The organism is Marinobacter mangrovi, assembly GCF_016798325.1.
Classification (GTDB): domain Bacteria; phylum Pseudomonadota; class Gammaproteobacteria; order Pseudomonadales; family Oleiphilaceae; genus Marinobacter_A; species Marinobacter_A mangrovi.
Map to the genome: position 1 here is coordinate 1 of NZ_JAERVO010000001.1, position 230,686 is coordinate 230,686.

The following is a 230,686-nucleotide window of genomic DNA, read 5'->3' on the forward strand; positions in this document are numbered from 1 at the left end:
CATCACCCAGGCCACCGTCGCCAAAATCCAATTCATGGGCTGGGCTGTCCAGTTCTCCTGGGGCGTCGCCAAAGCCGCCCTTGATCAGCTCACCATCACCGACCAGCTTAACCAGGCCTGGTCCAGCCTCGACAGCTACATCCTCGGCTGGCTCACCTACTTGCGCGTCCCCGACGCCGTCAACATCGTCCTCAATGCCTTCGTGACCCGGTTCGTCATGCGCTTCATGGGGTGGAGCCTATGAGCATCGTCATCCGCCACGGCAGCAACGGCGCCATGAAAAGCGCCTCCGCCGTCGACCTCTACATGATCCCCGCGATCAAAGAAGGCCGCACCGTCGTCACCAACATCCGGGGCTTCACCCTGGAACGGTGCTACGACCACTTCCCGGATCTCCCGGAAACCCTCGACGTCATCAACGTCGACACCAGCACCACCGACGGCAAACAGCGCATGGCCAACTGGTTCCACTGGGTGCCCAAAGGGGCGCTACTGGTCTTCGACGAAGCCAGCTCCCTGTTCCCCAAAGCGTGGCGGGAAAAGGAACTGAAAGCCCTCAGTTACCCGGGAGGCGACGACGCCGCCGCCGAAGCGGGCCGCCCGCCCGACTGGATGAGCGCCTGGGAAATGCACCGCCACTACAACTGGGACATCGTCCTCACCACGCCCAACATCAAGGGCATCCGGGACGACATCCGCGGCACCACCGAAATGGCCTACCGCCACCGCAACCTCGGCAAACTCTCCGAAAAGTTCCGAGTCATCAAAGAGGTCCAACACGATGCCCAGAAAAACGGCTTCAGCGTCTCCGACGCAATCTCCGTCGGCACCCTCCGGATCAGTAAAGACGCGTTTAAGCTCTACGATTCAACGGATACAGGGCTCCACCAGGGTTCAAAAGCGGGTAAAAGCCTGCTCGCAAATCCTCGAGTACTACTGCTCGTTAGCATTCTCGTGGCTGTACTGGCCTTTGTATTTCGTGACGGAAGCCCTGAGATTCTTGAACCGACGGATCCGGCCGGTACTCAAAGCCATCCGGACGGTCATCCGGGCCATACTCAGAACGGCCAAGCGCCTGATCATGTACCTGCTGACCCGAATCCTGCTTCGGTTAGGGCTGATGGTTCTGGTGCTCTACTGCACTACCAGCGTCCTGAAGATTATCCTCTGAACGACCCCTTCCAGGGCTACCGCCTCGCGATCGTCGGCAGCATCAACGGCACGACCCAGATCGAAGCCAGCCAGGACGGCGACGTCGTCTTCCTCACCCCGGAAAAGCTCGGCCAGCTGGGCTACACCTATTTCCCCATCGGCAACTGCTTCGGAAAGCTCATCTACGGCAACCGCACCCGCCTGCTGAGCTGTTCCAGCAACGACAAACGACGGCTCCAGGCGGACGGCAGATCCCTGGGAGGAAGCAGTGGCGACACCAAAGAAACACCCACAGAACCCGCCCGGGGCGCGTGAGGAGCGGAGCGAGTAATCGCAGCGAGCGAGGCACGCGCGCCGGGTGGGAGCGCGACACAGACGTCCCTGTAACACGTCTGATAGGAACCGAGACACCGGTTCAAAACTGGACAAAAAGGAACAACAGATGATTAAAGACTTCGACAGGATCAACATCAGCACCGGCGAACTGGGGAAAGGGGATCTGTTTATCGGTCCTGACGGCCAACAGATCGACCTCGAACACATCAACGTCCTCTGGACCGGTGTCGATACGATCCGACAGCTTTACGAAGGTAAGCTCCGACCCCAGGTGATTGCCGAAGTGATCGCCGCCTATGAATCCGGCATCGATGCCCAGGTCTCGATCAAAGGGATCGATTTTAAGGTTCAGTCGGGCAAACGTGGGGGTTACCGCTACCTTCTGCAAAATCGTGAATACGGCCTCACGATCCTTGTGGGCAGTTTCTACAGGGAACCAGAAAGCTATGGCTCACACCTGAAGATTGAGTGTTCACCCCGCTGGATCTACGAACGCGGCACCGACGAACTGTGCGACGAGCTGACCGAATGGGGCATGCACTTCCTCGAAGCCATCAAACCCACCGGTATTGCCATCCATCTGGCCTGTGACTTTCAGGGCTGGCAACCTCCTGAAGACTTCGCCAGTCACTTCGTTACCCGCGCCAAAACCGTCAGCGTCCACAACGGCATCAGCGATCTTCACTTCCAGGGCCTCGATGGCGCAACCGTGAACGGACGCGGAGAAACCTACACCTTCGGCAAGGCCAACAGCCTGCAGGTGTGCCTGTACGACAAGAGCAAAGAGATCGACGTCAGCGACAAACGCGCGTTTATGGAAGGCATCTGGGAATGTGCCGTCAGTGAAAAGAGTTTCCCGGAAACCTGCTACGACCCGGAACTGCCCGTCTGGCGACTGGAAGTCCGCTTCCATCACCGCATCGTCAACGAGATCTGGCAGGGCACATCCGGCATCGATCCGATCTACACCTTCGCCCACGCCAACAAACACCTGACCGGCCTGTGGCAACACGCCCTGGGTGCCAACCGCTATGAAGCCAAACGCGAGTGGGTCCACCCGATCTGGACCAAACTGCGCGAGGACGTGAATTTCGGTCATGCGGCCCCGCCGATCCACTACAAACGCGTAAAAAAGCAGCCGGGTTGCGGCAACGAAAAGAACGTCTCCCTGGCCTTCGGCAATCTCCTGTCGATCTACGCCCGCAACCAGTTCAGCGTTAAACAGGCCTGGGACTGCCTCAAGAAAAGCGGCCTATGGGAAGACCTGTGCAATTACTACCGACGACGGGAGATCTACGAAAACGAGCTGTATCAGCTCGTCAGGGATGGACTGGTGAAGCGACGATTACTCGGTAAGGTTGCGGCATGATCAAAAAGGACGGCAACGGCTGGAAAGTCGACTTCTACCCGGAAGGGAAGAAGGGCCCACGGGTCCGAAAACGTGGATTCAAAGCCCGCCTCGATGCCGTGCAGTTCATCCGCGACTATGGCCGCAAGGAAAGCGTCCGCCGGGAACGCCTGAGCGATCTGGTCAAACTGTGGTTCGACTACCACGGCCACACACTTTCTGACGCCAAGCGTCGTGTCGCTCGCACCTATGCGATCTGTGAGCGCCTGAACGATCCCCGGGTCCAGGACTTCACGGCCAGCGACTGGATGGAATACCGGACCCGACGCCTACAACAGGTCAATCCGGTCACGGTGAATCAGGAGCAGCGCTTCCTGTCGTCCGTCTTCTCCGAAATGATCCGTATCGGCCACCTGAAGACCAACCCGATTGGCAAGGTTCGGCAGATTCGCACCCAGGAACGGGAAATGACGTTCCTGACCATCGAGCAGTGCGAACGGCTCCTACAGGAATGTCGCGCCAGTTCGAACCCGCATTGCTGGCCTGTCGCCATGATCTGTCTGGCTACCGGTGCCCGATGGAGTGAAGCCGAATCACTAACGCAGTCCGCCTTCCTGCCGGGGAAGGTGCTATTCAGGAACACGAAGAACGGAAAAAGCAGGGCGGTTCCGATTGATCCGGCCATCCAGGCCGACGTGATCGCCGAAGCATTACCGGGCCCTGGGCGTTTGTTCCTGTCGTGCAGTTCCGCCTTCAGGTCGGCATACGGTCGATGTGGTTTCCAGACACCGCGACAACTGACCCACATCCTGCGGCACACCTTCGCCAGTCACTTTATGATGAACGGAGGCGATCTACTGACGCTGCAGCGCATCCTGGGCCATGCGAACATCACGATGACCATGCGCTATGCCCACCTTGCCCCGGACCATCTGGAGTCGGCAGTCAGGTTGTCGCCGTTGACCGCGATGGCCTCAAAGGATTGAAGGGATTAGAACCGTGTATCGTTTTCACATGGAATGCCATCGTGATCGCCGTCCATTTTGGTGTTGGGACAATGGCGAGTGAAGAACTCGGCTTCAGCCCTGGAAGTCATTTGGCCGCAGTATTGCCGTCCATCGCATGAAAATCGTGAATTGGGGACTGTGTCGGCCGTTGAGTATTGAATCTCTGGCTCACTTCGCAGTGGATTGAGTTCTGGATTCTTTTTCAGGAATGTCCAAATGCCTGCAGCAATGAGTGCAACGATGAGGAGGTTCTTCACCAGTCCTTCCTTGATGGGTGAATCGTGAAAACTCGATTCGAAGTTCGAGCGATTGAAGGCTGGATACTACAACATTTGCAGTCGCCCGTTTAGCTGGGTAGTCAAAAAGGGGACAATCGGGACAAAAGCGAAAAAGGGAAGGGTGTAAGTCATTGAAAAATGGTGCCGGGAACAGGAGTCGAACCTGCGACCTGAGCATTACGAATGCCCTGCTCTACCTACTGAGCTATCCCGGCATGTTGCGGTGTGTTGGCGACCCGAAGGGTAGGGTGCCAAGGGTGACTGCCCATAAATTAACCGACTGGATAATACCACTTCAACCGTCCACGTCATCTCTCTTGATGTACATTCCGTGACGCTGTCACCGTTCCGCCACGGACCAGTGGCATCATCGCCTTACGGTCGGCGGCATACCCTGTAACAATCTGCCCGTGTGGCGTTTTTTGGCTACACTGGCTCGGATTCCCATCACAAAACGTCGTCCTGCTTTTATGGAAGAAAAACCGGGTGGTCTGGCCCTGGAGAATGTGGCCGTGGGTGCGCTGAGCGCGGTGTCGTTGTGCGTGGCTCCGGGTGAGGTGGTTTGCCTGTCCGGGCCGTCCGGCGCTGGCAAGAGCCGGTTGCTGCGCGCCGTGGCGGATATCGAGGCGCACACCGGCGTCATTCGGCTGGCGGGTGAAGACCAGACGTCGATGCCGGCGCATCTGTGGCGGCGCCGCGTCATGATGGTGCCGGCGGACAGTCAGTGGTGGTTCGATTCTGTCGGTGAGCATTTTCCGGGCGTCTTGCCCGGCGACGAGTTGGCCGCCCTGGGGTTCGGCCCGGATGTTGACGGGTGGTCGGTGAGTCGACTTTCAACGGGGGAGCGCCAGCGTCTGGCGTTGTTGCGGGCGCTGGTGCTGAAGCCCAATGTGTTGCTGCTGGATGAACCCACCAGCAACCTGGATGCGGAGCGCGTCCGGACGACCGAGCGCTGGCTCCTTGAGCGGATTCGGGAGCGCCGGATCGCGGTGCTCTGGGTGGCGCACGATCCGGAGCAGATCCGTCGGGTGGCGGATCGTCACGTTCGGCTGGTTGGGGCCGGTGTGGAGGTCGTCCATGAACGTGATTGACCTGGCCTGGTGGAAGCTGGCGCTGACCGCCATCCTGGTGCTGCTGTTAGCGGCGACGATTTATCTGGGACGCCTGGGCATGACCCGCAGCCTGCTGATCGCGGCGGTGCGCACGGCGGTGCAGTTGTCGTTGATCGGCTTGGTGTTGGAGGCGTTGTTTGCGTCCGGCAGCCCGGTCTGGGTCCTGCTGATGGCGGTGGTCATGCTTCTGGTGGCCGGTCGCGAGGTGATGGCCCGCCAGAATCGCCGGTTGCGGGGGCCCTGGGCGTTTGGGCTGGGCACCGGCGCCATGTTCATTTCGTCGTTTACGGTGACGGTTTTCCTGTTGGCGGTGGTGATCGGGCCCCAGCCCTGGTACGAGCCCCAGTACGCCATTCCGTTGTTGGGGATGATTCTGGGTAACGCGATGACCGGCATAGCGCTGTGCCTGGACCGGTTGACGGAAACCATCTGGCGCCAGCGCGCGGTGATCGAGTCCCGGTTGATGCTGGGCCAGCCCTGGCGGGAAGCGGTGGGCGATATCCGCCGGGACGCCATGCGCAGCGGCATGATGCCGTCCATCAATGCCATGGCCGCCGCCGGCATTGTCAGCTTGCCGGGCATGATGACCGGCCAGATCCTGGCGGGCAGCCCGCCGGGCGTGGCCGTGAAATACCAGATCATGGTGATGTTCGCGATCACGGTCGGCTCGGGCTTCGGTTCGGTGATGGCGGTGGCCTGGGGCAGCCGCCGTTTGTTTGATGACCGTGAGCGGCTGCGGCTGGATCGCTTGACGTTGCCACGATGAAGACATGTCGACAGGGTTTGTCTGTTGGCACAGATTTGGTATGACTGATTAAAGCAGTGATAACAGCCCGGCCCGGCGCCGAGAAGGGAGTCCGTGGGTTGCCGGTCGTTGCGTTCCAACAGGCGCGCGCCAGGGGCTGATTCATTATTCCGACCAGGGAGCAAGGTCACGATGAGCAACACGGGCAGGCTTCGTACGAAGGCGACGAACTTCGGTAAACGTATGGTTTTCCGGGCCAATCGGGCGTTGGGCAATTACCGGGATGTGGTGTGGATTGTGGGGGATGGGCGCAGCGGCACCACCTGGGTGTCCGACCTGGTCAACCACGATGGCCGGTTCCGGGAGATGTTCGAACCCCTGCATCCGCAACTGGTGAAGGCGGCGAGCTTTGTGCAGCCGCACCAATATTGCCGCCCCGGCGCCATGGACGATCGTTTACGCGACCTGATGGGTTCGATACTCAGCGGCGGGTTCTGCGATCCGCGGGTCGATTTCGGCAACAAGGCGTTGGTCTACGAAGGCCTGCTGGTAAAGGATATTTTCGCCAACCTGATGTGCTACGCGGCGTGCCAGGCATTTCCGCGGGTGCGGCCGGTGCTGCTGATCCGCAATCCGTTTGCGGTGGCGGCGTCGAAGTACAAGAAACGGGACTGGTTCTGGGGCGATGAGCCACTGGACCTGCTGAACCAGCCGGCGTTGCGGGAAGACTTCCTGGCGCCGTTCGAAGACCTGATCCGCCAGACCAGTGCCCGCGGTGATTTCATCCTCAACCAGGTTCTGATCTGGGCCATCGTCAACTACGTGCCCCTGCAGCAGTTTGCGCCGGACGACCTCCATGTGTGTTTCTACGAGCAGATCTATGCGGATCCCGAAGGCGAGATTTCCCGACTGTTCCGCTTTATCCGCAACGGTGAGGATTGTCACGTCAAACTGGACGACGACCTGATCAGGCGCCCCAGCCGTGTGGTCAAGCAGGAGACCAGCTTCAAGGCCGGGTCGTCGCCGGTGACGTCCTGGAAGAACGAAATCGACCCCCAGCGGATTGACGACGGGCTGCGCCTCCTTGAGGCGTTTGGTTTTGATGGCTTATATAACGACGCGTCCATGCCGGACGCCGGCGTGTTGATGAGACCGGCCGCGGTGGCCTGAATCTGCCCCGTCAGCGGGCGTGTAGGGCTCGACGTGTTCCACCACCGTCTTTGATGTCATGGCTCGGGCGATGATGTTGGGCGGTAGTGAAAAACAGAGGGAAACAGGGAACGGGGAGGGGAGGTTATTGTGGGGCAGGTAAAGCATCACTGCTCAACCTACCCCGTTTTTCTTCGCTTTTGCCGGTATGGTGACAGGCCCGGTGTGTGTGGAATCGTGGGCCTTGTGTGTCCCCGGAATCCAGTGGCTTATGCGGCACACTGCGATCTACCGGCTGGGGACGGTGCTTCCGTGATCCTCACGAAAGGCTTTGTTGGCCGTCAGGGCCGTGTTCTATCAGTCAAACTTCCAGAACGGCTGGCTCAGACGGTACGCGGCCTGTTCGCGGGAGTAGCCTACGTCTTTCAGCAGGCGGTCGTCCATGCGGCTGACCATGAAAGCGAAGTCTCTTTTCTTTCTCCACTTGCTGTAAACACCCATGACTTTTTTCATCAGATTGTCTCCTTCTCATTAACGTTTGGAGGTTTGGTTTAGGATGACAATATGATAGGTCGCGAAGTTTTTTCTGGATATACCTAGAAACACTTATCTTCTTTTATTTTAGTAACTTGGGGGAGATTTGGCGGTGTTGCGGAATTTTGAATTCTGGGTGATTCGGGCGAAAAAACGCAATTCGTAGAAACCCGAAGAGGTCGCTTTCCGGGATACGGAAAAGCCACTACCCCCTCGGTTGTAGTGGCTTCGGTATGGCCGTTTTTCAGACCTGAAAACGGGCGATCTGACGCGTGAGGTTTTCCGCCAGGCGGGCCAGTTCGGTGCTGGAGGCGGAGACCTGCTGGGTGGCGCTGGCGGTCTGCTCGCCACCTTCTCGAATGTCCGTGACGTTGCGGTTGATGTCCTCGGCCACGGCCGCCTGTTGTTCCGCCGCGGTGGCGATCTGGTGGTTGTACTGACGGATTTCCTCCACCGACTGCACGACATCGTGGATGGTCTCCCGGGTGGACTCGGCGCGGGCCAGCGTTTGCCCGGCCAGTTCCGTACCGCGCTCCATGCTGGTTTTCGAAGTGTCGGCGCTGGTGACCAGGTTGGTGATGAGCGTTTCGATCTCGGTGGCAGAGTCCTGGGTGCGCCGGGCCAGCGATCGCACCTCGTCGGCCACCACCGCAAACCCGCGACCATGCTCGCCGGCCCGGGCGGCCTCGATGGCGGCGTTCAGGGCCAGCAGGTTGGTCTGTTCGGCCACCGCCTTGATGACGTCCAGGATGGTGGCGATGTTCTGGGTCTCGGACTGCAGGCCCAGCATTTCCTCCATGACGTTGTCGATCTGGGTCTTCAGGTCGGCGACGTTTTCCAGGGTCTCCCGGACGGCGTGGTCGCCGTGGGCCGATTTGTCGTTGGCGGTCTTGGCCGTCTCGAAGGCCGACTCGGCGCTGCGGGCCACTTCGCTGACGGTTGCGGCCATCTGGTTCATGGCGGTGGCCACCTGGTCGGTCTTGTCCCGCTGGTTTTCCACGGCGGCGCTGGTTTGCTGGGTGACGGTCGAGAGTTCTTCGGCTGCCGAGCCGATGCTGGTGGCGCCGCTGTCGATCTCCCGGACCAGTTTGCGCAGACTGCGCGTCATGCGCCCGAAGGCGTTGAGCAGCTGCCCGAACTCGTCGCCCCGGTCGCTGCTGGTGTCGACGGTCAGATCGCCTTCGGCCACGGCATCAGCGATGGCCAGGCTTTCCCGGATGGGGCGGGTGATGGAGCGGGTCATGGCCCAGCCCAGCAGTGACGCGACAACGGCGGCGACGATGGAGGTGACGATAATCGTGGTCAGGGCGCTGTTGTAGTCCGCGTCCATTCGCCCAAGCTGGATCTGGCGCAGTTCCATGGCGGTGGCAATGGCTTCGCCGGCGGTGTCGTTCAATTGGGATTCCACGGCGCTGGCGTCGCTGCCAAAGGTGCCCAGTGCTTTGCGGTAATCCGCGAGCAGCGTCTCGTAGCGGGTGGCGTTGTCGATGATGAGATCAATGCGGTCGTGATCGGCGGGTACGACCAGTTCAGCGCGAAGCCCCTGGGCAATATCGGCGGCTTCCTGTGCGCTTTTCCCGGCCTCTTCGATGTACTGGGATTCGCGGCGCACCTGGAAACTGCGCTGATGGGTCCGGGCTTCCAGCAGGGCGGACTTGATGTCTCCCACACCGGCAACGATTCGAGAGCGATCGGCGTAGCTCTTCAGTGCCAGGGCGCCGGTCACGGAGATCACGATGGTCAGGGTAACGAGGATGAAAAAGCCGGCGACCAGTTTCTTGCCGACGGAAATGCGGTTCAGGGTTTGCGACAACATGGCTGAGATCCTCTCTGTACTGTTATCACGGTGGTCCTGTGTTCACTCACGTTGAGCCGGCGGGAGAGGGTCCTTTTCCCGCCCGAAGAGTTGAGGGTGTATTCAATAGGTTAGCTGTTGAATCGCATGCATCAAATTTGCGCAGGGTTCGTAAATGCGGATGGTTGATCGGTGAGGGGGGATTACTGGTCGACCCGTGTCTGGTTGTTGACCTGAAGCAGTGCCGGTGCATCGATCACTCCGGTGCGGTATTTCTGGATCAGGTTGTGGTACCGCGGCGTTTGGCGGAATGTGTCCATGGCATCGCGGATGGCATCGGCCTGCATCATCAGCGGGGATTTGCGGGAGATGGCAATCCACGAGGCCTTGCCGTCCACCGTGTAGGGCGACACGCTGACATCGATGTCGAAATGTTCGACGGTATAGAGCCCGACCAGCTCTGGCGCAATCACCACGTCTACGTGCCGTTGGGCCAGCATGCGCATCAGGTTTTCGTAACGGGTTGCGGCAATCTTGACCAGGCTGTCGTCATCGTCGAAGCGCGGGAAATAGCTGCTGCCGCGCAAGACGCCGATGGTCTTGCCTTTCAGGTCGGCGTAGCGGGTGATCCGGTTTTCCGGGTCGCGAAAGAAGAACAGGCGTCGCTCGGCCGGAAAGGCCTGGACCACGAAGTCCATGTAGCCGTTCCGCTCATCGGTCTTGAGCGGCCCCAGCATGAAGTCAGCCCGGCCATTTTCCATCAGCCAGAGCACACGGCGGAAAGGGGCTTCCTTATAGGTAATGTCCCAGTGCAGTTGCCGGCCGATCTCGTTGAAGATATCGATGTAGAGGCCACCGAAGTGATTGCCCTCGACGATCCGGTAGGGCGGCGCATTGTTCACGCCAACCACCACCCGTTGGGTGTCGGCGAGCGAGGGCAGGGCCAGCAGGAGCAGACTTGCCAGCAGGCATAAGCGCATGAGTCGGGCCTGGTGAACGCCGGGCCGTCCGTGCCCGGAAAATGGAGGACGCCCCCAAGTATAGCGCTCCTGCACCTATCTCTTTGTCAGATCTTGTAAAGCGGCGTAAGGAATTGGACCTACGCCGCCCCGATGCCGGGCGCGGAGCCGTGTTATTGGTCCTGGCCGATTTCAGACCGGACCTTGGCCTGGGTGTCCAGCGATTCCTCGAGCATCTCCAGCTGCAGGGCGTTGATGCGCTTCTTCGCATCGAGGATGGCGGTCTTGTCCACTGGCTCGGCGGTGTAGGCCCGCATCATGTTGAAGCGCTCCTGACGAATCGACTGCATGCGCTCCCACTGATGAGCCTGGAAGTCGCGCTGGATTTTGTGGAGGGCCGTCCGCTGGTCATCCGACAGGTTGCCCCATGCACGGTAACCGCGCCCGTAACCGTACATCATGCCCGGGCCGCCCATGTCGTCGGGATCCTGCATCATGCCCGGACCACCCATCATGCCCGCACCTCCCATCATGCCGGGGCCCGCCATCATGCCTGAGCCGCCCATCATGCCCGGGCTGCCCATGCCCATCATGCCGCCGTAGCCCCGGCCTGGCATGTCATCGTCGTCGAAGCCGTGGCCGGCAGCGAGCCCGGAAACGGTCAGTGCCGCAGACAGGCCGATAATCCGTAACAGGTTTTGCTTGGCAGTAGTCACCGTGGGAATCTCCCTGACGAATTTGAAGGATCAACGAGCCGCAGCCCGATGATCCCACTCTAGGCCGATGGATCGGCGCAGGCGTTGATTTCCGTCAAGGATGTTTCGAATGGGCGCTTACGGGTGCAGCCCGGCTGTTTCGTAAAGTCGCGAGGCGGTGAGCTGCGGTGAGGCCAGGGTGCCCGAGCCGACGCACAACGCGCCGCAGGCAGCGGCCAGTTTCAGGCAGTCGGCCAGGCTGGCGTCCCGGCTGTAGCCGTACAGGAACCCACTGAAAAAGGCGTCGCCGGCCCCGTTGGTGTCCACCACCGTCTCCACATCGAACACCGGCTGTTCCAGCCATTGGCCGTTGCGATCGAGCAGGGTTGCTCCATCGCGACCGTGGGTGCAGACCACGAAGGATTTGCCCATCTCAATAAAGGATTCCATCACCGGGCGATAGTCCGGGAGCCGGTCGCTGGACAGGAAGAGGACATCGGCCGCCTCGATAAAGGCTTGGTGGTAGGGATCCTGGCCGTCGTAGTCGTGCAGATCGATCCAGACCGGTTTGCCGGCGGCCCTGGCCATCGCCAGGACGGGACGGGCATAGGCAAGGATGTTGATGACCACGACGTCGCAGTGATCCATGGCGACCCGCACGCCGTCCCAGTTCACTTCAGTCGGTTCTGGCGGCGGTTGCACGAAAAAGGATATGCGATCGCCGTGGCTGTCCATCAGGTTGACGTGCTGTTCGGTGGGTTCCGGCGTGATGGTGGTCAGCAGATGGATGTGATCGTGGGCGAGCTGCTCGCGGACGAATCGGGCCTCGTCATCCTCGCCCAACAGGGTGTGCAGCGTGACCGACTCGCCCAGCGCGGCCAGGTTAAGGGCCTTGCCGGCGCCGGTACTGCCCAGGGCCCGGTAGCTGGCGCGGGGCCAGATGGTCTGGGCCGTGGGCGACGGAAACTGGTCAAGATGAATGATGGTGTCGACGGACGTGCCGCCAACAATAAGCACGGACCGGGGCATGGCTGGGCTCCACTGCGTCGTTGGGGAAGGGTTCAGTGTAGTGGAGCTGTCATGGTTCCGGCTCATCCTGGGAGCTACGCCTGGATCAGGCCTGTGATGAGGTATACTGCTTAATCCGTGCCAGCGGTCGGGTTTTAACCGGGATTCAAACGAATGCGTAAACGCATGACGCGCCTAACGTTTTCCCGGTTATATAGGGCTGCTCTATAGGTTGTTTTAGAATAATCAATTTAAATCGGTGGCGGCTTGCCGTTACCGTACGCGTTCCAGTCAATTTTCAAGGAGTCATTTCAAATGGGCATTGTTAACAGCGAAATCAAACCGTTCAACGCAACCGCCTTCAAACAGGGCGAGTTCGTTGAAATCTCTGAAGCTGATGTGAAAGGCAAGTGGGCGATTTTCTTCTTCTACCCGGCCGACTTCACCTTCGTGTGCCCGACCGAGCTGGGCGATGTGGCTGACAAGTACGACGAGCTGCAGAAGCTGGGCGTTGAAGTGTTCTCCGTGTCCACCGACACCCACTTCACTCATAAAGCATGGCACGATACGTCCGAGACCATCGGCAAGATCAACTACTACATGGTCGGCGACCAGACCGGCACCATCACCAACAACTTTGGTGTGATGCGTGAAGGCCAGGGCCTGGCAGACCGCGCCACGTTCCTGATCGATCCGGACGGCATCATCCAGGCCGTTGAGATTACTGCCGAAGGCATCGGCCGTGACGCCGACGACCTGCTGCGTAAGGTCAAGGCCGCTCAGTACGTCCGCAACCATCCGGGCGAAGTCTGCCCGGCCAAGTGGAAAGAAGGCGAAGAGACTCTGGCTCCGTCTCTGGACCTGGTCGGCAAGATCTAAGTTTCCCTTCACGGTGAAACGCTCAGAAAGGCCCGCTCTGCGGGCCTTTCTCATATCTGGATCGCACAAAAATCGGGTTTATATAGCAAATGGCTATTGCAGATTTAAGGTCAATTAATTTGAGCTCTTTTGGTCGCGACCGTATCTTGTAACCCAGATTCGAAACGGATTCTTCACGAATTCAGTCATTTAGTTTCACGATACTGCGAGGGAAACCCCATTATGTTGGATGCCAATCTGAAGGAACAATTGAAGTCTTACCTGGCCAACGTCCGGGAGCCGATTGAACTCGTTGCCACGCTGGATGACGGCGCCAAGTCCAGAGAGCTGCAGGAGTTGCTGCAGGAGATCGACGCGCTGTCCGACAAGATCAGCCTGCGTGAAGACGGCGAGGCGGATGTCCGTCGCCCGTCCTTCGCCATTAACCGGGTTGGCACCGACATCGGCGTTCGCTTCGCGGGCATTCCTATGGGGCACGAGTTCACGTCGCTGGTTCTGGCCCTGCTGCAGGTGGGCGGACACCCGTCCAAGGCGTCCGAAGAGGTGATCGAACAGATCCAGTCGCTGGATGGCGAATTCGAGTTCGAGACCTACTTCTCCCTGTCCTGCCAGAACTGTCCGGACGTGGTCCAGGCCCTGAACCTGATGAGCGTGCTGAACCCGAAGATCAGGCACACGGCCATCGACGGCGCGCTGTTCCAGGACGAGGTCGAGCAGCGTGAAGTCATGGCGGTTCCCAGCGTCTACCTGAATGGCGAATCCTGGGGCCAGGGCCGCATGACCCTGGAAGAAATTGTGGCTCGGCTGGACACCCGGTCCGACGAGAAAGAAGCCGAGAAGATCAATCAGAAGGACGCCTTCGAAGTGTTGGTCATCGGTGGTGGCCCGGCCGGCTCTTCTGCCGCCATCTACGCCGCGCGTAAAGGCATTGCCACCGGTATTGCGGCGGAGCGCTTCGGTGGTCAGGTCGCGGACACCATGGGCATCGAAAACCTGATTTCCGTGCCCTACACCGAGGGCCCCAAGCTGGTGTCCGCGATGGAGCAGCACGTCAAGGAATACGACGTGGACATCATGAACATGCAGCGTGCGGAGAAACTGATCCCGGCCGCCCGGAAAGGTGGCCTGCACGAAGTGCGCCTGGCGAACGGCGGCTCCCTTAAAGCGCGCAGCATCGTGCTGTCCACCGGTGCCCGCTGGCGCCAGATGGGTGTCCCGGGCGAGGAAGAGTACCGCAACAAGGGCGTGGCGTACTGCCCGCACTGCGACGGTCCGCTGTTCAAGGGCAAGCGGGTGGCGGTGATCGGCGGGGGTAACTCCGGCGTGGAAGCGGCTATCGATCTGGCTGGTATTGTCGGCCACGTCACGCTGATCGAGTTTGCCGCTGAAATGCGTGCGGACGATGTGCTGCAGAAGAAGCTGCGCAGCCTGAAGAACGTGGAGGTCATTACGTCCGGCCAGACCACCGAAGTGACCGGTGAGGGTGGCAAGGTCAACGGCATCAATTACACCGACCGCAACACCGGTGAGAGCCACCATATTTCGCTGGAAGGTGTGTTTGTCCAGATCGGTCTGGTGCCGAACACCGAGTGGCTCAAGGGCGACATCGAGTTGAGCCAGCACGGCGAGATCATCGTCAACGACCGGGCGGAGACGTCGATTCCGGGTGTCTTTGCCGCCGGCGATGCGACCACGGTGCCTTACAAGCAGATTGTGATTTCCATGGGTGAAGGTTCCAAGGCGGCCCTGAGCGCCTTCGACTTCCTCATCCGCAACTCGGCTCCTGATGATGAAGACGCCGCAGCCTGATCCGCGGCCACGGGCCGGGTAGCGTCACTGTCTCGCTACCCGCGCCCCATAACAACCAACCCCGGCTGGCCGTCAGGCGGCCGGGGTTTTTTATTGGAGATGTGGTCATGGATATCAAGCAAACCGGCATGATCCTCAACACGGAGCGCTTCGACGCCTGCGTCGCATTTTACCGCGATCTCTTTGAACTGCCCCTGCAGTTCGAGAAACAGGAAGGCGACTTTCGCCTGGCCTGCCTGGATTTTGGGGGGAGTTACCTGATGATCGAGACGGGCGGCTGGGCGCAACCGGCGGGAAAACCCATCGAGGGCGGCGCCGTTAAGCTGCGTTTCAACGTGTCTGACCTGGATGCGGCGCTGGCGAAGGTGAGGGCGTATGGGATTGATGCGAGGATCGAGTCCCATCCCTGGGGCTCTACGATTAATCTGTTCGATCCGGATGGCAATCGCGTGGGCATCCGGGATGGAGGGCGGTTCGGGCAGGCTCAGTGATCCGAGCGGATGGCTGAAACGGCGTCGACAACGCGATTCGCCGCGGAATTGATCGAATCCACCACGCTTTCCACGCGGCTTACCTGTTCCCGTCCTTCGGCAGCGACGTCGGAGACTTCCTCTATCCGTTCCAGTACCTCGCCTGTCAGGGCGACGTTCTTATGGATCACCCGGCCGATTTCGGACGTGGCTTCTCCCGTGCGTCGTGCCAGTTGCCGGACCTCATCGGCCACTACCGCGAAACCGCGACCCTGGTCACCGGCCCGAGCGGCTTCAATGGCGGCATTCAGAGCCAGCAGGTTGGTCTGTTCGGCGATGTCGGAAATGGTGCTGACAATCCGTTCGATGCTCTGGGACTGATTGTTCAGCTGTTCGATCACCTGCCGGGTCTCTTCAATACGATCCCGGATCCGCTCCGACGTGGCCATCGACTGCTTCAGGGACGCGTGGGCCTCGGTAGCACTGCTGACCGTGTCCCGTGACGTGGATTCGGCCAATTCGGCCGCCTCGGCTGTGCGGATGCCCTGGGTGACCCGGTCGGTGATATCGCTGGCAAACTTGATGACCTTGCGGGTCTTGCCGTCTGCATCAAAAACCGGATTGTAGGAGGCCTCCAGCCAGACGCTCTTGCCGTTGGCGGCAATGCGCTCGAACTGGCCCGAGCGGAAATGCCCTTTCTTCAGCTGCCCCCAGAAATCCGGTTCCTGCTCATAGAAGCTGTCAGGGCAGAAAATGCGGTGGTGCTTTCCCCGGAGCTGGCTGAGGTTGTAACCCAGCGCTGCCAGGAAGTTGTCGTTGGCGGTCAGGATTTCGCCATCCGGCGTAAACTCGATGACGGCCATGGAGCGATTGATCGCTTCAAAGACGGCCTGCTGGTCTGCGATATGTTCGTGCTGGTCGGAGACGTCACTGGCGATCTTGAGCACCCGCCTGACCTTGCCCTGCGAGTCCTTGATCGGAAAATAGGTGGCGTCCAGCCAGATCCGCTCGCCCTGTTTGGTGAGCCTGGGGAACTGGCCGCGATGGCTGTGCCCGGATTGGAGCTGGTGCCAGAAGTGCCGATAGTCGGCGCTTTGTGAATAGTGGCTGTCGCAGAACAGCCGGTGATGACGCCCCTCGATTTCGTCTGCGGTATAGCCAACGGTCTCGAGAAACAGCGGATTGGCGGAACGAATCGTACCATCCGGGTCAAACTGGATGACGGCGACGGAATCATCGATCGCGCTGAGTGTTGATGCCAGGTCCTGATGGTCCCGTTCCAGGCGCTCGATCGCCTGCTTGTACTTGCGTGACAGCATACTGTGAGTATTCCCCAAAATAGGAATTGATCAAAAAATTAACAACTGATCATACGCTCGAGCCGGAGGTCTGGACGCCACTCAATTTTCAAACAATGCAAATCTTTGTAACCGACCGGGGTTGAAGCGAAGCCATAAGGTCGCCGATCATGTTTATCCGATCATCGAAGACAGGGAGAGAGAACATGCGCGTTCTGATTGCCGGTGCCAATGGGAAAATCGGTCAGCACCTGATCCGCAAGATGGCGAATAGCCCGCACGAGGCCCGTGCCCTGGTGCGCGATCCGGAACAGATCCCGCTGATGGAACAGCTCGGCGCGACCGAAGCGGTCGTGGGTGATCTTGAAGACGACTGCACCCTGGCGTTGCAGGGCTGCGATGCCGTGATCTTTACTGCGGGTTCGGGACCGAACACCGGCCCGGAAAAAACCGTTGATGTGGACCAGAATGCGGCGATTCGCCTGATCGATACCGCCAAGGCCGTCGGCGTGAAGCGTTTCATCATGGTCAGCAGCATGCGGGTGGACGAGCCCGAGAAGGGCCCTGAGAAACTGCAGCACTATCTCGCAGCCAAGAAAGCCGCCGACGATCACCTGCGCGACAGTGGCCTGAACTACACCATCGTTCGGCCGGGGCCGCTGACCCTGAGTGAAGGCTCCGGGCTGGTTGAGATCAGTCGTAAACTGGGCCGCACCGGTGACATCTCCCGTGAGGACGTGGCATCTGTCCTGCTGGAAGTCCTGTCGGCGGGGAACACCGGCAACCTGACTTTCGACGTGCTGTCCGGAGACCTGGCCATCTCCGATGCCATGGCTCGTGTCTGACACTGAATTCCAACGCTTTCCAAATCAAGGAATCTGATTGATGTCCCAAGCCCGAGACGTCCGAGTCGGCCTGATCGGCTACGGTCTGGCCGGCTCCGTCTTCCATGCGCCGTTGATCGATGCGGCCGAGGGAATGCAGCTGGCTGCTATCGTCACCTCCAACCCGGAACGCGCCGCCGAAGCGCAGACGACGTATCCCGAAGCCACGCTCTACGCGACGCCAGCCCAACTGTGGCAGGCCGCGGATACCCTGGATCTGGTAGTGGTGGCTTCCCCGAATCGCACCCACAAACCGCTGGCCATGGCGGCCTTGCACGCGGGTCTGGGGGTGGTGGTGGACAAGCCGCTGGCCGCATCGGCCGAGGATGCCCGTGAATTGATTGAGGAGGCGGAGCGCCTGGGCCTGTTCCTGACGGTGTTCCAGAATCGCCGTTGGGACGGCGATTTCCTCACCCTTCAGCGGTTGCGGGACGAAGGCGAACTGGGCGAGATCCGGCGCTTCGAATCCCGCTTTGAACGCTGGCGGCCGGAACCCAAGGGCGGCTGGCGTCAGTCCGGTGCGCCCGGTGAAGCCGGCGGCGTGCTCTACGATCTTGGGGCGCACCTGATCGACCAGGCGCTGATGCTGTTCGGTCCGGTGCGCTCGGTCTATGCGGAGCTGGAACACCGCTACCCGGATGCCGAAGTGGACGACGACACCTTCGTCGCACTGACCCATGAGAACGGCATGCGCTCGCACCTGTGGATGAGCAGCGTGGCGCCGGAGTGTGCCGTGCGTTTCCGCGTGCTGGGCAGCCGGGCCGCATACTGTAGCGTTGGTCTGGACGGCCAGGAAAATGCTCTCAAAGCTGGCGCGCGTCCGGACCAGTCCAACTGGCGCGACGTGGTTGAAGATGGCGAGGCCCGCCTGGTGGCCGGCAGCGAGGAAAAGCCCCTCGACAACGATCCGGGTCAGTACCTCCGCTTCTATGAACTCGTGGGTCAGCGTTTCCTGGCAGGCGAGGCGCCGCCGGTGGATCCGCGTGAGGCGCTGGCTGGACTGGAAATCATCGCCGCCGCCCAGCACGCGTCTGCCGAAGGTGGGGTGGTGGAACTGGCTCACGACTGAATGCGAGGTGCCCGATGGCCATAGCCCTGAAGCGCGCTTACGACCCGGTTGAGCCGGACGATGGCGAACGGATTCTGGTGGATCGGCTCTGGCCCAGGGGCATCAGCAAGGAGCGGTTGCAGGTGCAGGAATGGCTCAAGGACAGCGCGCCATCCAATGCGCTGCGCAAGGCCTATCACGCCGGCGACATGGACTGGTCCGCTTTCCGGCGGGCCTATCTGGCCGAACTCAAAGCCCACCGGGAAACCCTGCGCCCGTTAGCCCAGCGGGCCCGGAATCACCCGATGACCCTTGTCTACAGTGCCGCCAATCCCGACCGCAATAATGCGGTCGTCCTGCGTCAGTATCTGGGCATGCTCGGCAAATAGGGCGACGGCTCCGGTGCGTGCCAGGACCATGGCATGGCCGCTTCCAGATGGATGACCTTGCGGATCGCCAACTGCACGAGTCGCTGGGCTCCCGGAAACCGCTCATCGTTAACCGGCGCCCAATCGATGTGGGCGTCGGTGGCCACAAAGAGAAGATCGCCGGTTTCGAAATCGGGGAAGACCAGCCCGGCCCGGCGATTCAGCAGCAGGTTGCCCAGTGTATTGAAGAAGAAGTTGCCCACGTAGTCCGGCAGGATCAGGCGCCGGCCGTTATCCGCCACGTGAACGAAGCCGGGCGGCCCACCGCGGTGGGACACATCCACGCCCTGATTCGCGGCCTGGGGGCCGGCAGAGGCCGGATGGGCCGAGGCGATAAACAGCGTATCAGCCCGACGAACGATGGCTACGGTCGTCTCATCCAGAGCGGAAGCCTGACGGCGTTGCGGCGCACTCAGGCTGGTCGGTCGCGGCGATGCCGGATCAGGGCTTCGTGCCTGGATGTATTTCGGGCAGTTCCCGAAGCTCTGCTCGATGGTCACGCTGAAGCCCGTGTCGTCCAACGTTGAGAGGCGTCCGTTGGCCCGGTTGCGCCGGCGGGTTTCCAGTTCGATGCCGAGCAGCCCGACGGGGGCGCCGGCGATCAGACCATCCGTCAGCGGATCGCCGCTTGGTGGTCGGGCATTGACGCGCAAGTGGCGAGCGTCTGGCGAGGTGATGAATCCCGGGCCGCCGAACAGCAGGCTGGCCCAGGGCTGGCCGCGATCATCCAGCGTACCGGCGACCAGATAGGGCAGGCGGGTAAACAGCTCACGGTGTTGATCCGGCATGAAATCCCGGAAAACCCGCTGACCGATGGGCGCCATCTTGTCGCGCACGCCGACCCGCTCCTGGGCCGTTTGCTCCCCGTGATGAAAAGCGGATGGGGTGACATCGGACATGACGCGCCTCCTTTTATCCTGAAACGGCCGCTTGCAGTCCGACTGCCGTGCGCGGCATGGGAATGAAACCGGGTAACGCCTCGATCCGCCCGAGCCAGGCCCGGATATTCGGGTAAGGTTCCAGTGAAATCCCGCCTTCCGGCGCGTGGGCGGTGTAGCTGTAAAGGGCCACATCGGCCAGGGTTGGGCGGTCTCCGGCCAGCCACTCACGTCCGGTTAGCTCGCTCTCCATGAGGGTGAACAACCGATTGGCGATGGCAGCACACTGATCGAGATCCACCTTTCGACCAAAAACGTTGCTGACCCGGGCGATCGCGGGCCCATTGACCAACTGGCCGGCGGCCACGGACAGCCAGCGTTGCACCCGGGCAGCCGCTTCCGGCGCTTCCGGCAGCCAGCCTTCGGTGTCGTAGCGCTTGGCCAGGTAAACCAGGATGGCGTTGGAATCCGGCAGTACGACGCTGCCATCCTCGATCACCGGCACCTGGGCGAAGGGGTTGAGTGCCAGGAACGGTTCGGTCTTTTGCTCGCCCTTCAGCAGGTCCACTTCGACGGTGTCATAGGGCAGGTGCAGCAGGTTGAGGAACAGGGCGACCCGGTGGCAGTGTCCGGACAGCGGATGTTGATGGAAACGTATGGGCTGGTCGGGGGCAGGCATGAGGGCCTCCTTTTGCGAATGGGTGATAAAGCACGCTCAGTATTGGCTTTTCGTAAAGCGCAATAAATGCCGTCAAGTTGATTTAACTACTCCGGGAAATGGAATAATCTGAGCTTATGGACAAGCTCAAAGCCATGCACACCTTTGTGGAAATCGCCCGGGCCGGCAGCCTCACCGGAGCGGCCCGGCGTCTGGGCAGCTCGCTGCCGTCGGTGGTTCGGCGGCTGGCGGACCTGGAGGGTGAGCTGGGCGTGCGACTGTTCAATCGCACCACCCGGAAGATTTCGCTGACCCGCGAGGGTGGGCACTATCTCGAGCATTGCCAGGCCATCCTGTCCAGCATCGACGAGGCGGAGTCGTCGCTGGCCGCGGAACAGGCGACGCCCAGTGGGCAGTTGCGGGTCACGGCTCCGGTTCTGTTTGGCCAGTATTACGTGGCGCCGGCTGTGACCGGCTTTTTGCAGCGCTACGATCAGGTGCGATGCCAGTTGTCACTGAATGATCGCAACATCGATCTGCTGGAAGATCAGGTGGATGTGGGGGTGCGCATCGGTCATTTGCCCGACTCGACGCTGATCGCCCATCGCGTTGGTGAGGTTCGGCGCGTGGTGGTGGCCGCGCCCGCCTTTCTGGAGAAGCAGGGTATCCCCTCACACCCGCGGGATCTGCTGCGTGGCAATGGGGTTCATGTGCTCAGCCGCTGGACGCCCTGGACCTTCCGCGAAGGCGAGCATGTTTTCACGGTGCCTGTGACGGGCAATTTCGACTGCAACCAGATTGCTCCGGCCATCGAGGCCTGCCTGTCGGGACTCGGCTTTGGCATGTTCCTGTCCTATCAAGTGGCCCATCACGTTCGGGAAGGGCGCCTGCGCATCCTCCTGGCTGATTTTGAGCAGCCGCCGAGACCCGTCAGTGTGGTGTATCCCCATGCCCGGCGCCTGCCGGTGCGCACCCGTCTGTTCGTCGACTGGATCCGCGAGGCCCTGACGTCCGCCGGCCTGGATCACCGGGAGCTTGGCCGGTCTCAGGCGCCCTGATACCGCTCCACCAGGAAATCGATGAACACCCGTGCCTTGGTCGACAGGTGCCGCGTTGGCAGGTACAGGGCGTAGACATCGGTCTCGGGGGAGGTGTAGTCCGTCAGGACCGGTTCGAGTGCTCCGGTCCGGATATACCGGTCGACGGTGAAGGACGTCAGCATCAGCACGCCCACTCCGCCCAGGGCTGCCGCCACCATCGCCTGGGTGTTGTTGACCCGGAAATTGCCGTTGACGGAAATGGTCTCCAGCCCGCCCGGTCCGTTGAAGTACCAGCGGTTAAAGTTGGGGTTGGGGCTGTAGATGATGCAGTTGTGGTGGGTCAGGTCGCTGGGCACGACTGGCTTGCCATGCCGCGCCCAGTATTCGGGCGACGCGCAGGCGGTGCGGCGGGACGCGGTCAGGTGACGGGCGGCCAGGTTTGCCGGCGGTTGGCTGGTCAACCGGATGGCCAGGTCAAAGCCTTCCGCGGCCAGGTCGGCCTGGCGGTCGCTCATTTCCATTTCCACCTCGATTTCCGGATAGCGCGCCAGGAACCCGGGCAGGGCATCGGCCAGTTGATAGGTGCCGAAATTGATCGGTGCGGTGACCCGCAGTAAGCCGCGCGGCGCGTCGTTCAGGTGGGCCACCGCGTCACCGGCCTCGCGGGCTTCGGAAACGATCCGGGCGCAATGCCGGTAGAACACCGAGCCGGCCTCGGTCAGGCTGAGTTTGCGGGTGGTGCGATGCAGCAGGCGGGCAGCCAGCTCTTTCTCCAGCGCCGAGACCCGCTTGCTGACTACCGGGGTGGACAGGCCCAGCCAATCCGCCGCGGCGGAAAAGCTGCCCTGTTCCACAACCGCGGCGAACACCGCCATGTTTTCCAGGCTGTGCATCAACATGTCATTAGGCTCTTTTTAGAAATAATGGTTTTCTATTTAGCCCGATTATCTTTAATCACGAAAGGGTTATCGTGCTTCTTCGCGGTTCACAGTGGCCACTGAGTCGGTGGCCACAGATTCAAAGGGGGAGCACTGATGCAACGATCAATCCTGGCTGTCGGCCTATTGCTGACCGCCGCCATGTCCTGGGGCGGCATGTTCCCGGTGGCCAAACCGGCTTTGGCCGTCATGGATCCTTTCTATATGACGCTGATCCGCTACGCGAGCGTCGCGGTGATCCTGCTTTTGATCATCGGGCTGGTGGAGGGCCCCCGGTCCTGGCGTACGGAAGGGCATCTGCTCAAGCTGTTCCTGTTGGGTTCGCTGGGCTTCGCCGGCTTCAACCTGCTGGCGTTTACCGGACTTGAGCATGCCGAGCCGGAGCACGGTGCGGTGATCATGGCGCTGATGCCGATGATTACCGTGTTGCTTTCCTGGGGCCTGAAGGGGGAGCGCCCGGCGCCGTTTACCCTTGCCATGGTCGTGCTGGCCTTTAGCGGCGTGTTCCTCGTGATCACCGGTGGCGATCCGTCCAAGGCGTTCGGCGGCGGCGAAGCCCAGTGGGATCTCTTGTTCCTGGCCGGTGCCACCTGTTGGGTGAGCTATACGATGGGGGGCGGTCTGTTTCCGCAGTGGTCGCCGGTTCGTTATACCGCGCTGACCTGCGCCTTGGGCTCGATCACGCTGGCGGCCATCGCACTGGGTTTGACGGAGGCGGGTTCCGTCCAGGTACCGACCTGGAGCGAGGTGGTCGACCTGCACACCACCTTCGCCTATCTGATCGTTATGGGTGGCCTGGTGGCGGTGCTGAGCTGGAATACGGGGATCCGCATGGTGGGGCCGGTCAATGGGGTGCTGTTTATCAATTTCGTCCCTGTCACGGCGTTTACCATCGGGATCGCGCAGGGCAAGGCGTTCGGTCTGCATGAAGTGCTGGGCGCGGCCCTGGTGATCAGTGCGCTGATCGCGAACAACCTCTTCCTGCGTTGGCGGTCGCGGATGGCGGCCCGGCAAATGCCGGCAATGGCTGGAGCCTGCAACGGGAATTAATCACGGCTTGCCGAGACGAAAACGCCCCGGGTTCATCGGCCCGGGGCGTTTTTTATAGTGATGCGCGGGTGAGGTGTTGGGCCAGCACCTGAAGTGCCTCAAGCCCCTCGATGTCATCCTCGAACAGGGGGATGCGCAGCTGGGCCAGTTGTCCCAGGCGCTGGTCGATGTCTTCCAGGTGGCGCTGCTGGCGTTCCCGCCGGGTGGCCCAGAAGGACGTGTCGTCCACCGCCGGTAGCAGCCGGTTGATGATCGCTCCGGCAACCGGCACGTCGGCGTCACGTAGCGATGCGACCGCCCGCTCGGTTTCCAGGATCGGCAGTCGTTCCGGAGTCAGCACAAACAGGAAGGCGGTGTGCTCGGCATCCGTCAGCTGACGCCGGGTGCGCTGGAACAGTCGTTGGCGGGCCAGCAGGGTCTCGGTCAGCTCGCGGCTGCGTGGATCCATGCCTTCGGTCGCGTTGTCGGTGGGATCCTTCAGGGGATTGTCGACACTGCGTCCCGGCGTCAGGTGCGCGAGCGCCTGGCCCAGTTTTTCCGAGCGCTTGTTGTGCTTGAGCAGGCCGTCGGTCCAGGCCGCCATGACTTCCGGCAGGCTCAACAGTCGCAGGGTATGACCGGTCGGAGCGGTGTCGAAAATCAACAGATCGTATTCCGATTCACTGTCCTCGATCAGCCGTGACATGCGCTCCAGCAGGGCCGCTTCCTGGGCGCCGGGGGACTGACTGCTCAGACGCAGCTGTCGCTGGAGCTCGTTCACCTGGTCCGGGCCGACATAGCGACGCATCTGGCTGAAGACGCGCTCCAGGTAGGCGTCCACTTCGGTGTCCGGATCCAGCTCCAGCGCGGTGAGGTTGGGCCAGAGCCGGGTGGGTTGGTCACCGATCGGGCGATTGAAGGCGTCGGCCAGACTGTGGGCCGGGTCGGTGGACACCAGCAGTACCCGACGGCCCGCATCGGCTGCGGCGACCGCAATGGCAGCGGATACTGTCGTCTTGCCGACGCCGCCTTTGCCGCCCACCATCAGCAGCCGTTTGCCGGCAATCAATTCGGAAATATTCAGCATGTGTGCCTCAGCAACAGCGCATGTTGTCCAGCGGGGAACGTTCCATCCCCATGCGTTTGTGCCAGTCGTGGAAGCGCTCCAGCAGCAGGGGCTGGAGTTCCAGCGTGTACCAGCTCGCCGGGTTGGGAATGCCCATCATCTCGCCGAAGACCAGCAGCATGAACAGGTCGTCCTCGTCCCGTTGGGCCCGGGCGATGGCGGCGCGATAGGGCGCGTTGTAATACTCGGCACCGGCGGCGCTGGCGCGTTGGTACCAATACTTCAGGCGGGAAAGGGTCTGTTTCATGATGTCCTCCGAAGGACAGGCGGTGTTGCAAAAGCCTCACCATCGACGGCCAGCGTCGTAGGTTGGGCTGACGCAGGAAGCCCAACAAGCCGGGTTGGCGACCCATCTCATCCAGCCCATGGGTCGCCAAGCCGGTTTTTGAGAGCCTCTGCTCCAACCACGGCCGTGATAACGGGAGCTTCATATGCCCGCTTATTGTTGGGCTTCCTGCGTCAGCCCAACCTACGTTCTGGAGCCTTTGCTGTACCCTGAAAGGCTTCCTGGCCGGGCAGGGCCGGCGTCCGCATCACGACGCTTCGGTCTGCGCGCGCTCCTGTTTGACGCGGCGCAGGGACGCTACGCATTCCAGTGTAACCAGTATGGCCGCGACCAGCACAACCACGTCCAGGCCCAGCAGGAACCACTGGCCGCTGGCGTAGAAGCCCTTGAGCTGCAGCACCAGGGCAAACAGGGTCATGGCCAGCAGGAAGACCAGTGGGATCAGCGTGTAGCGGGTCGGGGCACCGCGGCGCACCAGCATCACGGTGATCACCAGCAGGGTCAGGCCGGCCAGCAACTGGTTGGTGGTGCCGAACAGCGGCCAGATCAGCAGTCCGCCGGAGCCGTCCGCGCCACCGGCGCCGAAGGCCAGCAGCAGGCAGGTGCCGACAGACAGCAGCGTTGCGGGTGCCGGTTTGGTCATCCACTTGGCGTTATAGATTTCACCCCATTCCTGGAAGATGTAGCGCTGCAGTCGCAGGCCGGTGTCCATGGTGGTGCCGGCGAACAGCGCGGCCATGACCGTCAGCATGGTGCTGGCGACGTTGGCATCCAGGCCGGTGCCCTGGCTCAGGATGGTGGCACCGCCGTTGACGAACGCCAGTACGCCGCCCTGACCGAAGGACGTATAGACGGACTGCCATTCGGACAGCGAGGAGAACCCGGCCGTTGCCGCGATAATGGCCGCCAGGGCCAACGCGCCTTCGCCAGTGGCGCCGAAGTAGCCGACGAAGCGGGCATCCGGCTCACGGCGCAGTTGTTTGGAGGTGGTGCCCGAGGCCACCAGGCCATGAAAGCCGGATATGGCGCCACAGGCGATCGTCACGAAGAGTAATGGAATCATCGAGGGCGTGCCCTCTGGCGCGCCGAAGTTGATCATGGGCGCGACGACTTCCGGGCTGGCAATCAGGACCGCTGCGTAGAGTGCGATCAGTCCGACGAACAGCTGCAGCCCATTGATGTAGTCACGCGGTTGCAGCAGCACCCAGACGGGCAGCAGGGACGCCACCGCAGCGTAGGCGAACAGGATGAGGATCCAGGCCGCGTTGTCGGACAGGCCGATCATGTGCTCGGGCAGGCTGACCGGCACGGACGGGCCGATGTAGATCAGGAAGTAGAGCGCGGCCACACCAAGAATGGACACGATCGGCAGGCTCATCTTGGCCCGGTAGATCAGCTGCCCGATCACCAGCGCCACGGCGATGGCGCCCCAGACCGGAACCACGGACCCCGGGTTGTTGATCAGCAGCTTGGCGATGACCACGCCGAACACGGCGTTGACCATCAGCAGAACCAGGAAGATCACGATCGTGAAGACCGACCGGGCGCGTTTGCCGACCACCTCGCCGGTCAGGGTACCGACGGATTTGGCCTTATTGCGCACACTGGCCCAGATGGCGCCGAAGTCGTGGACACCGGCGAAGAAGATGGTACCGATGGTGACCCAGAGGAAGGCGGGCAACCAGCCCCAGATGACGGCAATGGCCGGCCCGACGATCGGGGCGGCACCGGCCACGGAGGTGAAATGGTGGCCCCACAGGACAAACTTGTTGGTGGGCACAAAGTCCACGCCGTCCTCGTATTCATTGGCCGGCGTCCGGAAGTTCTCATCAACCTTGTAGATCACTTTGGCAATAAAGCGGGAGTAGAGGAAATAGCCCAAAGCCATTCCACCCAGACCCAGGACAAGTAGCAATATCGCGCTCATCGTTGGTTCCTGATATTCGTTGTTTGGATGATTTGGGGCAGCCGCCGGTTGGGGACGACTCAGTGCCAGAATTCCGGATCAACATTGCCGGAGAAATAGTTCATTAAATCAGTTAACTAGAGAGGCTGTTACGGGTAACCCGGAAAGAGACCAATCGTCGAATGCACCGGCCTCTAATGCAAGGCCTATTCGCCTAAAGGCTAATGCATGGCGGGAGGCTGTCATCGGCCAGGAATCTGAAAATCTATATAAGGTCAGTGGTTTGCATAACCCGGCGACATTGACCCGGATCAAGTGTGAAGCCCTGTCGATTGGACGCGTGGCCATTCGACCAGAGAGACACCGCTGACCGGTGAGGCCAGTGGTTTTCCTGGGTCAAAATGGGAGGACACGACGATGGACCCTGTTGTTCACTTTGAAATGCCCTATGACGATCGGCGGCGGATGGCCGATTTTTATGCCGCGGCCTTTGGCTGGCAGACGGAAATGCTCGGTGAGGAGATGGGCAACTACACGCTGGCCACCACGGCGGAAACTGACCACTGTGGGCCCAAGGAGCCGGGGCGCATCAATGGCGGCTTCTTTCCGCGTTGCCCGGATCGGCCGGACCAGTATCCGTCCGTCGTGATTGCGGTATCGGATATCCAGCTGGCCGCCGATAAGGTCCGGCAGGCCGGCGGCGAGGTGTTGGGTGAGCCGATGGCGATTCCCGGCGTCGGCGCCTACGTCTCGTTCCGGGATACGGAAGGCAATCGGGTGAGCATGTTGCAGCCGTTGCCCATGGCAAAGCCGGATTGAGCCGAAGGTGACAGGGGCAGTCAGGAACAGAAGCACGAGCTTCTGTTCCTGAAAAAAGCGAACAGGCCCGGAAACATTCCCTTACCCGTTGCACACAAAATCAAAAATGCATTGTTCGCACGTAGTGTTAGGCTACATTGAACGCTTGTTTAAGTGGGTGACAATGAGTCGGTGATCAAACTGGATTTGACGACGTTACTGGTCCTCACCGTGGGCATCAATGTCCTGATTGGTGTGTTTATGGGGGCCCTTTACAGGCTGCGCCGGGAGCAGTTGTGTTTCTGCTTCTGGAGCTTGTCGTGCCTGGTGTTTGCCGCGGGCTGTCTGGCGGCTGGAGCCGTCGCGTTCCTTCCTTGGCCGTGGCTTACTGTCGTGATTGCCTACACGTTGCTGGTTCTGGGGCCGCTGTTTGTGCTGTGCGGCATGCTGCAGTTTGTCGAGGGGCGGGCGGCCTCGCGATCCCTTCGAAGCCTGTTTTTCGGCTTGCTGGTCTTCGTCCCGTTGCTCGCGATTTATCGGGACAGCCCCCAGATTCCCAGGCTGATGACGGCCGCCTATACCGCGGTGATTTTCATCGGAGCTTTTCGTCTGACTCGCCGTATCCAACCGGCCAGTGCGTTGCCTGTCCGGGCGCTCCAGCTTTTCTTCCTGACCCACGGCGCCCTGATGGCGGTGGAGGTCGTGACGGTATTTCATGCCTGGTGGCATCGCATGCCCCTGGCCAGTTCACCGGTTCTGGAAGCCATCCTGGTCAGCCACATCCTGTTGGCGAATTGCACGGCATTGACCTTCCCGCTACTGGCTTTCTTCCGCTCTGAGCACCAACTGCGCATCCTGGCTGAAAGCGATGCCCTGACCGGGCTCTGCAATCGAAGGGCATTCTATTCCCGGGGCACTCACGCTTTCCGTGACGCTGTGCAGGCCGGAGCGCCGTTTACGGTGCTCATGATCGATCTGGACCATTTCAAGCAGATCAACGATCGCTGGGGACATGGTGTGGGCGATGACGTTCTCCGTTTTATGGCCCGCCTCCTTCGCGAGGAGCTCCGGGAAGACGACATTGTCGGCCGTATTGGTGGCGAGGAATTCGCGGTGGCCCTGCCCGGGACCACGGAGGAGCAGGCCCGTTGTATCTCCGAACGCCTCCGGGAACGGGTTTTCCAGCGAGGTCAGGTAATTGCCGATGAGCCTGTTAACCTGTCGGCCAGCATTGGTGGCGTGCACCGGGAGGAGCGTCATACGTCGTTCAACGATATGCTGATGCAGGCGGATTCTGCGCTCTATTCGGCCAAGGGCCAGGGCCGGAATACCGTGTTTTTTGCAATGCCCCGCGCGCTGGAGGCCTGAGCGCCTGTCTTTTTTCTCTTCCTGGGTCCATTCGCTACCGCCGGTTGACCTGTGAGTGCGCAATCCGTAGTGGTCGCTATGGCATGACATTCCTTTAATCAGGGATAATTTTGTTAGCACACTAACAGATCGGCTCGATTGTCCGTCCTGCCGTATCCTTCCTGTGCCACCTCTGGTGGGTGTTCAGACCACCAGTCGACCGGCAACACGTCGGTTTCTCTCACATGCTTTTAACGTTCGATGGCTTCAACAAGCGGGAAAGAACCGGATTCTCCGGAAAAATCCTTTAATTTTGCTGCCATACGCCTACGCTAAAAGTGAATATCCTCATCACAAGGGACTGAACGAATGATCATATTGTCGCTCATCTTCCTGCTGCTCGGCCTGGTGCTGTTGGGCGGCGGCGTCTGGCTGATTACGCTGGGCGGGAGCTGGTATTACGCACTGGCCGGGATTGTCCTGCTCGTCGTGGGCTTGATGACGCGCAAGCGTCGCCGCCAGGCTCAGGTCCTCTATGCCATTTTCCTGGTCGTCACCGCCGTCTGGGCGCTTTGGGAGTCCGGTTACGACTGGTGGCCGCTGGCCACGCGTCTGGGGCTGTTCCTGGTCCTGGCCATTCCGCTGCTGTTTCCCGCCCGCGGGGATGGCAAAAGCGGTGTCATGGTCTTACTGCCGGTCTGGGTCATTGTTGGCCTGATGACCGTCTCCAGCATGGCGGTGGACCAGCATCGTATCGATGGCAACCTGAACACCGACGTGGTGATGAAGGACGCCAACATCGGCAAGACCCCGGACGGCAGCTGGCACGCCTATGGCCGCAGCAACATGGGGCAGCGCTTCTCACCGCTGGGCCAGATCACGCCGGATAACGTGAAGAACCTGGAACAGGCCTGGCAGTACGAGACGGGGGATATCAAAGGTCCCCAGGACGTGGGCGAGACCACCTATGAGGCAACCCCGCTGAAAGTCGGCAACACCCTCTATATCTGCACGCCTCACAACTGGCTGGTCGCCCTGAACGCCGATACCGGCGAGAAGCAGTGGGTCTATGATGCCAAGGTGCCGCCGGAAAGCATGCGCCAGCACCAGACCTGCCGGGGCGTGTCCTACCTGCCGCCGGCCAGCGGCGATCCGGATGCCATCGATGTGAAAGTCTCCAGCGAGCCGGCTGAAAGCTTCCAAAGCATGCAGTGCGACGCGGAGCTTTTCCTGCCGACCTCCGACGCCCGCCTGCTGGCCATCGATCCGGCCACGGGCGCCCGTTGCAGCAACTTCGCGGATGACGGCGTGCTGGATCTGATGCACAACATGCCGTACAAACAGGATGGTTTCTACTACTCCACTTCGCCCCCCGTCGTCGCCAATGGGGTTGTTGTCGTGGCCGGCTCGGTGAACGATAACTATGCGGTGAATTCGCCGTCCGGAGTGATTCGCGCCTACGACGTGAAAACCGGTGAACTGAAGTGGAACTGGGACTCCGGCAACCCGGACGACACCGCGCCGATCGGCGAAGGCGAAACCTACACTACGAGCTCGCCCAACAGCTGGTCCGTGGCCAGTGCCGATGAGGATCTGGGGCTGATCTACTTCCCGATTGGCAACCGGACGCCGGACCAGTTGGGCATGTACCGCACGCCCGAGGAAGAGAAGTATGCAGCCTCCGTGGTGGCGCTCAGCCTGGAAACCGGCAAGGTGGCCTGGGTACAGCAGTTCGTCCATCACGATCTGTGGGACATGGACACGCCGGCCCAGCCTGCGCTGCTTGACCTGAAAACGGACGACGGCGTGCAACCGGCGCTGGTGGTTCCGACCAAGCAAGGCGACGTCTATGTCCTGAACCGCAAGACCGGCGAGCCCATCGTGCCGATCTCCGAACAGGAGGCGCCGCAAGGGACCATCGAAGGCGATCATGCCTCGCCCACGCAGCCGATTTCCGGACTGACTTTCCGTCCGCCGACGCTGACCGAAGCGGACATGTGGGGGGCCACGCCGATCGACCAGATGATCTGTCGTATCGACTTCAAGTCACTCCGTTATGAAGGCCAGTACACGCCGCCGTCCGAGCAGGGCACCATCGTGTTCCCGGGCAACTTCGGCGTCTTCAACTGGGGCAGCATTGCGGTCGATCCCAAGCGTCAGGTCATGTTCGGCATGCCGCTCTACCTGGCGTTCACCTCAACGCTGGTGCCCAAGGAGAATGCGGACCTGAGCAACGCCAACAAGGGCGAGGCGGGCCTGAACGAAAACGCCGGCGCCCCTTATGCGGTGAACATGAAGCCGTTCCTGTCGCCGTTGGGCGTGCCCTGCCAGCAGCCGCCCTGGGGCTATGTGGCCGGTACCGACCTGCAGACCGGGAAAATCACCTGGAAGCACAAGAACGGTACGATCTATGACATGACGCCGCTGCATCTGCCGATCCCGATGGGCATGCCCGGCATTGGTGGTCCGGTGATCACCGATGGCGGTGTGGTCTTCATGGCGGCGTCCGTGGATAACTTTATCCGCGGCTACGATCTCGCCACCGGCAAAGAAATCTGGCGGGCCCGCCTGCCGGCCGGCGGCCAGGCCACGCCAATGACCTACCTCAACAGCAAGGGCGAGCAGATGGTGGTCCAGGTAGCCGGCGGTCACGGCTCCATCGGCACGACCATCGGTGACTATGTGGTTGCCTATAAGCTGAAAAAGTAGGTATACCGTAAAGTGAGCGGATCCCGGCAGGGACCGCTCACGAGCCTGAGAAACCCGGCTTCGTGCCGGGTTTTTCGTTATTTGGAATGGGAGTGGGTGATGAGTACAAAAGACAACACAGAAGAAACGCTGCCCGTGCCGCAGGACGATGGCGCCTGCGATCATTTACGGGGCAAGGATTTGCCGTCGGTAGCCTTGCCGGGAGTCTCCGGGGAGACCGTGGATCTGTCGGCCCAGACAGGGACCCTCGTCGCCTATTTCTACCCGCGCATCGGCAACCCGGCCCAGCCCACGGCACCGGAGTGGGCGGATATCCCGGGCGCCAAGGGGTGCACTCCGGAAGCCTGCGGCTTTCGCGATCACCTGACGGAAATGCACGCGCTGGGTGCGACGGTATTCGGCATCAGCACGCAACCCCTGGAAGAGCAGAAGGAAGCCACGGATCGCCTGAAGCTGGGCTTTGAACTCCTCAGCGACAGCGACCTGAAACTGGCACAAGCCCTGCGGCTACCCACATTCGAATTCCAGGGCAACGTATTGATCAAGCGCCTGACCCTGATCATCGAAAAGGGCAAAATCACCAAGGTGTTCTATCCGGTGTTTCCACCGGCGGATCACGCGGCCGAGGTGTGCTCCTGGCTGGAGGGGAATCGGTAAATTGCGCGGATCATGTCGAGATACGTGTTATTTATGTACGTATTTGCTAGTCTCCCGCTTCGAATTGATGTCAGCGGCGGCGATGATTCGGCGCTGTTTTTTATAGTCAGGTAGTAAAGGGAGTGGGGATGTCAGTCAGGATGATCGCGGTGGCGATGTTGCTGCCGGTGTGTGCGGTTGCGGGTGAGCAGGGCGGTGTGAAATCGGCCAATGGAGAAGTGGGAGCTGGCTATACCAATAGCCGGGACTCAGACCGCCTATTGGTCAATGGTGCATATCGGTTGCCATTGGCCGAGTATGTTGGCGCTATCCTGTCCGCGAGCGCAAGCCGCACTGAAATGGATGTGGGCGACTACGATGTCGACTCAACGGATGGAAGCGTCGGTGGTTCTCTCTTCGCGCGTGATTATGGGCTTGGGAAGGTGGGCGTCAGTTACCACTGGATACACGGAGATAACGAAGTAGAAAGCTCGCAAGTTTCTTTTGTTAATTCAAGCTCCAGCTTCAAAGCCCATGCTTATGGCGCATTCGCAAGCTACTACCTCGATCGTATTACGCTTTCCGCCTCCCGAAGTGTCAGTCATGTCGAGAGTCAGGGGACCGGAAACTACAACAGCTGGTCGGTGGGCGCGACTGGGTACTTGCCTTTTGATGCCTCACTGAGTCTCTCTGCTGGCGGTATGGATGCCAGGGACAACTACGGCTTCAACTTTGAGTATCAGCCGGAGTTTCTGGCGCAAGCCGCGAGCGTGGAGTTGAGCTATTCGTCCAGTCCTGATGACGACGTGTTTGGCATCGCCGTCAATTATTTCTTCGGCAACGACGTGCCATTGATCGTCCGGGATCGCCAGTATCGGTAGGTCCGGTCCCACGAAAAAGCCCCGCGACTGCAGGGCTTTTTTATTTTCAGCCTAAAGCCGGTTGCCGTCATTGATAATCCGCGACAACGACGTGGCACTGTCCCGGACGTCATCGAAAGCTCCAGAGGCTTCCCGGACCCGTTCGGCGCCGGTCTGGGCGTGATCGTTGGCAGCATCCATCTGACTGGTCATCTGTTGAACCAGTTTGTGGTTGGTGTCCACCAGGCCGCTGATCTGGACCGTGGATTGCTGAGCCCGGGCGGCCAGTTGGCGCACCTCGTCAGCCACCACCGCGAAACCGCGACCCTGCTCGCCGGCCCGGGCGGCTTCGATGGCGGCGTTGAGGGCCAGCAGGTTGGTCTGTTCCGCAATACCGCTGATGGTGCTGACGATGTCGGTAATGTTCCGGGATTGGGCCATCAACTGCTGGGCCAGCGATGAGGATTCGCTCACCGCGGTCGAGATCTGTCCTGTGGCCTGGACCGCCGCCTGCAGGACTTTGGACCCGGAATCCGCACGTCCAATGGTCAGTTCGGCCGCCTCGGTGACCGCCTTGGCGATTTCCTTGAGGGATTCGGTCTGCGCGACCTTGTCGGTGATGTCCGTCGCGAACTTGATCACCTTGATGACCTTGCCATCCACGTCTTCCACCGGGTTGTACGTGGCTTCAAGCCAGATATCCCGGCCACTGCGGTGCTTTCGCAGGAACTGGCCACTGCGGAATCGACCGGCCGCCAGTTGCTTCCAGAAATCCGGATTTTCCCGGTAGAAATCCTCGTAGCAGAACATCCGGTGATGCTGGCCTTTGATTTCGGCCAGGGAATAGCCGGTGGCGGCGAGGAAGTTGTCGTTCGCACCGAGGACGCGCCCGTCCGGCGAGAACTCGATGACGGCCAGCGAGCGATTCAACGCACTGAACACGGCGCTGTCTTCATGGCGTTTGTTGGCCGTTTTACTGATATCGGCCGCAAACTTCACGACCCGGATGGTTTCGCCATTCTGGGTCACCGGAAAGTAGTTGGCGTGCAGCCAGACCTTGTCACCGGATTTGCCGATGCGGCGGAATTCACCGCTCTGGGCCTCGCCTTTGCGCAGCGCGTCCCAGAACTTCCGATAGGCCTGGCTTTGGACGTAGTCCTTGTCGCAAAACATGGAGTGATGCCGGCCGACAATCTCTTCACGGCTGTAGCCGACGACATCGAGAAAACGGTCATTGACGTCCACGATAATGCCGTCCGGGGTGAATTCGATGACGGCGTTGCTGTCCTTGATCGCCTGGATATAACGGTCCTGCCAATCCAGACGTTCTTTGATTTTCTCGTTTTCCTTTTTATCGAGAACCTTGATGCCAAACATGGCGCGAGTCCCTCCACGGGTTTTCAGAATCCCATTGCAGAGACTAGTCGTATGTATGTGATAACGACAATTAAAAAGATGACTTTTGTACAAAATTTTACAGCAGGCACACAGATGTGACGTACGGAGCCGTGCCTCTGAAAACAAAGATACGAGACGTGACGATCGCTCTTTCGAAAAGGGCATGATCGGAGGGGGCAGACACAAAAAAGGGGTGTCCGACAGGCAGGACACCCCAAAGCACCGATGACAGATCATCAGTAGAGAGCACACCACAAAACTAGTCGGAGGTCGGTTCCTCCTTGATGGCCGCGCGCATGCGTTTGCGCAGCAGCGGGCCGACGATATAGGGCAGGATCAAACCCAGGCCGGCGACGATCCACAGACCCAGCGCCAGCGGGCTGGCCCAGAGAATGCTCCAGTCGCCGTCGGAGATGACCAGGGCATGGCCCAGATTCTTCTCCATTTCCGGACCCAACAGCATGCCCAGGATGATGGGCACCATCGGGATCTCCAGCTTGCGCAGGATGTAGCCGGCCACGCCGAAGGCGATCATGAAGTAGAGGTCAAACGTGCTGTGGCTAATGGAATAGATGCCCACGAACGCCACCATGGTGACCATCGGCAGCAGGTACATCGGCGGCACCGACAGCAGCTTGACGAAGAAGCCCACCATCGGAATGTTCAGCAGCAGCAGGATCACGTTGCCGATCAACAGGGCAGCGATCACGCCCCAGACGATGTCCGCGTTCTGCGTAAACATCAGCGGGCCGGGTGTCACGTTCAGGGAAATCAGCATCGCCAGCAGCACGGCGGTGGTGCCGCTGCCCGGTACGCCGAGGGTCAGCATGGGGACCAGGGCACCGGAAGACGCGCCGTTGTTGCCTGCTTCCGGGGCTGCGACGCCGCGCGGGTCACCCTCGCCGAAGTGGCCTTTCTTGCCCAGGTACTGTTTCTCCAGCGTGTAGCTGATAAAGCTGCCCAGGGAGGCCCCGGCACCCGGGAGGACACCCGCGATAAAGCCCAGCACCCCGCCGCGGAACATGGTCGGAACTGCCGCGATGATTTCCTTCGGCCGCAGCATCAGCTTGCCCACCTTGATCATCTTGCGGCCCGCGCCGGCCCGCTCTTCGATGAAGAACAGCAACTCTGAGATGGCAAACAGCCCGACAATCGCCAGGATGAAATCGATGCCTTCATACAGCTTGAGGATGCCGAAGGTGTAGCGCTGGGTGCCGGTGGCAATGTCGATGCCCACCGTGGAAATCATCAGGCCGATGACGGCAGCAATGACGGTCTTCATCGGGTTCTTGCCGGTAATGCCGCCGAGGGTGGCGAAGGCCAGCATGAACAGGGCGAAGTATTCCGCCGGACCGAAGGTCAGCGCGAATTTGGCCAGGGCCGGGGCCAGCAGGATCAGGCCGATGGTGCCGATCAGGCTGCCCGCGAAGGAGGCGATCGCCGACATGGCCAGGGCTTCGGCGGCCTTGCCTTTCTGGGCCATGGGGTAGCCGTCCAGGCAGGTCATCATGGCCGGTTCGTCGCCCGGAATGTTGAGCAGGATCGACGAAATACGACCGCCGTACATGGCGCCGGCATAGACGGACGTCAGCAGGATCATCGCGGTTTCCGGCGGCAGCCCCAGGGTAAAGGCCAGCGGAATCAGGATGGCCACACCGTTGGCGGGACCGAGGCCGGGCAGGGCGCCGATCAGCGTGCCGATGAACGCGCCGAACAGCGCAAACATCAGGTTGGTCGGGGTCAGGGCGACGGCAAAGCCGTCCATCAGAAACTGAAGGGTTTCCATTATTCGAACTCCAGGAGTCCGCCCGGCAGACTCAGTTCCAACCCGTAGTTAAACAGGAAGAACACCACCACGGCGGCGATCAGTCCGATCAACAGCGACCGCACCGGTTTGGCCCCCATGCGCCAGCACAAGGCGCCGACGGCGAGCGTGGTGGAGATCACAAAGCCCAGCGGTTCGAGCAAAAAGGCGTAAACCACCAGGATGGCAATGGCCAGCAGGATTTCTGCGGCCGTGCGGCCCACCGGCCAGTGCGCATCAGGATCCGGCTTGACGATCAGGTAGACGCTGGACAATGCAAGCACGACAGACAGCAACGTGGGGAAAGTCTCCGGGCCGACGGTCTCGGCGCCGCCGAACGGCTCGGGCCACTGTTGGGCACCCCAGCCGTAGGCGACTGCCAGGACGAACAGCCCGAGACCGAGAATCCGGTCTCCGCGGGCTGTCATTTCAGCAAACCTATTTCACGAGAGAGGTCTGCGATGTCCTTCACCTGCTTGTGGACGAAGGCATCGAACTCGCCAGCCGGCGGGTGGAACGGAATCAGGCCGTTCTGCTTCATGACCTTCTTCCACTCGTCACTGTCATAGACCGTGTTGATGGCGTCGGTCCAGTAGGCCTTGGCCTCGTCGGAAGCGCCTTTGGGCATATAGAAGCCGCGCCAGTTGGGACCCACCGCGTCGATGCCCTGTTCCTTGGCGGTGGGGATGTCACCCAGATCGCCAGGCAGGCGTTCGTCTGCAAGGACGGCCAGGATGCGGATGTCGCCGGACTTCAGGAAACCGGTCGCTTCGGAGATGTCGCCGGTAAACGCATCGACCTGGCCACCGACCACCTGGGTCAGGGCTTCGCCGCCATTGTTGTACGACAGGTAGGGGATCGATGGCAGCTTGTCCGCACCGGCCGCTTTGGCGGTGATCAGGACTTTAAGATGGTCCCAGCCGCCGCGGGCACTGCCGCCGGCAAATTTTACCGAGCGCGGGTTTTCCTTGACCGCGGCCATCAACTGCTTCAGATCCTGGTATTTGGAGTCCTTACCCACGGCAATGACCCCGTAGTCGGCACCCAGTGCGCCCACCCAGGTCACCATGTCGGCGTTCATGCCGGGGAATTGCTTCTGGGCGAGACGGGTCGTGGTGGCTGTGGAAGCGGCTACCAGCAGCGTATTGTCTTCATTGCGCTTACTGATGGTGTGGGCGAAAGCGACGCCACCGCCGGCACCGGCCATGTTGGTGGTCTGGACGGTTCCGGGAACCAGGTCAAGGTCCTGGAGGACATTGCCAACGCTACGGCAGGTGAAATCCCAGCCGCCGCCCGGGTCTGCGGGGGCGATACATTCAACTTTTCCGGTGGGTTCCCAGGCAAGGGCAGACAGACTGAACGTGGCCATGGCCACGAATGACAGGCATCGTTTGAATAGCATTTTGGTCACCTCTGTTTGTTTTTGTGGCCGTCCGGGAGCAGCTCCCTAAATTGCCGACTGGCAAAGATGGACGGCTCAAGGAGCCTCTGAATGATTCCTGAATCTCCCCTGCGCGCGCTAAACGTTGTAGATGCAAGGCGTGGCTCGCCGCCAATGGCCGTAGCCCTTGGCAAGAGCCGCAACGCGGCAGATGCAGCGTTTAGCGCGCGCCCTTGAGGGCGTTCAACGCCAGGGGTGATTCAGGGGTCGTTTAAAGGCTCCCCATAACTAGAGTAGGTAGTGACCGCAGATAGCAAAAGTTTGTGGACGTAATGCGTTTAAAATCATTAAAGGACGTTTTGTTCATAATGTTCACGGGAAAAAAACGCCCACGTGACGTAACCTGAACGGCTGGAACGCGGGAGATTCTCCTCAATACCAACGACAAGAAACCGAACACGCCGTCCGACATGCCGTTTGCCTATCGCAAGCTCAAACTCAAGACCCGGATGATCATCATCCTGGGGCTGGTCAGCGCCCTGCAGACCGGTCTGATCGGTGGTTTTGCCGGGTATTACCTGAGTGAATCCCTCTACGAACAGATCGGCCAGCGGGCCCTGATGGTGGCCAAGACGGTGGCGGCCATGCCCGCCGTGATCGAGGGTGTGAAGCAGCGGGATACCGATGCGCTGATGGCCCTGAGTCAGCGGGTGGCCGACACCAACGAGGCGCTGTTTATCGTCATTGGCGACCGCCATGCGATCCGCCTGGCCCACCCGGATCCGGCCCGTATTGGCCATTCAATGGCGGACGACGACGGTGATCTGGGAACCCGCGCGCTCAAGTACGGCGAAGGTTACGTCGCCAAGGCCCACGGCAGCTTGGGGCTGTCCATGCGGGGCAAGGCGCCGATCATCGATATCAGTAACGGCGAGATCATCGGCATCGTGTCCGTCGGCTATTCCCTGGATCAGGTCTTCTCCACCATCCAGCGCTATAACATGGTGCTCTATCTGGTGATGGGGCTGATGCTGCTGGGCAGTGTGCTGGCGGCCATCCTCATTGCTGGTCGCTTCAAGAAGGCCATTTTCGGTCTGGAGCCGGAGGAAATCGCGGCCCTGTTCCAGGAGCGGGACGCCACCCTGCAGTCCGTCCGTGAGGGGATTATTGCGATCAACCGGGACGGGGTGATCACCACCTTCAACCGCACCGCCATCAAGACCCTGGGGCTGGAACCGGACACGCGTCTGGCCGGCCGCCCCATCGGCGACGTCCTCCCGGAGAACAATCTGATGTCGGTGCTGGAAACCGGCGAGCCGGCCTTCGACCGGGAAGTCTGGATGCAGGGCCGGCAGATGATCGTCAACCGCCTGCCCGTGAAGCAGGGCGACGCGATTATTGGCGTGGTGGCCAGTTTCCGCCTGCGGGACGAGCTGGACCAGGTAAGCCGTCAGCTGACCCGCATCCAGCAGTATGCCGATACGCTGCGCAGCCAGACCCACGAGTACTCCAACAAACTGCACACCATTGCCGGGCTGATCCAGATCGGTGCCAACGAACAGGCGCTGGCGTTGATCGGCAGCGAAGTGAGCGACCATCAGGCGCTGATCCATCTGCTGTTGGAGGCGGTGCCGGATCCGGTACTGGCCGGGTGTCTGCTGGGCAAATACAACCGGGCCCGCGAGATGGGCCTGCAACTGGTCATCGATCCGGACAGCGAGATGGCCGACCTGCCGCCGCAGTTGCCCCGGGATCAGCTGGTCAGCGTGCTGGGCAACCTGATCGACAACGCCCTGGAAGCCACGCGCCAACAGAGCGGCGAGGGCGGCGTGGTGCATCTGAGTATGACCGATCTGGGGCACGACCTGATTTTTGAGGTGGAGGATCAGGGCCCGGGCATTCCGGAAGCCGAACGCGAGCGGATCTTCGAGCGGGGCGTCAGCAGCAAGGCCGAGGGCGATCACGGTATCGGCCTGTATCTGGTCAAGCAGTTCGTGGATCGTTGGGGAGGCTCGGTGACGGTGGAGCCCCTGCAGCCGAACGGCAGCCGGTTTACACTGTATCTGTCGAAAACGCCGGTTCAGACCGAAGGGGTCACGCAGTGAGAACCATTCGATTGATGATCGTGGAAGACGATCGCCAGATCGCCGAAATCCAGCGCCGCTTCATAGAGCGCATCGACTTTGTCGAACTGACGGGCATCGCCCACACATTGGCCGATGCACGGGACCAGATCGACGTGCTGCAACCGGATCTGGTGTTGCTGGACGTCTACTTCCCGGATGGTACGGGCCTGGAGCTTCTACGGGAATTGCGGGCCGGCGACAGCCCCTCCGACGTCATCCTGATCACCGCCGCGCGGGAAGTGGATACCCTGCGCAGCGCCCTGCGCGGTGGCGTCTTCGACTACATTCTCAAACCGCTGGTGTTCGAGCGCCTGCAAGCGGCCCTGCAGCGTTACCAGCAGCACCTGAGCACGCTCGACAGCCTGGGTGACGTCGCCCAGAAAGAGGTGGACGCGCTCCTGCCACGTCATCCCGCCGAGCCGGAACCGGTCAGCCCCTCCCGACTGCCCAAGGGCATCGATCCACTCACCCTCGACAAGATCCGCGACGTGGTGCGCGCGCCCGGCGACTGGAGCGCCGAAGCGGTGGGCCAGGAGATTGGCGCGTCCCGCACCACCGCCCGGCGTTACCTGGAGTACCTGGTCAGTGCCGACGAGCTCACCGCCGAGGTCAACTACGGCACGGTGGGGCGGCCTGAGCGGCGTTATCGCGCGATCGCACCTGGCTGACCTTATGCTTTCGGCCGCCGGTCCCCTTCCAGGAAATTGGCGGTAAACACCGCTTTGCCATGAGTCTCGAAGGACCACTTCATGGTCTCGGACAGCACCTTCATCACCTCATCGAACTCACCGAACACCTGAGTGCTCATCCGGTTTGCATGCACTTCCAGGCCACTGTTCTTGAGGCGCTGGATAACCTCCTTGATGCTGGCTTTGTACTCGTCCTGGAGTGGGTAATGACTGATCTGGACGGAAAGATACATAGCACTCTCCTTGTCTTCGGTTCATGGGGAATCCATTCCCAGCCTAAGCCCGGCAGCGGCAATATGACCAGCCCTGCAAAGTGACGTACCGCTTCTCTGCTAAGCTGAACGGGTAGGCGTGGCAGCGACGGAGGCGTTCATTTGAGCAGCGATTATCAGGAAATTGCGCTTCGCCTGCTGGCGGCTCTGGTCGCCGGTGCGGTGATTGGCTATGAGCGCTCGTTCCACGGTCGCCCGGCCGGCTTTCGCACGCACACACTGGTCAGTCTGGCGTCCTGCCTGTTGATGTTGGTAACGGTCTATGAGGCCCACTGGGTGCCGGAGACCATGGACGGCATCCGGCTCGATCCCACCCGTATGGCGCAGGGCATCATGACCGGTATCGGCTTTCTGGGTGCGGGTGTGATCGTCAAGGAAGGCCTGTCTGTCCGCGGGCTGACCACCGCCGCCTCCATCTGGATCACGTCCGCCATCGGGATCCTCGCCGGTGTGGGCTTCTACTATCCCCTGGTGCTGTCGCTGCTATTGGCCGTGACGGTGCTTTCATTGTTCCGCTGGATTGAGTCGCGGGTGCCGACCCAGGCGTTCTATCACTTCGATGTGCAATTCGCCCCGGCGGCGGAGCTAAATGACGTTGTCATGCGTGACCTGATTGAAAGCCACGGCTTCAGCATTGCTAACCTGAGCTACCGCGTATACGCCGAGAAACAGGTCCGTCGACACAAGATGGTGTTGAGTTCGATTGACGAGTCCAGCGCGTCCCGATTGGCGACAACGCTGGAAGAGACCGAATCGGTGCTGGAATTCCGCATTGCGCCGATGAGCGGTTGATGCGGGTATCCAGTCCGGCGATCTGGACGTATAACCGGACAAACGGTCCTGGTGTGGTGGGTGTGTGCTGAAACAACTGGTCTCTTTCCTGATCCTGAATGCGCTGTGTCTGGCCCTGCAGTGGTGGCGGCCCGGGCCTTTGCCCTGGGTGGCGCTGGACGCCCTGTTGCTGATGGGGCTGCTGGGGCTTATTCGGGCCGGGGACTGGCGCCGGTGGATCGCCTGGGCACTGGCCGTGGGATACGTGGCACTGGCGCTGTTCGTGGCGGCCGACGGCGTTATGCGCCTGGCCTTGGGGCGCCCACTGAATCTCTACCTGGACAGCGCATTGCCGGGCAAGGTCGTCGATCTGGCCGTGACCAATCTGGGGTATGTCTGGGCCCTTGGTTTAGCAGCGGTTCTGGTGCTGTCGGTGCTGGTCCTGGCGTGGTTGGTGCGGACGCTGCTGCTTTATGCCGGGCGCCAGGTGTCGGTCCGGCAAGCCAAAGCGATGACGGTGCTCGCCCTGGTTGGCCTGGCCTTGCTGCCTGTCCGGGCCATCCCGGTGGCGGTATCCGGCGCCGAGGTATTGGCAACTCAGGTCGAGCGCATCATGGACGCACAGGCACAGACCGAGGCCTTTTCGCGTCAATTGAATACTGTCGAAAGTACCGGCAACCGGGGACGTGCGGTCGCGATGGATCGACTGGCCGGAGACGATGTGCTGATCGGCTTCATTGAATCCTATGGTGTCTCCGCGCTGGGCGATCCCCGTTATCGGCCGGTACTGGACCCGCGCCTGGACGCCATGGAGCAGGCCCTTTCCACGGCCGGGCTCAGTGTGGTCAGCGGCCGCTTGCGGTCGCCGGTCCAGGGTGGTCAATCCTGGCTGGCCCATGCCACGGTCTTGAGTGGTCTGTGGGTGGACAGCGCAATGGCTTACGACGTGATGTTGTCGAGCGGCTACACCACCCTGATCGACGACTTTCGCCAGACCGGACACGACACCGTTGCCGTGATGCCCGCGATCACCCGCGCCTGGCCGGAAGGGCGCCAGTTGGGGTATCGGCACATCTACGACGCCCAGCGCATCGATTACGCCGGCCCGGCGCTGAACTGGGTCACCATGCCGGACCAGTACACCTGGTCCTGGTTCCAGCGCCAGGTACGGGACGCCTCGGCGACACCGATATTCGCCGAGCTGGCGCTGATCAGCAGCCACGCGCCCTGGGTGCCGATCCTGCCGGTGCTGCCGGATTGGCAGGCCATCGGTGACGGTCAGGTCTTTTCCCCATGGAAAGGGGCGGGAGAGGTGCCCGCCGAACTGTGGCGTAATCCCGAGCGAGTGCGGCAGCATTACATTCGGGCGATCGACTATGCCCTGGCCGTGGCGACGGACTACGCCATTCGTCATGTAGACGAGCACACGCTGCTGATCCTGCTCGGCGATCACCAGCCGGCGCCGCTGGTGACCGGTGAGGGCGCAAGCCGCGATGTGCCCGTCCATATCATTGCCCGTGATCCTGACTTGCTCGCACCGTTCACCGGTCCCGCCGGACTGCCCGGGTTCCGCCGCGGCGTTCGCCCGGACCTGGATCGACCCGGCCCGCGAATGGATCAACTCCGTTCATTTCTGCACATACATTTCTCAACAGTATCGCCTGTGGCATCGCGCTAGACTCTGTCCGGTTGTCATCGGAGGCGTGAGCAGAATGGACGTGAGTCAGGGCGGATCGGCCGCAGGACCCGGAAAGGATTCCGACAAACCACGCTGGGGCGTCACGCTGTTTGGCCTGATCTTCCTGTGTGCCGGCCTGGGCGTGCTGATCTTCAGCCCGCTGGCGACTCTCTATGAGCATGTCAGCAGTGCCGGCTGGGGCCGGGTCCAGGCGACGTTGCAGCAGATCGATCTGCGCAGCCATCGCGGGGACGACAGCACCACCTGGTCGGTGGATGCCACCTACACCTACCGCGTTGGCGGGCGCACGTATACCGGCCATCGGGTGGGCTACGACGCCGGCAGCGACAATATCGGAGACTATCAACAGCAACTGGTCAGCCGCATGCGGCGTATCAGCGCCCAAGGCCCGGTGGCCATATGGGTGAATCCCGACAACCCCACCGAAAGCTACCTCGTACGCGAACTGCGCTGGAAAAAGCTGCTGTTCGGCGGTCTGTTCGGTACGGTCTTCGCGGTGGCCGGCGTTGCGATCCTGCTGGTGGGCCGGCGTCGACGCCGACTGGCCGCGGACCAGACAGACATCTTGTCCTCTCAGCGTTACGGCCACTGGGTATTCGGCTTCATGGCGTTCATGTTTCTCTCCATCAGTCTGCCGGGTGTGCTCGCCGTCCCGGACGAACTGGCGGATGACAACTGGCTGATCCTGATGGTGCTGATGTTCCCGCTGGCCGGCCTCTGGCTCGCCAGACTGGCCTGGGTGAGCCGGCGCAACTGGCGCTATTACGGTCCGATGCCTTTGAGCCCGGATCCGGTGCCGGGACAGGTGGGCGGTGATATCGGGGGGCGGATTCGCCTGTCGCGACCGGAGATCGAAGCGCCGTGGCAGGTGACCCTGCAGTGCGTCCGGGTGCGCATCCGGTCCGGCAAAAACAGCAGTCGCAGTGAACGCATCATCTGGCAGGACCACCAGTCGCCCTATGTGCATACCGAAGGTACCGGTGCCGTGGTCGCCTTCCGTTTTACGCCGCCGGCAGATCTGCCTCCGACAGACACCAGCGGACGGGAACAGGTCCTGTGGCGACTGGTCCTCGATGGGCCGCAGGAACCGGTGGCCCTGGAGCGGACCTACGAACTCCCGGTGGAGCCTGGCACGCTGGCCTCTGCGGTGACCTTGCCCCGCGAACATGTGGAGCGGGCAGAACGCAAAGCCCAGGTGGCCGCGACCTCGGCAGCTGCCGAGCAGATCGATGTGGAACCCTGGATGGATGGCTGGCGGATTCGCAGCCGCGCTGGCCGCAACCTGGGCTTCACACTGGCGATCCTTATCGGGGGCGTGTTCTTCGCGGGTGCCGCCATTGGCTTGGGCGTTGCCGCGGCGTCCGAAGGTTTCATGCTTTACGTGATGGCCTTCTTCTTCGGGTTGTTTGGTTTTCCCATGGCGCTGGGTGGTCTGTTCATGCTGGGCCGTTCTCTCGATGTGCGCATTCGCCAGCAGCAGGTCCGCTCTGTCAGGGCCTGGTGTGGCATGGCGCTGTGGCGCCGGCAGGCTGACCTGATCCAGGCCGGCCAACTGGTACTGACATCAGGCGGTTCGGCCAATCAGGGGCACCGCATGACCGAGTATTTCCACCTGGAAGTGAAAGCCGCCGGCAAGCAGGTCCGTATTGCCGAGGGGCTGGCGGGCCGTGAGGTGGCGGAAGCGTTCCGGGATAACCTGGTGCGTTTGCTGCGCCTGTCGTGACAGCCGGTCAGCCTGCAGGGAAGCGACCGATGACCTGATAGTGGGACCCTTCCGGGCGTTGCGTGCTGCTGAACAGGCTAACGTGATGCACGCCGAAAGAAGGCAATTCGAGTTGGCCGTATTTATCCAGGAAGCGGTTCAGGCTCTGGGCTGGCTCGCGTTTGTCCTGGCGGGCCGCGTATTGACGGGTGCGCCGCCCACGAAACCGGGCCAGTGTGATGTGCGGTCGAAACCCGCGCCCCTGGATCGAGACGTTCAGTTGCTTCAATCGTTGGTGGATCTCTTCGTGTAGATCGATCAATGGTTCCCGGTCCAGTACGCCGGCCCAGAGGTTTTTGGGGTACTGGGGGGAGCCGAACAGACCGACACCCGCAACGGTGACCGGAAAAGGATCCAGTGGCAGGCCATTAAGCGCATCGTAGATGACGGGCAGATTGTCGTCACCGACATTGCCGATAAAGCTCAGCGTCATGTGGAGTTGTCCGGCCGTCTGCCAGCGTGCGCCCTTCAGTTCGCCCCTGATTGCGGTCAGTGCCTGACGGACATCTTCCGGTAACTCAAGACCAACGAAGAGGCGAAGCATAAGTTTCTCCCTCATTTTATTTTTCAGTTTAGTCGTAATTATCTTTTTGTGACGCCAACCCGTAACCCGCCTCACTCCTGGAACGGTCGGGTTAAGTGTGTGTAATGTAAACGATTGATTAATAAACCGTATTCCTGTTTTAACCCGCAGCCGCGGTGAGTTTCGTTAGGGTGGAATGGTGTTGCCCGGACATGGTGTCCCGGGCTTATTCAACGGAAGAACCTACGGGGACTCTATCGCTATGAACACCAAGACGAATCTTGCATACGTCACGCTGCTTTCCGCTGCTGTATTCGCTGCACCGGCTGCCCTCGCGCAGGACAAGCGTGATGACTCAGGTTTCTACATCGGTGGTAGTTACGGCGGCTTTAAATCCCACGGCGGTGAATTCAAGGACGAGAACGACCTGTTCGCCGGCACCGTCGGGTATCAGTTCAACCGGTATTTCGCCCTGGAGGGTGACTACCTGGATTTCGGTGAATTCGGCGAGGACGATGACGTCAACAGTGACCTGAAAGGTCTGGCGCTGTCTGCCAAGGGCCGCCTCCCCGTAACCGAGAGCTTCGGCGTGTACGGCAAGGCGGGTGCCTTCGTCTATTCCTACGACGTGGACGCCTTTGACGAAAGCGAAACCTACGATGAAGTGAGCCCGGTGGTCGGTGCGGGCGTGGACTTCCGCGTTACCGACAGCCTCACAGCCTATGCCGAGTATGACCGCTACAACGTGGACATTGATGAAGACGACTTCAACGGCCAGGTCACCAACGACGGTCCGTCCTTCGACACGGCCCGCGTCGGTCTGAATTACATGTTCTGATCGCCCGATATGGCATCAGGAAAGGACAGGGAAGACGGACGAGTGCGATCGGGGGCAGGACGACCCTGACTCGTCCCTCGGAAGAGGCACTGGATGGTTGCCATTCAGTGCCTTTTTTTTGTGCATGCACAGAAGCTGTCAATTGCTTAAAAGGTAAACAGTTCGTTGAATTGAATCCCCTTTTAGCTGGCAGGTAATGATTCGTAACATGTTGTAATTTGGGGATTTACGTACGTGCTTTCAAAAATGCTGGCTGTATAGTGAGCATCTCGTGCATATAGGTGCTGACTATGAGAGTTTCACACTGTATTACGATTAGCCTTTTAGCAACGGGCGTGTTGGCTGGCTGTGGCGGCGGTGGTTCCGGCGGCAGCACCGTTTCAGAGGCGTCGGCAACCTCCAGCAGTGGTAAGGCGACCGTGGCGGCTGGCCCGGTTGAAATGTCCGCCGGTTGCGAGGTGGATCAATACCAGGCTGAGCTGATCGAGCTGATCAACATCGCCCGCTCTGAAGCCCGGATGTGTGGTGACGATCATTATGAGGCGACAACGCCGGTCACCTACAGCTGCACGCTGGAGGGCGCCGCCAGGACGCACAGTGTGGACATGGAAACCCATAACTTCTTCAGCCACACCGGGTCGGATGGCCTGACTGTGGGCAATCGGGTCACGGCGACCGGCTACGAGTGGTCGATTGTCGGTGAGAACATTGCGGCCGGCTACGATTCACCGGCTTCCGTCACGGCCGGCTGGTTGGCGAGTCCGGGTCATTGCCGCAACATTATGGATCCCCGTTTTGAGGAGTTTGCCGCGGTCCGGATCGACAGCACGTCGGCGTCCAACGACTACAGCAACTACTGGACCTCCGTTTACGGAACGTCTCGCTGATTGCTCGTCACCCTGTAGCACCGCAAGGACGGGATGGATCCCGTCAGATTTTCCCTCTCGTTTTGCGTCCTCGCTTTCCCGCTTATTCACAAAACGGCCAGAACTGGTAGATATGCCGGCATCTTAACTGGGCTTCGCACTGCTCCAGTTGGGCCGCATAGGTGGCGGCGTGGGTCGTGACCCGGTTGGCCACACGCTGGACCCACGGACGCTTCTTGTAGCTTTGGCGGACAAAGCCCGTCGGGCCTTCGTGGTAGGCCAGGTAGAGATCGCGGGTATTGTCCAGTGACAGGCCCAGTTGGCGATGAGTCCGCGCGTTGTACCAGCCGATAAAGTCCAGGGCGTGTTTCATCTGGGAGCGGTCGGCGAAGACGCTGCCGGCGTCCTCCATGTACTCGCCCCAGGCGGGATCAAGCGCCTGGGCGTAGCCAAACGCAGAAGTCGGGCGCGACCATGGGATCACGCCAAACAGTTTGGTCCGTGGCGGTTGGATGCGGCTCTGGAAGGCGGATTCCTGGCGCACGAAGGCGATCTGGGTGGCTATGGGCGTGCCCCAGCGGGCCTGGGAGGCCGCCGCCTCGTCGTACCAATCCGGATGCTCGCTGAAGATGTCGCAGATGTTGTCCGGGTTGGTCGGCGGTGCCGGAACCAGCACCCGATAGCCGCCGATCAGCCACGACAAGGCGCCCACCGCAATAATGGGAATGGCAAATTCAGCGGTGAACAGCAACAGACGCTTGGCTTTGGCTCGAATAGTGGTTTCCTGTGGTTCGGGGCGGTGTTCTACGCTGCATTATAGCCCGCTCCCGGAGGGCAGGAGCGGGGATAACAGGATGGTAAGGCAATCAGCCTTCGCGACTGGGTGGGGCCATGAATTCCGGGCCGACCGGATCGGTAATGTGTTGCTTCAGGATGTTATTGATCGCCGTCATGTCCTCTTCGGCGAGCGACCAGCCCTCCACATTGCTGACCGGCTCCAGCTGTTCAGGCCGTCTGGCACCCCAGAGTGCCGTGGTCACGCCCGGTTGGTCGATCAACCAGCGCAGTGCGAGGGCCAGGACATCCTTGCCGAAGTGATCCCGGGCATAGTCGTCCAGAGCGTTGACGGCGTTAAGGTACTGCTGGAAGCGATCGCCCTGGAACTTGGGATCGTTGTTACGCAGGTCGTCGCCTTCAAACTCGCTTTTGGGCGTCATCTTGCCGCTGAGCAGGCCGCGGCAGAGACCGCCGTAGGTGATGGTGGCGATTTCGTTGTCGCGGCAGTAGGGCAGGATATCGTCCTCAATGCCCCGCTCAAACAGGTTATAGGGCGGCTGGTCACTGTGCAGGGGGGCGAACTCGCGGAACTGGTCCATTTGCTCCGGCGAAAAGTTACTGACCCCGATCGCACGGATCTTGCCGTCCTTGAGCAGCTTCTCCAGGGCGCGTGCGGTTTCCTCCATGGGTGTGACCGGGTCGGGCCAGTGCACCTGATAGATGTCGATGTGATCGGTCTGTAGCCGCTTCAGCGAATCCTCGACTTCTTTCTCGATCCGCTTCGCGGTGGCATCGCGCCAGACCTTGTCGTGCTCGTCGGACCAGTTGAGCGCGACCTTGGTGGCCAGTGCCACCTGCTCACGGCGACCGCCCGCCAGGGCCTTGCCGACGATCTCCTCGGAACGGCCGAAACCGTAGACCGGCGCGGTATCGATCAGTTTGATGCCCTTGTCGATCGCGGCATGAATGGTATCGATGGATTCGGCTTCGTCCGTGCCGCCCCACATCCAGCCGCCAATGGCCCAGGTGCCCAGGCCAACCGGGGTGACTTCGATATCCGTATTGCCAAACGTCCGGGTCTTCATGGTGCCTCCTGTCGTGTCGAAGATGTCAGGCCGGGGCGAACCGACCCAGATTACAAGCCTTGGGACGATCTGCGGTGAGATCAAGTGCTCGCGATATCCAGGTCAACTGCCGGCCTGGTGAGACCGCTAGGACAGTACGCTGAGAGGGTGGTGCCGGATGTGACGATCAGGAAAGGTTGATACGCCCGCAGTCTGTGACCGCGGGCGTTGGAGATTACTGGCCGCGCTCTGCGGTACGCAGCGATTGCTTGAGATGGTCCATAGCACCCAGGCTGGTGAACACGTCCAGGCTGTTGACTGGCGTCGCACTGCCGTCACCCACGTAGTAGGCCGGCATCTGTATCTGGGTCTCCTTCAGGGCCGGGTACATGACCTGGGCGATATCCCGCTGGATTTCCGCCATGTAAATATCGCGCGCCGACTGCTTGGCCATCAGGTTGGCCTTGGCAACTTCGGCCTCCGCCAGACCTTTCTCACGGATGGCTTTGGCCGCATAGGTGGCGGCATCGGCGTTGGCTTTCTGGATGTCCCGTTCGGCGGTGGCCACTTCAAGCTGGGTTTGCTTCTCAAGCAGGGCGACAGCCTGTTCCTTTTGCTTGCGGACCTGTTCCAGTTCCGCCTGCTGGCGCTCCATTTCCACTTCCTTCTGCTTGGAAATGATCGCCAGCTCCTTGGCGCGCTGGGCGTCCTGGATCGCGCGGGCCTTCTCGATCTCCTTCTCCAGTTGAGCGGTCTTGGCTTCTGCCCGGGCCGTTTCCTGGGCCTGAATGGCGGTAATCCGTTTGGCGACCAGGTCCTTTTTCTTCACCAGCAGTTCGTCCAGGCGATGCTCCGGAATGGGCCGGCCAATGGTGACCTGACGGACCTGGATGCCATAGGAATCCAGCGGGTTGGCCAGCCGCTTGGCCTGGCCCTTGTCGTTTTGCAGGATGATGTTTTTCCACACCAGTTGGACCTTGTGTTCCAGCTTGTCGGCGTCGTCGTTGGTTGATGACACCGCCGCCAGGTCTGTCTGCTCCACCTCGACCTGCCGGCGCTCGGTCTGGTAAAGGCCATTCTGGAGCTGGTCTTCGAGCTGCACCTTGAACTTGTTCAGCCCGCCCTGAAAGAATTCCTCGCCGGTGTATTGGGTGGCGGTGACCACCGTGACGTTCTTGGCGTTCTTGAGCAGAAGCGAATCGATCAGGTTGTCGTAGCTGCGGAATTCCCGATGCATGGCGATGATGCGCTCCGGATCGGATGACAGCTTGAAGCGGAACGTCGCCGGGATGCTGGCCGTGTAGGTATCGGCAAACTGGACCTCGACGTTACTCAGCTGGCGGGTGGCGCGGATGACCTCGCCGCTCTCCTGATTGCCGAAGTTGAGCGTCATCGCCTGGTTGTAGGTGTAGACATTGGAAAAGAAGGGCACTTTCAGGTGGACGCCCGGTTCGGTGAAGACCCGAATAGTGCCAAACAGCGTGTCCTGAACCACGTAGGTGTAGCCCAGTTCGGTGGTAAAAAAGGAGGAAAAGCCCAGCATCAGGGCGATTACGGTGCCGGCAATAGCGGCAAAATAGCGCTTCAGATGTTGCCCCAGCGACGAGGAGAGGGAATCAAACTGCGATTTTACGGCCTGGTTCATTGTTAACTTCCTGTAACGTTATGATCCTTAAGGCCGGCAAAAATACACGGCTTCGTCTCCGAGCGCTACGCCTGATTGCCGACGTTGGCGTGAGAAGAAGCTCAAATGGGGCAAAGATTTTAATATTTTTAACACTTTGAAACGCTGAAAATCAGATGTAGGGATGAATCTCTGTTAATGTTTGGTGGAGCGTCTGCGGTGCACGCAGGAAGCGACTCATCCGGCGCGTTCGAAGCGCGTTTTTCAGGGAATGGAAGCAGTAGGGTGGATTATGAGCACTGATCGTTACCGTATTCAGTTTGACGGCCGCATCGTGGACGGGTTTTCGCCCGAACAGGTGAAGAGCAACGTCCAGGCGTTGTTCAAAGTGTCCGAGGAGCGGGCTGCGCGCCTGTTCGATGGCACATCCCGCAATCTCAAAAAGGACCTGACGCTCGATCAGGCCAACCAGTATCGCGACCGCCTGTTGAAAGCCGGCGCAGCGGTTGTGGTTCAGACCATGGACACGCCGCCCGCTGCGGCGCCGGCCGAATCCGCCCAGCCGCAGGAACCGGAAAAGCCCCGCTACGCCACATCGCTCAGCGAGCTGGCAGTGGAGCCGGTGGAAGGCGAGGAAGAGACCGCCGCGCCTAATGAGCCGGCGCCGAACCAGGCCGCGGCGGCCATGACGGCGGCCGACGAGGGCGCGCAAACGCCTCCGACCGGTCCAGCCCGCTTCGAGGCCAAGCCGGTTGGATCGACGCCCATTCAGCGCCCAGTCAGGAAAACGGTCGACCCGGAGGATTTCCGGGATGCCGAATTCCGTTTCACCGGCCAGGGGGGCGAATACTTCGGGATCTGGATCGTCAATATCCTGCTGACGATGGTCACCTTCGGGATCTATTCCGCCTGGGCGACCGTGCGCAATAACCAGTATTTTTATGGCAATACCCAGTTGGATGGCGCCAGCTTCCAGTACCTGGCCGATCCGATCACGATTCTCAAAGGCCGGCTGATCGCGTTTTTCGCTTTCATCCTCTACGCGCTGGTGGCCAACCTGGTGCCGGGCGCGGCGATCATCATGGGTATCGGCTTTATGTTCGCGATCCCCTGGATTGTCATCCGTTCGCTGCGTTTCCGGGCCATCAATAGCGCTTACCGCAATGTGCGTTTCGATTTCGAAGCCAGCTATGCCGATGCGCTGATGGTGATGGTGGTCTGGCCCTTCCTCAACCTGTTGACCTTGCTGCTGCTGACGCCGTTCAGCGTTCTCAAGACGCACCGGTTCATGGGCAACGGTTTCCGTTACGGCACGAGCCGTTTCAGCTTCGACAGCACCAACGGCGAATATTATGCCTTCTTCGGTAAGGGGCTGCTGATGGCCATTGCCTTTGGCATCGGTGGCATTGTGGCGTTTACCCTGATCAATCCGGCGCTGGCGTTCGTCGTGATCATGGCCGGTTACCTTGCGGTGTTCGGCTATTTCATGGCAGGACTGACCAACATCTTCCTCAACAACCTCACGCTGCGCGATCACAGCCTGCATTCGCACCTGTCGCCGAAGCAGATGCTGTGGATCTACGCGTCCAACAGCGCGCTGGTTGTCCTGACGCTGGGCTTGTTCACACCCTGGGCCAAGGTGCGCATGGCGCGTTACCGGGCCGCTTGCACCGAGATGACCGTCGCCGGCGATCTGGACGGCTTCATAGCCGCGGAAGACCGCCGCACCAGCGCGCTGGGTCAAGAGCTCGGCGATGCCTTCGACGTCGGTATCACCGCCTTCTGATATGGAACTGACCGGAGATTACTACAGTGGCGCCACCTCCCGGCGGCGCCCCTCCCGGTTGTGCCTGGACGACGACCAGCTGATCCTGGACACCGGCGACGAGCGCCATTGGTTGGAATGGCACGCCATCCGGGTCTCGCCGCGGGTCGGCAACACGCCCCGCTACCTGCACCTGCTGGAGGATGGCGTATTTGAAACGTCCGATAACGACGGCGTCGATGCGCTGACCCGGCACTTCCAGACCGGTCGGTTGTCGCGTTGGGTCCATCGCCTGGAAAATCATCTGGGGCTGATCCTGATTGCTGCGGTAGTCGCCGCGCTGACAACCCTGGGCAGCTTCCTGTACGGCTTGCCCTGGACGTCGAAAGTGGTGGCGGACATGATGCCGGCCTCCGTGGTGGACAGCCTCAGCCAGACCACGCTGAACACGCTGGATTCCAGTGTGATGCAGCCCAGCACATTGCCGGCGGATCGACAGGCACAACTGCAATCGACTTTCGCTCCCTATCTGGAGACGATTCCCGGGCAGGACGTGCATGTGCTCTTTCGTCACAGTGACGCGGTGGGTGCCAACGCGATGGCCCTGCCGGATGGCACCATCGTCTTCACCGACGCCATGGTCTCCCTGGCAAAGGACGATCAGGAACTGGTCGCCGTGTTGTCCCACGAACTCGGGCACGTGGCCCACAATCACGGCATGCAGGGCGTGGTCCATTCGTCTCTGACCGCCTGGTTGCTGGTGATGATGACCGGCGACCTGACGGCCTTTGCCGATACCACCGTGACCGGCCCGGCCGTGCTGCTCAATCTGGCCTACTCCCGGGATATGGAGCGGGATGCGGATCAGTACGCGCTGGACCTGATGCAGGCGCGGCAGGTGGATCCCGGCCATTTTATTGCCATCATGCAGCGTCTCGAGGGCGGAGAAAGCAGTGACGAAGACCCGCGGGACGAGGCCCCCGGCTGGCAAACCGCGATCAATGGCCTGATGTCCTCGCACCCCCTGACCGATGAGCGGATTGCCCGGTTCCGGGCGGCCGAAGGTTGACCGCGATAGCGTCTCTCAGACCAGCCAGCCAGCAGCCAGACCGACGGCCAGTGAAACCAGCATCGGTCCCAGGACTCGCAGACCCAGCCCGCGGGTTCCCATGCCCAGGGCCAGTCCGGCTTTGACCAGGTTGTTCACCGACGCGGCCAGGATGATGCCGATGACGGCGGTGCCGGGATCGATGGCGTCCCGCGCCAGGCGGGTCAGCGAGAGCGTGATGGCATCCACATCCGCAATGCCCGACGCCGCCGCCAACACATAGACTCCGGCATTGCCCAGCCATTCCTGCAGCCACTCGCCCAGCAACAGGATGACCGTCAGCAAACCGCCGAAGAACACCGCCGAGCCGAGGTCCAGTGGGTTCTGGTTGAGCACCGGCTGGCGCACCGTCGGGTGGGTGCGGTAGCGGCGCCAGATCACCAAGGCCGGCAGGTACAGCGTCAACGCCATCAGCGCAACGGGAATGAAAAGGCGGTCGAACAGGTCGACGTTGATGGCGGCACAGTAGATCAGAATGCGCGGGAACATCGTGCCGCAGGCAATCAGGATGCCGGCTGCCAGCAGGCGATCGATATCCGGCACGCGCCGGGACTGCCTCGAGAAGTGCAGGGTCAGGGCCGTGGATGAGCTCAATCCGGCAAACAGGCTGGTGAACAGCAGGCCTTTTTCGGTGCCGCCCACACGTACGGCAAAGTAGCCGACGAACGAGATGGCGGCGATCAGCACCACCATCCACCAGATCGCATAGGGATTCAGTACGCCGCCGGGGCCCATGGGTTGGTTGGGCAGCAGAGGCAGCATCACCACGGAAATCAGCAACAGTTTGAGCGCCGCGTCCAGTTCGTGAGCCTGAAGGCGATTCACGAGGCCGTGGATAGCCTGTTTGTTGTCGAGGATCAGCGCCGTAACCACCGCCCCGGCCACCGCCAGGGTCCGGTCCACGGCCACCGCCACAGCCCCCAGGCAGAACGCCAGCAGCACGCCCACCAGGCTCGTGATGCTGTAGTCGCGCACCTCGCTGACACGAGCCCGGTACGCCACGATATTGACCGCCACCACACCCAGCAACAGGGCCGGCAACACCCAGGGCGTCACCGTTTGCGACAATAAGGCCCCCAGGCCGCCCAAAAGGCCCACCAATGCGTGGGTGCGGATCCCGGCGATGCGTTCGCCGGCTTTTTTCTCCCGGGCTTCCCAGCCCCTTTCCAGCCCGATCAGGCTACCGAGCAATACCGCGACGGCGAGGCTGATGGCGGCGTGGTTGTGGTTGAGGAAGGTTTCGGTCAATGCATTCAAGGGCCGAATCATCCATGGCAGGAAGACAATCGTGCGTTTGAGTATAGGCGCTGGTTCAGAACGTTATGGCGACGCAAATCAATTAAAAGAAGAGAAGGTGGTTGACTGGCCTAGCCAAGGTCCGCGGCGGGGTGACTTGGGTACAGGCCTGTTCACCCCGCCGTGGCGTGTGGTTTGCGGCACTCAACCAATGAGTGTGGTGGGCGTTTGATAACGCCAGCGATCTGATCGTTGCGTTGTGAAAAACGCCGGGCGCCGATGACAAGTGAGGCTGACGCGCCTTTTATCTTGGAGGGCGGCGTCCGGCGACGGCATTATTTTTGTCTCTTCTTGCTGAAACGGCTCACAAGGAAGAGTGCGGCACCGGCGGTAGCCATGAGACCCAGCATTCCGGGTTCCGGAACGGATACGGGATCAGGGGTGCAGTTATAACGGCAATGGTCATAACCTGCAAATGCAAAGGCTGCTGGCAGTGCAGTCAATACAAATACAATCAGTTTATCCATGACATTGATCCTCAATGTAGACCCATGAAGGCCCACACAATAATCAGCATATAGCGTGCCTGAATCGGCGGTGGCGTAAATCAACGGTTTGCAGGGCGCTTGTCGTCGGACTGTAAAGTGCGCCGACTCCCCCTGATGCGTCTGATTTTTCGATGACGCTGACAGGGCCGTGAATTCAACGGGTTGGGCTTTGTCCCGGCGAGGCGGGAAAACGGGCGCTGTGTCAGAAAAATTGGCATTACCGGCAGGCGAGGGCGGCCCCATGGCCGGCCGCCCGAATTGAAGGGGTCGGATTTACTCTTCAAGGATAAACGCGGTCTTCTCCAGGGTGTTCTCTTCCTCGTCCACGAACCGGAACAGGTTCCAGCCGATTCGCACCACGTCGTTGTTGTTCAGACGTTGGCGGCCATCAATGCGGATGTCGTTGACGAAGGTCCCGTTGGTGCTGTTGTCGTCGGTAATGTAGTAGTCGATGGTGCCTTCCAGATACGCGTTGGGCTCCACGTCGATATGGGCATGGCGGGCGCTGACCGAGATCTCGTCGATCTGGATGGTGTTGTCCGGGTGACGGCCGATGTGGACGCATGGTCCGTCCAGTTCGAACGTGTTGACAACAAGGTTGTCGACCAGATGGGAAAGCGCTGCCATGTCATGACTCCTTGAGAATGAGGACGACGGACACATTGTCCGCCGCCTGGTTTTCGAGACTGGTGTTAATCAGTGTGTTGGCCTGCTCACGCAGCGGAACGCGCGCCGGAATCAAGCCGGGCCAGTCGGCTTCGGGCACGGCTTCGGTCAGGCCATCGGAACAGAGCAGGAGCCGGTCGCCGCGCGCCAGTTGTAAGCGGCACAGGGACGGCTCCGCGGCCTCGTTGGAGCCCAGCGCCTGGGTCAGCACGTTACGGAACGGCATGCGCGGTGCTTCGGCCTCGCTGATGCTGCCGTCGTCGATCATGTTCTGGACGACGGTGTCGTCCCGGGTTTTCAGGTCCAGCTGGTCACCGCTCAGGTGGTAGCAGCGGGAGTCGCCAATGTGTGCGACCAGCGCATCGCTACCCTGGATCCAGACCAGCACGATGGTCGTGCCCATGTTGCCCAGTACCGGATCTTCCTCGCGCAGCGCCTGGATCTGCTCGTTGGCTTCGTTGACGGCGTCGCGAATGGCCCGGACCTGGGCGGCGTCGTCCACGGGAGGCTGGTTGATCAGCGGCACCAGCACCTGGGTAATGACGTTGACAGCCACCTGGCTGGCGATTTCACCGCCTTTGTAGCCGCCCATGCCATCGGCCACAATGCCCAGGGCCCGGGTGCTGTCCGGGCAGACGTGCCAGGCAATGGCGTCCTGATTGCTGACACGGCGGGTGCCGATGTCGGTGAGTCCGGTGGCGATGAGCGTCATCAGGTAGCCTCCTTGCTGCCTTCACGCGCAGCGGCCCGGCGCAGGGCGTCAGCCATGGCGCCAGCGCTGGCGAAGCGCTTGGCCGGATCCCGCTGTATGGCTTTGTTGATGAGTCGGACCACGCCATCCGGCAGGTCCGGGTTGAATTCCCGAACGCTGCGGGGGCGCTTGTTCAGGATCTGGTAGGTCAGGTTGGCCAGGGTGTCGGCGTTGAACGGCGTGGCACCGGAGACCAGTTTGTACAGGGTGACCCCCAGGCTGTAGGTGTCGGATTGTCCGGTCACCCGTTGCCCCTTGAGCTGCTCCGGTGACATGTAGAGCGGGCTGCCCATGACATTGCCTGTGCGTGTGCGGGAGTCGTCGGCGATTTTGGCGATACCGAAGTCGGTGATTTTCACGTCCCCGCTCCTGGCGTCGTAGATGATGTTTCCCGGCTTGATGTCTCGATGGACGATTTTCTGGCCGTGGGCGTAGTCCAGGGCTTCGGCGACCCGGGCCAGAACGTCCAGTACCACGGGCAGTTTCAGCAGCCGGTCGGGCTTGCCCCAGGCACTGAGCGGACGACCTTCGGCGTAGTCCATGGCGATGAACGCCAGGTCCGCTTCTTCACCTACATCATAGACCGTCACGATCGCCGGGTGGTTCAACCGGCCGGCCGCCTCCGCTTCCCGGAAGAAGCGGTTCTTGAGTTCGTTGAGCTCGGTTCCCTCGAACTGGGCGTAGCTGAAGGTCTTGACGGCGACCCGGCGAGCGATCTTGGGATCCTGCCCCAAGTAGACCACGCCCATAGCGCCGCGCCCCAGTTCCCGTTCGATTTCGTAGCGTCCCAGCGTCGGCTTGCTGACGGATGTGTCCGGCAGGACCAGCGTGCTGGTGGCGTCATAGCTGATCGGTTGCGGGCTGGTGCCGGTTGCACCGAACTGTTCCAGCGCCTGCAGCCGCTTGGCCACATCCTTGAAGCCCTTGCGCTGGGCCCGGATCTGGCGATAGGTGTCGGCGGCCGCCTCGTACTGGCGCTTACGCTCCTGCTGGATGGCGATGTCGTATTGCAGGTCGAGGCTGGCCTGGCAGGGTGGGCAGTCAGCCAGGGCGGCCAGAGCCTCGTCCGGTTGGCCCTGCTGAAGCAGCAGTCGACCCAGTTGGCAGCGGGCCTGGCGGAGGTTCCGGCGCAGGCCTCGAATCTCACGGAAGGGCTGCATCCAGAACAACATGATGGCAAAGCCTGGAACCAGCACCGTCAGTACCGTCCCCATGGGGATCCAGGTCTGGCGGTAGAGTAACAGGATGGCTTGAGCCACCAGCAGGCCGATCAGTGCCAGCGCTACCAGCAGGCTGGAGAGCCCCGTGCCGAACGCCGGCATCCCGAAAACCAGCAGCAGGACGACACCGACCACCAGGCCGCGAATCAGGTGAATGCTCCAGTCCGGCTGGTGCAGCTCCTGGCGGCTGAGATATTGCTGGAAGCCATTGCCGGGCAGGGGAACCGCTTCCGCGTCGCCTTGATCGGGCACGTCCCGTAAGGTGAGGAAGGTGGCGTGGTCCAGGTGGTCAATCAGGGGCAGCTGGTCGCCGGCCAGCACGGCAACCAGGGCGAGAGCGACGACCACCAGACGCAGACTGAACATATGGGAAAGCAGGAAGCGAATGACGGCCACTCCGTAAAAAGATGTAAAACGCCTTTACGGAGTGTAGGAAGTGTAACTTTCCGGGACTATTGGATTTTTTTGGTTTTTTGTAAGCAAATGTGTTGCCGGGCCCTGCGGCCGCCCGGCATTCGCCTGTCCGCTCAATGGGGCTGCCGGTACCAGACTTCCACACGCCCGTTCCGGCTCGCGCCTTCCGCACCGCCACTGCCGGCGACCGGTACATAGTGGCCGTAGCCCGTATAGGCGGACACGTTGATGTTCTGCTCCTTGCGCAACGCCTTCTTGACCGACAGGGCCCGCAGCTCGGAAATCATCTGGGCGCGCAGTTCATTGGCCTGCTTGTCGGCGTAGCCAATCAGCATCAGGTCACTGCCACTGGCCTGATGGGCATCCAGGAAACGCTTGAGTCGGGCCAGGTCGCGGTGGGCCTTATTGTCGAGGTGGGTGCGGCCTTCGGCGAAACGAAAGTTGACGCTCAGACGCTGGAAATCGTGGGTAAGGGTGCGCAGCGAGGCAGGAATGCTGTCACCGCGATCATCCTCCACCGCCTGGATATTCTGCGAGATGTAGCCGGTCTGCTGAACGATATCCTGCCCCTTGGGGCCCTGCACGAATTCCAGGAAGTCACGGGTCACCGGGCTGTCATCGCTGCCCAGGGAATAGAGAAACAGACGGCGGGAAAGCGGGTAGTCCTCAGTGGCGACATTGAGCCGGGTCGGTAGCAGGGCCGCAGAATCGCCATCGGCGATCGCAAGCACCTTGCTGTTACGAACCGAGGCGAGGCCGGTAAAGCCGATGCCGGCGGGATCCTGGCTGACGTCGTCGGACAGCCGGTCGTTGGACTCGTAGCGTTTGGCGTTTGGAGTCAGGTTGTACTGCTTGCCCAGGACCAGGTGATGGAACGTGTCCCAGGTGCCGGATCGCTCGTCCCGGGCGTAGACGTGAATCCCGCGGTCCGGTCCGCCAATCTGTTTCCAGTTGTTGATCTGGCCCGCAAAGATTTTCGCCAGCGTGTCTTTTTGCAGTGTCTCAATCGGGTTGGACGGATGCACCAGGATGGCCAGCCCGTCGATGGCAATGATGTGCTCGCTGGCCCGATCGCGAAGGTCAGTGCGCTTGGCCAGCAACTGGACTTCTTTGTCTTTCGCCGGGCGCGAGGCGGCAGCGATCTGGGAGCTGCCTTCCAGCAGTCCCTTGAAACCTGTGGCCGAACCATGGGCTTCCACCCGGGCTTCGAACAGTTGGCCTTTCAATTGGCCGGTGATGCGCTGCTCGTTCTCGACCGGTGTGCTTTTAATGGCGATGTTACGGGCGCCGTCCTGTTTCAGGTAGCCGGCCACCAGGGCCGGCGCGAGTCGGGCGCCAATGGTGTTGGAACCATGAATTTCCAGGTCGTTGGCGCAGGCGAGGGCACTGATGAGGGCAAGCAGGGTAGCGCTGGCGAGCGTGGCCAGCCGGCGGACGAAGGCTATCGGCACGATACTGTCTCCGGTTTCTGGGAAAACGGAACGGTATGACAGCTGTGTGACATTACAATGACAGCGTCGGTAACCGATTGTGATCCGGAGCATTATTTCCGGTTGCCATGGGGTATTCGGCCGCTCTCGACCGGTCTCTAACTGCGACTGTCACGGAAATTTAAGAGAACGGGTGTAAGCCTTTTACCGTGGGTCTGTCGTCTATTAAGGCTGGATGACATCCTCTTTAAAGGCTTAGCGAATAGTCTTGATAGGATTGTCTGGGCCCGGATGGCAATGGTAATTTTAGAGTATCAATGATTTTTGGCGGACGCGTGTACGCTGAGCCCGGGTAATCGAGAGGAGAACACAGAATGACGGCATCGACTGAACTGAACGAGAAACGGGAGGTCCTGGCGTCTCTGGAACCCCTGGTCGAAAAACTGACGCAGCGCCATCTCGACGAGCGGCGGCTGTGGATGCCCAGCGAATTCCTGCCTTCCAGCGAGGGCATTACGGACGACCAGGAGCAGTATCTGGTTGATCTTCGTGAGCGCGCCCGGGGCCTGCCCGATCCGGTACGGGTGTCGCTGGCACTGAACCTGCTGACCGAAGAAGGCCTGCCGCACTTCCATCGCCTGATTGCCGTCCACCTGGGCCATGGCAACGCGTGGGAGCGCTGGAACTTCCTCTGGACGGCGGAAGAGGATCGTCACGGCTGCGCGCTGCACGACTACGTCCGCGATACCCGACTGTTCAATATGGAAGCCTTCGAGAAGCTCCAGTACCTGTACCTGGAGTCCGGTTTCGATCCCGAGTGGCATGACGATCCCTACCAGCTGCTCGCCTACACCAGCCTGCAGGAGCGCGCCACCCAGGCCGCCCATGCCAACACCGGCAAGCTTGCGGCCAACTACGATCCGGTCATCCAGCGCATCCTTGGACACATTGCGGCCGACGAGTCTCGGCATTTCCGGTTCTACCGGGATGCCTTCTGTGGCCTACTGGAAACCGACAGCACCCGCGCCATGCAATCGGCCCTGAAAGTGACCCCACGCCTGGCGATGCCGGGTCACAACATCGCCGGCTACGACGACATGGCGGATGTGGTCCACCGCGCCGGCATCTATGGCCCGCGGGACTACCGCAAGGTGGTCCAGCAATGCCTGGACAGCTGGGGAATTGCGGACTTGGTGCCCAACGACGCGGCCGGCCGTGAAGCGCAGGACAAACTGATGGCCGTGCCTGCCCGTCTGGATAAACTCGCCAGCCTGATTGAGCGCCGCATGCGCAGCAAGAGCTTCAGCTTCGACTTCATCAATCGTCGCGTGATGGATTTCGAGATGGAGACGGCCTGATCCGGGCACGACGTCCCGAAGGCGATGGATGGCAACCGGTCGGTGTCCAGCTTCTCATTGGGGCGCCGACCGGACATCTCTATTCCTGGCTTTCCCCCTTAACCCGCATTTCCACCGCGTCGTGTAGCCAGTGCTCCATTTCGACAATCAGGCATTGGCCGTCAACGCTGACAGCCCGCTCCAGTCGAAGAGCCGGAGAGCCCTCGCGAATCTGCAGGCACAAGGCCTGTTGATCGTTCAGGCAAGTCGATGAAATGCCGATGTTCAGTGACCGCTGACGATAGCCGTAATGCCGGCTGACGAGATCCGTCAGCGACCCGCCCAGTTCCTGCTCCAACAGGCCTTCGAAGGCGTCCTCCCGGTAATAGCAGGACTCCAGCAGCGCCCAGCGCCCGTCGATCGATCTCCGGCGGATGACTTTGTAGACCGGGGTCTGGCTGCTCAGTCCCAACGTCCTGGTGATGGCCACCGATACCGTTTCCCGCGTTGCCGAGATCAGCTCGGTTTCCAGTGACCGCTGATGTTGCCTGGCTTCGTGCAGGATGCTGTGGGTTCGTGTGGGATCGTAGATGAAGACCGGCGGTGATACGTACCAGCCGATCCGGTTGAGTCGATAGATCAGCCCGCGGTTTTCAAGGTGGTGCAGGGCGTCACGGGCATTGGCGCGACTGACCTGGAGCTGTTCACACAGCTGGCGCTCAGAGGGCAGGCGTCGTCCGATCGTCAGTTCTCCGGCCTCGATCCGGTCTTGAATGTGGGCGGCGACTGACTGGTAGGTGGCACGTTGTGTCATGGCAATCCTGTTTGGATACGGGTGCATTCAGTTCAGCCCAACTTGATGACCGATATGTGACAGCGGTTTGTGAATTTAAACTGGTACGTACCAGTTGTCACAAATACGTCAATGGACTGACATCGAAATCGAGAATGACTGACATCTTCCTTTGCCAATCTGGTACGTACCAGATAACCAGAATCAAGGGAGTGCCTCATGCTTTTCTCATCACGAATATTGATGGCCGCAGGTCTGTCGGCCTTATTGCTGAGCGGTTGTAACGGGGAAAACGGTGATGTTTCGGCCGACGGCGGAAGCAGCTCGGATGCCGGCGACAGCAGCCAGCCCGAAAAGCCGGTCGTGGTTGCCCCCAGTGCCGATTCAGCGCCGGATTTCATGGTGCGGCCCTACTTGCAGGCGCCGTCGCCGGACGGCATGACGGTCCTGTTTGAGACGGCTGACGGCTCGCCGGAAGTCTGGGCCCGCCCGTTTGGCAGTAGCGATGCGTTTAACAAGGTGCCTGCCGACGCCGTGGCCGACGGTGAACAGGTTTACCAGGCGCGCCTCGACGGCTTGTCCTCCAATACGCTTTACGAGTACTACGTGCTGACGCGGGATGGCGAAGGCGCGGTTCAGGTGACTCAGCCATTTGCGTTCAAGACCTGGCCGGTTGCTGCGGATGGCGTCGACAAGGCGGAATTCCTGGCGTTGAGCGATACCCAGCTTGATCGGTCGGAGTACGTCGACGTACTCGACAACGTGGTGGAAAAGGGCTTCATGACCCTGGAATGCGATGGCAGCCACCCCGAGACCTGCGCTGAAAACATCGCCGGCATCACCATTTCCGGGGATGTGGTGCAGGTAGGCGGCAACCGGCAGGACTGGCGGGAACAGATGTTCGGTCGGATGGCCGCCATCACGCCTTATGTGCCGCTGATTACCGTCCCGGGTAACCACGATTACTACAGCGATGCCGAGATCAAACTCTACAGGACATACATGGCACCTCCTGCCAATGGCTCGGTGGGCTATGACGAACACTGGTATTACCTGGATTACCTCGGCTTGCGCCTGGTCGGCCTGGACAGCTATCCCATTTCCGGCGCGCACGGGGCCTTTAACCGGGACACCCTGGCGATTCAGCGACAGTGGCTCAAGGAAACCCTCCGGGACGCCCGCCTGTCCGACATGCCGTTCGTTTTCGGCCTGTTTCACCATGGCTGCCTGTCTGAGCTTTGGAACGTGGGGGAAAGCATCGGTTCCTGTGAGCTGGTGGCCGAACTCGAACAATACAGTGCTGATACCGGGGCGATTACCGGGCATCTTTTCGGCCATACCCACGCCTATTCGCGGGGGCAGTCGATGAATGTGCCGCATCTGTGGCTGGACGCCGCCAGCGCATCCGGCTACGTCGAGCCCCTGGACGACGCCGGTCACCAGAGCGACCAGATCCGGGATTATGACACCTTTGCCGTCAGTCGCAGTGAGTTTGGCTATAACGTGCTGACCTTCCGATTCGAGCCGGATCCGAGCCTGACCCTGCAGCGGCGCAAAGGCGGTTATGACGGTGACACGGCGTTCGACGTGGTGGATGAGGTGACGTTCCACGCCGAGTCCAATAACGCCCTGCCGGCGATCACGGCGGGCGAGGGGGAACTGCAGCCCGCCGATGTGTCCCTGGGCATCAGCGTCGCGCAACCAGAGGCCGTCGAGGCGGTGCAATGGCAGGTCAGCGAGACGGAGGATTTCAGCGACACCGTCTTTGACATCTGGGGCAACGATACCCGGCGCCACAACTGGTTCTACGACTCGGCCGACCAGGTCGGAGGCAATGACCTCACCGGATTCGAGGCGATCGATACCCAGCAGTTCGTGGACATCCTGAGCCTGGATCTGTCGACTCTCGCTGACCAGAAAACGCTGCGTGCGGGTGGCGACGACTACTACCGCTGGAACAAACGCTACAGTTCCCAGAACACCCATGTCTCCGGTTACGATGCCTACGCGGGCCAGACGCGGCCGAACCTGTCCCTGAAGCCAGGCGCCACCTACTTCTGGCGTGCGCGAACCCGCGACAACACCATGAACTGGTCCGCCTGGACAGAGACCGCCAGCTTCAGCATTGCCGGCACCCAGACCGCCAACCTGCTGGTCAACGGGGACGCGGAAACCGGCGACACCAGCAGTTGGGATCTGGAAGCCGGGTTGATGAGTGCGATTGGCGCCGGCGACAACGGTGGATTCGGTGCCGCGGTGGGCGATTACTATTTTGCAGGCCGCGGGTTCGGGCAGGGAGCGCCGGCTGACTGTTGCGTGGACAGCCTGTCCCAGGCGGTGGATCTCTCCGCTTATGCCACGCAGATTGACAGCGGCGGCGCCTATCTCGAATTCGAGGCCCGGATGACCACCTGGGAAGGCAAGGACACCCCGATGGTGTACGTCGAGGCCTATGACGGTGCAGGCGATACACTCGACTGGTCCGGCAGCACGCCGCAGACCGTCAGTACCGCCAAGTCCTGGCAGCCGGTGCAGATCAGTGCGGTACTGCCGAGCGGGACGCGTCGCGTGAAAGTCGTGATCGGCGGCGAGCGCCAGGCGGGAAGCGACAACGACGTTTACTTCGATGAGATGACGCTGCACCTGCTGTACTGACGATCGATAATATTCACCCAGCCTATTTCCGGAATAACGCCCCCGGACTCCCGCTCAGGAGCCTGGGGGTGTTATTTTTCAGGGAGAGCAAACTTTCTTGACGAGCAGGGAGGTGCAGCATGGCTGATTTCAGCATGGCAATCGGGCGGGTCCGGATTTCCCATCCCATCATCCAGGCGCCCATGGCTGGCGTGTCGACACCGGCGCTGGCGGCGGCCGTGTCCAATGCCGGAGGACTGGGGTCGATTGGTATTGGCGCCAGCAGCGTGGCGGTCGCCCGGAAGATGATCGATGACACCCATCAGCAGACCGCCCGCCCGTTTAACGTCAACGTCTTCTGCCACCAGCCGGAACAGCCCGACCCGGAGCGGGAGGGGGCCTGGCTGGCCTATCTCAAGCCGTTGTTCGAGGAAGTGCAGGCCGAGCCACCGGCGTCGCTGGCGTCTCCCTATCCCAGCTTCGTCGAGAACGAGGCTATGTTCGAGATGCTGCTGGAAACCCAGCCTGCGGTAGTCAGTTTCCACTTCGGTTTGCCGCGCCAGGACTGGATCGATGAGCTGCGCGCTTCCGGCATCACACTGATGGCGACAGCTACCTGCCTCAACGAAGCGTTCCAGATCCAGAAAGCCGGCCTGCATGGCATCGTCGCCCAGGGGCGTGAGGCGGGCGGCCACAGCGGCGTGTTTGATCCCGCTGGCGGGCCGGAACTGGGGACCTTTCCGCTGGTGCGCCTGTTCAGCAATTATTGCCGTCTACCGGTCCTTGCAGCGGGCGGCATCATGGATGGTCGGAGTATCCGGGCGGCACTGGATCTGGGAGCCGTGGGTGTGCAGATGGGCACGGCCTTTATCCTGTCGCCGGAATCATCGGCCGATGACGCCTACCGGGCCCGCTTCCGCGATGGCGCAGCGATCCAGACCCGCCTGACATCGGTGATTTCCGGCCGTCCTGCGCGGGGCTTTGTCGACCGCTGGAGCCAGGAGGTGGAAACTCCTTCGGCGTTGGGCATCATGCCGGATTACCCCATCGCCTATGTGGCTGGCAAGGCACTGAAAGCGGCCGCACTGGAAGCCGGTCAGCATGGGTTCGATGCCTGTTGGGCCGGGCAGGGCGCACCACTGGCGCGATCGCTTCCCGCCGCCGAATTGGTTGAGCGTCTGATGGAGGAACTGAAATTGGCCTCAGCCGTCGGTCGCTGACCCCAGCCGAAAGCGATCGAGAATCCACTGCTTGACGGTCGTTGCCGCGTCGCTCAGCGGTGCCTGGCGATTGTGCACCAGAAAAAGGTGGCGTCGCGCCGGCAGCGTCGTTTCAAAGATCCGGCACAACCGCCCCGCGTCGAGCGCCGGTTTGCCCAGGATCTGATCGGTCAGCCAGACGCCCAGGTGGCTTTCCGCAGCCTGCAGGGCCAGGGTGGAATGATCCGAATAGAGGTTGTCCAGGGGGTGGCCGGTCAGGCCCGCTTGCTGGATCATGCGCTGCCAGTCCTGGTGCAGGTGATCGTGCAGCAGTGTGCACCCGTCGAGGTTGCCGCCCCCAAGTCCGGGATGTTGTGACCGGTATTCGGGGCTGCACACCGCCATGACCTCCAGTTTTCCCAGGCCATTGCAGTCAAAACGCGGGTCGGCCTCGGGCAGGTAGCGGATCGCCAGGTCGTGATCGCTGCCGTCCAGCGTCGACAGCAACGATGAAGCATGCAGCTGCAGCTCAATGTCCGGATGCGCCTCGCGAAACCGTCCCAGTTGCGGTCCGAAACGGATCATGGCGAATCCTGGCGGCAGGGTCAGGCGGACCGTCCGGGTGCGGTTGATCCGCTGCATGGAGACGGTGACGCCCAGTAACTCCGATAACAGCGGATAGATGCGCCGGTAGAACGAACTGCCGGCTTCGGTGAGGGTAACCTGGCGCGCACTGCGCTGGAACAGCGGCAGCCCCAGCCAATCTTCCAGGGTTTTGACCTGCTGGCTGATGGCTCCGGGCGTGACGGAAAGCTCGTCGGCCGCCTGCTTGAAACTCAGGGTCCGGGCGGCCACGCAAAAGTAGTGCAGGGCTTTGAGCGGTGGCTGACTCACGATTTAGAAATTCTCTTTCAAGGTCGCAAAAAATATCGTTTGTTGGTGATTAGGCTTCTGTTGAGAATAGCTGAATTCATTCTCAACCTGAACGGAGCGCGCCATGAAGCCTGCCCGCCTGAGCCCCAATGCCTGGATCATCCTGGTGGCGGCCTCGCTGTTGCTGATGTTTGCCTTTGGCTTTCGCGCCAGTTTTGGCCTGTTTGTGCAGCCGATGTCCGAGGCCAACGACTGGGGACGGGACGTCATTGGCCTGGCCCTGGCAATCCAGAACCTGGCCTGGGGCGTCATCGCGGTCCTCGCCGGTGGGTTGGCGGATCGATTCGGTAACACGAAAGTGCTGGTGGCGGGCGCGCTGCTCTACGCGCTTGGGCTGTGGCTGACAGCAGGTGTCGATTCCGTCTGGACCCTGCAGATGGGCGCGGGCTTCCTGGTGGGGGCCGGCATCGCCGGGACCGGTTTTGGTATCGTCCTGCCGCTGATGGCCAAGGCCGTGAGCGAGGAGGATCGCCAGTGGGTGCTCGGCGTCGGGACGGCCGCCGGCTCCATGGGGCAGTTTCTGATCGTGCCGTTGGCCCAGCAGTTTATCGACCTGTTCGGCTGGACCGGCGCGTTGAATGTCATGTCCCTGATGGCGCTAGGTATGATCATCCTGGTCATGCCTCTGGCCCGGCTGGTTAAGCCTCAGGTAACTGCGCCCGCGACCCCCGGGGCCGGGGCTGAAGCGTCCTTTGCCACAACGATGGGCCTGGCCCGTGGCCATCTTTCTTACTGGTTGCTGACGGTGGGGTTTTTCGTCTGCGGCTTCCACCTGGCATTCATCACCGTCCATTTCCCGGGGTACCTCACCGACAATGGCTTTGATCCGGATGTGGCAGCCTGGTCCATCGCGCTGATCGGGCTGTGCAATGTGGTGGGCGCGATGGTGTCGGGCTACATCTCTGGCCGGGTGTCGATGAAGCGGGTGCTGATGTTCATCTACATCGCCCGGGGTGTGGTAACGGTGGCGTTACTGGTGCTGCCGCTGTCGCTGGCGTCGGTGCTCACGTTCAGCTGTCTGACGGGCTTTCTCTGGCTGGCGACGGTGCCGCCCACCACGGGACTGGTGGCGACCATGTTCGGCACCCGCTACATGGCAACCCTCTATGGCGTCGTGTTCCTGGGGCACCAGTTGGGCAGCTTTACCGGTGTCTGGCTGGGTGGCTGGATCTACGAACACACCGGTCACTATGACGCGGTCTGGTGGACCAGTGTGGTGCTAAGCCTGGTGGCGGTTGCATTGCACTGGCCGATTCGGGAGTACCGGGTGGCCAATCTGGAGCCAGCGGCGGCCTGATCGTCGGATCAGGCGGCGTTGCCGGCTGCCACGCCGGAGGCCCAGGCCCACTGGAAATTGTGCCCGCCCAGGTGACCGGTCACGTCCACCACTTCGCCGATAAAGAACAGGTTGGGGCGGTCGTTGACGGCCATGGTCTTTGACGACAGCTGGTGGGTGTCGACGCCGCCGAGGGTGACTTCGGCCGTCCGGTAGCCTTCGGTGCCCGCCGGTTTGATCGTCCAGCGGTTCAGTGTCTGTGCGACGGCTTCAATGTCGGCATTCCGGTAGCCCTGCAAGGGGCCCGTCCAACCCTGGAGGTCGTTGAAGGCCTGGGCAAAACGCTTGGGCAGGTGGCGGTTCAGGTAGTGGGCCACGGTGGACTGGGGCTTGTCCTGGCGCAGCTGGCTGAGGCGTTTCTGCGCGTTTTCGCCGGGCAGCAGATCAATCTGGAGGGGATCCCCCGGTTGCCAGAAGCTCGAAATCTGAAGCATCGATGGACCGCTCAGCCCCCGATGCGTCACCAGCATGGGTTCCCGGAAGTGCTCGCCGTTGCAGTGGACATCGACCGGGCAGCTGATGCCGGACAGTGGCGCCAGTTGCTCCTTCAGTTCAGGATGCAAGGTGAAGGGCACCAGGCCCGCCCGGGTGGGCAGAACCTCCAGGCCAAACTGTCGGGCGACGTCATAGCCGAAGCCGGTAGCGCCCATGGTGGGAATCGAGAGCCCGCCACAGGCCACGATCAGCGATTCGCAGGTCAGCGTGCCGGTGCTGGTCCGTACCTGATAACCCCCTGGCTGTTCACGGATCGCGGTCACACTGGTCTTGAGCCGGATCTCGGCGCCCGCCCATTCGCACTCGGTCAGCAGCATGTTGAGGATGTCCTTGCTGCTGTCCTGGCAGAACAGCTGTCCCGCTGCCTTTTCCTCATGCTCGATACCGTGCCGCTCGACCAATTCCAGGAAATCCTGGGGCGTATAGCGTTTCAGGGCTGAGATGCAGTAATGGGGATTGGCGGACAGGAAGTTGGCCGGCGTGCTGTTGAGGTTGGTGAAATTGCAGCGCCCGCCGCCAGACATGAGGATCTTCTTGCCCGGCTTGTTGGCGTGATCGATCACCAGCACGCGGCGCCCGCGGTAGCCGGCGGTGGCGGCACACATCAGGCCGGCGGCACCGGCGCCGATTATGATCACATCGTAGGTTTGCGGCATGGGGACTTTGGGGTCCGGTTGGAACATGTCAGCGGCGGATTATACGTTTTTCTTACACTCGGGTCGTTGTTGGTTCGAATGGCTATAATGAAAATAAGAGATCCTGACGGCAAAGGAGTGGTCATGAGTAACACCGATCCTCATCCGACGCTGTCATCGTCCCGGGATTGCCCGATGGTCGATGGCCAGCGCCAGGTGCAACGGGTCAAGGCCCGCCTCACCAATGTCGGCGGCATTCCGGTGGCGCGGTCGGTGCCGACCCGGGAGCGGCGTACGATCGGTGCCTGGTGCTTCCTCGACCATATTGGCCCGACCACCTTCGGCCCCGGCGATACCGGAATGCGCATCGGGCCCCATCCGCATATTGGCCTGCAGACGTTCACCTGGATGATTGCCGGGGAGATCCTGCACCGGGACAGCTTGGGCTCCGAGCAGGTCATTCGCCCGGGCGAGGTGAACCTGATGACGGCCGGTCAGGGGATCGCACACACCGAAGAATCCATTGGCGACTCCGACAGCCTGCACGCGGTACAACTTTGGATCGCCCTGCCGTATGCCGACCGGGAGACCGAGCCCCGTTTCGATCACTATCCCTATCTGCCACGCTGGCAGGAGCAGGGGGCCGACGCCACCTTGCTGACGGGGCATTTCCGCGAGCACAACGCGCCGACTCTGGCCTTTTCGCCGCTGATTGGCATGGATTTGCGTCATCCATCCGGCGGTCCGATCACGATCCCTTTGCGGCCGGACTATGAATACGGGCTGCTGCCTCTGGAGGGCGCATTCACCTGCTCAGGCGAAACCTATGACGTCAACGAGCTGGCGTATTTCGGTATGGGGCGGTCCGAGGTGACGTTCGAGGCGCCGGCCGGTGGTCGGGCGCTGTTGCTCGGCGGCGAGCCCCTGAGCGACGAATTGCTGATGTGGTGGAATTTTGTGGGCTATTCCAGAGCCGAGATCGCGGAAGCGCAGCGGGAGTGGGAAGCCGCCAGTGATCGCTTCGGCGATGTACCCCAATTCGATGGTCCCCGCCTGTCCCCGCCGCCCATTCCCTGGAAACTGTAGGACCCCGGACGGCCCTCTTTCAGTACGCCCTCTCTTTGGATTGTCGTCGTAACGCCTTATCCACAATAAAAAGAAATGTAAATTAATATGTGTAAAAAATGGTCACTTTGCGTAACCATCATTATAATCGGCGCCGCAAAGTCTGATGGCGTTGGAGTCGGTGGTGTTACGAATTGCAGTCGCGTTGGTGATGGTCGGCCTGCCCGTATGGGGCTGGGCCTTTTCCGTCACGTTTATCAACCCGGGGCATCACGATGAAGCCTTCTGGGTCGATGCGTCCCGTGGCATGCAATCCGCAGCGCGCAGTCTGGGCATTGATCTGGAAATCGTCTATGCCGAGCGGGATGTTCTCCAGCAGATTGAGCTGACCCGCGAGGTGACTGCCCGCCCGCCGGCGGCGCGGCCCGATTACCTGATCCTGTCGGTCGAAAAGGGCTCCTTTGCCGCCCAGATGACACTGGCCGAAGCGGCCGGGATTCCTGTTTTCCTGGCTTACAATGGCCTGCTGCCTACCGAACACCAACAGTACGGATTACCCCGCGAGCATTTCAGTGAGCTGCTGGGTTCACTGACACCCGAAGCGGAGGATGCGGGCTACCTGACGGCAAAAAAGCTCATCGACGCTGCGCGACATAAGGGGCTGTCGGCGCCGGATGGCCGCTTCCATCTGCTGGCCCTGTCCGGGGATCGCTCAACCGATTCGTCGATCCAGCGCAACGAGGGGATGCGCAAGGCCGTTGCAGAAGCGGGGGATGTGGTCGTCGACCAGCTCGTGCAGACCGACTGGCGGCAGGATGTGGCGGCTTTCAAGGCCGGTCAGCTTTACCAGCGTTATCCCGACGCATCCCTGGTCTGGTCGGGCAGTGATCAGGTGGCCTTTGGGGCCATGTCGGCCCTGGGGCGTCGAATACCGGGAAAAGACGTGCTCTTCTCGGGTGTGAACACCTCGGCCGAGGCCATGCAGGCGGTGATTTCCGGCAAGCTGACCGCACTGGCCGGCGGCCACTTCATGGCCGGCGCCTGGGCGCTGGTGGTGCTTTACGACTATCAGCACGGCATCGACTTTGCCGATTCGGAAGGGCTGGAAATGGCGCGCCCGATGTTCACGCTGTTTTCGCCCGCCAAGGCGCGACGCTATCTGGCCATATTCGGGGCGAGCGGCGTGCCATCGCTGGATTTCCGGCCGTTTAGCAAGGCGCTGAATCCGACAGTCGACCATTACGACTTTGAACTTGCCCGGTTGCTGGAGCCCTGATGCGCGTCGTTGCCCGTCCTTTCCATTCTCTCGCCAGTACGGTGCTGCGCAATGTCGTGGCGGCCGCGGGCGTGTTTGCGATGGTGGTCGGCGTGTTTTATTGCTACCACGCCTACCACAAGGAACTGGACCGGGTCGAAAAGCTGACCACCGCCTTCGCCAAGGCCTATGTGCCGATGCTCACCGTGGGGATCTGGGATATCGAGGCGGACGCCCTGCAGCACCAGGTGGACCTGATTGCCGGTCATCCGGAAATCGCGGAGGCCCGGGTATCGGCAGCCACCGGGATGACATTCCTGTCCGGAAGCAGACCTCAACAGCGAGCGCCGGACCGTCGTATTCCGATTCCCCATCCCGCCGACCAGGGTGAAACCCTCGGTGAGCTGGATATCTGGTACGACCAGAACTACATCAACCAGGCCATCACCGAGTCGGTGGTCATCAGCTTTCTGGAGTTTGTCCTGTTCGCGCTGGTGGTGAGCCTGATCACCTACCGGATTATCTTTGCGCGCCTGAACAAGCCGCTGCGGACCCTGGCCGATTACAGCCGGCAGCTCAACCCGGGCCGTCGCAATCCACCGTTGGAACTCGAGCGCACCCGACATCACTGGGAGGATGAGATCGACCTGATGGTGGAGGGCTTCAACACGCTGCGTGACGGCATTGCCCGATTCAGCGAAGAGCGTGACCAGGCCATCCGCGCCCTCAGTGAGGAACGGGACCGGCTGGACGATCGGATACGCCAGCGCACCGAGGACGTGTCGAACATCAATGCCGCGCTTGAGTTTCTGTCACGGCTGTCCGTCAAGCTGATTGACGTGCCGGCGGCCGGTCAACCCCAGGCCATCCGTGATGCCCTCTCGGAGAGTGCCGAGCGACTGGGGGCCACTGCCGGCGGCATCGCGCTGGCCCCGGTCGAAGGCGAGTGGACGTGGTGCTACCAGTGGACCGGCACCCGCGGCGAACTGCCGGATATTGACGTCCTGGCCCGGGCCGAGTGGTTCCCGGGCTGGTACGTGGGGCCGGCTTCCTGGTCGGATGGAGACACGATCTGTTCGGTCCAGATGGAAGGCGAGCGCTACCTTCTGCTGTTCCGCGAGCCGGCCAATCGCCTGTACACGCCGTTGGAAGAGCGTCTGATACGGTTGTTGGGCGAGATCCTGTTCAAGGTCATCGAGCGCTGGCAGCGCCAGCGTCAGCTGGAAGCGAGCCGGCGCGAACTGTACCGCCTGTCACGCACCGATCCGTTGACGGGGTTGGCCAATCGGCGCTACTTCACGGAAGTTCGGGAACAAGAGGGACGTCGTGCCCAACGCAGTGGCGAACCGATATCCGTGCTGATGATCGATGTGGATTACTTCAAGGCCTATAACGACCAGTACGGACACTCCCAGGGGGATCGCTGCCTGGTGCGCCTGGCCGAGGTGTTTCGTCACCAGTGCGCGCGGGCGGGGGAGTTGTCCGTGCGTCTGGGGGGGGAGGAGTTCGCGATCCTGCTGCCGACCATCGACGCGGAAGAAGCGCTGGCCGTGGCCGACCGTGTCCGCAAGGCGGTGTTTGACCTGGCGATTCCCCACGACGGCTCGCCGCTGGGTTGGGTGACGGTCAGCATCGGGTGTGCGACCTGGTTCGGTGACTATGGCGCCGGCGCCATGGATACGGTGTTCGATCGAATGATGCGGGATGCCGACCACGCCCTCTATCGGGCCAAGGAGCATGGTCGGAATCGCGTGGAGGGCGCCGCCCCGTTAACACTCGTCGATGGTTGAGCGCCCGGGGCGGTCGGCGATCAGCTCGCCTTGAGGGACTGCATGTCGATGACGAAGCGGTACTTCACATCGCCTTTCTTCATGCGCTCATAGGCCCCGTTGATGTTCTGGATGTCCAGCATTTCCACATCGCAGGTGATGTCGTGCTCGGCGCAGAAATCCAGGACTTCCTGGGTCTCCGGCATGCCACCGATCAGGGAACCGGCCAGTACCCGACGCTTGAACACCAGATTGCCCGCTTCCAGGGCCGGATCCACCGGCTCGAGCAGGCCGACAATAATGTGGATGCCGTCGAACTTGAGGCAGTTCAGGTACGGATTGAGATCGTGCTGGACCGGCACGGTATCGAGCATGAAGTCATAGTGCTCCGCGGCCGCAGCCATCTGCGCCTCGTCGGTGGAAATCACCACGTGGTCCGCGCCCTGTTTCTTGGCCTCGGCCACCTTGCTTTCTGAGCGGGTGAAGATCGTCACTTCCGCGCCCAGCGCCTTGGCGAATTTCACGCCCATGTGGCCCAGGCCGCCCATGCCGATCACACCCACTTTATGACCGGCTTTGACGCCGTAGTGGCGCAGCGGGGAATAGGTGGTAATGCCGGCACACAGGATCGGCGCCGCGCTGGACGGATCCAGCTTCTCCGGAACCTTCACCACGAACCGCTCGCTGACCACCACCTTGTCGGAATAGCCGCCGTAGGTGATGCTGTGATCGTGACGGTCCTCGCCGTTGTAGGTGGAAGTCATGCCTTCCAGGCAATATTGCTCAAGCCCGGCCTCGCAGGCCGAGCAGCTGCGGCAGGAGTCCACCATACAGCCCACGCCGACGACATCGCCAACTTTGAAACCGGTCACGTCGCTGCCGACGGCGGTGACGCGGCCAATGATTTCGTGGCCCGGGACCACCGGGTAGTTGGTCACGCCCCAGTCGTTCTGGACGAAGTGGATATCGGTGTGGCAAACGCCGCAGTAATCAATCTCGATCGATACATCATCCGGCCGCGGTTCGCGCCGGTCGAAGCTGAACGGCGCCAGGCCGGAGGTGTTCGAGTGCGCTGCGTAACCCTTTGCATTCGACATCGGTGTGTATCCTCTTTCAATGGGATGGAATTCAATCGACTTGCAGGGTTCACAGTGTGCGAGATCGGGCTCGGGCCGACCATCAACGTTCCTTTGGCGTTTTTGCACATTTCTATGAAGGCGTGGCGGTCCCTGTTCCCGGCGTGGACATTTTAGGCATAATGGAGTGCCCAGTCAGAACGCGCGAGAGAAGGCATGCACAGCGAAATCGGCCGCTCACCGGAAATGAAAGACCTCATCCGTCCACTGATCGAAAGTGACGGATTCTCCGACACACGGCTGCCCGGTATCCGTGTCATGGCCTGCCATCGGAAAATCGATCGAACACCGATCATTTACCAGCCCAGCCTGACGATCATCGCCCAGGGTCGCAAGATTGGTTACCTCGGCGATCGTGAGATCCACTACAACCCCGGCCAATACCTCGTCCAGACCCTGCCGCTACCGTTTGAGTGCGAGACCTTTGCTTCGGAGGAAGCGCCCATGCTCGGGCTGGCCGTGCAGATTGATCCCGCTATGCTGGGTGAGCTGGTGGTGGAAATGGGGGAAGTCGACGACGACCCGGAGGCGACACCGCCGCGGCCAATGGATTCAGTGGAAATGACCGACAGCATGCACGAGGCGGTCATTCGCCTGCTGCGGGCGCTGCATGATCCGATGGATGCCCGGATTGCCGGCCAACAGCGGATTCGCGAGGTGGTCTACGAGGCGTTGAAAGGCGATCAGGGCGCGGCCCTGAGGGCGTTGATCCGGAATCAGGGCAACTACTCGCGCATCGTGCGGGTGCTGAGCCACATCCACACCGATTACCGGACGGAACTGTCCGTAGAGGCCCTGGCGCGCGAGGCCAATATGAGCGTGTCCACGTTCCACCAGCACTTCAAGCAGGTGACCCAGGTGTCTCCCCTGCAGTACATCAAGCGACTGAGACTGATCAATGCCCAGCTGCTGCTGACCCACGACGACCTGAACGTCAATCAGGCCGCTGCGGCAACCGGGTATCGCAGCGTTCATCAATTCAGTCGCGACTACAAACGTTATTTTGGCGTGAGCCCGATCAATGACCGCCGCCAGCCGGAGGCCCGTGCGGTAAGCTGACGGCGGTCATCGGTCAGGCCAGTTGAACCGTGCCGGTCAGGTAAGGCACGGCCTGCCCGGCAATATGGACGCGGTCACCGTGCAGTTCACAGCGCAGCTCCCCGCCACGGGCCGAAAGCTGGCGCGCAACCAGTCGGGTCTTGTCCAGGCGCTCCGCCCAATAGGGCGTCAGTACGCTGTGGATTGAGCCCGTCACCGGATCCTCGTCGATGCCGTCGGCCGGGCAGAAGTAGCGGCTGACGAAGTCGCAGTCGTCACCCGGCGCCGTCACGATCAGACCGCCGCGCTCCAGTGCTTTCAGGGCTCTCAGGTCCGGATTCAGGGCCCGGACGGCGGCTTCGTTTTCCAGCACGATCATGTGATTGGCGTCATTGTTGATCAGCAGCGCCTGTTCGGGTGCGTCCGGCACGCTGCGGCGGATGATCTCCGGTGTCGGGATCGGCGCGTAGGGCAGATTGGGGAAATCCAGTTCCAACCAGCCATCCGCCTTGCGGCTGACGCCCAGCGGGCCACTCAGGGATCGGAAGCGCACCGTGTCGTTTGGCCAGTCCAGTCGGTTGAAGATTACCCAGGCCGACGCCAGCGTGGCGTGGCCGCACAGCGGCACTTCGATCCCCGGCGTGAACCAGCGGATGTGGAAGTCGGCGTCGCTGCCCTCCGGTTCGCGCACCAGGAACGCGGTTTCCGACAGGTTGTTCTCCAGCGCCAGCGATTGCAGCAGGCTGTCGTCCAGCCAGTCCGTCAGCGGCATCACCGCCGCGGGGTTTCCACGGAACGGGCGGCTGGCAAAGGCGTCCACCTGGTACAGGGGCAGTTCGGTCATGAATCGATCTCCTCGGGTGTCGTGTCTGAGAGTGCCACAGGGGCATGGTTTGGGCGATAGCGCCGAGCGAACGCGGAGAGCTCTGCCTCACCGTACAGGTGGATGTGCTGCGCGCCGCGGCTCACGATCCAGTGATCCGGTTCCCGATGGCAGGGTGTGAATCCGGCCTCGATCAACCACTGTGTAGTGGCGCTCGGGTCGATGATGGTGAGCGATCCGATGGCGCCATCCAGATCCAGCAGATCGTTGCGCCAGCGCCCGTAACGAAGGCGCGGGTAGCATGACGTCAGCATGGCAGTACTCCTTTCCGTGAGTCCGGGAATCATTGTCCCGGGTCAGGGCTAACCGTCACAGATCCAGTCACGCTATAATTGAACCGGTACAGGGTACGATGCGATCCAACTGTACCGGTCGATTGACTGAACAACTGTGCTGCCGGCGAGGGCTGTGTTTCTGGGAGCATGGGACACAAGGATAAATGCCCGGATGGGCCTGTTCAGGGAGCACCACCATGACTGTCCTCTATGCCAAGCTGGCCGATCAGATCCAGCAGTTGATCAGTGACGGCGTCTACCGCGAAGGTGAGCGTTTGCCCGGTGTGCGGGTGCTCAGCCGCCAGTTCGGTGTCAGTATTTCCACGGTTCTCCAGGCGCACCAGACGCTGGAGAGTCGCGGCTATCTGGAGGCGCGCGAGCGCAGCGGCTACTACGCCAGGGTTCCCTGCAAGGACGCGCCGATTCCTATCATGCAGCGTCCCAAGTCCCGGCCGGCTCCGGTCACGGCGCGGGATATGGCGCTGGATCTGTGTACGGTCGAGCGCAAACACATGGTGGCGTTGGGCGCCGCCGTGCCGCATGCCGACTATGTGCCGCTGCGCCAGATCCAGCATGCGACGCTCTGGGCCGCCCGGCAGGGGTTGGAAGCCCTGGACTATGCCTTTCCCGGCAAGGACGTGTTCCGGCGCCAGATCGCCCAGCGCATGACCAACCTCGGCGTGGTGACCACCCATGAGGACATCATCGCCACCAATGGGGCCCAGGAAGCGATTATTCTGGCCCTGCGCGCGGTGACCCAGCCCGGCGACATCGTAGCGGTGGAGTCGCCGTCGTTTCCGGGCATCCTCCAGGCCCTGGAGGTGGTCGGTTTGCGCGCGCTGGAAATACCCACCCATCCACTGGAAGGCATGAGTCTCGAAGGGCTGGAGCTGGCCCTGGAGCAATGGCCCATCAAGGCCTGTGTGGTGGTGGCCAACCACAGCAACCCGCTGGGTGTGCGCATGCCGGACAGCCAGAAAAAACGGTTGGTGAACCTGCTGGCGGAAAGGCAGGTGCCCATGATCGAGGACGATATCTACGGCGATTTGCCGTTCGAGGGAGAGCGGCCACGACCGGCCAAGTCGTTCGACACCACCGGCAACGTGATCTATTGCAGCTCGTTCTCCAAGACCATCTCGCCGGGCCTGCGCCTGGGCTGGGTGGTGCCGGGGCCACGTTTTGCCGAAATCAGTCAGCAGAAGTACTTCAACAACATGGCGACGGCGAGCATCCCCCAACTGGCGGTAGCCCATTTCCTGGAGCAGGGCGGTTACGACCGCTATCTGCGTACCGCTCGCCAGCGCTACAAGGAAGCGACGGAACGCCTGCGTGCGGCCGTGGTGCGTGAATTCCCGGAAGGCACGGCGGTGAGCCGTCCCATGGGCGGTTTCGTGCTCTGGGTGCAGCTGCCTCACGGCGTGTCCGGAACCACCATCTATCAGGAGGCGCGGGAAAGGAGCATCAACATCGCGCCGGGGCGGATGTTTTCGACGACGGACAAGTATGAGGACTACATCCGCCTGAACTGCGCCAACCCCTGGAGCGAGCGGATAGAGTGGGCGATCCGGACACTCGGCGAGCTGGTGGCCACCCAGATGAGACGGGCCGCGTGAGATGACGGGAGGCACCCCGAAAGGTTGGTGATCAAAGCGAGTTTGGTTCTACACTGAATGGACCAATAACTCGAAACCTGCCGGGGGAGTCCCATGCCGTCGATCTACGAGGAGGGCCTTGGGCCCGTTAACGCCAACTACGACAATCTGACGCCGATCGACTTCATTGCCCGCACGGCCCGGGTCTATCCCGAATACACGGCCGTCATTCACGGCAAGACCCGGTACACCTGGGGGCAAACCTACGAACGCTGCTGCCGGCTGGCATCGGCGCTGGCCAAGCACGGTGTTCGCCGGGGCGATACCGTGGCGGCCATGCTCCCCAACATTCCCCAGATGCTCGAGTGTCATTTCGGCGTCCCCATGAGCGGGGCCGTGCTCAATGCCCTGAACATCCGGCTGGATGCCGACCTGATCGCCTTCATGCTCAAGCACGCCGAGGCCAAGGTGCTGCTGGTCGATCGTGAGTTCGGCACGGTGATCCAGGACGCCGTCGCAAAACTGGACAACCCGCCGTTGATCATTGACGTGAACGATCCCGAGTACGGCGAGGGCGAGGCCGTCAGCGACCTCGACTACGAAGCCTTCATCGCCGCCGGTGACCCGGAATACAACTGGCAGCCGCCGCCGGACGAGTGGGACGCTATTTCCCTCAATTACACCTCAGGCACCACCGGCAATCCCAAGGGGGTGGTCTATCACCACCGCGGGGCCTACCTGAACGCGCTGGGGAATTCGGAAGTCTGGTCCATGGGCATGCACCCGGTCTATCTGTGGACGCTGCCCATGTTCCACTGCAACGGCTGGTGTTTCCCCTGGACCGTCACAGTGGTGGCCGGCACCCACGTCTGTCTGCGCAAGGTGGACCCGGAAAAGATCCTTCGGTTGATTGAAGAGCATGGCGTCACCCACCTGTGCGGCGCGCCCATCGTCCTCAACGGTCTATTGAACGTCCCCAAGGACAAGCAAACCACGATCGGCCATCCGGTCAATGCCATGACGGCCGGCGCGGCACCGCCTGCCAAGGTCATCGGCGCCATCGAGGAAATGGGCATCCGCATCACCCACGTCTACGGGCTCACCGAGAGCTACGGACCGGTTACCGTCTGTGCCTGGAAATCCCGCTGGGACGAGCTGCCCCTGGACGAACGGGCCGACATGAAAGCCCGCCAGGGGGTCCGCTACCCGACGCTGGCCGGCATGATGGTGGGCGATCCGGAAAGCATGGAGCCCGTGCCGAAAGACGGCAAGACCATTGGCGAGATCTTCCTGCGCGGCAACACCATCATGAAGGGCTATCTGAAGAACCCGGACGCCACCGAAGCGGCTTTCCGCGGCGGTTGGTTCCACACCGGCGACCTGGGTGTCTGCCATGAAGACGGCTACGTGGAGATCAAGGACCGGCTCAAGGACATCATCATCTCCGGCGGCGAGAACATTTCCACCATCGAGGTCGAGGACGCACTCTACCGTCATCCGGCGGTGCTGGAAGCGGCGGTGGTGGCCCGCCCGGACGAGAAGTGGGGCGAGACCCCCTGCGCCTTCGTCACCCTTAAACCGGATGCCGGCGAGGTCACCGAGGAAGAGATTATCCGCTTCTGCCGTGAGCGATTGGCCCACTACAAGGCGCCGAAGACGGTGGTCTTCCAGGAGCTGCCGAAGACCTCCACCGGCAAGATCCAGAAATTTGTGCTGCGGGATACCGCCAAATCCATCAAGTGACTCCGGTGGACGCAGCCGGCTCGTCCCCGAGCCGGCTGCGTACCAGCGTCAATACTTCGTTGGCCCACACCCGGTAGCCTTCCGGGCCCGGGTGAAAGCCATCGGATGCCATCACGGCCGGATCGTTCTCGAACAGCACGCTCACCCGCACCACGTCGCGCATCCCGCGCAACAGTGGCCCCAGCCCATTGTTGAACTCCCGCGCCCGTTTGCCCAGATACCAGCGCAGTGGTTGGGGCAGGGCGGGAAAGTGGTCCATGGGCGGTACATCGGTGAACAGGATCAGGGCCGGTTGATAGCGGTCCCGCAAGCGTTCGAGCCACTGGCCGACTTTTGTCAGCCACTGCTTCGCGCTCATGGATGACGTCACGTCGTTCACTCCGATGGAGATCAGGATCACGTCCGGATCGAAGTCTGGCAGCGGGCCATTGGGCGGCAGGTAATCGTCGACGCGGCGGCCGGTCAGGGCTTCCAGGTGCCAGTGAACGCGATAGTGATCGCTCAGCTTGCGACTGACCTGACCGGCCAGCGCCTGGTCCTGGGTTGGGGCACCGACCCCCGCCGCGGCCGAGTCGCCGATGATCAGCAGTCGCAGGTCGGGCCCGTCGCCACAGACGCCCGCGCGCGCCCCCTCGGGCTCCGGCAACCGTGGGGTATGGGCCCGAACCCAACGCCCCTCGACGATCAGGGCGGGGGCCAGTGGCAGCAAAAGAAGTCGGTGCAGCACAGTCGTGGCTCCTGTCTCGTCAGACGGCGGTCATGCGAAGCGCCCCATCCAGCCGGATGGTTTCGCCGTTCAGCATCGGGTTTTCGATGATCTGCCCGACCAGGCGGGCGAACTCGTCGGGGTAACCAAACCTTGGGGGAAAGGGGATGCAGGCGGCCTGATTCGCTTTCGCCTCTCTCGGCAGGCGGGCCACCATCGGGGTCGTGAACGGGCCCGGTGCGATAGCGTTGACCCGGATGCCGTAGTCCGCCAGTTCCCGCGCGGCGGGGAGCGTCAGCGAGACCACGGCACCCTTGGAGGCTGCGTAGGCCGTCTGTCCGATTTGGCCTTCGTAGGCGGCTATGGAGGCCGTGTTGATGATCACACCCCGCTCGCCGTCAGCGTTGTGTTCGCGGTCTTTCATCGCCTCGGCGGCCAGTCGGAGGCAGTTGAAGGTGCCGAACAGGTTGGTGTCGATCACCCGCCGGAAACGCTCCATGGTGGCTGCCCGACCCTTGCGAATGATTTTCTCGGCCGTGGCAATGCCGGCGCAGTTCACCAGAATCGAGGGGGCGCCGAGGGTGTCGATAATGTGTCGAAAGGCTGCTTCCGTAGCGTCGTCGTCGCGGACATCGCATTCGATCGCCAACCCGTCGATGTCGGCCATCACGGACTGGCCCCGTTCCGATTGCAGGTCGAGGATGGCCACCCGGGCCCCGCGTCCTGCGAGGTGTCGCGCCGTGGCCTCGCCCAGCCCAGAAGCTCCGCCCGTAATGACGGCCACCGCCCCTTTGATGTCCATGCGTGTGCGTCTCCAGCTGTCCCTGATTCTTATAGTTTTATAAACGCCTGATTTTGCACGGCGCTACGGAATACCACAACGCTGTTTTGGGCGTTTGAAGCCTTGGGGGAGCGCGCTGAATGGCCCGATCGGACTGCCAATCGTCGTGGCGGGCCTGTGCAACGCGTGATCACTGCGCTATGCTCGAATCATTGATTGAAGCGATCGCTTTAATTTGAAGGGTGTCGAATAAATCTGAAGCCCGGGAAGCCGGGCGCCGGACGGTTCAAGAGACAATAAGAACAAGGCAACCGATGGAGGTGTCTATGTCTGCCAGTTCCACACCGGCGGGTATCCGCGTCGAACCGCGGCATATCAGCTTCGATGTGCAGCAGGAGCTACGCACCCTGTGGCACGGCAACAGTCTGTTCCGGACTGCGTTTTTCAATGCGCTGTCCCTGCAGTTTCCGGATGGCGAAGAGCAGTTTATCCATTCGGTCAGGCTCTACCGTGACCGGATTGAGGATCCCAAACTGAAGCAGGAAGTCCGTGGCTTTATTGGTCAGGAAGCGCTGCACGGTCGCGAACACCGGGCTTATAACGAAGGGCTGAAGGCACGCGGCTACGACATCGATGCCATCGACGCCCGTTTCCAGAGGCACACCCGGTGGGTGAAAAAGCTGCCGCCGTCGCGCCAACTGGCCGGCACCTGCGGCGCCGAGCACTACACCGCTGTGCTGGCCAATGCCATCCTCGGACACCCGGAGTGGATGGAAGGCGCCACACCGCAGATGCGGGCTCTCTGGCGCTGGCACGCCATTGAGGAAACCGAGCACAAAGCGGTGGCCTTCGACGTCTATCGCCAGTGTGTCGGCGACGAGCGCCTGCGCAAGGTGGTTTTCCTGTTCGTGACCTACAACTTCTTCAAGTTCACGTTCCTGAATACCTGCAGCATCCTGAAGTCCGAGGGCAAGCTGTGGAGTCCGCGGGTCTGGCTCGAAGGGATCAACTTTCTGTGGGGCAAGCCGGGGGTGCTGCGTCGCTGTCTGCCGGAGTTCCTGGCCTATTTCCGGACCGGGTTTCATCCCTGGGACCAGGACAACCGGGAGCTGCTGGAAAGGAACCTGAAAGAACTGGATACGGTCTACGATACGGACGACGGGCCAACCCGGAAGAGCGCCTGAGACCTGTCCGCAGTTTGCAAGAGTTTACTGCAAAGCCCGCCGGACTGTGATATTCCTCCCGTAATGGCGCATCCTTAGGGGTGCGCCCCACACAATAAGCATAAGAAGCGTTGCCGGCATCGTCATCGACCCGGTGAAGCAAGTGGAGATATAGAGGGACACTAGCATGCGAGTTGGTCTGATCGTTGATTCAGCCTGTGATTTGCCGTTTGAGTTTTCCCGACGAAACAACCTGTTCATCCTCCCCGTAACCGCCCGCATCGACGGTCAAACCTATGTCGATAACCACGACCCGGCCAAAACGGCGGAATTCTACGACAGTGGCCTGCTGCAGAAGGGCCACCACGCCGAAACCGAAGCCTACAGTGCCGAGCAGATCCACGACCTGTTCCTGAGCGAAATCGTCACCCAGTACGACGTGGCGTTCTGTGAGACGGTGACCCGCTCCCGCAGCCTGATTTTCCAGAACGCGACCGAAGCCATGAACAGTGTCATGGCGCATTACCACGATGCCCGTGAAGCGGCGGGGCGCGAGGGGAAATTCTCCATGCGGGTGATCGACAGCAAACAGATCTTTGCCGGTCAGGGTCTGCTGGCGGCCCACACCCTGCGCCTGATTGACCAGAAGCTTTCCAAGAATGCCCTGCGCCAGCAGGTGGAGGCGTTTACTGACCAGATCTACACCACGGTGATTCCGCGGGATCTGCACTACATCCGTGAGCGGGCGCGTCGCCGTGGGGACAAGAGCATTTCGGGCGTTGTGGCGTTTCTGGGCAAGGCGTTGAACATCACGCCGATCATCTTTGGGCAGGGCGCCGAGGGCAAGCCGGCGGCCAAGACCCGCAATTTCGACGCGGCAGTCGAGAAGGTGATGAACTACGCCGTTGCGCGGGTGGAGGCGGGGCTGCTGACGCCCTACGTCGCCCTGTCCTGTGGGCTGTCGTGGGAGGAGATCCATGCACTGCCCGGACTCGATCAGCTGCGTGAAACCTGTGCCAAACACGATGTCGAACTGCTGCTCTCCCAGATGGGGATAACCAGCAGCATCTATATCGGACCCGGCAGCCTGTGTCTGTCACTGGCGGCCGATGAGCACGCGTTCGCCGACTACCAGTAATTCCGCTTGCCCGATTTACCGTTTCAACTGGCCTGCAGGGCGAATCCTGCAGGCGCCTTCCGCATGCTAACCTGCCGTCACCGTGTACCCTGAGCCCCGGACCGGAACCGGTCGGGCTAACCAAGAGTTTACTCCCTATGGCCAAGGCATCCGACTCTCTGGCAGATCAGCTGCTGGAACTGCACATCAAACATGAACTCAGTGCGCTCAAAGGCGCCAAGCTGCGGCGCTTTATCGCCAACGAGGTCGAGGAACTGTTCGGCCTGGCCGGGCAGGTGACCCTGCGACAGGCGGTCAGCGAGGCGCAGATTCTGGGCGTTATCCGTCGACTGGTTGTGGATATGGACATCGATGGTGGTATTCCGGAGCTGGCGGGCGAAATGGCCAGCCAGGTGCTGTCGGCGCCGGTGCAGTCCACCACGCGTCTGCGGGATATTCTCAGCCGCGAACAGGCGGCAGGGTTTGTCGAGGAGTTCCTGGAGTTGCGGGAGCATCGCGAACGGCTGATTGGCGAGGTGATGGCGCACCCGGTCTACCAGGAACTGGTGTCGAACATCGTCTATCACGGGCTGGTGAACTACCTCTACGAGGACAACCTGATTTCACGCAATGTGCCGGGCGTGGGCTCGATGATGAAGTTCGGCAAGCGGGTCGCCAATCGTGCCGTGCCCGGGATCGATGAAGCCTTCGAGAAGCGGATCAAGGCGTACCTCAGCGACAACCTGCCGGCCCTGTTGTCCCGCAGCGAACAGTTTCTGCTCAAGGCACTGTCGGATGACGAGTTGCGGGATACGGTGATGGCTGCCTGGAACGGCGTCGAGGATCGCACGCTGGCGGATTTGCAGGCCGGTCTGGGCGATATCGAGCTGCAGGAGTTCGTCGTGCTGGGCTATGAATTCTGGCTGGAATTCCGCAAGACGCCTTTCTTCGAGGGATGCTACACCGCCGTGGTGGAGCACCTGTTCGAGAAGTACGGTGAGGTGCCGTTGATTGAGCTGCTGTCTGATGTCGGTGTGACACCGGACGTGGTGATGGCCGAAGTCGACGCGTTTGTCCCGCCGCTGCTCGACCTGCTGCGCCAGGAGGGGTATCTTGAAGCCCTGTTACGCCGTCGTCTGGCGCCGTTTTATCGGTCGGCGGCGGTCAAGAATGCCCTGGCTGACGAATAACGGAGTGTGACGTGCCGAGTGCAGAGCTGTTCTGGGCCTACCTGATTGCCATTTCACTGCTGACCGTGACGCCCGGCGTGGATACGCTGCTGGTGATGCGCAACACCGCCCGCGGCGGCCTGCGCGATGGCATGGTGACCAGCCTGGGCATCTGCAGCGGTCTGTTTGTCCACGCCACACTGTCGGCGGTCGGGATCTCCCTGATCCTGGTGCAGACCGCCTGGGCGTTTACCGCGGTGAAATGGTTGGGCGCGCTCTACCTGATCTGGCTGGGGCTGACCAGCCTGCGCCAGGCCTGGCGCACCTCCGGCTCCGGTTCGCCCATGCCGGCCGTGGCCACTGTGGGGGAGGGCGACTATCGCCTGTCCCGCTCACTGCGCGAAGGCGTGCTTTCCAACGTTCTCAACCCCAAGACGGCCCTGTTCTATATGGCTTTCCTGCCGCAATTCATTGATCCCCAGGGTGCCGCGTTTACCCAATCGATTCTGCTGGCGTCGGTACACTTCGTGCTGGCCATGATCTGGCAGACGCTGGTGGCCGTGATGATCCTCAAGTCCCGTCGCTGGGGCGCCAAGCCACGCCTGAAGCGGTTGATGCATGCGCTGACCGGTGGGGTGTTTGTGGCGTTGGGGGCGCGGTTGGCGTTGACGCAGCCTTAGGCCGACATTGTTTATTGCCAACTCGAGCCTGTAGCAGATGCTTCAGCTTCTGAGCCGCCTGCAAGGCGGCCGAGAGTTCCCCGTAATCTCGATTTCCTGCCGGACTCATTAGGGCCCTTGCGGCCCCTCCGAAGCTAAAGCGTCGGCTACATTGTTTCGCGTCCCAATCGACTCGTCGACTCGAAATGGCACAAACAAAAAAAGGGGAGCCCGACAGGCTCCCCTTTTTTATCGACCGTATCGCCGGCCTTATTTTTCCAGATACTGCAGCTTGTCCGTCTTACCGTCCCACTCGGCCGCGTCGGGCAGGGGATCTTTCTTCTCGGTGATGTTCGGCCACTTGCTGCACAGATCGGCGTTGAGTTCGACGAACGGCTCCTGACCGGCCGGCAATTCGTCTTCGGAGAAGATCGCTTCAGCCGGACACTCTGGTTCACACAGGGCGCAGTCGATGCACTCGTCCGGGTCGATGACCAGGAAGTTCGGGCCTTCGTAGAAGCAGTCTACCGGGCAGACTTCCACACAGTCGGTGTATTTGCACTTGATGCAGTTATCGGTAACGACAAATGCCATGGTTATATCCCTGGTTTCTCAGTCTGTCTCATCAGTCGGCGAAGCCCGAAGTGCGTCACCGGTCAGTTTATGCGGCTTTCAGGACCGTCCACTGAGCTTAATGTTGTTGCGAGGCGGGTATTGTAGGGAGCGTCCCGCCAACTGGCAAGCTCGGGCCTGCCGTCCGACAAGGCCCTTTTATTATAACCTTATGTACGTCAGGAACTTTCCAACAGGTCCTTCAGTTCATAAAGACGGTTCATCGCTTCGCGCGGTGTCAGCCCGTCCAGATCCAGTTTATCGAGCGCCTTTTCCACGGCGCTGGGCTCGAATCCGGAAAACATGTCGCCCTGCATCGTCGTCGGTTGTGCCGGCTCGGCCACCCTGGTTGGCGCTTTCGCCGGGGCCGGTCGGGTGGGGGACTCGGTGCCTTCCAGTCGATGCAGCTGGTGTTTGGCGTTGTCGATGACGTCCTGCGGGACACCGGCCAGTTTGGCCACCTGCAGCCCGTAGCTCTGGCTGGCGGGCCCTTCGTGGACGTTATGCAGGAACACGATGCTGTCGTCGTGCTCAGTGGCGGTGAGGTGGACGTTGACCGCGTGGCGCAGCTGATCGGCCAGCTGCGTCAGCTCGAAGTAGTGGGTGGCGAACAGGGTGTAGCAACGCACGTTCTGCGCCAGCTGTTCGGCGGTGGCCCAGGCCAGTGACAGGCCGTCGAAGGTGCTGGTCCCGCGGCCGATCTCGTCCATCAGCACGAGGCTGTTTTCGGTGGCGTTGTGCAGGATGTTGGCGGTTTCGGTCATTTCCACCATGAACGTGGAGCGGCCGCCGGCGATGTCGTCGGACGAGCCCATGCGGGTAAAGATCCGGTCCACCGGCCCGACAATGGCCCGATCGGCCGGGACGAAACTGCCGGTATAGGCCAGCAGCGCGATCAGGGCCGCCTGACGCATGTAGGTCGACTTACCGCCCATGTTCGGACCCGTGATCACCAGCATGCGGCGTTCGTTATCGATCAGCAGGTCGTTGGGCACGAAGGGTTCGCTGAGGAGTTGCTCCACCACCGGGTGGCGACCGGCGGCGATATCCAGCCCCGGTTCACTGCTAAATTCCGGCGGATTCAGCCGCAGCGTCGTGGCGCGTTCGGCAAAGTTGCTCAGGACATCCAGTTCGGCCAGCGCCTGGGCGGTGTCCTGCAATGGCGCCAGCTGTTCGGCCAGGTTTTCCAGCAGGGCGTCGTAGAGGCCTTTTTCCCGGGCCAGCGCGCGGCTCTTGGCGCTCAGGGCCTTGTCTTCGAATTCCTTCAGCTCCGGCGTGATGAAGCGCTCGGCGTTCTTCAGGGTCTGGCGGCGGATGTAATCCACCGGTGCCTGGTCGGACTGGGCCCGGCTGATCTCGATGTAGTAACCGTGGACCCGGTTGTAACCGACTTTCAGGGTGCTGATGCCGGTGCGCTCTTTCTCGCGGGTTTCCACGTCGAGCAGGAACTGGCCAGCGTTCTCGCTGATGTTGCGCAGCTCGTCCAGTTCCTCGTCGTAACCTTCGGCGATCACGCCGCCGTCCCGGATCACCACCGGTGGGTTCTCGATGATGGCGCGGGTCAGCAGGTCTGCCAGTTCCGGATAGGTGCTGACCGTCTGGCTCAGTTGCGCCACATGCTCCGAATCCACCGCGCCCAGCACGGACTGCAGCTCAGGCAGCAGATTAAAGGCGTCGCGCAGGCGCGCCAGGTCACGCGGGCGGGCCGAGCGCAGCGCGACACGGGACAGGATGCGTTCAATATCGCCGACCGACTTCAACAGATCGTGCAAGGGCTCGTAATGGAACCCGTCCAGCATCGCGGACACCGCGCCCTGACGATCACGCACCGTTTGAATATCCCGCAGCGGACGGTTCAGCCAGCGGCGGATCAGGCGTCCGCCCATGGCCGTGGCCGTGCGGTCCATGACCCACGCCAGGGTGTACTGGGTGCCGCCGGTCAGGTTCATGTCGATTTCCAGGTTGCGACGGCTGGCCGCATCCAGGATTACCGCGTCCTCGCGCCGCTCCCGGGACAGTTTGCGGATGTGGGGCAGGGCCGTGCGTTGGGTCTCTTTGGCGTATTGCAGCAGGCAGCCGGCAGCCGAGATGGCCAGCGACAGGTCTTCGCAGCCGAAGCCGGTCAGGTCGCGCACCTGCAGCTGCTGGGTAATGATGCGATGGGCCGAATCCCGTTCGAACAGCCAGGGGCCCTGGCGACGGATACCGGTGAAGCCTTCCAGCAACTCCTCAAAGGGGAAATCCTCGCTGATCAGGATTTCCGCCGGGCGTAGCCGCTGCAGTTCGCCCTGCAGGGATTCGGTGCCGGTCAGTTCGGACACGGAAAAACGGCCGCTGGAGATATCCAGTGTGGCCAGCCCGAAGTCTTCCCGGTGGCTGAAAATGGCCACCAGCAGGTTGTCGCGCCGATCTTCCAGGAACGCCTCGTCGCTGAGGGTGCCCGGCGTAACGATCCGCACCACCTTGCGTTCCACCGGTCCCTTGCTGGTGGCCGGGTCGCCGATCTGCTCGCAGATGGCAATGGACTGGCCCGCACGGACCAGGCGTGCAATGTAACCCTCGGCGGAATGATAGGGCACACCCGCCATGGGAATCGGCTGGCCACCGGACTGGCCGCGAGCGGTCAGGGTGATGTCGAGAAATTCCGCTGCCTTCTTGGCGTCGTCATAGAACAGCTCGTAGAAGTCCCCCATGCGGTAGAACACCAATTCATTCGGGTGCTCCACCTTGATCTTGAGGTATTGCTGCATCATGGGGGTGTGTTTTACGTCAGCCGCTGTGTTGTCTCTGGTGTTTGTCATCGTCAAGGAATCTGGGGATGGAGTACCGGGAATAGAAGCGGCTCAGAGTAGCAAACCACCCACTGCAAAAACAGTTGATTCCACGAAACCGGGGTGACCGGACTTGCGATCCGGGGGGAGGCCCCTTTCGGGGTTATGACGCCGGGTCACTGACTCGTGGGAAGCGGGAACGGGCTTCCAGATCGTCCAGATCCACCGTGTTGCGCATGTACTGCTGGCTGGCATCGACCATGGGCTGGAAATCCCACGGGGTGACCTTGCCCTTCATCAGAGAGCGGGACACGAGACGACGGCGACGCTGACTCCAGAGCACATCCTGATGGATCTGGTCGAGATCCCAGCCCTCGGCGATTTCCTGGCGCAGGGCCGCAACCTGTCCGGCATAATCCGGGTTTTCAGCCAGGTTTGTAAGCTCCTGCGGATCCCGGCCCAGGTCGAACAGCTGGTCGGGATCGCCCGGCCCGTGTACGAACTTGAAATCACCGCGGCGAATCATCAGCAGTGGTGCGATTGCGCCTTCGCCCATGTATTCGCCGATGACCTCATCGTGCCCGCTTTCCCCCCTCAGGTGTGGCACCAGGCTGCGGCCTTCAATCGGTGTGACGGGAGCGTCGTGGTCGCCGCCGGTGGCCAGGTCGAGGAAGGTCGGCAGCAGGTCCATGGTCGAGACGCTGGCGCTGACCCGGGAAGGCGCGAAGCGGTCCGGAGCGTGCACGATCATCGGTACCCGGGCGGAATGTTCGAACCAGCTCATTTTGTACCAGAGCCCGCGTTCGCCCAGCATGTCACCGTGGTCGCCGGAGAAGACGATGAGGGTGTTTGCGTCCAGTCCGGTTGCCTTCAGGGCGTTCAGCACGTCGCCAATCTGGTCGTCAACGTAACTGATGTTGCCGTAATAGGCGCGACGGGCGTTGCGGATCTGATCGTCGGTAACGCGGGTTTTGTCGGCTTCGTAGATGTACTGCAGGCGCCGGGAGTGTGGGTCCTGATCCCGGGGATCGATGTGCACCGATGGCAGGTCGATGTCGACCCCTTCGTACCGGTCCCAATGCTCCCGGGTGCAGGCGTAGGGGTCGTGTGGGTGGGTCATCGAGACGGTCAGGCAAAATGGCCGCTCGTCGCTGCCGCGGGCATGATCGTAGAGGTAGCGTTTGGCGTTGAATACCACTTCGTCGTCGAAGTCCAACTGGTTGCTTCGCACGCAGGTGCCCGCCTGGGTCACCGACGACATGTTGTGGTAGTAGGACGGGCGCGTCTCGAAATCATCCCAACTGACAAACCAGCCAAAATCGGCCGGATAGATGTCGCTGGTCAGGCGCTCTTCAAAACCATGCAACTGATCCGGGCCGCAGAAATGCATCTTGCCGGATAAGGCGGTGCGATAGCCGTTGTCCCGCAGGTAGTGGGCGAAGGTCGGAATGTCCGCCGGCAGTTCCGAAGCGTTGTCATAGGCCCCGATTTTCGAAGGCAGCCGGCCTGTCATCAGCACGAATCGGGACGGCGCGCACAGGGGGCTGTTGCAGTAGGCAGAGTCGAATACAACCCCTTTTTCCGCCAGAGCGTCCAGATGCGGTGTCTTGACCACGGACTGCGGGTTATAGATCGACAGCGTCGGGGCTGCCAACTGGTCAGCCATGATGAAAACAATGTTGGGCTTCTGGGCGCTCATGGACACTCCTGGCAATGACGCGTGGCTTGATGACTTAAATTTTTATAATGTTATTGATTCGATATTGTGGGTGGATACTGCCTTTGACGACTGGGGGCGTAAACTCGTTTTAAGCTAATGACAGGGATCATGTTTTCTAATGTCTGAAGTCATTTCATTGCCCCCACTGGCCACGCTTCAGGCGTTTGAGGTGTCGGCACGGCTGGGAAACTTTACGGCGGCTGCGCGAGAGCTGGGCAGCACTCAATCGGCCGTCAGTCAGCACATCCGGCGTCTCGAACTGGAAGTGGGGGTCAGGCTGTTCTATCGACGCTATCGGGGTGTGGCTTTGACCGAACAGGGGAGACAGTTCCTGGAAAAGGTTGTGGAAGGCCTGTCCAGCATTGCCCAGGGAGTCGAAGCCCTGCAGCAGCACCCTGATCACCGCGTCATCAACGTCGGTACCGACTTCGCGTTTGCGGCCTACTGGCTGCTTCCCCTGTTGTCGAAATTCCGTGAGGCCCATCCGGGCGTTGAGGTGCGGGTTGTTACGGCCCAGGAGTCCATTGCGCCGGATGAGGCCAATATTGATATCGCCATCCAGTTCGGCGACGGGCAATTCGGTCAGGCGCCGTCCCGTCTGCTGATGTACGAGTCGGTGGTGCCGGTTTGCAGTCCGGCGTTGCTGGAGCGCTACGGTCCGATCCGGAACATCGATGACCTGAACCGGTTGCCTCTGCTGCAATTGGAGGCCGCGCACGACTCCAAGTGGTTTGACTGGGGACGCCTCTTCAGCCTGATGGGAGCGACAGAGCGGCCGAGAGAGCCGGACCTGACGCTCAACAACTACACCTTGTTGGTTCAGGCGGCGATCGCAGGTCAGGGTGCTGCCATTGGCTGGAAACCCATGTGCGATTCGATGCTGGATTCCGGCGTGCTGGTACCGGCGATTCCGCGGATCACCCGTTCGGATTGTGGTTATTACCTGGTACTTCCGGCCACCAAGGCGGTTGCGCCGATGACCCAGCAATTCTGCGAGTGGCTGATTAATGAGTGCCAGGCAGACTGATTGGCAAAGCCGCTGTTTTGGCCGGGTGGCTACTGGCGGGTCGAGAAGAGCATGAGAGAGGCGCTTGGTCATACGGTTGGCACGCCTGATGGGATGTTAATGGCCGTTCATCAGAGGCTCCTTGGGTATTTGCGTCTATGCTTAAAAGGACAACCTGAACAACAACGCGATAACGCTGCGTCTTGATGTGGCACCGGCTTTGCTGGTCAGTCTCTGTCGGTTTCCAGAGACGAAGCCGCAAAAGAAATCAGCAGGGAGCCTGACCGTTATGTCAGATGTGATTGCACTGGACCCCTACCGACCCTATCCGGACTGCTACGACGAGTTGGTGGATACCAACGGTGTGGCCCGGCCACAGGCACTCGCCGTGGCTCGATTCATTATGCAGAACGGTGCCGAGGAGTTGGCCCGGCGCCAGGCCGAGCTGGACCGGACCATTTCAGCCATGGGCGTGTCCTTTACGGTGTACTCCGACAGCCAGAACATTGACCGGGCCTGGCCGTTGGACGTGGTGCCGCGAACCATCGCGGCCTCCGACTGGCAGCGCACCAGCGATGGCCTCAAGCAGCGATTACAGGCGCTGAACCTGTTCATCAACGATCTCTACAACGACCAGAAAATCCTCAAGGACGGCATTGTCCCCAGTGAGTTGGTGCTGAAATCGAAAAATTTCCTTGCACCATGCCAGGGCTTCGAGCCGGCCTACGGCGTCTGGGCGAACATCTGCGGCACCGACCTGGTGCGCGACGGCGAGGGTAACTTCCTGGTTCTGGAGGACAACTTGCGGGTGCCGTCCGGCGTGTCCTACATGCTGGAGAACCGCACGGTCATGAAGCGGGTGTTTCCGGAACTGTTTGCGGAATCCACCATCGGGCCGGTGGACGATTACCCGGCCCAACTCTGGAACATGCTGGCCTCCCTGTCGCCCCAGGACGCAGAGACACCGCGCGTCGTGGTGCTAACGCCCGGAATCTACAACTCCGCCTACTTCGAGCACAGCTTCCTGGCCCAGCAGATGGGTTGCCCGCTGGCGGAGAACAACGACCTCTATGTGGATGACGATGTCGTCTATCTGCGCACCCTGCACGGGCCGCAGCGTGTGGACGTCATCTACCGGCGCATCGACGACACCTTTATCGACCCGCAGGTGTTCCGCAAGGATTCCGCGCTGGGCATTCCCGGACTGATCGGCGCCTGGAGAGCGGGCAACGTGGCGATCGCCAATGCGCCCGGCTCGGGCGTGGCGGATGATAAGGTGGTCTACGCCTTCGTGCCCGAAATCATCCGCTACTACCTGAAACAGGACCCGCTGATCGACAACGTGCCCACCTACCTGTGCATGGACGACAAGGAGCGCGATCACGTCCTGGCCAACCTGGACAAACTGGTGGTGAAGCCGGCCAACGAGTCCGGTGGCTACGGCATCCTGATCGGGCCGCGGGCCACCGACGAGGAGCGGGCCCAGTGTGCGGCCGCGATCCGCGAGAACCCGCGCAACTTCATTGCCCAGCCCACGCTCAACCTGTCCACGGCGCCGACCCTCTGCGACGGCCTGCTGGAGCCCCGCCATCTCGACCTGCGTCCGTTCATCCTGCAGGGCGAGTCGCTGTACTGCACCAATGGCGGTCTGAGCCGCGTCGCGCTGCGTCGGGGATCCCTGGTGGTGAACTCCTCCCAGGGCGGCGGCAGCAAAGACACCTGGATCATCAATCACGGGAGCTGAGCCATGCTGGCACGTGTAGCCGAAAACGTTTACTGGATGGGGCGCTACCTGGAGCGAATGGACGACACGGCGCGCCTGATCAACGCCACCACCCACATGCTGATCGACTCCCACGAGGACACCCGCTTCAGCTGGCCGGTCCTGATCGATGTGCTGGGTGAAGACGCGAAGGGCTTTATACAGGAGGGCAGCTCCAGCGAGCTGGGCGTCATGCATTATCTGATTGTGGCGGAAGACAGCACCGCCTCCATCCGTCACGCCTGCTCCCAGGTCCGGACCAACGCCCGCTGCGTGCGAGAGGTGATCCCCCGGGAATTCTGGGAAGAAATCAATTCCCTGCACCTGTTCGTGCAGTCCGAATGCAAGCTGGCGTCCAACCGTGCCAAGCGCTACAACCTGATGGCCGAAGTGATCCGTCGCTGCCAGGCGGTGATTGGCGTGATGGACGGCACCATGCTGCGGGACGACACCTACGGACTGTTCAACATCGGCCGCCACCTGGAGCGGGCGGATATGACCACCCGCATCATGGACGTGCTGATCCTGCAGCAACTGGCGCCCGCCGCCGGACGCCAGACCCGGCGCCAATTCGAGTGGAGCTCGCTGCTGAACGCCATGGGGGCGGTGGAGTCCTACCGTCGTTACTACACTGAGGAGCCGGGCGAGACCGACGTGACCGACTTCCTGCTCACCTACGGCCCGTTCCCGCGCTCGGTGGCTTCCTGCCTGGAGAAGATTGAACGGTCCGCCCGATGGCTGCCCCGGTCGGAAAGTGTCCTAAAAACTATTGGAAATATCCGGAACGCGCTAGACTCTGAACCGCTGCATTCACTTAACACGCTGGGCATGCACAAGCTGATTGACGACGTCCAGGCGGGTCTGATTGACCTGCACGGCGCACTGATGTCGGAGTCGCTGCAAGCGCCCGCGGCCTGAACAGGGTTCTGACAAGGTTCACCATGACGCGATTCGACGTGCCACTGTCTCTGGACGCCCTGAGGCAGACTTACCGGTGCCCGTCCGAGACCGCGGATGAATGGCTGCCCCGTGCCGACGCACCGGGCTGGAACCAGGTGCTGGGTTGGATGATGGAGCAGGGTGGGGACGTGCTCGCGGCGCTGTCCTCCGACCTGCAGCATCAGCTGCGTGAACACGGCGCCACGTTCGACCCCCAGCACCAGCAGAACCGGACCCTGGACCTGATTCCCTGGCTGTTCGACCCGGCCGAGTGGGACCCCATCGAAGCGGGGCTGGTCCAGCGACGACAGCTGCTGTCGCTCGTTCTTCGGGATCTCTACGGGCCGCAGACCCTGCTTCGCGACGGCATCCTGCCGCCGGAACTGATCTTACGTAATGCCAGTTTCCTGCTGCCCTGCCACGGTCTGGTTCCCGAGGATATGGACTGGCTGGTGATGCTGGGCTGCGACCTGGGGCGTGATGCCAGCGGCCGCATGACGGTCTATGCCGACGGTTCCCAGGCGCCCGGGGGCATGGGCTACGTGCTGGAGAACCGGGTGGCCATCAATCAGGTGGTGCCGGAGCTGGCCCAGCGATTCGACAAGCGCCATCTGGCGAGTTTCTTCAAGGATCTCCAGAAGGCGCTGGTGCCGCAGATTCCCTACGCCAGCGAACCGCTGATTGGCCTGATGACGCGCCACTACCGGGATGGCCAGTATTTCGAACACGCCTTCCTGGCCAACTACCTGGACCTGGCCCTGGTCCACGGCGCCGACCTGATGTTCCGTGAAGGCCGCATCTGGCTGAAAACCCTGAGCGGACTGCAACCGGTCGATGCCCTGATGCGCTATATGCCGGACAACCTGTCCGATCCGCTGGAGCTGGAAGGGGACATCGCCGGCACGCCGGGGTTGCTGCAGACCATTCGCCAGGGCAACCTGGTGTGCTGCAATCCGCCGGGCGCGGGATTGATCGACAGCGGCGCACTGCTCCCGTTCATGGAAGACCTGTGCCAGCACCTGCTGGGGGAATCCCTGATTCTGCCGGCGGTGGAGGCCTACTGGTGTGGCGATCCGGTCCAGCAGCAGGTGGTTCTGGACGAACTCATCGACATGGTCGTTCACGATCTGGAAAAGCCCGGCAATTTGATCAGCTACGCCAACGCCAGTCGCCGGGAACGGGAAAAGCTGGCGGAGCGGATCAAGACCGATCCCACGCGTTTTGTGGCGCGACGTATCCTGCCGCTGAGTACCCTGCCGGTCTGGCAAAAGCACGAAGTGCAGTCCCGCAGTGTCGCCTTGCGCGCTTTTGCCCTGCGCCAGGGGAGTGACGACAAGGTGCTGCCCGGCGGCCTGGCGCGCTGCCACGAACAGCCACTGCAGCTGCAGTTGGGGCTGTCCACCCGCTTCATGGCCAAGGACGTATGGCTGGCAAGCCCCGACGACAGCGCGGTGAGTCTGCTGCACAGCACACTGACCAGCGTGCGCCTGTCGCGTAAAACCGGGTTGCTGCCCAGTCGTGTGGCGGATCACCTGTTCTGGCTGGGCCGCTACAGCGAACGGCTCAACCTGGCCTGCCGGGCCATGCGCGCAGCGCTGCCGCTGATCTCGACGCTGGCCCGGGACGAGCAGGTGCAGACCCTGACGCCGCTGGTGGAATTTGCCTGCACCATCAACGGCGGCGTGTTCATGCCCACCGACAACGTGGACGAGCTGACCCACCAACTCACCAGCCTGTTCCTGTACGACCGTAAGGACGGCCTGCTGGCGGTGTTGCAGGCGCTGATCATGAACGCCCAGTCGGTCCGTGAATTCTTTAGTGAGGACACCTGGTACGTCCTGGAACGACTGCAGAATGCCCTGAACCAGTTCCCGGCGCGCGGCTCGGTATCCCGCATGGACCGGGCCCTGGACGAAATCATCCTGCTGCAGTCCGCCATCTATGGCCTGAACAACGAAACCATGAGCCGCACCCAGACGTTGCGGTTCATGGACATCGGCCAGCACATCGAGCGCGCCCAGCAGACCACCGCGCTGCTGCACAAGGTGTTCGTCAAATACCCGCAGCCGCCGGCCGCCTTGATGGAAGCGGTGTTGCGCATGGCCGATACACTGATGACCTATCGCCGGCGCTACCGGACCGAGCTGCACCCGGTGGCCATCATCGATTTGCTGTTGCTGGATGAGAGCACGCCGCGTTCGGTGGGTTACCAGTGTGGGCGGCTGAAGCGGCAGGTAAGCCTGCTACCGGAACGGGACTCGACCCTCACCGGTCTCAACGCCGAGCAGCGTCTGATGGTGGAACTGGTGTCCGTACTGCAACTGGTGGACCTGGAAGCCCTGGTCAGCGAAACCGGGGAACCGTCGCCGCAGCTGGACGAACTGCTGGTGCGCATCAACAATCTGCTCAGCAAGTTGTCGGAAGCCATCACGCTGGCCTACTTCAACCACGCGGACATTCCGCGACCGATCGACGACGTGTGAGACCGATGAAATACAGGATCTCCCATCTGACGCGCTACACCTACGAGCAGGACATCGCCAACAGCTACAACCGCGGTTGCCTGCTGCCCCGCGGCCTGCTTTACCAGAAGGTGGAGTCCAGCCGGCTGACGGTCACGCCGACGCCGAGCAGCCTCTACAACCACCCGGACTTCTTCGGCAACCTCTATACGTTCTTTCATGTGAATTCGCTCCATAAAGAAATGGAGGTTAACGTCACCAGTCAGGTGGAGGTGATGCCGAGAGGTTTGGAAGAGGCGCCCGCGCGTTCTCTACCCTGGGAAGAGGCGATTCGTCGCCTGGACGTGGAGACCGGTCGTCAGGCCCTGCAGGCTCGGTTGCTGCAGGTGGGCTCGCGAATGGCACCGATTGATCCGCTCATCGCCGAATTCGCCCGGGATATCTTCAGCCCCGGACTGCCGTTGCTCGAAGGGGCCCGGCAGCTGACGCACCGCATTTTCAGCGAGTTTACCTACGACCCGGGCTTCACCACACTGGCCACGCCGGTGGATGACGTGCTCAAGGCACGCCGGGGCGTCTGCCAGGATTTCGCTCACCTGGCGATCAGCGCCCTGCGCTCCCTCGGTTTTCCGGCGTGCTACGTCAGCGGCTATCTGGAAACCATTCCCCCGCCGGGCCAGCCGCGACTGGTCGGGGCGGATGCCTCCCACGCCTGGTTCAGCGTGTACGATCCCTCGTTGGGGTGGGTGGATTTTGATCCCACCAACGACCTGATGCCGGATGAACGGCACGTCACCGTCGCGTTCGGTCGGGATTATGCCGACGTGGTGCCACTTAAAGGACTGATGAGCGGCGGCGGTCGCCACGATCTGACCGTCGAAGTGGACGTGATGCCGCTTGATGAGCGGACCTCGAAGTCCGCAAATGCCTAAATCCCGCCGGCTTCCTGAAAAGGCCTCCGAAAAGGGGTAGACGCGGGCCGTTCATATCGAAAGAATGGGGGCCTTGCTGACCGCTGCTCGGAGTCTCCGATCCATGACCATTTCCGACGATACCCTCTTCACCAGCGCCGCCGAGCTGGGCGATCTGTTGCGCCAGAAGGGCCAGATGATCGCCACTGCGGAGAGTTGCACCGGGGGCTGGGTGGCCAAGGTCCTGACCGACCGGGCCGGGAGTTCGGATTATGTCCACAGCGGCCTGGTGACCTATTCCAACGATGCCAAACGGGGCCTCTTGGGCGTGAGCGAAACAGCGCTGGAGGAATACGGGGCGGTCAGCGAGCCGGTCGTCCGGGAAATGGTGGCCGGGGCGCTGGCGGCGACCGGTGCCGATGTGGCCGTCGCCATCAGCGGCGTCGCCGGGCCGGGAGGCGGTTCGGAAGACAAGCCCGTTGGAACGGTCTGGTTCGCCTGGGGCCGATCGGCCGCCGACACCCAGTGCGTGGTGCAGTATTTTGACGGAGACCGCGATGCGGTGCGGCGTCAGGCGGTGCAGTTTGTCCTTGAAGGCGTCCATCGGTTCCTGGCCGAAACCTAGTTGAAAACACGACACTTGGACGCCGGGACCTGTTGTGTTTTAATACTGTTCAAATATACAGTCTGGGCCCTGTATAACAGGTTCCCAGACCGGACGTTTCCGATCATGCCGTGCGGCGGCACAGAAAGATGAGGTTTTCGCAGCGATGGAAGACAACCGTAAGAAGGCGTTGAGCGCGGCTCTGAGCCAGATCGAGCGCCAGTTCGGCAAAGGCGCGGTCATGAAGATGGGCGATCAGCCCCGTGAGGCCATTCCCGCGGTATCCACCGGTTCCCTGGGGCTGGATGTTGCCCTGGGCATTGGTGGCCTGCCGTACGGGCGGATCGTCGAGATCTACGGTCCGGAAAGCTCCGGTAAGACCACGCTGACCCTGCAGGTGATCGCTGAAGCCCAGAAGGCCGGCAAGACCTGTGCCTTCGTTGACGCCGAGCACGCGCTGGATCCGGTCTACGCCGAGAAGCTGGGCGTTAACGTTGACGACCTGCTGGTGTCCCAGCCGGACACCGGTGAGCAGGCGCTGGAAATCGCTGACATGCTGGTGCGCTCCAACGCCATCGACGTCATCATCGTCGACTCCGTGGCGGCCCTGACGCCCAAGGCGGAAATCGAAGGCGAGATGGGGGATTCCCACGTCGGCCTGCAGGCCCGCCTGATGTCCCAGGCGCTGCGTAAGCTGACCGGTAACGTCAAGCACGCCAACTGCCTGATGGTCTTCATCAACCAGATCCGGATGAAGATCGGCGTCATGTTCGGCAGCCCGGAAACCACCACCGGTGGTAACGCGCTGAAGTTCTATTCTTCCGTTCGCCTGGACATCCGTCGCATCGGCGCCGTGAAGGAAGGCGACGAAGTGGTCGGTAACGAAACCCGCGTGAAGGTGGTCAAGAACAAGGTCTCCCCGCCGTTCAAGCAGGCCGAGTTCCAGATCATGTACGGCAAGGGCATCTACCACATGGCCGAGGTCGTGGACCTGGGCGTGAAGGAAGGCTTCGTCGACAAGTCCGGTGCCTGGTACAGCTACAACGGCGACAAGATCGGCCAGGGTAAGGCGAACGCCTGTAAATTCCTGGAAGAAAACCTGGATATGGCCCACGAGATTGAAGCCAAGATCCGTGAAAAACTGATGCCGAAGCCGACTCCGAAAGATAAGGAAGCACCGGCGGCCGCCGAGGCGGAGAAGAGCGGCGAACTGCTCTGAAACCGGAACTCACTGGCGCTCTGAACAACACCCCGCCGGGTTAACCGGCGGGGTGTTTTTGTATGGGGAAGGGGATCAGCTGTTGGATGAGCTGATTGTCTCGGCATCCAGCCACTGCGGGCCGGCGACCCGATTGCGGCCCTTGCCCTTGGCCAGGTAAAGCCGCTCGTCGGCAAACGCCAGCAGGTCTTCCAGGGTACTGCCGTCCGGGCCGATTTCGGCGACGCCCAGGCTCATGGTCTGGGAGATCGTCGTGCCGTCATAAACCAGTGGGCGTTCAGCAACGGTGGTCCGTAGCTCCTCGGCCACGGTCATGGCCTGCTTGATGTGAGTGTCCGGCAGGAGAATGGCGAATTCCTCGCCGCCAAACCGGCAGGCCAGATCGCTCAGTCGCAGGCGTTTGCGAATCAGGCGCGCCACGTGCACCAGCACCCGATCCCCCATCTCGTGGCCGTAGCGGTCGTTGACGCTCTTGAAGAAATCCAGGTCCAGCAGGATCAGCGACAGCGGGGTAAGCTCGCGCTGGGCCCGGTGGGTTTCCTTCTCGAAGACTTCCTCGAACATGACCCGATTGGCCAGACCCGTCAGGAAATCGGTTCGGGCCAGCCGCAGCAGCTTGTTTTCGGACCGCTCCCGGCTGACCTCGTACACATGGGAAAACGTCAGGATGCACAGCGTCAGGATGCCCATGTTCAGCAAGGGAATGGGCTTCATATAGATCGGTGAGTCATGGAACTTGAACAGGAAAATGGCTGTGGCGACGCCGGTGAAAAACAACGAAATCGCCAGCCCCAGCTTTCTCCCGTGCAGCAGGTGCGACAGGATCGGTACGAGCAGGATCCAGCCAAACACGGACACCGTCGAACGCGGCACGTACAGCGCAAACATCATTGCACTGAAGAAGGGCAGGCTGTAGGCCAGCAGCCATCGGTCCAGATGTCGGGTCCGGCGAACGGCCCACATCAGGAACACCGAATAGGTGGCCATTACGATTTCCACCATCGCCAATGGCCCATTGCCGGCGCGAATGTTCAATGTGGCAAACACAATGCCCGCTATCAGCGTGATCCACAGCAAGGCCATCAGCACCGCTTTGCGATGCGGTTGTGCGTGCTCCCGAGAAGGGAGATCGGTAGCGTCAATCATGGTAGGAGACCGTCCTTGTCTGCCGGTCAAGTCAATCGGGAAGCCGGACAGGGCTCCAGTGTAGCCAAAATAATGCGCAAAACTGTAAAAGATCGTGATATGTCAAGCGCCCGAAACGCGGCTGTCCTGAGCATGGTCGGTGTTTCATTCGACCCTTGTCCGATTCGCCCGGGACCGGCACAGTGAACGTGACATCCTGATCGGAGAACCGTCGTTCCATGAAGCAACTGTTGATCGTGGCCCATGCGCCGTCACCCAATACCGAGACGTTGCGTCAGGCCGTGGCGCGGGGTGCCGGTCATCCGGACGTTGAGGGTGTGAATGTGCGCGTCATGGCGCCACTGGATGCCGGTCCCGAGGATGTTCTGGCCTGCGACGCCATCATCCTCGGGACCACGGAAAACCTCGGCTACATGAGTGGGGCGCTCAAGGACTTCTTCGATCGCAGCTACTATCCCTGCCTTGAGAAAACCCAGGGGCTGCCGTTTGCCTTCTACATTCGGGCCGGCCACGACGGGACCGGAACCCGCCGGGCGATCGAGTCGATCACCACCGGTTTACGCTGGCGGATCGTGCATGATCCCGTGCTTTGCCGGGGCGAGTACGATCCGGCCTTTGAGACGCAGTGCGAGGAATTGGGGCTCTATCTGGCGGCTGGACTGGACGCGGGGATGTTTTAATAACGCCGGCGGTGACGACGGGCGGAAAGTCGCCGATTAACTGGCCAGGCGGTTGTAGAAACCCTCGATTCGCGACAGGGCGTTGTCCACGGCCCGGGAGTAGCCGCGCCGGTCATGGCAGTAGCTGAACTGGATGCTCAGCCGATAGCCGGTGCGGAAGGGGTAGCTGCTGACGATCCGCGCGGCCACGCGGGACTCGGTGATGTACTTGCCGGAAAAATCCAGCAGCAGTCGGCTGCCGGGCGGTACCGGACGCGGTGACAGAACGGCCATGCCGTAGCGGTTGATGTCCAGGCACTGGACGTCGGTCCGGGCTTTCTGCCGGCCAAAGAAGCCCCGTTCCGTCAGGCGCACCTTCAGGCACTGGGCTTCGTAACGATCCTTGATGCGGCGGTCTCCAGAGTCTGTTCCCATAACACCGGTTTCCACGTTTTTGTCGTTGTCATTGTGATATCACGGGATAGTCAGTGTAGAACCCGGGCCCGCGGCTGGAAAACGGACAACCTGGCATCTGTGACAAAGGTCTCAAAAGTGACCTGGGCGTCACGACTGATCAGGCGGAGGTGTTCAGGCGCTCGCCACGACGGTCTTCGGCGTTGGTGGGCCGTGCGGTGCGGGCATCAAGCAGGGACGGTCGTCGGCGGCCGCTTCGGCGCTTGCGGCGATCCGGCCCGTCAAACGTCTCCTGGCGACGCCGGCGGTCAGGCCGGGTGCGACGATCGAGCGGGCGGTTCTGTGGTGTCGGGGCAATGTTCTGGGCGTCGGGCGTGCGCTGTTGATGCTCCGTCTTTCGGCGATCCAGCGCAGTCAGTCCGTAGGGGTTGGAACGCGATATCTCCATGGGCCGTAACCTCAAGATATTGTCGAGAGTCATTTTACGGTTTGTCGGCCGAATCGTGCAAAACTTGAACACATTTTGCCCTGGAGGCCTGCAAGTGAGGACAGCGCGCCCTTCTCCTTCTACAATGCTTTGAATCAATCTTTTGGGCGGTATCGGCATCAGCCCCGCAACGCCGCCTTGCACCATTTCCCCCGACACAGGACGGCACCTTGAAGTCTCTGCCACTGAACCAGCTCTACAACAACTGCGACACCCGCAATTTCAGCTTCAAGACCACGCGCCAGCTCGAACCGCTCGAAGAGATCGTGGGCCAGAACCGAGCCCAGGAAGCGGTGCGCTTTGCCCTGGCCATGCCGCACGGCGGCTACAACGTCTACGCCGTGGGCCGCAACGGTCTGGGTAAGCGAACTATGATGCTGCGCTATCTGGAGCACCATGCGAACAAGGAATACCAGAGCTACGACTGGTGTTACGTGGCCAACTTCGACGATCCGCGTTCGCCCCGGGTTTTGCGTTTACCGGCGGGCGAGGGCCAGAACCTCAAGCAGGACATGGATCGCCTGATGCTGCGCCTGACCAAGCTGATTCCGCAGACGTTTGAGGGGGACAGTTTCCTGGAGCGGGCGGAGAAGCTGAAGAACGATTACGGTAACCTCCAGGAGCAGGAGCTCGACAAGGTGGCGCGCCAGGCCAAGCGCAAGAAGGTCAGCCTGAGCGTCAGCACGCCGGGCGGCTACCGGTTGATCGCCATGAACGGCGACGAGCCCCACACCCAGGAAAGCTTTGCCGCCCTGACCGAAGCCCAGCGCCAGGGGTTCGAGGACGCCATCAACAAGCTGGAGAAGAAGCTGCGCGCGGCCCTGCGCAAGGTGGCCGACCTGGAGCAGGATTACACCGACAAGCAGCAGGCGCTGAACGAGGAAACGCTGGAGAGCATTACCGGGCACCAGCTGGATGAACTCGTCGCCAAGTACAAGGCGTTGCCGGAGATCGTCGATTACCTGGAATCGGTCCGTAAGGACCTGGCGGACAACCTGGACATCTTCCTGGAAGACAGCGAAGAGCAGGCGGCGATGGCCTATGCCTCGCTGGATCGCAAGATGCCGCGGCGCTACCAGATCAACCTGATGGTGCATCACAAGGCGCAAAAGGTGCCGGTGATTGTCGAGGACAATCCCACCTACCACAGCCTGTTCGGCTATGTGGAGAACGTCACCTTCAAGGGCACCGTGTTCACCGATTTCTCCCTGATCCGGCCGGGCAGCCTGCACAAGGCGAACGGCGGCTACCTGCTGATGGACGCCATCAAGGTGCTGGAGCAACCGTTTGTGTGGGATGGCCTCAAGCGTGCCCTGCGCTCGAAATCACTGCAGATCAATTCCCTGGAACGCGAGCTCACCCTGTCCGGTACCATTTCCCTGGAGCCGGAAGCGATTCCGCTGAACGTGAAGATCGTCCTGTTCGGCGACCGGGAAACCTGGATGCTGCTGCAGGAATACGATCCCGAGTTTTCCGAGCTGTTCCGCATCGCCGCCGACTTCGAGAACGAGATGCACCGCAACGCGGACAGCGAGCAGCAGTACGCCAAGTTCATTGCCAGCGTGGTGGTTGAGAAGAAGCTGCTGCACTGCGACCGCAAGGCCGTGGGGCGGGTCATCGAATACAGCTCACGCATCGCCGATCACCAGCAGCGACTGTCCCTGCACGCAGCGGATATCGCCAACCTGCTGCGGGAATCCGATTTCTGGGCCCGGGATGCCGGCGCCCGAATGATCCAGGCCACCCATGTGGAGCAGGCCCTGGCCAGCGCCCGCTATCGCAGCAGCCGGATCCGCGATCAGTATTTCGACTCCATCCGCGACGGCACCACCCTGGTGTCCACCGAAGGGGAGCGGGTGGGGCAGGTGAATGCCCTGTCGGTGCTGTCGGCCGGTGGCTTTGAGTTCGGGATGCCCAATCGCATCACCGCCACCTGTTACTACGGTGACGGGGATATCATCGACATCGAGCGGGACGTGAAGCTGGGTGGCAACCTGCATTCCAAGGGCGTGATGATCCTCACCTCCTGGCTGGCCTCCCGCTTTGCGGTGACCGACCCCATGAGCCTGTCGGCCAGCCTGACCTTCGAGCAGAACTACGGCGAAGTCGACGGCGACAGCGCGTCGGTGGCCGAGCTGTGCGCACTCGTGTCGTCACTATCCGGCATTCCGATCCGCCAGGATCTGGCGATCACCGGTTCGCTGAACCAGTTCGGTGAGGTCCAGCCCATTGGTGGTGCCAACGAAAAGATCGAGGGTTTCTTCGAAACCTGCCGCATCAAGGGGCTTTCCGGTTCGCAGGGCGTCATCCTGCCGGCCACCAATGTCCAGAATCTGATGTTGGACAGCGACATCCTCCAGGCGGTGCGCCAGCGCAAATTTGCGATCTATGCCGTGGAAACGGCGGAGGAGGCCATTTCGCTGCTGCTGGGCAAAACCGCCGGCAAGCCCAGCGCCAAGGGTCGTTATCCGGCCAATACCGTGTTTGGTGTCATCCAGAAGCGACTGGACTCGATGCGTGAGCACGAGCGCCAGGAGTCATCGAGCGAGCGGCGCCAGAGCCACGACGGCCATCATACGCCCCACGTTGGACATTCCGGGCAGGCCTGAGGAGCAAGGCCGTCAGACGGCGGCCGCGGTGATCCGTCGAAAGGTCAGGTTGAAGCGGTCGCCGCCTGAACGCCGGGTCTTGGGAAGCTGGTGCTGGTAATCGGCCTGCAGTCCCGGCGGCATGACCAGCAGGCTGTTGTGAGGCAGGTCGATGCTGGTGAACAGCCGCCGGTCGCCGGTGCGGCGAAACTGGAAGCGGCGCTCTTCACCCAGCGTGAGTGACGCGATGAGCGGATCGGGCCCCAACTCCGGCTCGTTATCGCTGTGCCAGCCCATGCTGTCGCGCCCGTGACGGTACCAGTTGCACAACACGCTGTTGAAGGCGTCTCCGCCCAGGGCGCAGACGCGCTCCCGAACCGGCTGCAGGACTGGCGGCCACGGCTCGGGTGTCATATCGTGACCAGAATAGCGGTAGGCGGCGCCCGGATCCCCCAGCCAGCATTGCAGTCGCGGCGACCAGTGCCACTGACCGAACAGCTGCAGGCGCGCCTGATACCAAGGCAGCTCAGCCGGCAACCGCGTCAGCAGTTCATCGGCCAGTGACGTCGGCAGAGCGTTGTGAATCAGCCGCAGCTGGAACGGCGGAAGATCGAAAAAAGCTTCGTTTTCAACAGCAAAGGCCATACAAAATCCGGGACGATTAACGACATTCAGGTCAGGAAAGGCTATGGTTATACGATACAGGATCAAACCGCTGCTGGTCGTGTTGCTGTGGTGGCTGGCGGCATCGGCTCACGCTGGAGAGTCGGTGGCACTCAAGGGGCCGCTCGAGCAGGGCAGTCTCGTATATGGCAGCGTCGCCCCGGGAAGCCGCGTCTGGCTTAATGACACGCCGATACGCGTGACCCGAGACGGGCGCTTTGTCATCGGGTTTGCCCGCGAGGCCAGGCTCCAGCAAACGCTCAGGGTGGTGCTGCCGGACGGACAGGAGGTGAGCCGGCCGCTGACGCTGGCCAAGCGCCAGTATCGGATACAGCGGGTCAACGGCGTGCCCCAGGGCACCGTGACGCCGTCCCCGTCGAAGTTGGGGCGGATTCGCAGCGAAGCGTCCTCGGTGCGCAAGGCCCGGCAGACGGATTCGGATCGGGAGGATTTTCTGGGCCCGTTCATCTGGCCGGCCTCCGGTCCGATCAGCGGCGTCTACGGGAGCCAGCGGGTCTATAACGGCAAGCCGCGCAATCCCCACTTCGGGGTGGATGTTGCGGCACCGGCGGGCGCAGCTGTCATCGCGCCGGCAGGCGGCACAGTGACCCTGGCCGCTCCGGATCTGTTCTACTCCGGCGGTACGGTGATCATCGATCACGGCTATGGCGTCAGCTCCACGTTCCTGCACATGCGCCGGCTGGATGTGACGGTGGGGCAGAAGGTTCGCCAGGGCGACAAGATTGGTGAGGTCGGTAGCTCCGGGCGAGCGACCGGGCCTCATCTGGACTGGCGCATGAACTGGTACGACGTCCGCGTCGACCCGGTGACAGTAGCGCCGGCGCTGGTCGACGGGCATACTCCCCCGGTGACGCAATTGAGCCGGACGGAGTAGTCAGGCGGGGCATTGGGAACGTTCAGAACAACGATACGGGATAAAGGTGGATCAATGAGCGAGAATACTGAGACGGTTTTTGTAGTCGAAGATGACGAAGCGGTACGTGACTCCCTCGAACTGTTGCTGAAATCCTCCAGTAAGGAGGTTCGCACCTTCCCGACTGCCAACGCGTTCCTCGAAAGCTACTCCGACGATATGGCCGGCTGCATCGTGCTGGATATCCGCATGCCGGGTATGGACGGCATGGAACTGCAGCGCCGCCTGAACGAGAAGAACTCGATTCTGCCGATCATCTTTGTCACCGGGCACGGGGACGTCCCCATGGCGGTGGACGCCATGAAGCAGGGCGCCGTGGATTTCATCCAGAAGCCCTACCGCGAGGAGGAACTGCTCAAGAAGATTGAGCAGGCCCTGGAGCAGGACCGCGAACAGCGCAAGACCCTGGGACAGAAGCAGGAGATCATGCGCCGCATCAACATGCTGACCCCGCGTGAGACCGAAATCATGGATCGCATGATTGCCGGTCAGGCCAACAAGGTCATCGCCATCGAGCTGGACATCAGTCAGCGTACCGTGGAAATCCACCGCTCGCGCGTGATGCACAAGATGGGCACCCACTCACTGGCGCATCTCGTCCGCATGGTAATGTCCGTAAAGGACCGTATCGACGCTTCCTGAATCGCGAGCCAAGATGGTCGTCCATTCTGAGTCGGCACGGACTTTATGACTGAAACTGCCAGCGAACGCGACGAGGCCACGATCCTGCTGGTCGATGACAACGCGCAGAACCTGAAAGTGCTCTACGAGACACTCAAGGATCGCGGTTATCGGCTGTTGATCGCCAATGAAGGCGAAAAGGCCCTGGCTCTCGCGGAGCGTCACCAGCCCGAGGTTATCCTGCTGGACATCATGATGCCGGGTATGGACGGCTATGACGTCTGTCAGCGGCTCAAGGAAAACCCGGATACGGCCGATGGCGCGGTGGTCTTCCTGTCCGCCCTGGATGATGTGGACGCCAAGGTGAAAGGTTTTTCGCTGGGCGGTGCCGACTACATCTCCAAGCCGTTCCAGGCTCAGGAAGTCATTGCCCGTGTGGCCACCCATGCCCGTGTCATCCAGCTGGAACGTCAGCTCCAGGCCCGCAATCGCCAGCTGGAAAGCGACCAGACCCGAATTCTCAATGCCATCAGCGAGGGCATCTACGGCCTGACCACCGAAGGCGAAATCATCTTCGCCAACCCGGCGGCCGGAGCGATGCTGGGACTGGAGCCTGAGGAGCTGGTGGGCCAGAACTTCTTCCGCCTGCACTTCGGAACCCAGGACGCCGACAGCGATGACCTGCCGGTGCTGGCCACCTGTCGTAACGGCGTCGCCGAACACCAGCGTGACGTCGCCATGTACCGTCCCGATGGCACATCGTTTCCGGTCGAGTATCGCTCGAGTCCCAAACTGGAAGACGATCAGGTGCTGGGCGCGGTGGTGGTGTTTCGAGATATATCCGCCGAACTCGAGAACGAGCGGGCGCTGGACGAGGCCCGGGAGACGGTGGATATCCAGCGCGACCAGTTGGCCCACGCGTCACGACTGTCCACCATGGGCGAGATGGCGGCGGGCTTTGCCCACGAAGTAAACCAGCCGTTGACGGCCATTTCCAACTACGTGCGGGTGTCCGATCGCCTGTTGTCCGCCGATGAGCTGGACCGTGAGCTGCTCGGCCAGACCCTGCACAAGATTGAAGCCCAGGCGCACCGGGCCAGCGAAGTGATCCGTCGTATCCGCAGCTTCGTCAAGAAGCCCGCATCCGGCAAGGAAGTCATCCAGTTGGACTGTTTGCTGGAGGAGACCCGCCAGTTCGCCGAAGTCGACGCCCGTACCAACCAGGTGGCCGTTGAGCTGGATGTGGACGACTCGGTGCCTGCGGTACTGGCGGACCCGATCCAGGTCCAGCAGGTGGCTCTCAACCTGATCCGCAATGCGCTGGAGGCGACCCGTTCAGCCGGTGGCGAAGAACCGGTGCGTGTGACGGCGGCTATCATCGACGGCCAGTTCGTGCGTGTCGAGGTCACTGACCGCGGCGTCGGCCTGCCGGAAGATGCTGAGGAAAAGCTGTTCCATCCGTTTTTCACCACCAAGCAGGAAGGTATGGGGATTGGCCTGGCCCTGTGTCGCAGCCTGATCCAGGCACAGAATGGTGAGATCGGCTTTGAGCGGCCGGAAGAGGGTGGTGCAAAGTTTTACTTCACGTTGCCGGTAGCCCCGGTCACGGCTGAGCAGCCGGAAGAGGCGGTTGAATAAGCGGATCGACCGGTCGTCGGTTCCAATCAATATGGGGCGCCTGGCGGCGCCTCAGAAGCTGAAGCATCTGCTACAGGCTCGAGTTAACCCCACAATGTCGTATCGTAGGTTGGGCTGACGCAGGAAGCCCAACAAGTAGATTTTGCGGCCAATCACATCCCATCGAATGGTCGGCCAATCCGGTTTTCGAGAACCCACGCTCCAAGCGTATCCGCGATAATGGGAACGTCCGGTGCCCGCTTATCGTTGGGCTTCGTGCGTCAGTCCAGACTGCAGTCCAAGTTAATCGCACAATGTAGCCGACGCTTCAGCTTCGGAGCAGCCTGCAGGGCTGCCTTTTACTTCCAGATCACCTCACCCGTCAGATGCGGCGCATCCCCTTTCTCGTTCAACAGCTGGTAAGCCCAGCGGTCTTTCTTCTCGTCCCAGTTCAACTGCGCTTTGCCGGGCAGGAACAGGGGTTTCTTGAAGCTGGCGGACACCGTGACCGGACCCTCCTGCCAGGCCGGCTGCTGTTCCAGTAGCGCAATGCAGTGCGCCTTGCTCCACATCCCGTGCGCGATGGCCCGGGGAAAGCCAAACGCCTTGGCGGTCAGCGCGTGCATGTGGATCGGGTTCAGGTCGCCGGAGAGTCGCCCGTAGCGTCGTCCCAGAGACTCGCCGACGGTGATCAGTGCCGAATGGGGCAGGCGTTCAGGCGCCGGTGGCGGCCCCTTGTGGCTACCGCCGCTGCTCTTGTCGGGCTGGCGAAACAGGTTGGTGCTGGTCTCCTCCCAGATCAGACGGCCCGCACTGCGCGCTTCGGTGACCAGATCAAACTCGATGCCCTTGTCCGTGTCGGTCTGGTTGTCCAGGCGCACGTGAATGTCCAGGCACTCACCGTAGGCAATCGGCCGGTGTTGGGTGATGCAGTTGCGCAGGTGCACCAGGCCCAGCAGGGGCAGCGGAAAGGCCTCTTCCGTGAGCAGCTTGAGGTGCAGCGGAAACGCCAGGATGTGCGGCCAGGTCATCGGCATGCGTGAGCTGCTGCGATAGCCGCAGACGTCGGCATAGCGGCCCGCGCGTACCGGATCCGTGGTCACGCCCAGCAATTCGGCCTGCAGGGGCGGGATCGTCGGTGAGCGAGCCCCCGAACCGCGGGATGTCAGGGCTTTGCCATAGAGCGACCAGAGGGCCGGGGGGCGGTTCTTATAGGAAATCACGTCCTGCATCTTGACTGACCTCATCCGAGTATCACTGGCATCTTGTGATGATGTGGATTGTATCTATTATGAGTCATATTGGGCCATCACGTTGCCGCCGCCTCTGGGGGCGGAGTGGCCGTTGTGGCGACAGGGTCTCCGCCGGACAATAGGCGGCTGAGGGCCAGTCGCTACTGCAATGGCTCAAAATCTGGTACAACTGTCCATAGTCCAGGGGGTTGGCTCAGGCCCTGAGTGCCGGTAGTGTCGCAAACCGGCTGCACACGGGCATTGACTCGCCAGTCACATTCAGGAGGCGAGCTGGCCAACGCGGTAGCACCACAAGGAGCAGAGCAATAGCTCCCAAAACAATAAGCGGGATCATATGCAGGAACTTCGTGACGCAGGTGTGATGTTGCGCCTGATTTATCAGGCTATGAAGCAGAAGGGTGTGGATACCGATGAGATTTTCAAGCGCCTCGGCGTCGACGAAGATTATCTGAATTCCGCCCATCTCCGGACGCCTCACAATGCCCAGCTTTTTTTCTGGCAGATTGTGGAGGAGGTGTCCGGTGATCCCGATGTCGGCCTTCATCTGGGCCAGGCACTGCCCACCTACAAGGGACAGGTTCTCGAGTACCTCTTTCTCAGTAGCCCCACCTTTGGCGAGGGGCTGCGGCGGGCACTGAACTACCAGCGGCTGCTCTCTGACGCCGCCAACACCGAATTCTTTATCGACGGTGACCAGGCCTGCATGGTGCTGGATGCCGCGTCCGATGAAGTCCGCCGTCTGAAGCACTTCAACGAGTGCTTCGTGCAGGGGTTGGTGACCTTCTTCAAGTCGATCACCGATGACCGGTTCAAATGCTCGAAGGTTGAGTTCGAGCACGAGCGGGAAGAACGGCAGGACCACGTCGCCGAGGTGCTCGGCTGCGAGGTGGTGTTCGGCGCCGAGGAAAACCGCATGTATTTCCCGGCCAGCCTGCTGGCGCACCCATCTTCCCACGCCGAACCGGAGTTGCTGGCGCTGCACGAGCGCTTTGCCAGCGAACAGGTGGCCCGACTGGAGAAGAAGGACATTGTGGGGCAGGTGGAGCGCATTGTGGCCGAGCTGCTGGACAGTGGTGAAGTCACGCTGGACTCGGTGGCCGAGCGCCTCGACATCAAGCCGCGCACATTGCGCACGCGCCTGACCGAGGCGGAAACCAGCTTCAACCAGGTCCTGGCCGATTTCCGCTACCGCCTGGCGCGTCAGTTGCTGGCCACCACCGACGAGTCCATCGACGAGATCGTGTACCTCACCGGCTTTTCCGAGCCGAGTACGTTCTATCGTGCTTTCAAGCGCTGGTCTGGCATGACCCCCATCGAGTACCGCAAGGCGGCTCAGGGACGCGAGGTCCATCTGGACGTCGTTGGCTAGTGGGTTGGCTAAAAAACAGCCAGGAAACAGGCGGTTTTGGAGACTCTGAAAGTTTTTTATGAAAAATCGTTGACATGTCAGGGGGCGTCTTTATAATGCGCCCTCGTTGTCGCTACTGAACGGCGTCAACGATCTACGCGGAGCGGTAGTTCAGCTGGTTAGAATACCGGCCTGTCACGCCGGGGGTCGCGGGTTCGAGTCCCGTCCGCTCCGCCATTTTCCTCTCTCTTTGCATTTCCTCTCTCAGTATTCTTTTGGCCATCTGGCACGCACTGTAATCTTTTCGTCATCCATCGGTCATAGTCTCCTCTGTAATCTGGTTATTGCCCGTTTCGAATCGATACGGCCCAGACAAGGAGAAGGTCTCATGATTGATTATGAAGAAGAGCTGCTCGACAGCTATTTTGAAGATTTCGACGATGACGACGACAGCGACGACGCGATCGAGATGTGATCTCACGGAATCCGATGGAATCAGGGCTGTACCGGCTCGCGGTGCTGACCCGGGCTCATCCCGAACCAGCGCCGGTAAGCCTTGTGAAAGGCCGGCGGACCTGAGAATCCCAGCAGCCACGCAATTTCTGCAAAATTAAGTCGCGTTTCCAGTACGTAGTCGGCCGCCAGATCCCGGCGGGTCTCATCCAGTAAGTCCTTAAAACGGGATTGCTCCGCATTCAACTGACGTTGCAACGTCCAGGGCGCCATTCCCAGTTCGGCCGCCACGTCCTCCAGCGACGGCGATTGCCCTTCGAGCATCGGCGTCAGCTTCTCCCGCACCTGATCGATGACGGTCCACCCTCCGCGAATCCGTTTGAGCTGTGCGTCGCACTGTTGTTGCAGGGCGCGGTGCATGGCCGGGTGGGCTTCCCGGGATGGTGTCCGGGCGATTTCCGGTCGGATCTGGATGTGGTTTTCTGGTGCGCCGAAGGTCACCGGGCAGCCGAACCAGGCTTCGAAGGCGGCCTGTTCGCCCTGGTCCGGGTATTCGATGCAGACCTGCTCCAACACCGCGTGCTGGCCCGTCATGCGCCGCAGGAACTGCGTCCAGCCCGCCATCACCGAATCCACCACAAAGAAGTTGTAGCGGTTATACGGCCGAATGGAATAGAAGCAGGCCCGCTGGCGATCGGTTTCGTAGCGGGGATGCCCCCGGCTGTTGCGGCTGTTGAGCAGGGAGTAGCGAATAATTGTCGCCAGACCCTCGCCGGCCGTGGCCGCGCTCATTCCGGCGAGGCCCGACAGGCCGGCATCAATCGGTCGGGTCAGGGCACCCATGGTCAGGCCCAGGCTGGGCTGGCCGGTTCGCAGGATCGCGGCGTGCCCCAGCCGCATGAAGCGGGGAATGCTGATGCGGGCTTCAGGCGCCTGTAACAGTGTCTCCGAGATCCCGAACTGCTCGAAATCCGGACCGATGTCGTGATCCTGGGCGGCAACGGCGCGGGCCATGACGTGCAGGTAGAGCACGCTGATATCGCCCAGGGCATGGCGGCGACGGGATGTGTTGACGGGTGCGGTCATTTCTTGAAGTGTTGTCTGAAGATAATCAAATGTTATTTGAGGATATTGTCTGGGGCAAGTGAGGCGCTTAATTTAGGGAGCATTGAGAGTCGGCGTGAAAAGTCGGCCAGTGACACGATGAGGAGACCTCCATGACCGCGATCGAAAAAGCTCCGGGCCAGGCCCGTTATCCCAACCTGTTGGCGCCGCTGGACCTGGGGTTCACCACCCTGCGTAACCGCACCCTGATGGGTTCAATGCACACCGGTCTGGAAGAGCGGCCTAACGGATTCGAACGCATGGCGGCGTTCTTCGCCGAGCGGGCACGCGGCGGTGTCGGACTGATGGTGACCGGGGGTATTGCGCCGAATGTAGAAGGTGGCGTTGGGCAGCACGCTGCCAAAATGGATACCGAAGAAGAGGCGGTTCAACACCGCGTGGTCACGAAGGCGGTTCATGAGGCGGGTGGCAAGATCTGCATGCAGATCCTCCACGCCGGGCGCTATGCCTATCATCCGGAGCTGGTGGCGCCGTCGGCCATCCAGGCGCCGATCAACCCGTTCACGCCGAAAGAGCTGGATGAGGCCGGCATCGAAAAGCAGATCGAAGACTATGCACGATGCGCGGCCCTGGCCAAGGAAGCAGGCTATGACGGCGTCGAGATCATGGGTTCGGAAGGTTACTTCATCAACCAGTTCATCGTGTCTCACACTAACCATCGGACCGATCAGTGGGGCGGTAGCTACGAAAACCGGATCCGCCTGCCGATCGAGGTGGTGCGCCGCGTGCGCGAGCGGGTGGGCGATCAGTTCATCATCATCTACCGCCTGTCCATGCTGGACCTGATTGAGGACGGCAGCACCTGGGACGAAGTGGTCCAGCTGGCCAAGGAAATTGAAAAGGCCGGCGCCACGATCATCAATACCGGTATCGGCTGGCACGAGGCACGGGTGCCCACGATCGCCACCTCGGTTCCGCGCGGCGCTTTCACCAAGGTCACCGCACGCCTGAAGGGCGAAGTGAACATTCCGCTGGTGACCACCAACCGGATCAACATGCCGGATGTCGCCGAGAAAGTCCTGGCCGAAGGCGATGCGGACATGGTGTCCATGGCGCGGCCGTTCCTGGCGGATGCGGATCTGGTGCGCAAGGCTGAGGAGGATCGGGCCGAGGAGATCAACACCTGCATCGGCTGTAACCAGGCCTGCCTGGACCACACTTTCGGCGGCAAACTGACCACCTGCCTGGTGAATCCGCGCGCCTGCTACGAAACCGAGCTGACTTACGTGAAGACCGCCACACCCAAGCAGATTGCGGTGGTCGGCGCCGGGCCGGCCGGCCTGGCGTTTGCGACCGTGGCGGCGGAGCGCGGCCACAAGGTGACCCTGTTCGATGCCGGCAGTGAGATTGGCGGCCAGTTCAACGTGGCCAAGCGCATTCCCGGTAAGGAAGAATTTTACGAAACCCTGCGTTACTTCCGGGTGATGCTGGACAAGCACGGCGTGGAAGTGAAACTTAATACCCGCGTCACCGTGGACGATCTGACTCGGGATGGCTTCGACGATGTGGTGCTTGCCACCGGCATCGCGCCGCGCCTGCCGGAGATCGAAGGCATCGACCATCCCAAGGTAATGGGTTACCTGGATGTGCTGCTCAAGCGCCGTGAGGTGGGGCGCCGCGTTGCCGTGATCGGCGCCGGCGGCATCGGCTTCGACGTGTCCGAATTCCTGGTGCACGAAGGCGAGTCCCCGTCACTGAATACCGAACACTTCATGCAGGAATGGGGCGTGGATCTGTCCGTGGCGCACCGCGGCGGCATCCAGGGCGTGACCCCGAAGGTTCCGGCACCGGCGCGTGACGTGTTCCTGCTGCAGCGCAAGACCACCAAGGTGGGCAAGAACCTGGGCAAGACCACCGGCTGGATTCATCGGTCCGCACTCAAGATGCGCAACGTACAGATGATCCCGGGCGTCACTTACCGCAAGATCGACGACCAGGGCCTGCACATTACGGTCACGCCGAAAGGCGCGGAGCAGGGCGAGGATCATATCCTGGACGTGGACAACATCGTCATCTGCGCCGGCCAGGACCCGCTGCGCGAACTCCAGCAGGGGCTGCTGGACGCCGGTCAGCGGGTTCACCTGATCGGCGGGGCCGACGTGGCCGCGGAGCTGGACGCCAAGCGCGCGATTAATCAGGGCAGTCGCCTGGCGGCTGAGATCTGATCGGTGCTATGCCTTAGATAGCCAGGTAAGTATGCCGCAGGTCCTCATCGTCGAGGACCTGCGCCGCTGACCCTTCGAACACCACCTGACCCATGTCCAGAATCACGGCGCGATCCGCCAGTTCCAGAGCGGCGATTGCGTTCTGCTCCACGATGATCGTGGTGATCCCCAGCGATTTGATTTCCTCAAGAGTGCGCTCGATCTCACGAACGATGATGGGGGCCAGCCCCTCGTAGGGTTCGTCCAGCAACAGCAATTTGATGTCCCGGGCCAAAGCCCGACCGATGGCCAGCATCTGCTGTTCGCCGCCGGACAGGGTGATGCCCTCCTGGTTGCGGCGTTCTCCCAGCCGGGGAAACAGCTCGAAGATGCGGCTGATCTCCCAGCCCGGGGAGGGTGCGAGCTGGGCCAGTTTCAGGTTTTCCTCCACCGTCAGTCCGGGAATGATGCGGCGGTCCTCCGGGACCAGCGCGAGGCCATTGCGGGCGGCCTGCCAGGCTTTCATGGTATGCAGTGGTTGATGGTCCAGCCAGATTTCGCCGTGGGTCAGGTGCGGTGAATCCACCCGGGCCATGGCGCGCAGGGTGGAGGTCTTGCCAGCGCCGTTGCGGCCCAGCAGGGCGAGAATCTCCCCTTCGTGGATATTCAGCGATACCCCCTGGACGACGTAACTCTCGCCGTAATAGGCGTGCAGATCCCAGGCCGAGAAATAGGCCGGCTCGCTGCGTTGGCCATGCGGATGCTTGTGTGCGGTGTTCTCGCTCATGCAGGCGTTTCCTCGCTCAGGCGGTCTCGGCGGTGCCCAGGTAGGCTTCTTTCACCTTCGGGTGGCCCTTGATGTTATCCGGGTGGTCCTCGACGATCACATGCCCCTGGGCCATGACGCTGATGCGATCGGCCAGGCTGAACACCACCGTCATATCGTGTTCGATGACGACGAAGGTGATTTCATGGTCTTCGCTGATCGTCTTGAGCAGGTCGATGGTGTTGTTGGTATCCGCCCGCGACATGCCCGCCGTGGGCTCGTCGAGTAGTAACAGCTTGGGTTTCTGCACCAGGCACATGGCCATTTCCAGTCGCCGTTTGTTGCCGCGGGACATGGCTGAGGCCAGGTTGTGACGCTCGTCCAACAGGCTGACGCTGTCCAGGATCCTCTCCGCCTGCTCCCGGATGTCGTGTTCCCGCGACAGGGACTTGAATGGGGCCAGGTGGAAAGCGCCGTCCCGGTGGGCCAGCGCGGGAATCATGACGTTCTCCAGAATCGTCAGGTCCTGGAACACTTCCGGTGTCTGGAAAACCCGACTGATGCCCACCTGGTTGATGCGGTAGGGCGGCAGGCCCAGCAGACTCTGGTTGTTGAACAGGATGCTGCCACTGTCGGGCAGCAGCTTGCCGACAAAACAGTTGAGAAGCGTCGACTTGCCGGCGCCATTGGGGCCGATGACCGCGTGGATGCTGTTTTCCGCCACCGACAGGTTGACGTCATCCAGGGCCAGCAGCCCGCCGAAGCGCTTGTTCACGCCTTTGACTTCGAGAATGGCCATGATCAGGACTCCTTCGGGCTGGCCGGTCGGGACGAATGGGGATCCGGCGAGGATTCCTTGGCGCTGGTTGTTTCGGCGTCCTCGTCATTGTTGCGGGAACGGAACAGCCGGCCGAGCCAGCCGATCAGACGGGTCACGCCTTCCATCAGGCCGCCGGGGAGGAAAATGATCACCAGCATGAAAATCAGCCCCAGGGACATCTGCCAGCCGCTGCCCAGGAAGGGCGAAACGATCGCGCTGAAGAAATCCCCCAGGCTGTCGGGCAAGCCGGAGAACCAGTTACTGACGACCGCATCGTTCACGCGACTGAAGATGTTCTCGAAATACTTGATGATGCAGGCCCCCAGAACCGGCCCGATCAGGGTGCCGGCGCCGCCCATGATGGTCATCAGTACCACCTCGCCGGAGGCGGTCCACTGCATGCGTTCGGGCCCGGCCAGGGGATCCATGCACACCAGCAAGGCTCCGGCGAGCCCGGCGTACATGCCGGAGATGACGAACACCACCAGCGCGTAGGGCCGGGTGTGAACGCCGGTATAGTTGAGGCGGGTCTGGTTGCTCTTGATGGCCCGCAGCAGCATGCCGAAGGGCGAGCGGAAGATGCGCAGCGAGATGTAGAACATCAGGATCAGGATGGCCGCACAGACGTAGAAGCCCACGTTGAGCTGCAGGTCCAGCCCCATGAAGGACAGGTAGTGGGTGTCTCCCATCTCCAGGCCGAACAGCGACGGGGGTGGCAGCTGACCGGGCGCGGTGGCCGCATCCAGGATGCGGGGGTCGTCCAGATCCATCTGCAGGCCGGTTTCGCCGTTGGTGATCGGTGTCAGCACCGAGTAGGCCAGGTTGTAGCTCATCTGGGCGAAGGCCAGGGTCAGGATGGAGAAGTAAATCCCCGACCGCCGCAGCGATACGTAGCCGATCAGCAGGGCAAACAGGCCGGAAATCACCACGGCAAAGATGATCGCCGGAATGACGTTGACGCTCAGCAGCTTCAGCATCCAGACGGCGGCATAGCTGCCGACACCCAGGAAGGCCGCATGGCCGAACGACAGGTAGCCGGTCAGCCCGAACAGCAGGTTGAAGCCGATGGCGAAAATGCCGTAGATGGCGAAACGCTGCATCAGGTCCGGGTAGCCGGCCCCAAAGGGCGCCAGGATAACGGGGGCGGCGAGCACCGCTACCGTAAAGGCGATCATCATGAGCCGGTCTTTGTTATCGGTGGTCTTCAGCATGGCTCAGGTCTCCATGATGCCTTTGCGTCCCATCAGGCCCCGCGGGCGGGTCAGCAGGATGACGACGGCAACGAGATAGATAATGACCTGGTCGATCGAGAAGCCGAACAGGAATGCCTTCACCTCCGGCATGGAGGCGAAGCTCTGCAGGATGCCCAGCAGGAAGCCGGCGGCCACGGCGCCGGCCAGCGAACCCATGCCGCCGACCACCACCACCACAAAACACAGCACCAGGAAGTCCATCCCCATGTGGTAGTTGGGGGACAGGATGGGCGTGTACATCACACCCGCCAGGCCGGTGACCACCGCTGCCAGGCCGAACATGGCCGTGAACCGGCGGTCGATGTTGATGCCCAGAAGGCCCACCGTTTCCCGGTCGGCCATGCCCGCCCGCACCACCATGCCAAAGGTGGTGTAGCGCAGGAACGCAAACACGCCGGCAATGATCACCGCGGCGAACAGGAAATAGACCAGTCGCCAGATCGGATAGACCACTGCGTTGGCCCCCAGACCCACCAGCGCGCCGATGTCGATCGAGCCCACGAACGCTTCAGGCGCTGGCTGCGGGATCGGGTTGGCGCCAAACACCTGCTTGATGATTTCCTGGAGCACAATGGCCAGGCCAAACGTCACCAGGATCTGGTCGGCATGCGGCCGTTTGTAGAAGAATTTGATCAGGCCCCGCTCCATCGCGATGCCGATGATGAGCATGACGGGGATGGCAAACAGGATCGACCAGAACACGGAGTAGTCGATCATCGTCTCGCCCACCTTGCCGAACCACATCACCACGTAGGGCGTGTGAACCTCGACCGGGGTGCCCCATGGCGTGGTTTCGGTGGCTGACTGGGTCACCAGTTCCAGCGACAGCAGCTTGTTGAGGATGACGGTGCAGAAGGCGCCGATCATGAACAGGGCGCCGTGGGCAAAGTTGACGACACCCAGCGTGCCGAAAATCAGGGTCAGACCCAGGGCGATCAGGGCGTAGGCGCTGCCCTTGTCGAGGCCATTCAGGATCTGCAGAAAGATGGCATCCATCGGTTCTCCCTTGTCTGATAACAGTCGCCCGGCCTATTGGCGGGCATATCCAGAGCGCGTCGGCGCAGGCCCCTCCCGTGCGGGAAGGGCCTGCGTCAGGGATTGCAGTGCTGGCCGGTGAATCAGGTACCGGGGTTGCACTTACCGAGAGAGCCGCCCGCGAACATGGGGTTGTCCGGTTCGTACATCACCTTGTCGACCGGCGTCACATTGAAGACTTCCAGCAGGTCGAACTCGGACTCCGGTTTCTCCTTACCCCGGACCACGAGAACGTCCTTGAAGCACTGGTGATCGGCGGCCCGATACAGCGTGGGGCCGTTGCCCAGGCCGTCGAACTTGAAGCCCTCCAGGGCTTCGGCAATGGCGCAGGGGTTGAAGCTGCCCGCCCGCTGGGCTGCATCGGCATACAGCAGGGTCTGCACATAGCAGGTATGGGCGGCCTGGGACGGCGGGTGGCCGTACTCCTTGCCGAAGGATTTGACGAAGGCCTGGGAGCCCGGATCCTGCAGCGTCCAGTGCCAGTTGGTGGAGCCAAAGATGCCCTTGACCGCGTCGCCGGCCCCGCGGGCCATCAGGCGCGAGTACAGCGGTACCACGATCTCGAACTGCTTGCCGTTGACGATCTTGTCGCGCAGGCCGAACTGCACCGCGTTGGTCAGCGAGTTGACCATGTTGGAGCCGTAGTGGTTGAGGATCAGCACGTCCGCCCCGGAGTTGAGCACCGGCGCGATGTAGGACGAGAAGTCCGTGGCCGACAGGGGCGTGCGCACCGTATCCACCGTCTCCCAGCCGAGTTCCTCCGTGAAGGCAATCATCGACTGTTCCTGGGTCCAGCCCCAGGTGTAGTCGGCGGTCAGGTGGTAGGCCTTGCGGTCTGTGCCGTATTCCTTGCCCAGCACCGGCGCCAGTGCAGCGGCGGACATGTAGGCGTTGAAGAAGTGACGGAAACCGTTGGCTTTCTTGTCCTTGCCGGTGGTGTCGTTGGAGTGGGTCAGGCCGGCCATGAAGATGACGCCGGCTTCCTGGCACAGGGACTGGACCGCAATCGCCACGCCGGAGGAGGAGCCACCGGTGATCATGATGGCGCCGTCCTTCTCGATCATGGCCCGGGCTGAGGCACGGGCGGCGTCGGACTTGGTCTGGGTGTCGCCGGTGACGTAGTCCACCTTGCGGCCCAGGATGCCGGTCCCGTTCAGGGTCTTGGAGGAAAACGTATTCAGCATGCCGCCGTCACCCTCGCCGTTCAGGTGCTTGACGGCGAGTTTGTAGGCGCGCAGTTCATCCGCACCTTCGTCAGCATAAGGGCCGGACTGGGGCACGTTGAAACCCAGGACGACCCGGCTGTCACCGGGTTCATTGGTGTAGGCGCTGGCCGTGCGGGTGAAGATGGTGGGTGCGACCACGCCGGCCCCCAGGGCAGCACTGCCCTTCAGGAAACTACGGCGCTTGAACTTGTTGTCTGACATTGTGCTTCTCCCCGAATGACTGTTGTTGTCTGTCGACTCCGGGACCGGGCGCAATACATCCGACGTTGCGTCGTGGCCGGGCGAGCCGAACATTTATCGATCAGGTACTCCTCAAGCTTTGGAGATGTCTAAAAATTAATCAAATGAAGTTGGTCGTAGTTACAACTAATGTCTAGTGCCGCGACGTTGTCGGCACGGAAGACTTTCTCGGGTGAGGCGCTGCTGTGCGGGCTTTTCAGCTGAATTGTGCGGTCGACGGTTTCAAAACGTTGCAGATTTCTGCTTATTCTCCGCGAAGGGATGTCTACAATAGGCGTTAAATTACAAAGCACGCTGATTTCTGACGTTTTACGGCACCACCGGAGGCAAGGCATGGCGAAAACCGCCGCGGCGGATGAGGGGTACTCGGCCGTCTTTTTCATGGACGGCGCGACGGTCGCGAGGCAGATGCGGGGCTCGGAGTTTGGTGCCTTTCTGGACGGTTATGTGGGCTTGTCGGATCTGGCCGATACCGAAGTACGGGCCGTTTACCTGAATCTGGGGCCGGACCTGGGCATTCGTGGCCTGGTCTTCTTCCGCATCTATTTTGACGAAGAGGGTCGGGCCGACAGCCACTGGAACGTGCCCGTGGAAAAGTTCTCCGAGAGGGCGGCCAAAGGGCCGGATCTCGGCGCTGGCCCGATTTTCCTGGCCTGTCGCAGCCAATGCCCGGAGCCCCGGTTTACCGACGAACTCTGGGATCCGGACATGACCCCGGGCAGCAACCACTTCCAGGCGATTCGCCGGGCGGTGGATGAAAACCACCTGAAATTCCAGAAGAAAGTGATGGACGCGCCGGACGAGGACATCCCGGTCCTGCAGGCGGCCGTCAAGCGCTCCTCAAGCACCACCGATACCCGCGAGGCCGCCCGCCAGCGGGTGCGGCTGGCCCGGACCATTCGCGAACAGCGCCTGCGCATCAAGACGCTCCAGAGCGTGCATCGCGACGCCATGTCGGATATCCAGCGCGAGCACCGGCATGAGATGCAGACCCTGCGTAACGAACTGCAGGCGATGGAGGAGAAGCTGGAACGCCAGCGACTGGCCAACGAGCAGCTGAAAGTGCGCCTGTCGGAGCGCAACGAGCAGTACCTGACCCTGCAACAGGAGATCAGCGAGGCGGGCAATGCCACCGAGGCCCGCCAGGACGCCAGCGATGCGGAGGTGGTCCTGCTGCGCGAGCAACTGGAACGCAAGCAGCGAGAACTGGAACTGCGCAACGACAAGATCGTCGTGCTGGAGCAGGAGCGCTACGACCTGGCCCACCGGGAGCCGGCCGAAAATACCCTGATGGCGGAACTCAAGGCCCAGAATGTCTTCCTGGTTGCCTACCACCCCGGCCTTGGTCACATTACGCTGCCCTACGAGGACATTCCCCGCTACTTCGAAAACGTCATGGCCTATGTGGCTGAAAAATGCGGGCTGAACGAACCGGCCTATCGCCAGTGGCTGGCGCACCACGAGGACCCGCGCTGCCAGGCAGAGGTGGACGGTAAACCCTGCCATGAGCCCCTGATCCGCGTCAGCCAACCGTCCGATTTCCGGCCGGGCGTTGACGATCGCTGCGAGCCGCATCAGGACACCTCGGGTTAGCGGCGGTTAAGCCTCCGGCCACTGCGCAGGCACCACGAACGTTCTTCCCGTTTCCTCCCAACCGGCGCCGTCCGCGCGCGGTGCCATCGACGCAAACAGGCGCGGTGCGCCGCCGGCCCGGATTGATGCCAGGATCGCCCGTGTGTTGGCCGCATCCGGCGGTTCGGATGATTGGTAGCGACCCAGCCAGTGCGGCTTCATCAGGCAATGCCAGTTCGCCGTGACGGCGTCATCCAGCGTTTCGACCCGGCACCAGGTGCCCTTGTCATGATCGGGCGGTGCCCCGACCGGCGATGCCAGTGACCGGTCAGCCGGGTAAAACAGATAACCGGGCATGAACAGCCGGGGCAGGGGCGGTTGAGTGATGCCTTGATCGGCCAGCATTTGCTGTGCTGCGGGGGCTCGGGTGAGCCGGCATTGGTGGTCGGTCAGGCGTTGGGTCTTGCGATCCAGCCGGTCCTTGGCGTTGGGTCCGTACCAGTAGTCGGTGCCGTTTTCATGCCGGTAGCCCAGATAGAATTTGACGGCGATTTCATGATGTTCGATGCGCCGGTCCTGGGTGTTCTCAACAATGAAATCCAGCTCGCCCAGCGTCCGGCGGTCCTCACGGACCTGCTCGTTCATCAGCAGGATGCGCCAGCCCAGCAGATCCGTAAGCAGGAACTGGTAGAGCCGCTCGAAGTAGAAACCGAGCCGGGGGCTGGGGTGAGCGGCCAACAGCGCTTCCAGTGACTGGGGCTGTGCGTCCAGCCGGGCCAGGCGTTGCGGCAGGTCGGGCGGCAGATAGCTCGCCAGATCGAAACCCGCTTCGGCATCGGTCAGTTGCGGTGCCCGGCATAACCAGGCCAGGTGTCTGACCGCAGCGGTCTGCCACAGGGGCGAGGGTGGGCCGGATGACGTGATGGCGGGCTCCTGTTCTTTTTTCAGAAATGCTGTCACTTTGGGTAGTATTGGCGGACCCGTGTTCACTGAACGCGCCCGGCGACTTCCGGCAAAGGCGTCAATCGCCGTGAGTGGTTCCCGGACGGACCACGGCAATACGGTCCGGTCACTATACCCCGAGTGACCCAAACGCATCACTGGGCTGGCACAGGATATCGAATGGAGCAATTCAGAAATATTGGTGTGATTGGGCGGATGAACAGCGTCAAGGTGGTGGAGACCCTGCGCCACCTGAAGACCTATCTGCTCAATGAAAATTATCAGGTGATCCTGGAGTCGGAAACCGCCACCATGTTGCCGGGCCACGGCTTGCAGGTGTCCAGCAAGAAACTGCTGGGTGAAATCTGCGACCTGGTCATCGTCGTCGGCGGCGACGGCAGCCTGCTCGGGGCTGCCCGGGAACTGGCCAAGTCCAAGATTCCCATCCTCGGCGTCAACCGTGGTCGCCTGGGCTTTCTGACCGACATCTCACCGGACGATCTGGAAGAGCGCGTGGGCCGGGTGCTGCAGGGCGAGTACATCGAAGAGCACCGCTTCCTGCTGGACGCCCACGTGACCCGCAGTGACAACCCGGTCGGCTTCGGCACGGCCCTGAACGACGTGGTGCTGCACCCCGGCAAATCGACCCGCATGATCGGTTTCGATCTGTATATCGATGGCCACTTCGTCTACAGCCAGCGCTCGGACGGGTTGATCGTGTCCACGCCGACCGGCTCGACCGCCTATTCCCTGTCCGCCGGCGGGCCCATCATGCATCCCAAGCTGGATGCGGTCGTGCTGGTGCCGATGTTCCCGCACACGCTCAGCAGCCGCCCGATCGTGGTGGACGGCAAGAGCGAGATCAAACTGGTGATCGGCGAGGACAACGAAACCTATCCCCAGATGAGCTGCGATGGCCAGATGGACGTGTCCTGCGCGCCGGGGGACATCATTCGTATCACCAAGAAGCCTTTCAAGATTCGCCTGATTCATCCGACGGATCACAATTTCTACGCCACGTGCCGGGAGAAACTCGGTTGGGCCAGTAACATCGCAGCGAGTTAACTATGTCTGTAAAGCGGTCAGGCAGCCGGGGCTATGACATCATCGGCGACATCCATGGATGCGCCCACACGCTTCAGGCCCTGCTGGAGCAGATGGGCTATCGCAAGGTCAACGGGGTCTACGAGCACAAGCGCCGTCAGGCGATCTTCATCGGCGACATCATCGATCGTGGACCACGGATCCGCGAGTCGCTGCACATGGTGCGGGATATGGTCGAGCACGGCTCGGCGCAGATCACCATGGGCAATCATGAATACAATGCGCTGGGGTACTGCACCCGGGCGCGACCGGGCAGCGACAGGAAATTCCTGCGGGAACACAACCCCCGGCACGACCGTTTGATTCGGGAAACCCTGGACCAGTTCGAACACCATCCCCATGAATGGAACGAGTTCCTGGAGTGGTTCTATACGCTGCCGCTGTTTCTGGAAGTTGAGCATTTCCGGGTCGTGCATGCCTGTTGGGATAGCCGACTGATCGACCAGTTCAAGGCGACCCAGGGTGGCAACCTGATCGATGAGGATTTCCTGCATGCCTCGTCGGTGCTGGATTCCTTTGCCGGCCAGGTGATGGATCGATTGTTGCGCGGTACCGACCTGCGCCTGCCGGACGGCCTGCACATCGAAGGCAAGGACGGCTTTGTGCGCCGCTTTTTCCGCACCAAGTTCTGGGCGGAGAATCCGCAGACATACAACGACGTGGTCTTCCAGCCGGATCCGTTGCCGGAGCATATCGCCAACCGGCCACTGTCCGACGCTGAAAAGAAGAAAATCATTGCCTATCCGCCAACCGAACCGCCCGTGTTTGTCGGCCATTACTGGCGGGAAGGGCGTCCGGCGCCACTCAAACCCAACGTGGCCTGTATCGACTACAGCGCGGTGAAATACGGCCGCCTGGTGGCGTATCGGATGGACGATGAGCGGCAACTTTCCGCGGACAAATTTGTCTGGGTTAACGTACCGCGACCGGAACTGCCGAGCGATTCGCAAACCGAAGACAGTCTTACGAGGTAACCCTTTGTACCGAGTCAAACAGCTGTCGGCCGGGACGGACCTGGCCGACTTCAGCCAGTGGCTGCGTGAGCAGGGCGTCGAACACCGGATTTCCGAGGAGGGCGACCAGCAGGTTCTCTGGCTGGAGCACCAGGAGCATGCCGAGCCGGTGCTGGCAGCGCTTGAGCAGTTCATGTCCCGACCGGAAGTGCGTCGGGCCATCCACGAAACCAATCACTCCCCGGTGTTCGTCAACGGCCGCTGGCAACCGTCTCCGAAGCACGCGCCCATGGTCCTCGCGATCATCGCCATCGCGGCGCTGGTGACCTGGTTCACCGGCCTGGGGCGTGATCCGGCTTCGGTCGCTCTGATGTTTGTCGACCCGACGCGGTTTGTCTTCGATACCCTGGCGCAGCGGCTGGATGCGCTGTCGGCCACGTTGTCCCAGGGCCAGTTCTGGCGATTGCTGACGCCGGATCTGCTGCATTTCAGCTGGTCGCACATCATTTTCAATGCGGTGATGATGTGGTTTCTCGGCAGTCAGGTGGAATGGTTTGACGGCAAGGTGCGCCTGGGCATTCTGGTGGTGGTCATCAGTCTGCTGTCGAACACCCTGCAGTTCCTGGTGTCCGGGCCGTTGTTCGGTGGTCTGTCCGGTGTGGTTTACGGCATCCTGGGCTACTGCTGGCTCAGCCAACAACGCCGGCCCCGATTCCAGTTCCCGCCGGCCCTGATCGTGGTATCGCTGGTCTGGATCCTGATTGGCTTCACGCCGCTGACGCAGATCCTCGGGCTTGGGTCGATGGCCAACGAGGCGCATCTCGGCGGCCTGTTGGCCGGGCTGATCATGGCGGTGCTGATGCCCCCGCCGCGCAAACAGGATCCTCAGGGCGCCTGATGTCGCGCGTTACACCGTGTGACACGTTGCCGCCGTAGGTTGGGCTGACGAAGGAAGCCCAACAATCGACAGGGAATCAATGTTTCAACAATCCCACCAGAATCCGAGACGTAATGGATTGGTCTGGCGAGCAGTAGGTGAGCGCCGGATGGCGGGGCTCAGATTGGAAATCGTTGGGCTTCCGTAGTCAGCCCAACCTACGGCACTTTCTACAAAATCTTCCCAAACGTTAGCGGCGTACCTCAGATGAGCCTTGTTTCAGGAATAAAAAAGCCCCGCCAAACGGCGGGGCATTAAATGAGCCTGTTAAGCTCCTGATGAGAGAGACCAAATGAAACGACCGTTCTCACTTGGTACGGTTGAAATGATAATTATTATCATTATCGATTGTCAAAGGTTTCTGCCCACTTTTTTCAAAAAATTTTCCCCGGTGCCAAAAACCATCGTGGTGATAGCCTATTTCCAAGGTCGGGGCCGCCGTAAACAATCGCCTCTATGTTAAGCTGACACGATCGGCCGAGTGCTGCGCCATGGGTTAATGGTGCCTTCGGCGCCAGTGATTGAAGGGGAGAAGATGACTTACGATGAACTGATCAAACGGCTGGATCCCACCGTTTACAAGAGTCTGCGCCGCGCTGTCGAACTGGGTAAATGGCCGGACGGTCGTCCGGTTTCCGAGGATCAGCGCCAGATCTGCATGGAGGCCGTGATCTACTACGAGAACGAGCACAACATCCCCGAGAACGAACGGGTGGGGTACATCGACCGCGAGCGCAAGGAACTGCGGGATTCAACGCCCGCTGACGATACGACGCCCATTCGCATCCTGAATTGAGGCCGCAGTCTATGTCGTCCGCTGTTGTTGATGTCCAGGGACCGTTGCGCAAGATGCCGGTCGAACCCGGACCGCCAGTGCACTACCGGATGAAAGTCGGTGAGACCCTGGTGCCGCTGAACGACCTGATCGGCCGGGACATCCAGATCGATTTCGACGGGGAGATCCGCTGTATTCACTGCGATCGCCTGACGAAGAAGAGTTTCAACCAGGGGTTCTGCTATCCCTGCTTCCGGAAGCTGGCGGCCTGCGACAGCTGCATCGTCAGCCCGGAAAAATGCCATTACCATGAGGGTACCTGCCGGGAGCCGGAGTGGGGCGAAACCCACTGCATGGTGCCCCACATCGTCTATCTGGCCAATTCATCGGGCCTGAAAGTGGGCATCACCCGCAAGTCCCAGGTACCGACCCGCTGGATCGATCAGGGCGCCGTCGCCGCCATTCCCATGCTGGAAGTGGCGACACGCCAGTTGTCGGGACTGGTGGAGGTGGTCTGCAAGGCGTACGTGGCCGATCGCACCAATTGGCGGGCCATGCTCAAGGGCGATGTGCCGGCACTCGACCTGGTGGAGGAGCGTGCGCGCATGCTGGAGAAAATCGAAGCGTCGCTGGATGAGTTGCGCGACACGCACGGGCAGGATGCGATCAGGCCGGTATCGGACGAGGCGCTCGACCTGGCTTATCCGGTCGAGGTGTGGCCCGCCCGGATCAAGACCCACAACCTGGACAAGACCCCGTCGGTGGGCGGGCGCCTGGAAGGCATCAAGGGGCAGTACCTGATTCTCGACAGCGGCGTGATCAACATTCGCAAATTCACCGCGTACAGTGTGCGTCTGCAGGTGTTTGACGAGACTCCGCAAACGCCGGACCTGTTTTCAAACTGAAGTTGGGTGCTCCGGCGACGGGGCGCCTGTTCCCGGCCCGAACCGGGATCGCCAAATCGGAGAAAGTACCATGCGAACCAGTCAGCCACGGACCATTTACCTGAAGGATTACAAGGTGCCGCCGTATCTGGTGGACCATGTCGACCTGCGTTTCGAACTGTTCGAGGAAGGGGCCCGCGTCTACAACTCGATGGAGATACGGCGCAATCCTGAGGCGGATCCCGGGCAGCCACTGGAGCTGGATGGCGAAGGTCTGGAACTGGAAGGTCTGACGCTAAATGGCCTGCCGCTGGCACCGTCCGATTTCGAGGTGACCTCCGGCGGTCTGCGGGTCGAGAAGGTGTCGGATACCTTCACCCTGGGCGTGGTGACCTGGATCCTGCCGCAGGACAACACCCGGCTGGAAGGGCTCTACAAATCGTCCGGCATGTTCTGCACCCAGTGCGAGGCCGAGGGGTTCCGCTGGATCACCTATATCCCGGATCGTCCGGATGTGATGGCGCGTTTCCGGACCCGGGTCGAGGCCGATAAGGCGCGTTACCCGATCCTTCTGTCCAACGGCAACGACGTGGATCGCGGCGATCTGGAAGACGGTCGTCATTTCGTCACCTGGGAAGATCCGTTCCCCAAACCCTGTTACCTGTTCGCGCTGGTCGCCGGTGACCTGACGGAGAAGAAAGACACCTTTACCACCCAGTCCGGCCGCGAGATCGACCTGCGCATGTATGTGGAGCCGCGTAACGCCGCCAAGTGCGATCACGCGCTGGATTCCCTCAAACGCTCCATGCGCTGGGACGAGCAGATCTACGGTCGCGAGTACGATCTGGACATCTTCATGATCGTCGCCGTCGACGACTTCAATATGGGCGCCATGGAGAACAAGGGGCTCAATATCTTCAACTCCTCATGCGTCCTGGCCACGCCGGATACCGCTACCGACATGGCGTTCCAGCGCATCGAAGCCATCGTCGCGCACGAGTACTTCCACAACTGGTCCGGTAACCGGGTCACCTGTCGTGACTGGTTCCAGTTGAGCCTCAAGGAAGGCTTCACGGTGTTCCGGGACTCCCAGTTCTCGGCGGACATGGGCTCTCCTACGGTCAAGCGGATCGAAGATGCCACCCTGCTGCGCACCGCCCAGTTTGCCGAAGACTCCGGCCCCATGGCCCATCCGGTACGGCCGGATTCCTACATCGAGATTTCCAACTTCTACACGCTGACTGTGTATGAGAAGGGCGCCGAAGTGGTGCGCATGATCCATACGCTGCTGGGTGAGGAAGGCTTCCGCAAGGGCAGTGACCTCTACTTCCAGCGTCACGACGGCCAGGCGGTGACCACCGACGATTTCGTCAAGGCGATGGAAGAGGCCAGTGGCCGCGACCTGAGCCAGTTCCGCCTGTGGTACCAGCAGGCTGGCACGCCGGTGGTGGATGTGACCGACCATTACGACGAGCAGGCCAAAACCTACACGCTGACCCTGAGTCAGCAGGTGCCGCCAACCCCGGGACAGTCTGAGAAAAAGCCGCAGCACATCCCGTTTGCCATCGGCCTGATCGGAGAGCATGGCTCCGATCTGCCGCTCAAGCTGGGTGCGGACGATGCCGAGGCGCCGACCCAGCGGATTCTGGATCTGACCGAATCCGAGCAGACCTTTGTCTTCCAAGACGTGGCCGAACGTCCGGTGCCGTCGTTGCTGCGCGGCTTCTCGGCGCCGGTGAAGGTGCGTTACCCGTGGAGCCGTGATCAGCTGTTGTTCCTGATGAGCCACGACAGCGACGGCTTCAACCGCTGGGACGCCGGTCAGCGGCTTGCGGTCGACGTCATCCAGTCGATGGTGGGCCAGCCCCAGGAACAGACCGTGGATCCGCGGCTGGTCACCGCCTTCCGTCAGTTGCTGTCGGACACCGATCTGGATCAGGCCCTGGTGGCCAAGATGCTGCAGCTGCCCAGCGAGGCTTACCTGATTGAGCTGGCCGACGTGGCGGATGTCCAGGCGATCCACAGCGCACGCACCCGTGTCCTGAACCAGCTGGCGCTGGAGCTGCAGGGAGAGCTGATGGCCTGTTACCTGCGCAACCGTGAAGACGGTGCCTACGAGCCGACGCCAGAGGCCATTGCCCGTCGCTCCCTGAAGAACACGGCGCTGAGCTGGCTGCTGCACATCAATGATGAAGAGGCGCGCCAGATGGCGCTCAAGCAGTTCGATTCGGCCACTAATATGACCGATCAGTCCGGGGCGCTGCGTTCGCTGGTGAACTCCGACTTCGAAGCCGACCGTACCCAGGCGCTGGATGCGTTCTACGATCGTTTCAGCAACGACCCTCAGGTGGTTGAGCAGTGGTTCTCCATCCAGGCCGGCAGCCCGCGGGCCGGGACGCTGTCGGCGGTGGAGGCTCTTCTCGAGCACCCGGCGTTCGACTGGAAGAATCCCAACAAGATCCGTTCGGTGATTGGCGCCTTTGCCGGTCAGAATCTCGCCAACTTCCACGCCGAGGATGGCTCCGGCTATCGCTTCCTGGCGAAGCATATCCTGTCCCTGGACAGCTCCAACCCGCAAATCGCCGCCCGCCTGGTGGCGCCGCTCACGCGCTGGCGCAACTACGGCGAGGTGTATCGCGAGGGCATGCGGGCGGCCCTGGAGCAGATCCAGGCCAAGCCGGACCTCTCCAAAGACGTGTACGAGGTGGTCCACAAGTCCCTCAAGGACTGACCGTCCTCTCCCCACACCCCGGGCCGCGTCCTGGTCCGGGGTACGCCTTCCCTTCAGCCTTCCTGGCGAGCAAATAGCGCTCCGCCAATACCCAATTTGTCGTTGCACAACGCTACAAAATCGCACTTTCGGTTGATGGATTTTGACGGCATATACGCTAACCTTCGATTCTTGCAGGTGGATTCCCGGTGCGAGGGGAGTCCCGCCCCGCGACGGCGGTTCGTCGACGCGGTTGAAGAACAAGATGCCATGCTGAATGGCGCCGCCGGTCCGGCTCGAACCGACCGGAAACACTATAAAAAAACAAAAGCCTTTCGGCTTTTAGACACATGAAAGGTCCGAACAATGATCCATAACAAGAAATGGCTGTTGGGCAGTGTGCTTGCGTTTTCCATGATCTCCGGCCAGGCGAGTGCCGCGGTTTCTGCTGCCGAAGCTGCGCGTCTGGGACAGGATCTGACCCCGTTTGGCTCTCCGGTGGCGGGCAATGCCTCCGGCACGATTCCGGCGTGGACCGGCGGTATCACCAAGCCGCCTGCAGGCTCCGGCTACAAGGAAAGCGGTGACTTCCATCCGGATCCATTCCCGGATGACAAAGTCCTGTTCACCATCAACGCCAAGAATCTCGACGAGTATCGCGATCACCTGAGCGATGGCGTGATCGCCATGATCGAAACCTATCCGACCACCTTTCATATCCCGGTGTACCGGACCCGTCGCAGCCACGCGATTCCGGACTGGGTGGCCAAGAACACCAAGGAAAACGCCACCTCCGCCACCATCGTGGGCGAAGGGGCCGGTATCAAGGGCGCCTATGGCGGCTACCCCTTTCCGATCCTGAGCGGCGACAACGAGCAGAAAGCCTACCAGGTCATGTGGAACCACCTGACCCGCTGGCGCGGCATCAACCTGACGCGTCGCGCCAACGAGGTGGCCGTGCAGCAGAACGGCGACTACACCCTGATCCGTTCCCAGCAGGAAGCCTTCTTCAACTTCTACAATCCGGAAGGCGATGAGTCCACGCTGGACAACATCCTGTTCTACTACCTGTCGTTCACCGAATCCCCGCCGCGTCTGGCCGGTGGCGCCATCCTGGTCCACGAGACCCTGAACCAGATCAAGAACCCGCGTAACGGCTGGGGTTACAACGCCGGTCAGCGCCGCGTACGCCGGGCGCCGAACCTGGGCTACGACTCGCCGATCGCCGCTGCCGATAACCTGCGCACCGCGGACGATACCGACATCTTCAACGGCGCCCTGGACCGTTACAACTGGACCTATGAGGGCGAGCGCGAGATCTACGTGCCCTACAACAACTACAAGATCGCGCAGAAAGGCGTGCCCTACAGCAAGATCCTGGGCGTCTCCCACATCAATATGGATCTGACCCGCTGGGAATTGCATCGCGTTCACGTGGTTTTGGCTACGCTGAGAAAGGGCGAGCGCCACATCTACTCCAAGCGTCGTTTCTATGTGGACGAAGACAGCTGGAACACACTGCTGGTGGATCAGTACGACAGCCGCGACCAGCTGTGGCGGGTGAGCATGGCCATCGTCAAGAATTTCTACGAGCTGCCGGGCGTCTGGTCGACCCTGGAGGTCTTCAATGATCTGCAGGCGCGTCGCTACAACGTCCAGGGCCTGGACACCGAAGAACCGAATACCCGGGTCTTCACCGACGAAGTGCCCAACAAGCGTTACTTCTCGCCGGCGTCCCTGCGTCGTCGCAGCGTTCGCTGACCGGGAGAGAACACAATAACCCGGCGAACCGGGAGCAAAGCACGATGCGGGCGGGTGCCTGACAAACGGTATCTGCCCGTTTCCGGATAGCATCCGGACGGCACGACAGACACTAAACAACTCAGAATAAAGGCAATCTGAATGGCTACACCTTTCAAGCGCAAGGCATTTGCAGCGTTGCTGGGGCTGTCGCTGGCACTGGCCAGTCCCTGGGCAGCGGCAGTCAGTGATGTTCTTGAGACGCCCGCCCGGCCGACGTCGCTGGCTGACGAAAGTCTGCTGACCGACAGCACCTATGCGGGAGATCGCATGGTGGCCGTAGGCGAGCGGGGGCACATCATCTATTCCGACGACCAGGGCCAGACCTGGCAGCAGGGCAAGGTCCCCGTATCGACGACCCTGACCGGCGTCAGCTTCCCGACGCCCAAGCAGGGGTGGGCGGTCGGTCACGGTGCGGTCATCCTGCACAGCAGTGACGGCGGCGAAACCTGGGAGAAGCAGCTGGACGGCAGTCGGGCGGCGGATCTGGTGATCGCAACCATGAAGGAACAGATTGCCAAGCTGGAGCAGAAGGTCGAAAACGCACCGGACGACCAGAAAGACGACCTGCAGTGGACCCTGGAAGGCATGCAGTTCGGTCTTGAGGACGCCCAGGCCGACAAAGAGGTCGGTCCCTGGAAGCCGCTGCTCGACGTCTGGTTTGCCAACGACAACACCGGCTTTGCGGTGGGCTCTTACGGTTTCATTTTCCGTACCGACGACGGTGGCCAGACCTGGCGCGACTGGTCGGCCCACGTCCCGAATCCGGACCGTTTCCACCTCAACGGCATCACCGAAGTTACGGGTGGCGCCCTGGTGATTGTCGGCGAAGCCGGCACGATTTTCCTGTCCACCGACCGGGGTGATACCTGGGAGAAGGTGGAGAGTCCCTACACGGGTTCCTTCTTTGGGGTAACGGGAACCGGTGACGTCAATGAGATCCTCGCTTTTGGACTGCGTGGCCACGTCTTCATGTCAACGGATCTGGGCCGCAGCTGGACGACGGTACCCAACGATTCGCCGAATACGCTGAACAACGGCGCGGTGGCCAAAGACGGCCGGATCACGCTGGTGGGCAACGGTGGCACGGTACTGGTGAGTTCCAACAACGCAGAGAGTTTCCGGACCTACTTCAGGTCGGACCGTCAGGGCGTGATGTCTGTATTGCCGGTCTCTGACGAGGAGCTGGTGCTGTTCGGTGAAGGTGGCGTCAAGCACACCGACATCAACGGTAAGAATCCCTGATCCGCCAACTCCATAAGCACGACAAGAATTCCGAAGAGGGTCATTGAATGTCCAACCCCAAACACGACAAAGGCGAGCATTACTTCACGTCGCCCAAGGCGGAGCCGTTTCTGGAGCGCCTGATCTTCAACAACCGGGTGATCATCCTGATCGCGTTCCTGTTGCTGACCATTTTCCTGGGCTATAACGCCGTCAAGATCCAGCCGGACGCCAGCTTCGAGCGCATGATCCCGCTGGAGCATCCCTACATCGTCAATATGATGGAACACCGGGATGATCTGGAGAACCTGGGTAACTTCGTGCGGATCGCCGTGGAGGCCAAGGACGGCGATATCTTCACCAAGGATTACATGGACACGCTCAAGCAGATCACCGACGAGGTGTTCTTCCTGCCCGGCGTGGACCGTTCCGGTCTGAAGTCACTGTGGACGCCGAACGTCCGCTGGGTCGAGGTTACCGAGCAGGGCTTCCAGGGCGGTACCGTCATTCCGGAAAGCTATGACGGCTCCCGCGATAGTCTTGAGCAGTTGCGCCAGAATATCCTGCGCTCCAGTGAAGTCGGCCGTCTGGTGTCTGACAACTTCAAGTCCACCATTGTGTACGCCCCGCTGTACGAGAAGAACCCGGAAACCGGCGAAGCGCTGGACTACGCCGAGTTCTCCAAGCAGCTCGAAGAAAAGGTGCGCCAGAAGTACGAGAAGCAGAACCCGAACATCGACATCCACATCGTCGGCTTCGCCAAGAAAGTGGGTGACCTGATCGAGGGCATCGGCTCCATCGCCTGGTTCGCCGGTATCACCATCGTGCTGACCACGCTGTTGCTGTTCTGGTACTCCCGCTGCATCGCAGGCACGCTGGTGCCGGTATTCGCGTCGATTGTCGCGGTGTTCTGGCAGCTCGGCATCCTGCGCCTGCTGGGCTACGGGCTGGATCCGTATTCGGTCCTGGTGCCGTTCCTGGTATTCGCGATCGGGATCAGTCACGGGGTTCAGGTGGTCAACGCCATGGCGTTCGAAGCGGCCAAAGGCTTTGATCCGCTGACTTCGGCGCGACTGGCGTTCCGTTCGCTGTACATCCCGGGCATGCTGGCCCTGGTTTCCGACGCCTTTGGCTTCCTGACGCTGCTGTTCATCGAAGTTGATGTCATTCGTGATCTGGCCGTGGCGGCCGGTATTGGTGTGGCGATCATCATCGTCACCAACCTGGTCCTGCACCCGCTGATCATGTCCTATGTGGGCATTACCAAGCGTGGCGTCAATCACGTCCAGCACCACGGCGAGAAGGAAGACCGCAAGTGGCGGATCATGTCCTACTTCTCCCATCCGGGTGTGGCGCCGATCTCGCTGCTGATTGCCCTGCTGGGTCTGGGGCTTGGCTTCTACTACAAGCAGGACCTGAAGGTCGGTGACCTGGATCAGGGGGCGCCGGAGTTGCGCGCCGACTCCCGCTACAACGTGGATAACAAGTACATCATCGACAACTACTCCACCAGTGCCGACATTCTGGTGGTGATGGTGGAAACCCAGAAGGAGCAGTGCACCCAGTACGAAGTGCTCAGCGCCATGGACCGTCTGCAGTGGGACCTGCAGAACACGCCGGGCGTGCAGTCTTCCGTGTCGCTGGCGGACGTTTCCAAGATCGTGACCAAGGCGTTGAACGAGGGCAACTGGAAGTGGTACGAGATCTCCCGCAACCAGACCATCATCAACGCGTCCATCCGTGAGGCGCCGAGCGGCCTGATCAACACCGACTGCAGTCTGACGCCGGTGCTGGTGTTCCTGGAGGATCACAAGGCGGAAACCCTGCGTACGGTGGTGGACGAAGTCGAGAAGTTCGCCGCGGACAACAGCAACGAGGTGCATAACTTCAAGCTGGCGGCCGGTAACGCCGGTGTGGAGGCGGCCACCAACGAGGTCATCTCCAAGGCCAAGAACCTGATGCTGATGTTCGTCTACGGCGTGGTGAGTTTGCTGTGCTTCCTGACGTTCCGGTCGATCCGGGCCGTGCTGTGTATCATCATCCCGCTGGGCCTGACGTCGGTCCTGTGTGAGGCGATCATGGCGGCCACCGGTATCGGCATCAAGGTCGCGACCTTGCCGGTGATCGCGCTGGGTGTGGGGATCGGTGTCGACTACGGCATCTACATCTACACCAAGCTGGAGAAATACCTGCTGGAAGGCAAGACACTGCAGGAAGCCTACTACGAGACTCTGCGCTCCACCGGTAAGGCGGTTATCTTCACCGGCGTGACGCTGGGCCTGGGTGTAGTGACCTGGATCTTCTCGCCCATCAAGTTCCAGGCGGATATGGGGCTGCTGCTGTTCTTCATGTTCATCTGGAACATGGTCGGCTCCATCTGGCTGCTGCCGGCACTGGCGCGGTTCCTCCTGCGCCCGGACAAGATGGTCGCTAAGGCACGCAGTGCCAAATAAGCGGTTAGGCCGCTACTCAAAAAGCCCGCAAATGCGGGCTTTTTTGTTTTTGGCTCATGCATTTAGCTACAATGGTCGGCTTTATTTCGTAGGACTCTTGTTCTATGTTCTAGAATGAAAGTAAGAGGGTGGGGTGGCTCCGGCCGTCCCGGAAAACGAGTGACATAAACTAAAAAAGAAGGGAATGATGATAATGGCACTTCGACACAAACTATCCACTTTCGCGCTGGCTACCGCTGTGAGTCTCGGTGCGGTATCCGGGTCGGTTTCGGCGGCGGAACAGCAGTTCGTCACCATCGGCACCGGCGGCGTCACCGGGGTTTACTATCCGGCTGGTGGTGCAATCTGTCGCCTGGTCAACAAGGATCGCAAGGAGCACGGCATTCGCTGCTCGGTTGAAAGTACCGGTGGTTCCATCTACAACCTGAACGCACTGCGCGCGGGTGAACTCGACCTGGCAGTGGCCCAGTCCGACTGGCAGTATCACGCCTACAACGGCACCAGCGACTTCAAGGACGACGGTCCTTTCAAGAAACTGCGTGCGGTCTTTTCCCTGCATCCGGAGCCGTTCACTGTCGTCGCTCGTAAAGATGCCAATGTTAAGAACTTCGATGACCTCAAGGGCAAGCGCGTCAGCGTGGGTAACCCGGGCTCCGGTCAGCGTGCCACGGCCGAAGTGCTGATGAACGAGATGGGTTGGGACATGAGCGCCTTCTCCCTGGCCGCCGAGCTGAAGGCCGCCGAGCAGTCACAGGCGCTGTGCGACAACAAGATCGACGCCTTCTTCTACACCGTCGGCCACCCGTCCGGCGCCATCAAGGAAGCCACCACCTCCTGTGACAGCGTTCTGGTCAACGTCCAGAACGACGCCACCAAGAAGCTGGTTGAGGAAAATCCGTACTACCGTGTCGCCACCATCCCGGGCGGTATGTATCGCGGTAACCCGGACGACACCACCACGTTCGGTGTGGCAGCGACCTTCGTCACTACCGCCGACGTTCCGGACGACGTGGTCTATCAGATCGTGAAGGCGGTCTTCGAGAACTTCGACAGCTTCAAGCGTCTGCACCCGGCGTTTGAAAACCTGAAGAAAGAGGAAATGGTTCATGACGCCCTGAGTGCTCCGCTGCATCCGGGTGCGGTCAAGTACTACAAAGAAGTTGGCCTGATGGAGTAAGACCGGTGATGGAGGCTCGCCAGCTTCCATTGTCGCGTTCGAACTTATCGGTTGGATCACGGCTGCCCCGGTTGGGGGCAGCCGTTTTTGGTCAATCCCTCCTGAAAGGTCGTATCAATGGCGAACCAAAAAGACACGTCATCCAAGGCTGAGAAGGGCATGCAGCTCTCTGATACCGAAGCGGTGATGCAAACGGAAACCGGCGGCAGGGCAGCCACCGGCATTCCGGGTATGATTCTTTTTCTGGTGCCTGTGGTCTGGGCACTTTTCCAGCTGTGGATAGCATCCCCGCTGCCGTTCATCTTTAACACGGGTATTTTCAATTCCACGGAAGCCCGTTCGATTCATCTGGCATTCGCCATTTTCCTCGCGTTTTCAGCGTTCCCCATGATCAAGGGGCGCACGCTCAACCACGTACCGGTCTACGACTGGGTACTGGCGGTGCTGGCCGCGTTCGCGGCGTCCTACATCTACCTGTTCTACGATCAGCTGGCGTCGCGCCCTGGTGCGCCCAACATGCAGGATATGATCGTCGCCATCGGCGGCATGATCCTGCTGCTGGAAGCCACCCGGCGGGCCCTGGGGCTGCCGCTGATGGTGGTTGCCGCGGTCTTTATCTTCTACTCGCTGGCCGGCCCCTATATGCCGGACGTGATTTCCCACAAGGGCGCCAGCCTGGAAAAACTGGCTTCGCACCAGTGGCTCGGGACCGAAGGTGTCTTTGGCGTCGCCCTGGGCGTCTCCACCAGTTTCGTCTTCCTGTTCGTGCTGTTTGGCGCGTTGCTGGAAAAGGCCGGGGCTGGTAACTACTTCATCAAGGTGTCCTACGCCTTGCTGGGGCACATGCGTGGCGGCCCGGCCAAGGCAGCCGTGGTCTCCAGTGGTCTGAGCGGTATTATCTCCGGTTCTTCCATCGCTAACGTGGTGACGACCGGCACCTTTACCATTCCCTTGATGAAGCGTGTCGGTTTCCCGGCCAGCAAGGCGGGCGCCGTTGAAGTGGCGGCCTCGACCAATGGTCAGCTGACGCCCCCGGTGATGGGGGCGGCTGCCTTCCTGATGGTGGAGTACGTTGGTATTTCCTACCTGGAAGTGATCAAGCACGCAATCCTGCCGGCGCTGATCTCCTACATTGCACTGATCTACATCGTGCACCTGGAGGCCTGCAAGCTGAAGATGCACGGCATCGAGCGCACCGATCGTCCGTCGCTTGCGCAGCGGATGCTGACGTGGGTCGTGCTGCTGATCGGGTTGTGTGTCGTGACCCTGGCCACCTATTACGGCGTCGGCTGGATGAAAGGGGTCTTCGGTGAGGCCGCTTCCTGGATCCTGGCGGTGTTGCTGGTGATCGCCTACATCGCGCTGCTGGCCTATTCCTGCCGCTTCCCGCCGCTGGAAGAGGATGACCCGAACGAACCGGCGGTTGAGCTGCCGCCCGTCGGACCGACGGTCAAGACGGGGCTGTACTATCTGTTGCCGGTGGTGGTTCTGGTCTGGTGCCTGACGGTCGATCGCCTGTCACCCCAGTTGTCGGCGTTCTGGGCGACGTTGTTCATGATCTTCATCGTCGTTACCCAGCGCCCGCTGCAGCACTTCTTCCGCAAGCACTCCGGCAGCATGATGACGGCGTTCAAGGACGGTTGGGTCGATCTCCTGCATTCGCTGGCGACCGGCGGTCGTAACATGGTCGGTATCGGTGTGGCCACAGCCACGGCCGGTATCGTCGTCGGTACCGTGACCCTGACCGGGATCGGTCTGGTGATGACCGAATTCGTGGAATTCATCTCCGGCGGCAACCTGCTGCTGATGCTGATCTTTACGGCGGTGATCAGCCTGATCCTGGGCATGGGCTTGCCTACGACGGCCAACTACATCGTGGTCTCAACGCTGATGGCGCCGGTCATCGTTACCCTGGGTGCAGCGAATGGCCTGATCGTACCGCTGATCGCTGTTCACCTGTTCGTGTTCTACTTCGGGATTCTTGCGGACGATACGCCGCCGGTGGGGCTTGCGGCCTACGCCGCCGCGGCGATATCCGGGGCCGATCCGATAAAGACCGGTGTGCAGGGGTTCACCTACGATATTCGTACGGCCATCCTGCCGTTCATGTTCATCTTCAACACGCAATTGTTGCTGATCGGACTTACGGGCTGGTTTGATCTTCTGGTGACTGTAGCGAGTGCGATAACCGCGATGCTGGTGTTCTCCGCCGCCACCCAGGGCTTCTGGTTTACCCGCAGCCGTATCTGGGAGACCCTGGCGCTGCTGCTGATCACGTTCACGCTGTTCCGTCCGGGCTTCTGGTGGGACATGGTCTATCCGCCGACCGAGTTGCGCCCGGGGACCGAGATCATGGATCACATCAGCGAAGTGCCGCCCGGGGAGGACATGATCCTCAAGGCCTCCGGCATGTCGATCGAAGGCGAGGAGAAGTCCACGTTCCTGAACCTGCCGTTGCCGGCCGGGGACACTCCGGAAGACCGTCTGCAGCAGGCGGGTCTGGAAGTGCGCCGCGACGGTGACCGCATGGTGGTGGACTTCGTGACCTTCGGCAGCCCGGCTGAGGATGCGGGCCTGTCCTTCGACTGGACCATCGACGCGGTGCAGGCGAGGCTGGAGCGACCGCCGAAGGAACTCATGTTCATTCCGGCGCTTGTCTTGCTGGCGCTGATCGCCTTCCTGCAGATCCGGCGACGAAACCGGGAAGAAGGCGAGGTCGCTACGGTCTGACCGTCGGACCGATCAAAAGCCCCGTGATCCGAAAGGTCGCGGGGCTTTTTTGTGGGCGGTGATTCAACGCTTGATCAGCTTGCGGATTTCCTTCCAGAGCAATTCGTAGGCGAGTGCCGCCGGTGACCGCGGCCGGGTGATCGAGACCGGGCAGCGTTGTTCGCCCATCCGTTCCACATCGCTGGCGTAGGGAATGAACGCCCTCATCCGGCGTTTCAGTCCGCCCCTGGATGTGTCCAGCAGGGTCTGGTGAATGCGCTTGCGCCGGTCGACCATGGACAGGAAAGGGTGCAACTTGCCCGTTTTGACCTTTTTGTCTTCGGCAAACGCGACCAGTTGGTCCCAGCTGTTGATCGACAGCCAGGATGGAATGGTCGGAACGAACACCGCATCTGACGTCTGTAGTACCTGTTCGGCGAGTCGGGACAACGAAGGCGGGCAATCCAGGACGATCAGGGCGTAGTCTTCCGACAGTGGCGCCAGCCAATCTCGCAGCGCCTGTTTCTGGCCCTCCTGTTCCAGTCGCAAATCCAGATTGCGAAAGCTGGGATGAGCGGGAATCAGGTCCAGCTTTGGGTAGGCGGTGGCGTTGATCATCTTGCCGATGGGCGTTTTGCCTTTAACCAGTCGGGCGGCCTTTTCGCCGGTCAGATCCGGGGTGTCGCCCAGATACCAGCTGGCGGCGCCCTGGGCATCCAGGTCCCAAAGCAGGGTGGGGATGCCGTCGCGGGCCGCCAGATAGGCGACGTTGACCGCTGCGGCGGTCTTGCCGACGCCGCCTTTTATGTTGTGAAACGCAATGACTTTCATTGGGTCGATGTCCTGATCCTTTAAAGCTTGGAGGCACGCCGTTCACATTGTGCCCCGCCTGTAATGCTTTTGCATGACAGTCGCCGCGATACGCTGTTAAAATCCCGCGCCTGAAAGAATCGCGATTCGTGGCGCGATTCCCAAATACCATGTGGTCTCTCGTAAGGATCACCGCTGATAGGAGCTTGTCATGCCCGTTATTACGCTGCCCGACGGCAGTCACCGCAGTTTTTCCCAGTCTGTTACCGTTCACGATGTGGCCGCCGATATCGGTGCTGGCCTCGCCAAAGCCGCCCTGGCCGGTCGTGTGAATGGCAAACTGGTGGATACCAGCTACGCGATCGATGAGGACGTCGAACTGGCGATCATCACCGATCGGGACGAGGATGGCGTCGACATCATCCGCCACTCGACCGCCCACCTGCTGGCCATGGCGGTGAAAGATCTGTTCCCTTCGGCGCAGGTGACCATTGGCCCGGTCATCGACAACGGCTTCTATTACGACTTCAAGTTTGACCGTCCGTTCACCAACGAAGATCTGGCGCGGATCGAAAAGCGGATGGAAGAGCTGGCGAAGCAGGACTTCGCGGTTTCCCGTTCCGTGCTCTCGCGCGATGAAGCGGTCAAGCTGTTCGACGAGATGGGCGAGGAGTACAAGGTCCGCATCATCCAGGACATTCCGGGTGACGAGGATCTCTCTTTCTATCAGCAGGGCGAGTTCATCGACCTGTGTCGTGGCCCGCACGTACCGAACACCGGCAAGCTCAAGGCGTTCAAACTGACCAAGGTCGCGGGCGCCTACTGGCGTGGTGACACCGGCAATGAGCAGCTGCAGCGGATTTACGGCACCGCCTGGGGTAACAAGAAAGACCTCAAGGCCTATCTGCACCGCCTGGAAGAAGCCGAGAAGCGGGACCACCGCAAGATCGGCAAGAAGCTGGACCTGTTCCACATGCAGGAAGAAGCGCCGGGTATGGTGTTCTGGCATCCGGACGGCTGGACGGTCTATCAGCAGATCGAACAGTACATGCGCGACAAACTGCGTCAGCACGGCTACCAGGAAATCAAGACACCGCAGGTGGTGTCACGCACCCTTTGGGAGCAGTCCGGCCACTGGGACAAGTTCGGTGATGACATGTTTACCACCGAGTCCGAGAAGCACGACTTCGCCATCAAGCCGATGAACTGCCCGTGCCACATCCAGGTCTTCAACCAGGGTTTGAAGAGCTACAAGGATCTGCCACTGCGTCTGGCCGAGTTCGGTTCCTGTCACCGTAACGAAGCCTCCGGCGCGCTGCACGGCCTGATGCGGGTACGTGGGTTTACCCAGGACGACGCCCACATCTTCTGTGAAGAAGAGGCCATCCAGGAGGAAGTGTCCAAGTTCATGGACCTGCTGCATGAGGTTTATACCGATTTCGGCTTTACCGAGATTTTGTATAAACTCTCCACCCGCCCGGAAAAGCGTGTGGGTTCCGACGAAATCTGGGACAAGGCCGAAGCTGCGCTGGAAGAAGCGCTGAATCGAGAAGGCGTCGAGTGGGAACTGCTGCCGGGTGAGGGCGCTTTCTACGGGCCGAAGATCGAATACTCCCTGAAGGATTGCATCGGCCGGGTCTGGCAGTGCGGTACCGTGCAGGTGGACTTCTCCATGCCGGGCCGTCTGGGCGCGCAGTATGTGGCCGACAATTCCGAGCGGCGCACGCCGGTGATGCTGCACCGGGCCGTACTGGGCTCGTTCGAGCGCTTTATCGGTATCCTGATTGAGGATTACGAGGGGGCCTTCCCCACGTGGCTGGCGCCGACCCAGGTCGCCATCATGAATATCACCGATAATCAGCGTGAATATTGCGAAAAAATTGCGAAAGCCCTTGAAAATTCCGGTTATCGCGCCCACGCCGACTTGAGAAACGAAAAAATCGGCTTTAAAATTCGCGAGCACACGCTCAATAAAGTACCCTACCTCGCCGTAGTGGGTGATAAAGAGGTCGAGGCCGGCGCCGTTGCCGTGCGTAATCGCAAGGGCGATGACCTGGGTACGATGTCGCTGGACGCCTTCCAGGCCCTGTTGGCCGAAGACGTGTCCCGCAAAGGCAGAAATCAAACGGAGAACTGATTATTAAACAGCGAACGAATCGGGGACGGGCTCCTAAAGCGCCCATCAACGGGAATATCGAAGCCACAGAAGTACGTCTCATTGCGGCGGACGGTGAGCAGGTGGGCATTGTCTCCATCGAGGACGCACTGAAGGCCGCAGAAGAAGCTTCTCTGGATCTGGTTCAGGTTACGAATTCCGATCCGGTCGTCTGTAAGATCATGGACTACGGCAAGAAGGTCTTCGAAGAGAAGAAGGCCAAAGCCGCTGCGAAGAAAAAGCAGAAGCAGGTCCAGGTAAAAGAAGTCAAGTTCCGGCCTGGCACGGAAGAAGGGGATTATCAGGTCAAGCTACGCAACCTGGTACGTTTCCTTGAGAACGGGGACCGGGGCAAGATCACGATTCGTTTCCGCGGCCGTGAGATGGCACACCAGGAAATTGGTATGCAGCTCATGAATCGTGTGGAAGCCGACATCGAAGAACTTGCCCAGGTAGAGCAACGGCCGAAGATGGAAGGCCGGCAAATGACGATGGTTGTTGCCCCCCGAAAGAAAAAGTGAGCCCTGTTTGATCGCCTGCCCCCCGTCACAGTGCGGGGGATTTGTCGTTCAGGACTCATTATTTATTGAAATCATAAAATGCGGAGTTTTATAAAATGCCCAAGATGAAAACCAAGAGCGGGGCCACCAAGCGGTTCAAGCGGACTGCCAAAGGCTTCAAGCATAAGCAGTCCTTCACAAGTCATATCCTGACCAAGAAGAGCCCGAAGCGGAAGCGTCAGCTGCGCGGCACCAAGCAAATTGCCAAGGCTGACATTGCATCCATCAAGCGCATGACCGCGCTTTAATTTCTGGTTCAGTAAAGAGAAGGATTGAAATATGGCTCGTGTAAAGCGTGGTGTCGTCGCACGTCGTCGTCACAAGAAGATCATGAAGCAGGCGAAGGGTTACTACGGTGCCCGGAGCCGCGTCTATCGTGTTGCCAAACAGGCGGTCATCAAGGCAGGTCAGTACGCCTATCGTGACCGTCGCAACCGTAAGCGTCAGTTCCGTGCGCTGTGGATTGCCCGTATCAATGCGGGTGCCCGCGCCAACGGCCTGTCTTACAGCCGTCTGATCGCTGGTCTGAAAAAGGCGAATGTTGAAATCGATCGTAAGGTCCTGGCCGACCTGGCGATGAACGAGCAACAGGCGTTTAGTGCCGTCGTTGAAAAAGCCAAGGCTGCGCTCGCGTAAGCTCTTTCATCGATTGCATATCGGATTGAGTGCCTCTCGGGGCATTCCGAAGTAGGGGGAAGAGCATGCTCTTCCCCCTTTTTTGTTCCGGGGCCTGTAGAATGGTGCGCCCGGGAACGTCCGGGGAATCTCTGAAAAAGGATCAGCCACGGCGCCGGTCATTTTTCAGGGGTTCTCACCCGCAAAGAACACAATGCATATTTGGAGCAGGGTCAATGGAAAACCTGGAGCAACTCGTACAGGACGGCCTGAAAGCGGTAGAGCAGGCGACGGACCTGCAGGCGCTGGATCAGGTGCGTGTTGATTATCTGGGCAAGAAGGGTGTGCTGACACAGCAGCTCAAGTCGCTGGGTCAGTTGTCCGCCGAAGAGCGGCCGGCCGCGGGGCAGAAGATTAACCAGGCCAAGGGCGAAGTGCAGGACGCCATCAACGCGCGTCGCGCCGAACTGGAAAATGCGGCCCTGGACGCCAAACTGGCGGCGGAATCGATCGACGTGACCCTGCCCGGTCGAGGCCAGAGTCGTGGCGGTCTGCATCCGGTGACGCGAACCATCCAGCGCATGGAGCAGTTCTTCTCCCGCGCCGGTTACACCGTGGAAGAGGGCCCGGAAATCGAAGACGACTACCACAACTTCGAGGCCCTCAACATTCCCGGCCATCACCCGGCCCGTGCCATGCACGACACCTTTTACTTCAATCCGGGCACCCTGCTGCGGACCCACACGTCACCGGTCCAGATCCGCACCATGGAAGACGGCCAGCCGCCGTTCCGCATGATCTGCCCGGGCCGGGTCTACCGCTGTGACTCGGACATGACCCACACGCCGATGTTCCATCAGGTGGAAGGCCTGGTGGTCGACAAGAACATCAGCTTTGCCGACCTCAAGAGCACCGTGGAGGAGTTCCTGCGGGTGTTCTTCGAAAAGGATCTGGCCGTGCGCTTCCGTCCGTCCTACTTCCCCTTCACCGAGCCGTCGGCTGAAGTGGACATTGAATGGGGCCGCAATGACGACGGCTCGATCAAGTGGCTGGAAGTCATGGGCTGCGGCATGGTCCACCCCAAGGTCTTCGAATACTGCGGCATTGATCCCGAAACCTACCGCGGGTTTGCCTTCGGCATGGGCGTCGAACGACTCGCCATGTTGCGCTACGGCGTGAACGACCTGCGCATGTTCTTCGAGAACGACCTGCGCTTCCTGCGCCAGTTCCGCTGATCGACAGCACTGGCATTGACGGTTTCAGGATAAACGGATCAGGACAAGGCAACGAACATGAAATTTAGCGAACAATGGCTGCGCGAGTGGGTGAACCCGGAGATCGACACCCAGGCACTGGTTGATCAGATCACCATGGCCGGTCTGGAAGTGGACGAGTTTGAATCCGTCGCCGGCGAATTTACCGGTATCATCGTGGGCGAAGTGCTGTCGGTCGAGCCGCATCCGGACGCGGACAAGCTGCGCGTCTGCCAGGTCGCTGGCGGTGCAGAAACGGTCCAGGTGGTCTGTGGCGCACCCAACGTCCGGCCGGGGATGAAAGTGCCGTTCGCCGAGGTGGGCGCGGTGCTGCAGGGCAACTTCAAGATCAAGAAGGCCAAGCTGCGTGGGCAGCCGTCTAACGGCATGCTGTGTTCCGAGTCCGAGCTGGGCCTTTCCGACAACCACGACGGCCTGATGGAGTTGCCGGCTTCAGCGCCGGCTGGCGAGAATATTCGCGACTACCTGGGCCTGGACGACGCCACCATCGACGTGGACCTGACGCCGAACCGCAGCGATTGCCTGTCCATCCGTGGCTTGGCTCGCGAAGTCGGTGTGCTCAACCGCCTGTTGGTGGAAGGCCCCGACATCAACCCGGTGGAGCCGGTGCATTCGGACGTGGTCGATATCCGCATCGATGCGCCGGAAGGCTGCCCCCGGTACCTGGGGCGGATCATCCGCAACGTCGATCTGAGCGCCGAAACGCCCCTGTGGATGCGTGAGCGCCTGCGTCGCTCCGGGATCCGCAGCATCGACGCGGCGGTGGACGTCACCAACTACGTCATGCTGGAGCTGGGGCAACCCATGCATGCGTTTGATCGCAGTGAAATTGACGGCGGCATCATCGTGCGCTGGGCCAGATCCGGTGAGAAGTTGGTGCTGCTGGACGGCCAGGAAGTGGAACTGGTTGAAGGCACGCTGGTCATTGCCGATCACGAGAAGCCCATCGCCATCGCCGGCGTCATGGGCGGCGAGCACTCCGGAGTCGCCGAAAAGACCCGTGACCTCGTGCTGGAAGCGGCGTTCTTCGATCCCATTTCCATTGCCGGCAAGGCGCGTCATTTCGGTCTGCACACTGATGCCTCTCACCGCTTTGAGCGGGGCGTCGATCCTGAGCTGACCCGCGATGCCATGGAGCGTGCGACCGCGCTGCTGCTGGAAATCGTCGGCGGCGAAGCGGGCGAGATCGTGGAAGTGCACAGCGAACAGCACCTGCCCAAATCCCCGGTGATCGAGTTGCGTCAACAACGGGTCACGGACGTGCTGGGACTGGAAATCGACCGCACCGAAATCGAGGAAATCCTGACGCGCCTGGGCCTGCATGTGGACAAACTGACCCGCGAAGGTTGGAAGGTCCACGTTCCGAGTTACCGCCCGGACATCACCATCGAAGAGGATCTGATCGAGGAAGTCGGCCGCATTTATGGTTACAACAACCTGCCGGTGACCGAGCCGGTCGGTAGCCTGGGTCTGCGCGAAGAGCAGGAAGCGGTGCGGCCGATCAGCCACGTACGATCCCTGCTGGTGGACCGCGGCTACCAGGAAGCGGTGACCTACAGCTTCGTGGACAGCAAGGTCCAGGCGCTGATCGACGGCGATCATACCGGTATCGAGCTGGCCAACCCGATTTCCAGCGATATGTCCGTGATGCGCACCAGCCTCTGGCCAGGCCTCCTGAAAACCGTGGCATACAACCAGAACCGCCAGCAGTCCCGCATCCGCCTGTTTGAGACCGGGCTGCGCTTCGTGCGCGAGGGTGAGGGCATTGAACAGGTGCCGATGCTGGCCGGCGTCGTGACCGGCGCCCAGAACCCGGAAAGCTGGGTCAACGGCCGCCGGAGCGTTGATTTCTTTGATGTGAAGGGAGATCTCGAGGCGCTGTTCGAGCTGCTGGGTATCACGGTTGAATTCAGCGCTGGCGAGCATGGCGCGCTGCATCCAGGGCAGACGGCCCAGCTCCATAAAAACGGTGAATTTGTGGGCTGGTTGGGAGCTTTGCACCCGCAAGTCCAGAAAAAGCTTGACCTGGATGGCACGATTTACGTCTTTGAGCTATTCTTGAATTCGATCCTTTCCGGATATGTGCCTAATTTCAAAGAATTTTCAAAATTCCCGGAAGTTCGGCGGGATTTGGCTATCATTATCGGGAATGAGGTGACGTACGCTGAAGTTCAGCGCGTTGCCCGTGAGAAGGCGGGTGAGTTCCTGACCGGCGCGCGGGTGTTTGACGTGTTTGAGGGTGACGCCATCGGCGAAGGGCGCAAGAGCCTGGCCCTGAGTCTCTTCTGGCAGCATCCGGAGCGGACGCTGAATGACGACGAGATCCTGACCTGGTTCGGTGCGGCGATCGACGCGCTGAAGGCGGAACTTGGTGCAACACTGAGGAGTTAATCGGAATGACGGCTTTGACGAAAGCGGAGATGGCGGAGCGCCTCTACGAAGAGCTGGGGCTCAACAAACGCGAAGCCAAGGAGATGGTGGAAGCCTTCTTCGGAGAAATCAGGGACGCACTGAGTCATAACGAGCAGGTCAAGTTGTCGGGGTTTGGCAACTTCGACCTCCGGGACAAGAAAGAGCGTCCCGGGCGCAATCCGAAGACCGGGGAGGAAATCCCCATCAGTGCGCGGCGCGTGGTGACCTTCCGCCCGGGACAAAAACTAAAACAGAAAGTAGAAGCGTATGCTGGAACCCAGTCATAACAACGAGCTGCCGCCGATTCCTGGCAAACGCTACTTCACCATCGGTGAGGTTGCGGACCTGTGTAGCGTCAAGGCTCACGTCCTGCGCTACTGGGAACAGGAATTCCCGCAACTGTCGCCGGTGAAGCGGCGGGGCAATCGTCGCTATTACCAGCGCGCCGACGTCCTGACCATCCGGCAGATTCGTAGCCTGCTTTACGATCAGGGCTACACCATCGGTGGCGCCAAGCAAAAGCTGAGCAGCCACGAAATCAAGGACGACACCTCCCAGTACAAGCAGCTCATCCGCCAGATGATTGCCGAGCTGGAAGAAGTCCTGGACGTCCTTAACAGCCCGACCTGACCCCGGGTCAGCGTCGGCGCTGGACCTCCTTTTTCTCGCAAAATTCCTGTTTATTTTTGGCAGGAGCTGGTGTAGACTTCGCTCCCGCTAAGCTATTGAACTCACTGTTCAAAGCCTGCCGTGTCGGGGCGTAGCGCAGTCTGGTAGCGCACCTGTATGGGGTGCAGGTGGTCGCAGGTTCAAATCCTGCCGTCCCGACCAATTTCCTCCCTTTTATAAGCCGTTGAATGTCGGTTTTTCTTTCCGGTGTTCCGTATAATCGGTCGATTCCGGATCGTACCCGCGGCAACGCATTTACCCTCGTCACCTGACCGATCTTTCCCCTTAAACAGTGCAACATGCATTCAACTGCGTATTGTTGGCATAGAATCTTTTCGATTTGAGCCAATCTTGACCGGGATCAGGAAGTTCCACAAAGCCTTTGTGTAGTTTGCGTCTAACGCTCTCACGGAAAGAGATGAGCCATGACGCAAAACACTCAAAAGTTGAAACTCGGTGCGCTGATCGCGCTGGTCGTCGGTTCCATGATCGGCGGCGGTATCTTTTCCCTTCCCCAGAATATGGCGACCAGTGCGGGCGCCGGCGCGGTCCTGATCGGCTGGGTGATTACGGCCATCGGCATGCTCACTCTAGCGTTTGTCTTCCAGACGCTGGCCAATCGCAAGCCCGATCTCGATTCCGGTATCTACGCCTATGCCAAGGCCGGTTTCGGCGACTACATGGGCTTCTCGTCAGCCTGGGGTTACTGGATCAGCGCCTGGCTGGGCAATGTCAGTTATTTCGTCCTGCTGTTCAGCACGCTGGGGTACTTTTTCCCGATCTTCGGTGAAGGCAACACGCTCGCGTCGATTGTTTGCGCTTCGTTGGTGCTCTGGGGCATCCATTTCCTGGTGCTCATGGGCATCCGGGAAGCGGCCTTCATCAACCTGGTAACGACCATCGCCAAAGTAGTGCCGCTGATTGTCTTCATCGTTATTGCTGCCACAGCCTTCAAGAGCGGTATTTTTGTTGACGATTTCTGGGGGCAGGGCAACCTGGAACTGGGCAGCGTGATGGACCAGGTGCGCAACATGATGCTGGTGACCGTCTGGGTCTTCATCGGCATTGAAGGGGCCAGCATCTATTCCGCCCGGGCAGAGAAGCGCAGTGACGTCGGTAAGGCCACGGTCATCGGCTTCCTGGGCGTGCTCCTGCTGTTGATCCTGGTGAACGTCCTGTCGATGGGGATCCTGCGCCAACCGGAGCTGGCCGGGCTCCAGAACCCGTCGATGGCCGGCGTGCTCGAACACGTGGTGGGGCGCTGGGGCTCAGTCCTGATCGGCGTTGGGCTGATCATCTCACTGGCCGGTGGTCTGCTGGCCTGGACGCTGCTGTGTGCCGAGATCCTGTTTGCCGGCGCCCGAGACCACACCATGCCGGCCTTCCTGCGCAAGGAAAACAGCAAACAGGTGCCGGCCAACGCCCTTTGGCTGTCCAATGGCCTGATCCAGCTTTTCCTGATCCTGACGCTGTTCAACGCGTCCACCTACCTGAGCCTGTTCTACCTGGCCACGTCGATGATACTGATCCCGTATTTCTGGTCCGCCGCCTACGCCCTGCTGGTGGCCTGGCGAAAGGACACTTACGAGACCGACCCGCGGGCCCGCAACAAGGATCTGCTGATTGCTCTGGTCGCCGTGATCTACAGCGTCTGGCTGGTGTACGCCGGGGGTGTCCAGTACATCCTGTTGTCGGCACTGCTCTACGCGCCGGGCGCGGCGCTGTTTGCCAAGGCCAAACGGGAGCAGAACCAGCCCGTGTTCACGCCGTTGGAAAAAGTGATCTTTGCTGTGGTGGTGATTGGTGCCCTGATTGCCGCCTATGGGTTGTACGCCGGGTTCCTGTCCCTCTGACCGGACGCTGTTTGCCGACGCTCAAAACGCTTCTTCCTACCCACGACAAGGAGACGTGCCATGTCTGGTCCGAAAACCCTCGGTGTTCACTCGGAAATTGGCAAGCTGAGAAAGGTCTTGGTCTGTTCACCGGGCCTGGCGCACCAGCGGCTGACCCCCCGCAACTGCGACGATCTGCTGTTCGATGATGTGCTCTGGGTCAACCAGGCCAAACGGGATCACTTTGACTTCGTCACCAAAATGCGGGAACGCGGGGTCGAAGTGCTGGAAATGCACAATCTGCTCACGGAAACCGTCAGGAATCCCGAGGCCCGGGACTGGATCCTGGATCGCAAGATCACACCCAACCTGGTTGGACTGGGCCTGCAGGACGAAGTGCGGGCCTGGCTGGAGGAGCAGGAGCCCCGCCGGCTGGCCGAATTCCTGATTGGCGGGGTGTCCGGTGATGATCTGCCCGGCGATCACAGCGGCAGCATCGTCAAGCTGTTCCGGGATTACCTGGGGCACTCCAGCTTTGTCGTGCCGCCGCTTCCGAACACGCTGTTTACCCGGGATACCACCTGCTGGATCTACGGCGGCGTGTCCCTCAATCCCATGCACTGGCTCGTGAGACGCCAGGAGACCCTGCTGGCCACCGCCATCTATCGATTTCATCCGGAGTTTGCGGAGGCCGACTTCAAGGTCTGGTATGGCGATCCGGATCAGGATCACGGCATGGCCACGCTGGAAGGTGGCGATGTGATGCCGATCGGCAACGGCATTGTGCTGATCGGTATGGGAGAACGGACGTCGCGCCAGGCCATCGGCCAACTGGCTCAATCCCTCTTCAATGAGGGCGCCGCCGAACGGGTGATCGTCGCCGGCTTGCCCAAGGCCCGTTCGGCCATGCACCTGGATACGGTCTTCAGCTTCTGCGACCGGGATCTGGTGACCGTCTTTCCCGAAGCCGTGCAGTCCATCGTGGCCTTTAGCCTGCGCCCGGATGAGAGCAAGCCGGGAGGTATCGATCTGCGGCGCGAAGAGGGCAGCTTCCTGGACGTCGTTGCCCAGGCGCTGGGGTTGAAGGCGCTGCGCGTGGTGGAAACCGGCGGTGACAGCTACGAAGCGGAACGGGAGCAGTGGGACGACGGCAATAACGTGGTGGCCATCGAGCCCGGTGTGGTCATCGGTTACGACCGCAACACCTCCACCAATACGTTGCTGCGTAAGGCCGGTGTGGAAGTCATCACCATCGATGCCAGCGAGCTGGGCCGGGGGCGCGGTGGCGGCCACTGTATGACCTGTCCCATCGTACGCGATCCCGTCGATTACTGACGCAAACGGAACATTGTCACGGAGGTTTTTTACATGGCGTTCAATATCCACAACCGCAGCCTGCTCAGCCTGATGCACCACAGCACCCGCGAGCTGCAATACCTGCTGGACCTGTCCCGGGATCTCAAGCGGGCGCGTTACACCGGTACCGAGCAGCAGCATCTGCGGGGCAAGAACATCGCGTTGATTTTCGAGAAGACCTCCACACGAACCCGTTGTGCCTTTGAAGTAGCGGCCTATCAGCAGGGGGCCAACGTCACTTATATCGATCCCACGTCGTCACAGATCGGGCACAAGGAAACCATGAAGGACACCGCCCGTGTGCTGGGGCGGATGTACGACGCCATCGAATACCGGGGGGCAGGGCAGGCGATTGTCGAGGATCTCGCCCAGTATGCCGGGGTGCCGGTCTTCAATGGCCTCACCGATGAATACCATCCGACCCAGATGCTGGCCGACGTGCTGACCATGCGCGAGCACAGTGACAAGCCCCTGCACGACATTCGCTATGCCTATCTGGGAGATGCCCGTAACAACATGGGCAACTCGCTGCTCCTGATCGGCGCCAAGCTGGGGATGGATGTGCGGATCGGGGCGCCGAAGGCTCTGTGGCCGGCCGAAGAGCACATCGCAGCCTGCCGGGAGTTTGCCGAGGCCTCCGGTGCCCGGCTGACCCTCACGGAAAGCCCGGAAGAGGCGGTGCAGGGCGTCGATTTCATCCACACCGATGTCTGGGTCTCCATGGGCGAGCCCATCGAAACCTGGGGTGAGCGGATCCGTTTGCTGCGGCCCTATCAGGTGAACAAGGCGCTGCTGGACGCCAGTGGCAATCCGCGGGTGCGGTTCATGCACTGCCTGCCGGCCTTCCATAACGCCGAGACCAAGGTCGGTCGGCAGATTGCCGACCAGTACCCGGACCTCAGCGGCGGGATTGAAGTGACCGACGAGGTCTTTGAATCCCCCGCCTGCATCGCGTTCGAACAGGCCGAGAACCGCATGCACACCATCAAGGCGGTCCTGGTGTCCACCCTGGGCGACATCTGACGCCGACGGAAGAGGAGAGACTGAATGCGTATCGTCGCTGCCCTCGGCGGGAATGCCCTGTTACGCCGGGGCGAACCGCTAACGGCGGAAAACCAGCGCCAGAATGTGCGGGTCGCCTGCGAACAGCTGGCCCGGATCATTCCCGGGAATGAGCTGGTCATCGCCCACGGCAACGGCCCTCAGGTGGGGTTGCTGGCGCTACAGGGTGCCGCCTACAGCCAGGTCGAGCCCTATCCGCTGGACGTACTGGGGGCCCAGACCGAGGGTATGATCGGGTACATGATCGAACAGGAGCTGGGCAACCTGCTGCCGTTCGAGACGCCATTCGCCACGATCCTTACCCAGGTCGAAGTGGATGCTTCCGATCCAGCCTTTCAGCATCCCAGCAAGCCGATCGGACCGGTTTACTCGCGCCAGGAGGCGGACAGACTTGCCGCCGAGAAAGGCTGGCACATGGCGCCGGATGGCGACCGGTTCCGCCGGGTTGTGCCTAGCCCGCAGCCCAAACGCATCTTCGAAATCCGACCCGTGAAGTGGCTGCTGGAAAAGGGCAGCGTCGTGATCTGTGCCGGGGGTGGAGGGATTCCCACGGTCTACGATGCCGGTCGCAAGTTGCACGGCATCGAAGCCGTGATCGACAAGGACCTTTGTTCAGCCCTGTTGGCGGAACAGCTGGACAGTGACCTGCTGATCATCGCGACGGATGTGGAAGCCGTCTACGTCGACTGGGGGCAGCCCACCCAGCGGGCCATCGCACGGGCGCATCCCGACGATCTGCAGGCGCTGTCATTTGCTGCAGGCTCTATGGGCCCCAAGGTTCAGGCCGCCTGCGACTTCACCCGGCAGACCGGAAAGACGGCGGTGATCGGTTCGCTGGCGGACATTGAGGGGATTGTGGCGGGCCGGGCGGGCACCCGGGTGAGCCTGTCTGAACCCGGAATCGATTATCGCCAATAGCCGGTCTACCGGACGCCCGCATCTGCGCCCGCGACACACGGTGACCGCTTCGCCTGCAACGATGCCGGTTGTATCGGGGCGTGATGCCCTCCGACAGACAAGAATGGGAGAGTCCCTTTCGATCATGACGCCCAAGATGAAGAAAACGCTTTACCGCGCCTTACTGGCCACGGTTGTACTGGCCTTTATCGGCTGGGCGACCTGGTACGAAATGCGGCCTGACGAGCTCGGTGATGGGATCGTCTCGGGCAACGGTCGTATTGAGGCGACCGGGATTGACATTGCCACCAAGTTGGCGGGGCGTGTCGAGGAGATTCTGGTCCGGGAAGGGGGCTTCGTGGAGCCTGGTCAGGTCCTGGCGCGGATGGATACGCGGTCGCTGGAGGCCGAATTACGCCAGGTTCGCGCCGAACGTCAGCGCGCCCGCAATGCGCTGGAAACGGCGCATGCCCTGGTGGCACAGAATGAGAGCAACAAGGCGTCCGCCGAAGCGGTTGTGTTGCAACGCCAGGCTGAATTGACTGCGGCCAGGAAACGCTTCGAACGTTCCAATTCTCTGCTGGAACGCAATTCGATCTCCCGTCAGCAGGTCGATGACGATCGCGCCAACATGCAGAGTGCCGAGGCTGCGCTGGCGGTGGCGCGGGCCCAGGTCTCGGCAACCGACGCCGCGATTGCGGCATCCCGCTCCCAGGTGGTCGAGGCCGAATCCGCGATTGAGGCCGCAGAGGCGGCCGTGGCCAGGGTGCAGGCGGATATGGACGACAGTGAGCTGCGCGCGGATCGCGTGGCGCGGGTCCAGTACCGCATCGTCGAACCCGGCGAGGTGTTGGGTGTTGGCGGCAAGGTGCTCAACCTCGTCGACCTGACCGACGTGTACATGACGTTCTTCCTGCCGACATCCCAAGCGGGCCGAGTGGCGCTCGGAGACGACGTCCATCTGGTGCTGGACGCGGCACCCGGCTATGTCCTGCCAGCGCGCGTCAGCTTCGTCTCCAGCGTGGCCCAGTTCACACCCAAGACGGTGGAGACCCAGAGCGAGCGGGAGAAACTCATGTTCCGCATCCGGGCAAGAATTGATCCCGAACTGCTGCGAAAGCACATTGAACAGGTTAAAACCGGCTTGCCCGGAATGGCTTACATCAAGCTCGACCCGGACACTCCCTGGCCCGACAACCTGACCGTTAACGTCTCACCATGAGCCGGGAAAGCGTCGCCTGCCTGCGCGAGATCGGCCTGCGTTATGGCAAAGTCCAGGCACTGGATCACCTGAGCCTGGATATCCCCGCCAGTCAGGTTGTTGGGCTGATTGGGCCGGACGGAGTGGGTAAGTCCAGCCTGCTGGCCCTGACTGCCGGCTGCCGACGTATCCAGACGGGCACGGTCACCGTGCTTGGCGGCGATATGGCGGACGCCTCACACCGAAGACTGACCGGCCCACGGATTGCCTACATGCCCCAGGGGCTCGGCAGGAACCTGTATCTGTCGTTAACCGTCCGCGAGAACCTCGAGTTTTTCGGTCGCCTGTTCAGTCAGGGGCGGGAGGAGCGCAACCGTCGGATTGCCGACCTGACCCGCAGTACGGGCCTGGAAAAGTTTACCGAGCGACCCGCCGGCAAGCTCTCGGGAGGCATGAAGCAGAAGTTGGGACTGTGCTGTGCGCTGATCCACGACCCGGACCTGCTGATCCTCGACGAGCCCACCACCGGTGTCGATCCCCTGTCACGGAGCCAGTTCTGGGCCCTGATCGAGCGTATTCGAGGTCAGAGGCCTGGCATGAGCGTGCTGGTGGCGACGGCTTACATGGACGAGGCGGCGGGCTTCGACTGGCTGATCGCGATGAACGATGGCCGGGTGCTGGATGCGGGTACCCCGGCCGGACTGCTGGAAAAAACCGGGTGCGATTCGCTGGAGCGGGCTTTCATCCAACTGCTGCCGGAGAGCCGGCGCGGTCAGCACCGTGAGTTGGTCATACCGCCCCGGACGGTCACTGACGGCGTGGCGATTGAAGCCCATGGACTGACCAAGCGGTTTGGGGATTTCACGGCGGTGGACCATGTGGACTTCCGGATCGAGCGGGGCGAGATCTTCGGGTTTCTCGGCTCCAACGGGTGCGGCAAGTCCACCACCATGAAAATGCTGACAGGCCTGCTACCGTTCGAGGAGGGCGAAGCCCGACTGTTCGGCGAGCCGGTCGATCCCCACAACATCGACACCCGGCGCCGGGTGGGTTACATGTCGCAGGCTTTCTCGCTCTATGGCGAGTTGACGGTGGGGCAGAACCTGGACCTGCATGCCCACCTGTTCCACCTGCCCGATGACCTGTATCAGGCGCGCCGACGGGCGTTACTGGATCGCTTTGACCTGGCGGGCGTGATCGACCAGACGTCCGGCGAGCTTCCGCTCGGGGTCCGCCAGCGGCTGTCGTTGGCCGTTGCCATCCTGCACCAGCCGGAGATCCTGATCCTCGACGAGCCCACATCCGGCGTCGATCCGGTGGCGCGGGATACGTTCTGGGAGCAGCTGATCCGCATGTCTCGGGAAGACGGCGTCACCATCTTCATTTCCACCCACTTCATGAACGAGGCCATGCGCTGTGACCGCATCTCGCTGATGCATGCCGGCCAGGTACTGGACAGCGACGCGCCCCGGGCCCTGATGGACAAGCGGGGCTCGACCACCCTGGAAGACACCTTCATCGCCTACCTGCGAGACGCCGGTGACGGCAGCGACGTCTCGTCGGCGCCGGTCTTCGAAGCGCCGGTCGATGTCGCAGGAAGCGCTCCGCCCCCGCCGCGTTTCAGCCGCCGTCGCCTGATGAGCTACGCGCGGCTGGAGAGCATGGAGCTGCGACGCGATCCGGTGCGCGCCACGATGGCCCTGGCCGGCACACTGATCCTGATGTTCATCATGGGCTATGGCATCACCATGGACGTCGAGGACCTGACTTTCGCCGTGCTGGACCGCGATCAGACCACCGCCAGCGAGCATTACGTCCTCAACCTCTCCGGGTCGCGGTATTTCAGGGAAAAGGCCCCGTTAACCAGCTATGACGACATGGACCAGCGGCTGCGAAATGGGGACATCAGCCTGGCCGTGGAAATTCCTCCCCGTTTCGGGCGGGACCTCAAGCGGGGGGATTCGCCCCAGGTGGCCTATTGGGTGGACGGCGCCACGCCCAATCGCGCCAACACGATAGAGGGGTATGTCCAGGGCATCCACATGGCCTATCTCGAAGAGCTGGCCAGGGATCATGGTGTGAATCCCGGCGTCGGTCGAGCCAACATCGAGATTCGCTACCGCTACAATCGGGGCGTCCAGAGCCTGCCGGCCATGGTGCCCGCGGTTATCCCCCTGTTGCTGATGATGATCCCGGCCATACTGACGGCGCTCGGTGTGGTCCGGGAGAAAGAGCTGGGCTCGATCACCAACTTCTACGTCACGCCGGTGACCCGGCTGGAGTTTCTCCTGGGCAAGCAACTGCCCTACATCGGTATGGGGCTGGTTAACTTCCTGCTGATGGCCCTGCTGGCGGCCACGGTGTTTGGTGTGCCGGTGAAAGGCAGTCTGCTGACCCTTACGTTGGGCGCCTTGCTGTATGTGATGTGCTCAACGGGACTTGGGCTATTGATGTCGTCGCTCTTCAGGAGCCAGATCGCGGCCATATTCGGCACCGCCATCGCCACCTTGATCCCGGCCATCCAGTTTTCCGGTATCGTGCATCCGGTCTCGGCGATGGAGGGCGCGTCGGCATTCATCGGCCACCTCTATCCGACCAGCCATTTCCTGCTGATCAGCCGGGGCGCTTTCTCCAAGGCACTGGGCATGGAGGAACTGTACCCATACTTCCTGGCCCTTATGGTTACGGTTCCGGTACTGATCCTGGCAAGCGTGGCCGGACTCAGGAAGCAGGAAAAATGATCCGCTCACTGTCCAATATCCTGCAGCTTGGTATCAAGGAGCTGCGGACCCTGGCCCGCGATCCGGCCATGGTCATACTGATCGTCTATGCATTTACCGTGAGTGTCCACGCCACCGCCACGAGCGAACCCGAGACGCTTCACCGGGCGACCATTGCCATTGTCGACGAAGACCATTCGCCGGTTTCCCGCCGTATCATCGATGCGTTCCAGGAGCCTTTCTTCGTAACGCCGGTGCTGACCGATCACGCGGGCATGGACGAGGGAATGGATAAAGGGCGCTTCACGTTCACCGTCAATATCCCCGTGAACTACCAGCGCGACCTGCTGAAAGGGGAGGCACCGGCGATCCAGCTCAACGTCGATGCGACCCAGGTCAGTCAGGCGTTTACCGGTGCCGGCTATATCCAGCAGATTGTCCAGGAGGAGGTTGCCGCCTTCCTGGCCGGGCATCGGCCGGACAGCAGGATGCCCGTCCAGGCTGTCGTGCGTGCCGTATACAATCCCAACCTCGATCCAAGCTGGTTCGGTGCGGTCAATGCCGTCATTGATCAAATCACCATGTTATCGATCATCCTGACCGGCGCCGCACTGATCCGTGAAAGGGAGCACGGCACCATCGAGCATCTTTTGGTCATGCCGGTGGCGCCGTTCGAGATTATGGCGGCCAAGGTCTGGTCTATGGGACTGGTGGTGTTGGCAGCGGCAGGCATCTCGCTGCGCTTTGTCGTGGAAAGCTGGCTGGCCATTCCGATATCGGGCTCGCTGGCGCTGTTTCTTTTCGGCACGGCGCTGCACCTGTTCGCCACCACGTCGATGGGTATCTTCTTTGGCACGGTGGCCCGGTCAATGCCCCAGCTGGGGTTGCTGGTGATCCTGGTACTGATTCCCCTGCAGATGCTATCGGGGGGCGTAACGCCGAGGGAAAGCATGCCGCTGCTGGTCCAGTACATCATGGTGCTGGCGCCGACGACGCACTTTGTCGAATTGGGGCAGGGCATCCTGTTTCGTGGCGCCGGCCTTACCATCGTATGGCCACAGCTCGTGGCGCTGTTGGCCATCGGCAGCGTCTTCTTTGGCTATTCCCTGTCACGGCTACGCCAATCCCTACGCTAGTGTCTCGTCTGGTTCATTCGTTGACCTGCTGCGTACCGCTGACGTCTCTGGCCAAGGCGCCAGCCCGCCGGTTTGGGGTTCCACATCCAGGGTTGGCATCGCAGGTCCAGAGGCGTCAGTGGTGCGCCCTTCGGGAGCGCCTGAACGCTTGGATAGCGGTGTTGCGGCAGCTCGATTTGGAACCACCGGAGCGCCGGCCGCCAAACCTTTGCTATCGCGCCCTATTCTCAAAGCGTTCAGGCGCTCAGTCGATCAGCGAATGAACCAGACGGGACATTAATGATACCTTTCAAAAATCTTTCAAAACGACGAGGCCCCTGGCCAATAGGTTAGAGCCCTCCTTACCAGCCGACCCTGATTGCCTTCCGGTCCGAGCCGTCGTGCCCATTTCTGACGTAGGTCAAACCAGCCATTCGGCGTTACCCTCAAATGGAGGCGAGGAACCTTCACCTCAGTTACAGGGAGAGGTCATATGTCGAGGAATCTGTTAGAGGATCGCGTGGCCGCATTGCGCTGCATGACCCGCCTGTCTGGACAGGTGACGGAACAGAGGACATAGTGTGTTGCCGGGCACAGGGCCGGTGGCAACAGGCCCTGACCGAAGGCACCTCAAAATAACAACGGACACAATCGGCTTCGCGCAATGACTGCAGTAACCCATTCCGTATTGGTCGTGGATGACGATGAAGACATCTGCGAATTGCTACAGACCTTTCTCGGGCAGGCCGGCTATCACGTGCGGACCGCTTCCGATGGCGAGGCCATGCGGGCCGCCATGGATGACTGTCTGCCGGATGTGCTGATCTTGGACATCATGCTGCCCGGCGACGACGGCTTCACCCTGTGTCGCTGGGTGCGGGATCATTTCGCCCTGCCCATCATCATGCTGACCGCCAGTTCCGACGAAACCGACAAGGTGATCGGTCTTGAACTCGGCGCGGACGACTACATCGCCAAACCCTTCAGCGCCCGGGAACTCCAGGCCCGGATCAAGGCGCTGTTGCGGCGTTCCCAGTTGAGCCAGCAGGGGTTCCGGCGCTACGTCCGGTTCGCCCAGTGGCGGCTGGATTGTCAGACCCACGAGCTGAATGACCAGGGCGGGCAGCGCATCAGCCTGTCCGGGGCGGATTTCGCGTTGCTCAAGCTGTTCGTGGATCACGCCAACAGCATTCTCGATCGCGACACCATCGCCGGCGTTACCCGCGGGCGGGAAGCCGATCCGCTGGACCGGGTGGTGGACGTGGCCGTGTCGCGGTTGCGGCACCGTTTGGGGGACAAGGGCCGCCAGCCCAAGCTGATCCGCACGGTGCGCGGCGCGGGCTACATGCTCACGGCTACCGTCAGTTACGAGAATGAGTAAAGTCCGGGCCCTGTTCCAGCGCATCCGGCCCCAGTCCCTGCTGACGCGGATGCTGTTGTTGACCCTGGTTGCGGTGGTGCTGGCCCAGGGGATCTCCACCGCATTCTGGTACACCACCTTCCGCGCCCAGGAAACCGCCGGGCTGATCAACAGCAGTCGCAATCTGGCCTATTCTGCGGCGGCGACGGTCCGCTTTTTCAAGTCGTTGCCGCTGGAATACCGGCATATCGTGCTGGAGCAGTTGCGCAACATGGGCGGTACGCGCTTTTTCGTGTCCCTGAACGAGCGGGAAATCGCCCTGAAGCCGTTGCCGGATACGTCCCGCAAGGCGGAGGTGGTGGATGCAGTGTCCGAGGTGCTGCGGGAGCGCATTGGCGGCGATCTGCCCATTCGGGTGGAGTTCGTGGCGCCGGAGGATCTGCGCATCCTCAACAGCCAGATGAAGCTGACGGATCTGCCGCCCTCCTGGGCCAATTACGCGCTCAACCTTGATCCGATCAATCCGCCGGTGCTGGTGACGCAGATCGAGATCGCCCCCGATGAGTGGCTGTATCTGGCGACGCCGCTGCCAGCGCCCTATGTGTCGCTCGAGGACAACAGCGGCCTGCCCAAACAGCAGATCTTCTTCATTGGCCTGTTGACCATTTTCCTGCTGACCTTCATCGCCCTGCTGGTGCGTTGGCAGACCCGGCCGCTGCGACGGCTGGCCCGGGCCGCCCGGGAAATGCCGTTTGACGACGATCGCCCGCCGCTGGCGGAGCGGGGCAGCAGTGAGGTGGTTGCCGTCACACGGGCCTTCAACACGCTGCGGGACCGGATTCAGCGCTACCTGAAGGATCGCGAGCAGTTGTTCACCTCCGTGTCCCACGACTTGAAAACGCCGATCACCCGCCTGCGCCTGCGCAGCGAACTGCTTGACGATGAGATGCTGCGTTCCAAATTCGAGAAGGATCTCCAGGAACTGGACCTGCTGGTCAAGAGCGCGCTGCAGTCGGTCAAGGACAACGACATCTATGAAAATATGGAGTCGGTGGACGTGCATGGCCTGATCGACCAGGTCACTGAGCCGGCCGCCCGCACGCCGGGCAAGGTCTCTCTGGAGGGGCGGGCCCGACGGCCGTACCGTTGCAAGCCGCTGGCGCTTCGGCGATGCATCGGGAACCTGTTCGATAATGCGCTAAAATACGGGGAGCGGGTCACGATCCGTATCGAGGATTCCCCTACGACCTTGACCCTGCATTTCGAGGACGAGGGGCCGGGGCTGCCGCCGGACCAGCTCAAGAAGATCTTCGAGCCCTACTACCGGGCGTCGCCCAGCGCGCCGGGAGAAGGGCTTGGCCTGGGTATTGCCCGGGCGATCGCCCACGCCCACGGGGGGGATGTCGAAGCCTCCAACCGGGAACAGCGTGGGTTGCGGTTGACGCTGATCCTGCCGCGGAATCCGGATTAATCCTCCTGGCCTGTCCGGGGCCGAGCCTTGTGGTTGCTGCGTTTCAGGTCAATGTATCGATCCGGTTACATTGACCTTGCACTTTGATACGTCAGGCTTTTGCCCCTTGCCATAGACTCGAATGACGTTGTCGAGCGCTGACAGCGAAAAAATGACATTCACAACAACAACAAGGTGCCAACCTATGAAACCGATCAGGCATTTACTGGCCGCTATCGGCCTGAGTTTTGTGCTTTCCCCGGCGCACGCCGGCCAGGTTGAGGTGCTCCACTGGTGGACATCCGGTGGCGAGGCCAAGGCCATGGGTGTCCTCAAGGAAATGATGGAAGAGCAGGGCCACACCTGGAAAGACTTCGCCGTCGCCGGTGGTGGTGGTGAAGCCGCCATGACCGTCCTCAAGACACGCGCAGTATCCGGCAACCCCCCGGCCGCGGCCCAGATCAAGGGCCACGACATCCAGGAGTGGGCCAAGCTGGGCTTCCTGACCAATCTCGATGACGTGGCCAAGGAAGAGAAATGGGATCAGGTCCTGCCGCCGATCGTTTCCGACATCATGAAGTACGAAGGCCATTACGTGGCCGTTCCGGTCAACGTACACCGGGTCAACTGGCTGTGGGTCAACCCCGACGTGTTCAAGAAAGTCGGAGTCGAAGTCCCGCACACCTGGGACGAGTTCTTTGAGGTCGCTGACAAGATCAAGGCGGCCGGCATCATCCCGCTGGCCCACGGTGGTCAGGCCTGGCAGGACGCGACTGTGTTCGAGGCCGTTGCCCTGGCGGAGTTGGGGCCCAAGGACTACACCGCAGCTTTCGTGAATCACGATATGGACGTGCTGTCCGGCCCGAAAATGGTCGAGGCGCTGACCAAGTTCCACAAGATCCGCGACTACATCGACCCGAACGCGGTTGGTCGTGACTGGAACGTGGCCACCAAGATGGTCATCAACGGCGACGCCGCCATGCAGATCATGGGCGACTGGGCCAAGGGCGAGTTCACGGCGGCCGACAAGGTGGCCGGCAAGGACTACCTCTGTGTACCGGCGCCGGGCACCGAAGATTCTTTCACCTTCAACATCGACTCACTGGCCATGTTCAAGTTGAACAACGAGGCCAATGAAAAAGCCCAGATGGATCTGGCACGCACCATCCTGCGTCCGAAGTTCCAGACCATCTTCAACAAGGCCAAGGGTTCCATCCCGGTACGGACTGATGTCGACATGGCCAGCTTTGACGACTGCGCCAAGGCATCCATGAAGGCCTTCAAGTCCACCGCCGATACCGGCGGCCTGGTCCCGAGCATGGCTCACGGCATGGCGACCACCAGTGCCATCCAGGGCCAGATCTTCGATGTGATCACGAACTTCTTCAACACCAAGGATGCGGATCCGGAAGCCACCGCCAAGCAACTGGCTTCTGCTGTCCAGTCCGCTCTCTGATCTAACCTGCAAGACCGGATGGGGCGCTGGCCAGCGCCTCGTCCGCTGACCGATAACGGTTGAGGAGTTCTCACCATGGCTCACTCTGGTGTGGTGTCGGAAACGGCATCCCAGCCCGCCCGTGGCCGACTGACCCAGCGTTTACAACAATGGTTGCCCAAACTGGCGCTCGCGCCGACGGCTGCCATGGCGCTGGTTGGTATCTACGGGTTTATGTTCTGGACCGGTGTCCTGTCGTTCACCGGCTCCACCTTCCTGCCCAGCTACGAATTCGTGGGCTTCGAGCAATACGCGCACCTGTTCAGCAACGCCCGCTGGGCAACCGCGTGTGCGAACCTGGCCATCTTTGGCCTGCTGTTCATCTTCTGCTGCCTGGTAATTGGCTGCTTTCTGGCGATCCTGCTGGATCAGCGCATCCGCAACGAGGGTGTGATCCGCACGATCTATCTCTACCCACTGGCCCTGTCCATGATCGTGACCGGGACGGTGTGGCAATGGATTCTCAATCCCAGTCTGGGGCTGGAGAAGCTCATGCACGACTGGGGATGGACCAGCTTCAAGTTCGACTGGCTGACCAACCCGGACATGGTGATCTACACCATCGTCATCGCCGCCGTCTGGCAGGCGTCCGGCTTCGTCATGGCGCTGTTCCTGGCGGGCCTGCGGGGGATTGATCCGGCCATCATCAACGCCGCCCGCGTCGACGGGGCGAGCCTGCCGCGGATCTACCTGCGGATTGTGCTGCCGGCCATGCGCCCGGTGTTCTTCAGCTCGGTGATGGTGCTGGCGCACATCGCCATCAAGAGCTTCGACCTGGTCATGGCGATGACATCCGGTGGACCGGGATACGCCTCCGACCTGCCAGCCATGTTCATGTACTCGTTTACGTTCACTCGCGGCCAGATGGGCCTGGGTGCCGCCAGTTCCATCATGATGCTGGCCATGCTGCTGGCGCTTCTGGTGCCCTACCTGTATTCGGAACTGAGGGGACAACGCAATGGCTAGTCAGATCGAGAAAAAACTCACCCCCAGCCGGATCCTGATCTATGCCACGCTGCTGCTGGCGTGTGTGGCCTACCTGATTCCGGTGTTCATCATGATCATCACCAGCTTCAAGACCACGGGCGATATCCGCTCGGGCAACCTGATCAGTTTCCCGGAAGTCTGGTCTTTTGAGGCCTGGGCCAAGGCCTGGTCCACGGCCTGCACCGGGGTCCAGTGCAACGGCGTCAGCGGGTTCTTCTGGAACTCCATCAAGATGGCCGTTCCGGCGGTGCTGATTTCCACTGCGCTGGGCGCGATCAACGGCTATGTGCTGTCCAAGTGGCGCTTCCGCGGGTCGGACATCTTCTTCAGCCTGCTGCTGTTCGGCTGCTTCCTGCCGTTCCAGGTGATCCTGCTGCCGATGGCGGCGACCCTGGGCAAGATGGGCCTGGCCAACACGACCACCGGCCTGGTGATTGTCCATGTGGTCTATGGCGTGGCCTTTACCACGCTGTTTTTCCGCAACTTTTATGTGGGCGTGCCAGACGCGCTGATCAAGGCGGCTCGCCTGGATGGCGCCGGATTCGTCACGATCTTCGTGCGCATCCTGCTGCCCATGTCGGTGCCGATCATCATGGTGTGCTTCATCTGGCAGTTCACCCAGATCTGGAACGACTTCCTGTTCGGGGTGGTGTTCGCCAGCGGTGACAGCCAGCCGATCACCGTCGGCCTGAACAATCTCGTGAATACCAGTACCGGTGTGAAGGAATACAACGTCGATATGGCCGCCGCCATGATCGCCGCCCTGCCAACACTGGTCGTCTATGTCCTGGCAGGGAAGTATTTCATTCGCGGACTGACGTCCGGCGCTGTAAAAGGTTAGAGGTCTGACAATGGCACAATTACAACTCAAGGGTATCCGCAAGACCTACGGCAATGCCGTCCAGGAAACGCTCAAGGGCATCGACATCAACATCGAGTCCGGTGAGTTCCTGATCCTCGTAGGGCCCTCCGGCTGCGGCAAGTCCACGCTGATGAACAGTATTGCCGGCCTGGAAACCGTCACCGAGGGCAGCATCCTGATCGACGGGCGCGATGTGACGAACGCCGAACCCAAGGATCGCGACATCGCGATGGTGTTCCAGTCCTACGCGCTGTATCCGACGATGACGGTGCGCGAAAACATCGCGTTCGGCCTGAAAATCCGGCGCATGCCCAAGGAAGAGATCGACGCGGAAGTCGAGCGGGTGGCCAAGCTGCTGCAGATCGAGCCACTGCTTGACCGCAAACCCTCGCAACTGTCCGGTGGCCAGCAGCAACGGGTGGCCATGGGCCGCGCGCTGGCGCGTCGTCCCAAGCTCTACCTGTTCGACGAGCCGCTGTCCAACCTGGACGCCAAACTGCGAGTGGAAATGCGCACGGAAATCAAGCGCTTGCACCAGCGCCTGGGCACCACCATCGTCTACGTGACCCACGACCAGATCGAGGCCATGACGCTGGCGGACCGAATCGCCGTGATCAAGGACGGTGAGCTGCTGCAGTTGGGCTCTCCCAAGGAAATCTATGAGCGTCCATCCTGTCGTTATGTGGCCAGCTTCATCGGCTCACCGGCGATGAGCTTCATCCCGCTGACGGTGGAGAGCGACGGCGGCAACCTGCGCGCCAGCCTGCGCAGCGCCGATGGCGAGCAGATCTACGTGCCGCTGCCGGAGACATTGGCCGCCTACGAAGGCAAGGAAATCCATCTGGGCATCCGCCCGGAGCACATTACCCAGCCGCTGGCGCACAAAGCCGGGCAGGAGGCGACGTCTTCCGGCAAATTCCGGATCGAGGTCACCGAGCCGACCGGTCCGGACGTGATGGCCCTGATCAAGATCAACGACACCGAAGTGCATTGTCGACTGGATCCGGACCATACCGTGGATCCCGGTGAACCGGCCGAACTGATGATCGATCTCAGCCGTGCGGTCTACTTTGAGGCCGGCAAGGAAGCGCGCATCGACATCTGATCCAGCCCTTGCCCCGGCCGGCTTTTCCTCGTGGCGGCCGGGGCCCTTTCCCTTCGAATTCGTTGGTCTCCGTCCGGTATGACTATTTTTTATCCATGCGCCATTGGTGTAGGGTAAAGAAACGCCACCCAAAAAGGAGAACGAGGAATGTCTGATCAAACTGATGGTTCCTACGATCCGGACAAGGGGTATGTGGCCTTGCTCGGTTGGAGTCTGAACGCGGTGGAAGCCGCCGATCAATTCAACCGCCGCTATGTGGTCGTGGCGCCGGAATGGGCCGAGAGTTACTGTCAGGAGCACAGTATTCCGTACGTGCCCTGGAATTTTGAACGGCTGAACGACCGCTCCATGGAAATTGCGCAGACGCTGAAGGATATGGGCGTCAATGTGGCGATTCCGCTGTTTGAAGAGACGGTGGAATGGGCCGGCGCGATCAACGCTGTACTGCTGGAAAATCCTCGCCTGTTTGGTCAGGCCATGTTGTTGCGGGATAAGGCGCTGATGAAACGGCGTGCCCAGCTCGGGGGTATCCGGGTGGGCATTTTCGAGGAGGCGCACGACCGTGAGGATGTCATCCGCTTCCTGAAACGGGTCAACCAGACGCTGCTCAAACTCGACGGCGACCCCAACGACCCGATCCACCTCAAGGCCTTCGACAAGGCCGGTTGCCTTGGCCACCGGGTGATCCGCACGCCGGACGAGGTCGATACCATTCCCGAGGAGGAATTCCCGGTGCTGATGGAATCCCATCTGGACGGCTGGGAGTTTGCGGTGGAGGCCTGGATTCATAACGGCAAGATCCGTTTCCTCAACATTTCCGAGTACGTCACCCTGGGCTACTCGGTCTTCGTACCGGCCTCGCCGGAGCTGGAAAAATACCGGCCACAGATTACCGAGCAGATCGAGAAGCTGATCAAGACGTTCGATATCGATTTCGGTTTCGTTCACCCGGAATATTTCGTCACCAACGACGGCGAGATGTATTTCGGCGAGGTGGCGTATCGCCCACCAGGCTTCAAGGTGTTCGAGCTACTCGAACGGGTGTACGGGTTCAACGCCTACCAGGGCATGATCCTGGCGTTCGATCCCAAGACCACCGAAGAGGAGATCACCGCGTTCTTCCCGAAAGAGGTGGTGGATGCCAAGTGCTATGCCGGTTGTTTCGGGGTCTATCCGCGACTGCGGGTGGTCAGCCGCCTGGAAATTCCGGAGGAAACCGAGGATCACCCGTACTACGAGTCCAACGACCTGGCGCCGCCGATGCAGGATACGGTCACCAAGCGTACGGCCTTCGGCACACACTGGGGGCTGCTGTACTTCAAGGGTGACGATCCCCACAAGATGCGCGATCTCCTGAAACATCAGGAAGAGCTGGACTTTTACGTGTAGTCTGTCGACTTTTCCCGATCACGAGGACGTCGAGTGGACAACTCCATCAGCCCGCAGGCAGCCCCCGGAAAACTCGAGGGGCTGCTGGCCAAACTGGACGAAGCAATCACCCAGCTGGCTGGCGCCAGAACGTTCGCCAAACCCGGCAAGGTGCCCGTCGTCTTTGATCTGGTACGGCGCGTGCTGTTACAGCCGGGTGGTTGTGCGGCGGTTGAGGAGCGGGCTCAGGCGCTGGAAGAGGCCGGCGTTTTCGAGGGGACCGACTGGGCCCATCCCCAGATTCTTGTGCCGTCCCTGACACCGTATTCGCTCAAGAGTCCTGTCGCCGATACCCTGGCGGTGGAGGCTTTGAGTGAATTGCGGCTTTTGGCGGTAGCCATGGGCCGGTATCGGCATCCCCAGGTGTCCTCAGAGCAGGCACATCATTTCCTGGCTCAAGTGTTGGCCATGAACCTGGCCCTGCTGTTCGGCGCGCCCGGAGAAGCGGAGCGGGAACAGCAGGGGCGCCTGGCCGGTCTGTCCCGGGCATTGGTGCGCCATTTGGCCGATCGCATCGGTTACGAGCACGTGATCGATCAGCTGATTGCCGAGATCTGGCGAATCATTGAGCAGCGCCCGATTCTGACCGGTCCGGTCAAGCAGATGATCACCCAGATTGCGATCTGCAACAGCAATCCCGATATCGATCTGGGCGCCAGTGGCCAGGGCGCGCATCGACTGGTCAGCAGTCTGTTCGGGCCGACCGAGGCCTGCCGTGAAGATCCCGGACTGTCTGTCTACGAGGAACGATTGGCCGCCATGGACCAGCGACGTCTGCAGGCGGAGGCCATGGGCTGTGCCCGGGCCATGCACGACACGGGTCTGGTGTCCGCCTACCATGCTGTGCTGGTGCGCTTTCTCCTGGACCAGGGGGACCAGTTGCTGTCCGAGGCGCTGGGCTTGTCAAGCACCGGCCGGGACTGTCTGCTGTGCTATCGCGAGCTGGTGCATGCGTTGATTCAGGAAAGCGTCCTTCCGGAAACGTCGCAGACCGTCTACGGCCTCGCGCTGATGCTGGAACGCGGGATTCTATACAACCCGGCCATGGGGCCGGCCTTGTGGCGGCAGGTCAATCTCCCATTATCCCGCACGACCCGGGAACAGCTTGCACTGGTGTTCGGCGAAACAGCATCCCCGCGCGCGCGGCTGCTCGAAGGCGTGATCTGCGTACTGGGACAGCCGCTGGGCGTTGGGCAGGGGAATAATCCCACCTGCCAGTCGGCGCGGGCGATTTCCATGTGGTCGTACAGCGATCCGGATTACCTGTTGCAGCTGTTGGTATGGGCTGCCCGGGATGATGAAATCATCATGCATTTCGAAGGCAAGCCGGTTTCTTCCGTTGCCAGCGCGGGCGGCGTTGCCAAGGAATTGCATCTGGACCTGGATGCGGTCTCGCTGATCCTCGTGCCTCACCTGGACCGGATCTATGGCGAAATGGGCCGGCTGTGCGATGACCGTGACGGCGACCCGCACCGCTGGATCAATCCCGAATTCCACGGGTGGTGGTGCGGCCGTGGGTTCCGCATCAATGTGGACGTGGCGACGGGGCATTTGCACGATGAGGACACCTTCCTGCGCCATTTCTACGCCAGCTATCATCCTTACTACAACGGCAACCAACCGTTGATTCACCCGCAGCCGGCAGGCATCGCCGTGACTGACAGCGCTGCCCGGTTCATCGGCTGGCACGCCATCTCGATCCTGCGGGTCGGGCTGGACCCCGAAGACGTTATGCGGGTGTATTTCTTCAATCCCAATAACGACAGTGCCCAGGACTGGGGCGACGGCATCAAGGTCAGCACCTCCGGGCACGATGAACGCCACGGCGAATCCTCATTGCCGTTCGGCGAGTTTGCCTCGCGGCTCTACATCTTCCACTACGATCCGCTGGAGCATGGGGCGCTGGCCAACGTGCGGCCGGAAGAACTGCAGGATGTCATGGACCGGGTCCATCGCAGTTGGGGGGCGGATCGCCTGCCCGCAGCGGAACTGCAGGCAGGGCAGGGTGTGGATGCGCCGGATGGTGGCGATTAGCGCAGTTTGGTTTCCCGCAGCTTCTTGACGAATTCGGGCGCTTCGAAGGATTCCGCCCGGGCCACATCCCAGTATTTTGCGAAGATCGGGATGTCGATGTGGCCGTCGATCAGCGCGCCCGGTTCCAGGAAGCGGAACAGATCCATGTAAGGCTGTACTTCGTTTTCATCCACCCGCCGGATGATGTGCTCCGGCCCCAGTTCCCGGGGATGTCGCAAACCGGCAGCGCCCAGCAGGTTCGTCAGTGCTTCCATGGTGTTGCGATGGAAGTTGTAGACCCGCTCGCTCTTGTCGGCCACGTCCAGCTTCTGGCTGCGTTTGGGATCCTGGGTGGCAACGCCGCTGGGGCAGCGCCCGGTGTGGCAGTTCTGGGACTGGATGCAGCCCAGCGAGAACATGAAGCCCCGGGCCGCGTTGCACCAGTCGGCGCCCAGCGCCAGGGTGCGGGCAATGTTGAAGGCGGACGTGATCTTGCCGGCGGCACCGACGGCGATGTCTTCGCGCAAATTCGCGCCCACCAGTGTGTTGTGCACCAGCAACAGCGCTTCCGTCATGGGCATGCCCAGGCGGTTCGTGAATTCCAGGGGCGCGGCGCCGGTGCCGCCTTCTCCGCCGTCGACCACGATGAAATCCGGTTTCTTGCCGGTCTGCAGCATGGCTTTGACCAACCCGAACCATTCCCAGGGATGACCGATCGCCAGCTTAAAGCCGACCGGCTTGCCGCCGGAGATCTCCCGCAGATGCTCGATGAAATCCATCAGTTCCAGCGGCGTGCGGAACGCGCTGTGGCTGGCCGGTGATTCCACATCCTCCCAGGGATCCACACCGCGCGCCTCCGCGATTTCCGGCGTGACCTTGGGCCCCGGCAGGATGCCGCCGTGGCCGGGCTTGGCTCCCTGCGACAGCTTGATTTCAATCATGCGCACCTGGTCGCGGGTGGCGTTGCGCACGAACAGCTCCTCGTTGAAAGAGCCGTCCTTGTTGCGGCAGCCGAAATAACCGGAACCGATTTCCCAGACCAGATCGCCGCCGTATTCCCGGTGGTAGCGCGAGATCGAGCCTTCCCCGGTGTCGTGGTAGAAGTTGCCTTTCTTGGCACCCTTGTTGAGCGCCAGGATCGCGTTGGCCGAGAGCGAGCCGAAGCTCATCGCAGAGATGTTGAAGATGCTGACGCTGTAGGGCTGCTTGCAGTGTTTGCCCACCACCACACGGAAGTCGCTGTCCTGGTGGTCCACTGGCGCGATGGAGTGGTTGATCCATTCATAGCCCTCGGCATACATGTCATGCATGGAGCCGAACGGTCGCTTGTCCAGGACGTTCTTGGCCCGCTGGTAGACGATGGCTCGCTGTTCCCGGGAGAAGGGCGTTTCTTCGGTGTCACGCTGGATGAAGTACTGGCGGATTTCCGGGCCGATGGATTCCAGGAAGTAGCGGATGTGCGCGAGGATCGGGTAGAGCCGGCTGACCGTGTGCCGTTTCTGCAGGATGTCGTAGGTCCCCAGCACCACCAGCACCCCAAACAGGATCGGCAGGATCAGGGTCGACGGATAGAACCAGGCCAGCACCAGTGTGGCCACAAAACCTGCCAGGGCAATGTAGTAGGCCAGGTAGCGCGCGGGAAAAAAGGATGACGACTTGGACATGCGCGAGCAGACTCCCGTTTGACAGCAAAAGAGGCATGATAGGGGCAGCAGCGCCGACAGGTCGAGCCGCATGCCCCCGGGCGGATGACTTGTGATGCCTTCTATTGCAGCACAGCGGGGTCAGGCTGTCAGGCGCAGATGGCGGTCGGCCAGGCTCTCGACATCGCTTTCGTCGTGACTGACCAACACGATGGCGGTGCCCTGGTCGCGCTGGTCGCGGATGAGTTGACGCAGGGTCTGGCGGGTGTCCGGATCCAGCCCGGTGAAGGGTTCGTCCAGCAACAGCAGGGGTGTCCTGCGCAGCAGTGCCCGTGCTACGGCCACGCGCTGGCGCTGGCCGCCCGAGAGTTCCGTAGGGACGCGGCGTGCCAGCCCGTCCAGACCGACCTTGTCCAGCATGGCGTCGATGGCGGCCTTGTCCTCCCGGGACAATTTCAGGCCCGGGTGAATGCCCAGGCCGAGATTGTCGTGCACGCTCAGGTGATCGAACAGGTTGTCTTCCTGGAACACGGAGGTGACCGGCCGGTCCCAGGGCGGCAGGGACTGGATGTCCTGCGCCTGCCAGCGCAGGCTGCCGGATTCGGCGCTCAGGAAGCCGGCGATCAGGTTGAGCAGGGTGCTCTTGCCGCACCCGCTGGGACCGGTCACGGCCAGGCACTGTCCCGGCGCCACATTGCCACTGAAGGTCAGCGGCCAGTCGGTGTCCGGATAGCGGAAACTCAGATCCTGAAACTCAAGCATGGACACGCGCTCCGGTGGTGAGACGGTTCGGCGCCCGCAGGTGTCGGCGACGATCTCCCCAGTGATTGAGAATGTAGAAGACGACGAACAGCAGGATCAGCATCACGAACGCGGTGCCGGACGCTGCTTCGATCCGATAGGCCGACAGTTGCTGGAACAGCAGCAGCGGCAGCGTGGGTGCGGACGGACTGCCGAACAGCGCGATGACGCTGAAGTCGCCCAGCGACAGGCCGGCGGCGTAGGCTGCGGCCAGCAGCAGGGGGCGCCGGAGTAGCGGCAACAGGAGAAACCGCAGTCGATAGCTGCCGCGGAGGTTCAACTGGTCGGCGACCCGCAGGCTGTTTGGCGGCAATGTGGCAAACGGGCCGCGTAACACCTGCAGCACGAAGGGGAGGGCCATCAAGGCGTTGATCATCGCCACCAGCGCCAGGCCCTGGTGGGTCTGGCCCAATTGGGGGCGCAACAGGATAAACAGGCCGGTGCCCAGCACCAGGGCCGGCACCAGCAGCGTCAAGTGGCCGCTGGATTCCAGCAGGCGGGCCATCAGGCGGCGTCCGCCCTGGCGCGCCGACTGGCTGGCGGCCAGGATGGCCAAACCGCAGGTGCAGGACAGGAACGCAGCGATCGTGGCCACGCTCAGGCTCCGGGCCAGGCTCCACCAAAGCTGGCCCTGACCGGCTTCACCCAGCAGTCCGGGCAGCCCACGGACCACGACCGCCAGCAGCGGCAGGGCCAGGAAAGCCAGGAACAGCTGCAACAGGAGTCGATCCCGGGGGCGGGCGTCCCGGCGCCGTGTGCCGGACTGTTCATGGCTTCCGGGAACCAGGCTGCGGGTCGATCCCTGCCGGGAGGCCACCAGCCAGAGAGCGCCACAAATCAGCAACTGCACCATCGCCAGCAGGGCGGCGCGGCCAAAGTCGAATTCATAGCGCAGTGATTGATAGATGGCGACTTCGATCGTGGTGGCCCGTGGGCCGCCACCCAGTGTCATCACGATCGCAAAGCTGGTGAAACAGAGGATGAAAATGAATACCGCCAGTCCCGGCAGGACCCGGCGCAGGGCCGGCCACTCCAGGTTGCGCCACAGCGGGCCGCTGGTCAGGCCCAGTTGAGCCGCCATCCGCCACTGGTTGGCGGGGATGCGCTCGAGTCCCTGCAGCAGGATGCGGGCGGCCAGTGGCGCGTTGAAAAAGACGTGGGCAAGCAGGATGCCCTGCAGCCCGTAGAGGTTCCAACGGAAAGGCAGGCCCAGCCAGCCCAGCGCCGTATTGAGCCAGCCGGAGCGGCCGTACACCGCCACCAGGGCAAACGCCGCGACGATGGTGGGCAGCACAAGACTGAGCTCCGTCAGCCGCAGCAGCAGGGCGCGACCGGCGAACCGCGGATGGCGGTGCAGCGCCCGGGCCACCGGAATGGCCAGCAGCAGGCTGAGTCCGGTAGACAGGGTGGCCTGGTACACGCTGAACCAGATCACCTGACGCAGGTAGGCGCTTTGCCAGAGATCGCTGACCGCCTGCCATTGCCACTCCGCCAGCAGGCCGGAAAAGCCGGCCGCCACGATGCCGACCAGCAGCAGTGTCACCGCCCGGCCGGGCCAGGCTCGCCAGCGCGGATGGCTGAATGGGGGCGTCACTGTGCGGTCGCGTTGAGCCACTCGTCAATCCAGGCCTTGCGATGGTCGGCGACGGTTTGCGGATCGAAATACAGGGTCCGGGCGGGTTCGATCAGCCGATTGAACACATCGGGCAGCTCGTCGCCCAGGTCCGTCGCCGGATACATCACGTTCTTCAGGGGAATTTCCCGCTGGAAAGCGGGGGTCAGCATGAACGCCAGGAACTGCCGGGCCAATTCGGGGTGAGGGCTATTCCGCAGGCGGGCTGCCACCTCCACTTGCAGGTAGTGGCCTTCGTCGAAGGCAGCGGCCTGATAGCGATCGGTCTTGTCCACTGCCATGTGATAGGCCGGGGAGGTGCTGTAAGACAGCACCATGGGCGCTTCGCCGTTCATGAACAGCGAGAAGTAGGCATCGCTCCAGCCTTTGGTGACGGTCAGGATGTGCTTTTGCAGCGCCTGCCATTTAGCCGGGGCCTGATCACCGTAGACCTTGCGCATCCACAGCAGGAGGCCCAGCCCGGGTGTGCTGGTGCGCGGGTCCTCGATGATGATTTTCAGATCGTCCGGGGCGTTGATCAGCCCGTCCAGGCTGGTGGGGGGATCCGAAAGCTGCTGGGTGTCGTAAACAAACGCGAAATAACCCCAGTCGTAAGGCACGAAGGTGTCGTCCTGCCATTCAATAGGCAGGTTGAGCGACGACGTGTCGATGTCGTGTGGGGCCAGCAGGCCGGTTTTGCGGGCGTCGGCCATGATGCTGGCGTCCAGCCCCAATACCACGTCGGCCGGGCTGGATTCACCTTCCAGGCGCAACCGGTGAAGGATGGCCACGCTGCTGTCCAGTGCCACGAAATTGAGGGTGCAGTTGCACTGCGCTTCGAATGCCTGCTTGACGGCTGGTCCCGGGCCCCACTCTGAGACGAAGGACGGGTAGGTGTAGACCGTCAGCGTTGGGCCAGCCCAGGCCAGGCTGGCGGAAAGCGTGAACAGAATCAGGAGGAAAAGGCGTGCCATTGTGGTCGATTCCCGTCGTCGTGTAGGCATTCCGGGGGACCACAGACCGCAGGCAGAGTCTTCACTCAATCCCTTCGCCGGCATGATCCGGAGCAGGTTCCGCGGGTCTGATCTCAGCCTGTCGATACGGTCGCAGGCACCCCGTTGAGAAAACCCTATTTTAACAGACTTACCGGGGTCTGGGCAGCGCCCCTTGGCACGATAGATGTGCAGAATCGTTTTTTCTCAGTCCTTAGACCTGTAAGTAAATAAAGGGCGGCCAATCGCCGTTCGGGGTGGCTGAAATGCCGCTGTTCGTGGCCCGGAGCGACCTGGAAACAATGTGGGTGACGGGCAACGATTACGATCTCTATATGCCGGTAGCCTGTTGTTTAAAGGCGCCGAAAAAAATTTCCGGGAAGAGCCGCAATATCTGGACTACGGTTAGAAAAGTGGGTTCCATCCGGAAATCGCTTTTGATATTTCGAGCTCAAATGAATAGACTTAACGGTCTGTAATCTTGAGTCCGAAATGGACCCAACAATCCGTTCGAGGAGACTTGACGTGAGCGAAGTCCTTAAAGACGAGTACTCCACCGACTATCAGGCAGGTCAGGACAATATAACCCCGCTGGGGATGGACCTGCACAAGACGGTGTTTTTCGTTACGGCAGCATTGATCATCTTTTTCGTGGTGGGAACCCTGATTTTCCCGGATGTCTCGAATTCGCTGCTCAGTGGTGCCAAGGCCGGGGCCATCAATCATTTTGACTGGCTGTTCCTGATCAGTGGCAACATCTTCGTGATTTTCTGCCTGGCACTCATCGTGCTGCCGGTCGGCAATATCCGCATTGGCGGTACCGACGCGGTTCCGGAATTCTCCACCATGTCCTGGTTCGCGATGCTGTTCGCTGCTGGCATGGGTATTGGTCTGATGTTCTGGGGGGTTGCCGAGCCGGTCGCCTATTACACCGACTGGTACGGCACGCCGCTCAATGTGGCCCCGAATACGCCGGAAGGTGCGAGCCTCGCCATGGGGGCGACCATGTACCACTGGGGTCTGCATCCCTGGGCAATCTACGCCATTGTTGCGCTGTCCCTGTCCTTCTTCGCCTTCAACAAGGGCATGCCGCTGACCCTGCGTTCGGCTTTCTTCCCGATCTTTGGTGATCGCGTCTGGGGCTGGATCGGTGACGTCATCGACATCCTCGCGGTGCTGGCGACCATCTTCGGTCTGGCCACATCCCTGGGTCTGGGCGCGCAACAGGCAGCCTCCGGTCTCCACTACCTGTTCGGTATCGACAGCGGCATCAGCACCCAGATCGCCATCATCTTCGGCATCACCTGCGTGGCGTTGATCTCGGTGATTCGTGGTCTGGATGGCGGCGTCAAGCTGCTCAGTAATATCAATATGGGGCTGGCGGCGGCACTGCTGCTGTTCGTGATCTTCGCCGGTCACACCCTGGGTGTGTTCGAAGCGTTCTGGACCACCACGTCCGCTTACGTCGGTAATATCCTGCCGCTGAGTAACCCCTTCGGTCGTGAAGACGAGACCTGGTTCCACGGCTGGACCGTCTTCTACTGGGCCTGGTGGATTTCCTGGTCACCGTTCGTCGGTATGTTCATCGCCCGGGTGTCCAAGGGTCGTACCGTACGCCAGTTCGTGACCGCTGTACTGATTATCCCGACCATCATCACCATCATCTGGATGAGTGCATTCGGCGGCTCGGCACTGGAGCAGATTCAGGCGGGCGTGGGCTCACTGGCAACTGACGGTCTGACCGACGTTTCACTGGCGATGTTCCAGATGCTGGCCAACATCCCGCTGACCACCATCACGTCGTTCCTGGGCATTATCCTGGTCATGGTCTTCTTCGTGACCTCGTCTGACTCAGGCTCGCTGGTCATCGACAGCATTACCGCCGGCGGCAAGCTGGATGCGCCGACCCAGCAGCGTGTTTTCTGGGCGGTTATGGAAGGTGCAATCGCGGCGGCGCTGGTCTTTGGCGGCGGTTCCGACGCGCTGAAAACACTGCAGGCAGGTGCCGTCTCTGTCGGTCTGCCGTTTACCTTCGTGCTGCTCGTTATGTGCTACGGCCTTTACAAGGGGCTGAACAACGAGCGTGCCCTGATCAACGCCGGCATGAAATAAGCGCCCGGTTTGATCCGAAGAAGCCCGCCTCAATTGAGGCGGGTTTTTTATGTCTGGAAAAAAGGGGGCTGGGTATTTGGCCGAACGAAGGGTCAGGCGAAGGCCGGCTTTCGATAGCCCGTCTGCTGTGGGGCAGACAGGTTGCCCGTGTGGCTGAAAATGGACATGGCGTATTCCACCCGCGCTTCCGGGGTGAGGTGGGTGCGCTTGAGGCTTTCGATGTACTTCAGGCGTGGTAACAGGCCCTTGCCATTGGCCATCTGGATGGCCAGGCCGGGCCGGGCGTTCAACTCCAGTAGAGTCGGGCCACTGTTCTGGTCGAGCACCAGATCCGCACCCATATAGCCGAGGCCCGTAGCCTCGTAGCAGCGCGATGCCATCACCAGCATCGTATGCCAGTCTTCGATATGGATGTGCTCCAGCGCCAGGCCGGTGTCCGGGTGGGTCTTGACCGGGCGGTTGAATTGCACGGCGTTCAGGCTCCGGCCGGTGGCGATGTCGATGCCCACACCGATGGCGCCCTGGTGCAGGTTGGCCTTGCCGTCAGAAGCCCGGGTAGCCAGGCGCAGCATGGCCATCACCGGATAACCGCGGAAAACGATAATGCGGATGTCGGGCACGCCCTGGAACGAGTAGTCGGTGAGGGCGCTGCTGCACTGGATCAGATCCTCGACGATCGCCACATCGGGCGAACCGCCCAATGAGTACAGGCCGGCCAGGATGTTGGACAAGTGGCGCTCCAGGTGTCGCAGGGACACCGCCGCCCCGGAGGCCTTGATAAAACTGTCGTCCTCGCGCCGGGTAATGACGAGGATGCCCTTGCCACCGGAACCCTTGGCCGGTTTGATGGCAAAGCCGTTCAGGTCCGCCACCCGTTCCCGGAAATGGGAGATCTGGTGCTGTTGGGAAACCACCTGGCGCAGGGCCGGGGTGGCCACATCGTATTCCTCGGCCACCAGCTTGGTTTTCAGCTTGTTGTCCACCAGCGGGTAGGCGCTGCGGTCGTTGTAACGGGCAATGTAATCCACATTGCGCCGGTTCATATTGAGCATGCCGCGGCGGGTGAGGGCGGCCGGCGAGATCCATCGCATCAGTCATACTCCTGCATGGGATGGAACCGACGCAGTTCGCTGAGCTTGTAGCCGGTGTACTGACCCATCAGCAGGATCACCGCCAGGATGATCAGGTGCAGTTCCGGGAAGTTGAAGGTCAGGTGGCCGGCAATCGGCAGGCTCATCACCAGATAGGCCAGTATCGCCACCAGCAGGCTGCCGCCGCCCTGCACAAAGACCTCATGTGGGCCTTCCTCTTCCCACAGGATGGACATCCGCTCGATGGTCCAGGCCAGGATGACCATGGGGAAGAACGTCACCGTCATGCCGGTGTTAAAGCCCATCTGGTAACCCACGATGCTGATCGCGGTACACATGAAGATGACGAGGATGATCAGCGTTGCAATCCGCGACACCAGTAACAGGTTGAGGTTCGACAGGTAGCCCCGCAGCAGCAGCCCCAGTGCCACCACCGTGATGAACGTTACCAGTCCCGGGCCGAGCGAGGTTTGCAGGAAGGCCACCGCAATCAGCACCGGCATGAAGGTGCCGGACGTACGAATGCCCACGATCACCCGCATGAAAGCGACCACCATCGCCCCCAAAGGCAGCAGTAACAGCATGCGGAACATGCTCTGTTCCTCGATGGGAAGCTGGTAAAGGCTCAGGAAGCCCAGCCCGTTTTCCATCGACTCGGCCCGGGCCAGCTGCAACGCCGGCACCGTCTGGCGCAGCATGGCAAAGCTCACCACGGACTGGCTGCCGCCCATCACGTCAAGCAGGGACTGGGTATTCCGGCTCCACAGCAGGACGTTGTCGGGCAGGCCCTGCTCACCGGTCTGAGGATTGAATGTCAGCCAGTGGTCGCCGTCGTAGATCTCCAGGAAAGGCCGCAGTGGCTGGCGCCGGCGGGCATCTTCCAGCTTGACGCCCTCGGAGACCCGGGCCGGAATATCGGCGTAATTGAGCAGTTTGACCAACACATCCACATCGTCGTGGCCTGCCAGCAGGAGGGCGGTGTTCTGGTCCGGATCGGTGGAGCGAATCAGTTTGATCAGTTCCCGGGTCATGCTTTCCGGCGTACTGGATTTGGCGGCAGCCAGCGCCAACACTTCGTGGGCGGCGGTCGCCTGGGGTTCTTCCCAGTAGACGGTGTCGGGCTCGGGCGGCTGTTCCGGTGGCCGGGGTTGGGCGTCCGGGTCGGGAATGAACTGGGCTTTGTAGTACAGCGTTTGCGGACCGTTGGCTTCACGGATCGACCATTCGCCCCGGCGATCGCCCTGATCATCGACGATCGAAAAGCCGTATCCCGGTGACGCCGCCTGCTCCGACAGCACGTGGAAGCCGGGCGGATCGTCCGGCAGGTTCAGGCTGACCAGTACGGGATCGCCACTGGCCCGGAAATCCACCCGCGCTTCCACCAGCCAGACCGGCCGTTCCTCACCGGACAGCCAGGGAATGCCGAGTTCGAAATGGCGCAGGGTGGCGATGCCCACGCCGGTAAAGATCAGCAGGGCAATGGCGATGTAAAACGGGTAACGGGACTTCACTGCGGCGCTTCCTTGGCGGACTGGTTTTTCCCGGCCTTCGATGTGAACTTGGCGGGCAATTGGGTGGCGAAATCCTTGCCGACATCCACCAGCATGACGTCACGCAGGATGTTGCGGCCGATCAGGACCGTATTGGACAGGGCTTCCCGATTGGACAGCGTGAATTCGGCTTTTTGTACGTGATCGCCGATGGCGAATTGCAGTTCGACCACGGCCCGGCGCTCACTGTCGTCGGCCGAGGCCTGGATGATACGGGCATTGCGGGAGAGCGGGCGCTCCAGAGTTTTCAGTTCGTCCTTGGTGCCCGGCACCGGTACGTCGAAGCGGACCCAATCCTCGCCATTGCGTTCGAAATAGGTCACGTTGCGGGCGTCCAGCGACGAGGTCTCGGCGCCGGTGTCGACCCGTGCTTCATAGGTGAAGCCGGGCTCCAGGAAATGCACTTTTTCCAGTTCCCCGACCACCAGCATGTCCTGGAAGTGCGAGGAGGATGCGGTCTCACCACTGCTGACCGAAGAGCAAACGGGCTGCGGTCGCTTGGGGCAGCTGGGGGGCTTGATCTGTTCGCGGATGGTTTCGATCAGGGCCCGGGTGTTTTCGTTGTTGTTGCGCACCATGCCGCGATGGTGGGCCTTGAGGTCTTCGCTCAGTTGCCGGAGTTCGCCGGACTGGACGGTCTCAGCCTGCTTGAGTGTGCTCAGGTCGTCCTGTTTGACCAGGGCCGAGCCGGAGCATCCGGCCAGGAGTGTCCCGAGAGCCGGGACCAGAACCCATCGTGAAAGCGTGCGAAGCGCGCGCATAGGCATGACAAACCTCTGTCCGCAATAAACCGTGTGTGACTGATCGGGATTGTCCGAAAATGAAGGGCGAAGTATACATTATTACGACATTACGCCGATTTACCGATCTGTAACCCCCTGCGGGCCAGTGATCCGGTTGGCGTTACGGGCCTGCCAGCGGGGCGTTCACTCGGTCGGCGGGTGCTGGGTCCGGATGTAGTGATCGGCGTCGAGGATGTCGTCGGAGCGCAGGTAGGCCTGGACCGACGGCGGGCAATTCAGGTACAGCAGGAGCAGCTCGCGCTGGATGTCCTGATCCTGGATGCGGGACGCGTAGTGAATCAGGCTGCGAATGGTGCTGTCGGATGCATCGTCGAACCGCTGGTCATAGCGCAGCTCCACCAGCGTATGCAGGCGTTCGAGGTGATATTGGCCGGTGTGGGTCAGGTGTTCAGTAAGGCTGAACCCGGTGTTGCTCTCACCGTCCTCCGGGGCGCATGCCTGTCCGGTCGTTCTGCGCCAGAGTGCTTTTAACATGGCTGTGTCTCGAAAATCCCTTGTCCGGGGTGAACCCCGCAGCGCTGGCAGTGCGGCGATGACAGGCCGCCCTTGAGCACTTTTTAATTATCGTTATACCGACTGTTGTAGCTCAGATTACGAGCGGCTTCCATCTCTGGATGCGCTCTTATTACATGTCTCCGGAATTTTGAGACTTGTGTGTCATATCGGCTGCGTGCAGGATCACCCAATGTGTACGGATATCAACCTGCTGCGAGGGTGTCACTTCGCCTTTAGTCGAAGTGGGTCCGGGTAAGTTCCTTGGCCCGGGTGGTCGGTTTTCTGGATAATGCCTTACCCGTCAACGTCCGGGCTTGCAGAGCGAGTCGCGACGGTCACTTTCCAGAGACAGGAGTTGAATGTGCCGCTTACTATTCCCCGGGAAATGCTTCCGGTGCTTGTTACCGTCGCTCTTGGGGTGGCGCTGGTTACCGCTTTTGCGCTGGTGCTGTTCTATCAGCGTCGCCTGCGACAGGTGCGCGAGGAGGCCCAGTCCCGCCTGGATGCCATGACCACCCGCGCCGAAGCGGCCGAAGAGCAGGCTTACCACGTCAGCCGGGACCGGGCGCTCCTGGAGCAGGAACGCGACCAGTTGCGGGAGCAGGCGACGGAGCAGCACCGTCATCAACGGGATCTTGAGGCCGCCCGGGAAAGCTGGCGTGACAAGGCCACGGAGCTGGATAACCGGATGGCCACGTTGGTGGCGGAGCGGGACGGTTCCCAGAAGCGCGAGCGCAAGCTGGAGCAGGATCTGTCCGAGCTGAATGACCGTTACGAGGCGGTTAACCGCTCCCTGTCCGACGCCCGGGTGTCGCTGCGCGAATACGAGGTGACGCTGGAAGAGGAGCGCCGCACTACCGGCGAAAAGCTGCAGCTGTTGGAGCGCAATCGAGATGCGCTGAAACAGGAATTCGAGAACCTGGCCAACCGCATTTTCGAGCAGAAGAGCGAGCGTTTTTCGCAGCAGACCCGCTCCAATCTCGATTCCCTGTTGAACCCGTTCCGGGAGCAGTTGCAGGACTTCCGCAAGCGGGTGGAGGACGTCTACACCACCGAAACCCGGGACCGTCAGGCGTTGCGCAGCGAAATCGACGCCCTGCAGAAGCTGAACAAGCAGATCACCGAGGAAGCGGCCAACCTGACCCGGGCGCTCAAGGGCGACAAGAAAATCCAGGGGAACTGGGGGGAACTGATCCTCGAGCGGGTGCTGGAGAAGTCCGGCCTGCGCAAGGGCGTCGAGTACGAAACCCAGGGCTCGTACCGGGATGCCGAGGGTCAGTTGCTGCGCCCGGACGTGGTGGTCCACCTGCCGGACAAGCGCAACCTGATCGTGGATTCCAAGGTGTCCTTGCTGGCCTACCAGGAATGGGTCACCGCCGAAGACGACGACGCCCGCGAGAGTGCCCTCAAGGCCCACGTTGAGGCGGTGCGCCAGCACATCCGCAGTCTCAGCGAGAAGGACTACAGCCAGCTCAACGGACTGCATTCGCCGGACTTCGTGCTGCTGTTCATGCCGATCGAGCCGGCTTTCGTGGCGGCCTTCCAACAGGATGAGAACCTGTTTGCCGAAGCGTTCGAGCGCAAGATTATCGTGGTCACGCCGACCACCCTCCTGGCGACCCTGCGCACCATCGAGAACATCTGGCGGTACGAGCGCCAGAGTCAGAATGCACGGCAGATCGCCGACCGGGCCGGAGCGGTCTACGACAAGTTGCGGGTCTTCGTGGAATCCATGGAAAAGCTGGGTAGCCAGCTGCAGACCGCGCAGGGCACCTATGACGGCGCCATGAACACGCTGACCCGCGGCAAGGGCAACCTGATCTCGCAGGCCAACCGTTTCGTCGAACTGGGCGTGCGGGTGAAAAAGGAATTGCCCAAGTCGATCCGCGAGCAGGCAGGCGTCGGTCATGACGAGGACGACGAGACGGACGACGAAAACGACTGAAATTCGTCGAAACGGCTCCCGATGAATGGAATTCAGGTCACAGTGACGCCACGCCATCGTGGCCTAGAATGATCAACACGACATCCAAGATCCGCATCTTCGGGAGCCCTGCGTGTTGAACACATATCCTTGGCAAAACTCACTGGCCTTAACCCTGTCCCGGGCCGCGATGGCCGGTGGCGGTGATGACGATGGGGATCAGAGCGGCGATACCATCGTTGTTGACTGATCCACAGACCCGGTCCCGCTGAGTGGGTTTTCACAGCTTGTCGCGGCATCTCCTTGAATCATCCGGGGTAATGGCAGACACTTTAGGGACGAATTTGCCATGCGTTCTGCGCCAACCCGGTGGAATCGGCGTTGGCCCAACGCACTGAAAACAGTGATGTTCCCTGCGGAGAATTCAGGAATGAAAAGCAGATGGATGGGTGTTGTTGTCGGTAGCATGCTGTTCACCCAACTGGCCTGGGCCCTGCCTCCAGAGCACGAAACGCGCCGGCTGATGCTGGCGGTCGAGAAGGCGGTCGAGAACCAGCAGTGGGGGCAGGCCGGTGAATACCTGAATCGCCTGCAGGCGCTGGACACCAAAAAGCCGGACGATTATGCCTTCTATCGGGGCCGGGTCATGTACGAGGCCGGGCACTACAACGAAGCCATGGCGGCGCTTGAGGCCTACGTCACACAGGCGGGTGAAAAAGGCGAGCATTACACCGAGGCCCTGGAGCTGATCACGTCGGTGGAGCAGGCCCGTAAAGAGGAAGGGGATGTGGCCAGTGCGGCCCAGTCCCAGGGTGAGCCGGTGGCCAAGATTGAGCCGGCCGACGGCAATTCCGTCGAGCAGTTGCAGAAGCTGTATCTGGCCAGCACGCCCCGCGAAGCGCTGGAACGCCACGCCAACAGCCTGCTCTCCCAGAACGCCTGGCGCGCGGGCAATGGCCGGGTGATCAACGCCAATCAGACACCCGATGTGGTGTATCAGGTGTCCAGCGATACCGGTGCCCTCCAGGTCCAGGAAACCCGCAAGTTGGATGACGGTCGCTCGGAAGTGGTCTCTTCGCGCCTGCCGGTCTACGGCATTAATCCGCTGCTCAAGTGGGACTGCCCGGATGATGGCCGCACCTGCTGGATCTACGATCCGCGGGATGGCTCGCGCTGGCTCAAGCTGGGTGGCCAGGCGGATACCACTCAGGCTCTGGCCCGCACCCTCGGCGATCTGATCCGGCGCCTCCAGTCCCCATCATAGGATAGGATGGCGGTGCCGGTTGGTTACGACTCGGCACCGACTTCCTCCTCTCGCCAGGCGCCGGGCGTCATCCCGGTCCATTTCTTGAACGCCCGATGAAAGGTGGACGGCTCGGTGAATCCCACGAGATGGGCGATCTCGTTGATGGAGCGCTCGCCCCGGCCCAGGTGATAGATCGCCAGATCCCGCCGCAGCAAATCCTTGATCTCCTGGAACGACGTATTTTCCTGCTTGAGCCTTCGGCGCAGGGTTTGCGGGCTGACGTGCAGTTCTGATGCAATCCACTCGAAATCCGGCAGGGCCTGGGAGAAATCCCGGCCGATCAACGCGCGGATGCGTCCGGTGTAGCTGTTGCCCTCGTCGGGGCGTGCCAGCAGGTCCGCCGGCGAGGTTTTCAGGAAGCGTCGCATCTCCGGGCGGTCGCGGATGATCGGTGCGTTCAGGAAGCGGGCGTCGAAAATCAGTTCTGTCCGGTCGGCGTCAAAGGCCAGCGGGCAGTGGAAGATGTGCCGGTATTCGTCGGCATGGGGTGGGGCGGGGTAATCAAAGCGTGCTTCCTTCAGGGTGATGGCCTGGCCAATCAGCCAACTGAACAGACGATGCCAGATCACCAGGATGCTCTCGCGCAGAAAATAGTGCGGGTCGTGGACGGGTGGGTCCAGGTGGAGCACCAGCGACGCCCGGTCACTGGCCCGTTCCAGCCCCATGCAGACGGTACTGTGGAACAGGTGGGAAAAGTGTTCTGCCCGTTCCAGGCCGCTCTCCAGGGTCGAATGCTCGAGGATCAGCGTACACATGGTGGCGAAGGTGCCGGGGCGACAGCGGCGTGGTCCCATCCCCATGAACTCGTCCTGCATGGCCTCCCAGATCACCTGCATCAGCCGGGTGAACTGGGCGCTACTGACGCGGGCGCCGGGCGTGCGGATCAGCTCCGGCGAGATGCCGGCCCGCCGCAGCATGGCGCTGGAATCCTGTTGCTGATACTCGGCACCGCTGAGTGCGGCCAGGACGAAGTGCCCGGAAACCGTCAGATTCGCCATCCGTTGACCTGTATGCTGTAAGGATTCGCCCATCATAAGAAGGTCCTCCGGGTTTGCAACATCATTGGGGGACAGGGCGCGGTCGGGGTATGGTAGATACGGCCAATCAGATTGGCGGAACTCGCCGTTGGCGGCGATGCCATGGGCCGGCAATCTGGGGCGCGGAATCACACAGGGAGACGCAACTATGGCCGGACCGCTCGATGGGCTTCGGATCCTGGACTTCACCACGCTCTTGCCCGGCCCTTACGCCACCATGCTGATGGCCGACATGGGTGCGGAGGTCCTGCGTGTGGAGGCGCCGGACCGGATGGACCTGACCCGATTGATGCCGCCCCATGTGGACGGCGTGGGCACGGCACACACCTACCTGAACCGGGGCAAGGCCTCGCTGGCGCTGGATCTCAAACAGCCGGACAGTATCGAGACGGTGAAGCGACTCGTGGCCGAGTACGACATCGTCATCGAGCAATTCCGCCCCGGGGTGATGCAACGGCTGGGGATCGACTACGACACGCTGTGCGCCATCAATCCGGGGCTGATCTATTGCGCGATCACCGGCTACGGTCAGACCGGCCCTTACCGGCAGCGGGCGGGCCACGATATCAACTACCTGTCCCTCGCTGGCGTCAGCAGTCACTGCGGCCGCAAAGAGAGCGGTCCGCCGCCGTTGGGCATCCAGGTGGCGGACGTGGCCGGTGGCTCCCATCACGCGGTGATGGGCATCCTGGCGGCGGTGGTCCATCGCCAGCAGACCGGAGAAGGGCAGTTTGTCGATATCAGCATGACCGATGCCGCCTTTGCGATGAACGGCATGGCCGGCGCTGCCCACCTGGCCGGCGGCGAACGGCCCGGGCCGGAGCAGTCGCTGCTCAACGGTGGCAGTTTCTACGACTACTACGAGACGGCGGACGGTCGCTGGTTGTCCGTGGGCAGCCTGGAGCCACAATTCATGGCCCGGCTGTGCGATGTCCTGGGCCTGGCCGATATGAAAAGCCTGGGGTTGAGTCAGAACCCTGAGCATCAGCAGGAATTGAAGCAGGCGCTGAAGAGCGCCATCGCCGAGCGACCGCTGGCCGATTGGGAGGCGGTTTTTGCGGAACAGGATGCCTGCGTGGAGCCCGTACTGACCCTGGCGGAAGCCGCAGCGCACCCGCAGCTGGAAGCCCGGGCGATGGTGATCGACGTGCCCCGGGAACAGGGCGGCACGCAACGTCAGATCGGCCACCCGATCAAATTCAGTCGGACGCCTTGCGAGACCCGTTTCACCGGGCGCACGCTGGGAGCGGATACGGCCCCGGTTCTGGAGCGCCTTTCAAAGAACGGTTAATCGGTCGCCGGGGTGTGGCTGTGAGTGGTCCGGTAGTCGCCGGGTGTGACGCCGGTGTTTCGTTTGAAACGGCGATGAAAGGAGGCCGGCTCACTGAAACCCAGCCGCAGGGCGATGTCGGGAATCGCCATCTGCGTATGGCACAGGAAATCTTCCGCCAGGGACTGGCGCACTTCATCCAGCAACGACTGGTAGCTGCTGCCTTCCTGACTCAGTTTCCGCTGAAGGGTGCGAGCGGTCATGTGCAATTGTCCGGCCACAATGTCCTGCCGGCTGACGCCCTGCAGGAGTTGCTGGCGGATGGCCTCCCGAACCCGGGTGAGGAGGGCGGTATCGGCAGTGATGGCGGCCATCTGGCTACGGGCATGGGCTTCCAGCGTGCGGCGCAGACCGGGATCCGGTTGGCGTAACGGCCGTTCCAACAACGTGCGGGAAGCGATGACACGATTATCCGCCGCCTCGAACACCACCGGGCAGCCCCACCGCTCCCGATAGGCTGATTCCAGCGCCGCACCCGGAGAGCGTCGTTCCAGGTGTACCGCTTCCGGGGACGTATCGGCGTCATCGCCCAGCCAGCGGGCGTATTGGATCCAGGAGGCAATCACGTTGTCGATCATCTGCGGGCGTACCCACGGATCGTTGTAGGCGCACTGCCAGATCAGGTGCATGCGGTCGCCGTCCAGCAGGAAACGGGTGAGGCCCATATCGCCCACAAGCTTTTCGTAGGGAATGATGAACTGGATGGCTTCACCTAGCGTGGCGCAGCTCATGGTGATGTAGCCCAGCACCGTGTAGGAGCCGGGCTGCACGAAGTCCCCGGTTTCCAGGCCCAGGATAGGATTGTCGGTCGCTTCGACCAGCAGTCGGATAAATCGCTGGAAACGCTCGCCGTCGATGCGTTCGTCGTCCGAGTGGCCCGGTGACAGGTCGAGGCCGGCCCGGGTTAGCAGCGGCGTCGTGTCGATGCCTTTGTGCCCGGCCGCTCGCACGTATTGACGCAGGGCGGCTATCGATGCGGTGCCCAGTGGCGGTGTGTCGGTCATGCTCATTCGTTGTTATGGGTATAACCGCATTAATAGCGGGGAGAGCGGATCAGTTCAATGGCCGGAATGTCTTGCGGAGTGAAAACGGTAAACGGTGGGCAAATAAAAAGGCGGATCGGAAAACCCGACCCGCCTGAAAAATAAGGAAAGAACGAAAGTGCCTGAAAAATTCGTTAATCCGTGAGGATGTTGACCCCATTTACCGGCGGAGGGACATCTGACTCTCCAGACTGCTCACTTGGAGGACTGCTCACTCCTCCGCCGTGGGGGGATACTGCTTACATCCACGATTCAAACTATAAGCGTGACCCGTTCGCCTGTCTGTTCGTGATCTGTGTCGCAGTGTAACGAATTGTTGGGTCAGGCGCCGACCGGCAATCGATCAGGCTTCTTCCAGCAGAACCGGCGATGTCTCGGTGAACAGTCGGGTTTCGTAGGCGTCCACCAGGCCCTGGATGGCGGCCTTTTCGACTTCCTCGATACTCGGTGTGCCGTCCTGCATGTCGGTGCGGCACAGCACCATGCCGGCCTCGACGGAAATATAGCCGGCGGTGGTTTTCAGCGCTTTGTGGTTGATGCCGTCGTAGATCCGGCGGAAAGCGCTGGTGTTGCAGTGTTCGGGATTCTCGAAGTGCGCGATCAGGGCGTACTGGTTATCGCCCACCCGGCACAAGGTATCCATCGGGCGAATCAGGTGGCTGAGGCGCCGGCCGATGCCCAGGGCCAGTTCGCTCATGATGCCGGGTGAATGCTGGCGCTTGAGGCTCTGCCAGTTGCGGATGCCCACCAGCACGTAGGCGGACGCCCCGCCGCGGGACTCGGCATGACGGATACTGCGCTCCAACCGTTGCCGCGCATACAGGTTATTGCACAGGCCGGTTTCCAGGTCGATGATGTTGCGGGACTCCAACTCGCGGTTGTTCTCGATCAGCAGGGCGTTGGCCCGGAGCAGGGTGTTCTGGCGATCGGCCATCCGGTCGGCGGCGAAAATCCGCGGCAGCAATTGTTTGCTCATGTCGGATTTGTAGATGAAGTCGTCGACGTCGTGGTCAAACGCTTCCGCCAGGGCTTCGACGCTCTCGCGGGCGGTCAGCAGCATCACATAGGTATAGTGGTTTTCCTGCTCGTCGATCTGTCGTACCCGTGCGGTGAGTTCGAGCCCGTCCATTTCCGGCATCAGCCAGTCTGCAATCAGGACGCTGACCGGTCTCTGCTCCATGAGCTGCAATGCGTCCGAAGCGTTGTTGGCGATGCGGACATCGCGGTAGCCGGCTTTGCGCAGTGTCCGGGCGACCACCATGCTGCTGAATTTGGCATCATCGACGACCAGTACGGGGAGGTCCAGGTTAGGCATGCTGATATACTACTCTCAGGTCCGATCCAGGGTGCGGCTCTAGAGCCAACTTGTTATTCTTGCGTCCAGCAGCGGGACGGCATCGCGCCTCCGGGCTGCTCAAACTCGAATCGCGGCCATTATAGCCTGAATTTGCCGGGCTTCCTCGGCCCAATTTGCAAACCTGCGGACCCGTCCCGCAATGGCCCTTCATTGCGTGATCGTTTCCGCATTTCCGGAGCCGGAGTCATGCCTTCCTTTGATATTGTTTCAGAAATTGATATGCACGAAGTCACCAACGCGGTCGACCAGGCCAAGCGCGAGCTGGGCAACCGCTGGGACTTCAAGAATGTCGAGGCGGATTTCGAACTGGACGACAAGGGCATCACCCTCAGCGCCGAGCAGGAATTCCAGCTCGAACAGCTGATGGAAATGCTGCGGATGGCCTTTGCCAAGCGCAACGTGGATACCCGCGCCCTGTCCGAAGACGGTGAAAGCCGCGCCGGCAAGCTGATGAAACAGCACCTGACGCTGCGCCAGGGCATCGAGACGCCTGACGCCAAGAAAATCGTCAAACTCCTCAAGGATGCGAAGATGAAGGTTCAGGCCAGCATCCAGGGCGACAAGGTCCGGGTGACCGGCAAGAAGCGGGACGACCTGCAGGCCGCCATCGCCCTGATCAAGGAGTCCGATCTGGATCTGCCGCTTCAGTACAATAACTTCCGCGACTGACGGAGCCGCTGCCATCATTTCAAGGGAACGGCGCGATTTCCTGCGGGACGCGCTCTACACGTTTACCCGCTGGCAAGTCCTGGCCATGTTGCTGCTGGGCTTCTCGGCGGGTCTGCCTTTCCTGCTGGTCTTCTCCACGCTGAACGCGCGGCTTGCCGATGTCGGTGTGGATACGGCGACCATCGGTTTCTTCAGCTGGCTGGGGATTACCTATTCCATCAAGGTGTTTTGGGCGCCGGTGGTGGATCGGGTCTCGCTGCCGTTGCTGGACCGGCTGTTCGGTAAACGGCGCAGCTGGATGTTGCTGGCCCAGGTGGGCATTGCCACGGGGCTGTTCCTGATGGCTCGGGTGGATGCCGCCGCATCGCCGGTATTGATGGCTTGGTGCGGTTTGCTGGTGGCGTTCTCGTCGGCAACCCAGGACGTTTCCCTCGATGCCTACCGGATCGAGATTGCCGAACCCCGCTTGCAGGCCGCGCTGGCGGCGGCCTATATCTTCGGTTATCGCCTGGCCCTGCTGGTGGCGGGGGCCGGCGCCCTCTACCTGGCGCAATTCTGGTCCTGGCAGATCGCCTATGACGTGATGGCGCTGCTGGTGGGTATCGGCATCGTCACCGTGCTGGTGGTGCGCGAGCCGAAGGTCAATCATCATGCGGCCGCCGCCGATCTGGCCCATCGTGTGGAGCAGGAAGTTGCCAAACGGGCTCATCTGTCGCCGCAGCTGGCGCGGCTGGCGGGCTGGTTTTCCGCCGCGGTCGCCGGCCCCTTCATGGATTTTTTCAAGCGCTACCGGGAGCTGGCTGTCCTGATCCTTGTGCTGGTGGCCACCTACCGGATCTGCGACATCGCCATGGGGGTGATGGCCAATCCGTTCTATCTCAAGTTCATGGGGTTCTCGAAGACCGACGTCGCCGACGTGACCAAGATCTTCGGCTTCCTGATGACCATCCTCGGCTCCGGTATCGGCGGTTTGCTGGTGGCGCGTTACGGTGTGCGCACCATCCTGTTCGCCGGGGCGATCCTGACCGCGCTCAGCAACCTGCTGTTCATGCTGATTGCCCAGTACCCGCCGGACATCTGGACCCTGGCGGTGGTAGTCAGTGCGGACAACCTGAGCGGCGGGATCGCCAACGTGGCGCTGATTGCCTGGTTGTCGAGCATGACCAGCGCCTCGTTCACCGCCACCCAGTACGCCCTGTTCAGTTCACTGATGACGCTGCCGGGTAAGTTTATCGGCGGCTTCTCGGGGCTGGTGGTGGAAGGTTACGGCTACAGCGAGTTCTTCCTGATTTCGGCGGTCATGGGCTTGCCCGCCATCCTGCTGGCGGGCTACATGATGAAACAGGGGAAACGGCTGGACGCCCTGGCGCCGGCCGACGCCCATGACACGAGCGGGGAAGGCGAGCGCCAGTCCGTCTGAATCAGGGCTGCCAGCGAAACCGGGCCATGGGCACACGCCCGTTTTTTACCAGTACGCCTTCTTCCGTGAGCAGGCGTGACTGGTAGTAGAAGCGGTTGGATTCCGGCGGGAAGGCAATACGCCCATCCTGTTTCAGGACCCGGTGCCAGGGCACGTCCGAGCCTTCCGGCAGCTGGCCCATGGCACGGCCGACAAAGCGGGCCAGTCCCTTGAAGCCGGCCAGCTCGGCCACCTGGCTGTAGCTGGCCACATAGCCGGGCGGGATCGAACAGACCACCTGCCAGATGATCTGCTCGCGGGAGACGTCGTCCGGCTCAGAGGCGGAGGGCACCGTCGACCTCGATCATGCGTCCGGACAGGTAGTCGTTCTCGAAGATAAAGGCGGCCGCCGACGCAATTTCTTCCGGCTTGCCCACACGCTTGAGCGGAATGCCGGCGGTCATCTTCTCCAGCGCTTCCGGTTTCATGGAAGCCACCATTTCGGTCTCGATAAAGCCCGGGGCGATGCCCATCACGCGAATGCCGTTGCGCGCCAGCTCCTTGGCCCAGACCGGCACGAGCGCGGCCACGGCGGCCTTGGCGGCGGAGTAGTTGCTCTGGCCCATGTTGCCGGCGCGGGAGATGCTGCTGATGTTCACGATCACGCCCTGGTTACCGTGCTTGATCATCTGGGTGGCGGCTTCACGGCCGCACAGGAAAACGCCGGTCAGGTTCACATCGATCACCGCCTGCCATTCGGCCAGGGACATGCGCTTTTCGATCTCGCCATTCTTGACCTTGACCATCATGCCGTCGCGCAGGATGCCGGCGTTGTTGACCAGACCGTTGAGCTGGCCGAAGTCTTCGACGATCGCGGCAAACGTCGCTTCAACTTCCTCTTCCCTGGCCACGTTGCAGGTGTAGGCCCGCGCATCACCGCCGGCGGCCTTGCAGGCTTTAACGGCCTCATCCAGCTTTTCCGGAATCAGGTCAATCAGCGCCACACGGGCGCCGCGCGCGGCCAGGTATTCACCCATGGCACGGCCCAGACCCTGGCCGCCGCCGGTAATTGCAATCACGGAATCTTGAAGTTTCATGCTGTGCCCTAATTGTTTGTTGTGAGTTGATCTTTGTTTGTCGCTGTCAAAAAGGCGAAGCGCAGTATACCAGAGGGCCAATCGTCGTCATTGAGGGCCCGGCTGGCAAAGTCATTTTTCTGAGGAGCCATACATGGGTTTCCTGTTTTTCGCATTCATTGTGCTGCCCATCATCGAGATGGTGGTCCTGATCAAGGTGGGCGGCATCATTGGGGTGTTGCCCACCATCGGCCTGGTCCTGTTGACCGCCGTCGTGGGCGCCGCCCTGTTACGCCAGCAGGGACTGGCGACATTGTTCAAGGCCAACCAGCGACTGAACAGCGGCGAGCTGCCGGCCCGCGAAGTGGCCGAGGGGCTGATCCTGGCCGTCGGTGGTGCACTGCTGCTGACTCCGGGCTTTGTGACCGATACGATCGGCTTCCTGTGTCTGTTGCCCTGGACCCGTCAGATGTTCGCCTCCTACGCGCTCAAACGCATGGTGGTAGCGGGCTCATCGCGCAGCAGTGTTCACTTCACCATGGGCGGGCAGAACCCGTTCGGTCAGGCCCGGCCGGGAGGCGATGACATCATTGAAGGGGAATACCGTCGCGAGGAAGAGCGTAAGCCTTCCGACACGCGGGATTCGCTGGAAAAAAAGTGAAAAATTTTTCCCGGGTGGGTGTTGAAATGCAGGTGCAAACCCCCACATAAGGATCACAAGTTTGCTGAGGGTGACGAAGAGCCTGCCAAAACAGGTGCTTACGAATCCGAGGCGTTTTGAGCAAACCTCATTGCCAAAGACAATCTGACTATCTGGAGAATACGAGCAATGAAAATTCGTCCGCTACACGATCGTGTTGTCGTACGCCGTAAGGAAGAGGAAGAGAAGACCGCTGGTGGTATCGTCCTGCCGGGCAACGCCAAGGAAAAGCCCTCCCAGGGCGAAGTGATCGCCGTGGGTAACGGCCGCGTTCTCGACAATGGCGAGACCCGTGCTCTGGCGGTCAACGTCGGTGATACCGTGGTGTTTGGTCAGTACGCCGGGAACACGGTGAAGGTCGACGGTGAAGATCTTCTCATCCTGAGCGAAAGCGAAATCTACGGCGTGCTGGAAGGCTGAGTCCAGCCGACTCGTTAGCTCACGTCATTTGCAGATTGGTTAACGCATAAACGAATACAGGAAAGACAACTATGGCAGCTAAAGACGTTAAATTTGGCGATTCAGCCCGCAAGCGTATGGTTGCAGGCGTCAACATTCTGGCCGACGCCGTTAAGGTCACCTTGGGCCCGAAAGGCCGCAACGTGGTTCTGGACAAGTCCTTTGGCGCACCGACCGTCACCAAGGACGGCGTTTCCGTTGCGAAGGAAATCGAGCTGAAAGACAAGTTCGAGAACATGGGCGCCCAGATGGTCAAGGAAGTCGCTTCCCAGACCAACGACACCGCCGGTGATGGTACCACTACCGCAACCGTTCTGGCCCAGTCCATCGTCAACGAAGGTCTGAAGGCCGTTGCTGCCGGCATGAACCCGATGGATCTGAAGCGCGGCATCGACAAGGCGACCCAGGCGGCCGTCAAGTCTATCCGTGACATGGCCAAGCCGTGCGACGACAGCCGTAACATCGCGCAGGTGGGCACCATCTCCGCCAACGGCGACGAAACCATCGGCAAGATCATCGCCGACGCCATGGAGCGCGTGGGTAAAGAAGGCGTGATCACCGTTGAGGAAGGCCGTGGCCTGGAAGACGAGCTGGACGTGGTTGAAGGTATGCAATTCGACCGCGGCTACCTGTCTCCGTACTTCATCAACAACCAGGACAGCATGTCCGCCGAGCTGGATGACCCGTTCATCCTGCTGGTCGACAAGAAGATCTCCAACATCCGCGAACTGCTGCCGGTGCTGGAAAGCGTGGCCAAGGCGGGCAAACCGCTGATGATCATCGCCGAAGATATCGAAGGCGAAGCGCTGGCGACCCTGGTTGTCAACAACATGCGTGGCATCGTCAAAGTGGCCGCCGTCAAGGCGCCGGGCTTTGGTGACCGCCGCAAGGAAATGCTGCAGGACATCGCGATCCTGTCCGGCGGTACCGTGATCTCCGAGGAAGTGGGCCTGACCCTGGAAAACACCACTCTGGACGATCTGGGTACAGCCAAGCGCGTTAACATCACCAAGGAAAACACCACCATCATCGATGGCGCCGGTGCCCAGGCTGATATCGAAGCGCGCGTTGAGCAGATCCGCAAGCAGATCGAAGAAAGCTCCTCCGACTACGACAAGGAGAAGCTGCAGGAACGTGTGGCCAAGCTGGCTGGCGGTGTTGCCGTCATCAAGGTGGGCGCCGGTTCCGAAGTGGAAATGAAAGAGAAGAAAGCTCGCGTTGAAGACGCGCTGCACTCTACCCGCGCTGCCGTTGAAGAAGGCATCGTTGCGGGCGGTGGCGTGACCCTGATCCGCGCTCTGGAAGCTCTGGACAGCGTCCAGGCTGAAAACGAAGAGCAGAAGGCGGGCGTCAACATCCTGCGTCGTGCGATGGAATCGCCGCTGCGCCAGATCGTCACCAACGCAGGCGGTGAAGCGTCTGTTGTGGTCGACAAGGTGCGCCAGGGCGAAGGCAGCTTCGGCTACAACGCAGCGACCGAAGGCTACGGTGACATGCTCGAGATGGGCATCCTGGATCCGGCCAAGGTCACTCGCTCAGCCCTGCAGGCCGCGGCTTCCGTTGCCGGTCTGATGATCACCACCGAAGCGATGGTGACGGACGAGCCGGAAGACGAGAAAGCCGGTGGCGGCATGCCGGATATGGGCGGCATGGGTGGTATGGGCGGCATGGGCGGCATGATGTAAGCCGGCCCCGTTCAATACCCCGACCGTTCCCGGTCAAAAAAGGCCCCGCGTTTCGACGCGGGGCCTTTTTTTTGGACTGTGTCATGCACTTGTACAGGGGGTTTGTTAGACTCCGGAAAATTCGCGCGATTCCGCGCCCATACATGCCCTGACACCCTATGGCCGAGACTTTGGATTCACCCTTCCTGCGACCCGGAAAAGTGGTCATGCTGACCCTGCTGGGAATCGTGGTTTACCTGGCCGCCCTGATTTTCTGGTTACCGGCGGGATGGGTCTGGCATCTGTGTCGTGATTCGGTCCCCTTGCCGCCCGGCGTGGCGATCGAGCAAGTCTCCGGTCAGCTTTGGAATGGCCAGGTCCAGGCCCAGGTGATGGGGCACTCCCTGCAGGCGGGCTGGCACCTCGAAGGCCTCATGGAGAACGGTCACTTCCTGCCTCTGGGCTGGCAGCTGCGCACGCCACGATCCCACCTCCAGGGTCAGTTCCACCTCACCGGTATCAATGCCATGGCCCTCTCGGCCGACGGCCGTATCAACATTCCCGAGTTCAGCCGCGAGATTCAGCGTAGCGGTGGCGCGATCATACAGGGCGATGTCACCATCGACCGGTTCTCGCTGGCGGCGACCGACGGTGCCCTGCAGGCCCTGTCTGGTCGTGCAAGCTGGCCCGGCGGCGAGGTGAGCTGGCCGATGGGCGCCTCGCGGGAGCGGGCGGTGTTGCCGCCTATGCAGGCCCTGCTGGATCGCGATCAGGGTCGGATTGCACTGGATATCAGCAGCGCAAAAAGCCCGGACCCGGTCATTTCCGCCCAGGTCCAGCCCGATGGCATGATGCAGATCCAGCTCTATCGGCGCCTGCTGGACCTGGTGAATCAACCCTGGTCGGGCAACGCGGCGCCGGGTGATGTGGTTTTCAGCGTGAGGCAGCGCGTGCTGCCAGCGGGATAGGGTATGGCATCGGTGACATTCACAACGCCATTCGGGCGTCTACCGCGGTGGGTGGCGAACCTGCTGCTGATCGGGCTGGTGATCTATTTCGCCTGGGTGATGGGGCGTCTGACCTGGATGATTGCCTGGCAGGATCCGGTCATGGCCGGGCCCTCCGCCTCGGCAAACGCGGCGTCTCTGGATTCGGCCGTGGAGCAGACGCCACTGGCAGCCTATGATCTCTTCGGCCGGCCTCCGGTGGGCGCGCCGGTGGCGGAAGCGGTCAAGCAAACCGCGCCGGAGACCAATCTGCGTATGCACCTGGAAGGCGTCATGGTAGCGGCGCGATCCGAAGAGTCCGGTGCTATAGTTTCAGGAACGGATGGCTCAACGGCTTATTATCGCGTCGGTGACGTGATGCCCGGCGATATCGAGTTGGTGGAAGTCGACCCACTGCGCATCCTGATCCGACGAAACGGAGAAGTGGAGTCGCTGGCCTTTGAAGACGGCGACGCTGAGGGTATGGTATCGGAGGTTCAGGACGAGACGCGCGGGATGTCTCCCGAGGCCTTTGTGGAGGACGCTCAGGCCCAGCTGGCCGCCGAAGGCGATGCGGCGCTGCAGCGTTACGGACTCAAACCCGTGGCCTCCGGCAGCCAGCAGGGATACGTTTATGACGGTTCCAACCCGATGTTGTCCGCACTGAACCTGAAAGAAGGCGATGTCATTACAGCCATCAACGGTCAGCCGCTGGGGGATATCGAGCAGGATCGGCAATTGCTCGAGGACTGGCGGAACCAGCCACAGATACAAGTGGAAGTGATGCGGGATGGCGCCAGTTTTACCGTAAACTACGCGTTGCCCCAATAAGGATGTTGTCACCGCTGGCGGCGGTCTTAGAGTACAACGATTATAAAAAGGAAGGCCGGTGTGCTTTCCGTCAGTTTCTCAGTTACAGGAAACCAGCACTGCATGACTAATCTGAACACGCCATTGATCCGGGCTCTGGTTCTGGCTTTGCTTCTCCCGCTGAGCATGATGGCCCATGCCCAGGAAGAGGGCACCTGGAAGCTCAACCTCAAGGATGCGGACATACGCGCCTTCGTCACGCAGATTGCTGATATCACCGGTTACAGCTTCGTGGTCGACCCACGGGTCAAGGGCAAGGTTACCGTCCTGTCCTCGGCGCCCATGAACAAGGACGAGATTTACGACCTGTTCCTGGCGGTGCTGCAAGTTCACGGCTTTACGGCGATACCCGGCGAAGAGGTCATCAAGATCGTCCAGCAGGTGGACGCCAAGCAGTCTGCGGAGTCCCTGAAGCGCTTCGACACCATTCCCTCCGAGCAACTGATCACCAAGGTCATTCAGGTCAACAACGCCAACGCCCTGGAGCTGGTGCCCATCCTGCGGCCGCTGGTGGCCAAGTACGGGCACCTGGCCGGTGTGGCGGCAGCCAATGCGCTGATCGTCAGCGATCATTCGGCGAACGTGCATCGCATTGAACAGATCGTCAAGGAACTGGACAGCCCGTCGAAGTATGAGGTGGAGGTCATCCAGCTGAAGGAAGCCTGGGTGGGCGACATGGTGCGCCTGCTGCAGGAATTGGCGCCCTCGGAGCTGGGTAAGCAGGCTAACGATGCCGCCAACAAATACAGCGTCACCGCGGACGAGCGCAGCAACCGGCTGATCCTGCGCGGCGACGAAAACTTCCGCAAGAAAATGCGCGAGCTGATCCACAAGCTGGACCAGCCGTCGGCCTCCGGTGGCACCACGAAAGTGATCCGCCTCAAGCACGCGGACGCCAAGTCACTGGCTGAAATTCTCAAGGGCGTCATGGGCGAAGTGGCCAAGGAAAGTCAGCAGGGCCAGTCCAGTAGCGGCAGTAGCTCGGGTGGAAACACCGGCTTTGCCATCTTTGCCGACGAAGGTCTTAACGCACTGGTGGTCCGCGGTGAGCCGTCCATCATGCAGGAAGTGGATACCATCGTGAACGCGCTGGATGTCCGGCGTGCCCAGGTGCTGATTGAGGCGGCCATTGTCGAGATCAGTGATGAACTGGGTAAGGACGTGGGCGTACAGTTTGCCGTGGGTGATGAAGGCAGCGGCTCGACGCCGGTAGCGGGCACCAACTTCGGCAATGTCGGGCTGAGCTTGAGCGACATCATTGGGGCCATCGCCAGTAATGAGGTGATTTCACCGGCCACCGGCGGTATGTCGCTCGGCTTCGGCGAACGCAACGAGAACGGCATTACCTGGGGCCTGCTGATTCAGGCGTTGTCCAGCTCGACCGCCGCCAATCTGCTGTCCACGCCGAGTATTATCACCCTGGATAATCAGGAATCCGAGATTGTCGTGGGTCAGAACGTTCCGTTCGTAACCGGCTCGACCACCACCACCAGTGACGGGGTGTCGAACCCGTACCAGACCATCGAGCGGCGTGACGTGGGGCTGACGCTGAAGGTCACGCCGACGATCAGCGAGGACGGTCTGGTCAAGCTGATCGTGGAGCAGACCACCGAGAACATTGCCGATAGCGTCGAATCCGCCTCGGACCTGGTCACCAACAAGCGTCAGATCAAGACCACGGTCCTGGCGGACGATGGCGAGACCATCGTGCTGGGCGGCCTGATCCGGGAAGACTACAGCATCACCAAGAGCAAGGTGCCGTTCCTGGGGGATATTCCCTACATTGGCGCCCTGTTCCGCTCTGAGTCGGAGAACAAGATCAAGCGCAACCTGCTGGTGTTTCTGCGGCCCAAGATCATCCTGGCCAAGGGCGATGTGGCCACCATCACCGACGAGAAGTATCAGGGGCTCTGGAACATCAACCTGGGGCTGAGCAAGAAGTTGGGACACAAGATCCCGGAGAATACCAAGCGACCGCCGATCGATACCCTGTTTGAGCGTAATCGGTTGCAGCCGCAGTACTTCGAGTCGCAGCCATCCCAGTAAGGGGAGGGGCGCAGTCCATAAGAAAGGCCGGCATTTGCCGGCCTTTCTTTTTGCCGTGAGCGATGCCCCGAGGAATAAGCGGGCGACTAGGCTGCCGCCACGGGCAGTGGCGGCATCGGGCAGTCCAACTGATCCGCGACCAGCCGCAGGATTTCATATTCCCTGACCACCACCTGGTTGTCCCGCAGGATGCAGTGGCCGCAGGCGTCGATAATCGCCGGCTTCAGCATCGGCGACAGGGCGCGCAGCCGTATCAGGGCCTCCTGTAACGCCCGTGACGAGACCTTGTCCCTGAGCGGCCCCAGATCCACGGTTCGCCCTTCAAAGCCGGCAACTGCCTCTGAGTAGCATTTCTGCGCCTCTTCCGGCGATTCTGTGGCCGAACGTGCCGCGAGACTCAGAAGAATCCCCAGGCTGTCAGCCACATCGGCAAACCGGCGGAAGCGCACCTTGTCGGCACGTCGTCCGGCCGGGGACAGGTGGCGATGGATGAAGCTCAGCAGAGCGAACTCGAACAGGGTGACCCGTCCGTCCGCTCGGACCAGGTGAGTCAGGACCTTTTCCAGACCGCGTCGCTCTTCCGGATCGAGCTTGCGCAGGGCCGGCATGGCCAGTTCCAGCGCCGGCAGTCGGATGGCTTCACCAAGCTGATCAAGGGTGGGGTAGAAGCGTTCAATCAATGCCGGATCAAACCCGAGCACGCCGCGCGCTTCACGGAGCCCGGAGAGGGCCTGTTCCCGCTCTTCCGCGGACATGCTGTGGAATATCAGGCTGTAGCAATACTGCACCGCACCGGTTCGGGTGTAGAGCAGTGTGCGGGCATTGTCCGGTAGTTGGCGCAGCAGCTGCTGGGCGTATTCCTCGTTGGCGGTCGTCACGACGCCTGCGCTATCGGACAGCCGGGTGTGTGGGGCCACCGGCGTGGTGTGACGTCCGGCCAGGGGTGCGACCACGTCCTGCAGGCCATCGCGGAACAGGGAACCCCGGGCGGCGTCCTCAACCGTCGGCCGAGCCTGCCGGACATCGTCCCGGCGGCGGTTGCGGAAGCGCGCCAGCAGTCCCGGGCCAATGGCGTTGATCCGGTCTTCCAGCGGCGGGTGTGAGGCGAGCCAGCCCGCGAAGCGCATGCGCACCGATTCCGAAAAACACATGTGGTTGACGTCGCTGGCGTGGCCGGTGGACTGGAAATAACTGCTCGACTCGCCGATACGATAGAGCGCGCTGGCAATGCCTTCGGGGTTGCGGGTGAACTGCACCGAGGAGGCGTCGGCCAGCATTTCCCGCTGCCGCGAGATGGCGGCCTGGATCAGGCGTCCGAAGAACAGTCCGATGTAGCCCACGAGCATCAGAGCGAGTCCGAGGCCGATGGCCAGCCCCTGGCTTTTGTTGTCGCGGGAGCTGTAATAGCGGCGTCGACCAGCGCTGCCCAGCAGGAACTGACCGATCTGGCCAATCATCAGAATGCCGGCCAACAGGGCGATCAGCCGCACGTTGATGCGCATGTCGGAATTGAGGATGTGGCTGAATTCGTGGCCCACCACGCCCTGCAGTTCGTCCCGGTTCAACTGGGTGAGGGTGCCGTGCGTCACCACCATGACGGCTTCGCCCGGAGAATACCCGGCGACGAACGCGTTAATGGCGGTTTCGTTATCCATCACGTAGAGATCGGGAACCGGCACGCCACTGGCAATCGCCATCTCCTCCACCACGTTCCGAAGCTGGCGTTCCTGGGGGTCCTGACTTGAGGGATCAAGAAGTCGGGCGCCCACCATCCGGGCCACCCGCTCGCCGCCGCCGGCCAGGTCAATCCAGCGGATCAGTGATCCCAGCCCGATCACGGCGACGACCGCGATGGATGTGAAGATGCCCTGCTCGGATGTCAGCCAGACGCCGAAGTGGGCGGTGGGCTCGACATTGCGGGTCACCAGATAGCCGACCAGATCGACCACCAGGGTGATCAGCAGGACGGCTGCCGTAAACAGGAACACGAGCAGCGTGGTGTTACGCCGCGCGCGCTCCTGGCGCTCGAAGAATCCAAGTTTGGCCATAAGGTCGTTGCCGGGTCAGTGTGCCCGGAATCAGAAGCTGACTTTCGGTGCCTGGCGGGCTTCCGGATTTTCCAGTTGCAGCTGCTCGGACGGTTTGAAGGCAAACAGGCCGGCAATGATGTTGTTGGGGAATTTCTCCCGGAAGGTGTTGTAGAACATCACTTCATCGTTATAGGCCTGACGGGAGAAGGCCACACGATTCTCGGTGCTGGACAGCTCTTCCATCAGTTGCTGGATGGTTTCATTGGCTTTCAGCTCAGGGTAGTTCTCCGCCACCGCGTAGAAGTTGGCCAGGGCGCGGGACAGCATGTTCTCGGCAGACGACAGCTTCTGGATCTTCTGGCCGTCGGCCGGGTCGCCGGCGGCGTCCTTCTGGGCGCTCACGGCGTTGTTTCGCGCCTCCATGACTTCAGTCAGGGTGTTGCGCTCGTGGGACAGGTAGGCCTTGGCCGCTTCCACCAGGTTGGGGATCAGATCGTGACGTCGCTGGAGCTGGACGTCGATCTGGGCAAAGCCGTTCTTGAAACGATTGCGGAGGGAGACCAGCCGGTTGTAGATGGATACGATCAGAATAACCACGGCGGCGATGACCGCCAGGCCGATCAGCGTTGTCGTCATGAAAGGTCCTTGTCGTCAGTTTTCAGTTGAATTGGCGGTGATTTTACGGTGGAACGCCACCACAAAGCTTGCGAAATCGTCCGGTTTCAGCGGCTTGCTGAAAAAGTAGCCCTGGGCCAGCTGGCAGCCGCGGTTGTGAAGGTAGAATTCCTGCTCTTCGGTTTCCACACCTTCGGCGATGACGTCCAGGTTCAGGCTCTTGCCCAGGTCGATGATGGTATTGGCAATGCGGGTGTCTTCCTCGTTGACCAGCAGGTCGTGAATAAACTGCTTGTCAATCTTGAGGTGCTGCACCGGCAATCGCTTGAGGTAGGTGAGCGAGGAATAGCCTGTGCCGAAGTCGTCCACCGCAATATTGATCCCCTCATTACGCAGTTGCACCAGCTTTTCCACGGCGCTGTCCAGGTTCTCCATAAAGCCGGTCTCGGTCACCTCAAGCTCCAGCCGGCCAGGAGGAATGGCGTGCCGTTTGAGGGTCTTGAGTACGGTCTCGACGATGTCGTCCTGGCGAAGTTGCACGGCTGACAGGTTGACGGCAATCCGGATCGGCATGCCTTCACTGGACCAGAGCGCCGCCTGGGCGCAGGCTTCGTCCAGGACCCAGCTGCCGATTTCCACGATGGAGCCGCTCAGTTCCGCCAGCGGAATGAAGTGATCTGGCGGGATCAGGCCGTGGACGGGGTGTTCCCAGCGCAGCAGGGCCTCGGCGCCAATGACGCGGCGCGTTTCCAGGTTGATCTGGGGCTGGTAGACGAGGTGGAACTGATTTTCCACCAGGGCCTGGTGAAGCTCCTTCTCCAGCCGCTTTCGGTCACGGATTTCCTGGTCGACGCTGGCTACATAGAACTGGAACTGGTTGCCGCCGCCGGCTTTGGCCAGCGTCATGGTCTGCTCGGCGCGCTGGAGCAGTTGTTCGCTGTGTTCGGCATCGTCCGGGAACAGGGCGATACCGATGGTGGCCGTGGCCGAGACATCGCGACCGGCCAGGCGAATGGGCGCGTTGATTTCGTTGAGCAGCCATTCCGACGTGGCGGCGCACTGGTAGCCATCACGCAGGTGCTGCTCAACCACGACAAACTGGTCGCTCCCCAGGCGCGCAGTGATTAACGGGCCATTGGGACCGTCGCCGCCGAGGCGATCGGCGATGGTTTGCAGCAGCTGGTCGCCCATGTGGTAACCATGCTGCTCGTTGATGCTCTTGAAGTCGTCAATGCCGAAACAGAACGCAGCCAGGGTCTGGTCGTTGCGTCGGTGTTCTTCCAGGGCGTTGCTGAGCATAACCAGGAACAGTTCCCGGTTGGGCAGGCCGGTGAGTTTGTCGTAGCGGGACAGGCGATTGACCCGGGCCTCGGCTTCCGCCTGTTTCTCCTGGTTCTCGGTGATGGCCACCAGCAGGTTGTTGGTGGCGTTTACCCAAAGACCCAGTTCGTCGTTTCGATGACCCCGCGGCATGTCCAGGAGCGTGCCGCCGGGGTTGTCGGGGTTAACCCGCGAAATCGAGCTGATGATCCGGAACAGGGGGCGGGTCAGCAGGATATGGAAAACGGCAAACAGCACCAGGCTCAGGACGATGGCCCGGGCAATGCCGGACAGGAAGGTCAGGGTGGCGCGTTCGAGCCAGGAGGCCGCGGAGTAGGCGGTGTCGTAACTGACTTCCAGGTAACCGTAGATGACCGGATCGTCGGCACCGCGGGTCAGGGGCACGCGATAATGACGTTCAGCGGAAAAGATGCGATCGGTCAGGGGGCGGTAGTCCGCCGGTAGCAGGTCGCGGGTGCTACGGGCCAGCACTTCACCGTCGGGGTGCATGATCTGGGCAAAACGGACCGCCTGCTGTTCGAACAGCCCATCGACCACTTGCTGGGCCAGGTCCTCGTCAATACTGTAAACCGCCTGGCTGGCGGCATCGCGGACCAGTGCCAGGGTCTGGTGGGCCTGCTGGTCCAGTTCATCGGATACGCGATTGGCATCGACGATGATCTGGGTCGTGCTCAACACGATACCGCTCAGCAGCGCAATCAGCAGTACCCAGCGAAGAATGCGATAGCCGAGTCGGTGTTCAAACTGAAACTGTCTAGTCATTATCCAGCGCTTAGGGAACCCCCGGACAGATGTTCCGGTGATCCTCGATTTTTGCCTCATCGGCACTGGTGCCGAGACGTCAGGTAGCGATGAGACGAACCTGGGTGAACGACTTCCTGTCGCGCCACGGGGCTTGTCGCGTTACGTCCTGTGCAGGTGGCCGCATTATGATCGTTATGGGCGGCCGGCGAATGATGGGCTTCGGTATGACGGGTGGATAAAGCCGGGCGTCGAGTTGGATCCCGCCGTGCATACGATGTCCCACCCCTAGTTAAATAGCTGTATGGGCGGACAAAGTCCAGTTTCAACGGGTAAAGGTTTGCAACAAAAAACGCCCGCTCAAGGAGCGGGCGTTGATCGATCCAGTGTCCGGATCGGATACAGACTGGTTCCCTTCGTGGGATCAGCCCAGGTTTTCGTTTACGAAATCCCAGTTGACCAGGTTCCAGAAGGCTTCCAGATAGTTCGGACGTGAATTCCGGTAATCGATGTAGTAGGCGTGCTCCCACACATCGACGGTCAGGACCGGCTTGTCGTCGGTGGTCAGCGGTGTGCCGGCGTCGTCGGTGTTGACGATGGCAACGCTGCCGTCGGTCTTCTTGACCAGCCAGGTCCAGCCAGATCCGAAGTTGCCGGCGGCTTTTTCATTGAATTCTTTCTTGAAGGCGTCAAAAGAGCCGAAGGCCTTGTTGATGGCGTCTGCCGCTGCACCGGTCGGTTCGCCACCGCCGTTCGGGCTCAGGCAGTTCCAGTAGAACGTGTGGTTCCAGACCTGGGCTGCGTTGTTGAACAGGCCGCCCGGACCGGCCGTCTTGATGATGTCTTCCAGGGATTTGTTGGCATTGTCGGTACCTTCGACCATGCCGTTCAGCTTGGTGACGTATGTCTGGTGGTGCTTGCCGTAATGGTATTCCAGGGTTTCCTGAGAGATGTGCGGTTCAAGTGCGTTCTTTTCGTAAGGCAGTGCTGGAAGTTCGAATGCCATTGGAAGGTCTCCCTTGTATCTTCTCTCAACAGTATTGATGTGATGTGAACAGCTCTGGGGACGTGCCCCAGCGGTCAGATGACGTTACATCTCGTCACATGGGGTATGCAGAGCTTAACACCCTGGATGGGGCGAATCCACGTCGCAAGATGTTGGGGCCGCGGATGTTTTTTCAAGGGGAAGGGAATAAAGCCGACCCGGGCGCTGCGAAGCAGGCGCCCGGGAAGGAGGCTTCAGCCGCGGGTCAGCGAGCAGTCCAGCTCGGGCGCACCCGGCAGGAAGCAGGCGCAGTTCTTGACGCGCCAGACCAGTTCTTCATAGCTGTCGGCCAGCACGTTAATGTGGCCCAGCTTGCGTCCGGAACGCTCAAGCTTGTTGTAAAGGTGCAGGTGGGTATAGGGCAGGCGCAGGATATCGCGAATCTCGCCGTGGCTGCCGATGATATTCACCATGCAGCTGACGCCCCGGGCGCTGGTATCGCCCAGCGGCATGCCGGTCACCGCGCGGATGTGGTTTTCGAACTGGCTGGTGACAGCCCCTTCCATGGTCCAGTGCCCGGAATTATGGACCCGTGGTGCCATTTCGTTGGCCACCAGCCCATCCGCCGTTTCAAACAGCTCCAGTGCCAGCACGCCGACATAGTCGAGCTCGTTCAGGAGCATGCGGATGTAGCGCTCGGCATCGTCCCGGACTTCCGGGCGCAGGCCGGGTGCCGGTGCAATGGAATAGCGCAGGATGCCGTCGTGATGGACGTTTTCCGCCATCGGGTAGAAAGCCAGTTCACCGTCTTCGCCGCGCACGGCAATGATGGAGACTTCACGCTGGAAATCGACGAATTTCTCGACGATCAGCTTGTCATGGTTGATGGACTGCCAGGCTTCTGCGGCGTCTTCCGGCGAACGCAGGACGGCTTGCCCCTTGCCGTCGTAACCTTCGGTATTGGACTTGGCGACCACCGGGCAGCCCAGCTCGCTTGCGGCCTTGCGCAGCTGCTCGGCATTCTCGGCGATGCGCCATTCCGGAGTCGGGATGCCCAGGCTGCCAAACAGGGTCTTTTCCGCTTCCCGGTTCTGGCAGACCTGCAGCGCGCGAGGCGAGGGATAGACGGGCTTTTCACGCGCAATGATCTGGGCGACCTCCACCGGTAGGTGCTCAAACTCGTAGGTCACCCGATCCACGCGGGACAGAAAGTCTTTCAGAAATTCGTTGTTGCGGTCGATGATGACTTCGCCCAGCCCGGCGCTGGGGTTGCCGGACATGTCATAGAAGACGAAATCGTTGGCCAGCGGGTAACCGGCGAGGGCGAGCATTCGCCCGAGTTGACCGGCGCCTAATACACCAATTCGCATGTGATACTCCGGTGATGATCAAGTCGCCCGATGTGTGGGCCGGGCGGGTCCGTCTGGAATCACTCAGCCCGGGGGTCGGGGTTGTCGAGGACGGCCTCGGTCTGGGACGTCCGGAACTGTTCCACCGCGGCCCGGATATCGGCATTATTGAGCCCGAGGATCTGCGCTGCAAGCAGTCCGGCGTTGGTTGCACCCGCCTTGCCGATGGCCAGCGTGCCCACGGACACGCCGCCCGGCATCTGAACGATCGACAGCAGGGAATCCAGGCCGTTCAGCGCCTTCGATTGTACGGGGACGCCCAGCACGGGCAGAGCCGTCTGGGAGGCCACCATGCCCGGCAAGTGGGCCGCCCCGCCAGCACCGGCGATAATGACCTGGAGGCCGCGATCGGCGGCGTTGCGGGCATAGTCGAAGAGCAGGTCGGGGGTGCGGTGGGCCGACACGACCCGTGTTTCGTAGGCGACGCCCAGCTTCTCAAGCATGTTGGCGGCATGCTCCATGGTCGGCCAGTCCGACTTGGAGCCCATGATAAGACCAACTTGCGGCTGCATAAGCAAGGTCCCGGTGTGTTAAAAAAGAAGCCGAGCATTGTATGCAGAGCTCGTTAGCCATGCAAATTATGACACTCTTTGGCGCTTTGAGCAGCGAATCGATAAGATCACGTCCAGATTGACTCTTCTGAACTGGGGAAACTATGGAACCGATACGTCCTGAACGGGATGAAGTACGGGGATCAGCGGGCTCGGGTAAGCCCAAGCGTGAAAAGTCGACGCCGCGGGCCTCCCGGCCCGGGCCGGAGCTGTCCCTGAATCGGCAGCCCGGGCGGGGCGCGATTCCCGTTCTGGTGATCCTTCTGTTGGCGGCCGTCGCGGCCGGTGGCTGGGGCTGGTACTTGCAGAAGCAGCAGATTGACCAGATGTCGGAGCGCCTGCAGGAGGCGGACTATTGGGCCCGCCAGAGCAAGCTGGCGCTGGCGCGCTTCGAGGGCAAGCTGTCCGAAACCGGGGAGAACCTGGAGGAAAAGGATTCGTCCCTGGCCAGCCTGCAAAAGCAGGCCAAGACCAATGAGAGTGAAATCCGCAAGCTGTGGGCGGTGGCCAACGAGCGGAACAAGGACGCCATTAACGCCAACAAGGCGGCACTGGCCTACCTGGAAGAAACCACCAGCACCCTGAAAAGCGACCTCAACAAGCGGGCCGACACGCTCGCCGCCGACATCAAGTCCCTGCAGGAGGCCGCCGACGAACGCCAGGCATCGATCGCCTCGTTGCAATCCAGTCTTGACGATCTGGCGCCTCGCCTGAAGGCGGTGGAAGACAAGTCCGACAACATGACGGCGACCGTCGAGCAGCGACTGGACCGGTTTGGACGCGAGCAGGATCTGGCGCGTCAGGAGATTCTCGCCCGCCTGGATAGCCTGGAAAAAGGCGGCGGCAACCTCGACTCTTTGAAAGGCAGCCTGGCCGATACCCGCCAGCGCCTGAGCAAGATCGAAAACGCCATCGATGCCATCGATGCGGCCCGGGCGCAGCTCAACGCGCGTCTGATCCGGCTCGACGACGAAGTGTCCAGCCTGCGGAAGTAATCCCGGCTGATCAGGCCGTGTAACAGTTTGTAGCTATCCCTTGCGGTAGGTCTCGGTTTCATCGCCCGGCCTGTTGCTATGATCCGTGACCAGAGGCGTCTCCAGGCCACGCACCTGCGGGGCGCCCGAACGGTTCGGGGGATGACACAATCATGCGTAACGCAACACGGATGGCCAGGTTTGCCGCCCTGGCCCTGGTTTTCACGCTCAGCGGCTGCAGTATTCACCAGTCCATCGGCAAGAGTACCGGCGCCTTCCTGCATCCGGTATCGGGCAAGGATTTCGTGCACATTCCCAACGATCAGTGGGACCAGCAGAATCACGCCCTCGTCTACTTTTATCGCACGCATTCCCGCTGGGCGGCCGACGAGATCGAGTCGCCCAGTGTGTACATCGACGGCGAGCACTACTTCAATATTCGCGACGACAGCTACACCTGGCTCGAAGTCGAGCCCGGTCCCCGCCACATCATCATGCGCCGGCCCCTGCTGGGGCTTGAAGGCATCAATGATATTGATTTGAGCCGGATTGCCGATGCGGTGCTCCATGTCGAAGCCGGCCAGATCTATTACCTGCGATACAACGAGCTATCCCCTCCGAAACAGGCCCATCCGGATCTGGATGCCGAGGATCCGTTGGCTTCGGGCGACCTGCAACTGGTCACCCGGGACTACGCCATGGGTCAGGGTGAGATCGTGACGACCCAGTTCCTCAACAGCGACATGCTGGCGCCGAACCACGCTGCCACATCCATCGTCGAAGCCAATCAGGATGCAGACTATGAGCGCCGCCGGGAAGAGCTGGAGACGGCGCGCGACGAGGAAATCGAGGCCATGAAGGCCAACGGGCAATACGAGGAGGCACCCTGGTACTGGCCTTTCGGCGGCGGACCTACCCAACCGTTGGAGACCGATCGCCAGATCGATGCCCTGGACAAGGCGTACGCCTCGCTCGAGGCCGAGCGGGAGCGGGCGGAGGCCGCGGAAGACAGTGGCTGGTGGCCATTCTGAATGCGGGTGAGGGAGTCGTCCTCGCGGAAATGACGCGGCTGGTGGCAATGGATGCCAATGTGGTCGGGCACGAGCTTTATAAAATGTGAAGCGGCGCACATCTTTCTTGGCCCATCGGGGCGGTCTGACTAGACTGAAGAGAGCATGAGCGCTGTTTCCATGTGCCTGGACACAAGAATAAAGAGGATGAGATGTCATTGAAGGACACTGTGGGAGAACCCGTGCGTTGGGCTCGGGGCCGGCTTGATCGTTTGCGCCGGCAGTATCTGGAGGTGATCCACGAAGCGGAGCACCTGGGGGAAGAACGACTGGATGAATTACGCCACCTGGTAGACCACCTTGGGCCTTCGTTGAAGGGCCTGGTGGACGAGCGCCTGCAGGCGTTGCAAACCAAGCTGGACGAGATCAATCGGCGCCTGGCTGAAGAAGCCATTCCCGACGAGCGCCGTTCGAGTGTTGGGCACCTGGCTCTGGAGAAAAAGGCGGCCTCTGCCGCCCGTAAGGCCAGCTCGGTCGTCAGGGCGGGGCGGCGAAAGAGTACGGCCGAATCGGGCGACACATCGAAACCGGCGCCCAAGTCAGCCGGTGGCAGTAAGAAGCGCACGCCATCGAAGACGAACGGAACCGATGCCCCGTGATCGCTCCCGGGGGCATTGATCTGGCTGCAAAATAACCACTTGAGTTTAATTCCAAAAAATCCCACGAAAGTATTTGACAGGCCCACTCAAATGCTTAAAATGCGCGTCTCATCTGGATGACACAGCAACGCCGACACGGCAAAACGCTGGTTCATCCGCGCTGATTGGGTGGTTAGCTCAGCTGGGAGAGCATCGCCCTTACAAGGCGAGGGTCGCAGGTTCGATCCCTGCACCACCCACCAATTCAGCGCGCTGTCGGGTTACCCCTTCGACAGAAAGATGATCGCGGAGCGGTAGTTCAGCTGGTTAGAATACCGGCCTGTCACGCCGGGGGTCGCGGGTTCGAGTCCCGTCCGCTCCGCCATTTCCCGAATTCCCGGGTGGTTAGCTCAGCTGGGAGAGCATCGCCCTTACAAGGCGAGGGTCGCAGGTTCGATCCCTGCACCACCCACCATTTCCTTTCCCTGTGTGGATTGATTGTACCCGACAGCATTCGCTGGTTTCGGGTTTTTGCGTTCCTCATACCTCTGCAACTTCCAAACCTGATCCAGGCGTTGTCGACGAATTGCGAATCGGACAGTTCGTGGTTTATGCTGCGTTCCCGTCATGTTCGGCGATGATCGCGTCGATCTGGGCCCTCGGCTCGCAGTCTGACGTCCGGTTGGCGTCCGCGCCCGTATCTTCTCGGGGCCTTTCTCTTCTTGGTGCCCCTCGAAGGGTGCGAGGGATCTGATTCTTTAAGGGATGGAACGACACTCATGTCTTCGCGTTTGAAACGCCTCTTCATTGTTTTTGCCGTTGCTGCCGTCGTCATTGCCGCCCTCTGGTGGTGGAGCCTGGGCAAGGAAACCACCGACGATGCCTTTGTCCAGCGGGACGTGGTGTACCTGAAACCCCGCGTGGATGGCCCGCTGGTGGATGTGGCTGTGCACGACAACCAGCCGGTGAAAGCCGGGCAGGTGCTGGCGACGATCGATCCGGAACCCTACCAGGCGGCACTGTCAGCGGCCCAGGCCAAGGTGGCCAATGCCCGGGCCTCGCTTGAGAGTGCGCGGGCCTCACTGACGGCTTTCCAGGCCAATCTGGCCGCCCGCAAAGCGGAAGCCACCGCGAGTGTTGAGGTGGCCAAAGCCCAGATCACTCAGCAGGAAAGAACGCGGGACGCCCAGGCCGCCAAGATTGAACAGGCGCGCCGGGATGTGAAGCGCTACAGCGTGCTGGTTGAACGCAGTCAGGTGTCCAAGCAGACGCTGGAGAATGCACGAACCAACCTGAATACCCTGGAAAGCGATCATGCGGCGACAGCCGCCGCGGTGTCCGTGGCCAGGAGCCAGCTTGCCTCGGCACGCGCGCAGCAGCAGGCGGTGGCCGCCGATGATCAGCGTCTGCCGGTCATGCAGGCCGCCGTGGATGAAGCCCGGGCGAATCTGGAGCAGGCCCAGGCCAGCCTGACCCAGGCCCAACTGAACCTGGACTGGACCACCATCAAGGCCCCGGTGGATGGCTGGATCAGCGAACTGCAGGCCCGCACCGGCGCCATGGTGGGACCGCAAGCGACGCTGGTGATCCTGGTCTCCGGCCATCCCTGGATCAAGGCCAACTACAAGGAAACCCAGATCGGCGATATGCACGTGGGCGATCGGGTGGACATCGACGTGGACGCTTACCCGAACAAGACCCTGACCGGCCACGTTGCCTCTTTCCAGCCGGGGACCGGCTCCCGTTTTGCGCTGCTGCCGCCGGAAAACGCCACCGGCAATTTCGTGAAGGTGGTGCAGCGTGTGCCGATCCGTATCGAACTGGATGACACGCCCGAAGACATGCAGCTGTGGCCTGGCATGTCCGTCGTACCGACGGTGCATCTGGACAGCGCGGGCAAGCAGCCGTAAGGGGCCATCATGAGTGATGCCGCAACCGGCAACGAGGCGCCCTCGGCCCGCAAGGCGATCAATCCCTGGCTGATTGCGCCGATGGTGGCGCTTGCGGCGTTCATGGAGGTGCTCGACATCTCCATCGCCAACGTTTCCCTCTCCAACATCGCCGGCAGCCTGGGGGCTGGGCCCGAGGAATCCACCTGGGTTCTGACGTCCTACCTGGTGACCAACGCCATAGCTCTGCCCATTGCCGGCTGGCTGTCCGAATATTTCGGCCGCACCCGATTCTTCATCGCCTGCATCATCGGCTTCAGCGCCGCATCCCTGGCCTGCGGTCTGGCCCCCAGTCTGGGCATGCTGATCTTTTTCCGGGCGATCCAGGGGCTGGCCGGTGGGGCGTTGCAACCGGTGTCCCAGGCGATTCTCGCCGACGCCTTCCCGCCGGCCCAGCGGGCCATGGCGTTTGCCATGTACGGGATCGCCGTGGTGGCGGCGCCGGCGATCGGGCCGACGCTGGGCGGCTGGATCACCGACCAGTTCAGCTGGCACTGGATCTTCCTGATCAATGTACCGGTCGGGGCGCTGCTGATCGTGCTGATCCGCATGTACCTGCCGGACGAGAAACCCAACCACGACGGCAGTCCCATCGATTATGTCGGCTTCGGCCTGATCGCCGTCGGCATCGGCAGTCTGCAGTGGCTGCTGGATCGGGGGCAAAACGAGGACTGGTGGGATTCCCTGGAGATCCAGGTTCTTACCGGTGTGGTGATCGTGGCGCTGCTGACCTACATCGTGCGTTCGTTCGATCAGGACAACCCCATCGTCAACCTGCGTCTGTATCGCTATCGCAATTACGCCATTTCCAACCTGCTGATGTTCGTGCTCGGTTTTATCCTGCTGGGTTCGACGGCGTTGCTGCCGCTGTTCATGGAGTCGCTGCTGGGTTACACCGCGCTGGATGCGGGGCTGGTGATCTCACCCGGCGGCTTTGCCATCATGGCGATGATGCCGGTGGTGGGGAAACTGGCGGGTAAAGTGGACCTGCGGCTGATGATTTCGTTCGGCCTGCTGTGTGCCGGCAGCTCGCTCTGGTTCATGGGCGGCTTCACGCTGCAGGTCGACAGTACAACCCTGGCGCTGATGCGTGTGTGGCAGACGCTGGGAATTGCCTTCCTGTTTATTCCCATCAACACCATGGCCTACATCGGACTGCCGGCCAGCGCCAACAACCAGGCGGCGTCGATGCTTGCGTTCATGCGGAACCTGGGTGGGGGTGTCGGGATTTCGGTGCTGGTGACGCTGATCTCGCGCCTGGGTGCCCATCACCGGGTGCCGCTGGTGGCCAATACCAGTCCCGGCGATCCGGAATGGGAGCAGCACCTGTCCCAGTTACAGGGCGTGACCGGCAGCCATGAGCAGGCGCTGGCCCTGCTCAACCAGACCGTGCAGGGCCAGGCGCAGATGCTGGCCTATATCGACGCCTTCCATTTCATGGGGGCGCTGTTCGTACTGATGATTCCGCTGGTACTGCTGCTGAAGCCGGGGCAGGCGGATCCGGATGCCGAACCCGCGCCTGCCCACTGAGCCTTCCCGTGGCGGGATAACCTTACTTGCCGATCAGTGACTGGCCACAGACCCGCACCACGTTGCCGGACACGCCGGCTGACTGTGGGTGGCAGTACCAGGCGATGGTTTCTGCCACGTCCACCGGCAAGCCACCCTGGGATAGGCTGTTCATGCGCCGGCCGGCCTCACGGATAGTGATCGGCATGGCGGCCGTCATCTGCGTTTCGATAAAGCCCGGTGCCACGGCGTTGATGGTGATGCCGTTCTTGAGGCTTTTGGCCATGGCTTCCACGTAACCGATGACGCCACTCTTCGACGTGGAGTAGTTGGTCTGACCAAAGTTGCCGGCGATACCGCTGATGGACGACACGCACACGATGCGGCCGTTCTCACGGATCAGGCCGCGCTTGAGCAGTTCCTCGTCGATCCGTTCCTCGGCGGTCAGGTTGACGGCAATCGTCATATCCCAGAAATGCTCAGGCATGTTGCCCAGCGTCTTGTCCCGGGTGATACCGGCGTTATGGACGATCAGGTCCAGCCCGCTGCCCATGTTTTCCAGGAACTCGGCAATCAGCGTCGGCGCATTGGCTTCGGTGATGTCGCAGGCCAGTGGTTTGCCTTTGATGTCCTTGGCCACGCGCTCCAGGTCGGTCATCGCCGCCGGGATATCCAGCGCAATCACCGTGGCGCCGTCCCGGGCCAGCGTCTGGGCGATGGACTCACCAATCCCCCGGGAGGCGCCCGTTACCAGGGCGACCTTGCCCGTCAGCGGAGCCACCGGGTTGGTGGCGGTGTTGCCGGTGTCCGACTTGCCAATCTTCACCACCTGACCGTCGACGTACGCCGAGCGGGGCGACAGGAAGAAGCGCACGCTGGAGTCGATGCGTTCCTCGGCGTTAGGCGCAATCCAGATCAGGTTGGAAGTGGCGCCTTTCTTGCCGATTTCCTTGCCGACACTGCGAGCGAAGCCTTCCAGGGCGCGCTGGGCGGCGGCGTGGGCGGGCTTGCGGCAGGTGTCCGGATCCTGGCCAATCACCAGGACACGGCCGTTGGTGGCCAGTTTACGGATCACCGGGTGAAAGAAGTCGTACAGCGCCCGTAATTCCGTGGTGTCCTTGATGCCGCTGGCATCGAACACCAGGGCGGAAAACTTTTTCTGGATGTCGCCGCTGACGTCCAGCGGTTTGGCCTTACTGCCAGCCTTGGCTGAATCGGTCAGCCGCTCGGTGCCGGAGGCGTGAAATACGTTGGCGGGGCTGGCCCCGAGAATACTGCCCAACGTCTCGATGGCCCGCGCGCCGTTGGCTGCGCCGACCAGCACGTCACCCTCGATGAACGGCTGATCGCTGCGCTGCCAGCGCTTGAGCACGACCGGCGACGGCAGGCCCAGGGTCGAGGCGGTGGTTTTGCCGACAGGGGTATTGACGAACTTGAGGTAAAGGTCTGACATAGTGGTTTCCTTGCGTCTTGCGCGCGTTTTTCGAATGAGGTGTCTGACGGGGCGTCTGCGATATCGGCGCTGCAGAGGGTCCCCGCGCTCTTCAGCGTTTCCCGTATGGTATGAAAACTGGCCGGCTTTGGATTGACTCAACGCGGTCGGGCCGTTGTCAGGGCTGCCAATGAGCGGGAAGCCCGTCTCGATAGACTGCCACACATCATACTGATGAACAGGATAATCCCATGGCACAGACAAGCAATGCAGGACAGAAGAAAGCGGCGAAGGCTGCGCAGACCGTCCGCCGGGTGGCCGTCATTGGCGGCAACCGCATTCCGTTTGCGCGCTCCAACAGCGCCTACAGCAAACTCAGCAACCAGGACATGCTCACCGCGACCCTGCGCGGTCTGGTGGATCGGTTCGGCCTGGAAGGCCAGAGTATGGGCGAAGTGGCGGCTGGCGCCGTCATCAAGCATTCCCGCGACTTCAACCTGACCCGCGAGTCGGTGCTGAGCTCCGGTCTGGCGCCGGAAACGCCGGCCTACGATATCCAGCAGGCCTGTGGCACCGGCCTGGAGGCGGCGATCCTGGTGGCCAACAAGATTGCCCTCGGTCAGATCGAGTGCGGCATTGCCGGCGGCACCGACACCACCTCCGACGCGCCGATCGGCGTCGGTGAGGGGCTGCGCGAGATCCTGCTGGACCTGAACCGGGCCAAGACCAACACCGAACGCCTGAAGATCCTGGGCCGGTTCCGTCCGAGTCACCTGGTTCCGGAAATTCCGGAGAACGGCGAGCCCCGTACGGGCCTGTCCATGGGTGACCATTGCCAGATTACCGCGCATGAGTGGAATATCCCGCGGGACGCCCAGGACGAACTGGCCTACGAGAGTCACCAGAAGCTGGCTGCGGCGTACCAGTCCGGCTTCTTCGAGGACCTGATGACCCCGCTGGCCGGCCTGGAAAAAGACAACGTCCTGCGCCCGGACACCACGCTGGAAAAGCTGTCGACTCTCAAGCCGTGCTTCGATCGTGAGAACGGCACCATGACCGCCGCCAACAGCACCGCGCTGACCGACGGCGCGTCCTGCGTGCTTTTGGCGAGCGAGGAGTGGGCCAAGGCCAATAACATGGAGGTTCAGGCTTACCTGACCTTCTCGGAAGTGGCCGCCGTGGATTTTGTCGACAAGAAGGAAGGGTTGCTGATGGCGCCGGCGTACGCCGTGCCGCGGATGCTCGACAGAGCCGGCCTGACCCTTCAGGACTTCGACATCTACGAGATCCACGAAGCGTTTGCCGCGCAGGTGCTGTCGACCCTCAAGGCCTGGGAAGACCCCACGTTCTGTAAAGAGCGATTAGGTCGGGATCAGCCGCTGGGCAGCATCGATCGCTCGAAGATGAATCCCAAGGGCAGCAGCCTGGCGACCGGGCACCCGTTCGCGGCTACCGGCGGCCGGATCATTGCGACGCTTGCCAAGCAGTTGGCTGAGCGGGGCAGCGGCCGCGGACTGATCTCCATCTGTGCCGCTGGCGGCCAGGGGGTAACGGCCATTCTGGAACGCGACTGATAGGTTTCGGATCCCCGCGAAACCCAAAAGCCCGGCGCCAATGGCCGGGCTTTTCATTTGATGTGACGGTGGTTCAGAAGCCTTTCGGGATCTCGAACCCTGCCAGTCCCGCCTTTTCCATCAATTCCGCGAAACCAATCGTGGTCAGGTCCATGCCCGGTGCCCCGATAACCTGGATGTTGTAGGGCAGGCCGTCCCGAGACCGGCCCACCGGCACCGAGGTGGCGGGCAATCCCAATGTCGTGGCCAGGGCGATCCAGCAGAACTGGTCGAGGTAGGGACGGGGCTTGCCGTTGACGGTGATCCTGCGGTTGAAGGCTTCGCCTTTCTGATCGTGTTCGATCGCCGTGGTTGGCGTTATTGGCGTCAACAGCACGTCGTATTCCTCGAACAGAGTATCGATCTCGGCGCGCATTTTTTCGCGTCGTTCGTTCCAGTGCAGCCAACTGTGGATGGGCTGGTTCACGGCACGGCCGTATTCGCCGATGTGGTGGGTCATGGGCAGGAAGAGTCGCAGCCATTTTTCCAGGCGTCCGACCCAGGCCATCTGGCGACGCTGTTTCGGTGTCAGGGAGGCGCTCACCAGGCTGCCGAGCAGGTTGAAGTAAACCGGCAGGATGGTTTCCATATCCAGCAGGTTGTGTCGGGCATCCGCCACCAGCGCGCCCTGTTCCTCAAGCCGTCGGCCCAGCGCGCGATAGGCCTGGGTCAGTTCGTCGGCCACCGGACACAGGGGATCGTCGAGCCAGAGGCCGACCCGGGCCTGTTCCAGACTCTCCAGGCGGCTGTCCGTCAGTGACAGGGACCAGCTGCGCTGCTCCAGTCGGCGCGGACCGGCAATCACCGGCAACAGCGTCCGCAAGTCGCCGGCGCTGCGGGCCATGGGGCCGCCTTCCACCAGATCCGGCTCGCTCAGGGTCCCGGGCGGTCCGGGGATGTGGCCGCGCATGGACACCAGGTGGCGGGTGGGCTTATGGCCAAACACGCCACAGAAGTGGCTGGGCGTGCGAATGGAGCCCGCCAGGTCGCTGCCCACTTCCAACGGTGTGAGTCCGGCGGCGAGCGCCGCCGCCGCACCACCGGAGGACCCGCCAGGCGTGTGCTTGGGGTTGTAAGGGTTCTGGGTGGTGCCGAAGACCTTGTTGTAGCTCTGGATGTCCATGGCGTAGAGCGGCACGTTGGTCTTGCCAAGGATGATGGCGCCGGCATCCACGAGCCGCTGTACCAGGTCGGCGTTCTGGCGCGGCACATAATCCTTCATCGCCGGGGCGCCGGCCACGCAGTGCAGGCCGGCGACTTCCCAGGTGTCCTTGAGGGTCATCGGCAGGCCGTGCAGGGGGCCGAGTGGCTCGCCCCGGGCGCGCCGTGCATCGGCCTCGGTGGCCTGACGCAGGGCGTCCTCTTCGGCCAGAGTGACCACGGCGTTGACGTCGGGATTGCGTGACTTGATGCGGGCGATCAGGGCCTGGGTGAGTGCCTCACTGGTCAGCTCGCCGGACTTCAAGGCCGCGAGCAGTTCGACCGCACTGTGGTAATGGAGATCAGACATGCCGGATGACTTCCTCGGAAAAAGACGTTCTGAATCATCCATTAAAGACAAGCTGTAGCGACAAGTAAAGCAATTGCTTTAGGCGAAGCGGGTGGGGCCGCCGGCGATCCTCTTTTGGCCCGATTCGACCATTACAGCTCTTGGCGCCAGCGTTTGATGGCCATCTGCTTCTTCAAGGCCTCGATGATTTCGTTGACCACCTGGATGATCTGACGCTCGCTTTCACTCGGCCCTTCGCCGGGGGCGGCGGTTTCCTGGAGGAAGGTGCCGACGATGTCCTCAATGAAGGCGTGGTTCTTGGCCGACGCCAGATCTTCCAGGATCCGGTGGATGACTTCCGCCACGATATCGCCCACGGCGGCCTCAAGGGTTTCCGTGATCTGGGGACCGAGCATCGGCACCTGACGCAGGCGGGACAGCTCAACGTTCTGGGTCAGGGCATGGTCCACGCAGTTTTCCAGGTAATGGCGCAGCGCCCCGCGGTTGGGGATGTAACCGGTCTGGGCGGTTTCCGCGACCTTTTCCGACAGCCATTGGGTCAGCAGCTCCCGACGAGGCATGAGGATGTCGTTCTGGATGCGGTGGATCAGCGGTGAACCGTGGGTCATTTCTTCCTGGGCGCCGGACAGCACCTTGATGACAATTCGGTCCGACAACTCTTCCATGAAGGCCTCGTAGTAGAACTTGAGGAACTGGTAGACGCGCGTCTGGGTAAAGTCGATGACCTGGTACTTGTGCAGTCGGTATACGATGGAGATGACCCGCAACACCCGCAGGAAACGGTAGGAGCCGATCGGAATACAACCCAGCAGGTCGTACCAGTGGATAAACGGGTAGAAATACCAGCGGCTGTAGAGCTTGCTGTGAATGGCGTAGATCCAGCGGATGACGAATTCGGTCAGGAAGATCCAGACGAAGATCAGGTCATAGAAAATGAAGTTGCGGTGGATCGGCCGGTAGAATTCCGCAAACGGCTGGGCGTACTGGAAGAGCAGGTCCTTGACCGCTTCGACCGCATACAGTGAATCGAAGATGATCCAGGTGATGTTGAGGAACAGCAGCCCCAGCATCACGAAATCCACGATGAACCAGAACAGCTGGTGACTGCGACGTAGATTGGCTCGATTGATTGTAAACATGCGCCTCGCCTGGCCGATGAATGGGGGCGTTTCCGCCCCATCCAGGGCAGCGGACAACGACTGCTCGACGCCGTAGCCTACCACCGGCACATAGCCAGCGAGAAACCGGCGGTGGTGACCGCCGGCATCCGGCTACTTGAGTTCCGCCGAGCTTTTGCCGAGCAGGCGGCGGGCGATGATCAGCAGCTGAATCTGCTGCGTGCCTTCAAAGATATCCAGGATCTTGGAATCCCGCGCCCACTTTTCCAGCAACTCCACTTCACTGTAGCCAAGGCTGCCGCAGAGCTCCACGCAGCGCAGGGTCACCTGGTTACCGACGCGCCCCGCCTTGGCCTTGGCCATGGACGCCTCGCGGGAGTTGGGCAGACCGTTGTCCGCCATCCAGGCGGCCTTGAGGGTGAGCAGGCGGGCGGCGTCCCACTCGGCCTCAAGCCGTTGCAGTTCCCGTTCGGCCGCGGTCTGGGTCCAGGTTTGGGCGCGGTAGGTCAGCGGCTGGTCGTACTTTTCCAGCAAGGCGTAGGTCTGGTCGAGTGCCGCGCGGGCGATACCGATGGCCATGCCGGCGACCACCGGGCGGGTGTTGTCGAAGGTCTGCATGGCGCCGGCAAAGCCCTTGTCGACGCTGATCTCGGGATCGCCCAGCAGGTTGGCCGCCGGTACCCGGCAGTTGTCGAAGCGAATGGCGGCGGTGTCGGAGGCGCGAATGCCCAGCTTCTTTTCCAGCCGTTCCACGCTCATGCCCGGGGTGCCTTTCTCCACCACGAACGATTTGATGGCGGCGCGGCCCTGGCTGCGGTCCAGCGAGGCCCAGACCACCACGGCATCGGCTCTTTCGCCGGCAGTCACGTAGATTTTCTCGCCGTTGATGATGTAGTCGTCACCGTCCTGGGTGGCGGTGGTGCGGATCGAGGCGCTGTCCGATCCGGCGCCGGGTTCGGTGATCGCCATGGCGGCCCAGGTGTTCCCCAGGCGGGCCAGCTGTTCCTCGTTGGCGACCGCGGCGATGGCGGAGTTACCCAGGCCCTGGCGGGGAATGGACAGGGCCAGCCCGACATCGCCCCAGCACAGCTCGGTCAGCCCCAGGACGGTTTTCATATTGGTGCCGTTGCGGTTGCCCGACCCGTTTTCATCGCCGGCGCGGGCCAGGCTGCCGGCGCCGGCACCACCATCGCCGGAGCCCTCATTCATGCCATCCATGATGGAAGCAAACATATCCAGCTCGCGGGGATAGTCGTGCTCGGCGCGGTCGTACTTGCGGGAGATGGGGCGAAACACTTCCCGGGCCACCTGCTGGGCCTGATTGATGAGCGGGGTGAACTTACGTGGTATTTCCAGGTTCATCATCGAAGTCTCCTTAACGGCATCAGGCGTGGGTACCGCCAAACAGGGTGGCGGTCGAGCGCAGGTCCCGATACCAGCGTTCCACCGGGTGTTCCTTGACGAAGCCGTGACCGCCCAGCAACTGCACGCCGTTGGTGCCGACTTCCATGGCTTTCTCGCTGCAGAGCAGCCGCGCCAGGCAGGCTTCCCGATGATAGGTGCGACCGGTCTCCGCCCGGCTGGCGGCGCGCCAGGTGAGCAGGCGCATGCTTTCGATCTCGATGGCCATGTCGCTGATCATGAAGGCGACCGACTGCCGGTGGCTGATGGGCTCACCGAATGCTTCGCGCTCGTTGGCATAGGGGATGACATAGTCCTGTACCGCCTGCGCACAGCCCACGGCGAGGCCGCAGCGCAGCAGCACGCCGCGATCGATGAAGGTGCTGTAGTTGAAGTCCTCGTCGCCCAGCAGGGCGGAGGCCGGCAGCCTCACGTTATCCAGGCGGATGCGCCCCGTCCCGGCAGCTCGCAGACCCATGGCGGGTTCGGCTTCGAAGGCCAGGCCGTCGGTCCCGCGCTCAATCAGGAACAACCTTGGGCCTTCGCCGTCCAGTTCGGCTGCCACCAGATACAGATCGCTGTCGCCAGCGCGGACAACGCCGCTTTTCAGACCGTTCAGCGTGAAGTCGTCACCATGGCGTGTCGCGCGGGTCGAAAGTGACATGGGATCGAACAGGGGCACCGGCTCGTCGATGGCGATGGTGGCGACCGGCGGCTGGTCTTCGCAGAACGCTGGCAGGTAGGTGGACTGCTGCTCGGCCGTACCCCAGCGGGTGACGGCCTGGGCCACGCTGAACGGCGCCAGCAGGGCCTGAGCGAGTCCCAGGTCGCCCCAGGCGAGCTGTTCGGCGATGAGGACGCTGGTCACTGGCGACAGATTCTCGGCAACCCCGCCAAACTCGGCGGGAACGGCATAGAGGCTCAGGCCCAACGCCTGCGCCTGGTGCTCGATGTCATGCGGCAGGGCGGCATTCTCATCGCACTCGGCCGCATTCGGTCTCAGCACATCGGAGGCAAAGCGCCGCAGGCTGTCGACGATCATCTGCTGGTCGTCGTCCAGGTTCAGGTCGAACAGGTCGCCCGGTCGGCGGGCGGGCAGCCGCTTGCGGGGGAACAGATCCCGGGCCCGCTTGAATTCACGGTTGGCGACGGTCAACGTCTGAAAGCCGACACGAGTTCCCTGGTAGGCCAGTCGCTCGACCGGCTTGCGCACGCCCAGGCGATCAAGCAGGGGGAGGCCGGCCAGGCGATTCATGGCGGACAGGGCGAAACCAATTGGATCGCGCGTCATGCTGGATCTCCGTTGTTGTTGGTTCAGGAAGCTGAACCTGATCATGTGGTGCGGCTGGCCCTCCGCCATTGGCGAACGGGGCTTCGGGGCAGGGCAATCCGGTCAACGCGACCCGGACTGTGCCGGTATTGACGACATCGAGCCGGGCGATAGGCCTGTCACATTGTGACGATTCGGTTATCCCCCTTTGAAATCATTTATTTTCAGCTTACAGTTGTAAGCTGAAATTCTGAGCGTCGAGAAGAGATTCCGGAGGCATCCTTGAGTACCCAACCCACGGTCAACGTTGATGGCAGCGTGCAGGACTACCCGGTCGTCGAGGAATGGCTGAACTGGATCAGCCATGGCCTGGCGGCCCTGTGCAGTATCGCCGGCATGGTGGTGCTGATCGTACTGGCCAGCCTGGAAGCGGACCCCTGGAAAATTGTCAGCTTCAGCATTTATGGCGCCAGCATGACCCTGCTGTTCCTGGCCTCGACGCTGTACCACAGCGCCCGTCAGCCCCATCTGCGCCGCATCTTCAAGATGCTGGATCACTGTGCCATTTTCCTCTTGATTGCGGGGACCTACACACCGTTCCTGCTGGTGAATATGCGCGATGGGGCCGGCTGGCTGCTGTTCGGCATCGTCTGGGGTCTGGCGGCGGCGGGGATTACCCTGAAGCTGGTGTTTGGCCACCGTTTCAAGGCGTTGCAGATCGTGATCTATCTGCTGATGGGGTGGCTGATCGTCTTTGCCTCCACCGAGCTGGCGGCAAGCGTGAACAGCCTGGGGCTATGGCTGGTGGTGGCCGGCGGCATTACCTACACGCTGGGCGTGGTGTTCTACCTGATCAAGCAGATTCCCTACAATCACGCCATCTGGCACCTGTTCGTGGTCGGTGGCGGGGCCTGTCACTTTTTCGCCATCTATTACGGCGTCCTTTACGACAAGATTTGAGGCATTTCTGATCGTCCCATTCTGTAATCCGGAAAGTCAGGCAGGGAACGCCGATCTTCGGTAGCATACGGCTGTTCGAAAGGTCACTTAGGGACGGAGACGTTTTTGACGATCAGCGCATTACGCCTGGGTGCATGCACCGGTTTTCTGCTGTCAGGTCTGTTCTGGGCCGCCTCTGCGCTGGGTGCGGGCCAGGTCGAGGTTCGCGTCGAAGGTGATTTTCCTGCCCTCCAGGAAAACGCCAGCAATTACATCGGTAACGTCGACGGGCGTTCCGCCGAAGATCTCCGCCGCTATGTCAGTCATGCCGAGTCCCAGGTGCGTGAAGCATTACGGGCCCTGGGCTATTACGATCCCAGCGTCCAGTGGCAGGTGGACGACTCCGGAGAAGCGCCGCACCTCCAGCTCACCGTCCAACCGGGTGAACCGGTAAAGATCCGCGACCGCGAGGTGCGGGTGGAGGGCGATGCAGCGTCTGATCCGGATTTCGGTAAGGGCGATCTGTCCGCGATTGCGCCGGGCAAGGTGCTCAACCACGGGGCCTATGAGGCGGTTCGCCAGCGTATCCGCAACCGGGCCCGCAAGCTGGGTTACTTCGATGGGAAATTCACCGAGCGCAAGCTCAAGGTGGATCCGGAGGCCCGCACGGCGGATATCCTGATTGTCTTTGAGAGCGGACCGCGTTATCTCTTTGGTGACGTCACCTTTGAAGGCGACGGGACTTTCGAGGAGCAGCTGCTTGACGGCTTTGTCGAGATCAAGCCCGGGGATCCCTACGATGCGGACAAGATCGCCGAACTCGACAACAATCTTTCCAACAGTGGCTATTTTGCCGGGGTGATTGTGGATGCTCGTCACGAAGAGGCAACCGACCGACGGGTTCCGATCCATGTGCGGCTGAACACCCGGGATCCTCGCTCGGTGGCCGCGGGTATCGGCTTTTCCACCGATGTGGGGCCGCGCTTCCGGGGCACCTGGACGGAGCACTGGATTAACGCCATGGGCCACCGCCGTGGAGCGGAGGCCGAACTGTCGGCGCCGCGCCAGAGTGTCAGTGCCTACTACGAATTGCCGCTCGATCCCCCCATGACCGATGCCATCCGTTTCACCACCGGGTATCAGAACGAGAACATCGAGGATGTGAAGTCCGAGCGCTTCACCTTTGGTGAGCAGTGGCGCCACCAGCTCGATAATGAGTGGATGCGGGTGCTTTCGCTTCGTTTGGAGCGTGAGAACTACACCATTGGCCAGCAGGAGCCCAACAGCAGTCAACTGCTGCTGCCGGGCATCAGTTTTTCCAAGCTGGTGGCGGATTCGCCGATGGATCCATCACGGGGGTATCGTCTGCAACTGGATGTCACCGGGGCCCACCGACAGCTTCTTTCCGATGCGGATATTGCCCATGTGCTGGCGGTGGCCAAGGGGCTGGTGACGGTCGGAAACGGTCATCGATTTCTCGGTCGTTTGCAGCTCGGGGCGGTGGCCACCAATGATTTTGACGACGTGCCGCCCTCGCTGCGTTTCTTCGCCGGTGGTGACCAGAGCGTGCGAGGTTACGGCTACCAGACCCTGTCTCCCAAGGACTCCGACGGCGACACCGTGGGCGGCCGGTATTTGATTGTGGGCAGCCTCGAATACCAGTATCCGCTGTCCGATCAATGGCGCCTGGCGACTTTTGTCGACCGGGGCAATGCCATCGATAGTCTGAACGATCCACTGGCGACCGGTGTCGGTGCCGGTATCCGCTGGGTCAGCCCGGTCGGGCCGATTCGCCTGGATCTGGCCAAGGGTCTCGACGACGATCTGGGGGGCAGCTGGCGTCTGCACTTCTCGATGGGGCCAGAGCTATGAAGCGGGTTCTGTTGTGGACAGCCGGCAGCGTGCTGGCCCTGGTTCTTCTGGCACTGTTTACCGTGTTCCTGGTATTGCGCTCGGAGACCGGCACGGCGTGGCTGCTGGAGCAGGTACCCGGCCTGGACGTCTCCGGCGGGCAGGGCGCCATACTCGGGCGTTGGCAGGCCAGCCATGTCCACTGGCAGGGTTATGGCGTCAACCTGGATCTGGATCAGGTGTATCTGGACTGGTCGCCGAGCTGCCTGTTCACCGGCGTGCTGTGTATTGACCGGCTGTTGGCCGAGCGGATCGATGTGCATCTGGCTCCCAGCGAGGAATCCAGCGATGAACCCTTCACACTGCCGTCGATCAATCTGCCGGTCGGACTGTCGGTCGGTGATGTCCGGCTGGGGCCGCTGGCCGTGGACGACAGCACCATCTGGCAGTCGTTTACGCTGGCCGTGGACGCGTCCGGAGCCGCCTGGACCATCAAGGATTTCGGGCTGGTGACCGACGCGGTCGAGGTGAATGCCAAGGGCCGCCTGGAAACCCGCGGCGACTGGCCGCTGGATCTGGACGTGGCACTGGCTCTGCCTTCGCCGGAGCCGGACAAGGCGTGGAAGCTGGCTCTCAAGCTGGCCGGCAGCGCTCGCGACTTGCGGCTGACCGGCAGCAGCGAAGGCTACCTGGCAGCCCAGCTGTCCGGCCGCGTGCAGCCGTTCGAGCCCGGGCTGCCGGCGTCGCTGAAGCTCAACAGCAATCGTTTCATGCCCTGGTCGGGCTTGCCGGCCACCCTGGAACTGGACCAGTGGACGCTGGCGCTGGATGGCAATCTGGACGACGGGTTTGACGTGACCTCCTCCGCCACCTTGCCGGGCACGGAGGGTCCGGTGTCGCTAACGCTGACCGGCAACGCGCTGACCGATCGGGCACGGGATATAGAGCTGCAGCTGGCCCTGCCGGAGGCCTCGCAGCGGCAGGCCCGCCTGACCGGCGAAGTGCAATGGCTGGATGCGCTCAGCGCCAGCGGCAAACTCGCCATCAATCGGTTCCCCTGGTACACGCTGCTGCCGGGAGTCGAAGAGCCGCCGGTGAAGCTGCAGTCTGCAGAGGCCTCGTTCAACTACGCGGACGACCGGTACAACGTGGAACTGCAGGCGTCGGCAGAGGGGCCCGCCGGCGACATGACGCTGGCGACGAATGCGGAGGGTGACCTGCAGCAGGTGACCCTTTCAAACCTGCGCCTGGATACCGGCGCCGGCGGGCTGGCCGGGAAGGCGCAGGTTCAGTACGGCGATATCGTGAGCTGGGACGCGGACCTCAATCTGGACCAGTTCAATCCGGGCTTCTGGGTCGCTGAGCTCAATGGCCAGTTGAGTGGATCGGTGACCTCTACCGGCTCAATCCCGGCATCCGGTCTCCAGGCCAAGGCGGACTGGCAGCTGGATGGGACCTGGCGCCAGAATAAATTGTCGACCCGGGGGCACCTGGACGGTCGCGATGGCCGTTGGAGGATGGATCCGCTGAAGTTGGTGGTGGGCGAGAACACGGTATCCGGGAGCGGTCAGTGGGCCGATCAGATCCAGGCGGATGTGCAGCTGGCCCTGCCCAAACTGGACCAGCTCTGGCCGGGGCTGGCCGGGCGTGTCGAAGGTGAAGCGCAAGTGTCCGGCTCGCCGCAGGCGCCGTCGGGCAAAGTGACGCTCAAAGGCCATCAGCTGGCCTGGCAGGATCTGGAGCTGGCTACCCTGGATCTCAACGGTTCGGTGCAGGGCGGCAAGCAGGTGGACGCCAGCCTGTCCGTCGACAAACTGCACATGGGCGAACAGGCGATTGGTGACCTGGATGTGCAGCTGAAGGGGACGGAAGAGAAACATCGCCTGACACTGGACCTCACCCATCCCGAGGCCACCGTCAGGACGGTGTTCGAGGGCCGCCTGGACCAGCTGTGGTCCGGCGCGCTGGCCGAGGCAAGTGTCAAAACGTCCGACCAGACCTGGCGTCTGGAGCAGCCTGCGGCGATCGAGTACACCGACAAGGGACGGCTGACGCTGGCGGCCCATTGCTGGCGCTGGCAGTCCAGCAGCCTGTGTGCGGACGATCAGGTGCTGCTGCCGGATCAGAGCATCCACTACCAGCTGCAGAATTTCCCGATGGAGAGCCTCGCCGCGCTGTGGCCGGACGATTTCCGCTGGCGGGCCAAAATGAATGGCGAGATTGACCTGACGATGACGGACAAAGGACCCGATGGCTCAATCAGCCTGGATGCGGGCCCCGGCGAATTTGGCATCCAGCAGCAGGATGAATGGCGGTCCATTGGATACAACACCCTGAAACTGAACGCAAAGCTGAAGCCACGCAAAGCCGACCTGAACCTCGACTTCAGCGGCGACCAACTGGGACGCTTCACCCTGGACCTGAGCGTCGACCCCAACAGCCGCAACCGGGAGATCGAGGGGCATTACGCCCTGTCGGGCTTACAGCTGGCCATTGTTGAGCCCTTCGTGGGGTTGCAATCCATCGCGGGTCAGATTGGCGGGGAGGGGGATCTGTCGGGTCCGCTGCTCAACCCCCAGGTGAACGGCAACCTGAGCCTGCAGAACGGCAAGGTGCTGGATCCCTCGATCCCCATCCCGTTCCGGGACGTGTCGCTTGATATGGCCTTCAAGGGGCAGCGAGCTGAAGTCGATGGCAGCTGGCGCAGCAACGAACGCAGCAAGGGCAGCCTCGATGGGGACATCGATTGGCGTGGCGGCAAGCCGTCCGTTGCCCTGAACCTGAAGGGTGATCGCCTGCCGCTGGTGTATGAGCCTTATGCCCGGCTGGAACTGTCACCGGACATCCAGTTCAGCTTCAAGGACCAGAAAGTCTCGGTCAGCGGTCGGGTTGGTGTTCCCCGGGGCGACATCGAGGTGCGCGAACTGCCGCCCTCCGCGGTCTCTGTCTCCGATGACGAAGTGATCGTTGGCCAGGAGAAACAGTCGTCCGCGGTTAAGGAAATCGCGATGGACGTGACCGTCGTTGTGGGTGAGGACAAGGTCACCTTCAAGGGATTCGGGGTGACGGGCAACCTCAAAGGGGAGCTGCACATCGGCAACAACCTCGATACCCGGGGCACGTTGCAGCTGGTTGACGGGACCTATAAGGCTTATGGACAGGAACTGGAGATTCGCCGCGCCCGGTTGGTGTTTGTCGGACCGATCAGTGAACCCTATATCGACGTGGAGGCGGTGCGAACCGTCGACAACGTGGTGGCCGGGGTGCGACTGAGTGGGCCGGCGGACGAACCGGAAGCCGAGGTGTTCTCGGAGCCGTCCATGCCGCAGGCCGAGGCGCTGTCCTACGTTATTCTCGGGCGTCCGCTCCGCTCCAGTGGCGACCAGAGCCAGGTGGGGCAGGCCGCCCTCAGCCTGGGGCTGGCGCAGACCAACGAGCTGACCCGGGGATTGGGCGAGGAGTTCGGCATCCGGGATCTGACGCTGGAAGCCGAGGGTTCTGGCGAGGAAGCCAGCGTGGTGGCCAGTGGTTATATCACCGATGACCTGTCCGTGCGTTATGGCGTCGGGGTGTTCGAGCCGATTACCACCGTGGCGCTGCGTTACGATCTGGGGCGCTATTTCTATCTGGAGGCCGCCAGCGGGCTGGCGGCCTCCCTGGACCTGTTCTACACCCGCGATTTCTAGCGCCAGCGGGTGGGCAGGCTTCAGTCCAATTCAAAGGTGGCGTTGACCGTCACCGTGACTTCCCGGTCGCCAACGGCGGTCACCGGGCCGCTCTTGCCGCGGGCTTCCGCCATCATCATGGGAACCGGGCGACCGCCGTAGCTGGTGGACAGCGATTTGACCTCACCACAGCTCTGGTTCAGGCGCTTGGCGATGAACTGGCACTGGTCCCTGGCATCATCGATCGCCTTGCCGAGGGCCTCCCGTTCCAGCGATTTCTCGTTGGAGTGGAAGAAGTTGCCCTCGCCGACATGGTATTCCATGCCCGCGTCCTGGGCGGCCTGCAGTACCGGGTTGAGGCTGTCCAGGGCCGACAGGGTAAAGCTGACGGACTGGGCGGCCACGCTCTGGGTCTGCGGTTTGTCGCCGTCCTTTTGTGGCGGCAGGCGTTGTGTATAGAGATTCAGGGCCGCGCTGTCGTAATCGTCCAACTGGTTGCGGTAGGCGCTGACGTTGTCCTCCCACTGGGCGATGGTGGTCTTGACGGCCCGGGTCGCCGCCTGGGCGTCGGCATTTTCCGCCCGCGCGGTAAACTGCAGGCGGACGCTATCAGGGGTATAGGACACCTTACCTTCGCCGGTCACGTTGACTTCGCCGGCCAGGGCCAGACCCGGAGTGAATGCCAGGGCCAGCAACAGCGGGCGAGGGATGACCTTGTGGATACCGAGTTGATTGAACACCATAGATGGTTCCTTGTGTTGTCGGATCGGGGGCTTCAGGCCCCCGAAGAAGCGGATGTACTGGGACATCCGGCGTTGTCGTTTTCTGCCGTGGCCGTCAAACCGGAAGCCTTGATTCCGCCTTCCGGCACGAGTGAGAATGGACCAAAGTCAGTAACAGAGGTTCCTTCATGCTGGTTCATGAACAGCAGGTGCGCCTCACGCGCAGAGAGCAACAGGTCCTGCTGGAGCTCACCGGCCGCGATCCGTCGGCGATCCGCACCCGCGACGATCTGCGCCGCTACGCCGAGGCCAACCTGGCCGCGGAAGAGCATGATGTCGACACGTTACGTCGGCTCAAGTCCGTCCTCAGTAAATACCTGTTGGCTCTGTGAGCTAAAGGACCGGCCCCTCACTCCGCCCCAGTCGCTGTAACTTGTATTCCCTGGCCTGCTCGACAAAACATTCGAATATACGCCGGTGCATCGGATGATAGAGCAGGTATTCCGGATGCCACTGCACCCCCAGAAGCCATTGCCCTTCCTCGCTCTCAACCGCCTGTACGAAATAGTCGTTGTCGATCGCTACCACCCGCAACCCCTGTCCCAGCCGCTTGATCGCCTGGCTGTGGATGCGGTTGGCGCCGATGGTGGTGGCGCGCATGATCTGGCCGAGGAGGCTGTCACGCACCAGGCGGACGGTCTGCAGGGGCAGCAGCAAGGGTCGGTGTCGCGTGTTCACGCGAAGCGGCGTGACGTTCTGGCACAGGGAGCCGCCCCGGAACACGTTGATCAACTGGGCGCCTCGGCAGATACCCAGCACCGGCAAGTGCAGGCGCTGGCATTCTTCCAGCAGGTGCCAGTCGGTTGTATCGCGCATTCGGTCAAAGCGGGCGGTCACTTCCGGCTTGCGGCCGTATCGTTCCGGATGGACGTGTGTCCCCCCGGAAAGGATCAGGCCGTCGAGCAGGCTGACGTCCACCCGGGCGCCCGGGCGAATAAAGACGCTACGGGCGCCGTAAAGCGCCAGCCCCAGGCGCATCAGACGGTGTGTCAGCCGTTGTCGTGACGGTCCACTGATCCCGATGGTCAGCCCGGGTTCTGCGTAAGCCATTCGTCGCAGCGGTCCTTCCAGCTGGTGGTGAGGTTCTTGAAGCTGATCTTGCGGCTCTCACGGTAGAGCGCCATCAGTGACTGGAGCCGTTCGGCATCGGCCGCGAGGTTTTCCACCAGGACCCAGTCGTTCCAGACGGTGGAAAAGTGCCACTGCGGGTTGTCGATATCGCAGTCCGGCAGCCGGTAGTGCAGGGTGGGACGGGCTTTGACCCTTTCATCGTCGACGTATTGACGCAGGAGGGCATCGTCGAGGTGAGAGAACAGCGGCAACAGATCCAGGGCGCGGTTGCGTGTCGGGTTGTAGTGCAGGTAGTCCTTCATCAGCGTCGCCTGATCCGGGGTGTAGTCCGGCTGCATGATCAGGTCGACGTAGTCGGTGTCCCAGGGCTCGATGTAGGTGGTGAACTTGCGGCTGATATCCAGCTGGTGACGGGACTTGAGCCAGTCGTAGAGCGCGGCAAAGGCCCGCAGGTAGGCCAGGATCGTCGCCGGTTCCAGATCGGGCAACTCCGGGTTGAGCTGCAGGCCGAAGGCGTAGATCAGGGCTTCCCGGCTGCCTTCGGCGCCGGCTTCACGCAGCTTGTTGCAAAGTGTCTCCATGGTTTTCAGGTCGGAGAGGGCCAGCGGCGGGCTGACGATCTCCAGGGGCACGATGCGCTCGGCGGCGGCGTCGATCACCTCCATGGCATGGCTGCCCAGCTCCCGGATGGATTCGGGCAGGCGATCGTCCTGCAGGTCCAGGTCCTTGATCGGATCGGAATCCAGCTCGATGGTGAAATCGCCGAGCGGCGAGTCGAGCCGGCTCACGTACCGGGACTCCAGGCGGGGCTCTGCCTCCAGCAAACCCGCGCAGAGATTGACAAGACCGTCATAGGACAGGCCGGATATCTCCACTTCGACACCGACACGGCGTTCATCGCCGTCCCGGTTGTTGCGGATGCTGGGCATCCGGATTACCTGATCCGAGCTCATGTTCACTCCTTGTCTGAAAGCCGGACGAGGGTGTCGCAGCGTTTGCCGCACCCTCCGATCGATCGTCTACAGGCCTGCCAGGCAGGCCACTACTCGCTGTGGGTCACTCTATCACAGCCTCTCAGGCGAGTGCCGCTTAACAGACCGTCATTGCCGGTCCGAGCGTGCGACGCCGCTAGTGGCTGGCTGTTAGACTGAAGGAGGCTCTGGCGAGGGGGTTACCCTGCGTCGGGAGCCGGTAGTGCGCGATCGGGACGGGATGACCCCGCACCCTATGATGACCACTGGAGTAAACATCGACATGCTCGAGCAGACCCTGAAACAGCTAATCGGCCAATACCGACCCGAGAGCCTGATCGTTGCAGGGGATACGGCAGCCCGTATCGGTCGGATCTGGGCCGATCATGCCGGCTCGCAATTGCTGGATCTGAGCGGCGAGTCTGTTACGGGCCTGTCCCGTCAGACTGAAGTGGTCGACCTGGCGCTGGTGACCGACGTGCTGGGGACGCTTTCCCATGAAGACGCCCGGCAGCTGCTGGGTTGGCTGCGCAACGCGGGTGCCCGCCGGGTTGCGGTCAGCGTGCATCCGGACGATGACTGGTCGTTCAACGATATGATCAGCCTGGCCTTCACCCGCTATGCGACTCTGGACGACGGCATCGAACTGTTTACCTACGACATCGCCACCTACAACCGACCCCGGGACTGGAACAATCCCCGTTTCTGGGCCAACCCCGAGAATTGGGGCAAATACCGCTGGTAGCCCGTCATCAAGCGGGAGCGCGCCGACCTGATCCTGTATGAAGTGGGCGTTCGGTCCTCTTTGGCGGCATTTTCAGTGCGCCGGCACCGCGTTAGAGTAAGGACGATGGGAAGAATGTGGCGCCGGCGATGCAGTGGGTCAGCATTTTGCCCGCGGCGTCACGCCGTTATCAGGAGGTGGCTATGGACGAGCAATGCATCAGGGTCCGGATCTCCGGACAGGTTCAGGGCGTCTTTTTTCGTGCCAGTACGCAGGAACAGGCACAGGCGAAAGGCCTCTCCGGGTATGCCAAGAATCTGCCGGACGGGCGTGTCGAGGTCGTTGCCTGCGGTGACGGCGATGCCCTGGATCGTCTGGTGGAGTGGCTTCACAAGGGCCCTGAGCGGGCTCGGGTGGATCACGTGGATGTTGAGGCGGTCGGCTTCCGGAGCCATCAGGGTTTCCGCATCAAATAGTTGTATTCAGGGCTTGGATCCGATTTCTGTATACCGTCTTTACACTGGATGAAATACTGTATATAGTCGTTGATACTGTATATAAAGACAGGTCAACGGCATGAAGCTGACACCAAGACAAACCCAGGTACTGGATGTGA

195 protein-coding genes, 6 tRNA genes, 2 pseudogenes and 1 riboswitch (1 of these 204 cut by a window edge) are annotated in these 230,686 nt (G+C 61.4%); of the genes and pseudogenes, 123 read left to right on the plus strand and 80 right to left on the minus strand.

The genetic code is table 11. The annotated features are described in order from the left end of the window. The 4 genes from JL474_RS00005 to JL474_RS00020 all read left to right on the plus strand — a co-directional run. The coding region (locus JL474_RS00005) for a DUF2523 family protein (RefSeq protein WP_203140478.1) at window positions 1-244 on the plus strand (244 nt) is incomplete at its 5' end. After that, the gene (locus JL474_RS00010) at window positions 241-1,467 is read left to right on the plus strand and encodes a zonular occludens toxin domain-containing protein (protein ID WP_203140479.1); all 1,227 of its coding nucleotides are present in this window, start codon (window positions 241-243) and stop codon (window positions 1,465-1,467) included. The genes JL474_RS00005 and JL474_RS00010, both read left to right, overlap by 4 nt. A gap of 127 nt (window positions 1,468-1,594) precedes the next feature. Beyond that, entirely contained in the window at window positions 1,595-2,857 is a 1,263-nt protein-coding gene (locus tag JL474_RS00015; protein WP_203140480.1) for a hypothetical protein, read from the plus strand. After that, on the plus strand, window positions 2,854-3,822 hold the full coding sequence (locus tag JL474_RS00020) for a phage integrase (protein ID WP_203140481.1): 969 nt from the start codon (window positions 2,854-2,856) through the stop codon (window positions 3,820-3,822). Before JL474_RS00015 ends, JL474_RS00020 begins: the two co-directional genes overlap by 4 nt. Window positions 3,823-3,827: 5 nt before the next feature. Here JL474_RS00020 and JL474_RS21650 read toward each other — a convergent pair whose 3' ends face one another. Both JL474_RS21650 and JL474_RS00030 read right to left on the minus strand, forming a co-directional pair. Further along, window positions 3,828-4,100: an excalibur calcium-binding domain-containing protein gene (locus JL474_RS21650; protein ID WP_203140482.1), complete on the minus strand. Its 273-nt coding sequence runs from the start codon at window positions 4,098-4,100 to the stop codon at window positions 3,828-3,830. A gap of 160 nt (window positions 4,101-4,260) precedes the next feature. Next, window positions 4,261-4,336, minus strand: a tRNA-Thr gene (locus JL474_RS00030). A 255-nt stretch (window positions 4,337-4,591) separates the two neighbouring features. Here JL474_RS00030 and JL474_RS00035 point away from each other — a divergent pair. The 3 genes from JL474_RS00035 (at window position 4,592) to JL474_RS00045 (ending at window position 7,148) form a co-directional block, all read left to right on the plus strand. Continuing rightward, window positions 4,592-5,212, plus strand: a complete 621-nt coding sequence (locus tag JL474_RS00035; RefSeq protein ID WP_203140483.1) for an ABC transporter ATP-binding protein — start codon at window positions 4,592-4,594, stop codon at window positions 5,210-5,212. After that, window positions 5,199-5,999, plus strand: a complete 801-nt coding sequence (locus JL474_RS00040; RefSeq protein WP_203140484.1) for an ABC transporter permease — start codon at window positions 5,199-5,201, stop codon at window positions 5,997-5,999. Before JL474_RS00035 ends, JL474_RS00040 begins: the two co-directional genes overlap by 14 nt. Before the next feature lie 171 nt (window positions 6,000-6,170). Then, entirely contained in the window at window positions 6,171-7,148 is a 978-nt protein-coding gene (locus tag JL474_RS00045; protein ID WP_203140485.1) for a sulfotransferase domain-containing protein, read from the plus strand. 336 nt (window positions 7,149-7,484) lie between these two features. Here the strand turns inward: JL474_RS00045 and JL474_RS00050 are convergent, their stop codons facing one another. The 5 genes from JL474_RS00050 to JL474_RS00070 form a co-directional block, all read right to left on the minus strand. Further along, on the minus strand, window positions 7,485-7,640 hold the full coding sequence (locus JL474_RS00050) for a DUF1127 domain-containing protein (protein WP_123634348.1): 156 nt from the start codon (window positions 7,638-7,640) through the stop codon (window positions 7,485-7,487). 265 nt (window positions 7,641-7,905) lie between these two features. Beyond that, the gene (locus JL474_RS00055; protein WP_203140486.1) at window positions 7,906-9,477 is read right to left on the minus strand and encodes a methyl-accepting chemotaxis protein; all 1,572 of its coding nucleotides are present in this window, start codon (window positions 9,475-9,477) and stop codon (window positions 7,906-7,908) included. 182 nt (window positions 9,478-9,659) lie between these two features. Continuing rightward, a complete protein-coding gene (locus tag JL474_RS00060) occupies window positions 9,660-10,436 on the minus strand; it encodes a substrate-binding periplasmic protein (protein ID WP_203140487.1) in 777 nt (258 codons plus the stop codon). Window positions 10,437-10,588: 152 nt separating this feature from the next. After that, entirely contained in the window at window positions 10,589-11,131 is a 543-nt protein-coding gene (locus tag JL474_RS21655) for a Spy/CpxP family protein refolding chaperone (protein WP_203140488.1), read from the minus strand. A 117-nt stretch (window positions 11,132-11,248) separates the two neighbouring features. Then, window positions 11,249-12,139, minus strand: coding sequence for a carbohydrate kinase family protein (locus tag JL474_RS00070; protein ID WP_203140489.1), 891 nt, complete (start codon window positions 12,137-12,139; stop codon window positions 11,249-11,251). 294 nt (window positions 12,140-12,433) lie between these two features. Here JL474_RS00070 and ahpC point away from each other — a divergent pair, with 294 nt between their 5' ends. The 3 genes from ahpC (at window position 12,434) to JL474_RS00085 (ending at window position 15,297) form a co-directional block, all read left to right on the plus strand. Next, on the plus strand, window positions 12,434-12,997 hold the full coding sequence (ahpC, locus tag JL474_RS00075) for an alkyl hydroperoxide reductase subunit C (RefSeq protein ID WP_123634344.1): 564 nt from the start codon (window positions 12,434-12,436) through the stop codon (window positions 12,995-12,997). A 222-nt stretch (window positions 12,998-13,219) separates the two neighbouring features. Next, window positions 13,220-14,806, plus strand: a complete 1,587-nt coding sequence (ahpF, locus tag JL474_RS00080; RefSeq protein WP_203140490.1) for an alkyl hydroperoxide reductase subunit F — start codon at window positions 13,220-13,222, stop codon at window positions 14,804-14,806. A gap of 107 nt (window positions 14,807-14,913) precedes the next feature. Then, window positions 14,914-15,297 carry a VOC family protein gene (locus JL474_RS00085; protein WP_203140491.1) on the plus strand — a complete coding sequence of 128 codons (384 nt, stop codon included), beginning with the start codon at window positions 14,914-14,916 and terminating at the stop codon, window positions 15,295-15,297. Here JL474_RS00085 and JL474_RS21660 read toward each other — a convergent pair. Next, complete coding sequence (locus JL474_RS21660; protein ID WP_203140492.1) at window positions 15,291-16,595, minus strand: methyl-accepting chemotaxis protein; 1,305 nt, start codon at window positions 16,593-16,595, stop codon at window positions 15,291-15,293. The two genes, JL474_RS00085 and JL474_RS21660, sit on opposite strands and share 7 nt — an antisense overlap. Window positions 16,596-16,780: 185 nt before the next feature. On the opposite strand from JL474_RS21660, the gene JL474_RS00095 reads away from it, so the two are divergent. From JL474_RS00095 to JL474_RS00105, 3 genes are read left to right on the plus strand one after another with little or no spacing between them, the layout of a single operon-like run. Then, the gene (locus tag JL474_RS00095) at window positions 16,781-17,419 is read left to right on the plus strand and encodes an SDR family oxidoreductase (protein WP_203140493.1); all 639 of its coding nucleotides are present in this window, start codon (window positions 16,781-16,783) and stop codon (window positions 17,417-17,419) included. 40 nt (window positions 17,420-17,459) lie between these two features. Further along, a complete protein-coding gene (locus tag JL474_RS00100; protein WP_203140494.1) occupies window positions 17,460-18,527 on the plus strand; it encodes a Gfo/Idh/MocA family protein in 1,068 nt (355 codons plus the stop codon). 14 nt (window positions 18,528-18,541) lie between these two features. Continuing rightward, complete coding sequence (locus tag JL474_RS00105; RefSeq protein ID WP_203140495.1) at window positions 18,542-18,895, plus strand: DUF488 domain-containing protein; 354 nt, start codon at window positions 18,542-18,544, stop codon at window positions 18,893-18,895. Here the strand turns inward: JL474_RS00105 and JL474_RS00110 are convergent. Continuing rightward, window positions 18,868-19,833: a pyridoxamine 5'-phosphate oxidase family protein gene (locus JL474_RS00110; RefSeq protein ID WP_203140496.1), complete on the minus strand. Its 966-nt coding sequence runs from the start codon at window positions 19,831-19,833 to the stop codon at window positions 18,868-18,870. The two genes, JL474_RS00105 and JL474_RS00110, sit on opposite strands and share 28 nt — an antisense overlap. Before the next feature lie 13 nt (window positions 19,834-19,846). Then, window positions 19,847-20,491 carry a glutathione S-transferase family protein gene (locus JL474_RS00115; RefSeq protein WP_203140497.1) on the minus strand — a complete coding sequence of 215 codons (645 nt, stop codon included), beginning with the start codon at window positions 20,489-20,491 and terminating at the stop codon, window positions 19,847-19,849. Between the two features lie 116 nt (window positions 20,492-20,607). On the opposite strand from JL474_RS00115, the gene JL474_RS00120 reads away from it, so the two are divergent. Then, window positions 20,608-21,528, plus strand: coding sequence for a LysR family transcriptional regulator (locus JL474_RS00120; protein ID WP_203140498.1), 921 nt, complete (start codon window positions 20,608-20,610; stop codon window positions 21,526-21,528). Here the strand turns inward: JL474_RS00120 and JL474_RS00125 are convergent. Next, window positions 21,516-22,409, minus strand: coding sequence for a LysR family transcriptional regulator (locus JL474_RS00125; RefSeq protein ID WP_236011945.1), 894 nt, complete (start codon window positions 22,407-22,409; stop codon window positions 21,516-21,518). The genes JL474_RS00120 and JL474_RS00125 overlap by 13 nt on opposite strands. A gap of 135 nt (window positions 22,410-22,544) precedes the next feature. Between JL474_RS00125 and JL474_RS00130 the strand changes: the two genes are divergently transcribed. Beyond that, window positions 22,545-23,498 carry a DMT family transporter gene (locus tag JL474_RS00130; protein ID WP_203140499.1) on the plus strand — a complete coding sequence of 318 codons (954 nt, stop codon included), beginning with the start codon at window positions 22,545-22,547 and terminating at the stop codon, window positions 23,496-23,498. 52 nt (window positions 23,499-23,550) lie between these two features. Here JL474_RS00130 and JL474_RS00135 read toward each other — a convergent pair whose 3' ends face one another. The 3 genes from JL474_RS00135 to JL474_RS00145 all read right to left on the minus strand — a co-directional run bounded on the left by JL474_RS00135 (window position 23,551) and on the right by JL474_RS00145 (window position 26,816). Further along, a complete protein-coding gene (locus JL474_RS00135) occupies window positions 23,551-24,564 on the minus strand; it encodes an ArsA family ATPase (protein ID WP_203140500.1) in 1,014 nt (337 codons plus the stop codon). A gap of 7 nt (window positions 24,565-24,571) precedes the next feature. Then, window positions 24,572-24,850 carry a cory-CC-star protein gene (locus tag JL474_RS00140; protein WP_190294854.1) on the minus strand — a complete coding sequence of 93 codons (279 nt, stop codon included), beginning with the start codon at window positions 24,848-24,850 and terminating at the stop codon, window positions 24,572-24,574. A gap of 286 nt (window positions 24,851-25,136) precedes the next feature. Further along, a complete protein-coding gene (locus JL474_RS00145) occupies window positions 25,137-26,816 on the minus strand; it encodes a carbon starvation CstA family protein (protein ID WP_123634332.1) in 1,680 nt (559 codons plus the stop codon). A gap of 396 nt (window positions 26,817-27,212) precedes the next feature. On the opposite strand from JL474_RS00145, the gene JL474_RS00150 reads away from it, so the two are divergent. The 5 genes from JL474_RS00150 (at window position 27,213) to JL474_RS00170 (ending at window position 33,166) form a co-directional block, all read left to right on the plus strand. After that, window positions 27,213-27,614, plus strand: a complete 402-nt coding sequence (locus JL474_RS00150) for a VOC family protein (RefSeq protein ID WP_123634331.1) — start codon at window positions 27,213-27,215, stop codon at window positions 27,612-27,614. A gap of 171 nt (window positions 27,615-27,785) precedes the next feature. Further along, window positions 27,786-28,961 (plus strand): GGDEF domain-containing protein, encoded by a 1,176-nt coding sequence (locus tag JL474_RS00155; protein ID WP_203140501.1) that lies wholly within the window; start codon window positions 27,786-27,788, stop codon window positions 28,959-28,961. A 348-nt stretch (window positions 28,962-29,309) separates the two neighbouring features. Next, on the plus strand, window positions 29,310-31,649 hold the full coding sequence (locus tag JL474_RS00160; RefSeq protein WP_203140502.1) for a glucose/quinate/shikimate family membrane-bound PQQ-dependent dehydrogenase: 2,340 nt from the start codon (window positions 29,310-29,312) through the stop codon (window positions 31,647-31,649). 99 nt (window positions 31,650-31,748) lie between these two features. Next, the gene (locus tag JL474_RS00165) at window positions 31,749-32,306 is read left to right on the plus strand and encodes a peroxiredoxin (protein ID WP_203140503.1); all 558 of its coding nucleotides are present in this window, start codon (window positions 31,749-31,751) and stop codon (window positions 32,304-32,306) included. Window positions 32,307-32,434: 128 nt separating this feature from the next. Then, a complete protein-coding gene (locus JL474_RS00170; protein ID WP_203140504.1) occupies window positions 32,435-33,166 on the plus strand; it encodes a hypothetical protein in 732 nt (243 codons plus the stop codon). Window positions 33,167-33,217: 51 nt separating this feature from the next. Here the strand turns inward: JL474_RS00170 and JL474_RS21665 are convergent, their stop codons facing one another. From JL474_RS21665 to JL474_RS00190, 4 genes are all read right to left on the minus strand, one after another. After that, window positions 33,218-34,522 (minus strand): methyl-accepting chemotaxis protein, encoded by a 1,305-nt coding sequence (locus tag JL474_RS21665; protein ID WP_203140505.1) that lies wholly within the window; start codon window positions 34,520-34,522, stop codon window positions 33,218-33,220. A 280-nt stretch (window positions 34,523-34,802) separates the two neighbouring features. Further along, window positions 34,803-36,329, minus strand: a complete 1,527-nt coding sequence (locus JL474_RS00180; protein ID WP_203140506.1) for a tripartite tricarboxylate transporter permease — start codon at window positions 36,327-36,329, stop codon at window positions 34,803-34,805. Beyond that, complete coding sequence (locus JL474_RS00185; RefSeq protein ID WP_123634325.1) at window positions 36,329-36,775, minus strand: tripartite tricarboxylate transporter TctB family protein; 447 nt, start codon at window positions 36,773-36,775, stop codon at window positions 36,329-36,331. Before JL474_RS00185 ends, JL474_RS00180 begins: the two co-directional genes overlap by 1 nt. Beyond that, window positions 36,772-37,749, minus strand: coding sequence for a Bug family tripartite tricarboxylate transporter substrate binding protein (locus JL474_RS00190; protein ID WP_203140507.1), 978 nt, complete (start codon window positions 37,747-37,749; stop codon window positions 36,772-36,774). Before JL474_RS00190 ends, JL474_RS00185 begins: the two co-directional genes overlap by 4 nt. A gap of 449 nt (window positions 37,750-38,198) precedes the next feature. Between JL474_RS00190 and JL474_RS00195 the strand changes: the two genes are divergently transcribed. Then, a complete protein-coding gene (locus tag JL474_RS00195) occupies window positions 38,199-39,833 on the plus strand; it encodes an ATP-binding protein (protein WP_236011946.1) in 1,635 nt (544 codons plus the stop codon). Beyond that, the gene (locus tag JL474_RS00200) at window positions 39,830-40,522 is read left to right on the plus strand and encodes a response regulator (RefSeq protein ID WP_203140508.1); all 693 of its coding nucleotides are present in this window, start codon (window positions 39,830-39,832) and stop codon (window positions 40,520-40,522) included. The genes JL474_RS00195 and JL474_RS00200 overlap by 4 nt, the downstream gene beginning before the upstream one ends. A gap of 2 nt (window positions 40,523-40,524) precedes the next feature. Here the strand turns inward: JL474_RS00200 and JL474_RS00205 are convergent, their stop codons facing one another. Beyond that, entirely contained in the window at window positions 40,525-40,776 is a 252-nt protein-coding gene (locus tag JL474_RS00205; protein ID WP_203140509.1) for a YkoF family thiamine/hydroxymethylpyrimidine-binding protein, read from the minus strand. A 141-nt stretch (window positions 40,777-40,917) separates the two neighbouring features. Between JL474_RS00205 and JL474_RS00210 the strand changes: the two genes are divergently transcribed. The 3 genes from JL474_RS00210 to JL474_RS00220 all read left to right on the plus strand — a co-directional run bounded on the left by JL474_RS00210 (window position 40,918) and on the right by JL474_RS00220 (window position 45,008). Continuing rightward, complete coding sequence (locus JL474_RS00210; RefSeq protein WP_203140510.1) at window positions 40,918-41,607, plus strand: MgtC/SapB family protein; 690 nt, start codon at window positions 40,918-40,920, stop codon at window positions 41,605-41,607. Between the two features lie 64 nt (window positions 41,608-41,671). Continuing rightward, window positions 41,672-43,264 carry an alkaline phosphatase family protein gene (locus JL474_RS00215; protein ID WP_203140511.1) on the plus strand — a complete coding sequence of 531 codons (1,593 nt, stop codon included), beginning with the start codon at window positions 41,672-41,674 and terminating at the stop codon, window positions 43,262-43,264. Between the two features lie 34 nt (window positions 43,265-43,298). Then, window positions 43,299-45,008: a DUF3592 domain-containing protein gene (locus JL474_RS00220; RefSeq protein ID WP_203140512.1), complete on the plus strand. Its 1,710-nt coding sequence runs from the start codon at window positions 43,299-43,301 to the stop codon at window positions 45,006-45,008. Between the two features lie 7 nt (window positions 45,009-45,015). Here JL474_RS00220 and thpR read toward each other — a convergent pair whose 3' ends face one another. Continuing rightward, on the minus strand, window positions 45,016-45,591 hold the full coding sequence (gene thpR / locus JL474_RS00225) for an RNA 2',3'-cyclic phosphodiesterase (RefSeq protein WP_203140513.1): 576 nt from the start codon (window positions 45,589-45,591) through the stop codon (window positions 45,016-45,018). A 241-nt stretch (window positions 45,592-45,832) separates the two neighbouring features. Here thpR and JL474_RS00230 point away from each other — a divergent pair, with 241 nt between their 5' ends. Both JL474_RS00230 and JL474_RS00235 read left to right on the plus strand, forming a co-directional pair. Continuing rightward, entirely contained in the window at window positions 45,833-46,408 is a 576-nt protein-coding gene (locus JL474_RS00230) for an outer membrane beta-barrel protein (RefSeq protein WP_123634309.1), read from the plus strand. Window positions 46,409-46,698: 290 nt separating this feature from the next. Further along, complete coding sequence (locus tag JL474_RS00235; protein WP_203140514.1) at window positions 46,699-47,295, plus strand: CAP domain-containing protein; 597 nt, start codon at window positions 46,699-46,701, stop codon at window positions 47,293-47,295. An 82-nt stretch (window positions 47,296-47,377) separates the two neighbouring features. Here the strand turns inward: JL474_RS00235 and JL474_RS00240 are convergent, their stop codons facing one another. The 3 genes from JL474_RS00240 to JL474_RS00250 form a co-directional block, all read right to left on the minus strand. Next, window positions 47,378-48,025, minus strand: coding sequence for a transglycosylase SLT domain-containing protein (locus JL474_RS00240; RefSeq protein ID WP_236011947.1), 648 nt, complete (start codon window positions 48,023-48,025; stop codon window positions 47,378-47,380). Between the two features lie 115 nt (window positions 48,026-48,140). Continuing rightward, the gene (locus tag JL474_RS00245; protein ID WP_203140515.1) at window positions 48,141-49,136 is read right to left on the minus strand and encodes an aldo/keto reductase; all 996 of its coding nucleotides are present in this window, start codon (window positions 49,134-49,136) and stop codon (window positions 48,141-48,143) included. Between the two features lie 214 nt (window positions 49,137-49,350). Then, a complete protein-coding gene (locus tag JL474_RS00250; RefSeq protein WP_203140516.1) occupies window positions 49,351-50,760 on the minus strand; it encodes an SPFH domain-containing protein in 1,410 nt (469 codons plus the stop codon). Between the two features lie 271 nt (window positions 50,761-51,031). Here JL474_RS00250 and JL474_RS00255 point away from each other — a divergent pair, with 271 nt between their 5' ends. Together JL474_RS00255 and JL474_RS00260 are read left to right on the plus strand one after the other, a co-directional pair. Next, the gene (locus JL474_RS00255) at window positions 51,032-52,525 is read left to right on the plus strand and encodes a YjgN family protein (protein ID WP_203140517.1); all 1,494 of its coding nucleotides are present in this window, start codon (window positions 51,032-51,034) and stop codon (window positions 52,523-52,525) included. Next, window positions 52,494-53,573 (plus strand): M48 family metallopeptidase, encoded by a 1,080-nt coding sequence (locus tag JL474_RS00260; protein WP_203140518.1) that lies wholly within the window; start codon window positions 52,494-52,496, stop codon window positions 53,571-53,573. The genes JL474_RS00255 and JL474_RS00260 overlap by 32 nt, the downstream gene beginning before the upstream one ends. Before the next feature lie 15 nt (window positions 53,574-53,588). On the opposite strand, the gene JL474_RS00265 is transcribed toward JL474_RS00260, so the two are convergent. The 6 genes from JL474_RS00265 to JL474_RS00290 all read right to left on the minus strand — a co-directional run bounded on the left by JL474_RS00265 (window position 53,589) and on the right by JL474_RS00290 (window position 59,898). Beyond that, window positions 53,589-54,869 carry an MgtC/SapB family protein gene (locus tag JL474_RS00265; protein ID WP_236011948.1) on the minus strand — a complete coding sequence of 427 codons (1,281 nt, stop codon included), beginning with the start codon at window positions 54,867-54,869 and terminating at the stop codon, window positions 53,589-53,591. Window positions 54,870-55,183: 314 nt separating this feature from the next. Beyond that, window positions 55,184-55,375, minus strand: coding sequence for a PEP-CTERM sorting domain-containing protein (locus tag JL474_RS00270; RefSeq protein WP_203140520.1), 192 nt, complete (start codon window positions 55,373-55,375; stop codon window positions 55,184-55,186). Window positions 55,376-55,669: 294 nt separating this feature from the next. Continuing rightward, on the minus strand, window positions 55,670-56,023 hold the full coding sequence (locus JL474_RS00275; protein WP_203140521.1) for an FHA domain-containing protein: 354 nt from the start codon (window positions 56,021-56,023) through the stop codon (window positions 55,670-55,672). Window position 56,024: 1 nt separating this feature from the next. Continuing rightward, a complete protein-coding gene (locus tag JL474_RS00280) occupies window positions 56,025-56,774 on the minus strand; it encodes a PP2C family protein-serine/threonine phosphatase (protein WP_203140522.1) in 750 nt (249 codons plus the stop codon). Next, complete coding sequence (locus JL474_RS00285; protein WP_203140523.1) at window positions 56,774-58,399, minus strand: serine/threonine-protein kinase; 1,626 nt, start codon at window positions 58,397-58,399, stop codon at window positions 56,774-56,776. The genes JL474_RS00280 and JL474_RS00285 overlap by 1 nt, the downstream gene beginning before the upstream one ends. A 161-nt stretch (window positions 58,400-58,560) precedes the next feature. Then, the gene (locus JL474_RS00290) at window positions 58,561-59,898 is read right to left on the minus strand and encodes a substrate-binding domain-containing protein (protein ID WP_328797754.1); all 1,338 of its coding nucleotides are present in this window, start codon (window positions 59,896-59,898) and stop codon (window positions 58,561-58,563) included. A gap of 353 nt (window positions 59,899-60,251) precedes the next feature. Here JL474_RS00290 and JL474_RS00295 point away from each other — a divergent pair, with 353 nt between their 5' ends. Next, window positions 60,252-61,235: an acyl-ACP desaturase gene (locus JL474_RS00295; RefSeq protein ID WP_203140525.1), complete on the plus strand. Its 984-nt coding sequence runs from the start codon at window positions 60,252-60,254 to the stop codon at window positions 61,233-61,235. A 79-nt stretch (window positions 61,236-61,314) separates the two neighbouring features. On the opposite strand, the gene JL474_RS00300 is transcribed toward JL474_RS00295, so the two are convergent. Next, entirely contained in the window at window positions 61,315-62,028 is a 714-nt protein-coding gene (locus JL474_RS00300; RefSeq protein WP_203140526.1) for a UTRA domain-containing protein, read from the minus strand. A gap of 222 nt (window positions 62,029-62,250) precedes the next feature. Between JL474_RS00300 and JL474_RS00305 the strand changes: the two genes are divergently transcribed. Next, window positions 62,251-64,662, plus strand: coding sequence for a metallophosphoesterase family protein (locus tag JL474_RS00305; RefSeq protein WP_236011949.1), 2,412 nt, complete (start codon window positions 62,251-62,253; stop codon window positions 64,660-64,662). Window positions 64,663-64,781: 119 nt separating this feature from the next. Then, on the plus strand, window positions 64,782-65,861 hold the full coding sequence (locus JL474_RS00310) for an NAD(P)H-dependent flavin oxidoreductase (protein ID WP_203140528.1): 1,080 nt from the start codon (window positions 64,782-64,784) through the stop codon (window positions 65,859-65,861). Here JL474_RS00310 and JL474_RS00315 read toward each other — a convergent pair. Further along, complete coding sequence (locus tag JL474_RS00315; protein WP_203140529.1) at window positions 65,844-66,734, minus strand: LysR substrate-binding domain-containing protein; 891 nt, start codon at window positions 66,732-66,734, stop codon at window positions 65,844-65,846. The two genes, JL474_RS00310 and JL474_RS00315, sit on opposite strands and share 18 nt — an antisense overlap. 103 nt (window positions 66,735-66,837) lie before the next feature. On the opposite strand from JL474_RS00315, the gene JL474_RS00320 reads away from it, so the two are divergent. Next, a complete protein-coding gene (locus tag JL474_RS00320; protein ID WP_203140530.1) occupies window positions 66,838-68,070 on the plus strand; it encodes an MFS transporter in 1,233 nt (410 codons plus the stop codon). An 8-nt stretch (window positions 68,071-68,078) separates the two neighbouring features. Here the strand turns inward: JL474_RS00320 and JL474_RS00325 are convergent, their stop codons facing one another. Continuing rightward, complete coding sequence (locus tag JL474_RS00325; RefSeq protein WP_203140531.1) at window positions 68,079-69,260, minus strand: BaiN/RdsA family NAD(P)/FAD-dependent oxidoreductase; 1,182 nt, start codon at window positions 69,258-69,260, stop codon at window positions 68,079-68,081. Between the two features lie 123 nt (window positions 69,261-69,383). Between JL474_RS00325 and JL474_RS00330 the strand changes: the two genes are divergently transcribed. The 3 genes from JL474_RS00330 (at window position 69,384) to JL474_RS00340 (ending at window position 73,349) form a co-directional block, all read left to right on the plus strand. After that, a complete protein-coding gene (locus JL474_RS00330) occupies window positions 69,384-70,325 on the plus strand; it encodes a pirin family protein (protein WP_203140532.1) in 942 nt (313 codons plus the stop codon). 163 nt (window positions 70,326-70,488) lie between these two features. Then, the gene (locus JL474_RS00335) at window positions 70,489-71,580 is read left to right on the plus strand and encodes an ABC transporter substrate-binding protein (protein WP_203140533.1); all 1,092 of its coding nucleotides are present in this window, start codon (window positions 70,489-70,491) and stop codon (window positions 71,578-71,580) included. After that, on the plus strand, window positions 71,580-73,349 hold the full coding sequence (locus JL474_RS00340; RefSeq protein ID WP_203140534.1) for a sensor domain-containing diguanylate cyclase: 1,770 nt from the start codon (window positions 71,580-71,582) through the stop codon (window positions 73,347-73,349). Before JL474_RS00335 ends, JL474_RS00340 begins: the two co-directional genes overlap by 1 nt. Before the next feature lie 20 nt (window positions 73,350-73,369). Here the strand turns inward: JL474_RS00340 and JL474_RS00345 are convergent, their stop codons facing one another. Further along, window positions 73,370-74,425 (minus strand): NAD(P)-dependent alcohol dehydrogenase, encoded by a 1,056-nt coding sequence (locus tag JL474_RS00345; protein ID WP_123634293.1) that lies wholly within the window; start codon window positions 74,423-74,425, stop codon window positions 73,370-73,372. Between the two features lie 195 nt (window positions 74,426-74,620). Between JL474_RS00345 and JL474_RS00350 the strand changes: the two genes are divergently transcribed. Then, window positions 74,621-75,523, plus strand: coding sequence for an AraC family transcriptional regulator (locus JL474_RS00350; protein ID WP_203140535.1), 903 nt, complete (start codon window positions 74,621-74,623; stop codon window positions 75,521-75,523). A gap of 13 nt (window positions 75,524-75,536) precedes the next feature. Here JL474_RS00350 and JL474_RS00355 read toward each other — a convergent pair whose 3' ends face one another. Both JL474_RS00355 and JL474_RS00360 read right to left on the minus strand, forming a co-directional pair. After that, on the minus strand, window positions 75,537-76,346 hold the full coding sequence (locus tag JL474_RS00355; protein ID WP_203140536.1) for a PhzF family phenazine biosynthesis protein: 810 nt from the start codon (window positions 76,344-76,346) through the stop codon (window positions 75,537-75,539). Then, window positions 76,343-76,639 (minus strand): hypothetical protein, encoded by a 297-nt coding sequence (locus JL474_RS00360; RefSeq protein WP_203140537.1) that lies wholly within the window; start codon window positions 76,637-76,639, stop codon window positions 76,343-76,345. The genes JL474_RS00355 and JL474_RS00360 overlap by 4 nt, the downstream gene beginning before the upstream one ends. Window positions 76,640-76,857: 218 nt before the next feature. On the opposite strand from JL474_RS00360, the gene JL474_RS00365 reads away from it, so the two are divergent. Together JL474_RS00365 and JL474_RS00370 are read left to right on the plus strand one after the other, a co-directional pair. Further along, window positions 76,858-78,273 (plus strand): aminotransferase-like domain-containing protein, encoded by a 1,416-nt coding sequence (locus JL474_RS00365; protein WP_203140538.1) that lies wholly within the window; start codon window positions 76,858-76,860, stop codon window positions 78,271-78,273. A gap of 93 nt (window positions 78,274-78,366) precedes the next feature. Continuing rightward, complete coding sequence (locus tag JL474_RS00370) at window positions 78,367-79,995, plus strand: acyl-CoA synthetase (protein ID WP_203140539.1); 1,629 nt, start codon at window positions 78,367-78,369, stop codon at window positions 79,993-79,995. Here JL474_RS00370 and JL474_RS00375 read toward each other — a convergent pair. Together JL474_RS00375 and JL474_RS00380 are read right to left on the minus strand one after the other, a co-directional pair. Beyond that, window positions 79,988-80,722, minus strand: a complete 735-nt coding sequence (locus tag JL474_RS00375; RefSeq protein ID WP_203140540.1) for an SGNH/GDSL hydrolase family protein — start codon at window positions 80,720-80,722, stop codon at window positions 79,988-79,990. The genes JL474_RS00370 and JL474_RS00375 overlap by 8 nt on opposite strands. Before the next feature lie 19 nt (window positions 80,723-80,741). Beyond that, window positions 80,742-81,503 carry an SDR family NAD(P)-dependent oxidoreductase gene (locus tag JL474_RS00380; protein ID WP_203140541.1) on the minus strand — a complete coding sequence of 254 codons (762 nt, stop codon included), beginning with the start codon at window positions 81,501-81,503 and terminating at the stop codon, window positions 80,742-80,744. 305 nt (window positions 81,504-81,808) lie between these two features. On the opposite strand from JL474_RS00380, the gene JL474_RS00385 reads away from it, so the two are divergent. From JL474_RS00385 to JL474_RS00400, 4 genes are all read left to right on the plus strand, one after another. Beyond that, on the plus strand, window positions 81,809-82,666 hold the full coding sequence (locus JL474_RS00385) for a metal-dependent hydrolase (protein ID WP_203140542.1): 858 nt from the start codon (window positions 81,809-81,811) through the stop codon (window positions 82,664-82,666). A 166-nt stretch (window positions 82,667-82,832) separates the two neighbouring features. Beyond that, complete coding sequence (locus JL474_RS00390) at window positions 82,833-83,783, plus strand: DegV family protein (RefSeq protein WP_203140543.1); 951 nt, start codon at window positions 82,833-82,835, stop codon at window positions 83,781-83,783. Window positions 83,784-83,920: 137 nt separating this feature from the next. Further along, window positions 83,921-84,952: a hypothetical protein gene (locus JL474_RS00395; protein WP_203140544.1), complete on the plus strand. Its 1,032-nt coding sequence runs from the start codon at window positions 83,921-83,923 to the stop codon at window positions 84,950-84,952. Window positions 84,953-84,963: 11 nt separating this feature from the next. Then, window positions 84,964-85,611 (plus strand): LysE family translocator, encoded by a 648-nt coding sequence (locus JL474_RS00400; protein WP_203140545.1) that lies wholly within the window; start codon window positions 84,964-84,966, stop codon window positions 85,609-85,611. Window positions 85,612-85,860: 249 nt separating this feature from the next. On the opposite strand, the gene fdxA is transcribed toward JL474_RS00400, so the two are convergent. From fdxA to betC, 3 genes are all read right to left on the minus strand, one after another. Then, on the minus strand, window positions 85,861-86,184 hold the full coding sequence (gene fdxA, locus JL474_RS00405) for a ferredoxin FdxA (protein ID WP_123634281.1): 324 nt from the start codon (window positions 86,182-86,184) through the stop codon (window positions 85,861-85,863). A 197-nt stretch (window positions 86,185-86,381) separates the two neighbouring features. Next, entirely contained in the window at window positions 86,382-89,003 is a 2,622-nt protein-coding gene (gene mutS / locus JL474_RS00410; RefSeq protein ID WP_203140546.1) for a DNA mismatch repair protein MutS, read from the minus strand. A 133-nt stretch (window positions 89,004-89,136) separates the two neighbouring features. Beyond that, complete coding sequence (betC, locus tag JL474_RS00415) at window positions 89,137-90,672, minus strand: choline-sulfatase (protein WP_203140547.1); 1,536 nt, start codon at window positions 90,670-90,672, stop codon at window positions 89,137-89,139. A gap of 139 nt (window positions 90,673-90,811) precedes the next feature. On the opposite strand from betC, the gene JL474_RS00420 reads away from it, so the two are divergent. The 7 genes from JL474_RS00420 to recA all read left to right on the plus strand — a co-directional run bounded on the left by JL474_RS00420 (window position 90,812) and on the right by recA (window position 99,596). Further along, window positions 90,812-91,720: a choline sulfate utilization transcriptional regulator gene (locus JL474_RS00420; RefSeq protein ID WP_203140548.1), complete on the plus strand. Its 909-nt coding sequence runs from the start codon at window positions 90,812-90,814 to the stop codon at window positions 91,718-91,720. A 268-nt stretch (window positions 91,721-91,988) separates the two neighbouring features. Continuing rightward, the gene (locus JL474_RS00425) at window positions 91,989-93,443 is read left to right on the plus strand and encodes a circularly permuted type 2 ATP-grasp protein (protein ID WP_203140549.1); all 1,455 of its coding nucleotides are present in this window, start codon (window positions 91,989-91,991) and stop codon (window positions 93,441-93,443) included. Window positions 93,444-93,446: 3 nt separating this feature from the next. Continuing rightward, the gene (locus JL474_RS00430) at window positions 93,447-94,379 is read left to right on the plus strand and encodes an alpha-E domain-containing protein (protein ID WP_203140550.1); all 933 of its coding nucleotides are present in this window, start codon (window positions 93,447-93,449) and stop codon (window positions 94,377-94,379) included. 23 nt (window positions 94,380-94,402) lie between these two features. After that, window positions 94,403-96,883 carry a circularly permuted type 2 ATP-grasp protein gene (locus tag JL474_RS00435; protein WP_203140551.1) on the plus strand — a complete coding sequence of 827 codons (2,481 nt, stop codon included), beginning with the start codon at window positions 94,403-94,405 and terminating at the stop codon, window positions 96,881-96,883. Window positions 96,884-96,888: 5 nt separating this feature from the next. Further along, window positions 96,889-97,794: a transglutaminase family protein gene (locus JL474_RS00440; protein WP_203140552.1), complete on the plus strand. Its 906-nt coding sequence runs from the start codon at window positions 96,889-96,891 to the stop codon at window positions 97,792-97,794. Window positions 97,795-97,897: 103 nt separating this feature from the next. After that, window positions 97,898-98,398, plus strand: a complete 501-nt coding sequence (gene pncC / locus JL474_RS00445; RefSeq protein ID WP_203140553.1) for a nicotinamide-nucleotide amidase — start codon at window positions 97,898-97,900, stop codon at window positions 98,396-98,398. Window positions 98,399-98,543: 145 nt separating this feature from the next. Continuing rightward, window positions 98,544-99,596, plus strand: coding sequence for a recombinase RecA (gene recA / locus JL474_RS00450; protein WP_203140554.1), 1,053 nt, complete (start codon window positions 98,544-98,546; stop codon window positions 99,594-99,596). 75 nt (window positions 99,597-99,671) lie between these two features. On the opposite strand, the gene JL474_RS00455 is transcribed toward recA, so the two are convergent. Beyond that, window positions 99,672-100,742 carry a GGDEF domain-containing protein gene (locus JL474_RS00455; RefSeq protein ID WP_203140555.1) on the minus strand — a complete coding sequence of 357 codons (1,071 nt, stop codon included), beginning with the start codon at window positions 100,740-100,742 and terminating at the stop codon, window positions 99,672-99,674. Between the two features lie 218 nt (window positions 100,743-100,960). Between JL474_RS00455 and JL474_RS00460 the strand changes: the two genes are divergently transcribed. Beyond that, window positions 100,961-101,422: a flavodoxin family protein gene (locus tag JL474_RS00460; protein ID WP_203140556.1), complete on the plus strand. Its 462-nt coding sequence runs from the start codon at window positions 100,961-100,963 to the stop codon at window positions 101,420-101,422. Between the two features lie 36 nt (window positions 101,423-101,458). Here JL474_RS00460 and JL474_RS00465 read toward each other — a convergent pair whose 3' ends face one another. After that, window positions 101,459-101,836 carry a PilZ domain-containing protein gene (locus tag JL474_RS00465; RefSeq protein WP_123634271.1) on the minus strand — a complete coding sequence of 126 codons (378 nt, stop codon included), beginning with the start codon at window positions 101,834-101,836 and terminating at the stop codon, window positions 101,459-101,461. A gap of 139 nt (window positions 101,837-101,975) precedes the next feature. Further along, complete coding sequence (locus tag JL474_RS00470) at window positions 101,976-102,263, minus strand: hypothetical protein (protein ID WP_123634270.1); 288 nt, start codon at window positions 102,261-102,263, stop codon at window positions 101,976-101,978. Between the two features lie 209 nt (window positions 102,264-102,472). Here JL474_RS00470 and JL474_RS00475 point away from each other — a divergent pair, with 209 nt between their 5' ends. After that, window positions 102,473-104,911 (plus strand): Lon protease family protein, encoded by a 2,439-nt coding sequence (locus tag JL474_RS00475; protein WP_203140557.1) that lies wholly within the window; start codon window positions 102,473-102,475, stop codon window positions 104,909-104,911. Window positions 104,912-104,923: 12 nt separating this feature from the next. Here the strand turns inward: JL474_RS00475 and JL474_RS00480 are convergent, their stop codons facing one another. Further along, window positions 104,924-105,535: an alpha-ketoglutarate-dependent dioxygenase AlkB family protein gene (locus JL474_RS00480; RefSeq protein WP_203140558.1), complete on the minus strand. Its 612-nt coding sequence runs from the start codon at window positions 105,533-105,535 to the stop codon at window positions 104,924-104,926. 43 nt (window positions 105,536-105,578) lie between these two features. Between JL474_RS00480 and JL474_RS00485 the strand changes: the two genes are divergently transcribed. From JL474_RS00485 to JL474_RS00495, 3 genes are read left to right on the plus strand one after another with little or no spacing between them, the layout of a single operon-like run. Next, complete coding sequence (locus JL474_RS00485; RefSeq protein ID WP_203140559.1) at window positions 105,579-106,448, plus strand: M23 family metallopeptidase; 870 nt, start codon at window positions 105,579-105,581, stop codon at window positions 106,446-106,448. 54 nt (window positions 106,449-106,502) lie between these two features. Beyond that, a complete protein-coding gene (gene fixJ / locus JL474_RS00490; RefSeq protein ID WP_203140560.1) occupies window positions 106,503-107,129 on the plus strand; it encodes a response regulator FixJ in 627 nt (208 codons plus the stop codon). A gap of 45 nt (window positions 107,130-107,174) precedes the next feature. Beyond that, the gene (locus tag JL474_RS00495; protein ID WP_203140561.1) at window positions 107,175-108,746 is read left to right on the plus strand and encodes an ATP-binding response regulator; all 1,572 of its coding nucleotides are present in this window, start codon (window positions 107,175-107,177) and stop codon (window positions 108,744-108,746) included. A gap of 338 nt (window positions 108,747-109,084) precedes the next feature. Here the strand turns inward: JL474_RS00495 and JL474_RS00500 are convergent, their stop codons facing one another. After that, entirely contained in the window at window positions 109,085-109,972 is an 888-nt protein-coding gene (locus tag JL474_RS00500; RefSeq protein WP_236011950.1) for a MaoC family dehydratase, read from the minus strand. A 340-nt stretch (window positions 109,973-110,312) separates the two neighbouring features. On the opposite strand from JL474_RS00500, the gene JL474_RS00505 reads away from it, so the two are divergent. Together JL474_RS00505 and JL474_RS00510 are read left to right on the plus strand one after the other, a co-directional pair. After that, window positions 110,313-111,347 (plus strand): AraC family transcriptional regulator, encoded by a 1,035-nt coding sequence (locus JL474_RS00505; protein WP_123634264.1) that lies wholly within the window; start codon window positions 110,313-110,315, stop codon window positions 111,345-111,347. Between the two features lie 139 nt (window positions 111,348-111,486). Then, window positions 111,487-111,563, plus strand: a tRNA-Asp gene (locus JL474_RS00510). A 258-nt stretch (window positions 111,564-111,821) separates the two neighbouring features. Here JL474_RS00510 and JL474_RS00515 read toward each other — a convergent pair. After that, window positions 111,822-112,865, minus strand: a complete 1,044-nt coding sequence (locus JL474_RS00515) for an AraC family transcriptional regulator (protein WP_203140562.1) — start codon at window positions 112,863-112,865, stop codon at window positions 111,822-111,824. Window positions 112,866-112,996: 131 nt separating this feature from the next. Between JL474_RS00515 and JL474_RS00520 the strand changes: the two genes are divergently transcribed. Further along, complete coding sequence (locus JL474_RS00520; protein ID WP_203140563.1) at window positions 112,997-115,069, plus strand: NADPH-dependent 2,4-dienoyl-CoA reductase; 2,073 nt, start codon at window positions 112,997-112,999, stop codon at window positions 115,067-115,069. A gap of 13 nt (window positions 115,070-115,082) precedes the next feature. On the opposite strand, the gene JL474_RS00525 is transcribed toward JL474_RS00520, so the two are convergent. The 5 genes from JL474_RS00525 to JL474_RS00545 all read right to left on the minus strand — a co-directional run bounded on the left by JL474_RS00525 (window position 115,083) and on the right by JL474_RS00545 (window position 120,349). Continuing rightward, the gene (locus tag JL474_RS00525; protein WP_203140564.1) at window positions 115,083-115,835 is read right to left on the minus strand and encodes an ABC transporter ATP-binding protein; all 753 of its coding nucleotides are present in this window, start codon (window positions 115,833-115,835) and stop codon (window positions 115,083-115,085) included. 16 nt (window positions 115,836-115,851) lie between these two features. Further along, entirely contained in the window at window positions 115,852-116,613 is a 762-nt protein-coding gene (locus JL474_RS00530; RefSeq protein ID WP_203140565.1) for an ABC transporter ATP-binding protein, read from the minus strand. Between the two features lie 2 nt (window positions 116,614-116,615). Beyond that, a complete protein-coding gene (locus tag JL474_RS00535) occupies window positions 116,616-117,845 on the minus strand; it encodes a branched-chain amino acid ABC transporter permease (RefSeq protein WP_203140566.1) in 1,230 nt (409 codons plus the stop codon). Window positions 117,846-117,848: 3 nt separating this feature from the next. Beyond that, window positions 117,849-118,883, minus strand: coding sequence for a branched-chain amino acid ABC transporter permease (locus JL474_RS00540; RefSeq protein ID WP_123634259.1), 1,035 nt, complete (start codon window positions 118,881-118,883; stop codon window positions 117,849-117,851). 122 nt (window positions 118,884-119,005) lie between these two features. After that, window positions 119,006-120,349 carry an ABC transporter substrate-binding protein gene (locus JL474_RS00545; protein WP_203141264.1) on the minus strand — a complete coding sequence of 448 codons (1,344 nt, stop codon included), beginning with the start codon at window positions 120,347-120,349 and terminating at the stop codon, window positions 119,006-119,008. A 372-nt stretch (window positions 120,350-120,721) separates the two neighbouring features. On the opposite strand from JL474_RS00545, the gene JL474_RS00550 reads away from it, so the two are divergent. Further along, a complete protein-coding gene (locus JL474_RS00550) occupies window positions 120,722-121,981 on the plus strand; it encodes a DNA repair protein (RefSeq protein ID WP_203140567.1) in 1,260 nt (419 codons plus the stop codon). A gap of 6 nt (window positions 121,982-121,987) precedes the next feature. Here the strand turns inward: JL474_RS00550 and JL474_RS00555 are convergent, their stop codons facing one another. Continuing rightward, complete coding sequence (locus JL474_RS00555) at window positions 121,988-122,920, minus strand: DUF1853 family protein (protein ID WP_328797755.1); 933 nt, start codon at window positions 122,918-122,920, stop codon at window positions 121,988-121,990. A 162-nt stretch (window positions 122,921-123,082) separates the two neighbouring features. Between JL474_RS00555 and JL474_RS00560 the strand changes: the two genes are divergently transcribed. The 11 genes from JL474_RS00560 (at window position 123,083) to JL474_RS00610 (ending at window position 139,649) form a co-directional block, all read left to right on the plus strand. Continuing rightward, a complete protein-coding gene (locus tag JL474_RS00560) occupies window positions 123,083-123,967 on the plus strand; it encodes an NAD(+) kinase (protein WP_123634255.1) in 885 nt (294 codons plus the stop codon). Window positions 123,968-123,969: 2 nt separating this feature from the next. Beyond that, a complete protein-coding gene (locus tag JL474_RS00565; RefSeq protein WP_203140569.1) occupies window positions 123,970-124,980 on the plus strand; it encodes a metallophosphoesterase in 1,011 nt (336 codons plus the stop codon). A gap of 4 nt (window positions 124,981-124,984) precedes the next feature. Next, complete coding sequence (locus JL474_RS00570; protein WP_236011951.1) at window positions 124,985-125,857, plus strand: rhomboid family intramembrane serine protease; 873 nt, start codon at window positions 124,985-124,987, stop codon at window positions 125,855-125,857. A gap of 574 nt (window positions 125,858-126,431) precedes the next feature. Further along, window positions 126,432-126,692, plus strand: coding sequence for a YeaC family protein (locus tag JL474_RS00575; protein WP_123634252.1), 261 nt, complete (start codon window positions 126,432-126,434; stop codon window positions 126,690-126,692). An 11-nt stretch (window positions 126,693-126,703) separates the two neighbouring features. Further along, window positions 126,704-127,576 carry a DUF2797 domain-containing protein gene (locus tag JL474_RS00580; protein WP_123634251.1) on the plus strand — a complete coding sequence of 291 codons (873 nt, stop codon included), beginning with the start codon at window positions 126,704-126,706 and terminating at the stop codon, window positions 127,574-127,576. Window positions 127,577-127,646: 70 nt separating this feature from the next. Next, window positions 127,647-130,286 (plus strand): aminopeptidase N, encoded by a 2,640-nt coding sequence (gene pepN, locus JL474_RS00585; RefSeq protein ID WP_203140571.1) that lies wholly within the window; start codon window positions 127,647-127,649, stop codon window positions 130,284-130,286. Between the two features lie 345 nt (window positions 130,287-130,631). After that, complete coding sequence (locus JL474_RS00590) at window positions 130,632-132,026, plus strand: DUF1329 domain-containing protein (RefSeq protein WP_123634249.1); 1,395 nt, start codon at window positions 130,632-130,634, stop codon at window positions 132,024-132,026. Between the two features lie 141 nt (window positions 132,027-132,167). Then, window positions 132,168-133,310 carry a WD40/YVTN/BNR-like repeat-containing protein gene (locus JL474_RS00595; RefSeq protein ID WP_123634248.1) on the plus strand — a complete coding sequence of 381 codons (1,143 nt, stop codon included), beginning with the start codon at window positions 132,168-132,170 and terminating at the stop codon, window positions 133,308-133,310. 47 nt (window positions 133,311-133,357) lie between these two features. Next, entirely contained in the window at window positions 133,358-135,742 is a 2,385-nt protein-coding gene (locus JL474_RS00600; protein ID WP_123634247.1) for an efflux RND transporter permease subunit, read from the plus strand. A 193-nt stretch (window positions 135,743-135,935) separates the two neighbouring features. Continuing rightward, on the plus strand, window positions 135,936-136,919 hold the full coding sequence (locus JL474_RS00605; RefSeq protein ID WP_203140572.1) for a TAXI family TRAP transporter solute-binding subunit: 984 nt from the start codon (window positions 135,936-135,938) through the stop codon (window positions 136,917-136,919). 159 nt (window positions 136,920-137,078) lie between these two features. Further along, entirely contained in the window at window positions 137,079-139,649 is a 2,571-nt protein-coding gene (locus tag JL474_RS00610) for a TRAP transporter permease (RefSeq protein ID WP_407944036.1), read from the plus strand. A 63-nt stretch (window positions 139,650-139,712) separates the two neighbouring features. Here JL474_RS00610 and JL474_RS00615 read toward each other — a convergent pair whose 3' ends face one another. Further along, on the minus strand, window positions 139,713-140,459 hold the full coding sequence (locus JL474_RS00615) for a ParA family protein (protein ID WP_203140574.1): 747 nt from the start codon (window positions 140,457-140,459) through the stop codon (window positions 139,713-139,715). Window positions 140,460-140,649: 190 nt separating this feature from the next. Between JL474_RS00615 and JL474_RS21750 the strand changes: the two are divergent. The 25 genes and pseudogenes from JL474_RS21750 to JL474_RS00735 form a co-directional block, all read left to right on the plus strand. Further along, window positions 140,650-140,820: pseudogene (locus JL474_RS21750) on the plus strand (TGS domain-containing protein); the annotation flags it as partial. A gap of 39 nt (window positions 140,821-140,859) precedes the next feature. Next, window positions 140,860-142,548, plus strand: a pseudogene (gene thrS, locus JL474_RS00620) (threonine--tRNA ligase); the annotation flags it as partial. Window positions 142,549-142,571: 23 nt separating this feature from the next. After that, on the plus strand, window positions 142,572-143,114 hold the full coding sequence (infC, locus tag JL474_RS00625; protein ID WP_123634242.1) for a translation initiation factor IF-3: 543 nt from the start codon (window positions 142,572-142,574) through the stop codon (window positions 143,112-143,114). A 95-nt stretch (window positions 143,115-143,209) separates the two neighbouring features. Further along, the gene (gene rpmI / locus JL474_RS00630) at window positions 143,210-143,401 is read left to right on the plus strand and encodes a 50S ribosomal protein L35 (protein WP_123634241.1); all 192 of its coding nucleotides are present in this window, start codon (window positions 143,210-143,212) and stop codon (window positions 143,399-143,401) included. Between the two features lie 31 nt (window positions 143,402-143,432). Continuing rightward, window positions 143,433-143,789 (plus strand): 50S ribosomal protein L20, encoded by a 357-nt coding sequence (gene rplT / locus JL474_RS00635; RefSeq protein ID WP_111497796.1) that lies wholly within the window; start codon window positions 143,433-143,435, stop codon window positions 143,787-143,789. Between the two features lie 215 nt (window positions 143,790-144,004). Next, window positions 144,005-145,003, plus strand: coding sequence for a phenylalanine--tRNA ligase subunit alpha (pheS, locus tag JL474_RS00640; protein ID WP_123634240.1), 999 nt, complete (start codon window positions 144,005-144,007; stop codon window positions 145,001-145,003). 57 nt (window positions 145,004-145,060) lie between these two features. After that, a complete protein-coding gene (gene pheT / locus JL474_RS00645; protein WP_203140575.1) occupies window positions 145,061-147,433 on the plus strand; it encodes a phenylalanine--tRNA ligase subunit beta in 2,373 nt (790 codons plus the stop codon). A gap of 5 nt (window positions 147,434-147,438) precedes the next feature. Then, complete coding sequence (ihfA, locus tag JL474_RS00650) at window positions 147,439-147,741, plus strand: integration host factor subunit alpha (RefSeq protein ID WP_004578706.1); 303 nt, start codon at window positions 147,439-147,441, stop codon at window positions 147,739-147,741. Continuing rightward, window positions 147,722-148,084: a MerR family transcriptional regulator gene (locus tag JL474_RS00655; protein WP_123634238.1), complete on the plus strand. Its 363-nt coding sequence runs from the start codon at window positions 147,722-147,724 to the stop codon at window positions 148,082-148,084. The genes ihfA and JL474_RS00655 overlap by 20 nt, the downstream gene beginning before the upstream one ends. 124 nt (window positions 148,085-148,208) lie before the next feature. Continuing rightward, window positions 148,209-148,285, plus strand: a tRNA-Pro gene (locus JL474_RS00660). A 263-nt stretch (window positions 148,286-148,548) separates the two neighbouring features. Next, window positions 148,549-149,976, plus strand: coding sequence for an arginine-ornithine antiporter (arcD, locus tag JL474_RS00665; protein ID WP_203140576.1), 1,428 nt, complete (start codon window positions 148,549-148,551; stop codon window positions 149,974-149,976). A 60-nt stretch (window positions 149,977-150,036) separates the two neighbouring features. Beyond that, window positions 150,037-151,290, plus strand: coding sequence for an arginine deiminase (gene arcA, locus JL474_RS00670; protein WP_203140577.1), 1,254 nt, complete (start codon window positions 150,037-150,039; stop codon window positions 151,288-151,290). 33 nt (window positions 151,291-151,323) lie between these two features. Then, window positions 151,324-152,334, plus strand: a complete 1,011-nt coding sequence (locus JL474_RS00675; RefSeq protein ID WP_203140578.1) for an ornithine carbamoyltransferase — start codon at window positions 151,324-151,326, stop codon at window positions 152,332-152,334. Between the two features lie 24 nt (window positions 152,335-152,358). Beyond that, a complete protein-coding gene (arcC, locus tag JL474_RS00680; protein WP_203140579.1) occupies window positions 152,359-153,291 on the plus strand; it encodes a carbamate kinase in 933 nt (310 codons plus the stop codon). A 124-nt stretch (window positions 153,292-153,415) separates the two neighbouring features. Then, on the plus strand, window positions 153,416-154,492 hold the full coding sequence (locus JL474_RS00685; RefSeq protein ID WP_203141265.1) for an HlyD family secretion protein: 1,077 nt from the start codon (window positions 153,416-153,418) through the stop codon (window positions 154,490-154,492). Then, window positions 154,489-157,212: a ribosome-associated ATPase/putative transporter RbbA gene (rbbA, locus tag JL474_RS00690; RefSeq protein ID WP_203140580.1), complete on the plus strand. Its 2,724-nt coding sequence runs from the start codon at window positions 154,489-154,491 to the stop codon at window positions 157,210-157,212. Before JL474_RS00685 ends, rbbA begins: the two co-directional genes overlap by 4 nt. Beyond that, window positions 157,209-158,327, plus strand: coding sequence for an ABC transporter permease (locus tag JL474_RS00695; protein WP_203140581.1), 1,119 nt, complete (start codon window positions 157,209-157,211; stop codon window positions 158,325-158,327). Before rbbA ends, JL474_RS00695 begins: the two co-directional genes overlap by 4 nt. A 643-nt stretch (window positions 158,328-158,970) precedes the next feature. After that, window positions 158,971-159,687, plus strand: a complete 717-nt coding sequence (locus JL474_RS00700) for a response regulator (RefSeq protein WP_123633083.1) — start codon at window positions 158,971-158,973, stop codon at window positions 159,685-159,687. Continuing rightward, window positions 159,680-161,137, plus strand: a complete 1,458-nt coding sequence (locus tag JL474_RS00705; RefSeq protein WP_165495641.1) for an ATP-binding protein — start codon at window positions 159,680-159,682, stop codon at window positions 161,135-161,137. Before JL474_RS00700 ends, JL474_RS00705 begins: the two co-directional genes overlap by 8 nt. A gap of 184 nt (window positions 161,138-161,321) precedes the next feature. Continuing rightward, a complete protein-coding gene (locus JL474_RS00710) occupies window positions 161,322-162,572 on the plus strand; it encodes an ABC transporter substrate-binding protein (protein WP_203140582.1) in 1,251 nt (416 codons plus the stop codon). 75 nt (window positions 162,573-162,647) lie between these two features. Continuing rightward, window positions 162,648-163,577 (plus strand): carbohydrate ABC transporter permease, encoded by a 930-nt coding sequence (locus JL474_RS00715; protein ID WP_123633087.1) that lies wholly within the window; start codon window positions 162,648-162,650, stop codon window positions 163,575-163,577. After that, complete coding sequence (locus JL474_RS00720; protein ID WP_123633089.1) at window positions 163,570-164,439, plus strand: carbohydrate ABC transporter permease; 870 nt, start codon at window positions 163,570-163,572, stop codon at window positions 164,437-164,439. The genes JL474_RS00715 and JL474_RS00720 overlap by 8 nt, the downstream gene beginning before the upstream one ends. Before the next feature lie 10 nt (window positions 164,440-164,449). After that, window positions 164,450-165,565, plus strand: coding sequence for an ABC transporter ATP-binding protein (locus tag JL474_RS00725; protein ID WP_203140583.1), 1,116 nt, complete (start codon window positions 164,450-164,452; stop codon window positions 165,563-165,565). Window positions 165,566-165,712: 147 nt separating this feature from the next. Further along, complete coding sequence (locus JL474_RS00730; protein WP_203140584.1) at window positions 165,713-166,954, plus strand: ATP-grasp domain-containing protein; 1,242 nt, start codon at window positions 165,713-165,715, stop codon at window positions 166,952-166,954. 33 nt (window positions 166,955-166,987) lie between these two features. Further along, window positions 166,988-169,027 carry a hypothetical protein gene (locus JL474_RS00735; RefSeq protein WP_203140585.1) on the plus strand — a complete coding sequence of 680 codons (2,040 nt, stop codon included), beginning with the start codon at window positions 166,988-166,990 and terminating at the stop codon, window positions 169,025-169,027. Here the strand turns inward: JL474_RS00735 and JL474_RS00740 are convergent. The 4 genes from JL474_RS00740 to thiB form a co-directional block, all read right to left on the minus strand. Next, window positions 169,024-170,670 carry an FMN-binding glutamate synthase family protein gene (locus JL474_RS00740; RefSeq protein WP_203140586.1) on the minus strand — a complete coding sequence of 549 codons (1,647 nt, stop codon included), beginning with the start codon at window positions 170,668-170,670 and terminating at the stop codon, window positions 169,024-169,026. The two genes, JL474_RS00735 and JL474_RS00740, sit on opposite strands and share 4 nt — an antisense overlap. Window positions 170,671-170,790: 120 nt before the next feature. After that, window positions 170,791-171,411, minus strand: a complete 621-nt coding sequence (locus JL474_RS00745; protein WP_123633099.1) for an ATP-binding cassette domain-containing protein — start codon at window positions 171,409-171,411, stop codon at window positions 170,791-170,793. Further along, entirely contained in the window at window positions 171,404-173,065 is a 1,662-nt protein-coding gene (gene thiP, locus JL474_RS00750) for a thiamine/thiamine pyrophosphate ABC transporter permease (protein ID WP_203140587.1), read from the minus strand. The genes JL474_RS00745 and thiP overlap by 8 nt, the downstream gene beginning before the upstream one ends. Then, window positions 173,041-174,036: a thiamine ABC transporter substrate binding subunit gene (thiB, locus tag JL474_RS00755; protein ID WP_203140588.1), complete on the minus strand. Its 996-nt coding sequence runs from the start codon at window positions 174,034-174,036 to the stop codon at window positions 173,041-173,043. The genes thiP and thiB overlap by 25 nt, the downstream gene beginning before the upstream one ends. Window positions 174,037-174,088: 52 nt before the next feature. Beyond that, window positions 174,089-174,190: riboswitch (TPP riboswitch) on the minus strand. A 389-nt stretch (window positions 174,191-174,579) separates the two neighbouring features. On the opposite strand from thiB, the gene JL474_RS00760 reads away from it, so the two are divergent. After that, on the plus strand, window positions 174,580-176,166 hold the full coding sequence (locus tag JL474_RS00760; RefSeq protein WP_203140589.1) for a BCCT family transporter: 1,587 nt from the start codon (window positions 174,580-174,582) through the stop codon (window positions 176,164-176,166). Window positions 176,167-176,258: 92 nt separating this feature from the next. Here the strand turns inward: JL474_RS00760 and JL474_RS00765 are convergent, their stop codons facing one another. The 4 genes from JL474_RS00765 to JL474_RS00780 form a co-directional block, all read right to left on the minus strand. After that, the gene (locus JL474_RS00765; RefSeq protein WP_203140590.1) at window positions 176,259-177,257 is read right to left on the minus strand and encodes an alpha-L-glutamate ligase-like protein; all 999 of its coding nucleotides are present in this window, start codon (window positions 177,255-177,257) and stop codon (window positions 176,259-176,261) included. Then, window positions 177,257-178,768 carry an inactive transglutaminase family protein gene (locus JL474_RS00770; RefSeq protein ID WP_203140591.1) on the minus strand — a complete coding sequence of 504 codons (1,512 nt, stop codon included), beginning with the start codon at window positions 178,766-178,768 and terminating at the stop codon, window positions 177,257-177,259. The genes JL474_RS00765 and JL474_RS00770 overlap by 1 nt, the downstream gene beginning before the upstream one ends. Then, complete coding sequence (locus JL474_RS00775) at window positions 178,765-179,574, minus strand: ATP-dependent zinc protease family protein (RefSeq protein ID WP_203140592.1); 810 nt, start codon at window positions 179,572-179,574, stop codon at window positions 178,765-178,767. The genes JL474_RS00770 and JL474_RS00775 overlap by 4 nt, the downstream gene beginning before the upstream one ends. Window positions 179,575-179,733: 159 nt before the next feature. Then, window positions 179,734-180,084, minus strand: a complete 351-nt coding sequence (locus tag JL474_RS00780) for a hypothetical protein (RefSeq protein ID WP_123633111.1) — start codon at window positions 180,082-180,084, stop codon at window positions 179,734-179,736. 709 nt (window positions 180,085-180,793) lie between these two features. On the opposite strand from JL474_RS00780, the gene JL474_RS00785 reads away from it, so the two are divergent. Further along, window positions 180,794-182,050 carry a DNA recombination protein RmuC gene (locus JL474_RS00785; RefSeq protein WP_203141266.1) on the plus strand — a complete coding sequence of 419 codons (1,257 nt, stop codon included), beginning with the start codon at window positions 180,794-180,796 and terminating at the stop codon, window positions 182,048-182,050. 409 nt (window positions 182,051-182,459) lie between these two features. Beyond that, window positions 182,460-183,293, plus strand: coding sequence for a tetratricopeptide repeat protein (locus JL474_RS00790; RefSeq protein WP_123633112.1), 834 nt, complete (start codon window positions 182,460-182,462; stop codon window positions 183,291-183,293). A 23-nt stretch (window positions 183,294-183,316) separates the two neighbouring features. On the opposite strand, the gene JL474_RS00795 is transcribed toward JL474_RS00790, so the two are convergent. Further along, entirely contained in the window at window positions 183,317-184,333 is a 1,017-nt protein-coding gene (locus JL474_RS00795) for an AraC family transcriptional regulator (RefSeq protein WP_203140593.1), read from the minus strand. 187 nt (window positions 184,334-184,520) lie between these two features. On the opposite strand from JL474_RS00795, the gene JL474_RS00800 reads away from it, so the two are divergent. Next, window positions 184,521-185,663 (plus strand): CaiB/BaiF CoA transferase family protein, encoded by a 1,143-nt coding sequence (locus JL474_RS00800; protein WP_203140594.1) that lies wholly within the window; start codon window positions 184,521-184,523, stop codon window positions 185,661-185,663. Here the strand turns inward: JL474_RS00800 and JL474_RS00805 are convergent. Then, the gene (locus tag JL474_RS00805; protein WP_203140595.1) at window positions 185,660-186,706 is read right to left on the minus strand and encodes an AraC family transcriptional regulator; all 1,047 of its coding nucleotides are present in this window, start codon (window positions 186,704-186,706) and stop codon (window positions 185,660-185,662) included. The genes JL474_RS00800 and JL474_RS00805 overlap by 4 nt on opposite strands. A 382-nt stretch (window positions 186,707-187,088) precedes the next feature. After that, window positions 187,089-188,060: a GGDEF domain-containing response regulator gene (locus JL474_RS00810; RefSeq protein ID WP_203140596.1), complete on the minus strand. Its 972-nt coding sequence runs from the start codon at window positions 188,058-188,060 to the stop codon at window positions 187,089-187,091. Window positions 188,061-188,288: 228 nt separating this feature from the next. Between JL474_RS00810 and JL474_RS00815 the strand changes: the two genes are divergently transcribed. Continuing rightward, window positions 188,289-188,771, plus strand: a complete 483-nt coding sequence (locus JL474_RS00815; protein WP_123633121.1) for a YajQ family cyclic di-GMP-binding protein — start codon at window positions 188,289-188,291, stop codon at window positions 188,769-188,771. A gap of 40 nt (window positions 188,772-188,811) precedes the next feature. Then, entirely contained in the window at window positions 188,812-190,191 is a 1,380-nt protein-coding gene (locus JL474_RS00820) for an AmpG family muropeptide MFS transporter (protein ID WP_407944037.1), read from the plus strand. A gap of 1 nt (window position 190,192) precedes the next feature. Here the strand turns inward: JL474_RS00820 and JL474_RS00825 are convergent, their stop codons facing one another. Beyond that, complete coding sequence (locus JL474_RS00825; protein WP_203140598.1) at window positions 190,193-190,522, minus strand: MGMT family protein; 330 nt, start codon at window positions 190,520-190,522, stop codon at window positions 190,193-190,195. Next, complete coding sequence (locus tag JL474_RS00830; RefSeq protein WP_203140599.1) at window positions 190,506-191,267, minus strand: SDR family oxidoreductase; 762 nt, start codon at window positions 191,265-191,267, stop codon at window positions 190,506-190,508. Before JL474_RS00830 ends, JL474_RS00825 begins: the two co-directional genes overlap by 17 nt. Window positions 191,268-191,400: 133 nt before the next feature. On the opposite strand from JL474_RS00830, the gene JL474_RS00835 reads away from it, so the two are divergent. The 6 genes from JL474_RS00835 to gspD all read left to right on the plus strand — a co-directional run bounded on the left by JL474_RS00835 (window position 191,401) and on the right by gspD (window position 197,971). Further along, entirely contained in the window at window positions 191,401-191,907 is a 507-nt protein-coding gene (locus JL474_RS00835) for an FxsA family protein (protein ID WP_123633130.1), read from the plus strand. A gap of 168 nt (window positions 191,908-192,075) precedes the next feature. Next, on the plus strand, window positions 192,076-192,366 hold the full coding sequence (gene groES / locus JL474_RS00840; RefSeq protein ID WP_123633132.1) for a co-chaperone GroES: 291 nt from the start codon (window positions 192,076-192,078) through the stop codon (window positions 192,364-192,366). 71 nt (window positions 192,367-192,437) lie between these two features. Further along, entirely contained in the window at window positions 192,438-194,090 is a 1,653-nt protein-coding gene (groL, locus tag JL474_RS00845; RefSeq protein ID WP_123633134.1) for a chaperonin GroEL, read from the plus strand. A 158-nt stretch (window positions 194,091-194,248) separates the two neighbouring features. Further along, entirely contained in the window at window positions 194,249-195,037 is a 789-nt protein-coding gene (gene gspN / locus JL474_RS00850; RefSeq protein ID WP_203140600.1) for a type II secretion system protein N, read from the plus strand. A 3-nt stretch (window positions 195,038-195,040) separates the two neighbouring features. After that, complete coding sequence (locus JL474_RS00855; protein WP_203140601.1) at window positions 195,041-195,886, plus strand: type II secretion system protein N; 846 nt, start codon at window positions 195,041-195,043, stop codon at window positions 195,884-195,886. Between the two features lie 102 nt (window positions 195,887-195,988). Then, on the plus strand, window positions 195,989-197,971 hold the full coding sequence (gspD, locus tag JL474_RS00860; RefSeq protein WP_203140602.1) for a type II secretion system secretin GspD: 1,983 nt from the start codon (window positions 195,989-195,991) through the stop codon (window positions 197,969-197,971). Window positions 197,972-198,057: 86 nt separating this feature from the next. Here the strand turns inward: gspD and JL474_RS00865 are convergent, their stop codons facing one another. The 6 genes from JL474_RS00865 to purE form a co-directional block, all read right to left on the minus strand. Then, window positions 198,058-200,019, minus strand: a complete 1,962-nt coding sequence (locus JL474_RS00865; RefSeq protein WP_203140603.1) for a M48 family metallopeptidase — start codon at window positions 200,017-200,019, stop codon at window positions 198,058-198,060. Window positions 200,020-200,049: 30 nt separating this feature from the next. Beyond that, window positions 200,050-200,637, minus strand: coding sequence for a LemA family protein (locus JL474_RS00870; RefSeq protein ID WP_123633143.1), 588 nt, complete (start codon window positions 200,635-200,637; stop codon window positions 200,050-200,052). Window positions 200,638-200,652: 15 nt separating this feature from the next. Then, the gene (locus JL474_RS00875; protein ID WP_123633145.1) at window positions 200,653-202,719 is read right to left on the minus strand and encodes a putative bifunctional diguanylate cyclase/phosphodiesterase; all 2,067 of its coding nucleotides are present in this window, start codon (window positions 202,717-202,719) and stop codon (window positions 200,653-200,655) included. 403 nt (window positions 202,720-203,122) lie between these two features. Next, the gene (gene sodB, locus JL474_RS00880; RefSeq protein WP_123633147.1) at window positions 203,123-203,704 is read right to left on the minus strand and encodes a superoxide dismutase [Fe]; all 582 of its coding nucleotides are present in this window, start codon (window positions 203,702-203,704) and stop codon (window positions 203,123-203,125) included. A 233-nt stretch (window positions 203,705-203,937) separates the two neighbouring features. After that, window positions 203,938-205,053 carry a 5-(carboxyamino)imidazole ribonucleotide synthase gene (locus JL474_RS00885; RefSeq protein WP_203140604.1) on the minus strand — a complete coding sequence of 372 codons (1,116 nt, stop codon included), beginning with the start codon at window positions 205,051-205,053 and terminating at the stop codon, window positions 203,938-203,940. Between the two features lie 59 nt (window positions 205,054-205,112). Beyond that, a complete protein-coding gene (gene purE / locus JL474_RS00890; protein ID WP_123633151.1) occupies window positions 205,113-205,604 on the minus strand; it encodes a 5-(carboxyamino)imidazole ribonucleotide mutase in 492 nt (163 codons plus the stop codon). 143 nt (window positions 205,605-205,747) lie between these two features. Between purE and JL474_RS00895 the strand changes: the two genes are divergently transcribed. The 8 genes from JL474_RS00895 (at window position 205,748) to JL474_RS00930 (ending at window position 211,744) form a co-directional block, all read left to right on the plus strand. Further along, window positions 205,748-206,638, plus strand: a complete 891-nt coding sequence (locus tag JL474_RS00895; RefSeq protein WP_203140605.1) for a hypothetical protein — start codon at window positions 205,748-205,750, stop codon at window positions 206,636-206,638. 152 nt (window positions 206,639-206,790) lie between these two features. Next, complete coding sequence (locus JL474_RS00900; protein WP_203140606.1) at window positions 206,791-207,648, plus strand: DUF2846 domain-containing protein; 858 nt, start codon at window positions 206,791-206,793, stop codon at window positions 207,646-207,648. 221 nt (window positions 207,649-207,869) lie between these two features. Beyond that, entirely contained in the window at window positions 207,870-208,286 is a 417-nt protein-coding gene (locus JL474_RS00905) for a hypothetical protein (RefSeq protein ID WP_203140607.1), read from the plus strand. 166 nt (window positions 208,287-208,452) lie between these two features. Next, a tRNA-Val gene (locus tag JL474_RS00910) sits at window positions 208,453-208,528 on the plus strand. A gap of 45 nt (window positions 208,529-208,573) precedes the next feature. Then, a tRNA-Asp gene (locus tag JL474_RS00915) sits at window positions 208,574-208,650 on the plus strand. A gap of 14 nt (window positions 208,651-208,664) precedes the next feature. Continuing rightward, window positions 208,665-208,740: transfer RNA gene (locus tag JL474_RS00920), tRNA-Val, on the plus strand. A 304-nt stretch (window positions 208,741-209,044) separates the two neighbouring features. After that, window positions 209,045-210,175: an HlyD family secretion protein gene (locus tag JL474_RS00925; RefSeq protein WP_203140608.1), complete on the plus strand. Its 1,131-nt coding sequence runs from the start codon at window positions 209,045-209,047 to the stop codon at window positions 210,173-210,175. A 9-nt stretch (window positions 210,176-210,184) separates the two neighbouring features. Further along, window positions 210,185-211,744: a DHA2 family efflux MFS transporter permease subunit gene (locus JL474_RS00930; RefSeq protein WP_203140609.1), complete on the plus strand. Its 1,560-nt coding sequence runs from the start codon at window positions 210,185-210,187 to the stop codon at window positions 211,742-211,744. A gap of 22 nt (window positions 211,745-211,766) precedes the next feature. On the opposite strand, the gene JL474_RS00935 is transcribed toward JL474_RS00930, so the two are convergent. After that, window positions 211,767-213,176, minus strand: a complete 1,410-nt coding sequence (locus JL474_RS00935) for a 3-oxoacyl-ACP reductase (protein ID WP_203140610.1) — start codon at window positions 213,174-213,176, stop codon at window positions 211,767-211,769. A gap of 230 nt (window positions 213,177-213,406) precedes the next feature. Here JL474_RS00935 and JL474_RS00940 point away from each other — a divergent pair, with 230 nt between their 5' ends. Continuing rightward, window positions 213,407-214,729 carry an acetyl-CoA C-acetyltransferase gene (locus JL474_RS00940; protein WP_203140611.1) on the plus strand — a complete coding sequence of 441 codons (1,323 nt, stop codon included), beginning with the start codon at window positions 213,407-213,409 and terminating at the stop codon, window positions 214,727-214,729. A 73-nt stretch (window positions 214,730-214,802) separates the two neighbouring features. On the opposite strand, the gene JL474_RS00945 is transcribed toward JL474_RS00940, so the two are convergent. The 4 genes from JL474_RS00945 to JL474_RS00960 form a co-directional block, all read right to left on the minus strand. Further along, window positions 214,803-216,278, minus strand: coding sequence for an amidase (locus JL474_RS00945; RefSeq protein ID WP_123633166.1), 1,476 nt, complete (start codon window positions 216,276-216,278; stop codon window positions 214,803-214,805). Window positions 216,279-216,409: 131 nt separating this feature from the next. Next, window positions 216,410-217,417, minus strand: a complete 1,008-nt coding sequence (locus JL474_RS00950; RefSeq protein WP_123633373.1) for a hypothetical protein — start codon at window positions 217,415-217,417, stop codon at window positions 216,410-216,412. 132 nt (window positions 217,418-217,549) lie between these two features. Then, window positions 217,550-218,758, minus strand: a complete 1,209-nt coding sequence (locus tag JL474_RS00955) for an acyl-CoA dehydrogenase family protein (protein WP_203141267.1) — start codon at window positions 218,756-218,758, stop codon at window positions 217,550-217,552. A gap of 22 nt (window positions 218,759-218,780) precedes the next feature. Beyond that, window positions 218,781-220,088, minus strand: coding sequence for an acyl-CoA dehydrogenase family protein (locus JL474_RS00960; protein ID WP_203140612.1), 1,308 nt, complete (start codon window positions 220,086-220,088; stop codon window positions 218,781-218,783). A gap of 261 nt (window positions 220,089-220,349) precedes the next feature. Between JL474_RS00960 and trhA the strand changes: the two genes are divergently transcribed. The 3 genes from trhA to JL474_RS00975 all read left to right on the plus strand — a co-directional run bounded on the left by trhA (window position 220,350) and on the right by JL474_RS00975 (window position 226,543). Continuing rightward, entirely contained in the window at window positions 220,350-221,027 is a 678-nt protein-coding gene (gene trhA, locus JL474_RS00965; RefSeq protein ID WP_203140613.1) for a PAQR family membrane homeostasis protein TrhA, read from the plus strand. Between the two features lie 105 nt (window positions 221,028-221,132). After that, window positions 221,133-222,878 (plus strand): autotransporter assembly complex protein TamA, encoded by a 1,746-nt coding sequence (locus JL474_RS00970; protein ID WP_203140614.1) that lies wholly within the window; start codon window positions 221,133-221,135, stop codon window positions 222,876-222,878. Further along, on the plus strand, window positions 222,875-226,543 hold the full coding sequence (locus JL474_RS00975; protein WP_203140615.1) for a translocation/assembly module TamB domain-containing protein: 3,669 nt from the start codon (window positions 222,875-222,877) through the stop codon (window positions 226,541-226,543). The genes JL474_RS00970 and JL474_RS00975 overlap by 4 nt, the downstream gene beginning before the upstream one ends. A 20-nt stretch (window positions 226,544-226,563) precedes the next feature. Here the strand turns inward: JL474_RS00975 and JL474_RS00980 are convergent, their stop codons facing one another. Then, window positions 226,564-227,265 carry an SIMPL domain-containing protein gene (locus JL474_RS00980; protein WP_203140616.1) on the minus strand — a complete coding sequence of 234 codons (702 nt, stop codon included), beginning with the start codon at window positions 227,263-227,265 and terminating at the stop codon, window positions 226,564-226,566. Between the two features lie 167 nt (window positions 227,266-227,432). On the opposite strand from JL474_RS00980, the gene JL474_RS00985 reads away from it, so the two are divergent. Continuing rightward, window positions 227,433-227,636: a hypothetical protein gene (locus JL474_RS00985; RefSeq protein WP_123633174.1), complete on the plus strand. Its 204-nt coding sequence runs from the start codon at window positions 227,433-227,435 to the stop codon at window positions 227,634-227,636. A 1-nt stretch (window position 227,637) separates the two neighbouring features. Here the strand turns inward: JL474_RS00985 and JL474_RS00990 are convergent, their stop codons facing one another. Next, the gene (locus tag JL474_RS00990; protein ID WP_123633176.1) at window positions 227,638-228,354 is read right to left on the minus strand and encodes a gamma-glutamyl-gamma-aminobutyrate hydrolase family protein; all 717 of its coding nucleotides are present in this window, start codon (window positions 228,352-228,354) and stop codon (window positions 227,638-227,640) included. Continuing rightward, window positions 228,330-229,328, minus strand: a complete 999-nt coding sequence (locus JL474_RS00995; protein WP_203140617.1) for an amidoligase family protein — start codon at window positions 229,326-229,328, stop codon at window positions 228,330-228,332. The genes JL474_RS00990 and JL474_RS00995 overlap by 25 nt, the downstream gene beginning before the upstream one ends. 274 nt (window positions 229,329-229,602) lie before the next feature. Here JL474_RS00995 and JL474_RS01000 point away from each other — a divergent pair, with 274 nt between their 5' ends. The 3 genes from JL474_RS01000 to lexA all read left to right on the plus strand — a co-directional run. Further along, window positions 229,603-230,091 carry a DUF6231 family protein gene (locus JL474_RS01000; RefSeq protein ID WP_123633180.1) on the plus strand — a complete coding sequence of 163 codons (489 nt, stop codon included), beginning with the start codon at window positions 229,603-229,605 and terminating at the stop codon, window positions 230,089-230,091. Window positions 230,092-230,273: 182 nt separating this feature from the next. Continuing rightward, on the plus strand, window positions 230,274-230,546 hold the full coding sequence (locus JL474_RS01005) for an acylphosphatase (RefSeq protein ID WP_123633181.1): 273 nt from the start codon (window positions 230,274-230,276) through the stop codon (window positions 230,544-230,546). Between the two features lie 100 nt (window positions 230,547-230,646). Next, on the plus strand, window positions 230,647-230,686 hold the start of the coding sequence (lexA, locus tag JL474_RS01010; RefSeq protein ID WP_123633183.1) for a transcriptional repressor LexA. Its footprint extends 569 nt past the window's final position; only the first 40 of its 609 coding nucleotides appear in the window; its start codon is at window positions 230,647-230,649; its stop codon lies off the right edge, out of view.

Coding starts and splice junctions, on each gene's coding strand:
- JL474_RS00060 (WP_203140487.1), bottom strand. CDS start 10,436: ATGCGCTTATGCCTGCTGGCAAGTCTGCTCCTGCTGGCCCTGCCCTCG.
- JL474_RS00310 (WP_203140528.1), top strand. CDS start 64,782: ATGGCTGATTTCAGCATGGCAATCGGGCGGGTCCGGATTTCCCATCCC.
- JL474_RS00360 (WP_203140537.1), bottom strand. CDS start 76,639: ATGCTGACGTCATGCTACCCGCGCCTTCGTTACGGGCGCTGGCGCAAC.
- JL474_RS00485 (WP_203140559.1), top strand. CDS start 105,579: ATGGTTATACGATACAGGATCAAACCGCTGCTGGTCGTGTTGCTGTGG.
- JL474_RS00460 (WP_203140556.1), top strand. CDS start 100,961: ATGAAGCAACTGTTGATCGTGGCCCATGCGCCGTCACCCAATACCGAG.
- JL474_RS00595 (WP_123634248.1), top strand. CDS start 132,168: ATGGCTACACCTTTCAAGCGCAAGGCATTTGCAGCGTTGCTGGGGCTG.
- JL474_RS00385 (WP_203140542.1), top strand. CDS start 81,809: ATGTCTGCCAGTTCCACACCGGCGGGTATCCGCGTCGAACCGCGGCAT.
- JL474_RS00725 (WP_203140583.1), top strand. CDS start 164,450: ATGGCACAATTACAACTCAAGGGTATCCGCAAGACCTACGGCAATGCC.
- JL474_RS00370 (WP_203140539.1), top strand. CDS start 78,367: ATGCCGTCGATCTACGAGGAGGGCCTTGGGCCCGTTAACGCCAACTAC.
- JL474_RS00095 (WP_203140493.1), top strand. CDS start 16,781: ATGCGCGTTCTGATTGCCGGTGCCAATGGGAAAATCGGTCAGCACCTG.
- JL474_RS01000 (WP_123633180.1), top strand. CDS start 229,603: ATGATGACCACTGGAGTAAACATCGACATGCTCGAGCAGACCCTGAAA.
- JL474_RS00500 (WP_236011950.1), bottom strand. CDS start 109,972: ATGAGGTCAGTCAAGATGCAGGACGTGATTTCCTATAAGAACCGCCCC.
- JL474_RS00040 (WP_203140484.1), top strand. CDS start 5,199: ATGAACGTGATTGACCTGGCCTGGTGGAAGCTGGCGCTGACCGCCATC.
- JL474_RS00455 (WP_203140555.1), bottom strand. CDS start 100,742: ATGATTGACGCTACCGATCTCCCTTCTCGGGAGCACGCACAACCGCAT.
- JL474_RS00835 (WP_123633130.1), top strand. CDS start 191,401: ATGGGTTTCCTGTTTTTCGCATTCATTGTGCTGCCCATCATCGAGATG.
- JL474_RS00100 (WP_203140494.1), top strand. CDS start 17,460: ATGTCCCAAGCCCGAGACGTCCGAGTCGGCCTGATCGGCTACGGTCTG.
- JL474_RS00875 (WP_123633145.1), bottom strand. CDS start 202,719: ATGACTAGACAGTTTCAGTTTGAACACCGACTCGGCTATCGCATTCTT.
- JL474_RS00285 (WP_203140523.1), bottom strand. CDS start 58,399: ATGTTCAGTCTGCGTCTGGTGGTCGTCGCTCTCGCCCTGGTTGCCGTG.
- JL474_RS00535 (WP_203140566.1), bottom strand. CDS start 117,845: ATGCTGAAGACCACCGATAACAAAGACCGGCTCATGATGATCGCCTTT.
- rbbA (WP_203140580.1), top strand. CDS start 154,489: ATGAGCCGGGAAAGCGTCGCCTGCCTGCGCGAGATCGGCCTGCGTTAT.
- JL474_RS00800 (WP_203140594.1), top strand. CDS start 184,521: ATGGCCGGACCGCTCGATGGGCTTCGGATCCTGGACTTCACCACGCTC.
- JL474_RS00605 (WP_203140572.1), top strand. CDS start 135,936: ATGGCACTTCGACACAAACTATCCACTTTCGCGCTGGCTACCGCTGTG.
- JL474_RS00390 (WP_203140543.1), top strand. CDS start 82,833: ATGCGAGTTGGTCTGATCGTTGATTCAGCCTGTGATTTGCCGTTTGAG.
- JL474_RS00180 (WP_203140506.1), bottom strand. CDS start 36,329: ATGGAAACCCTTCAGTTTCTGATGGACGGCTTTGCCGTCGCCCTGACC.
- JL474_RS00985 (WP_123633174.1), top strand. CDS start 227,433: ATGCTGGTTCATGAACAGCAGGTGCGCCTCACGCGCAGAGAGCAACAG.
- JL474_RS00950 (WP_123633373.1), bottom strand. CDS start 217,417: ATGTTTACAATCAATCGAGCCAATCTACGTCGCAGTCACCAGCTGTTC.
- JL474_RS00815 (WP_123633121.1), top strand. CDS start 188,289: ATGCCTTCCTTTGATATTGTTTCAGAAATTGATATGCACGAAGTCACC.
- JL474_RS00250 (WP_203140516.1), bottom strand. CDS start 50,760: ATGAACCAGGCCGTAAAATCGCAGTTTGATTCCCTCTCCTCGTCGCTG.
- JL474_RS00185 (WP_123634325.1), bottom strand. CDS start 36,775: ATGACAGCCCGCGGAGACCGGATTCTCGGTCTCGGGCTGTTCGTCCTG.
- JL474_RS00145 (WP_123634332.1), bottom strand. CDS start 26,816: ATGAGCGCGATATTGCTACTTGTCCTGGGTCTGGGTGGAATGGCTTTG.
- gspN (WP_203140600.1), top strand. CDS start 194,249: ATGGCCGAGACTTTGGATTCACCCTTCCTGCGACCCGGAAAAGTGGTC.
- JL474_RS00745 (WP_123633099.1), bottom strand. CDS start 171,411: ATGCTTGAGTTTCAGGATCTGAGTTTCCGCTATCCGGACACCGACTGG.
- thiB (WP_203140588.1), bottom strand. CDS start 174,036: ATGGCACGCCTTTTCCTCCTGATTCTGTTCACGCTTTCCGCCAGCCTG.
- JL474_RS00425 (WP_203140549.1), top strand. CDS start 91,989: ATGTCAGATGTGATTGCACTGGACCCCTACCGACCCTATCCGGACTGC.
- JL474_RS00610 (WP_407944036.1), top strand. CDS start 137,079: ATGCAGCTCTCTGATACCGAAGCGGTGATGCAAACGGAAACCGGCGGC.
- recA (WP_203140554.1), top strand. CDS start 98,544: ATGGAAGACAACCGTAAGAAGGCGTTGAGCGCGGCTCTGAGCCAGATC.
- JL474_RS00160 (WP_203140502.1), top strand. CDS start 29,310: ATGATCATATTGTCGCTCATCTTCCTGCTGCTCGGCCTGGTGCTGTTG.
- JL474_RS00560 (WP_123634255.1), top strand. CDS start 123,083: ATGGAGCAATTCAGAAATATTGGTGTGATTGGGCGGATGAACAGCGTC.
- JL474_RS00740 (WP_203140586.1), bottom strand. CDS start 170,670: ATGTCCAAGTCGTCATCCTTTTTTCCCGCGCGCTACCTGGCCTACTAC.
- JL474_RS00395 (WP_203140544.1), top strand. CDS start 83,921: ATGGCCAAGGCATCCGACTCTCTGGCAGATCAGCTGCTGGAACTGCAC.
- JL474_RS00295 (WP_203140525.1), top strand. CDS start 60,252: ATGACGGCATCGACTGAACTGAACGAGAAACGGGAGGTCCTGGCGTCT.
- pncC (WP_203140553.1), top strand. CDS start 97,898: ATGACCATTTCCGACGATACCCTCTTCACCAGCGCCGCCGAGCTGGGC.
- JL474_RS00165 (WP_203140503.1), top strand. CDS start 31,749: ATGAGTACAAAAGACAACACAGAAGAAACGCTGCCCGTGCCGCAGGAC.
- JL474_RS00575 (WP_123634252.1), top strand. CDS start 126,432: ATGACTTACGATGAACTGATCAAACGGCTGGATCCCACCGTTTACAAG.
- arcA (WP_203140577.1), top strand. CDS start 150,037: ATGTCTGGTCCGAAAACCCTCGGTGTTCACTCGGAAATTGGCAAGCTG.
- JL474_RS21660 (WP_203140492.1), bottom strand. CDS start 16,595: ATGCTGTCACGCAAGTACAAGCAGGCGATCGAGCGCCTGGAACGGGAC.
- JL474_RS00465 (WP_123634271.1), bottom strand. CDS start 101,836: ATGGGAACAGACTCTGGAGACCGCCGCATCAAGGATCGTTACGAAGCC.
- JL474_RS00350 (WP_203140535.1), top strand. CDS start 74,621: ATGCACAGCGAAATCGGCCGCTCACCGGAAATGAAAGACCTCATCCGT.
- JL474_RS00430 (WP_203140550.1), top strand. CDS start 93,447: ATGCTGGCACGTGTAGCCGAAAACGTTTACTGGATGGGGCGCTACCTG.
- JL474_RS00565 (WP_203140569.1), top strand. CDS start 123,970: ATGTCTGTAAAGCGGTCAGGCAGCCGGGGCTATGACATCATCGGCGAC.
- pheT (WP_203140575.1), top strand. CDS start 145,061: ATGAAATTTAGCGAACAATGGCTGCGCGAGTGGGTGAACCCGGAGATC.
- arcC (WP_203140579.1), top strand. CDS start 152,359: ATGCGTATCGTCGCTGCCCTCGGCGGGAATGCCCTGTTACGCCGGGGC.
- JL474_RS00105 (WP_203140495.1), top strand. CDS start 18,542: ATGGCCATAGCCCTGAAGCGCGCTTACGACCCGGTTGAGCCGGACGAT.
- JL474_RS00010 (WP_203140479.1), top strand. CDS start 241: ATGAGCATCGTCATCCGCCACGGCAGCAACGGCGCCATGAAAAGCGCC.
- JL474_RS00675 (WP_203140578.1), top strand. CDS start 151,324: ATGGCGTTCAATATCCACAACCGCAGCCTGCTCAGCCTGATGCACCAC.
- JL474_RS00655 (WP_123634238.1), top strand. CDS start 147,722: ATGCTGGAACCCAGTCATAACAACGAGCTGCCGCCGATTCCTGGCAAA.
- sodB (WP_123633147.1), bottom strand. CDS start 203,704: ATGGCATTCGAACTTCCAGCACTGCCTTACGAAAAGAACGCACTTGAA.
- JL474_RS00440 (WP_203140552.1), top strand. CDS start 96,889: ATGAAATACAGGATCTCCCATCTGACGCGCTACACCTACGAGCAGGAC.
- JL474_RS00900 (WP_203140606.1), top strand. CDS start 206,791: ATGCGTAACGCAACACGGATGGCCAGGTTTGCCGCCCTGGCCCTGGTT.
- JL474_RS00765 (WP_203140590.1), bottom strand. CDS start 177,257: ATGCGATGGATCTCGCCGGCCGCCCTCACCCGCCGCGGCATGCTCAAT.
- JL474_RS00775 (WP_203140592.1), bottom strand. CDS start 179,574: ATGCCTATGCGCGCGCTTCGCACGCTTTCACGATGGGTTCTGGTCCCG.
- JL474_RS00220 (WP_203140512.1), top strand. CDS start 43,299: ATGGACGTGAGTCAGGGCGGATCGGCCGCAGGACCCGGAAAGGATTCC.
- pepN (WP_203140571.1), top strand. CDS start 127,647: ATGCGAACCAGTCAGCCACGGACCATTTACCTGAAGGATTACAAGGTG.
- JL474_RS00700 (WP_123633083.1), top strand. CDS start 158,971: ATGACTGCAGTAACCCATTCCGTATTGGTCGTGGATGACGATGAAGAC.
- JL474_RS00235 (WP_203140514.1), top strand. CDS start 46,699: ATGAGAGTTTCACACTGTATTACGATTAGCCTTTTAGCAACGGGCGTG.
- JL474_RS00275 (WP_203140521.1), bottom strand. CDS start 56,023: ATGGCAGCGCTTTCCCATCTGGTCGACAACCTTGTTGTCAACACGTTC.
- JL474_RS00980 (WP_203140616.1), bottom strand. CDS start 227,265: ATGGTGTTCAATCAACTCGGTATCCACAAGGTCATCCCTCGCCCGCTG.
- JL474_RS00975 (WP_203140615.1), top strand. CDS start 222,875: ATGAAGCGGGTTCTGTTGTGGACAGCCGGCAGCGTGCTGGCCCTGGTT.
- JL474_RS00945 (WP_123633166.1), bottom strand. CDS start 216,278: ATGTCTGATCTCCATTACCACAGTGCGGTCGAACTGCTCGCGGCCTTG.
- groL (WP_123633134.1), top strand. CDS start 192,438: ATGGCAGCTAAAGACGTTAAATTTGGCGATTCAGCCCGCAAGCGTATG.
- JL474_RS00810 (WP_203140596.1), bottom strand. CDS start 188,060: ATGCCTAACCTGGACCTCCCCGTACTGGTCGTCGATGATGCCAAATTC.
- thpR (WP_203140513.1), bottom strand. CDS start 45,591: ATGCTTCGCCTCTTCGTTGGTCTTGAGTTACCGGAAGATGTCCGTCAG.
- fixJ (WP_203140560.1), top strand. CDS start 106,503: ATGAGCGAGAATACTGAGACGGTTTTTGTAGTCGAAGATGACGAAGCG.
- JL474_RS00380 (WP_203140541.1), bottom strand. CDS start 81,503: ATGGACATCAAAGGGGCGGTGGCCGTCATTACGGGCGGAGCTTCTGGG.
- groES (WP_123633132.1), top strand. CDS start 192,076: ATGAAAATTCGTCCGCTACACGATCGTGTTGTCGTACGCCGTAAGGAA.
- JL474_RS00300 (WP_203140526.1), bottom strand. CDS start 62,028: ATGACACAACGTGCCACCTACCAGTCAGTCGCCGCCCACATTCAAGAC.
- JL474_RS00730 (WP_203140584.1), top strand. CDS start 165,713: ATGTCTGATCAAACTGATGGTTCCTACGATCCGGACAAGGGGTATGTG.
- rplT (WP_111497796.1), top strand. CDS start 143,433: ATGGCTCGTGTAAAGCGTGGTGTCGTCGCACGTCGTCGTCACAAGAAG.
- arcD (WP_203140576.1), top strand. CDS start 148,549: ATGACGCAAAACACTCAAAAGTTGAAACTCGGTGCGCTGATCGCGCTG.
- JL474_RS00035 (WP_203140483.1), top strand. CDS start 4,592: ATGGAAGAAAAACCGGGTGGTCTGGCCCTGGAGAATGTGGCCGTGGGT.
- JL474_RS00505 (WP_123634264.1), top strand. CDS start 110,313: ATGCAGGAACTTCGTGACGCAGGTGTGATGTTGCGCCTGATTTATCAG.
- JL474_RS00170 (WP_203140504.1), top strand. CDS start 32,435: ATGTCAGTCAGGATGATCGCGGTGGCGATGTTGCTGCCGGTGTGTGCG.
- rpmI (WP_123634241.1), top strand. CDS start 143,210: ATGCCCAAGATGAAAACCAAGAGCGGGGCCACCAAGCGGTTCAAGCGG.
- JL474_RS00020 (WP_203140481.1), top strand. CDS start 2,854: ATGATCAAAAAGGACGGCAACGGCTGGAAAGTCGACTTCTACCCGGAA.
- JL474_RS00245 (WP_203140515.1), bottom strand. CDS start 49,136: ATGAAGACCCGGACGTTTGGCAATACGGATATCGAAGTCACCCCGGTT.
- JL474_RS00280 (WP_203140522.1), bottom strand. CDS start 56,774: ATGACGCTCATCGCCACCGGACTCACCGACATCGGCACCCGCCGTGTC.
- JL474_RS01005 (WP_123633181.1), top strand. CDS start 230,274: ATGGACGAGCAATGCATCAGGGTCCGGATCTCCGGACAGGTTCAGGGC.
- JL474_RS00515 (WP_203140562.1), bottom strand. CDS start 112,865: ATGACCGCACCCGTCAACACATCCCGTCGCCGCCATGCCCTGGGCGAT.
- JL474_RS00580 (WP_123634251.1), top strand. CDS start 126,704: ATGTCGTCCGCTGTTGTTGATGTCCAGGGACCGTTGCGCAAGATGCCG.
- JL474_RS00345 (WP_123634293.1), bottom strand. CDS start 74,425: ATGTCGAATGCAAAGGGTTACGCAGCGCACTCGAACACCTCCGGCCTG.
- JL474_RS00045 (WP_203140485.1), top strand. CDS start 6,171: ATGAGCAACACGGGCAGGCTTCGTACGAAGGCGACGAACTTCGGTAAA.
- JL474_RS00720 (WP_123633089.1), top strand. CDS start 163,570: ATGGCTAGTCAGATCGAGAAAAAACTCACCCCCAGCCGGATCCTGATC.
- JL474_RS00600 (WP_123634247.1), top strand. CDS start 133,358: ATGTCCAACCCCAAACACGACAAAGGCGAGCATTACTTCACGTCGCCC.
- JL474_RS00305 (WP_236011949.1), top strand. CDS start 62,251: ATGGCCGCAGGTCTGTCGGCCTTATTGCTGAGCGGTTGTAACGGGGAA.
- JL474_RS00715 (WP_123633087.1), top strand. CDS start 162,648: ATGGCTCACTCTGGTGTGGTGTCGGAAACGGCATCCCAGCCCGCCCGT.
- ahpF (WP_203140490.1), top strand. CDS start 13,220: ATGTTGGATGCCAATCTGAAGGAACAATTGAAGTCTTACCTGGCCAAC.
- JL474_RS00325 (WP_203140531.1), bottom strand. CDS start 69,260: ATGCCGCAAACCTACGATGTGATCATAATCGGCGCCGGTGCCGCCGGC.
- JL474_RS00925 (WP_203140608.1), top strand. CDS start 209,045: ATGTCTTCGCGTTTGAAACGCCTCTTCATTGTTTTTGCCGTTGCTGCC.
- JL474_RS00695 (WP_203140581.1), top strand. CDS start 157,209: ATGATCCGCTCACTGTCCAATATCCTGCAGCTTGGTATCAAGGAGCTG.
- JL474_RS00995 (WP_203140617.1), bottom strand. CDS start 229,328: ATGAGCTCGGATCAGGTAATCCGGATGCCCAGCATCCGCAACAACCGG.
- JL474_RS00550 (WP_203140567.1), top strand. CDS start 120,722: ATGGCGAAAACCGCCGCGGCGGATGAGGGGTACTCGGCCGTCTTTTTC.
- JL474_RS00830 (WP_203140599.1), bottom strand. CDS start 191,267: ATGAAACTTCAAGATTCCGTGATTGCAATTACCGGCGGCGGCCAGGGT.
- JL474_RS00195 (WP_236011946.1), top strand. CDS start 38,199: ATGCCGTTTGCCTATCGCAAGCTCAAACTCAAGACCCGGATGATCATC.
- JL474_RS00205 (WP_203140509.1), bottom strand. CDS start 40,776: ATGTATCTTTCCGTCCAGATCAGTCATTACCCACTCCAGGACGAGTAC.
- JL474_RS00805 (WP_203140595.1), bottom strand. CDS start 186,706: ATGACCGACACACCGCCACTGGGCACCGCATCGATAGCCGCCCTGCGT.
- JL474_RS00780 (WP_123633111.1), bottom strand. CDS start 180,084: ATGTTAAAAGCACTCTGGCGCAGAACGACCGGACAGGCATGCGCCCCG.
- JL474_RS00470 (WP_123634270.1), bottom strand. CDS start 102,263: ATGGAGATATCGCGTTCCAACCCCTACGGACTGACTGCGCTGGATCGC.
- pheS (WP_123634240.1), top strand. CDS start 144,005: ATGGAAAACCTGGAGCAACTCGTACAGGACGGCCTGAAAGCGGTAGAG.
- JL474_RS00355 (WP_203140536.1), bottom strand. CDS start 76,346: ATGACCGAACTGCCCCTGTACCAGGTGGACGCCTTTGCCAGCCGCCCG.
- JL474_RS21665 (WP_203140505.1), bottom strand. CDS start 34,522: ATGTTTGGCATCAAGGTTCTCGATAAAAAGGAAAACGAGAAAATCAAA.
- JL474_RS00230 (WP_123634309.1), top strand. CDS start 45,833: ATGAACACCAAGACGAATCTTGCATACGTCACGCTGCTTTCCGCTGCT.
- JL474_RS00255 (WP_203140517.1), top strand. CDS start 51,032: ATGAGCACTGATCGTTACCGTATTCAGTTTGACGGCCGCATCGTGGAC.
- fdxA (WP_123634281.1), bottom strand. CDS start 86,184: ATGGCATTTGTCGTTACCGATAACTGCATCAAGTGCAAATACACCGAC.
- JL474_RS00960 (WP_203140612.1), bottom strand. CDS start 220,088: ATGACGCGCGATCCAATTGGTTTCGCCCTGTCCGCCATGAATCGCCTG.
- JL474_RS00955 (WP_203141267.1), bottom strand. CDS start 218,758: ATGAACCTGGAAATACCACGTAAGTTCACCCCGCTCATCAATCAGGCC.
- JL474_RS00935 (WP_203140610.1), bottom strand. CDS start 213,176: ATGTCAGACCTTTACCTCAAGTTCGTCAATACCCCTGTCGGCAAAACC.
- JL474_RS00885 (WP_203140604.1), bottom strand. CDS start 205,053: ATGCGAATTGGTGTATTAGGCGCCGGTCAACTCGGGCGAATGCTCGCC.
- gspD (WP_203140602.1), top strand. CDS start 195,989: ATGACTAATCTGAACACGCCATTGATCCGGGCTCTGGTTCTGGCTTTG.
- JL474_RS00895 (WP_203140605.1), top strand. CDS start 205,748: ATGGAACCGATACGTCCTGAACGGGATGAAGTACGGGGATCAGCGGGC.
- JL474_RS00420 (WP_203140548.1), top strand. CDS start 90,812: ATGTCTGAAGTCATTTCATTGCCCCCACTGGCCACGCTTCAGGCGTTT.
- JL474_RS00135 (WP_203140500.1), bottom strand. CDS start 24,564: ATGCTGAATATTTCCGAATTGATTGCCGGCAAACGGCTGCTGATGGTG.
- purE (WP_123633151.1), bottom strand. CDS start 205,604: ATGCAGCCGCAAGTTGGTCTTATCATGGGCTCCAAGTCGGACTGGCCG.
- JL474_RS00940 (WP_203140611.1), top strand. CDS start 213,407: ATGGCACAGACAAGCAATGCAGGACAGAAGAAAGCGGCGAAGGCTGCG.
- JL474_RS00710 (WP_203140582.1), top strand. CDS start 161,322: ATGAAACCGATCAGGCATTTACTGGCCGCTATCGGCCTGAGTTTTGTG.
- JL474_RS00520 (WP_203140563.1), top strand. CDS start 112,997: ATGACCGCGATCGAAAAAGCTCCGGGCCAGGCCCGTTATCCCAACCTG.
- JL474_RS00590 (WP_123634249.1), top strand. CDS start 130,632: ATGATCCATAACAAGAAATGGCTGTTGGGCAGTGTGCTTGCGTTTTCC.
- JL474_RS00260 (WP_203140518.1), top strand. CDS start 52,494: ATGCCTTCGACGTCGGTATCACCGCCTTCTGATATGGAACTGACCGGA.
- JL474_RS00530 (WP_203140565.1), bottom strand. CDS start 116,613: ATGGCCATTCTCGAAGTCAAAGGCGTGAACAAGCGCTTCGGCGGGCTG.
- JL474_RS00190 (WP_203140507.1), bottom strand. CDS start 37,749: ATGCTATTCAAACGATGCCTGTCATTCGTGGCCATGGCCACGTTCAGT.
- ihfA (WP_004578706.1), top strand. CDS start 147,439: ATGACGGCTTTGACGAAAGCGGAGATGGCGGAGCGCCTCTACGAAGAG.
- JL474_RS00795 (WP_203140593.1), bottom strand. CDS start 184,333: ATGGCGAATCTGACGGTTTCCGGGCACTTCGTCCTGGCCGCACTCAGC.
- JL474_RS00115 (WP_203140497.1), bottom strand. CDS start 20,491: ATGCCTGCCCCCGACCAGCCCATACGTTTCCATCAACATCCGCTGTCC.
- JL474_RS00365 (WP_203140538.1), top strand. CDS start 76,858: ATGACTGTCCTCTATGCCAAGCTGGCCGATCAGATCCAGCAGTTGATC.
- JL474_RS00705 (WP_165495641.1), top strand. CDS start 159,680: ATGAGTAAAGTCCGGGCCCTGTTCCAGCGCATCCGGCCCCAGTCCCTG.
- JL474_RS00150 (WP_123634331.1), top strand. CDS start 27,213: ATGGACCCTGTTGTTCACTTTGAAATGCCCTATGACGATCGGCGGCGG.
- JL474_RS00615 (WP_203140574.1), bottom strand. CDS start 140,459: ATGAAAGTCATTGCGTTTCACAACATAAAAGGCGGCGTCGGCAAGACC.
- JL474_RS00480 (WP_203140558.1), bottom strand. CDS start 105,535: ATGGCCTTTGCTGTTGAAAACGAAGCTTTTTTCGATCTTCCGCCGTTC.
- JL474_RS00120 (WP_203140498.1), top strand. CDS start 20,608: ATGGACAAGCTCAAAGCCATGCACACCTTTGTGGAAATCGCCCGGGCC.
- JL474_RS00050 (WP_123634348.1), bottom strand. CDS start 7,640: ATGAAAAAAGTCATGGGTGTTTACAGCAAGTGGAGAAAGAAAAGAGAC.
- JL474_RS00110 (WP_203140496.1), bottom strand. CDS start 19,833: ATGTCCGATGTCACCCCATCCGCTTTTCATCACGGGGAGCAAACGGCC.
- JL474_RS00930 (WP_203140609.1), top strand. CDS start 210,185: ATGAGTGATGCCGCAACCGGCAACGAGGCGCCCTCGGCCCGCAAGGCG.
- JL474_RS00130 (WP_203140499.1), top strand. CDS start 22,545: ATGCAACGATCAATCCTGGCTGTCGGCCTATTGCTGACCGCCGCCATG.
- JL474_RS00865 (WP_203140603.1), bottom strand. CDS start 200,019: ATGGCCAAACTTGGATTCTTCGAGCGCCAGGAGCGCGCGCGGCGTAAC.
- JL474_RS00785 (WP_203141266.1), top strand. CDS start 180,794: ATGGCCACGTTGGTGGCGGAGCGGGACGGTTCCCAGAAGCGCGAGCGC.
- JL474_RS00685 (WP_203141265.1), top strand. CDS start 153,416: ATGACGCCCAAGATGAAGAAAACGCTTTACCGCGCCTTACTGGCCACG.
- JL474_RS00990 (WP_123633176.1), bottom strand. CDS start 228,354: ATGGCTTACGCAGAACCCGGGCTGACCATCGGGATCAGTGGACCGTCA.
- JL474_RS00320 (WP_203140530.1), top strand. CDS start 66,838: ATGAAGCCTGCCCGCCTGAGCCCCAATGCCTGGATCATCCTGGTGGCG.
- ahpC (WP_123634344.1), top strand. CDS start 12,434: ATGGGCATTGTTAACAGCGAAATCAAACCGTTCAACGCAACCGCCTTC.
- JL474_RS00540 (WP_123634259.1), bottom strand. CDS start 118,883: ATGGATGCCATCTTTCTGCAGATCCTGAATGGCCTCGACAAGGGCAGC.
- JL474_RS00870 (WP_123633143.1), bottom strand. CDS start 200,637: ATGACGACAACGCTGATCGGCCTGGCGGTCATCGCCGCCGTGGTTATT.
- JL474_RS00055 (WP_203140486.1), bottom strand. CDS start 9,477: ATGTTGTCGCAAACCCTGAACCGCATTTCCGTCGGCAAGAAACTGGTC.
- JL474_RS00085 (WP_203140491.1), top strand. CDS start 14,914: ATGGATATCAAGCAAACCGGCATGATCCTCAACACGGAGCGCTTCGAC.
- JL474_RS00330 (WP_203140532.1), top strand. CDS start 69,384: ATGAGTAACACCGATCCTCATCCGACGCTGTCATCGTCCCGGGATTGC.
- JL474_RS00340 (WP_203140534.1), top strand. CDS start 71,580: ATGCGCGTCGTTGCCCGTCCTTTCCATTCTCTCGCCAGTACGGTGCTG.
- mutS (WP_203140546.1), bottom strand. CDS start 89,003: ATGACAAACACCAGAGACAACACAGCGGCTGACGTAAAACACACCCCC.
- JL474_RS00435 (WP_203140551.1), top strand. CDS start 94,403: ATGACGCGATTCGACGTGCCACTGTCTCTGGACGCCCTGAGGCAGACT.
- JL474_RS00140 (WP_190294854.1), bottom strand. CDS start 24,850: ATGAAACAGACCCTTTCCCGCCTGAAGTATTGGTACCAACGCGCCAGC.
- JL474_RS00270 (WP_203140520.1), bottom strand. CDS start 55,375: ATGGATAAACTGATTGTATTTGTATTGACTGCACTGCCAGCAGCCTTT.
- JL474_RS00015 (WP_203140480.1), top strand. CDS start 1,595: ATGATTAAAGACTTCGACAGGATCAACATCAGCACCGGCGAACTGGGG.
- JL474_RS00495 (WP_203140561.1), top strand. CDS start 107,175: ATGACTGAAACTGCCAGCGAACGCGACGAGGCCACGATCCTGCTGGTC.
- JL474_RS00545 (WP_203141264.1), bottom strand. CDS start 120,349: ATGTCAGACAACAAGTTCAAGCGCCGTAGTTTCCTGAAGGGCAGTGCT.
- betC (WP_203140547.1), bottom strand. CDS start 90,672: ATGAGCGCCCAGAAGCCCAACATTGTTTTCATCATGGCTGACCAGTTG.
- JL474_RS00855 (WP_203140601.1), top strand. CDS start 195,041: ATGGCATCGGTGACATTCACAACGCCATTCGGGCGTCTACCGCGGTGG.
- JL474_RS00790 (WP_123633112.1), top strand. CDS start 182,460: ATGAAAAGCAGATGGATGGGTGTTGTTGTCGGTAGCATGCTGTTCACC.
- JL474_RS00525 (WP_203140564.1), bottom strand. CDS start 115,835: ATGAGCGAGAACACCGCACACAAGCATCCGCATGGCCAACGCAGCGAG.
- JL474_RS00070 (WP_203140489.1), bottom strand. CDS start 12,139: ATGCCCCGGTCCGTGCTTATTGTTGGCGGCACGTCCGTCGACACCATC.
- JL474_RS00125 (WP_236011945.1), bottom strand. CDS start 22,409: ATGTTGATGCACAGCCTGGAAAACATGGCGGTGTTCGCCGCGGTTGTG.